The organism is Neobacillus sp. FW104-15D2 (assembly GCF_058790155.1).
Genome location: NZ_JBYTCJ010000004.1, coordinates 1 through 168,681, shown reverse-complemented (window position 1 = coordinate 168,681; position 168,681 = coordinate 1). Strand labels below are relative to the sequence as shown.

At 39.6% G+C, this 168,681-nt stretch carries 140 protein-coding genes, 3 pseudogenes and 2 riboswitches; of the genes and pseudogenes, 38 read left to right on the top strand and 105 right to left on the bottom strand.

Translation table 11 applies throughout. The annotated features are described in order from the left end of the window. Positions 1–295 precede the first annotated feature (295 nt). From uvrA to AC3WR0_RS05325, 3 genes are all read right to left on the bottom strand, one after another. A complete protein-coding gene (gene uvrA, locus AC3WR0_RS05335; protein WP_492551331.1) occupies positions 296–3,169 on the bottom strand; it encodes an excinuclease ABC subunit UvrA in 2,874 nt (957 codons plus the stop codon). Positions 3,170–3,176: 7 nt separating this feature from the next. Next, on the bottom strand, positions 3,177–5,156 hold the full coding sequence (gene uvrB / locus AC3WR0_RS05330) for an excinuclease ABC subunit UvrB (protein ID WP_492551330.1): 1,980 nt from the start codon (positions 5,154–5,156) through the stop codon (positions 3,177–3,179). A 333-nt stretch (positions 5,157–5,489) separates the two neighbouring features. Then, positions 5,490–5,726 carry a DUF2198 family protein gene (locus tag AC3WR0_RS05325; protein ID WP_492551329.1) on the bottom strand — a complete coding sequence of 79 codons (237 nt, stop codon included), beginning with the start codon at positions 5,724–5,726 and terminating at the stop codon, positions 5,490–5,492. Between the two features lie 265 nt (positions 5,727–5,991). Here AC3WR0_RS05325 and AC3WR0_RS05320 point away from each other — a divergent pair, with 265 nt between their 5' ends. The 3 genes from AC3WR0_RS05320 to AC3WR0_RS05310 all read left to right on the top strand — a co-directional run bounded on the left by AC3WR0_RS05320 (position 5,992) and on the right by AC3WR0_RS05310 (position 7,680). After that, the gene (locus tag AC3WR0_RS05320; protein WP_492551328.1) at positions 5,992–6,276 is read left to right on the top strand and encodes a hypothetical protein; all 285 of its coding nucleotides are present in this window, start codon (positions 5,992–5,994) and stop codon (positions 6,274–6,276) included. Between the two features lie 136 nt (positions 6,277–6,412). Beyond that, positions 6,413–6,742 (top strand): ArsR/SmtB family transcription factor, encoded by a 330-nt coding sequence (locus tag AC3WR0_RS05315; protein WP_492551327.1) that lies wholly within the window; start codon positions 6,413–6,415, stop codon positions 6,740–6,742. Between the two features lie 20 nt (positions 6,743–6,762). Then, a complete protein-coding gene (locus AC3WR0_RS05310; protein WP_492551326.1) occupies positions 6,763–7,680 on the top strand; it encodes a cation diffusion facilitator family transporter in 918 nt (305 codons plus the stop codon). A gap of 154 nt (positions 7,681–7,834) precedes the next feature. Here AC3WR0_RS05310 and AC3WR0_RS05305 read toward each other — a convergent pair whose 3' ends face one another. Both AC3WR0_RS05305 and AC3WR0_RS05300 read right to left on the bottom strand, forming a co-directional pair. Then, entirely contained in the window at positions 7,835–9,949 is a 2,115-nt protein-coding gene (locus AC3WR0_RS05305; RefSeq protein WP_492551325.1) for a heavy metal translocating P-type ATPase, read from the bottom strand. A gap of 5 nt (positions 9,950–9,954) precedes the next feature. Continuing rightward, positions 9,955–10,341: an ArsR/SmtB family transcription factor gene (locus AC3WR0_RS05300; RefSeq protein ID WP_492551324.1), complete on the bottom strand. Its 387-nt coding sequence runs from the start codon at positions 10,339–10,341 to the stop codon at positions 9,955–9,957. Positions 10,342–10,484: 143 nt separating this feature from the next. Here AC3WR0_RS05300 and AC3WR0_RS05295 point away from each other — a divergent pair, with 143 nt between their 5' ends. After that, entirely contained in the window at positions 10,485–11,198 is a 714-nt protein-coding gene (locus AC3WR0_RS05295) for a YqjF family protein (RefSeq protein WP_492551323.1), read from the top strand. 165 nt (positions 11,199–11,363) lie between these two features. On the opposite strand, the gene AC3WR0_RS05290 is transcribed toward AC3WR0_RS05295, so the two are convergent. Continuing rightward, positions 11,364–11,819 (bottom strand): chemotaxis protein CheX, encoded by a 456-nt coding sequence (locus AC3WR0_RS05290; RefSeq protein ID WP_492551322.1) that lies wholly within the window; start codon positions 11,817–11,819, stop codon positions 11,364–11,366. A 28-nt stretch (positions 11,820–11,847) separates the two neighbouring features. After that, positions 11,848–13,326, bottom strand: a complete 1,479-nt coding sequence (locus AC3WR0_RS05285) for a methyl-accepting chemotaxis protein (RefSeq protein WP_492551321.1) — start codon at positions 13,324–13,326, stop codon at positions 11,848–11,850. A 727-nt stretch (positions 13,327–14,053) separates the two neighbouring features. Here AC3WR0_RS05285 and AC3WR0_RS05280 point away from each other — a divergent pair. After that, positions 14,054–14,578, top strand: a complete 525-nt coding sequence (locus tag AC3WR0_RS05280; RefSeq protein WP_492551320.1) for an NUDIX hydrolase — start codon at positions 14,054–14,056, stop codon at positions 14,576–14,578. A 67-nt stretch (positions 14,579–14,645) separates the two neighbouring features. Here AC3WR0_RS05280 and rhaA read toward each other — a convergent pair whose 3' ends face one another. From rhaA to AC3WR0_RS05235, 9 genes are all read right to left on the bottom strand, one after another. Then, positions 14,646–15,899: an L-rhamnose isomerase gene (gene rhaA, locus AC3WR0_RS05275; protein ID WP_492551319.1), complete on the bottom strand. Its 1,254-nt coding sequence runs from the start codon at positions 15,897–15,899 to the stop codon at positions 14,646–14,648. Between the two features lie 13 nt (positions 15,900–15,912). Further along, positions 15,913–17,307 (bottom strand): rhamnulokinase, encoded by a 1,395-nt coding sequence (gene rhaB / locus AC3WR0_RS05270; protein WP_492551318.1) that lies wholly within the window; start codon positions 17,305–17,307, stop codon positions 15,913–15,915. Between the two features lie 9 nt (positions 17,308–17,316). Next, entirely contained in the window at positions 17,317–17,643 is a 327-nt protein-coding gene (locus AC3WR0_RS05265; RefSeq protein WP_492551317.1) for an L-rhamnose mutarotase, read from the bottom strand. 18 nt (positions 17,644–17,661) lie between these two features. Further along, positions 17,662–19,728 (bottom strand): bifunctional aldolase/short-chain dehydrogenase, encoded by a 2,067-nt coding sequence (locus AC3WR0_RS05260; protein ID WP_492551316.1) that lies wholly within the window; start codon positions 19,726–19,728, stop codon positions 17,662–17,664. A gap of 115 nt (positions 19,729–19,843) precedes the next feature. Further along, the gene (locus AC3WR0_RS05255; protein WP_492551315.1) at positions 19,844–20,677 is read right to left on the bottom strand and encodes a carbohydrate ABC transporter permease; all 834 of its coding nucleotides are present in this window, start codon (positions 20,675–20,677) and stop codon (positions 19,844–19,846) included. Then, positions 20,678–21,613, bottom strand: a complete 936-nt coding sequence (locus AC3WR0_RS05250) for a carbohydrate ABC transporter permease (protein ID WP_492551314.1) — start codon at positions 21,611–21,613, stop codon at positions 20,678–20,680. A gap of 69 nt (positions 21,614–21,682) precedes the next feature. Next, a complete protein-coding gene (locus AC3WR0_RS05245; protein ID WP_492551313.1) occupies positions 21,683–22,999 on the bottom strand; it encodes an ABC transporter substrate-binding protein in 1,317 nt (438 codons plus the stop codon). A 54-nt stretch (positions 23,000–23,053) separates the two neighbouring features. Next, on the bottom strand, positions 23,054–24,238 hold the full coding sequence (locus tag AC3WR0_RS05240; protein WP_492551312.1) for a trans-sulfuration enzyme family protein: 1,185 nt from the start codon (positions 24,236–24,238) through the stop codon (positions 23,054–23,056). A gap of 16 nt (positions 24,239–24,254) precedes the next feature. Continuing rightward, positions 24,255–24,932, bottom strand: coding sequence for a FadR/GntR family transcriptional regulator (locus AC3WR0_RS05235; protein WP_027321928.1), 678 nt, complete (start codon positions 24,930–24,932; stop codon positions 24,255–24,257). Between the two features lie 221 nt (positions 24,933–25,153). Here AC3WR0_RS05235 and AC3WR0_RS05230 point away from each other — a divergent pair, with 221 nt between their 5' ends. Next, the gene (locus AC3WR0_RS05230; RefSeq protein ID WP_492551311.1) at positions 25,154–25,507 is read left to right on the top strand and encodes a hypothetical protein; all 354 of its coding nucleotides are present in this window, start codon (positions 25,154–25,156) and stop codon (positions 25,505–25,507) included. Between the two features lie 291 nt (positions 25,508–25,798). On the opposite strand, the gene manA is transcribed toward AC3WR0_RS05230, so the two are convergent. From manA to AC3WR0_RS05175, 11 genes are all read right to left on the bottom strand, one after another. After that, entirely contained in the window at positions 25,799–26,743 is a 945-nt protein-coding gene (manA, locus tag AC3WR0_RS05225) for a mannose-6-phosphate isomerase, class I (protein ID WP_492551310.1), read from the bottom strand. After that, complete coding sequence (locus tag AC3WR0_RS05220; protein ID WP_492551309.1) at positions 26,744–27,622, bottom strand: ROK family protein; 879 nt, start codon at positions 27,620–27,622, stop codon at positions 26,744–26,746. A gap of 207 nt (positions 27,623–27,829) precedes the next feature. Then, positions 27,830–29,050, bottom strand: a complete 1,221-nt coding sequence (locus tag AC3WR0_RS05215) for an MFS transporter (RefSeq protein WP_492551308.1) — start codon at positions 29,048–29,050, stop codon at positions 27,830–27,832. Between the two features lie 79 nt (positions 29,051–29,129). After that, complete coding sequence (locus AC3WR0_RS05210; protein WP_492551307.1) at positions 29,130–30,122, bottom strand: zinc-dependent alcohol dehydrogenase family protein; 993 nt, start codon at positions 30,120–30,122, stop codon at positions 29,130–29,132. A 5-nt stretch (positions 30,123–30,127) separates the two neighbouring features. Further along, positions 30,128–32,641 (bottom strand): beta-mannosidase, encoded by a 2,514-nt coding sequence (locus AC3WR0_RS05205; protein ID WP_492551306.1) that lies wholly within the window; start codon positions 32,639–32,641, stop codon positions 30,128–30,130. A gap of 69 nt (positions 32,642–32,710) precedes the next feature. Continuing rightward, the gene (locus tag AC3WR0_RS05200; RefSeq protein WP_492551305.1) at positions 32,711–33,769 is read right to left on the bottom strand and encodes a BtaManbiosPhlase; all 1,059 of its coding nucleotides are present in this window, start codon (positions 33,767–33,769) and stop codon (positions 32,711–32,713) included. Between the two features lie 14 nt (positions 33,770–33,783). Continuing rightward, a complete protein-coding gene (locus tag AC3WR0_RS05195) occupies positions 33,784–34,722 on the bottom strand; it encodes an MTP-1 family protein (protein WP_492551304.1) in 939 nt (312 codons plus the stop codon). A 1-nt stretch (position 34,723) separates the two neighbouring features. Beyond that, complete coding sequence (locus AC3WR0_RS05190) at positions 34,724–36,307, bottom strand: alpha-glucosidase (RefSeq protein ID WP_492551303.1); 1,584 nt, start codon at positions 36,305–36,307, stop codon at positions 34,724–34,726. A 23-nt stretch (positions 36,308–36,330) separates the two neighbouring features. After that, positions 36,331–37,161: a carbohydrate ABC transporter permease gene (locus AC3WR0_RS05185; protein WP_492551302.1), complete on the bottom strand. Its 831-nt coding sequence runs from the start codon at positions 37,159–37,161 to the stop codon at positions 36,331–36,333. Next, a complete protein-coding gene (locus AC3WR0_RS05180; RefSeq protein ID WP_492551301.1) occupies positions 37,148–38,026 on the bottom strand; it encodes a carbohydrate ABC transporter permease in 879 nt (292 codons plus the stop codon). Before AC3WR0_RS05180 ends, AC3WR0_RS05185 begins: the two co-directional genes overlap by 14 nt. Beyond that, a complete protein-coding gene (locus AC3WR0_RS05175) occupies positions 38,026–39,348 on the bottom strand; it encodes an extracellular solute-binding protein (RefSeq protein WP_492551377.1) in 1,323 nt (440 codons plus the stop codon). Before AC3WR0_RS05175 ends, AC3WR0_RS05180 begins: the two co-directional genes overlap by 1 nt. Before the next feature lie 427 nt (positions 39,349–39,775). On the opposite strand from AC3WR0_RS05175, the gene AC3WR0_RS05170 reads away from it, so the two are divergent. After that, positions 39,776–40,792: a LacI family DNA-binding transcriptional regulator gene (locus AC3WR0_RS05170; RefSeq protein WP_492551300.1), complete on the top strand. Its 1,017-nt coding sequence runs from the start codon at positions 39,776–39,778 to the stop codon at positions 40,790–40,792. Positions 40,793–40,927: 135 nt separating this feature from the next. Here AC3WR0_RS05170 and AC3WR0_RS05165 read toward each other — a convergent pair whose 3' ends face one another. The 5 genes from AC3WR0_RS05165 to AC3WR0_RS05145 form a co-directional block, all read right to left on the bottom strand. Then, complete coding sequence (locus AC3WR0_RS05165; RefSeq protein WP_492551299.1) at positions 40,928–42,181, bottom strand: methyl-accepting chemotaxis protein; 1,254 nt, start codon at positions 42,179–42,181, stop codon at positions 40,928–40,930. 264 nt (positions 42,182–42,445) lie between these two features. Next, the gene (locus AC3WR0_RS05160; protein ID WP_492551298.1) at positions 42,446–43,714 is read right to left on the bottom strand and encodes a GntP family permease; all 1,269 of its coding nucleotides are present in this window, start codon (positions 43,712–43,714) and stop codon (positions 42,446–42,448) included. A 120-nt stretch (positions 43,715–43,834) separates the two neighbouring features. Further along, positions 43,835–44,026, bottom strand: a complete 192-nt coding sequence (locus AC3WR0_RS05155; protein WP_492551297.1) for a hypothetical protein — start codon at positions 44,024–44,026, stop codon at positions 43,835–43,837. A 99-nt stretch (positions 44,027–44,125) separates the two neighbouring features. Next, a complete protein-coding gene (locus tag AC3WR0_RS05150; RefSeq protein WP_492551296.1) occupies positions 44,126–45,493 on the bottom strand; it encodes a 4Fe-4S binding protein in 1,368 nt (455 codons plus the stop codon). Then, entirely contained in the window at positions 45,477–45,935 is a 459-nt protein-coding gene (locus AC3WR0_RS05145) for a hypothetical protein (RefSeq protein ID WP_492551295.1), read from the bottom strand. Before AC3WR0_RS05145 ends, AC3WR0_RS05150 begins: the two co-directional genes overlap by 17 nt. 203 nt (positions 45,936–46,138) lie before the next feature. Between AC3WR0_RS05145 and AC3WR0_RS05140 the strand changes: the two genes are divergently transcribed. After that, complete coding sequence (locus AC3WR0_RS05140) at positions 46,139–46,681, top strand: TVP38/TMEM64 family protein (RefSeq protein WP_492551294.1); 543 nt, start codon at positions 46,139–46,141, stop codon at positions 46,679–46,681. Positions 46,682–46,721: 40 nt separating this feature from the next. Here AC3WR0_RS05140 and AC3WR0_RS05135 read toward each other — a convergent pair whose 3' ends face one another. After that, positions 46,722–47,048, bottom strand: coding sequence for a four-helix bundle copper-binding protein (locus tag AC3WR0_RS05135; protein ID WP_492551293.1), 327 nt, complete (start codon positions 47,046–47,048; stop codon positions 46,722–46,724). 131 nt (positions 47,049–47,179) lie between these two features. On the opposite strand from AC3WR0_RS05135, the gene AC3WR0_RS05130 reads away from it, so the two are divergent. Beyond that, positions 47,180–47,470, top strand: coding sequence for a hypothetical protein (locus AC3WR0_RS05130; protein WP_492551292.1), 291 nt, complete (start codon positions 47,180–47,182; stop codon positions 47,468–47,470). Positions 47,471–47,576: 106 nt separating this feature from the next. Here AC3WR0_RS05130 and AC3WR0_RS05125 read toward each other — a convergent pair whose 3' ends face one another. The 9 genes from AC3WR0_RS05125 to AC3WR0_RS05085 form a co-directional block, all read right to left on the bottom strand. Next, the gene (locus AC3WR0_RS05125; RefSeq protein WP_492551291.1) at positions 47,577–48,314 is read right to left on the bottom strand and encodes an urease accessory protein UreH domain-containing protein; all 738 of its coding nucleotides are present in this window, start codon (positions 48,312–48,314) and stop codon (positions 47,577–47,579) included. 76 nt (positions 48,315–48,390) lie between these two features. After that, the gene (locus AC3WR0_RS05120; RefSeq protein ID WP_492551290.1) at positions 48,391–48,786 is read right to left on the bottom strand and encodes a hypothetical protein; all 396 of its coding nucleotides are present in this window, start codon (positions 48,784–48,786) and stop codon (positions 48,391–48,393) included. 120 nt (positions 48,787–48,906) lie between these two features. Then, entirely contained in the window at positions 48,907–49,326 is a 420-nt protein-coding gene (locus AC3WR0_RS05115; RefSeq protein ID WP_492551289.1) for a VOC family protein, read from the bottom strand. Positions 49,327–49,432: 106 nt separating this feature from the next. Then, positions 49,433–50,158 carry a nucleoside phosphorylase gene (locus AC3WR0_RS05110; RefSeq protein WP_492551288.1) on the bottom strand — a complete coding sequence of 242 codons (726 nt, stop codon included), beginning with the start codon at positions 50,156–50,158 and terminating at the stop codon, positions 49,433–49,435. Continuing rightward, a complete protein-coding gene (locus AC3WR0_RS05105) occupies positions 50,151–50,813 on the bottom strand; it encodes a sulfite oxidase-like oxidoreductase (protein WP_492551287.1) in 663 nt (220 codons plus the stop codon). Before AC3WR0_RS05105 ends, AC3WR0_RS05110 begins: the two co-directional genes overlap by 8 nt. A 25-nt stretch (positions 50,814–50,838) precedes the next feature. Continuing rightward, positions 50,839–51,753, bottom strand: coding sequence for an ABC transporter permease (locus tag AC3WR0_RS05100; RefSeq protein WP_492551286.1), 915 nt, complete (start codon positions 51,751–51,753; stop codon positions 50,839–50,841). Next, complete coding sequence (locus AC3WR0_RS05095) at positions 51,740–52,816, bottom strand: ABC transporter permease (RefSeq protein WP_492551285.1); 1,077 nt, start codon at positions 52,814–52,816, stop codon at positions 51,740–51,742. The genes AC3WR0_RS05100 and AC3WR0_RS05095 overlap by 14 nt, the downstream gene beginning before the upstream one ends. Beyond that, positions 52,782–54,320, bottom strand: a complete 1,539-nt coding sequence (locus tag AC3WR0_RS05090) for an ABC transporter ATP-binding protein (protein ID WP_492551284.1) — start codon at positions 54,318–54,320, stop codon at positions 52,782–52,784. Before AC3WR0_RS05090 ends, AC3WR0_RS05095 begins: the two co-directional genes overlap by 35 nt. A gap of 93 nt (positions 54,321–54,413) precedes the next feature. After that, positions 54,414–55,433, bottom strand: coding sequence for a BMP family protein (locus AC3WR0_RS05085; RefSeq protein WP_492551283.1), 1,020 nt, complete (start codon positions 55,431–55,433; stop codon positions 54,414–54,416). 189 nt (positions 55,434–55,622) lie between these two features. Next, a riboswitch (SAM riboswitch) is annotated at positions 55,623–55,729 on the bottom strand. A 214-nt stretch (positions 55,730–55,943) separates the two neighbouring features. On the opposite strand from AC3WR0_RS05085, the gene AC3WR0_RS05080 reads away from it, so the two are divergent. Further along, a complete protein-coding gene (locus AC3WR0_RS05080; protein WP_492551282.1) occupies positions 55,944–56,825 on the top strand; it encodes a LysM peptidoglycan-binding domain-containing protein in 882 nt (293 codons plus the stop codon). A 119-nt stretch (positions 56,826–56,944) separates the two neighbouring features. Here AC3WR0_RS05080 and AC3WR0_RS05075 read toward each other — a convergent pair whose 3' ends face one another. From AC3WR0_RS05075 to ftsE, 6 genes are all read right to left on the bottom strand, one after another. Further along, on the bottom strand, positions 56,945–59,296 hold the full coding sequence (locus AC3WR0_RS05075; protein ID WP_492551281.1) for a hypothetical protein: 2,352 nt from the start codon (positions 59,294–59,296) through the stop codon (positions 56,945–56,947). 222 nt (positions 59,297–59,518) lie between these two features. Further along, complete coding sequence (locus AC3WR0_RS05070; protein ID WP_492551280.1) at positions 59,519–60,712, bottom strand: PDZ domain-containing protein; 1,194 nt, start codon at positions 60,710–60,712, stop codon at positions 59,519–59,521. Between the two features lie 166 nt (positions 60,713–60,878). Continuing rightward, complete coding sequence (locus AC3WR0_RS05065) at positions 60,879–62,330, bottom strand: S41 family peptidase (protein WP_492551279.1); 1,452 nt, start codon at positions 62,328–62,330, stop codon at positions 60,879–60,881. A 217-nt stretch (positions 62,331–62,547) separates the two neighbouring features. Further along, entirely contained in the window at positions 62,548–63,900 is a 1,353-nt protein-coding gene (locus tag AC3WR0_RS05060) for a murein hydrolase activator EnvC family protein (protein ID WP_492551278.1), read from the bottom strand. A 149-nt stretch (positions 63,901–64,049) separates the two neighbouring features. Further along, the gene (gene ftsX / locus AC3WR0_RS05055; RefSeq protein WP_492551277.1) at positions 64,050–64,943 is read right to left on the bottom strand and encodes a permease-like cell division protein FtsX; all 894 of its coding nucleotides are present in this window, start codon (positions 64,941–64,943) and stop codon (positions 64,050–64,052) included. Continuing rightward, positions 64,933–65,619: a cell division ATP-binding protein FtsE gene (gene ftsE / locus AC3WR0_RS05050; RefSeq protein WP_492551276.1), complete on the bottom strand. Its 687-nt coding sequence runs from the start codon at positions 65,617–65,619 to the stop codon at positions 64,933–64,935. Before ftsE ends, ftsX begins: the two co-directional genes overlap by 11 nt. 449 nt (positions 65,620–66,068) lie before the next feature. On the opposite strand from ftsE, the gene AC3WR0_RS05045 reads away from it, so the two are divergent. After that, positions 66,069–66,602, top strand: a complete 534-nt coding sequence (locus AC3WR0_RS05045; protein WP_027322475.1) for a YceI family protein — start codon at positions 66,069–66,071, stop codon at positions 66,600–66,602. A 305-nt stretch (positions 66,603–66,907) separates the two neighbouring features. Here AC3WR0_RS05045 and cccB read toward each other — a convergent pair whose 3' ends face one another. Both cccB and AC3WR0_RS05035 read right to left on the bottom strand, forming a co-directional pair. Further along, a complete protein-coding gene (gene cccB, locus AC3WR0_RS05040) occupies positions 66,908–67,249 on the bottom strand; it encodes a cytochrome c551 (RefSeq protein ID WP_492551275.1) in 342 nt (113 codons plus the stop codon). A gap of 50 nt (positions 67,250–67,299) precedes the next feature. Next, on the bottom strand, positions 67,300–68,163 hold the full coding sequence (locus AC3WR0_RS05035) for a YitT family protein (protein ID WP_492551274.1): 864 nt from the start codon (positions 68,161–68,163) through the stop codon (positions 67,300–67,302). Between the two features lie 274 nt (positions 68,164–68,437). On the opposite strand from AC3WR0_RS05035, the gene AC3WR0_RS05030 reads away from it, so the two are divergent. Further along, positions 68,438–69,157 carry an NAD(P)/FAD-dependent oxidoreductase gene (locus AC3WR0_RS05030; RefSeq protein WP_492551273.1) on the top strand — a complete coding sequence of 240 codons (720 nt, stop codon included), beginning with the start codon at positions 68,438–68,440 and terminating at the stop codon, positions 69,155–69,157. Here AC3WR0_RS05030 and AC3WR0_RS05025 read toward each other — a convergent pair. Further along, the gene (locus AC3WR0_RS05025; protein WP_492551272.1) at positions 69,117–69,239 is read right to left on the bottom strand and encodes an FAD-dependent oxidoreductase; all 123 of its coding nucleotides are present in this window, start codon (positions 69,237–69,239) and stop codon (positions 69,117–69,119) included. The two genes, AC3WR0_RS05030 and AC3WR0_RS05025, sit on opposite strands and share 41 nt — an antisense overlap. 26 nt (positions 69,240–69,265) lie before the next feature. Here AC3WR0_RS05025 and AC3WR0_RS05020 point away from each other — a divergent pair. The 3 genes and pseudogenes from AC3WR0_RS05020 to AC3WR0_RS05010 form a co-directional block, all read left to right on the top strand. Next, positions 69,266–70,075, top strand: a pseudogene (locus AC3WR0_RS05020) (oxidoreductase dimerization domain-containing protein); the annotation flags it as partial. A 123-nt stretch (positions 70,076–70,198) separates the two neighbouring features. Further along, a complete protein-coding gene (locus AC3WR0_RS05015; RefSeq protein WP_492551376.1) occupies positions 70,199–70,435 on the top strand; it encodes a sulfurtransferase TusA family protein in 237 nt (78 codons plus the stop codon). 7 nt (positions 70,436–70,442) lie between these two features. Continuing rightward, entirely contained in the window at positions 70,443–70,877 is a 435-nt protein-coding gene (locus tag AC3WR0_RS05010; protein ID WP_492551375.1) for a DsrE/DsrF/DrsH-like family protein, read from the top strand. A gap of 507 nt (positions 70,878–71,384) precedes the next feature. Here AC3WR0_RS05010 and prfB read toward each other — a convergent pair. Then, a protein-coding gene (gene prfB, locus AC3WR0_RS05005) for a peptide chain release factor 2 (protein ID WP_492551271.1) occupies positions 71,385–72,498 on the bottom strand; the annotation gives its coding sequence in 2 pieces (ribosomal slippage) (positions 71,385–72,425 and positions 72,427–72,498; 1,113 coding nt in all). 433 nt (positions 72,499–72,931) lie between these two features. Next, the gene (gene secA / locus AC3WR0_RS05000; RefSeq protein ID WP_492551270.1) at positions 72,932–75,442 is read right to left on the bottom strand and encodes a preprotein translocase subunit SecA; all 2,511 of its coding nucleotides are present in this window, start codon (positions 75,440–75,442) and stop codon (positions 72,932–72,934) included. A 417-nt stretch (positions 75,443–75,859) separates the two neighbouring features. Here secA and AC3WR0_RS04995 point away from each other — a divergent pair, with 417 nt between their 5' ends. The 8 genes from AC3WR0_RS04995 to AC3WR0_RS04960 all read left to right on the top strand — a co-directional run bounded on the left by AC3WR0_RS04995 (position 75,860) and on the right by AC3WR0_RS04960 (position 86,035). Then, positions 75,860–76,054 carry a NapC/NirT family cytochrome c gene (locus AC3WR0_RS04995; RefSeq protein ID WP_492551374.1) on the top strand — a complete coding sequence of 65 codons (195 nt, stop codon included), beginning with the start codon at positions 75,860–75,862 and terminating at the stop codon, positions 76,052–76,054. Positions 76,055–76,191: 137 nt separating this feature from the next. Then, positions 76,192–76,980 (top strand): cytochrome c3 family protein, encoded by a 789-nt coding sequence (locus AC3WR0_RS04990; protein WP_492551269.1) that lies wholly within the window; start codon positions 76,192–76,194, stop codon positions 76,978–76,980. 404 nt (positions 76,981–77,384) lie between these two features. After that, positions 77,385–78,767, top strand: a complete 1,383-nt coding sequence (locus AC3WR0_RS04985) for a cytochrome c3 family protein (protein WP_492551268.1) — start codon at positions 77,385–77,387, stop codon at positions 78,765–78,767. A gap of 32 nt (positions 78,768–78,799) precedes the next feature. Continuing rightward, the gene (locus AC3WR0_RS04980) at positions 78,800–79,960 is read left to right on the top strand and encodes a cytochrome c3 family protein (RefSeq protein WP_492551267.1); all 1,161 of its coding nucleotides are present in this window, start codon (positions 78,800–78,802) and stop codon (positions 79,958–79,960) included. 29 nt (positions 79,961–79,989) lie between these two features. Then, positions 79,990–80,694 carry a tetratricopeptide repeat protein gene (locus AC3WR0_RS04975; protein WP_492551266.1) on the top strand — a complete coding sequence of 235 codons (705 nt, stop codon included), beginning with the start codon at positions 79,990–79,992 and terminating at the stop codon, positions 80,692–80,694. A gap of 17 nt (positions 80,695–80,711) precedes the next feature. Next, complete coding sequence (locus AC3WR0_RS04970) at positions 80,712–81,683, top strand: 6-bladed beta-propeller (protein ID WP_492551265.1); 972 nt, start codon at positions 80,712–80,714, stop codon at positions 81,681–81,683. A 99-nt stretch (positions 81,684–81,782) separates the two neighbouring features. Next, positions 81,783–83,579: a cytochrome c3 family protein gene (locus AC3WR0_RS04965; protein ID WP_492551264.1), complete on the top strand. Its 1,797-nt coding sequence runs from the start codon at positions 81,783–81,785 to the stop codon at positions 83,577–83,579. A gap of 266 nt (positions 83,580–83,845) precedes the next feature. Beyond that, a complete protein-coding gene (locus tag AC3WR0_RS04960) occupies positions 83,846–86,035 on the top strand; it encodes a hypothetical protein (RefSeq protein WP_492551263.1) in 2,190 nt (729 codons plus the stop codon). Positions 86,036–86,063: 28 nt separating this feature from the next. Here AC3WR0_RS04960 and AC3WR0_RS04955 read toward each other — a convergent pair whose 3' ends face one another. Both AC3WR0_RS04955 and AC3WR0_RS04950 read right to left on the bottom strand, forming a co-directional pair. Beyond that, the gene (locus AC3WR0_RS04955; protein WP_492551262.1) at positions 86,064–88,001 is read right to left on the bottom strand and encodes an SEC-C metal-binding domain-containing protein; all 1,938 of its coding nucleotides are present in this window, start codon (positions 87,999–88,001) and stop codon (positions 86,064–86,066) included. 321 nt (positions 88,002–88,322) lie between these two features. Next, entirely contained in the window at positions 88,323–89,168 is an 846-nt protein-coding gene (locus AC3WR0_RS04950) for a DUF1028 domain-containing protein (protein WP_492551261.1), read from the bottom strand. A 182-nt stretch (positions 89,169–89,350) separates the two neighbouring features. Between AC3WR0_RS04950 and AC3WR0_RS04945 the strand changes: the two genes are divergently transcribed. The 4 genes and pseudogenes from AC3WR0_RS04945 to dgoD all read left to right on the top strand — a co-directional run bounded on the left by AC3WR0_RS04945 (position 89,351) and on the right by dgoD (position 93,172). Further along, positions 89,351–90,391: a LacI family DNA-binding transcriptional regulator gene (locus AC3WR0_RS04945; protein WP_492551260.1), complete on the top strand. Its 1,041-nt coding sequence runs from the start codon at positions 89,351–89,353 to the stop codon at positions 90,389–90,391. Continuing rightward, complete coding sequence (locus tag AC3WR0_RS04940; protein WP_492551259.1) at positions 90,388–91,353, top strand: sugar kinase; 966 nt, start codon at positions 90,388–90,390, stop codon at positions 91,351–91,353. The genes AC3WR0_RS04945 and AC3WR0_RS04940 overlap by 4 nt, the downstream gene beginning before the upstream one ends. A 15-nt stretch (positions 91,354–91,368) precedes the next feature. Beyond that, complete coding sequence (locus AC3WR0_RS04935; protein WP_492551258.1) at positions 91,369–92,028, top strand: bifunctional 4-hydroxy-2-oxoglutarate aldolase/2-dehydro-3-deoxy-phosphogluconate aldolase; 660 nt, start codon at positions 91,369–91,371, stop codon at positions 92,026–92,028. Further along, positions 92,025–93,172: pseudogene (gene dgoD, locus AC3WR0_RS04930) on the top strand (galactonate dehydratase). The gene AC3WR0_RS04935 and the pseudogene dgoD overlap by 4 nt, the downstream one beginning before the upstream one ends. A gap of 44 nt (positions 93,173–93,216) precedes the next feature. On the opposite strand, the gene hpf reads toward dgoD, so the two are convergent. The 11 genes from hpf to AC3WR0_RS04875 form a co-directional block, all read right to left on the bottom strand. Then, complete coding sequence (gene hpf / locus AC3WR0_RS04925; RefSeq protein ID WP_027322493.1) at positions 93,217–93,771, bottom strand: ribosome hibernation-promoting factor, HPF/YfiA family; 555 nt, start codon at positions 93,769–93,771, stop codon at positions 93,217–93,219. Positions 93,772–94,008: 237 nt separating this feature from the next. Continuing rightward, positions 94,009–94,350, bottom strand: coding sequence for a flagellar protein FliT (fliT, locus tag AC3WR0_RS04920; protein ID WP_492551257.1), 342 nt, complete (start codon positions 94,348–94,350; stop codon positions 94,009–94,011). Further along, on the bottom strand, positions 94,350–94,751 hold the full coding sequence (gene fliS / locus AC3WR0_RS04915; RefSeq protein ID WP_492551256.1) for a flagellar export chaperone FliS: 402 nt from the start codon (positions 94,749–94,751) through the stop codon (positions 94,350–94,352). The genes fliT and fliS (AC3WR0_RS04915) overlap by 1 nt, the downstream gene beginning before the upstream one ends. A 21-nt stretch (positions 94,752–94,772) precedes the next feature. Continuing rightward, a complete protein-coding gene (fliD, locus tag AC3WR0_RS04910; protein ID WP_492551255.1) occupies positions 94,773–96,842 on the bottom strand; it encodes a flagellar filament capping protein FliD in 2,070 nt (689 codons plus the stop codon). A gap of 11 nt (positions 96,843–96,853) precedes the next feature. Continuing rightward, entirely contained in the window at positions 96,854–97,225 is a 372-nt protein-coding gene (gene flaG, locus AC3WR0_RS04905) for a flagellar protein FlaG (RefSeq protein ID WP_492551254.1), read from the bottom strand. Positions 97,226–97,332: 107 nt separating this feature from the next. Beyond that, on the bottom strand, positions 97,333–97,770 hold the full coding sequence (locus tag AC3WR0_RS04900; RefSeq protein ID WP_492551253.1) for a YaaR family protein: 438 nt from the start codon (positions 97,768–97,770) through the stop codon (positions 97,333–97,335). Positions 97,771–97,885: 115 nt separating this feature from the next. Next, positions 97,886–98,854, bottom strand: a complete 969-nt coding sequence (locus AC3WR0_RS04895; RefSeq protein WP_492551252.1) for a flagellin N-terminal helical domain-containing protein — start codon at positions 98,852–98,854, stop codon at positions 97,886–97,888. 35 nt (positions 98,855–98,889) lie between these two features. Further along, complete coding sequence (fliS, locus tag AC3WR0_RS04890) at positions 98,890–99,309, bottom strand: flagellar export chaperone FliS (protein ID WP_492551251.1); 420 nt, start codon at positions 99,307–99,309, stop codon at positions 98,890–98,892. Between the two features lie 57 nt (positions 99,310–99,366). Then, a complete protein-coding gene (locus tag AC3WR0_RS04885; RefSeq protein ID WP_492551250.1) occupies positions 99,367–99,663 on the bottom strand; it encodes an EscU/YscU/HrcU family type III secretion system export apparatus switch protein in 297 nt (98 codons plus the stop codon). Next, positions 99,660–102,440, bottom strand: a complete 2,781-nt coding sequence (locus AC3WR0_RS04880; RefSeq protein WP_492551249.1) for a hypothetical protein — start codon at positions 102,438–102,440, stop codon at positions 99,660–99,662. The genes AC3WR0_RS04885 and AC3WR0_RS04880 overlap by 4 nt, the downstream gene beginning before the upstream one ends. 155 nt (positions 102,441–102,595) lie before the next feature. After that, positions 102,596–108,997, bottom strand: coding sequence for an OmpL47-type beta-barrel domain-containing protein (locus AC3WR0_RS04875; protein ID WP_492551248.1), 6,402 nt, complete (start codon positions 108,995–108,997; stop codon positions 102,596–102,598). 83 nt (positions 108,998–109,080) lie between these two features. Continuing rightward, positions 109,081–109,175, bottom strand: a riboswitch (cyclic di-GMP riboswitch). A 247-nt stretch (positions 109,176–109,422) separates the two neighbouring features. Here AC3WR0_RS04875 and AC3WR0_RS04870 point away from each other — a divergent pair. Continuing rightward, the gene (locus tag AC3WR0_RS04870; RefSeq protein WP_492551247.1) at positions 109,423–109,959 is read left to right on the top strand and encodes a flagellin N-terminal helical domain-containing protein; all 537 of its coding nucleotides are present in this window, start codon (positions 109,423–109,425) and stop codon (positions 109,957–109,959) included. Between the two features lie 419 nt (positions 109,960–110,378). Next, positions 110,379–111,299 carry an endonuclease gene (locus tag AC3WR0_RS04865; RefSeq protein WP_492551246.1) on the top strand — a complete coding sequence of 307 codons (921 nt, stop codon included), beginning with the start codon at positions 110,379–110,381 and terminating at the stop codon, positions 111,297–111,299. A 42-nt stretch (positions 111,300–111,341) separates the two neighbouring features. On the opposite strand, the gene AC3WR0_RS04860 is transcribed toward AC3WR0_RS04865, so the two are convergent. The 17 genes and pseudogenes from AC3WR0_RS04860 to AC3WR0_RS04780 all read right to left on the bottom strand — a co-directional run bounded on the left by AC3WR0_RS04860 (position 111,342) and on the right by AC3WR0_RS04780 (position 125,599). Beyond that, positions 111,342–112,568: a flagellin N-terminal helical domain-containing protein gene (locus tag AC3WR0_RS04860; RefSeq protein ID WP_492551245.1), complete on the bottom strand. Its 1,227-nt coding sequence runs from the start codon at positions 112,566–112,568 to the stop codon at positions 111,342–111,344. 124 nt (positions 112,569–112,692) lie between these two features. Beyond that, positions 112,693–112,806: pseudogene (locus AC3WR0_RS04855) on the bottom strand (flagellin); the annotation flags it as partial. Positions 112,807–113,153: 347 nt separating this feature from the next. Beyond that, positions 113,154–114,203, bottom strand: a complete 1,050-nt coding sequence (locus AC3WR0_RS04850; RefSeq protein WP_492551244.1) for a flagellin N-terminal helical domain-containing protein — start codon at positions 114,201–114,203, stop codon at positions 113,154–113,156. Positions 114,204–114,337: 134 nt separating this feature from the next. Continuing rightward, positions 114,338–114,574: a carbon storage regulator CsrA gene (gene csrA / locus AC3WR0_RS04845; protein WP_492551243.1), complete on the bottom strand. Its 237-nt coding sequence runs from the start codon at positions 114,572–114,574 to the stop codon at positions 114,338–114,340. A 5-nt stretch (positions 114,575–114,579) separates the two neighbouring features. Beyond that, positions 114,580–115,008, bottom strand: coding sequence for a flagellar assembly protein FliW (fliW, locus tag AC3WR0_RS04840; protein WP_492551242.1), 429 nt, complete (start codon positions 115,006–115,008; stop codon positions 114,580–114,582). Positions 115,009–115,023: 15 nt separating this feature from the next. Then, positions 115,024–115,614 (bottom strand): DUF6470 family protein, encoded by a 591-nt coding sequence (locus AC3WR0_RS04835; RefSeq protein ID WP_492551241.1) that lies wholly within the window; start codon positions 115,612–115,614, stop codon positions 115,024–115,026. A gap of 44 nt (positions 115,615–115,658) precedes the next feature. Further along, complete coding sequence (gene flgL, locus AC3WR0_RS04830) at positions 115,659–116,549, bottom strand: flagellar hook-associated protein FlgL (protein ID WP_492551240.1); 891 nt, start codon at positions 116,547–116,549, stop codon at positions 115,659–115,661. Positions 116,550–116,558: 9 nt separating this feature from the next. Continuing rightward, positions 116,559–118,097 carry a flagellar hook-associated protein FlgK gene (gene flgK, locus AC3WR0_RS04825; RefSeq protein ID WP_492551239.1) on the bottom strand — a complete coding sequence of 513 codons (1,539 nt, stop codon included), beginning with the start codon at positions 118,095–118,097 and terminating at the stop codon, positions 116,559–116,561. 15 nt (positions 118,098–118,112) lie between these two features. Then, complete coding sequence (locus AC3WR0_RS04820) at positions 118,113–118,595, bottom strand: flagellar protein FlgN (protein WP_492551238.1); 483 nt, start codon at positions 118,593–118,595, stop codon at positions 118,113–118,115. A gap of 18 nt (positions 118,596–118,613) precedes the next feature. Beyond that, complete coding sequence (gene flgM, locus AC3WR0_RS04815; RefSeq protein WP_492551237.1) at positions 118,614–118,877, bottom strand: flagellar biosynthesis anti-sigma factor FlgM; 264 nt, start codon at positions 118,875–118,877, stop codon at positions 118,614–118,616. A 132-nt stretch (positions 118,878–119,009) separates the two neighbouring features. After that, on the bottom strand, positions 119,010–119,423 hold the full coding sequence (locus AC3WR0_RS04810; protein WP_492551236.1) for a TIGR03826 family flagellar region protein: 414 nt from the start codon (positions 119,421–119,423) through the stop codon (positions 119,010–119,012). A 24-nt stretch (positions 119,424–119,447) separates the two neighbouring features. Beyond that, positions 119,448–120,149 (bottom strand): ComFC family protein, encoded by a 702-nt coding sequence (locus tag AC3WR0_RS04805; protein ID WP_492551235.1) that lies wholly within the window; start codon positions 120,147–120,149, stop codon positions 119,448–119,450. Continuing rightward, positions 120,146–121,513, bottom strand: coding sequence for an ATP-dependent helicase ComFA (locus AC3WR0_RS04800; protein WP_492551234.1), 1,368 nt, complete (start codon positions 121,511–121,513; stop codon positions 120,146–120,148). The genes AC3WR0_RS04805 and AC3WR0_RS04800 overlap by 4 nt, the downstream gene beginning before the upstream one ends. Continuing rightward, on the bottom strand, positions 121,500–122,480 hold the full coding sequence (locus tag AC3WR0_RS04795; protein ID WP_492551233.1) for a nuclease-related domain-containing protein: 981 nt from the start codon (positions 122,478–122,480) through the stop codon (positions 121,500–121,502). The genes AC3WR0_RS04800 and AC3WR0_RS04795 overlap by 14 nt, the downstream gene beginning before the upstream one ends. A gap of 281 nt (positions 122,481–122,761) precedes the next feature. Next, a complete protein-coding gene (locus AC3WR0_RS04790; RefSeq protein WP_492551232.1) occupies positions 122,762–123,601 on the bottom strand; it encodes a DegV family protein in 840 nt (279 codons plus the stop codon). 138 nt (positions 123,602–123,739) lie between these two features. Further along, positions 123,740–124,426, bottom strand: a complete 687-nt coding sequence (locus AC3WR0_RS04785) for a response regulator (protein ID WP_492551231.1) — start codon at positions 124,424–124,426, stop codon at positions 123,740–123,742. A gap of 24 nt (positions 124,427–124,450) precedes the next feature. Beyond that, positions 124,451–125,599: a sensor histidine kinase gene (locus AC3WR0_RS04780; RefSeq protein WP_492551230.1), complete on the bottom strand. Its 1,149-nt coding sequence runs from the start codon at positions 125,597–125,599 to the stop codon at positions 124,451–124,453. Positions 125,600–126,002: 403 nt separating this feature from the next. Here AC3WR0_RS04780 and AC3WR0_RS04775 point away from each other — a divergent pair, with 403 nt between their 5' ends. Both AC3WR0_RS04775 and AC3WR0_RS04770 read left to right on the top strand, forming a co-directional pair. Next, positions 126,003–126,641 carry a YigZ family protein gene (locus AC3WR0_RS04775; RefSeq protein ID WP_492551229.1) on the top strand — a complete coding sequence of 213 codons (639 nt, stop codon included), beginning with the start codon at positions 126,003–126,005 and terminating at the stop codon, positions 126,639–126,641. Positions 126,642–126,651: 10 nt separating this feature from the next. Continuing rightward, on the top strand, positions 126,652–127,635 hold the full coding sequence (locus AC3WR0_RS04770; protein ID WP_492551228.1) for an LCP family protein: 984 nt from the start codon (positions 126,652–126,654) through the stop codon (positions 127,633–127,635). 88 nt (positions 127,636–127,723) lie between these two features. Here the strand turns inward: AC3WR0_RS04770 and AC3WR0_RS04765 are convergent, their stop codons facing one another. The 4 genes from AC3WR0_RS04765 to AC3WR0_RS04750 form a co-directional block, all read right to left on the bottom strand. Beyond that, positions 127,724–128,848: a hypothetical protein gene (locus AC3WR0_RS04765; protein ID WP_492551227.1), complete on the bottom strand. Its 1,125-nt coding sequence runs from the start codon at positions 128,846–128,848 to the stop codon at positions 127,724–127,726. Positions 128,849–129,453: 605 nt separating this feature from the next. Further along, complete coding sequence (locus AC3WR0_RS04760; protein ID WP_492551226.1) at positions 129,454–129,882, bottom strand: divergent PAP2 family protein; 429 nt, start codon at positions 129,880–129,882, stop codon at positions 129,454–129,456. A gap of 14 nt (positions 129,883–129,896) precedes the next feature. Beyond that, entirely contained in the window at positions 129,897–130,244 is a 348-nt protein-coding gene (locus AC3WR0_RS04755; protein WP_492551225.1) for an EamA family transporter, read from the bottom strand. A 21-nt stretch (positions 130,245–130,265) separates the two neighbouring features. Further along, on the bottom strand, positions 130,266–131,168 hold the full coding sequence (locus AC3WR0_RS04750; RefSeq protein ID WP_492551224.1) for a decaprenyl-phosphate phosphoribosyltransferase: 903 nt from the start codon (positions 131,166–131,168) through the stop codon (positions 130,266–130,268). Between the two features lie 211 nt (positions 131,169–131,379). Between AC3WR0_RS04750 and AC3WR0_RS04745 the strand changes: the two genes are divergently transcribed. After that, a complete protein-coding gene (locus AC3WR0_RS04745) occupies positions 131,380–132,420 on the top strand; it encodes an acyltransferase family protein (protein WP_492551223.1) in 1,041 nt (346 codons plus the stop codon). A 374-nt stretch (positions 132,421–132,794) separates the two neighbouring features. Here AC3WR0_RS04745 and AC3WR0_RS04740 read toward each other — a convergent pair whose 3' ends face one another. The 4 genes from AC3WR0_RS04740 to AC3WR0_RS04725 form a co-directional block, all read right to left on the bottom strand. After that, a complete protein-coding gene (locus AC3WR0_RS04740) occupies positions 132,795–133,856 on the bottom strand; it encodes a glycosyltransferase family 4 protein (protein WP_492551222.1) in 1,062 nt (353 codons plus the stop codon). Between the two features lie 320 nt (positions 133,857–134,176). Further along, positions 134,177–134,950 carry a glycosyltransferase family 2 protein gene (locus AC3WR0_RS04735; RefSeq protein WP_492551221.1) on the bottom strand — a complete coding sequence of 258 codons (774 nt, stop codon included), beginning with the start codon at positions 134,948–134,950 and terminating at the stop codon, positions 134,177–134,179. 66 nt (positions 134,951–135,016) lie between these two features. Continuing rightward, positions 135,017–135,892 carry a UTP--glucose-1-phosphate uridylyltransferase GalU gene (gene galU, locus AC3WR0_RS04730; protein ID WP_492551220.1) on the bottom strand — a complete coding sequence of 292 codons (876 nt, stop codon included), beginning with the start codon at positions 135,890–135,892 and terminating at the stop codon, positions 135,017–135,019. 19 nt (positions 135,893–135,911) lie between these two features. Beyond that, positions 135,912–136,724: a glycosyltransferase family 2 protein gene (locus AC3WR0_RS04725; RefSeq protein ID WP_492551219.1), complete on the bottom strand. Its 813-nt coding sequence runs from the start codon at positions 136,722–136,724 to the stop codon at positions 135,912–135,914. 257 nt (positions 136,725–136,981) lie between these two features. On the opposite strand from AC3WR0_RS04725, the gene AC3WR0_RS04720 reads away from it, so the two are divergent. Beyond that, entirely contained in the window at positions 136,982–138,406 is a 1,425-nt protein-coding gene (locus AC3WR0_RS04720) for a flippase (protein WP_492551218.1), read from the top strand. Positions 138,407–138,434: 28 nt separating this feature from the next. On the opposite strand, the gene AC3WR0_RS04715 is transcribed toward AC3WR0_RS04720, so the two are convergent. The 6 genes from AC3WR0_RS04715 to AC3WR0_RS04690 form a co-directional block, all read right to left on the bottom strand. Beyond that, on the bottom strand, positions 138,435–139,412 hold the full coding sequence (locus AC3WR0_RS04715) for a hypothetical protein (RefSeq protein ID WP_492551217.1): 978 nt from the start codon (positions 139,410–139,412) through the stop codon (positions 138,435–138,437). Between the two features lie 16 nt (positions 139,413–139,428). Beyond that, on the bottom strand, positions 139,429–140,802 hold the full coding sequence (locus AC3WR0_RS04710) for an O-antigen ligase family protein (RefSeq protein WP_492551216.1): 1,374 nt from the start codon (positions 140,800–140,802) through the stop codon (positions 139,429–139,431). A 24-nt stretch (positions 140,803–140,826) separates the two neighbouring features. Continuing rightward, on the bottom strand, positions 140,827–141,183 hold the full coding sequence (locus AC3WR0_RS04705; protein WP_492551215.1) for a hypothetical protein: 357 nt from the start codon (positions 141,181–141,183) through the stop codon (positions 140,827–140,829). A 270-nt stretch (positions 141,184–141,453) separates the two neighbouring features. Continuing rightward, positions 141,454–145,527 (bottom strand): PA14 domain-containing protein, encoded by a 4,074-nt coding sequence (locus AC3WR0_RS04700; RefSeq protein ID WP_492551214.1) that lies wholly within the window; start codon positions 145,525–145,527, stop codon positions 141,454–141,456. 219 nt (positions 145,528–145,746) lie between these two features. After that, a complete protein-coding gene (locus tag AC3WR0_RS04695) occupies positions 145,747–145,905 on the bottom strand; it encodes a hypothetical protein (protein WP_492551213.1) in 159 nt (52 codons plus the stop codon). Positions 145,906–146,020: 115 nt separating this feature from the next. Beyond that, positions 146,021–147,067 (bottom strand): CgeB family protein, encoded by a 1,047-nt coding sequence (locus tag AC3WR0_RS04690; RefSeq protein ID WP_492551212.1) that lies wholly within the window; start codon positions 147,065–147,067, stop codon positions 146,021–146,023. Between the two features lie 433 nt (positions 147,068–147,500). Between AC3WR0_RS04690 and AC3WR0_RS04685 the strand changes: the two genes are divergently transcribed. Next, positions 147,501–149,762, top strand: coding sequence for an SH3 domain-containing protein (locus AC3WR0_RS04685; RefSeq protein WP_492551211.1), 2,262 nt, complete (start codon positions 147,501–147,503; stop codon positions 149,760–149,762). A gap of 61 nt (positions 149,763–149,823) precedes the next feature. Here the strand turns inward: AC3WR0_RS04685 and rfbB are convergent, their stop codons facing one another. The 6 genes from rfbB to AC3WR0_RS04655 form a co-directional block, all read right to left on the bottom strand. Continuing rightward, entirely contained in the window at positions 149,824–150,840 is a 1,017-nt protein-coding gene (gene rfbB, locus AC3WR0_RS04680) for a dTDP-glucose 4,6-dehydratase (RefSeq protein WP_492551210.1), read from the bottom strand. A 4-nt stretch (positions 150,841–150,844) separates the two neighbouring features. Continuing rightward, positions 150,845–151,699, bottom strand: coding sequence for a dTDP-4-dehydrorhamnose reductase (rfbD, locus tag AC3WR0_RS04675; protein WP_492551209.1), 855 nt, complete (start codon positions 151,697–151,699; stop codon positions 150,845–150,847). Continuing rightward, entirely contained in the window at positions 151,696–152,262 is a 567-nt protein-coding gene (rfbC, locus tag AC3WR0_RS04670; RefSeq protein WP_492551208.1) for a dTDP-4-dehydrorhamnose 3,5-epimerase, read from the bottom strand. The genes rfbD and rfbC overlap by 4 nt, the downstream gene beginning before the upstream one ends. Before the next feature lie 20 nt (positions 152,263–152,282). Then, complete coding sequence (gene rfbA, locus AC3WR0_RS04665) at positions 152,283–153,161, bottom strand: glucose-1-phosphate thymidylyltransferase RfbA (RefSeq protein WP_492551207.1); 879 nt, start codon at positions 153,159–153,161, stop codon at positions 152,283–152,285. A gap of 267 nt (positions 153,162–153,428) precedes the next feature. Continuing rightward, positions 153,429–154,436 carry a UDP-glucose 4-epimerase GalE gene (gene galE, locus AC3WR0_RS04660; RefSeq protein ID WP_492551206.1) on the bottom strand — a complete coding sequence of 336 codons (1,008 nt, stop codon included), beginning with the start codon at positions 154,434–154,436 and terminating at the stop codon, positions 153,429–153,431. A gap of 165 nt (positions 154,437–154,601) precedes the next feature. Then, complete coding sequence (locus AC3WR0_RS04655) at positions 154,602–156,263, bottom strand: C39 family peptidase (RefSeq protein WP_492551205.1); 1,662 nt, start codon at positions 156,261–156,263, stop codon at positions 154,602–154,604. A gap of 239 nt (positions 156,264–156,502) precedes the next feature. Between AC3WR0_RS04655 and tagU the strand changes: the two genes are divergently transcribed. The 3 genes from tagU to AC3WR0_RS04640 all read left to right on the top strand — a co-directional run bounded on the left by tagU (position 156,503) and on the right by AC3WR0_RS04640 (position 162,995). Next, positions 156,503–157,429 carry a polyisoprenyl-teichoic acid--peptidoglycan teichoic acid transferase TagU gene (tagU, locus tag AC3WR0_RS04650; protein WP_492551204.1) on the top strand — a complete coding sequence of 309 codons (927 nt, stop codon included), beginning with the start codon at positions 156,503–156,505 and terminating at the stop codon, positions 157,427–157,429. A 2,120-nt stretch (positions 157,430–159,549) separates the two neighbouring features. Beyond that, positions 159,550–162,090 carry a pre-peptidase C-terminal domain-containing protein gene (locus tag AC3WR0_RS04645; RefSeq protein WP_492551203.1) on the top strand — a complete coding sequence of 847 codons (2,541 nt, stop codon included), beginning with the start codon at positions 159,550–159,552 and terminating at the stop codon, positions 162,088–162,090. Between the two features lie 176 nt (positions 162,091–162,266). Continuing rightward, the gene (locus AC3WR0_RS04640) at positions 162,267–162,995 is read left to right on the top strand and encodes a thermonuclease family protein (RefSeq protein WP_492551202.1); all 729 of its coding nucleotides are present in this window, start codon (positions 162,267–162,269) and stop codon (positions 162,993–162,995) included. A 256-nt stretch (positions 162,996–163,251) separates the two neighbouring features. Here the strand turns inward: AC3WR0_RS04640 and AC3WR0_RS04635 are convergent, their stop codons facing one another. Beyond that, complete coding sequence (locus AC3WR0_RS04635) at positions 163,252–163,623, bottom strand: DUF6232 family protein (protein ID WP_492551201.1); 372 nt, start codon at positions 163,621–163,623, stop codon at positions 163,252–163,254. Between the two features lie 496 nt (positions 163,624–164,119). Continuing rightward, on the bottom strand, positions 164,120–166,288 hold the full coding sequence (locus tag AC3WR0_RS04630; RefSeq protein ID WP_492551200.1) for a hypothetical protein: 2,169 nt from the start codon (positions 166,286–166,288) through the stop codon (positions 164,120–164,122). Between the two features lie 616 nt (positions 166,289–166,904). On the opposite strand from AC3WR0_RS04630, the gene AC3WR0_RS04625 reads away from it, so the two are divergent. Next, positions 166,905–168,296, top strand: a complete 1,392-nt coding sequence (locus AC3WR0_RS04625) for a hypothetical protein (protein ID WP_492551199.1) — start codon at positions 166,905–166,907, stop codon at positions 168,294–168,296. The last annotated feature ends 385 nt before the right edge of the window (positions 168,297–168,681 follow it).

Genomic DNA, 168,681 nt, shown 5'->3' with positions numbered 1-168,681 from the left:
CAAAACTTCTACCTCTTTTCGCAAAACTTCTACTCCTTTTTCCCAAACTTCTACTTTTCATACTAAAAAGACCGGCCCTAGCCGGTCCCCTCACATATGTTCTTCCCTATTGAAAAGAACTTCTACTTGTTTCATCAAAACTTCTACCTCTTTTCGCAAAACTTCTACTCCTTTTTCCCAAACTTCTACTTTTCATACTAAAAAGACCGGCCCTAGCCGGTCCCCTCAAATAGGTTTAGATTTTTCACTTTCTTATCCTGCAAATAAAAGAGCCGAAGCCCGCTTGTTAGCGGCTTCAGCTCTTTACACCTTCTTGTTCCTGTATGAGTTTTTCCGTTCGCAGACGGTCTCGCTGCAGAACTGGTTTCAGGTATTTGCCTGTATAGGATCCTGGTACTTCAGCCACCTTCTCAGGTGTACCGGATGCAATAATAGTACCTCCCTTGTCCCCGCCTTCTGGTCCAAGGTCGATAATATAATCAGCCGCCTTGATAACATCCAGATTGTGTTCGATTACAAGGACTGTATCTCCATTTTCAACGAGACGCTGGAGAACTACCAGCAAACGGGAGATATCATCCACATGAAGGCCTGTTGTCGGCTCATCCAAAATATAGAATGACTTTCCTGTTGAACGGCGGTGCAGTTCGGAAGCAAGCTTAACACGCTGCGCTTCCCCTCCGGACAAAGTTGTTGCGGGCTGGCCAAGAGTAATATAACCGAGCCCTACATCATAAATAGTTTGCAGCTTTCGGGCAATTTTAGGGATATTCTCGAAGAACTCGAGTGCATTCTCAACAGTCATATCCAAGATATCCGAAATGTTTTTGCCCTTGTATTTTACTTCAAGCGTTTCCCTGTTGTATCGTTTCCCGTGGCAAATCTCACATGGAACATATACATCGGGCAGGAAGTGCATTTCAATTTTTATAATCCCATCACCACGGCAGGCTTCACATCGGCCACCCTTTACGTTAAAGCTAAAGCGGCCCTTCTTATAGCCGCGCACCTTCGCTTCATTCGTAGAAGCAAAAACATCGCGGATATCGTCAAATACACCTGTATAAGTGGCTGGATTGGAACGCGGTGTCCGGCCGATAGGAGACTGGTCGATATCGATTACCTTTTCAAGGTGCTCGATTCCTTTAACTTCCTTGTGCTCACCAGGCCTTGTTTTTGCGTTATGAAGTTTCTGAGCAAGTGACTTATGAAGTATTTCATTAATCAGCGTACTTTTACCAGAACCGGAAACTCCCGTAACGGAAATAAACATTCCAAGCGGAATTTTCACATTCACATTGCGGAGGTTATTTTCCGATGCTCCTTTAATCTCAATATAGCGGCCATCCGCCTTGCGTCGTTCAATTGGCAGGGGAATGAATTTTTTACCGGCAAGATATTGCCCTGTCAGAGAGTTCGGATCTTCCATTACCTCTTTCGGCGTTCCTGCAGAGACAATTTCACCACCATGCACACCGGCGCCAGGTCCGACATCAATCAGGTAATCAGCAGCAAGCATCGTATCTTCATCGTGCTCAACCACAATCAATGTATTTCCGATATCACGCATATTTTTCAACGTGCCAATCAGCCGGTCATTATCCCGCTGATGCAGACCGATTGAAGGCTCATCCAAAATATACAATACACCCGTCAGCCTTGAACCAATCTGGGTGGCTAGCCTGATCCGCTGTGCCTCTCCTCCCGAAAGTGTCCCGGCAGCGCGGCTCAAAGTCAGGTAATCCAGACCAACATTTATCAAAAATCCAAGGCGCTCCTTGATTTCTCTAAAAATCAGGGTGGCAATCTTCATTTCTTTTTCGGTCAGCTCGAGCCCATCAAAAAAGTCATTTGCATCCTCAATCGATAGGGAGGTTACCTGAGAAATATGAGTTCCAGAGATTAGAACGGCAAGGCTTTCTTTTTTCAAACGGTAGCCTTTACAGGTTGGACATGGCTGCTGAGCCATATATTTTTCCATCTGCTCACGAATCCAGTCAGAGCCTGTCTCTTTAAAACGGCGCTCCACATTGCTGAGAACTCCTTCAAATACGATATAGCCATCCTTTACCTGGCCAAAATCATTTTGATAGCGGAAGTGAATCCTTCTGCCTTCAGAGCCATAAAGAATTTTATCCAGCTGGTTTTTCGGAAGATTTTTGACAGGAACATCCATGTCAATTCCGTATTCCTTACATACTGCCTTCAGCAGCTGCGGGTAATACTGTGAGCTTGTCGGTTCCCATGGAGCAATTGCATGCTGATTCAGCGTTAGCTCCTTATTTGGGATAACAAGGTCTGGATCGACTTCAAGCTTTGAACCAAGACCATCACATTCCGGGCAGGCTCCATACGGGCTGTTGAAGGAGAACATCCGCGGCTCAAGCTCTCCTATTGAAAAGCCGCAGATTGGACATGCATGGTTTTCACTGAATAAAAGCTCTTCCTCACCCATCACATCCACTATTACATTACCTTCGCCAAGGCCTAGGGCGCTTTCAAGTGAGTCTGCAAGCCTGGATGCAACACCCTCCTTCACCACAATACGGTCAACGACCACTTCGATAGAGTGCTTCTTATTTTTTTCAAGCTCAATGTCGTCACTAAGGTCTAACATTTCTCCATCAACCCGTACACGTACATATCCTTGCTTTTTAATCTCATCAAAGACTTTTACATGCGTACCCTTTCTTCCCGAAACAACCGGTGCAAGAATCTGCATTTTTGTCCGTTCAGGGTATTCCATGATCCGGTCCACCATCTGTTCAATCGTTTGTGAAGATATTTCAATGCCATGGTTCGGACACGTCGGTCTTCCAACTCTGGCAAATAGCAATCTTAAATAGTCATAAACTTCTGTTACCGTCCCAACCGTTGAGCGCGGGTTGCGGCTTGTTGTTTTCTGGTCTATTGAAATCGCAGGTGACAGCCCTTCAATTGCATCGACATCCGGTTTGTCCATTTGTCCAAGGAATTGCCGGGCATAAGCAGACAGCGATTCAACGTAGCGGCGCTGCCCTTCTGCATAAATAGTATCAAAGGCTAGCGAGGACTTTCCGGAACCGGAAAGTCCTGTCAGCACAACAAGCTTATCTCTCGGAATTGTGACATCAATATTTTTTAAATTGTGAGCTCTGGCACCTTTGACAATCAGTTTATCCATCGCCATGTTTACGTCATCCTTCCGCTTTCAGCTCAAATAACAAGTCACGAAGTTCAGCAGCTTTTTCAAAATCAAGCGCTTTGGCCGCGTCCTTCATTTCTTTTTCCATATTCATAATCATGCGTTCTTTTTCTTTCTTTGACATCTTGCCAAACTTGGCAGATGGTTTGTACTCTTCCTGCTCCTCGGCCGCGTGGGTCGCACGAATCGAATCCCGTATACCCTTTTGAATGGTCGTAGGAGTAATGCCATGCTTCTCATTGTATTCTTCCTGTATCACACGGCGCCTTTTTGTTTCACTTATAGCCAATTCCATCGAATTGGTCATGCGGTCTGCATACATGATTACGTGACCGTTAGAATTCCGCGCGGCACGTCCGATGGTCTGAATCAGTGACCGTTCGGAACGGAGGAATCCTTCTTTATCGGCATCTAAAATTGTCACAAGTGATACTTCCGGTATGTCGAGGCCTTCCCTTAGGAGGTTGATTCCGACAAGAACGTCATATTTGCCGAGGCGGAGTTCACGAATAATTTCAATCCGCTCCAGCGTCTTAATCTCAGAGTGAAGATACTGTACTTTGATACCGATTTCCTTTAAATAATCTGTCAGGTCCTCGGACATTTTTTTCGTAAGGGTGGTCACAAGAACGCGTTCATTCTTTTTAACTCTATCTTGAATTTCACCAATTAAATCGTCAATCTGACCCTCAATCGGCCTGACCTCAATGTTTGGATCAAGCAGACCAGTCGGCCGGATAATCTGTTCTACCATCACTGGTGTATGCTCTATTTCATACGGGCCAGGCGTTGCTGAGACATAAACAATTTGATTGACATGCCCTTCAAATTCATTGAAGGTCAGCGGACGGTTATCCATGGCCGATGGCAGGCGGAAACCGTGGTCCACAAGCACCTGCTTACGGGCCTGGTCACCATTAAACATTCCCCGAATTTGCGGAATGCTAACATGGGACTCATCGACCACAATTAAAAAATCATCCGGGAAGTAATCAATAAGTGTGTAAGGTGTAGATCCCGGGGGCCGGAGTGTCAGGTGGCGAGAGTAGTTTTCGATACCGGAACAGAAACCCATTTCTCTCATCATTTCGAGATCATAGCGGGTCCTTTGTTCAATCCTTTGTGCTTCAAGAAGCTTTTCTTCTGAACGAAGAACCTCAAGACGTTCCTCTAATTCTTTTTCGATATTCTGGATAGCAATCTGCATTTTCTCTTCGCGTGTAACGAAGTGGGAGGCCGGGAAGATGGCTACGTGATCCCGTTCACCAATAATTTCACCGGTTAAGGCATCCACTTCACGAATACGATCGATTTCATCACCGAAAAATTCTACACGCATACAGTGCTCATCACGTGATACCGGGAAAATTTCGACTACATCTCCCCGCACCCGGAATGTTCCACGCTTAAAATCTATATCATTCCGTTCATATTGAATATCAACTAAACGATGCAGCAGCTGATTGCGCTCAATTTCCATACCGGTACGAAGCGATACGACCATATCACGGTATTCTTCGGGAGATCCCAAACCATATATACAACTCACACTCGCGATGATTATGACATCCTTCCGTTCAAACAGCGAAGATGTGGCTGAGTGGCGGAGTTTATCGATTTCATCATTAATGCTCGCATCTTTTTCAATAAATGTATCAGTCGAAGGCACATAGGCCTCTGGCTGGTAATAATCATAATAACTGACAAAGTATTCAACCGCGTTGTTCGGGAAAAACTCTTTGAATTCGCTATAAAGCTGGCCTGCCAGCGTTTTGTTGTGCGCGATTACCAGGGTAGGCTTATTGATTTCTTTAATAACATTGGAAATCGTAAACGTCTTCCCTGTACCTGTAGCACCAAGCAAGGTCTGGTGCTTCTTATTTTCGCGAATTCCCTGTACCAGCTGCTTGATTGCTGCCGGCTGGTCCCCTTGTGGCGAATACTTCGAAACTAATTCAAATTGGTCCTTCACAAAACATCCTCCTGTTACTGGATTTCATTTAGAGCATGGTTCATTAAACCTGTTTTCGGACCCTCTGTGCTGCCATGCTATATTAAAAAGATGCGCGCCTGCCTAGCGACGCAAATCTTACCTTATAAGTCAAAAAGTTCATATCACCATTCTACCACAAACTCCCTATTACAAACCAACAATATGCGAACTTACATTCGCAAAAACCTTTTTTCAGTTATTTTAAGGGGCTTTTCCACAACTATCCGGATTTATTGTTGCTTTTTACTGCTTTTATGAGGCTCTTTATCGGAAAAAAATATAGCCTGCCGGTTTTGAACCAGCAGGCTATCTTCAGGAGCGGCTTTCGCTTTTTCTGGGCTTCATTTTAGAAGCCAGCCAAAAGCCTGCCGTTAAGGAAAAGGCATCAATAATGATTAGTGTCATGGTGTTTGTGTACCCTTTATAAACAGATGTGGCAATTAATGCAACGGTTAAAATAAGTGCAATTACTCGGTTATAGCACACGCGGGTAAACAGCAGGACAAGCAGGCCAGGCAGCAGGAGTGCCGCCAAATATTTGATAAACAAGTGAAAACACCTCATTATTTTCAGGTCTGTTAACTCATTCTAAAAACTTATCCTATAATTTGCAACTGTCAAATTATAAATATTATAGATTTTAATTTTAAATGGAACTCCTAAACACTTCTAGTCTTTACCATGTTTAGGAAATCTTTAAAAGTGTATAGAAAAGTAAGGAAACTCCCCTTATGATCAGAAATCCGAAAAATGGCTGACGAATATACCTCTTAAGTTATAATACTCCAATCTTACTAGATGGCGGTGATTTAAAATGAAAAACCAAGGCTATTCAAAGGAAGAAGTACTTCGAAATCTTGAAGAGGATATTGCTAAATGTAAAAAGCAGATAGAAGAAACTGTCCACGATGCAAGATTAGACGACATTTCAAAGAGTTTGTCCCAGAATCTTACCTCTCTAGAAATAGTGGCAAATTCCAAGCAGGTTAACTATCCAGTCATTGATTCTGAAGCACTCCATAACTATCTAATAGATTATGACCTAAAAAAGCCTATTAGCGACGGAAATTACTATAATGTCGTAAGCTTTGACGAGTAATAAACCAAAAGCCCCTGTTTTTAACAATTTGGGGCTTTTTCTTATTAGATTTGAGATTGTGCTCTGTCGCTTTTTTAGACAATATGCACATATGAGCATATACTAATAAAGAGAGTTTTTAAAGGGGGTTCAAAGGATGGATGGGGATGAAAAAGGCTTTGAAAAATCTAAAATAAAATCATTAAACGAGGAGACTCTTTTTATGGTTTCCCAAACCTTTAAGGCATTAGCAGACAGTACAAGAATTAAAATCCTCTACTTATTATCCCAAAAGGAATGCTCGGTAAATGAGATTGCAGAGGAATTGGGACTGCATCAATCAACTGCTTCCCATCAATTAAGCTTTTTAAAAAATCTTCGGCTTGTGAAGTTTAAGCGGGAAGGAAATACTGTTTATTATTCACATGACGACCAGCATATCCTGGATCTTCTGCAGCAAGCCATCGACCATGCATGTCATAATTAGTTTTTTAGGAGTGATTTTTCATGTCACATAATCATAATCATGGGGGGCATGGACATAACCATGAACCGGCAAATTACGGATTAGCATTCGGGGTGGGGATCATCCTGAATACCATTTTCATTATTATAGAAGCTGTTTATGGAGTTATTGGTGACTCCTTGGCACTGCTTGCGGATGCTGGACATAATTTGAGTGATGTCCTCGGTCTGATAATTGCCTGGATTGCCGTTTGGCTTGGCAAAAAAGGACCTTCCGAAAAAAGGACCTATGGATTTAAAAGAAGTTCCATTTTAGCGGCTTTATTCAATGCGGTTTTCCTCTTAGTCGCTTTAGGGGCCATTGCATGGGAAGCCATACAGCGTTTCTCCTCTCCTCAGCCGGTTGAAGGGAAAACTGTCATCATTGTCGCCATAATCGGGATAATAATTAACACTATTACTGCATTGCTCTTTATGTCAGGACGGAAGAACGATTTAAATATCAGAGGTGCATTTATGCATATGGCTGCAGATGCCCTTGTATCCCTCGGTGTTGTCGTGGCAGGTTTTATCATGCTTTGGACAGGTTGGGAATGGCTCGATCCCACAGTCAGTCTGGCGATTGCCATTGTCATTTTCTTTGGAACGTGGGGCCTTTTAAAAGAATCCCTTAATCTTTCCCTGGACGCTGTTCCTGAAGGATTGAACATTAAGGCGATTAAAAGTTACCTTTGTGAAATACCGACTGTTCTGGAAGTTCACGATTTGCATGTTTGGGGAATGAGTACTACGGAGGCGATCATGACAGCACATATCGTTCGTTCCACTATAGAGGATAACGATGAATTGCTGAAAAGGATAACCAAAGAGCTCCATGATCAATTTGGTATTGAACATACTACCATTCAAATTGAAAAAGGAACATTCAACTGTTCCCAGCAGCCCGATACTACCATCTAAATCACAAAAACAGCAATCCACAACCAGGATTGCTGTTTTTTCTTCATGTTAACTACGATACATTCTCCGAAACAGTTTTGGCCCTCCAGACGGGTAGTTTATCTTCACTTTCCTATAGAGAGCCTCTATTAACATTAATATGGTTATCCATACATTATTCCCTTACTTTTAAAAGGCGCAAACCGTTTAAAGTGACAAGGAGAGTGGTCCCCATGTCTGCAAAGATGGCAATCCATAAAGTAAGCCAGCCTGGAATCACGAGCAGGAGGGCAATCACTTTGATAACCAGAGAAAAGGTTATATTTTGCTTTATGATGGTTAGGGTTTTTCTGCTTAATTTGATTGTAAAAGGCAGCTTCCGAAGATCATCGTTCATCAGTACAATATCAGCCGTTTCAAGTGCGGTATCCGACCCGGCGCCGCCCATAGCAATCCCTACCGCTGCAGTGGCTAGTGCCGGAGCATCATTGACTCCGTCTCCTACCATGGCCACACTGCCATAATCCCTTTGCAGTTCTTTGATAAAATGAAGCTTATCCTGCGGCAGAAGTTCAGCTTTTACATCGGTCATACCGACTGTTTTCCCAATTGCCTCCGCAGCCGCATGATTGTCTCCAGTAAGCAGAATGGTTTTTTCGATTCCCTGATTGTAAAGCCGTGAAACAACCTCTTTGCTCGTGCCGCGAACTTCATCTGCAACCCCTGCAATGGCAAGAACCTCTTCGCGGTCGGCTATCGCCATCACGGTTTTTCCTTCCTTTTGGAGGCGCAGGAATTCGTCCCGAATGATAGGAAGAATAATCTCTGCAGCTTCCTTTTTTATCATTTTTAAATTACCTACAAAATAATGCGTGCCATCTACTTTACCGGCAATCCCCATTCCTACAGTTGAAGTAAACTCTTCAACTTGCAGATCAGGAGCTTTTTCCGCAAATTTAATGATGGCAGAGGCAAGCGGATGCTTGGCACGGCTCTCCAGCGCTGCCATAACAGCCAGGATATGATCGCGGTTTTTTCTTTTTCCAAAAACAATAAAATCTGTTACTACTGGGATGCCATTTGTCAGAGTGCCAGTTTTATCAAAGGCGATGGCTTTTAAGGCTCCGGCTTCCTCCAGATAGTTTCCGCCTTTAATCAGCACACCGTTTCTGGCAGCATTGCCGATAGCGGTGACAATCGAAACCGGGGTGGAAACCACCAGAGCGCAAGGACAGCCGACGACGAGAACGGCAAGACCCTGATAAATCCACGTGCTCCAATCCCCATGAAATAGCAGTGGAGGAATGAGAGCGACTAGTGCTGCAATGATCATGATAGCGGGTGTATAGTATTGAGCAAACCGATCGACAAAGCGCTGGGAAGGAGCCTTTTCACCTTGGGCTTCTTCGACAAGGTGAATGATTTTTGCAATCGTTGTGTCTTCCGCAATTTTGGTCACTTTGATTTTTAGCAGTCCTTCTCCGTTAAGGGTTCCGGCAAAAACTTCATCGCCCTCCGATTTCGCCGCTGGTACAGATTCCCCTGTAATCGCGGCCTGATTGACAGCTGATGTTCCTTCCATTACAAATCCATCCATAGCGATCAGTTGGCCGGGTTTTACCAGCATGGTATCTCCAATTTCAATATCATCGGTTTGATGAATAACTTCTTTGCCGTTCTTTATGATGATTGCTTCCTTAGGGGCCATTTCCATTAAAGAGCTTATAGAATGGCGCGCTTTATCCATGGAATACCGCTCGAGCGCTTCACTGATAGCAAAGAGAATGACCACGACAGCACCTTCGCTCCACTGGCCAATAAGCGCAGCCCCAATAATGGCAAGGGTCATGAGAGTCCGCATATCGAATTGCAGTTTAGCTAGATTTCTCAGCCCAGTTTTAAAAAGAGGATAGCCTCCAATTAAAATGCTTGCAGCAAATGAAAGGATTCCGAGAAGGCTCTTCTCACCCGCTAAATACCCGATAATAATCATTAAAAAAGAGATTTCGAGCAATAAATACTTTTTCCAAAAAGGGACTTTTACAGTCGGACGCTGTTCCCCTTTTTCCGGCTGGATGATGAGCTTTTCAAAAGCTCCTGCTTCCTCCAGCTGTTTGATTTCTGTATTTCCGTATACCGTGAGTTTGGCAGCTCCAAAATTTACTTTTGCATCCAAAACACCATCCAGGTGTTTCACGTTCTTCTCGAACGTTGCGGCACAGCCTGCTCAGGACAAGCCCTGAATGCGGTATACGTGTTTTTCTGCAGTTTGAGAGTCTGTTATTGACATGGAGGTCACCTCTTTTCAATCGGCTCAGGCCGGCCGCTTAATTCCTGTTGATGGGCAAATGCCAGGTGAATCAGCTGTTTAACATGAACGTCATCAAGCGAGTAAAAAACCAGCTTGCCTTCTTTTCGGAATTTCGCCAGTCCCAGGCTTTTTAAATGCCTGAGGTGATGCGATGCAGTTGCTGTTGTTGCACCCACAATACTGGCAACATCACATACGCAAAGCTCTTCTTCTATTGTGAGGGCGTAGGCTATTTTCATTCGGGTTTCATCAGATAAAGCTTTAAAAATTTTGGAAACGTTACTAATATCATCAGGCTGAAGCAGCTTTTGAATACGCTCAACCTTGTCAGTATAAACGCAAGTAACCTCGCAAACATCATGTTCCTTCATTTTTTCACCCACTTATTCAAATGTTCGTTTGAATTTATCATATTCAAACCATGGTTTGAATGTCAATCTTTAATGGCGAATGTTTAAAAAAATACGATGAGAGTAAATGTAGAGATAAGTATATTATGAAAGGAAGTTGTTTTGTGGAAGAAAACGGACGTCCCTATCCCTTGCCTGAAACCCCAAGGATTATGACGCAAACCTGGGAAAACTTATTATTTATCCATTGGCCCGTGCCGGCAGAAAGCTTAAGAAATCTTATTCCTGAAGAGCTGGAGCTGGAAACCTACGATGGCACCGCATGGATTGGAATTATCCCTTTTCAGGTCACTCACCAGCGCGTCCGGAGAGTACCTGAAATTCCGCTTTTTAACACGTATTTGGAGCTGAATGTACGGACGTATGTAACACATAAAGGGGTAAAAGGGGTATTCTTTTTTTCACTGGACGCCAGTCATCCCCTTGCAGTCCTGGGGGCAAGGATACTTTCCCTTCCTTATAAAAATGCTTCCATGGATTTTGAGAAAAAAGAGGAGATCATTCACTTTGAAAGCAAACGCGTTTTGAGCACTGATACTCCCGCCAAGTTTAAGGCGATCTACAGGCCAGTATCACCTCCTAAAGAGTCGGTGCCGGACAGTCTTGAACAATTTCTATATGAACGGTATGTCTTATTTACAAATGTCGCCGATGAAATAGTGCGAGGTGACATTCTGCACGATCCATGGGAGGTAAGCAAAGCCTCGCTCGAGATTCATGAGAATTCCATGTCTCCCGTTGAACTCTCGAATAGAGAGCCACTTGTCCATTTCAGTCTCTCGAAAACTGTTTTTTTCTGGCCTTTTCAAAAGGCGTAGAAAACGTATCCTGGTTAGAAAAAAAGGGTGCGAATGAAAGGGGATATATTCATTCACGTGAGAAAAAGCGGAAAGAAAGTAGGGACTACATGACCGAAATCCTCTCCCGAAAGTAGGAACTATGTGACCGAACTAAAAAAGAGCCTCAGTGGCTCTTTTAGTTTTCTAAGCTTCTGCAATTGATAATAAAAAGGACATTTCACCGGCACCGCTCACATTGATAGGCAGCTCGATGGGGTTTTTTATGTTGTGGAGCGTTGTTTTTCCTTCGATAACAGTAGGCGGAGTAATATCCATTGATATTCCCTGCTGTGAGGCAAAGGTTGTCATATTTCCCGCCAACATATTGCCAAGCTCTCCGGTAAATGAAAAGAGCATTTCACCCTCAACCTTCATGCCGAACATGCTATTAGCAATTTCTCCAAATGTTGAAGGATCTGCTTTTAAAATCAACTGGCCCTTGCACTCCCCCGTCATTCCAATTAATACACCCAGATGGGAAGTGACTTCATTTGTCTGGGCCATTTTGGGCTTTTTTATCTCCACCTCAAGCGGGAGAACCGCTTTAATGGAGTGAATAGCCGAATTTAATAGTTTCGTAATCATGGTTGCATTGCTCATTGTTTGTTTTCACTCCATTATGACTATATTATTCTTCGCGAAAAGTGTCTTTTATTTTTTCTGCACTATTCGATAAATCATCCATATAAGCGGCGATTTGAACATTATCATCGCTGATTGTTTCAATAGTAGCACTCATTTCCTCAAGGCCTGCGGAGGATTGTTCAACAATCGCAGCCAGCTCATTAGTGGAAATTTCAACATCGGAAGCTTTTATTTTTACATCCTTAACAAGACTTTCGAAGCTTTGGAACTTGCTGTTCAGCTCGAGCACTGTCTCATTTAGTTTGTCAAAAGATGCTGCGACATCATTGGTTGTACCCAGACTCTCACTGACCTTTTTCTCACTTTGAGCCATTTTTTCAAGTGCAGTTAGGTTGGTTTGGTTAACCTCCGCTAAATTACGGGTGATATTTTCGGTTGTTAAATTTGTCGTTTCAGCGAGTTTGCGGATTTCTTCGGCAACTACGGAAAATCCTCTTCCTGCCTCTCCTGCTCGTGCCGCTTCAATGCTTGCATTAATGGCGAGAAGATTGGTTTGTGAGGTAATATCCTTAATCGTATCGGCAAATCCGTTTGTCTCCTGAATCTTGCTTGTCAGGCTTCCAAATGTAGAATTAAGCTCTGTAATGATTTGCTTTAAATCATCCATTACAGTCTGAAGTACAGTCATTTTCTCTTCGCCATTTTGAGCAATAGTACGCGCAGTTTCAGTTTCCTGGTAGAGCTGGTCGGTGACGATTTCCATATCATTCATAGCCACTACTGTTGAACGGGAATTTCCAGCGATAGCAGAAACTTGTTCACTTTGTGACATGCTTCCTGCTGCCACTTCACTTACAGCCGTTTTCATTTCAAGCTGTGCTCCGGTATTATGTTGGATTTGCTTGTTAATGCTGTCAATACGTTCCGCCATTTGAGAAACTTCCTGCTCTAGCAGTGCCTTTTGGGCCTGTTTCTCATCTCTGCTTTTTTCTGATGCGATTAGGAGGCTGCCAACCTGGATATTTTGCTCTTTATTAAATTTCACCAGCATAAACAAAGAGAGTCCGGTTAGAAGGTAAGTAAGCAGTCCGCTTGGAAAAGCCAATCTTGTGGCCTCGTCCATAGCAAAAATAAAGTTCATAATTAAAGTGGCCAGTCCAAGGGTAGAACCCAAAACGAAAGTGGTTGTGGTCAGCTGAATAACGGAATAAACCTGCAGGAACGCAATAATCTGGTAGTTGGGTACGTTTCCTCCTCCCACAACAATTGTCCATATTGTACAAAAATAAATGACGATGATACTTAAATGTGGAAAGAGATTATCTTTTTTCAGGATCTTTCCCAGGATAAAATACAGACCGGCAAAAACAGCCATTTCTGCACCATAAACCCATAACTGAAAGGTTAAATGGTTCATAATGTTATATCCCTCTCCAACAGCAAGGGATATTAAAAAGGTAACAAGTATTACCAGATTCCGAGCCTTAAGGCTCTTAAATTCCATTTGTTTAATTTCATCCATTGACAGCAGCCCCTTATATTTCTTTAGCTAAATATTTCATTATATATATCGGCAAAAATTGTCGAAATTTTATTTTGAAAATATTACCTGTTAAGTTACTTAAATCCAAATAATTGAGTATTAGGTAGAAAGCGGATTTTCTGGTGACAAAATTTACTCCACCTGCTTTTCGCTTACCTCTCTTTGAAAGGACCGTTCTCTTTAAGGCAGCTTTCACTCCACCCTTTAGGAGAGAAAAACCACATTAATATTCCTCTTCTTATCAGCAGTAAGAGGAGCGTGTTCAGCAAAATAGGCATAGTGAAACGGCAGCCCTTTGCCGGAAACTGGCTGAATGACCGCAGATTCGGACTGGAACTGCCTCTGATTTACCTATACTGTCCGAATGAACCCCGGATTCGGACTGGAACTCCCTCTGATTTACCTATGCTGTCCGAATGAACCCCGGATTCGGACTGGAACTCCCTCTGATTTACCTATGCCGTCCGAATGAACCCCGGATTCGGACTGGAAACTCCCTCTGATTTACCTATGCTGTCCGAATGAACCCCGGAGTTTGGAACAAGAGGCGCGATACCATTTTTCAATTCTTTGCCGTTTCGTATGAACTATGTTAACTTATACCAAATATGAGATAAAAGGATATATTCATTAGTGCTAAATTAATACTAAACGCAAATTTGATTTAGTAATTCATAAAAGAAAAAAGAAGGGGGACCATTGATATATGCCATGGCAGATAAAAACCAGAAGAGTAGAAAAAATTGATCGGTTTGAAATTACGATAGATAGGGTTATTGTCCCAAATGGGGAAGAAAAGCCGTTTTCTTTTGTAAACTTTACCAAGGGTGTTTGCGTATTGCCTATTAACACTGACAATCAGATTATATGCCTTAAGCAATACCGGCACGCGATCGAAAGCTGGCAATGGGAACTGCCTGCCGGAATGCTGGAGGCAAACCGGGACCCTCTTGATATGGCAAAACAGGAGCTTCAGGAGGAAACAGGATACAGTGCAGACGAGTGGATTAGCCTTGGAAGCTTTTATCCTTCACCCGGCTCAACCAGCGAGGAAATCTTTCTATTTGCTGCAAAGGGGCTTTCAAAAGGAGAACAAAACCTTGAAAGCAGTGAGCAAATTATCCTTCACGAATTACCTTGGGATGAGGTTATTAAGTTAATTGCCGATGGCGAATTCCAGCATGGTGCAGGGCTGGCAGCTTTTGCAAGATATATTTCTCGAAATAGCTAAAAACCAGAAGAGCCAAGGGCTGAATGCCCTTGGCTCTTCCTCGAAAAATTCCAGGTGGTAACAGGAATTATCTCTTTAGCAAGACTTCTTCTTCATACTTTAATACATGTTCCAGCCAGGTTTCTCTTATTGGGACACCCATAGTTTCGCAGTAGTAGTCCCAGATGGCACCGAATGGATAGGTCTTAAATTCTTCCATAAGGGCTAGTCTTTCGGTGAAGTTACCATTTTCCTGTAATTGCTTGAGATACCCATTAGGTATTAGCATCGCATACAGCAATGCTTTAATCATATTTCGGGTGCCAATGACCCAGGCAGCAACCCGATTGATGCTTGCATCAAAGTAATCGAGCCCGATAATCACACGATTTAATGCGTCATTTCGAACAATCTCAAGTGCAATTTCCTTCAGTTCATCATCCAAAACAACTACATGGTCACTATCCCAGCGAACAGGTCTCGAAACGTGGAGGGCAAGATTATCAAAATAAAGAAGCATGGAGGATATCTTATTCGAAACGGTTTCTGTTGGATGATAATGCCCAGTATCAAGCAGGCAAATTTTATTGTTTTTCAAGGCATAGCCAAGATAAAATTCATGGGAACCGACAACGTATGCTTCCGATCCAATGCCAAATAACTTACTCTCAACGGCATCAAGATTATATTTACTATCCACCTCGGCTGCAAAAATTTTATCCAATGAATCTTTTAATCTTTGTCTTGGGCCCAGACGGTCACTGGGGATATCCTTATATCCATCGGGAATCCATATATTTGTTAATGAAGGGATGCCGAGTTCTTTACCGAAATACTCACCAATTTTCCGGCTTGCAATACAGTGATTGATCCAAAACTCCCGAATTTCTTCATCTGGATGGGAAAGAGTCAGACCTTCCGCCGCCTTGGGATGGGAGAATAATGTCGGGTTAAAATCCAAACCAAGTCCATTAACCTTTGCCCAATTTACCCAGTTTTGAAAATGCTTCGGTTCAAGCTGGTCTCTTTCCACTACTTCTCCATTGGTTTCCCCATATATAGCATGCAAATTGATTCGATGCTTCCCCGGAATTAATGAAAGAGCTTTTTCCAGATCACTTCGTAACTGCTCAGGTGTCTGAGCTTTTCCTGGATAGTCCCCTGTTACATCAATCCCGCCGGATAACTCACTTGGATTAACCTCAAAGCCTCCTATATCATCACCTTGCCAGCAATGAATGGAAATGGGAACCTTTTTCAGTTTCTCCATTGCTGCATCAACATCTATTCCCCACTTTGAATAGACTTGTTTAGCAAACTCATAGCTTTGGACAACAGACATTTTCCATCCCCCCTCAATTTGTTACGATATTGGCAGGTAAGTATTTTTTTACTTCAAATGATTTATTTATTATTTTCCTAGCTTCCTTTTTATCTTTAATCTCACCAAGAGCAATGAATTGTGAAGTAAGATTTCCTACGGCTGTTGCTTCTGCAGGCCCCGCATAAACCTCTTTATTAGTAACATTGGCGATGAGCTGATTCAGAAACTCATTCTTACAGCCGCCACCAATTACATTAATTTTTCCGAAATTTTTCCCCAGAATATCTTCTATTTCTGCAACCGCACTCCTATAGCTTTCTGCTAAACTACCAAATACACATTTTGCTATTTCACCCGGAGTCATAGGTACGGGCTGCTGGGTTTCTAAACAATAATTATTTATTTCGTTTACCATGTTTTCCGGATTAAAAAAACGATTATCATTTACATCGATAATCCCTTTGTAATCCACCGCTTCTTTGGCCAATTCAATGAGTTCAATATAGGAGTATTCATAATTCCTCTTTACTTCCTCAAGTATCCAAAGGCCCATACAATTTTTCAAAAAACGATAACGTCCGTCCATACCGCCCTCATTGGTAAAATTGCATTCCATAGCCTTTTTGCTGTAAATTGGATAATCCAACTCCACACCAATTAAGGACCAGGTACCAGAACTGATATAAATCGCATCTTCCTCGGGAACAGCAAGTACAGCCGAACCTGTATCATGTGTAGCCGGAAGAATGACTTTCATATCAAAACCAATTTGAGAGACGACTTCTGGCGTCAAGTTTCCAAGCACGCTCCCAGGCTTTCGGATTTCTTGAAAAATTTCTTTATTCAATCCTAATAAGCCGATTATTTCATAATTCCAATTCTTCGAATGAACATTCACTAGCTGTGTGGAGGTCGCATTGGTATATTCATTTCCTTTCTTTCCTGTCAGCAAAAAATGGAAATAATCCGGAATCATTAAAAAGGATCTTGCTTTTTCCAAGATTGACTTGATGGAATAAAGCTGATAGATAGTATTAAACTTTTGAAACTGGATGCCTGTCTCGGAGTAAAGCTTTTCTTTCGGGCAAAGCTTGAAAACTTCCTCCATCACCCCATCCGTTCGCGAGTCGCGGTAGGAAACAGCTTCTGTTAAAGGCTGATTATTCTCATCCAGCAGTATAAAATCAACTGCCCATGTATCTATACCAATACTTTTCGGGTTAATCTTCTTTTTTCCGCATATCTTAAGGCCGGTTATAATTTCTTGAAAAAGTCTCTCTACTTCCCAGCAGTACACCTCGCCTTTTTTTACGATTTTATTTTCAAAACGATGAATTTCAGTTAGCTTTAATATCCCATTTTCCAAAACTCCTAAAATAACCCTGCCACTTGAGGCCCCGATATCAACAGCCAGACAGTTTACCACTCTATCACCCTATTTCAGATAAAATACTTCCCGAAGTGGTTGAATTGTATTTGGTACGTTAAAGTCAAAAGAGCCCTTTACCATTTTTGAAGTAATGGCATTCCAGCGGGTACAGGCATCGCTTTTGGCAATATAGTCAAAAGCTGCTTCGACATCATCGCACTCAAAGCAATAAAAAAATTGATTGCCGTTTTGAAAGATGGAATAATTTCTTATTCCGGCCTTGCTGTGCTCCTCCATAATTTCTCGCCAGGGGTTGAAATGCAAAGTGATATATTCATCTAAATACTCTTCTTTAATCTCCCATGTCCACGCGTATTTGCTGCTTTTCTCCATTACTGCCGCCTCCTTTTGCTATCTTGTAAAAGCGGCAGGAACACCGCCATCAACTGTTAACATGCATCCGGTAATTTTTTCGGATTTAGATGAAGCAAAGAAAGATATGGATTCAGCAATATCGCTTGGATAAATGTTCACCTGCAGCGCTGTCCGCTTGCGATAGTGTTCCTCCAGTTGATCAGGAAGAATACCATAAGCAGCCGCCCGTTCATTCCGCCAGCTTGAATCCCATATCGCTGATCCTTGAAGAACAGCATCGGGAAGGACTGAATTTACACGGATACCATATTCCCCGCCTTCTGCAGCAATACATCTGGCCAGGTGTGTTTCTAATGCCTTAACCGAACTGTACGCAGAAGCATTTTTTCCAGCATAAATGGAGTTTTTTGAACCGACGAAGACCATATTTCCACCAATGCCCTGCAGTTTCATTTGTTTAAAGGCTTCACGGGCAACTAGAAAATAACCGGTTCCCAAAACGTTTATATTTATATTCCATTCATCAAGTGTGGTCTCATCAATCCGGCTCGAGGTAGCAAGTCCGGCGTTATTCACAATAATATCCACACCACCATATGCCAGCACCGTCTGGGCAAAAGCAGCCTGAACCTGCGCTTCGGCGGTGACATCCATCTTAATTGCAATTGCACGATTCGCACCATATTTCTCGTTAATTTCCGCTGCAACCTTTTCTGCCCCTTCGATATTCAGGTCCGCGACCGCCACATGGGCCCCATCCGAAGCAAATCTGCGGCAGGTTTCACTTCCTATTCCGCCTGCTCCGCCGGTCACGAAAGCCACTTTTCTTGAAAACTCAGCTTCTGGTGAAGCAAGAGTTAATTTATACAGTTCCAGTGGCCAGTACTCTACATTGTAGGATTCATTTTCGCTTAAGGAGACAAAGCTTCCCAGGGTGGTTGAGCCCTTCATAACAGCAATCGCCCGGTGATATAAAGCCCCACTTACCCGTGAATTGCCAGCATCCTTACCTGTGTTAACCATGCCGATTCCGGGAATAAGAATGACCCGTGGGGCAGGCTCAAATATTTTATCTCCTTCATTTTTATTTTTCTCGAAATATTCCCGGTACTGTTCTTTGAAGCTGACAATGCCTTCATTAATACCTGCAATTAATCCATCTATATCCATTAATTGCGGATCCCAATTTATAAATAGAGGTTTGCGTTTTGTATGTACAAGGTGGTCAGGGCAGGCAGCACCTATTTGAGAAAGCTCCGGCGCATCATGGCTATTCACATATTCCAGCACGTCCTCACCGCGATCATAGGTTAAAATCATTTTCTTTTCTTCACTTACTGCTCCACGGATAATGGGCAGCACTTTTGCCAAAATACCTTTTGCTGCTTCCTCGTTAAGAGACTCATATTTTTGACCGCCAAAGACAGTGTCTGGGTTTATTCTTTCTTTGATAAACTCTTCTGCTTCATTAATGATGGTAATTGTTTTGTTATAACACTCTTCTGAACTTTCTCCCCATGTTACAAGACCATGTTTTTCCATTAACACTAGCTCTGCACGCGGGTTGTTTTTTACACCTTCCGCAATTAATTTGGAGAGGGCAAAGCCTGGCCTTAGATACGGAACCCAAACAAATCGCTGTCCGAAAATCTCTTCAGCAATCTCCCTGCCATTATCGGTGCAGCAAATGCTTATAATGGCATCGGGGTGGGTATGGTCCACATGCTTAAAAGGGAGGAAAGCATGAAGCAGGGTTTCAATGGAGGCTCTCGGATGGCTGCTGTTTATCATGCAATGTGACAGATAGGCTACCATCTCTTCATCTGACATTTCAACCCTCTCAAATAAAGGATGGATATCCTCAAGATTTAGCCCTGTAAAATTCCGTTCCTTCATTGTCGCCAAATCAGAGCCGCTGCCTTTAACCCACATAACCTCAATTTCCTGACCCCGAAAGTCCCTGGCAACTGTCTTCATAGAGGTATTCCCTCCGCCCCAATTGCAAACTGCCCGGTCCGTCCCAATCAAATTGGAACGATAGACTAACTCTTCCAATCCTTTGGCTTGAGTAGCTTTTTCCTGATTCCAAAGATTCTTAACCATTATGATTCCTCCTGTTCTCAAAACTTCAATCCATTGAAAAACGAATCCAGTAAAAAATCGGATTCGTTTTATTCGATAAATTACGTGTGGTAACAGAAATTGGAGAGAGCGGCACTTACCCTTTCACCGATCCCTGTGTCATGCCTTCAACAATGTATTTTTGCGCAAATGCAAATAGAATCAATGTTGGTATGACAGATAAAACGGTGGCGGCCGACATGGAGCCCCAGTCGATATCAAATTTTGTAATAAATGAGTTCATGGCGACCGGTATGGTTTTCGCTTCTTCCTTATCGATAAACATAATCGCAAGAAACAGTTCGTTCCAGCACTGTACGAAGGCGAAAATGAAGGTGGCGGCTATTCCCGGGAGCATGACAGGAATGATGACTTTGAATAAGGCAGCCATTCTTGAACAGCCATCAATCATCGCAGCCTCCTCCAGGCTTGGCGGAATCCGTTCAAAGAAGCCTTTCATAATAACGGTACAGAATGGAACCATCATAACGGTATACATAAGCATCAGTGATGGCAGTTTATTGAGAAGCTCGAGCTTGGACATTAACAGGTATAACGGTGCCAGTCCAATAAATATGGGAATCATTTGTGTAATAAAAAAAGCCATAATCACTTGGGTCTTGCCTTTAAACTCAAACCGGGCAAGTACATAACCGCTCAGAGTCGCAATGATCAGAGAGCAAAAGCCCGCAACAATGGAGAGGATTAAACTATTGGTGATATAAATATTGAAGTTGGATATTTTGAAAATATTAATATAGTTATCAAGCGTAATCGTTTCCGGCCAATAACGAATAGGGAAGGTAAACATTTCCCGGCTGGGTTTTAAGGACGTAATGAAAATCCAATAAAGCGGAAACACGGTAAAGACAAGAAACAATGATAAAAAAACAACCTTCAAAAGCAGCGGCCAATTTATTTTTCTTGCCATTTAAAAATCACCCGCCTTATTAAACTTTGTTGCCATTAGATAAAAAATAGAAAAAAATAGCAGAAGCAAAATTAAAATGACACCGACAGCCGCCGCCTGGCCGTAGTTTTGACCCATAATGAGTTTTTCTAGCATATAGGTCGATAAGATATGGGTAGAACCGGCAGGTCCGCCATTGGTCAGCGAATAAATCAAATCAGGAAAGTTCAAAATCCAAATCACGCGCAGCAAGGTCGTTACAATCAGAGTTGGCAGAATATAAGGAATCGTAATACTGAAAAGCTGCTGGTGGTAATTTGCGCCATCCATCTTTGCTGCTTCGTATAATTCATCAGGAATAGACTGCAGGGCCGCCAAAATCATAATGGCAAAAAATGTAATTCCGTACCAAACGTTGGCGACAATAACTGAAACCATGGACCAGGTTGGATCTGCTAAAAAAGGGATCGCGTTGTCAATAATATGCATCCTGAGCAGGAGGTCGTTGATGACGCCCGCCTGCCCATTCAGCATCCAGCGCCAAATCAATCCAATCAAAAAACCAGACATCGCCCATGGAAAAAAGATAAATGCCTGATAAATTCCTCTTCCCCGGAACTTCCTTCTTAATAATAGAGCAACGATGAAGCCGATCAGCAATTGCGGAATCAAAGAAAAAAAGACCCAATAAAAGCTGTTTCCGAGCGACTCTTTAAAAGTATCCTCGGCCAGAACCGCTTTGAAATTTTCTAAGCCAATAAACTTGATATCTGTTAAGTCGAAAAGTGAATAATTTTGAAAGGCCATTACGACCCCTTTGAACAAGGGATAATAAATAAAAATAGATACAAGTACTATAGCGGGCAGCAGACAAAGAAAAATAAAAAGTCCATGCTTAGAGACAGAAAACGTTGGCAGACCTCGCTGTGCCTCGGACTGTTGAATTTGCGTTTTCACGTTTCATTTACTCCCTTCGAAAAAAAAGAAATGGGGGCAGAGGATGAATAGCACTGCCCCCCTCGTACTCTATTTTTTATTAGCTTTTTCTTTTTTCCAAAAATCAGTCCATTTGGCTAGGGCATCCTCTTTCGTAAGCTTTCCTAATAGGAGCGCCTGAATGTCTTTTTCAGCCATTGACCTGTATTCTGCATACCCTTTATACTCAACCGGGCGGTCAGCAATCAGGAACTCATCTGGCTTGGCATTCATTTTAATGTAAGAGCTAAAGTAGCCTTCCTTGAAGTATGGGTCATCCCCTGCACTTAAGTGAATTGGAATCAAAGAATTATTTTTAGCAAAATAAAGGTTTTGCTCTGGGCTGGATAAGAAAGCAACAAGCTTCCACGCTTCTGCTTTATGTTTCGAGAAAGCACCAATTCCCCAGCCAGCTGTACCTGCCGGCTGTTGAGCTACACCAGACGGAGTTCCTTTTGGAAGCGGAGCGGTAGCCCAAGTTCCCTTTTTCATGTTTTGATCTGCCGTTACAATAACCTCTGGGTCCTGAATCAGCATAGCAGTCATGCCGGATGTGAAGCCCTGAACCATTTCCGGATAGCTCCAGCTGACTGAATCAGGCGGTGATGCTTTTTTATAAAGATTCACAAAAGTATCAAGAACCTGCTTAGCTTCCGGAGTATCGAACATTACATTACCATCAGTTGTGAAATAAGCATCCTTTGGAGCAATCTTCTTTCCAAGATAGGACCATGTCATGAATTCAATATAATCCGGTGAACCGGCACCACCCCTGAAGCTGTAGCCGTAACGGTTTTTCTTAGGATCAGTCAATTTTATGGCATCATCCACAAGCTCATCCCATGTCTCTGGGGCCTTCAAGCCGGCCTCATCGAACCAGTCCTTTCTGTAGAACAGGGTCTTTTCATAAACTCCATAAGGAATATAATAGGGTTTATTATCAACAGCTGTAGCTCCGTGTTTGATCGTTTCGGTTAATGTATTCCAATCATTCCACTTGGTTGTATAAGGGGAGAGATCTTCGATAAATTTATTATTGGAGAAGTTTTTAACCGTTTGCTCACGAACTTCCAGGACATCGATATCCTCTTTTGCCATCAGCATTTGTGAAATCTTTTCATCGGCGCTCTTAAGAGGCGGGGAAATTAGTTCTACCTTAATCTTAGGATTTTCTTTTTCAAACTTGTCGAGCATTTCTCTTAAGAGCTTTGTTCGGGCAGGGCTTGTAATACTTTCTACCATCCGAAGCTTTACTTTCCCATCGTCGCTTTTAGATTTGCTCGTTGTTGAACTGCTGCAGCCAGCGATGATGCCCATAAACAACAGTAATGACATCCAAATGACAAATCCTTTTTTTAAAAAAAGCATTCGTTTTTATCCCCCTTGTAAATCATTCTTTTTTATATAAAAGGTAATTCCCTTCTATACCGATTGTGGTTTAAGCTTTAATGCCGTATCCAAATCCTCCAGCAGTTCATCGACACTTTCCAATCCTACTGAAATGCGAACCAGGCCGGGATCCATTCCGCTTTTGATAATTTGCTTCGTGTTGTAGCCATAATTCGGCGAGATAACCAGACTCTCAAAACCGCCCCAGGAAACGCCAATCTGGAATTGTCTTAAGCTGTTAATAAATCCTCGCACCGATTCGAAAGAATTATTCGCAAGTTCAAAACTCATCAATCCTGAGTAACCCTTTAACTGCCGCTTGCCAAGTTCATAGTCTGGTGAACTAGGGAGTCCCGGATAATGGACCTTTTTTACAGCAGGGTGGCTCTCTAAAAAAGAAGCTACTTTCATGCCGCTTTCCTGATGTGCTTTCATCCGCAGCGGCAGGGTGCGAAGGCCACGCATCAACAACCACGCTTCATGAGGCGGCATTGCTCCTCCTAACAGTTGATATTCATGATAGAAAAGATGGTCCATGATTTCCTTGCTGGTAATTAAGGCCCCTCCCACAAGGTCGCTATGTCCTCCCATGTACTTTGAAACGGAATGAACGACAATATCAATTCCAAAAGTAATAGGATTTTGAAAAAGCGGGGTAGCCCAGGTGTTGTCAATGATCGTTTTAATCCCTCTACGCTTAGCTAAGACTGAAACCGCTTTCAAATCCAGAATTTTAAAAGTCATGGTAGTTGGGCTTTCCAGATAAATGATTTTTGTATTCGGCTGAATCAATGTCTCAATAATATCCATCTCCATGCTCGGGGTGTTCGTATGGGTAATTCCGAATTTTTCAAGATATCCATAAAATTTAGTGGTGGGGCCATAAATATTGCTGATACTTAAAACATGATCACCTGCCTTAAGAAAGGTCAAAATGGCAGAGGATATAGCTGCCATTCCTGACGAAAACAACTTACACCTCTCCCCTTTTTCCAAAGCGGCTATTTTTTTCTCTACTATCTCAACCGTTGGATTGGTTCCTCGCCAGTATAAATAGCTGCCCTGCTCATCCTTCATTGCCTTTGTGAGATCATCGAAATCTTTAAATACAAATAAGGAATTTTGATAGATTGGCGGTACTACGGCACCATGGAAACGTTCATATTCATCACCAAGATGTGTAACAACATGCTCGTCTGAAAAGTTTTGATTGGTCATTTTCTTTCCTTCTTTCCTATATTTTTCGGACAGTACTTTCTACGGTGTCTATTATTTTATTAAATTCCTGAAGCGCATAATCAGAGTCTCTTTGCATAATTCCATCCAGCAGGGTCCGATGAAAAGGCAGAGTATCTGCAAATATATGGTCTATTCCAAAGGGCTTGCTCCAAAGTTTGTTAAAGGTCTCTGAGACAGATTCCGCAACACTTTCTAAAAGCGGGTTGTGGGAGGCTTTATAAATTGCTTTGTGAAATGACCAGTCCTCTTCGGAAGGATCGCCCCCTTTTTCTTTTAAAAAGGCAATTTCCTTTAGAAGCCTATCCATTTCATCTATTTCCTGCGGTGTAGCTCTTTTTGCTGCCAGCTCGACGGCCTTTCCTTCAAGAGCCCTTCGAAGCTCGCTGATATGTAATAAATAATTCTTCTCCTCCTCAACAGCAATCTTTGCATTTATAATTAAGGAATCCCCTTCTTTTACAAAAATCCCTTTCCCATTCTGTACTTCAATAGCTTCTATACCTTCCAAATAGCGCAATGCCTCCCGTATACTTGACCGGCCAACGCCAAGAATATTAGTCAGCTCGGCAACTGAAGGAAGCTTACTGCCCTTTTTTAATTGATGATCGCTTATATATCTCTTAATCTCTTCTGCAATCATTTCATGCATCGGAACCTTCTTAATGGTCTTCATTACTTCCTCACCTTCTATTTGTTTTGGATAGTGCTTTATGACTGTCATCCTGTCTGATAGGTAAAGTCTATTCTGAATTTTTAAATTAATTCATCAAATCCGATAGTCAAATTCCCTCCTAATATGCGGAATTCTTACAGCAAATAACTGTCAATTAATTCTATATTTTTACAATTATTTTCTATAATCTATTCTTATAGATTGTTATTGGAGGGAACGCTATGAGGGATGCTATTCATATTGCAGAGAATACACCATATACTCTGCCCATTTCGGCAAATAACGAAGAAGTAGCAAATCTTAAAAAACCGGCGTATAAAGGTTTATTTACATGTACCTATTGTGAAGCAAAATTAAATCATGGATACGATATTCCTTTTACAGACGCGCTAAAGGTACATAATGAATTTGTTTTATGCAATCCGCCTCATGAGGAGTTGGAGCGGGAAACCTTTATAAAAAACAATGAAAGAATCTTATGGGAGATAGCAGAAGAAGTAGAGCTTAAAAGCAGGAAGAAGAACAACGTAAAGCAGCAAAGAAGCGAGGCTGAAGGAAATAAAAGAAAAGATTGATTCAAATAAAAACTCGCCGTACGTATCTTCATATGAAGATTTAAATAGACAATTAAAAAGAAGAATAGGACTTAGACAGCTACAGCAATTGGACCTTTGGAAAAATTATGTCCTTCGAAAATAGATCTCGGTAATTCGAATATTTTATGTCTAATTGTCGAAGAAAATAATGTAAACACAAATGCGAAGTTAAAGAGATTATTAGATGAAAGATAATATTAAAAAAAGGCATAAAGCGCAAGGGCTCTATGCCTTTTGGATAAATTTTTGGGTGATGCCTGTCACCCGATTTTAGATATGAGAGACTATTAATTCACAGTCCCCATCGAGTTTGAATTCCCCAAATCCCACAGGGATGATAAAATGGGTTCCTTTTTCCAATGAATAGGATTCTCGGTTGTGAAGAAGTGAACCCTCTCCTTTAATTACACTTAAAAGAAGGTACTGATCGTTAAAATCAAATGCAGCCTTTCCTTTAATATCCCACTTATAGACAGAGAAAAATTCTGCATTAACATAAGTTGTAATAGTTATATTTTCCTTCTCTTCAACCTTTGGATCGCTGGTTACTCCCTGATGCGGAACAGTAGTCACATCAATGGCTTTTTCAAGATGAAGGTCGCGGAGATTTCCGTTTTCATCCCGGCGGTCGTAGTCATATACACGATAGGTTGTGTCAGAACTCTGTTGTGTTTCGAGTACTAAGGTTCCTTCGCATAGTGCGTGAATAGTACCGCTTGGAACGTAAAAGAAGTCGCCAGGTTTAATTTTTACCCGGCGAAGCAGGTTATTCCACTTTCCTTCATTAATCATATGGATTAATTCTTCTTTTGTTTGTGCATTGTGCCCGAAAATCATATCGGCATCTTCTCTGCAATCGATGATGTACCAGCATTCCGTTTTTCCCAAATCTCCATTTTCATTAACCTTGGCATATGCATCATCCGGATGAACCTGAACAGATAAATCCATATTCGCATCCAATATCTTTGTTAAAAGTGGAAAAACATCTTCTTTCGGATTTCCAAAAAGCTCGGGATGCCCCCGCCAAAGATCGTTCAGAGCCGTTTCTGCATATTCACCATTTTTAACAACGGAAGGACCGTTTGGATGAGCAGAAATAGCCCAGCACTCACCTGTTCTATCATTTGGAATACCATAACCGAATTCTTTTTCAAGAGCAGTGCCGCCCCAAATTCTTTCTTTAAATACCGGCTTTAAAAATAATGGTTCCACTTAAACTACCTCCTCATTTTTCTCTTGAAGTGCTTGATGGGCAAGCAGCAGCGAGCCAGTAATTCCAGCATTGTCCCCTAAACCAGGCCGTACAATATACTCGGATAACGGTGGCAGGTCAACATATCCGTTAAGCAATTCCTCCAAATACTTATAAATGGCAGAGAACACCTGTTTTTGATTCATAACCCCGCCACCAAGAATGATTTTTTTGGGTGAAACAATCAAAATATACTGCATTAGGGCCTGAGCGATATAGTATCCTTCCATATCCCAAACCTCTGTACGGTTGAAAATATTACTACCTTTGTCTCCCCAACGTTCTTCAATAGACGGTCCGGCTGCCAGGCCTTCCAGGCAATCATAATGATAAGGACATTTGCCCTTATATTCATCATTTGGATGGCGCCTGACCAAGATATGTCCCATTTCCGGATGAGAATGTCCCTGAAGAAGCTTTCCCTGAACAACCGCACCAGCTCCAATGCCCGTTCCCACTGTTATGTAAAGGCAGCTGTCCAATCCTTTTGCGGCTCCGTAAGCAGCCTCTCCTAACGCAGCAGCATTTACATCGGTATTAAATCCAACCGGAACCGGAAATGCCTCTTTCACTGCTTTTACAAAAGGATAATCCCTCCACCCTTTTTTAGGTGTAGAGGTAATATTTCCGTAAGTCGGGCTTTCCGGATTCACATCAATCGGGCCAAACGAACCAATCCCCATTGCCTCAATATCATACTGCTTAAAAAACTCAAATACTTGCGGCATGGTTTCTTCTGGCGCTGTTGTCGGAATCTGCACCCGGGCAACAATATTGCCTTTTTCATCTCCAACAGCACAAACAAATTTTGTACCGCCCGCTTCTATGGCACCTAACATTCGAAAGCCCTCCTAAAAACTTAATTTAAAAATCTATTAGCTTTGCGCGCGGAAATTTTACATTGGCGGATAACCTCAGCTATTTGGCGGATATACGGCCATGTTTGGCGGAAATGATGCAGATTTCCGCGGATAAAGTTCCAAAATTGGCGGATAACAATAAAAAATCCTGGATAACCCAAGTAAACAATCCGCCCAAACACTGATTTATTTTCCAACCGCCACCGCTCGGCCCGGTTTTTTCCACACCATATACAATGTCGGTATCATCAGCACATAAACGATTGGAAAAAGACTAAACGATACCGGTAAAAGTTGATCTATATTAAGATATTTTCTCATAAGCAGGAACAAAGTTACACCTATAATTCTTCCCACTCCAAGCGGGATTTCACGAATAATGATATAATCCAGACGCCTGTTTTTGTAATCGGGGTCTCTTTCAATTGAAGCATAAATCATCGCGTTCATCGAGGTGTTTATCATATTCCCGGCCACAGGCTGGATAACGGCAAAAATAATCAAGGAAATCAACACTGGAAATGAAGATAACAAAACGGAGCCGAGTAATATCCCAAATGATCCAATCGCAAATATCCTAATACGATAGTCAGGATTTGAGAATTTAGCAAGCCCAATGAAAGCGAGAATGGAGACGATTTCCGCGGCCGTATTAAAAACGCCAAGGTTTAATTCTCCGCCGGCTACTTTGAAAGTAATCATCGTAATCAAAAAGGTGGAGTAAACTCCTGATACGATTCCGTCAGCAAACATAACAGAGTACATTTTCTTCCACTCGCGTGAAGGATTTTTAATAACTTCCCAAAAATAGCTTTTGGGCGAAATCGGGCTGCCCTTTACTTTTAAAGAAATCAAAAATGAAATGAAGAAGAAAACACAGGTTGCGATGAAAACAACATAATACCCAATCATACCATTGAATTGCGAGATTAATATCCCTGCAATAAGCGGGGCAGCTACCCCTCCAACCGTATTTAATACTCCCTGTATATATAAAAATGAATCCCGTTTCTCATTGGTGGTCAAATCCAGAACGGCCATATGGACACCCACATAATAAAGGCTCATCGCCAGACCCGTGGTTGCGCCCAGCAGCATGATATGGTCCTGCAAGTTGTCATGAAAAATAAGAATGATTAAATAAGTAAATAGATAACATAGAAAGCCAAAACGCATCGTAATCATCGGGCTTGTTTTTCTGGCAATCCAGGAGCACACGACAAAACTGATAATAATGGAGGCTGACCAATATAAGCTATAATAGGCCAGCAAGGAATAGGTTTTGTCCATTTTCCATAGAAAAACACTTTGAAAAACACCTGATAAGGCGCCGCCAAAGCAAAAAAAGGTATTCATAATTAAATAAAACTTCAATTCTGTGGAAAAGGACTTAAATACTTGAAACATTTATTTATTCTCCTTTAGGGGAAAGAACTTGGCCTCAGGGACACCCAAAGCTGCCCCCTAAACCGATGAAATTCTAAGACTAGTAATTAATAACTGCTTTTGATACTTTGAGATTAGGATAATTGGCCATTGCCTCCGTCAGCTCTTCAATCGAAAACCGGTGAGAAATCAGCAATCCAACATCCACAGCCTTTTTCGCAATCAGCCTGATCGCTTCTTCCTGGGTATATGGGTTAATAAACGACCCCTTAATCGTAAGTTCCTTTGAAAAAATTTCAAATGGTGAAACGGAAATGGCCGTTTCCGGTGCGGCTACTCCAAAAAGCAGTACCTGGCCACCCTTTCCTGCCGATTTAACAGCGAGTTCCATGCTTTCCGGCCGGCCGACGCATTCAATCACAACATCAGCCCCCACAGCAGAAACATCATTTGGGTGTACCACTTCATCAGCACCGAGCTTATATAAAAGCTCTTCTTTATTCTCAGCAGGCTCGCTTACCCTAATAGAAGCGACCTTTTGTCCCTTTACTAATTGCAAAAATAACTGGCCAATAAAACCGCCGCCAATAATAAGCACCCTGCTCAACGGAGAAAGCTGTATTTTTTTAAAACCGTGCAAAACACAACCTAACGGCTCAACCAGAGCCGCCTCTTCAAACTTCATTTCATCAGGGATCACGTAACAATTGGCAGCGGGCACCCGGCAGTATTCGCCCATTCCGCCATCTCTTGTTACCCCAACCGCCTGAAGATTACTGCACAAATGAGCCCGGTTGCTGCGGCAATAATCACACACCCCGCAATAGATGTTAGGGTCGATCGACACCCGGTCACCCGCACGGAAGCCTTTTACTTCTGAACCAGCTTCCACCACTTCACCAGCCAGTTCATGGCCAAGAACGATTGGCGGATGCACTTCAGCCGAGCCGGGATGGCCATGGTAAATATGCTGGTCTGTCCCACAAATTCCGCAGCTTTTTACTTTAATAATGACTTCCTGTGAAGATGGTGCCGGGTAATTCCATTCCTGCACCTCTATCTGCTTAACTCCTTGAAAAACAGCTGCTTTCATCACCATCATCCCTCCGCCGAATTTGCATTTTTACTATTAATTGCTTTTACTCTTAACGAATCCCATGGAATCTTTTTATCATTGCCCTGCGAAACCTTCACTTTTTTTATCCTGCCAGGCAGCAGGTCAAAGAAATTTTCATCAAATACGAGCAGTTCGGCATCTATTTCAATTGTTATCATGCGGGCTGTAACATTTGTTGAGATGCTAATTTCCCGATTTTCCTGGTCAACCTCCACCTTTAATTCCGCCTCGCTGAATTTTATATCCTTCTGGTCCCGGAAATAATAGATATTTTCATAGTCTTTAGAACTGATGATCATTACAGCCTCTTCTGGAGACAGTCCGGCCAAAACCTCATCTTCAGCTAAAGTATCCACCTGTTTTGCCGAATTTGCTTCAATCGAAGCCTGACATACCTTGGAGAAGACTTTTTCCCCGTCAAGGCTGTATACTGCAAATTCAATGTCATCTTGATAAGGTTCCAGCTTGTCGTTTACGACCCACACTTTAATCTCTCCACCAGGCTCATGATCAAGCGTTAACAATACCGGGGTGAAAAACTTCCTCGCATAATGATAGGACGCCTTCGGCAGTAGGTAATAATCAATAACAGACCAGCTTGTACCCGGCCAGCAGTCATTCAGCTGCCAAAACAGTGCCCCGCTTGTATGCGGCTTATTGCGCCGGTAATGCTCAATGCCAAATTTCAATCCCTCAGCCTGCGTCAGCATGGAAAAAGAAATGTACTCGTCGAGATTCTTAGGCACCCCTGTATATCCTTCCATTAATAAAATTCCTTTTGGATGGTGGATATCTTTGTTACGGTACGCCATCTCCTCGCTTCCCCAGAAAAATTGATCATTAGGTATGTTTCGTTCCAGAGTGTAGCGGTTGGAGGAAGCATGCATACCAAACTCGCTGGCAAATAGGGTATTATCATTTTTAAAATTCTTAAATGATAATCCTTCTATGCTATAGTTAACAGTTTGCGGCTCGCCGAAAACCCGCGGCTCAATATTTCCATGCCATACCTGCCAGTTGTGAGTGTCTCCCTCTTCCCGTGAATTGTGGTCATTGCCGCCAAACGGCGAGCTCGGCCAGAACAGACGGGTCGGATCCAGTTCCTCTAGTAATTCCGGCATTAATTCATGGTAGATCTTTTCGCCATAAAAAGGATGCGGTATTTCTCCGGAGGAAGCCAGTGCTTCATACAGCCAGTCGTTTTCATTGTTTCCGCACCAAATTGCCAGGCATGGATGATTGCGGAGACGTTTTACAACAGAGGTAATTTCCTCGCGTACGTTGGCCATAAAGTTTTTATTGTAGTCCGGATAAAGGGCGCATGCGAACATGAAATCCTGCCAAACCAGTATTCCAAGCCGATTGCACTCTTCGTAAAATACCTCTTTTTCATAAATGCCGCCGCCCCAGACGCGAAGCATATTCATGTTAGCGTCCTTGGACATTTTGATTAAATGCCTATAGCGGGAATCCGGTACGGATCCTATAAAGCTATCAATCGGAATCCAGTTGGCACCCTTAGCAAAGATCTTTTGCCCATTTAAAACAAAGGTAAAACTGTTGTTATCCTCGTCGTCCTTGCGCATAACTTCAATAGTTCTGATTCCAAAATCCTCGCAGCTCCCATCAACCTTCTCCCCATCGGCAAACAATTCAACTGTTAACTCATAAAGATTCGGGGTGCCAATATCATGCGTCCACCACAGCCTTGGATTTTCTACTTCCAGCACCACAGCAGCCTTTTTACCGTCCACTTTTGCATGCGCCGAAAAACCCTCATCCCCATAGACCAGGCTGACTGCTGCCTCATAACTCTTTTCTCTATCAAACTTCTCAATCGCCACTTCGACTTCGACAATTGCTTTTTCGGCAGAAATGGAGATTGTTTTAGCAAAAACATGATTGATCTTAGCAGAGGTCCTTTTCTTCAGCCGAACATCCTTCCAGATCCCTGCTGCAACCAGGCGCGGCCCCCAATCCCAGCCATAATGGCTTTGCGCCTTCCGTGTCCAGATCCGTTTTTTGCTAAAGCCTGACCAGTAATATTGAACCTTTTCCTTCGCATGAACATGAACAGGATCAAATTTTACTGCGAGAACATTTTTCCCTTTTTTAAGCTCACGAGCCACTTCAAACGTGTGGCTGATAAACATATTCTCCGTCGAGCCAAGCTCCACACCGTTCAGGTAAACCGTCGCAAAGGTGTCAAGTCCCTCAAAAATAAGCTCGTACCGGTCTCCCTTTTGAATATCATCGTGGAATTCAAAGCTGCTGCGATACCACCAAACTTTTTCCTCGACCCATTGACATTTCAGATCGTTATGCCCGTAAAAAGGATCCTCAATCAGCTTTCTGTCAATTAAAGTAGAATGTACGTCACCAGGCACGCTAGCAGTCATCCAAAAATAATCAATATACTCCGGAGAAGCCACTTCAAGGTCCCGGGCTGTTCCTACATCGAATTGCCGAATTTTCCAGTTGTCATTCAATTTCATTAAAAATCACCTCCATTAAGATAAAAGGCCAAAATCACCTTGCGATTTTGGCACTCTATTGGTTCTTTATTATAGATAAGTCAATGAATCAAGAATTTCCTGTAGGCTTAATTCCGCACAAGCCATGGAAGTATCGGCCACACCGTAGTACATTTTTACAACGTCACCTTCCACTACTGCACCGCAGGAAAATACAACATTCCCAAAGAAGCCTTCTACTTCGTATGGAGCTTCCGGTTCAAGAATTGGCTTATCTGTACGTGCAAGGACCTTAGTTGGATCCTCCAAATCTAGCAATACAGCTCCCATGCAGTAGCGGTCATCCTTTGATGCACCATGATAAAGCTCCAGCCAGCCTTTTTCTGTTTTGAAAGGAACGGCTCCTCCGCCCATGCGGCCGCTGTCCCACATACCGTCACGAAGTCCCAGTAAAAATTTATGATTTCCCCAGTGAACAAGGTTAGTAGATTCAGCAATCCACATTTCCGGGTTGCCCGTGCTTTTTGGCACTGGACGGTGAATCGCATAATATTTGCCGTTAATTTTCTCAGGGAAAATTAAAACATCTTTATTTTCAGGTGCAAAAATCATTCCAAGATGCTCTTTTTCAACAAAGTCTTTTGTAGAAACGAGTGATTCCCCAACTCCAACAGGAGATACCGCACTAAAATAGATATAATATGTATCTTCTATTTTTGTAATTCGCGGGTCTTCGATTCCAAATGTTTCAAGTTCATTGGTTGGGTAAATGAACGGACCTTCATCAACTGTGAAATTGTGGCCTTCCTTGCTGCGTGCAATACGCAAATAGGAAAGGGAAGTCAAATACTTAAAGCCAGAAGTCCCGGTCTCCCCAATCACTCGAGGATCGGAAAAATTATACGTTGGATCATCGATGTTAAATTCTAATATTTCGAGTTCATTTTTTTGCGGGTTATAGATAGGCGCTTTAACAATCTTTGGATCCTCACTGATTGGTCGTTCTGCCACCCGAAGAAGCATAATGGTTTCACCATTATAGGTAGTGACCCCAGCATTAAAGGCTCCAATCACTTCGAAGCCCTTATGGTAAGGCTTCACATTAGCAGGTGTAATTAATGGATTCTGTTCATATCTGTATACGTTCATTTCTATGCTCCCCTTTAGCGCTCGTATTTTATGAAAGGATCAACAATGGTAATTTTCTGTGCTTCCGCGTCACTAATTCCAGCATACATATCAGCTGTTCCATCGGATTTTCGTACTAAACCGCCGCTAAACACGACATCAACCAGGTCAGGCCGCTTCGATGGCCCAGGTAGAAAGTGGCTTCTTGTTGCGATTAATTCAATATCGGAGATCTCTCCTGTTTCAGGATTCAGCGCAAAGACCATAGGATAATAATGACGATTGCCTTCGCCATCAAAATTGGCGATATGCCCAAGTACTCCGACAAGTCCATTTTCCAGCAAATGAGGCTCGTTCGCTCCGCCCCATTCTTCATCAATGAATTGGTCTTCCAGCAATGGCGCTCTGTCAATCACATCGATGGTCAGCTCTTCTAATGAGGAAATACGCGTCCAGCCAATTTTTCCTCGGCCGCCTTTTTCGCCCTGAGGCCTTGTCAATACGCCGATGCTTCCATCCTTCAGCTCTACAAGACGCAGGTCCTTCATTCCGTCCGGTCCCTTGGCAAACTCTTTTAAATCGGAAATGGATTTTCCTTTATAAAAAACCGTACGCCAGCCCAGTGCCCCTTCCATGGTTGGATGAGGGAAAATTTGCACTCCGCCAAGAACAAGCTCTTCTCCAATTCTTGTAAAAAAAGGATCCTGAAGCTCAAGGACAGGTGCATTTTCTCTCGGTACCCACTCACCGTTCCGTTCAACAAAAAAGTATACATTCGAGTGTTCGCTGTCACGGGATTCAACGCGCCCGGCAATCACCTTTTCACCTACATCTTCAAATGGTGCAGAGATATTATATACATCATTTTCACCGATACCTGCGAGTACAATTTTCTCTGGATTGGTTGGTTTTCCCGCAAACTCCTCTAAAAGCTGCGCGCAGGTTTTCACGTTCCCTTTTGTTAAAACAGCCATCTTATTTACCCTCCTTTATCAGCATTGCTTCACTGGCCAAGATTTTTCCGCTATCCAGGTTGTCCTGCTTTGTCGCAAGCAGCAGCTGGGCTCCAGCCCCAATATTCAGTACTTGTTCCTGGCCGCTGAAATTCAGCAAAACTCGTATTTTCTCTGATTTGTCTTTTTTAACGTAAGTAATCATTCGCTTGTCAAAACGCAATTCCTCATAATCTCCCAAATTTAATGCAGAGTGTTCCTTACGAAGCTTCAATAATTTTTTATAAAAAGAAAGCATCGAGGCCGGATCGTTTTCCTGATCCTCAACATTCACTTCAGCAGCACCATCCGGAATCGTAATCCACGGCTCCGCCTCAGAAAAACCTACATTGGACGAACGGTTCCACTGCATTGGAGTCCGTGACTTATCACGGCTTTTTGCATTGGCAATGCCTAGCGCTTCCTCAGCCGTCTTTCCTAATTCCACTGCCAGCTTATAACCGCTCAGCCCCTGGACATCCCTCATTTTTCCGATATCATCGGTAATCCAGTCCCTCATCCCGATTTCATCGCCAAAATACAGGAAAGGAACACCTTTAGCCGTCAGCATCAGGGTAGCCACCAACTTTGCCCGTTCCTCATCTCCGCCAAACCGGGAGATAAAACGGGACATATCATGGCTCGAGAAGAATAAAGTAGGAATCTGATATTCGTCATAGGCTTTTTCTGTCTCGGACAGCTGTTCAAAAAGCCGCTTGGCATCGAATCTATCAATACTTCCGATATTAAAATTGAACACAACATCCAGCTTACCCAGGCCCGAATATCTTTTAAGAACCTCAAGATCCTCGGAACCAACCTCTCCAACAAGGAATTTATCCGGATATTGATGGACAAAGGCCGCAATTTCTTCAATGATGGTTAAGATTCCATCCTGGTCCTTATCGTACAAATGGTTTTGCTCATTTTTTTCCACATCAAACGGATTATCAATAAAGGAATCATTCACCTTTAAAAAATTAATTACATCAAGCCGAAAGCCATCGACTCCCTTTTCAAGCCAGAATTTCATAACATCGAACATGGCCTTTTTGACATCCGGATTGCCCCAATTCAGGTCAACCTGTTCCTTGGCAAACGCATGGTAATAATATTGGTTGGTTGATTCATCATACTCCCATGCTGTGCCGCCAAAGAAAGACTCCCAGTTATTTGGCTCGTCCCGCCAAATATACCAGTCGCGCTTCGGATGATCCTTGCAGGACCTTGACTCCTTAAACCACTGATGTTTAGAGGAGGTATGGTTCAGCACCAAATCTGCAATCACCCGAATGCCTCGATGATGGGCTTCTTTAATAAAAAGCTCAAAATCTTCCATTGTTCCGTAATCGGAGTCAATTTCATAATAGTCCGCTATATCATAGCCGTTATCAACCTTCGGTGAAGGATAAAATGGAGTCAGCCACAGGCCGTCAATCCCCAGCTTCCTCAGATAATCCAGTTTGGAGGTGATGCCGGCAAAATCGCCGATCCCGTCCCCATTTCCATCTTTAAAGCTAGGCATATAGATTTCATAAAAAACCGATTGTTTCCACCACTCAACCATATATTAGGACTCCTAGCTTCGAGTTATTTAAGCGTAAACTGCATGCCTTCCTGGAACTTCTTAGAGAAGAGCAGGAAGATAATGATGATTGGAAGTGTCAGTAACACAGATGCCGCATACATCGGTCCAGGATAACCTCCATACGGTCCGAACATTTGGCTGAGCAATACGTTCAGCGTCAGCATGCCATCGCTCTTTATTACGATCATGTCCCATAATAACTCCGTCCATCTTTCCATAAACAGGAACAGGAAGATTACGGTTGTAATCGATTTAGACATTGGCAGAACGATTTTGAACATGATTTGCATATCTGTTGCACCATCAAGCTTAGCTGCTTCAATAAATGTATCCGGAATTCCCTTAAAGAAGTTGGTATACATGAAGATCGCCCACAGGCTCAGTGCTTTCGGCAAGATCATTCCCCAGTAAGAGTCGTACATTCCGAGCCTTTGAATGACAAGGAAGGTTGGAATTAACAGAATGATCGCCGGGAAAAACATCTGGAATAAAATCACATTGTTAACCGTATCTCTTCCTTTAAAATTAATTTTTGCCAGTGCATAGGCAACCATTACGCCCGTCACCATCATCAGCAATGTTGAAGCTGCAGAAACCACAAAGCTGTTAAAAAAGGCATGGAGCCACGGCCTTGGGATAACCGCTTCTCCCCCGCCCAGCAGCCATTGATAGGATTTCAGGCTAAAGTGGGTAGGAATGAGCTTTTTATCCACCTGGTCCCAATCGGCAAAGGAGCTTAGCACCATATAAATATAGGGAAAAATCATAATCAGCAAGAGAACAATGGCCAGCAGGTAGCGAAATAATAATCCTTTTTTCTTAGGTCCACCCATTTCGTTTCCCCCACATTTCCAGCAATTTTCGAATGATAAAGATTGATATAAACGTCACAATTGAAGCAATTATCGCAATGGCTGAAGCATAGCCTGCCTGAAGGTTTGTAAAGGCACGGGCGAAGATTTCCATCTGCCATGTATTTGTCGCAAAGTTAGGTCCCCCACCTGTCAATTGGTATACCTCGGTAAAGATACCGAATGTTACACCGATTGATAAAATCAGCACGGTAAACAACGCCGGATAAAGGAGAGGAAGTGTTATTTTCCAAAAACGCTGCCATGGTGTTACACCATCTATCATGGCTGCTTCATATACTTCGGTACTAATGCTTTCAAAACCTGATGTTAAAATAAGAGCATAGTAGCCGGTGAATTTCCATGCAATAATCATAGCCACCACAAACAATGCTGCAAACGGTGACCCAAGCCAGTCAATATCGAGGCCGAGGGATTTCCGTAAAAATTCATTGACCGGGCTGTTGTAAGACAAGAGGCCTTTCACAATCAGCGAGGCAACAACGCCGGACGCCAAATATGGAAGGAAGAATCCGATTAAAAATAGCCCTTTAAATTTTGGCAGCCCATGAATAATGAGGGCTACAATAATAGAAGAAGCAATAACCAATGGTACAAATACAACCATAAATTTAAAAGTAACGAAAAACGCTGCCTGTACCCCCGGGCTGTGTAAAGCAGCCATATAATTTTTGATACCAACGAAGTTAAACGTTGGGGAGATCAGATTCCAGTCTGTTACCGACAGAAATAGTGACCAAACGAGCGGAATCAGGAAAAAAACGAGTGCGTATATAAGATAAGGACTGGCAAAAAGCCAGCCCAACCTTCCGTCCCTGGTTCTCATTACTTGAGAGCCCCCTCAATTGCCTGTTGCATGTCCTTCCAAGCAGCTTTCGGATCCTTTTCACCCTTAACCACTGGATTGAATGCCTGTTGGCCGATTAGAGTTTGAAGATCATTATATTTCGAATTGTCCATTGGAGGAATTGCGTTTGGTACGGCTGCTGCATAAGGCTGCAAGGCCGGATTTTTCTCAAAGAACGCCTTAAAGGAATCATTGCTTGTCAAATCATCACGTGCAGGCGGCAGGTTAGTTTTTTCAAGCCATTTCAAATCATTATCAGGACTTGAGTACACCCAGTTGATGAACTTCATAGCTGCTTTTTGCTGTTCTTTTGTTGCGGAAGCGTACACGACCAAACCTTTTGTATCAGCAAATGTATGAACATCCTTTGTGTCCATGCCATCTGGAACAGGCGGTAACGCCAATGTATATGTTTCGTTCAGTTTCATGTTAGGGAATTTATCTTTCCAGTATCCGATTGTCCAAGGGCCGATATCAGAGAAGATTCCAAGGCCGCTTTCAAATGGATCCTTTGCCTGTCTTGTTAATAGAGCCTTTTCCTTGCGAAGATCGTCAACAAAAGCTAGCGCTTTCTCACCTGCTTTCGCATCACCAGTGAATTTAGTTCCTTCTACAAACTTGTTGCCGTTTGATGCTGCATCATAAAGCATGAAGAAATCGAACCATCTCTTCCACGCTGTTGGATCAGCAAGGTCGGCTTTAGCCCAGACATATTTGTCAGGATATTTCGCTTTTAGTTTCTTTGCTACATCCAGCATTTCGCTATAGGTTTTTGGCGGCTCGTTGTAGCCAAGCTCTTTCAAAATATCGAGTCTCCAGCCAAACAGCATAGCGTTTGAATAGATTGGCAATACATATTGATGACCGTCAGCAAACTTCCAGCCCTTCATCGTATCTTCCATATTGCGTTCTTTCTTTACCGTATCCCAACCGTTCAATGTATCTAGCGGAACAAGAGCTTTACTTTCTGCTAATTGTGCAGCAAATCCACGATTAATATTTTCAGACATGGTTGGAGCACTTTTACCGGCAATGGCTGATTGAATGCTCGCCTCTGATGTAGGGCTTTCCTTCATCGGACTAACATTTACTTTGATCTTCGGATTTTCTTTCGTAAACTCATCAGCGATTTCCTTCCAATAAACCTGTTGAGTCGGGTTTGGTGCTGCCCAGAACTCAATCGTTGTTACACCGTTTTTGGAACTGCTTGATGTTTTTGTATCCGGATTTCCTGTTGAGCAGGCTGCGAGGCCGGAAACTGTTAGTGAAGCTGCAAATAAGGCAGATGCCACTTTTTTCATTTTCATCCTAAATCCCTCCGAGTATGAATATCTTTCCCATTCTGAAGCCGATGAATTAATGTGATAAAAGGCTATGAATCTACGAAATAGAAATAAAATTGACAACGCTATCATTTTCTATCAAAAAAATAATTATGTAGTGATATGATAGAAAAGCAAGCTCGTTCTATCCCTTATTTCAAAAGCACTCAACATTACAAACACCAATTTGTAATGTATTACTCTTGATTACAAATACATTATTACACCTTATTTTTGTAATGTCAACCGTTTTCAAAAGAAATATAAAGATAAATATAACAATATAGTTTAATATTTTGTAAACATTATCTATTGTAATGGTGTCTTTGTAACGTTACAATATAATTACAATACAACGTTACAAATGATTTCACATTTCTGGATTATCTATAAAGGGAGAAATAAGATGGAAAAGAAAGTATCGATGCAGGATATAGCCAATCGACTTAATATATCAAAAAATTCTGTTTCCCAGGCATTATCAGGGAAACCAGGGGTTAGCGAGGAAACCAGACGGCTCGTTCAGCAGGCAGCCGACGAATTAGGCTATCAATATTCGGCCGGCCGCATGCAGAAACCAGCGACTAAAATGGCTATAAAAAATATTGCCTTAATCGCTTCTGATTTTGCCTTTTCTCTAAAAAGCTTTTTCGGGGAAATTTATTTGAGTATAGAAAAAGAACTTCGTGAACGTGGAATGAATTTATTCATTGAATCCATTAGCAGCGAGGCAAAAGAGAAATTAATTCTGCCTGCACTGTTAACGAATCACGAAATCGACGGCATTTTAATTCTTTCTCATATCAGTACTGATTATATTGCCAAAATAATAGATACCGGAATACCTACCGTCCTGATTGACCACCATTCACCTTATTTACAGGCTGATTCAATTCTAACGAATAACCGCTTCGGTGCTTATACTGCTGTTGAGCATTTAATTACCTTGGGACATCGCGACATTGCATTTGTCGGTGATGTGGAGTTCTCTCCAAGCTATGAGGAACGATACGAGGGGTATCTGCTTGCATTAAAGAGATATGGAATAGAACCAAAACCAGAATTAACTTTTACAGTCGCACATGAAAGCCAGGAAGAAACTAGTCAGTATATCGATAATCTAAAAACCAGGCCGACCGCTTGGTTCTGCGTAAACGACGGCCATGGCTTCAACGTCACATCAATTCTTCAGCAAAAAGGCTTTAAGGTTCCTGAAGACGCCTCTGTCTGCAGCTTTGACAATGGACAGCTATCGCAGATTGCTACGCCAAAGATCACCACTATGGATATTGATCTAAAATATTATGGAAAAAAAGCAGTCGAACAGCTCTGCTGGCGAATCGATAACAAAGATGAACCAATTCATGAAATCCTGCTTCCAACAAAGTTAATTGTCAGAGATTCAACAGGACAGAAAAATTGATTTCAATAAACAAAGCCCAACAAAAAGAAAGTTCCAGGCAGCCGGACAGCACCTGGAACTTTCTTTTTATTTTGAAGCAAAAGTCGGGTCGTGACGGCTTTGCCGTCTTCACCCAAGTTTGGAATTTTTTTAAGTCTAGAGTTTGAATGTACTAATTAACTTTTGCATACTTTCAGCTCGTTCAGCCATCGAGGCGGCAGATGAGGATATTTCCTGCATGGAAGCAACCTGCTCCTCTGTGGCCGCAAGCACACTTTGTGTTGCGTTACTAGAATCTGCTGCAACCTGGGAAATGCCGCTGATAGATTCCACTACTTGGGCTGTGCCCTGTGAAATCTGCTGAAGTGCTGCTGAAACCTGGCTGATTTGTTCATTCACTCCGTTCACTGATTCCTGAATCTCCGCAAAGGATTCACCAGCTTCACTCATAACGCCCCTGCCTTCAGCTACTTCATGCTGGACGGCACCCATATTTCGTACAACAGCTTCCGTTTCATTTTGAATTTGAGTTACAAGCTCGCTAATTTGCAGGGTTGCTTTTGCAGATTGCTCGGCGAGTGTACGAACTTCATTGGCAACTACCGCAAAACCTTTGCCTTGTTCTCCCGCTCTGGCAGCTTCAATTGCGGCATTCAAAGCAAGGAGGTTTGTCTGAGCAGCAATTCCAGTAATCACTTCAATAATTTTTCCGATCTCCAGGGAACGCTGTCCAAGACCCTTAACGACATCGGATAATTGGTTAACATTTTGATAGATAGAACTCATTTGCTGACCGGCAGTCTGAATGGAGGCCGAACCAGAATTTGCTTTTTCAAGAGAGCTTCCAATACTGACGGTTACCTGCTCGGCACTTGCCGCAGCCTGTTTGAGCATGACGGACATTTCTGAAATAACATCAGATGTTTTGTAAACGCCGTTTACCTGGTTTTCTGTACCTGCGGCCACTTCTTCAACCGTATTGGAAATATACTCAGTTGCTTTAGTAGTTTGCTGTGCACCCTCTGATAACTGCAGTGAGTGAAGGGTCATCTCGTTGGATGCATCTTGGATTTCCTTTAAAACATTCGTCCATGCCGAAGTTGCATTCCTAAGGCTTTCCGCGACAGGCTTAAGCTCGCCAACCTTTTTACCTGCCAGAGATTGAGTCAGGTCACCCTGCTCGAGGCTCTTGATAAAAGAACTAATGGTACTTATTGGCGCCACAAACCTTTTGTAGTTCATTACGGATGACAGCACACCTACCAATGCACCCAGCACCAATGTACTAAAAATGGTATACCAAAACGCAGCTCCCTCAAGTCCATTTCCGTAGGAGACTCCAAGGCCAATCAACAAAACAGCAGGTACAACTACTAAAAGCGTTCGGACCATATAGCTCATCAAGGTCATATTTTTCCCCTCTTATCCTGTCGGTTTTTCCCGATATATGTAAGAAAATTGTAACCAAAATATACCTAATTTTCAATATATTTTTATTTTAAAAGAGATTTTCTGGGCCTGCTTATCTAGGACCTTTTGATTATAACCATTTACCAAACTTTTTAATTGATTTACCAACATAGTTTAACCCTTTACCGACCTATTTTAAAAAAGTACCCATCTGGCATAAAAAGATACCACAAAAAGGAAGGCTTCTGCCAGGGCCCATTACCATTATCCAAAAAACTTTAATACTCCAAAAATCAGGGTGGAAATAACAGCCATTACAAACCCAATGAGTGTTTCGTAAGGAATCATTTTTAATCGTTCTTTCATGTCCATGTTGACGCTTCCTCCTGTTGCATGGAAGAAGCTTCCGTGTGGAAGGTGGTCAAGAACCGTTGCGCCGGCATGGACCATCGCAGCACCAGCAAGCGCTGAAATGCCCATCTGCAGTATGGTACCGCCAAATACCTGGCTAGCCACGGCTGTACCTGCTGTTGTTGAAGCAGTTGCAGCCGACATGAGGATACCGGATACAGGTGCAAGAACATAACCTGGCAGTCCAAGTACATCTAAGCCATCTATAATAGTATCCTTTAAGTTTGAGTTTGCAATGATACCAGCCAAAGTACCTGTCCCAAGAAGCATAATGGCTACTCCAGCCATTTTTCCAAGTCCCGAAACAGCATAACTGTTCATTTGCTTAGTCCGTCCCATAACAATAGCTCCCACAATACCGCCGATCGGCAAAGCAATCATTGGGTCAATTGCGATATCAAATAATGGGCGAAGTGCTAAAAGAATAATAGTTACTAACGGAGCCGCCATTGCCGGCAGGAACTTTGGCAATTTGCGAGTTACGGTATCCTCCCCTTCCCGCATTTCAACACGGCTGCCTATGTTTACAAGCTTTTTAGCCACAAAGTATGTTAGTAAAAGTCCGAAAATCGCAGGAATGATCCCAGCTGCCATAACCGATGTCAATGGAATTTTAAAAGCGTCTGATGCCGCAATTGCATTTGGGTTTGGTGACATGATGTTACCAGCCTTACCTCCACCGATCATTGCCAGCAAAATAGCAGTCTTTGAGATTCCCGCTCTTTTGGCAATAGCCAGCGCAATTGGTGAAACGGTGATTACCGCCACGTCAATGAATACTCCCACTGCTGTTAAAATTAAAGCAGCGATAGCAAGGGCCAGCAAGGCTCTAGTTTCGCCCAGTTTTTTAACAATGGTTTCAGCAATTACCGCTGCTGCCCCTGAATCAATCAGTACTCCAGCTAGAACACCAGCAGCAAGAATCCTTAATACTGCAGGAATAATACCTTTTGCCCCCTCCATCATCAGGTTAACTGTATGGGTAATGTCCACACCACCGATTAAACCGCCAACTAGAGCTCCGGCAATCATACCGTAGGCTGGGGGTACTTTTTTCAATATAAGAATAATCGCAATGATGAGAGCAAAAATTGCTCCGAGAGCGCTTACCTGAGCATGCATCTTGTATGCCTCCTTATTATCTTGATGCCATTCTATTGTAAGCGACTTCCGAAACTTTTACTTTACTAAAAACTTCCGAAATCAAAAAAAGAGTCTCTCTTAGGAGACCCCCCTCTAAACTTATTCTAAATTACCCTGCTTAATAAACTGATCCCATTTTTGCCCGCCATCCTTCGTTTCGTACACGGAAGTACTGAAGGTCGAAACCGCAATTTGCTTTTCATCCTTTTGATTTACTGAAATAGCTGATGCCGCGTCCTGCCCTAAATCAAGTCCAATACTTTCCCAGGTCTGGCCGCTATCTTTGCTCATCATAACTCCTGAGATAGTGTTGGGTATGAGATTAAAATCTATAGTTTCTTTAAAATTAAAAAAGAACGCACCCGCCGGCACGTTCCCTTCATTTTTATATTAAACTCTGTGCATCATTGGTAAAGAGAATAAGTAGATATTCGCTACAGCCAAAATGACCATTAGAAGATAATAAGGCATCAATTTTTTAAAGGAGCCTTTGTTGCCAATTCTGTATACTGTGTAGCCAGAGCCAACCATACCAATTACGATAATGATGTACTGAAGCATTTGAACGGTTGAATTAGAAGCAAAAGCTAGATCTCCCCTTGTTGCATTCATTCCAAAGAAGGCAGCAGTGTTATACCAGATGGCTTTTCCTTCGGTGAGGATATGGAAAAGGTTATGTGCAAGGTGCCCAGCTAAATCCAACGGAATAATCGCATATCCAAAGCGAATGAAGTTTTTCTTTACTTTTTCAGCAGAACCTCCGGACATGGTTGCAAGCTTCGCTGTACCCAGAAGCAAACCGATAGGAAGCAGCATGGAAATTACATATGCGATTGTGAAATTGATAGTATAGTTGTCTGTTCTTGTGACAGAGCCAATCGCTTTTAAAATGTCCTGCCAAATGGAGACCATTGTAATGTTCTGTACAAATACGATACCCATAATAACTGCTGCAAGGAAAGCGTGCTCGATTTTTGGATTCTTAGTTCCCCACAGTTCTGATGTCGGAATTCGCGGGGTAATTGTAATAGAATTATTAGGACAGTTTTTTACGCAATTTCCACAAAGATTGCAATCAGCACTAGAATCCATAGTACGGACAAATTGGAACATTGGGCAGCCTTCTGCATTTTCTCCGCCCTTAAAACAAGACTGAGTTTTACAGGTTTTACACACATCAGGTGTTCCACGAAGCTCCAGGGCTCCTGAACGGGAGTAGTTACCGGATAGACCTCCAAGGAAGCAGAGGGTTTTACAAAACGTTCTTCTTTCAAAGAAAACAGATGTTATAATCACCATTGTAACGAGAACTAAAAGCAAATATCCTGATCCTCTTGGAGATTCAACAATCCCCCAGATATGGTCACTCCAGGTAATCGCAATAAAGAAAAGGTCAATTAGCCACAAACCGTATTTACGTAAAAATTTAGGCATTGGCCTTTCACTGCCAACTGTCTTGCGGATGATATCACTCAATTTACCAAACGGACAGATCGCACACCAGAAACGTCCTATGAAAAGGAAGAAGATTGGAACAAGCGGCCACCATAGAACCCAGGTTAATGAGGTTCCGACATTCCGGGTAGGATCTACCGTACCGGCAACCAATTCATAGACAATAACGGAGAATACTACAAAAGCTGCCCATTGGAAGATACCGGGATACCAGCGGCTTTTAATAAACTTTTTTACAAGTGGGATGAATAACAAATCAAAAGGTCTCTTCTTATCTATGTTCGTCTTATTTGGAAGCCCCATCTTTAACACCCTTTCTTTTTAAAAACTTATTCCAAATCCCAACGATGACGAAAACAAGGTTAATCAGGCCAAAGGTACCAAGAACAATTCCGTTCGGAGGAGTTTCAACCACCGTTCCATGTCCGTGTTCATGGCCGCCTCCACCCATATCCATACCTTCCATATCGCCGCCGCTATCCTTATGGGTTTGCTCCGATTTTGTGCTTTGGTGTTTATGAGCCGTTTCATCCTTGCCGCTCATATCCATGTCACCCATGTCCATACCGTCCATGCTGTTCCCATCGCTCATATCCATGCCGTCCATATCCTTATCATCCATTGCCGTACCATTCATTTCATGCTTACCAAGATGGCTTGTGTCCGGCGCTTTATGATCATTTCCATGTGCCCAAGCAAATCTTGGACCTGAAAGGCCGATTACCAGTACAAATACGATTAACATCCTCCACTTCAACTTCTTCACCTCATTTTGATATTGGCAATTGTGTTTTTTTGTTTTACTACTTAAGAATTTATAGGAAAAGTGTGCAGAAACTGTGGGTTTTTTTTGTACAAATTTTGTACTTTATCAAAGCGGATTTATTGAGTAGGGAAAAATGGAGTTGACAGGTTAAAATAGTATTAATAAATGGAATTGAGGTTAATATGGAAGATCAATTGCTTACTTGGTTTGAAGCCAGCAGTTCATGGGCTTTTTTAATCAGTATTTTATTTAATACAGTCATTAGTATTTTGGCATTTATTCCGAGTGTTTTTCTTACAGCAGCTAATATGGCCTTTTTTGGATTTTCTAAAGGGCTGCTGATTTCTTTTCTCGGGGAAATTATTGGGGCAATGGTTAGCTTTCTTCTATACAGGTGGGGAATAAAATCACTAGGAGCCCAGAGACTCCTCCAAAATTCATTTCTGAAAAAATTAACGGACACCAGGGGCAGGGAGGCATTTCTTTTAATTGTTATGTTGAGGACGTTTCCGTTTGTTCCTTCCGGTGCAGTGAATATTGCTGCTGCCCTAAGCAAAGTGAGCTTTTTAACCTTTGCACTGGCAAGTTCGGTCGGAAAAATCCCATCTATGCTAATTGAGGGATACTCCGTGAAACAGGTGATGGATTGGTCCTGGGAGGGAAAGGTAATACTTGGACTCTTCTCTCTTTTTCTCCTGGTGATTTATTTAAAAAGAAAAAAATAAATGCGGCACCCCTTTTGGGAACCGCATTTTTCTTTGCCTATTAAGCCATTCTGCGGCATTCCTCCGCACAGCGGAAACAAGCTTCCGCACACTTTTGGCAATGGTCATGATCATGGTTTTTACATTCATTTCCGCACGCTTCGCAAATTTCAGCACAAAGGGAGCAAATCTGACTGGCGAATGGGCTGTTAGTCTGCATAGCCTGGGCGGCAAATGCACAAATATCAGAACATTGCCTGTCCATTCGAATACAATCTGCCATCATCTTCACATTGTCTTCTTTCAGGCATGCATCAAAACAAATATTGCACGCTTCCGCACAATCCAAACAAGCCTGGATACATGATTCATACATTGGATTTAGCATTTATCATCGTCCTCCTTTTAAATTTGGCTACATTAAAACGTTACCCTGGATTTTTTCAATTAAACTGCACAAAAAGAGCATACCTTTCTGCCAAAATTTTTCCATTATATCAAATAGCAGAGTGGAGCTTAATGTCGGACAGATTAATAGAATCATATAAAAAAGATACCGAATCTGTTTACTATACTGGGTTTTTAAATAGTGAGGAAAGATTAAAAGCTTTTAGGACTATTCGACAGAGTCTGATGCAGGTGGTTGCAGATATAGAAAATGGGGAATATGGTAATGACTTTAAAGGCTCAAGCCTAGAACTGGCGGTTACCTCCTTTTCCGAACAAAAACAGGTTTTTGTGGGAGCGGCACATGCCTTCTTCTGGAAACCAAAGTTACGAATACCAGATATCTATGAAAACGAACAGTAGTCTAAGGTGTGACTGTGATACGATGTGTAAATTTGGAGAAAATGCCAGTGTGTTAAAAAAGATTTCTAAAACCGTTTAAAGGCGCCCTCTTTGGCGCCTTTATTTTCTATAAACTCCAATAAGTAATGGTGTCGAGTATCCCTAAGATCAGGATAAACACTCCTGCAATTCGCTGGATGACCACCCCCAGCTTCCGGCCTTTCTTTTTCATTAATTTTCCGCTTAGTTCAAAATATCCGATTAAAAAGACTGCAATAATTACAGGCAGCGAGGTACCGATGGCGAAAACAGCAGGAAGAGCCGCTCCATAGGAAACAGATAAAGTTATCGGCATTAAAGTAAGGAAAAACAGAACAAACATAGTTGGACAAAATCCAAGCGTAAAGCTGACACCCATTAAAAACGCCCCGAGATTGCCTTTCTTTGTAAACCGCTCGGATATATGCCCAAGTGTAATGGTCTTATGAAATTTTATAATGCCAACCATGAAAAGCCCGATAATAATCAATAATGGCCCTACGATTTTCCTCATCCATGGGAACAAAAATATAAGCTGATCCTTTACCTCGCTGCCTATAAGCCAGACAAGGAGCCCGATTCCGCTAAAGACTACTATTTTTCCAAGGACAAAATAAACAACCTCAAGCCACGCAAGCTTTGTTTGAACTGATTTATTTACATAAATCGTTATCGCACCAAGATTTCCTGTGAATTGGCATGGTGCAAGCGCCCCGACAATCCCAAGAATAAAGGCTGATAATAAAGGAATACCTTCAGTACTGCGGCCCATCGATAAAAAAGGCTGGCTCAGGAAATTGCTGATTTGATTGAAAATCTCATACATGGCAGGACCAACTCCTTAAATCTCTTACAATATTAAAATTGTACTATGGTATGCCTCTTTCTGAATGTTAAATATACTACAAATTTAAGGAGAAACTGTGCAGATTGGTAACAAAGCTTAAGTTCTGGATTACGTTGATGTTAGCAGCGCGTTTGGCGGAATCACATAGTGGTTTCGCGGATACATCGTTGAAATTGGCGGAAACATCGTTGAAGTTGGCGGAATCATCGTTGAGATTGCCGGAATTATCGTTGAGATTGGCGGAAACATCGTTGAGATTGGCGGAAACATCGTTGAAGTTGGCGGAAACATCGTTGAGATTGGCGGAAACATCGTTGAGATTGGCGGAAACATCGTTGAGATTGGCGGGATTATCGTTGTGGATGGCGGAATTCTGTAGTGATTTTGCGGGATTATCGTTTGGATATAGGCTAAAGACCCATCCCATATAGAATATAAGTGGTGCAAACATGGCTATGAACGACCATAAGTATTGAAAAAGGAGTCCCGTTCTCTCATGGTTGCCCGGTCCGCGGTCAATTTTAAAGTTAAAGAAAAACACCACTTTTAAAAAATGGTGTTTGAACAATTCTTATTTAGCTGTGTCTGTTGAAAGCTGCCAAGTGACGCCAAATTTGTCAGTAAGCTGACCATAGGAAGGGCTCCAAAAGGTTTGCTGCAGCTCCATGATCACCTTGCCGCCTTCTTTTAACTTTTCATAAACTTCCTTTGTGGTTTCCGGATTATCAAACAGAACCGCAATTGATACTTGGTCTCCGACTTGATACGGATTGCCAGGGAAGGTATCGGATAGCATAAGATTGAAACCGCCAACTTGTAATTGAGCATTTAATACTAGATTTTTAACGTTTTCAGGCTTGTCAGCATTGCCTGGCATGTCACCAAAGGTTTGGAGGCTAACAACCTCAGCACCTAGTGCATTTTCATAAAACTTAACTGCTTCCTGTCCATTTCCGTTCATAACGAGATATGGATAAATATTGGTAATCATTAAGAAACACCTCTCCATTTAGATTCAATCAATAACTTCAATTATTGGTATACTTAATCCTTCATAAACAAAAAAAAAAAGAAAAACCTGCAGAACTTCTGCAGGCTTACTTTAAGGAAGCAAGAGCATTTAAAGCAATGATCGCTTCCTCTTTAATTGCCTTTTGGACAAGGTCAGTATGAGGATTATAGTTTTCGAGTAAATCAGAATCGGCAAAGCCATCGATCGCCAAAATAGCTCCAGCTTTGACTCCCCGTAACGAAGCTATGACAAACAGGGCAGAATTCTCCATCTCAACAGCCTTTACCCCGGCCTTTTTATATAAATGATGAGGAAATTCCAATACACCTGAATAAAAGGCATCAAGAGTTAATGTAAGTCCTTCAGTAACTGAAAGGTCAGTCTCTTTGCCGGACTCAACTAAAGCTTCCACAATCAAGCGGTCAGCAATTGCAGGAAAACCGGAAGGCACAAGCTGGCTGGTCAGCCCGTCTGTTCTTGCAGCCGCTGTACTAATAACGAGACTTCCAGGTGGTACCTCCTTATCATAGGAACCGGCCGTTCCGACTCGGATAATCGCTTCCACTCCGCCTTTAGCTAATTCTTCAAAACAGACTGCGGCACCTGGCGCACCAACCCCATGGCTGACAACGCCGATTTCTGTCCCGTTCCATTCCCCTTTAAAGCTGTGATACTCGCGATTCTCCGCTAGCTTTACAGGCGCACTCAATTTTGAAGCTATTTCACCTGCGCGGTGTGGATCACCGCATACAATCATCCGTTTCGGCAAATCCCCTGGGTTAATTTTTAAATTAGGCAAACTATCAGTCATATTCTTTTCTCTCCCATTCATCTTCAGGAATGGGAAGATCTTCACCAGAAAAACGCTCTTCCTTAAATGGATCTCCATTAATATGAAAACCATTTTGCTCCCAGAAGCCTGGGCTGTTTTCGTCCAAAAATTCAATGCCGCGAACCCACTTTACACTTTTCCAAAAATAAAGATGCGGAACAACGAGGCGAAGCGGCCAGCCATGTTTATCCGTGAGCGGCTTTCCTTCAAAGGAATGGGCTAGAAGCACATCATCCCGGTCCAGATCCGTTAAGGCGAGATTAGCCGTATAATCAGGGTCAGCATGCAGGATCACATATTTTCCTTTTGGCTCGACACCGAGTACCTTTAAAAAATCACTGAATTTAACCCCAGTAAACTGATTATCAAATCTTGACCATCTGGTTACGCAATGAATATCACAGGTAACAGATGACTGGGGCATGTCCAAAATTTCTTGATAGGTTACGGTTACAGGTGTTTTAACCGCTCCAAAAATCTTTAAATCCCAATTTTCCAAGTCATATTCAGGCACTTCCCCCTCGTGTAAGATAGGGAAACGCTCAGTCAATACTTGTCCTGGCGGAAGGCGTTTAGCAAGTGCAGGGTCAACCGCTGGAACCTTTGTTTTTCGAATTCGCTCTGCTTTATCCATGAAAACACTCCTAAATGATGATTTTTTAGCGTGAGCTCTGCTGTTTATTTTGGCTTCCCATTCCCTTATCACGGAGGAAAAACATAGCCAGCAAGGTAATAACGTATGGGAGCATGGCTGTAAACTGAGTAGGCATCGAGAAGCCTTGAAGCCGGATACTAAGAGCATCCATCAGGCCAAACAGTAAGCTTGCCGCCATGACTCCAATCGGATGTGACTGTCCGAGCATCATGGCAACGAGGGCAATAAACCCGCGACCTGCTGTCATGCCTTCCGAAAACATGGTCACCTGTCCAAGTGAAAGCTGCGCACCTGCAAGACCGCATAAAATACCACAAAGAATAACCGCGGAATATTGAATCGTTGTAACCTTTAATCCAAGGCTTCTGCTGGCTGTTTCATTCATTCCAGCCGCTAAAAACCGGAAGCCCGCTACAGTACGATAAAAAAAGAAGTAAAGCAAAATTGCAATTAAAAATGCAACATAGACGAGCAATGACTGCCCCGATAAAATTTTTCCAAACACCGGAATATTTTCTATAACAGGGAGGTGCAATTTAGGCAGTCCGGCCATATTTTTATCATAATAAGCGCCCTTTACATTAAAAATCGTACGGAGTGCAAAGGTGGTACCACCAAGAGCCAAAAAGTTAATCGCAATACCCGCAACAATTTGATTTGCTTTCAAATGAATCGCTGTATAACCGAAGATTAATGAAACGGCTGCCGTAACAGCTGCTGCAAAGAGAACGGCAAGGAACACACTTCCGGTCAGATGATTTCCTACAATCGCAGAAAAGGCGCCAACTAGGACAAGCCCCTCCAAGCCGACATTAAAGATCCCAACTTTTGTGCAAATAGCTCCGCCAAGGGCAGCCAGAAGGATCGGTGTAACCATTCTCAAAGTTGAATTTAATAGGGACAGGTCAAACCACTCCATGTGTATCCCTCCCCTTCCGTTTACGTTTCCACCAGCTATATGTAAATCTAGCTGAAATAAATAAGATAAGAACAGCCTGAATCACATTTGATATTTCAAGGGGAACTTCTGTATTTCTCTCCATCCCCATTCCGCCAGTCTGAAGGGCAGCCAGAAGGATAGAAGAAACAACAACTCCTAATGGATTGGAGTTAGCAAGAAGAGTTGCCATAATGCCTGTCCATGCAAGGCCTGGCGCAGTTAAAGCACCATCAACAAAACGGTACTGGCTTCCGAGGACCTCCACTGTTCCTGCAAGACCAGCTAAACCACCGCTCCAAAACATGCTAAAAAGCAGAACCTTCATTTTGTTTACGCCGCCATATTCAGCAAAGAAAGGATTCATCCCTGTCATTTTCAATTCATAGCCGATAGCAGTTGATTTAAAAATAACATAGAAAATAATAGCTGCTGCTATCGCTATAATAAAGCCAGCATGAAGGGTCATACCCGTAAAAAGCTTCGGCAGCCAGGCAGCCTGCTCTAACATGGGTGTCTGGGCCAAAGCAGCAGAGCCTGTTTTATCCTGAAAAGGTCCTGAAACCATATAGCTGGCGAATAAAGTAGCGATATAGTTTAAGAGAAGGGTAGAAATCAAAAGCTGTACCTTAAATTTAGCCTCCAGCCATCCCGCAAAGAAGGACCATATTCCCCCAGCGATTATCCCGGCTGCCAGAGCAGCAATGATTTTAACAAAGCCAGGACCAGGCACATATAGTGCAGCCAATGCAGCAGACAAAGCCCCCAGCACCATCTGTCCTTCGGCTCCTAGATTAAAAACCCCTGCCCTGAAAGCCAGAGCAACACCAAGACCAACCAACATAATAGGAGTAGATCTTGCAAGTGTGGAGGTTATAAAATAAAAGTTGCCAAAAGCACCGTTCCACATTTCCTTATAGGCAGTCAGAATCGATTCCCCAACAAGACTAATGGCAATGGCCCCTGTTATTAAGCCAATGATAACCGCCAGCAAAGGCTGTGCTAATGAACTAAACAGTTGCCGAAGCTTTAATTGTAGAGTCATGCTGTTTACCTCCTGCCATTAATAAACTTAACCGTTCTTCTGTTGCGTCTTTCCGCTCCATCTCTCCTGCTATTTCACCTTCATACATCACGAGAATTCGGTCAGAGAGCGATAAAATCTCTGAAAGCTCTGAAGAAACCAGTAAAATACCATCTCCATTGTTACGCTTCGCAATAAGCTTTTCATGGATAATTTCCATCGCACCGATGTCTACCCCACGGGTTGGCTCAGCCGCAATGAGGAAAGGAGCACCGTGGCCAATTTCCCTGGCAGCAATCAGCTTTTGCAAATTTCCTCCAGAAAGGTTTCCTGCTTTCGGCTGCCCGGAAGGAATTCTAATGTCAAATTGCTCAATCCAGTTCTTCAGCAAACGGCCAAAAGATTTCTTTTTCAAAAATGATAGCTTTTTATATTCCGGCTGATTGTAAAAGCCCATTAATGCTACTTCATCAACCGTAGCGTCTTTAGCGGCTCCCCACAAGTAACGGTCCTCCGGTATATGGGATAATCCTTTATCCCGGATGGCTTTTACCGATTGGTTAGTAACTTCTTTTCCACCCAGTAAAACCGAACCTTGTTCTGTTCTGCGAAGGCCTGAAATAACCTGCAGTAATTCAGACTGGCCATTTCCCGATACTCCAGCTATGCCAACAATTTCACCATGATTAACAGTAAAAGAAACATCATTTAGTAACGGCTTTTCCTCTTTTTCTTTTACCGTTACATCTTTCACTTCAAGAAGCGGTGCTCCGTTCAGTTTAACCCGGGAGGTAAGCTCACGAAGCTCCCTTCCCACCATTCGCTGTGCCAGTTGATCGATGTTGGTCTCTTTTTTGGCAAAGGTTCCGGTCATCTTTCCATTTCGCAGGACGGTTATGTGATCAGCAGCCTCCATTACCTCTCTCAGCTTATGGGTAATTAAAATAACGCTTTTCCCCTGGTCAGCGAGGTATCTGACAGTTTTTAAAAGCTCTGTAACCTCCAAAGGAGTAAGAACGGCAGTCGGTTCATCAAGAATAATAATCTCCGCTCCCTGATAAAGGACCTTTAAGATTTCAATCCGCTGTTGTTCGCCGACAGAGCATTTTGCCGCTTTAACAGAAGGCCGAACACTGATTTTATATTGTTCCGAAAGAGAACCGACAGAATCTTCAGCTTCTTTCCTTTTAAAAAATCCCAGTTTGCCAGGTTCACGCCCAATTACAATATTTTCCGCGGCAGTAAAGTCAGGGAACAACATAAAATGCTGATGGACCATTCCGATTCCATGTTTAATAGCGTCATTTGGACCATTCAAATCCAGTGGCTTTCCTTCCAGCAGCATTTCACCGGAAGTAGGCTTTTCCATGCCATAAAGCATGCGCATTAATGTTGTCTTGCCCGCACCGTTTTCCCCAACAATGGCATGTACCTCTCCCCTATTTACTGTCAGGGAAACATCTTCATTGGCAAAAAAATCACCGTATTTCTTTGTCATATTCTTCATTTCCAGACGTGCTGTCATAATGTCCCTCCTTTTGTGGAAAATGTAGGTAATGAATCCCTATAACACATGCGAACCGACTGCTAAGGCAGCCGGTTCACAGTACCATTTATCTTATTTTGCAAGCGGGTTTTTAACTTCTTTCTTGCCTGACTTAATATCTTCAGCAATAGCTTTTACTTTATCAATGGCTGCTTGTCCTACAAACGGATTTAAAGGAGTTTTGCTGTCTCTTGTAACATATGTTAAGCCAACGCCATCCTCTTTTAAGCCGTAAGAAACTTCCCCAGCCTTATACTTGCCTTCAGTGAAATCTTTAACGGTTTGATACGCTGCTGTATCTGTCCCTTTTAATTGGGAAAGGACAACATGAGCTGGGTCAATAACTGTTCTATCTACGTCCTGGCCAGCAGTATAGAACCCTTTTTCTTTCGCTGCTTCAAATACACCTAAGTCACCAACAGCTGATGCACCCGCAATAAAGTCTGCTCCTTTGGATGCCTGAAGAAGGGCTAACTCTTTTGCTTTGGCAGGATCCGTAAAGCTGCCAACATAGTTTAATAGGAATTGTGCATTTGGATTCGTTTCCTTGAGGCCATTTTCAAAAGAAACCGTCCATTTTTTCATCATTGGGATATCCTGTGCTGCAACCATTCCGACCTTGTTTGTCTTAGTGGACAAGCCAGCTGCTGCACCCAGCAGGTAAGCTGCTTCCTGTTCCTTAAAGGTTACACTTCGAACATTTGGAAGATCTACAACTGTATCAATAATGGCAAACTTCTTATCAGGATTTTCAGCTGCTACTTTTTTAAGAGCATCTTCTGATTCAAATGATGAAGTGATAATCAAATCATAGCCTTCAGAAACGGCAACGCGCAGATTATCTTCAATAGCCGCATGGTCTGTTGATTCAATCGTTTTTAGGTCTGCCCCTGCTTCTTTAGCAGCCTTCTTAGCTCCCTCATCCATCTGCTGGAAGAAAGGATTAACACCAATTTTTTCAGGAAGAACAAGAGCTATCTTTTTCTTCTTATTTGAATCCTCTGTCTTGTTTCCACCCTTTTCTGAAGAACCGGATTGGCAGCCCGCTAATAAAAGGGCAATAATAGCAAATAAAATATAAAACTTCTTCATCTTGTGTATTTCCCCCTATGCTGTTTTCGTGTTTTTAAATGTTATATAGCTAACTTACTAGAAAAATGACTGAAATTCAACCTAAACATGAACTTTTATAAAAATAAATATATATAATGTTCGTGTTTTAGGTTAAAAACCAAATAAAAAACTCCTCCTGGAAAGGAAGAGTTATATTTTATATTCTCTCCCTCATCTATCAGAACGTAAAGTTCTGCTGGAATTGGCACCATTCTATTAAAAATAGCGGTTGCCGGGCATCATAGGGCCAGTCCCTCTGCCTCTCTGGATAAGGTTATTACTATATTCACTTTTAAAACGTTATTCTCATTTTATCGAATTATTATAATATTGCAAGAGTTATTTTTATATTTATATAATAACTTTAGTTTGTCATTTTTTGGAAACACCAACTATAAGTATTAAAGTCCTATTTTTCGACCTATCCTACCATGTTAATATGAAAATGGAAGAAAAATACCAAATAATAAAATGACAAGGGGACTTTACGTGATCACGAAAAAATCCTTAGCTGCATCCGTTCTTGCTACTTCCTTAATTTTCTCAGGCGGAGTATTATCTGCGCCTTTGATGTCACACGTTTCCGCCGCCCAGACAACGAATTATCAAACACAATTAAATACGCTTTCAACTTATTATGCCGGCATTTTACGGACTCTGGAAAACTACTCAAATAAATTGGACAAAGCAAAAACTGAAAAAGAAGCCATGGATATTTATGACCATTACCTTACCTACTTTGAAAAGGTATTAGATACAGACACCCCTATCAAAGGCTATAACTCCGAAATTCAGCTGATGGATGAATATATTTATAATAGTTTAGTAGAAATGTATAACTTTGAAGTGGACACAGTCGATTATGAAAATGGGGATCTTTCTGAGGCAGATTATAAAAAAGCTTATCAAAATATGACCAGCTACGTGGATACACAGGATTCCCTTTTTAAGAAGGCCGCTGCATCCTATAAAGCCAAGTATAAAGTTACTTTTGGCAAAGACATGCTCTATCTCCTTGACCAAAGTGCAGAATCAGAAGTACCACCGATCCAGGGGAAAACATATACAGTGATAAAAGGCGACACACTTTACAGCATTTCCAAAAGAAATAAAACCACTGTCAGCACCTTGAAAAAGTTAAACAATCTTAAGAGCGATTTCATAAGAGTGGGACAGATAATCAAACTGCCTTCAGCGCCTGTTAACACTCCAGCTCCTTCTGCTGCTTTTACTGTTAAGAAAGGCGATACACTTTACAGCATTGGCAAAAAGGTAAAGTTATCCGTTGCTGAACTGAAAAAACTTAACAACTTGAAAAGTGACCGGATTTATCCTGGACAAGTGCTTAAACTGAAAAAAGTAAACTATTAAAAACGGCCGGTACTAATCGTTTAAACATACAGAACCATTCGGCAGCTTTGTTATAGACTTCATTTTATATATGTACACCAAAAAGGGCCTGGAAAATTCCATGCCCTTTTCTTTATTTTCTATTGCCAGCCATCCTGCAGGTTAAGGTCCAGGGTACTAACTTCCTCACCGCCTACAAAAAGCTTACCGCCTTCAATGGTAAATTCTTTATCAAAATTATACACAGCGTCATTTTTAAATTCCTGGACAAAAGCAATTTTGTACTGCCCATCCGGTAGACGTCCTTGATAAAACCCATTTTGTAACCAACTGGAGCCTATAAATTCTCCATCAAGTGTAGCGAAAACTACGTTGCCATCTGCTACCAGTTGTTCACCATTAAGGACTGTACCAGATACGGATACAGCGGGCACCTGTATATCAAGCTGTTCCGTCTGAACACCATTTATAAATAATTGACCAGATTTCATACTAAATTCAGTACCTGGACTAAAATCGGTCCCATCATAAAGATAAACTTCATTCACTTTGTAATCCCCATCTGGCAAACGGAATTGGAATCGGCCTTCCTCATTTGCCTGGCTCCACATCCAAATAGGATTATCAGCATCATTCATTTCCGAAATATAAACATCACCCATTACAGGATTTCCGGATTCTGCTAGTATTCCTGTTAATGTAATCGGAGGAACTGAGATTCCAAGTACACTTTGCAATTCGCTATTAACATACGTTTTCCCATCAATAATGGAGAATGATTGATTTATATAGCCAACGGTTCCATCCTCAAGCTGAACGTCATTTACTATATAATCCCCATCACCCAGGCGCATAGTAAAGGTGCCGTCACTATTAATACTCTTCCAGGTATAAAAACTTTGGTCAGGAGTGCTAACAGTAATATAGCCACCCGTTACATTTGCGTCTCCATCTTTAACTAAAGCATGTAAACTAACAGGCGGAATCTGAAGCTTCAATAGGGGCTGCTCTTTTCCACCAACAAACAATTTCCCGTTGATAATATCAAAAGTGGCCGAGATCGCGACGTCCTGGTCTTCCTCAAATAAATAGGCACCCCTAACATTATAGCTTCCGTCTGTTAAACGTAAGGAGTAAACCCCGGTCTCATCAGTTTGAGCATAATACCCTTCAGCATTTCCATCCTCTAAGGATTTTTCAATATAGACTGAACCCTGAAACGAATTCCCTGAGTCCATCAATTTTCCGCTAAGAGTAACAGGTGGCAGCTTAATATTTAATGCTGATACCACTTGCCCATTCTGAAAAAGTTTTCCATTATGAACTTCAAAAGGAAGATTTACCGGCGTACCTCGATATTGTTCATCAACAAAAGTGACAGCATAATAGCCATCTTGAAATCTATATTGGAATCCACCTTTAGTATCAACAGGAATGCCTATCCAAATTCCACTTCCATCGGAAGTATTTCCCTCAATATTTATATACGCATTCGCAATTGGTTTCTTCCCATCTGAAAGAGTACCCTTGACGTTTATATCCGGAACCTTTATTTGGATTGAAGAGACCTTTACTCCCTTAATGTAGATCTTGCCTTCTCGTACTTCAAAGGTTGTAGCTGGCCATGCCGAATAGGTTTGGTGGTCAATACCAATGTTATACCTCCCGTCAGGCAGCGTTCTTAAAGAAAATTCTCCTTGGTTGTTGGATACGACGTACTGAATGAACTCGGTGTCATAATCATTTTCTGAGAGAAGCCTTTCTAAAACAATATTGGCTCCCACTAATGGCTTGGAGGTATCTCCAACCTTTCCTTTAATAGAATTGACAGGAATGTTAATGGAAAGACTTGTTTGCTGCTCGCCTTCCACTAAGACTTTTCCAGCTTCCACTGTGAACCCTAAATCATACCGATAAAATCCATTATCCGACTGAATCCCAAAAAGATAGTAATTTCCATCCGGAAGGGAAGCAGAAAAACTTCCATTGCCTTTTGAAGATATAGTATAAATTTCTTCCTCTTCTTCACTATATTTTGAAATAATTAAATCTGCTTTTAAACCACTGGTGCCTTCCTTTAATACACCATTAAAATTACTTGCTTCAGCTGTAGGCTTCTTCGCCTGTTCCTTTTTGGAAAGGGTGATCACGCCTTCTTTTAACCCTTTGATCTTACCTTCTTTTACAACAAAATTTTTATTCGTACCATACCAGCCGGTGTTTTTACCTTTTACACCTTTAACAGTATATGTACCATCCTTTAAATTCTTCCTAAAGGAACCGCTGCCATCCGTCATGATAGGAATCCTTTTTGAGCTTCCCTGCTCACTTATCATGACTAAGCTGTTTTTTATTGGCGCAGACTTCTCTTTGATGGTACCCTTTACTCCTTTCGCTGATATGTCTTTACTTGCTGCTGCATGAACATTGCCTAACGCAACGCTCATGAACATGATGACTAATAAAAGCACGTTCACTACTTTTTTCCTCATCCTTTTTCCCCCGTCTCATAATAGTAAAAAATAATAGCCTTCTTCTAGAAGACTATTATTTTCCCCAACTAATTATATTCAATTTACATTTATTAACACCCTTTTAACTTTTTACCAAAAATATTATTTCCTTCTACAATATTCCCCTTGACTTTAACCTGAGCTTTTTTCCATGATAGAAAATAAAAAAGCAGCAATACATATGTATCACTGCTTACTAAATTATTGAACCTTCTCAAGCTGCTTTCTTTCTTCTTGAACAAAAAGGATTCCCAATTCGTAATGATCACCCTCATACAATGCCCTTTGCACAAAACGAATTTGTCCGTTTGTATCAATTACTTCAAGCTTGCAGTGAGCACGGTTTTTTTGAAGGGCTTCGTAAAAGCTTTGTTCATCACGAACATTTACTCCGTTAACTTTAGTAACTAGTTCTCCAACCTGAAGCGCCATTTTATGTGCTGGGCTGTTTGGGATGATCCCCAAAATCATCAGGCCATGATTCTTTTTGGAAAAATAGAAAGGCAGATTTTCATCTTTAACCCTTTGAATTAATGCAAGCAATTCTCTTCCTATAACAGCAACAGCAGCTGCCACGATTGATAAAACAGGATACCAATACCCTGCAATGGAAATAAGCAGTGCCAGCACACCCAAACCTATTACTCTCTTACCTTGCGTTTGTACGGCTTCTTTCGGAAGCAGTCCTTGGATTTGCTGATTATAGCCAATGGCAAAAGGCACTAAAAGAAGGGAAAATCTATGTTCCCCAAGAGAGAAAACAGGCCACCACTCAAAAGGCAGATGAAGGATATTCCCTGGGATTAGCATGAACAGGGGAAGGATCCAGAGACGTTTAACCTCATGAACACCGACACGCTGTCCTCTCTTACTAGTTATTAGCTTAGGTGAAGTTCCATTGCTTCCATTTTTAAAAATAAGAATACCTTCAGCTATTAATAACAGGGCCAATATAATGGCCACAGAAGGATAAATAAGCTTGTCCGCCTCAGCGAAAGACTTCGTAAAAAGTGGAACACTCCATTTATTTTCAGAGATAATTATTAATGCAAAAAATGCTGCACCTACTGCATAAGCAGGAGCCATTAACCTTAGACTAGCTGTTAGATTTAAAAGAAGTGTAAATACGGCAATCAGTAAAATTGCTGCAAATGGCACGGTAATTCCTGCTGCCAAAACTATAACTGATAACACCAATCCTATTAATATTCCAAGAGGAAAAAGTTGTCTCAATTCAAAAAACGCATCAAACGCCCGAACATGAAAGTTTTTCCGTTCCCGTTTCACCCTCAAAACTCCCAGTATTCCAGCCAAAACAATTAAATAATACAAAACGGGATGCAGAAACATTCTGCCTGTCCCTTTTACTATTTCTACAAGCCAATCCTGCAGCAATCCCGCCACCAACCTCTAAGTTCAATTTTTAAAATAGCGGGCACTTTTGCCGGCTACTTCACTTTATCTTATTCTATCAAAATGCTTCCATAAAACCTATTGATTGTTACAGAAAACAAAAAGAAAAAGCAGGAAAAGTCCCTGCCTTTTCTGAAACTATTATTTTCTATTTGGATACAAGCTTCAATGCTGTCTTCAACTGAAGGTCATTCTTTTCTTTCTTGAGCTCAATACGGACCTCATCTTCAAGCTTTATGGCAGTTTTCGGACCTATCTCTCCGGTAGGCTTGAGACCATTTTCCTGCTGGAACGCTTTGACTGCTTTTTCTGTTTCCACGCTAAAGTAGCCATCGGTACGGCCTGGTGCAAAACCAAGTCCCTTTAAAATTTGCTGGGCGTTTTTAACCTGTTCGTTATTCATATCCTGTTCTAGCTTTTTATCTACCTGAAGAGGGTGAGTATCGAAAATTTTCGGCTGTTGGACCTTTACTGTTGGTTCAATTCCCTTTTTATGAATCCAGTTTCCGTCCGGTGTGAGCCATTTAAATAATGTTAATTTAATATTGCTGCCGTCACCCATAGGGACTGCCTGCTGTACTGTGCCTTTACCAAAGGTCTTTTCCCCTACAAGCGGATAGTGCTCCGCTTCCTTTAGGGCACCCGCCAGGATTTCAGATGCTGACGCACTTCCTTTGTCTACCAGAACTGCGACCGGATAGGCTTTTTCTTTTTTCAAGGTAGTAAAATAACGATCTTTCTGGCCATTCCTTTTTTCAATTTGCACCATTGGCTTGTCATCTGTTACCAATTCGCGCATTATTTCTTCAACACTAGAAAGAAGGCCACCCGGGTTGCCTCGAACATCAAGCACAAGCCCTTTAATTTCTTCATCCTCAAGCTTTCCTAACTGTTTTTTGAAATCAGCAGATGTGTTCTCCGAAAATGAAGTAATTTGGATATAACCGATTTTCTTTCCATTCACTTCTTTAATTTTAGAATTAACGGTTTCAAGTGGTATCTCATCTCTTTTAACGTTGATTCCGATGGGATTAGTTACACTTTTACGTTTTATTTCCAGCTTTACTGAAGTCCCTTTCTTGCCCCGGATTTTTAATGTTGCCTGGGTAAGATCGAGACCATCAAGGCTCTGCCCGTCCACCTTTAAAATTTCATCATTCGGCTTTAAACCTGCTTTTTCAGCGGGGGAATTTTTAAATGGGGAAATAATAACAATCTTCCCATCCACCTTACCCACCTCCGCTCCTATTCCTTCAAAAGAAGAATCTAGTGCCTGATTAAATTGATTGGCAGTTTCTTTATCCATATAAACGGAATAAGGATCCTTCAGTGTAGCGAGCATTCCCTGAATAGCACCTTCTGTCAGTTGATCCCGGTCAACTTTCTCAACGTACCTACTTAGGATAAGTTCATATGCCTGAGTCACTTTATCAAGATTTTCCGTATCTGTCTGCTTACTTTGCGGCAGTTTATTGCTTTGTACAACAGCATTATTTAATGCTGTTGCCTCCGTCTCCGTCCACTTTATCCCGGCGTATGTACCACCTGCTCCTGCCAGCATGGAACCTGTCATCATCAAGGCAATCCATTTTCGACTCATTCTCCATCCTCCTTTTTAACTCCTGTTTAAATAATAAAAAGCATCAGCCGGAAAATGCGATGCCTGGTTACTAACATATATGTAAAAAGGGGACGAGTTATGAGAACTTTCATCTTCTGTATCTTTCTGGAAATCTGAAATTATAGTTTTTTATTTTGATAAACTTGGGTAAATAAAAAAGGAAGAAGCAAATGCTTCTTCCTGAGCTTAGTTAAGCCTAACTTACTGGAACAATCCCAATTGGGTTAATTGCATTAGATTTTGCAGCGTTCCATTCGCCTCTGTGAAGTTCAAAGTGCAAGTGCTTGCCTGTTGAATCTCCAGTATTACCCATTATACCGATTTGCTGGCCCTTAGAAACTGCGCCGCCCTGTACTAAACGGGCTTGCAAATGAGCATACAGTGTAGTATATTGCTGGCCATCAATATAGTGGGAAATTAGGATACAGTTTCCATAGCTGCTGGAAACGTATGATTTGATAACAACTCCATCAGCTGCTGCAAATACAGGTACATTTGGAGCTCTGTTACCAAAGTCTATGCCAAAGTGCATTCTGCCCCAACGGCCTCCAAAGCCAGATGTAAGAACACCAATGGTTGGCTTCGTAAATGCTCCGCTAGATACTGGAGCTGAAGCAACTGGTGCTGCTGGCGCTGGATCAGAGGATTCACTGCTGCTGTTACTGCTGCTGTGATGACTTCTAGCCGCTGCTGAAGCCGCTGCCGCTTCAGCCGCTTTTCTTGCAGCTTCCTGACGCTGCTTTTCAAGTTCTGCCGCACGCTGAGCTGCACGCTGTTGTTCTAATTGAATAGCTTGCTGTATAGCCACTTTTTGAGCAGCAAGGATTGAGCTTTCCTCTTCCATGCCAAGCTTTTCATTTTCTGCTTCATGTTGTTGTTTTTCTAAGCTTGCTACCAGACGGTTCTGTTCATCTACCTGACCGTTCAGCTTTTGTTTAAGTGTTTGCAGGCCACTTACCATTTTTTGCAGGCTGGCAAGATCACTTTCAACCTGAGCTGTTTTCTTTTCAACATCAGCCTTATCACGTTCATGCTGCTCTACAATGCCACGGTCAGCTTCAATCAGCGATGCAACCGCATTGGCACGATCCACAAAATCACTAAAGTTTTGAGATCCCATTAAAACATCAAGATAGTTAACCACTCCGCCGTTTTCCTGATAATTACGGGCCCGGTCCTTTAACAATTCATTTCTTTGCTTAATTCGTTTCTTTAATATATCAATCTCGCCATTAAGCTTTACAATTTGAGCTTTAGTCTCAGCAATTTTATTTGTTTTTTCGGTTATTTTATCACTGGTATCAGCGATTGCCAGTCCGATCTTTTCAATTTGTTTTTCAGCATCGTCCTGTTGATTTTGCAATCTGCTAATCTCTTGATTTTTTTCATTGATACCCTTAGCTACATCTGATTGTTTATTTTCAATTTGTCTTTGTTGCTCATTAAGTGATGTTGCTGAGGCTGCCTCTGTTTTTAGTGAAATGCCTCCAAATAAACTCCCTATACCTACCGTTGCTGCAACGGTAAGTGTCATTAATGATTTTCTCAATTTCCGATTTCTCCCTTCCACTGTAAGCCTATGTATAGGTAAATCGTTTCTTTATTGATAAATTCAAACTTTTTATGGTGAAAATAAGTCTAATTTATTACATCTGGATGGGCCGGATTAACCAGCCCTCCAGATAAGTAGATAATTTGCTAGACTTTAAGGAATTTCCTAACGGACATTAAGCTTCCCCATACCCCAATGATGGCACCCATTAAAACAAGCAGACCTGAAACCTGATAAATAAATGGTTCGAATGAAATTAGCTGCATGAAGTTGCCTTTTAACTTTGGCTCTAGGTAATCATAAGCATAATAGTAAGCTGTAGAAACCAATATAATCGGCAAGATGGCCCCTAAAATTCCAAGCCAAAGTCCTTCAAGGAAGAACGGCCAACGGATAAAGGAATTAGTTGCCCCTACCAGCTTCATAATGCGGATTTCCCTTCTTCTCGCTACAATCGTGATTTTGATTGTATTAGAGATAAGGAATACTGCTGTCAGCAGCAATCCAACAATTAAAGCAAGACCCACATTCCGGCTCGCCCCAATGAACTTGAAGAGCTTTTCAACCTGGCCTTTGCCATATTTAACCTTGTACGCATAATTCATATTTTCTATTTGTTTTGCCACAAACACGGTGTCTGTCGGTTTTTTCGTTTTTACGATAAATACATCGTTTAACGGATTGTCCTGTTCAAAAAGCTTAAACGTTTTTCCTTCATCCCCAAGACTCTTAATTAAATTCTTCAATTCTTGTTCTTTAGATGAAAACTTGACGCTTTTGACTTCCGGAATTTGCTCAATCTGATTCTGTAATTTCTGCTGATCTGCTTTATTTGCAGCAACATCGATGTGAACGCGAATTTCCACGTCCTCCTCAATGGTTTGTGCCACTTTGTTAAGATTCATCATAATAACGAAAAAGACGCCGACTAATATTAAGGTAACGGTGACTGCTCCAACAGAAGCAAATGTCATCCATCCATTCCTGCTAATGCTTTTAAAACTTTCACGTGCGTGGCGGCCGAGAGTTCTAACCTTCATAACCGTAATCACCTCGCTGCTCATCACGTTCAATTTTACCTGATTCAATAGCAATAACCCTGTGCTTATTTGTGTTTACGATGTCACGGTTATGTGTTGCCATGACTACTGTTGTACCACGTGTATTTATTTCCTCAAAGATGTTCATTATTTCCCAAGATGTTTCAGGATCAAGGTTTCCTGTAGGCTCATCAGCAATCACCACTTTGGGAGAGTTAACAATTGATCGAGCAATTGAAACCCTTTGCTGTTCGCCTCCTGAAAGTTCAGTCGGCATCATTCTAGCCTTGTGTTTTAAGTTTACAAGGTCGAGAACTTCCATAACCCGCTTTTTGATATACTTCGGATTTTCCTCTATTACTTCAAGTGCAAAAGCGACGTTCTCATAAACCGTCAGCATTGGCAGAAGCTTAAAATCCTGGAAGACAACTCCGATATTCCGGCGGAAGATGGGAACCTTTTTCATTTTAAGCCTTGCTATATTTACACCATTCACTAAAATAACGCCAGAAGAAGGAACCTCCTCGCGGTACATCATTTTAATGAAGGTTGACTTACCTGCTCCACTTGGCCCTACTACATAAACAAATTCGCCCTGATCAATTCGGACGTTAATACCATTAATGGCGGTTACACCATTAGGGTACTTCTTCATTACTTCTTGCATTTCTATCATTTATAATCACCTGAGGTTTGTATTACCTAAAAAGGTTTCATTTTGTTTGGATAGAAATTTCCCAATTGACAAAATGTGTGTTTTTTCGCACAAACCCATTATAACATCTTAATCTATCAAAAAGTGGGTTAAAAATATTACAGTTTCTTTTCAAAAACAGTAATAAAGACCTACTTTTAACCAACACAGCATTGTTAGGCCATTAATTTCTATATATATATAGTATTCACAACTGGAAAATCCATCATCTAGTTGGATACTCTTTAAAAACTATTATTCTTGTATATAACGAAAAAATGACAAAATAAACCCCGATAATATGGCGGAAAAATGACGAAAAATCCTAATAATTTTCAGAATAATCATTTGACAAATTAGTGAATAATCAATTATACTTTATCTTGAATTAAATAATCTCAAATTCGAGATAACTATTGGAGGAATATAAAATGACAAAAACAAAATGGACTGTGGACCCAACTCACAGCAGCGTTGATTTTTCCGTTCGCCACATGATGATCGCCAATGTAAAAGGTGCTTTCCATCAATTTGAGGCTCAGGTTGAAGCTGATCCTCAGGATCTTACAACAGCTGATATTACTTTTACTGTTGATCTATCAAGTGTTGATACTCGAAATGCCGATCGCGATAACCATTTAAAATCGGGGGACTTCTTTAATGTCGAACAAAATCCAAATATGACATTTAAGTCCACTTCAATCGAAAAGAAAGATGAAGGCGAATACGCTGTAACTGGTGATTTAACACTCAATGGAGTAACAAAACCAGAAACTTTCAAAGTAACATTTGAGGGCCAGGGTAAAGATCCATGGGGTAATGAAAAGGCTGGCTTCAGTGCAGAAGGCGCAGTTAACCGCAGCGACTACGGTTTAACTTACAATGCAGCACTTGAAACTGGTGGGGTATTAATTGGAGACAAAATCAAGGTTTCCCTTCAAATCGAAGCATCAAGAGCTGAATAATATTTATGAAACACAGGGGCTTTTGTTCCTGTGTTTTTTATTTGGCATGGTGAGTTGCATAAGATGAGAAGGGAATCCACTCCCTTTCCGCGGACGAACTTGCAAGCCTCCTCGCTCCTGCCTCACTGCAGGGTCTTGCCAGCCCGTCTTTCCGCAGGAGTGTCGCAGATTCCCCATAGTTTAAGCTTTTCAGCTTAAGTGAAAGTACTAACTTTTTTATCAGATTTATACTTTCACATCCCTTTTTATCCTACAAACAATAAAAAACGCCCTATACGAAAGTACAGGACGCTTTTGACAAATCTTTATTTTTTCTTGGAGAGCCAGTCTGCAACCTTTTCTAGCTCATCGCCCTTGATTAGGCCAGCAGGCATTCCACCTCGCCCTTTTTCAATGGTTGTTTTAATTTGATCTTTTGATAAACGTGAGCCTACATCAGCTAGTTTAGGTCCCATTCCGCCCTGAAGGTTTTCACCATGGCAGGTGGAGCATTTTTGAGAGAAAATTTTGGCTGGGTCTCCAGCGGAGGCACTTTCTTTTCCTCCCTTGTCGTTACTTCCACCGTCGTTACTTCCACCGCCGCCGCAGGCAGCAAGCGCAAGAACAAGTGAAGTTCCCATAAACAATGCAGCTAATTTTTTCTTCACTAATTATTTACCCCTTTCTAAATGTGAATTTCTAGATAATTATACCAATCCTACGCTTTTTTGAAACCCTCACCAAGTACCTCGGAGGCATCCATAACAACGATAAAGGCAGATGGGTCAAGGCTTTTTACCAGTTGTTTCAATTTCGTGAACTCCGTCTGATCAACCACGCACATCAGTACAGGCCGTTCATTATCAGTAAAACCTCCGTATGCAGATAGTTTGGTCACACCACGGTCGATTTTATTCAAAATACCTTCACGAACTTCTTCCTGCTTGTTGGTAATAATCATCGCCATTTTTGAGCGGCCAAACCCTACTTGTACGGCATCGATGGTCTTGCTTGTAACATAAAGGGCAATTAGTGCGTACAATCCCCTTTCAATATCAAAAACAACTGCAGCAATTAATACAATAAAGCCATCTATTAAAACCACACAGGTACCAAGGGTGAAACCAGTGTATTTATTGATGATTTGCGCCGCCAAGTCAGTTCCGCCTGTAGATGCCCGCCCTCTAAATACAATGCCAAGTCCCAATCCGACTCCTATTCCCCCAAATAAAGCTCCAAGCAAAGGCTGATGAGTCCAAGGTTCAATCCCGCTTGAGAGAAATACAACTGCAGGGAGAAAAATAGTTCCTACGAGTGTTTTTACCCCAAATTGCTTCCCCAGAAAAATAACACCTGCTATAAATAATGGAATGTTAAATGCCCATTGGACAAATGCAGGCTCCCATCCTAAAGTGGCGTGAAGAATCGTACTTATACCGCTAACTCCGCCCGAGGCAATTTTATTAGGAAGCAAAAAGACATTGAAAGCCAGGGCTACAATAGCCGCTCCAATAAGCACATAAATATATTCAAGAATGATTTCAATCCGGGAATCAGCCGGAAGAACTGCTTTTCGTCTCATTTTTTAGACTCTCCTATTTCCTTCATATTATATGTTGTCCGAAATAATCGAAAGTGAGTATAGCATGGCATGCATCTGCTGTAAATGCCATCCAACTAATGCTTTAAAGGAATAAAATTATATATTTGTGTCTATTTTTTGAAGTAAAGTGTGAACGATTTTTGACACTAATTCTATACCCGTACCCCTATATGTAATTTCGTTATATACTTCACGTGTAGGGGAAACACCCAGCTATTTAAAAAAATAAACTTCTTGAAGGAAGGGTCATCATATGAACAAAAAAATTATTATTGTCGGCGGTGTAGCAGGCGGGGCAACAGCAGCTGCAAGATTAAGAAGATTAGATGAAGAGGCTGAAATCATTCTCTTTGAACGGGGCGAATTTATCTCCTTCGCAAACTGCGGACTTCCATATTATATTGGAGGCACGATTCCAGAGCGCAGCAATCTGCTTGTTCAAACTGTGGAAGGAATGTCCAAAAAATTTAATCTCGACATTCGCAATTTAAGCGAAGTAACAGCCATTAATAGAGAACAAAAAACAGTAACAGTTAAAAATGTTATAACTGGCGATCAATACGACGAATCATATGACTTTGTTATCCTTTCACCAGGAGCAAGCCCAATTAAACCTCCTATTCCTGGGATTGATGAGGCAGAAGGTATTTTCACTTTAAGAAATATTCCTGATACAGATAAGATCAAAGCATTTACAGACAATCACAAACCCAAAAATGCTGTGATAATCGGCGGCGGTTTTATCGGAGTCGAAATGGCTGAGAACCTATGGGACCTTGGCATAAAAGTCACTCTTGTTGAAATGGGAGACCAAATTATGGCCCCTATCGATTATGAAATGGCAGCAATTCTGCATTCCCATCTACGCGAAAAGGGTGTTAACCTGATACTAAAGGATGGCGTTTCATCCTTTAAAACCAAAGGAAAGACCGTTATATTAAATCCTCTGTTTGCAGATATTCATTTACTTTAATGCCGCCGCGCTCGCCAACTTTTAATCCTGCCCCAACAGCAAGCTGGTTCTCCGGTTTAACCCCAATTGCAAGGATTATCATATCTGTTTCAATCGTACGTCCGCTCAAGTATTTATGCAATTGGGGATGCAATCGAGGTTACCGATTATATTAACGGCAAGCCAACCCAGATTCCATTAGCATGGCCAGCCAATCGACAGGGCCGGGTAGTTGCAGATCATATTATCGGCCGCTCTGCGAGATATGCAGGAACGCTTGGCACTTCCATTGCAAAAGTATTTGATATGACCGTTGCTGCAACAGGCAACAATGAAAAAACTCTTAAGCGTGTTGGAATGGATTATGAAGTGGTACACGTGCACCCTGGCTCCCATGCCGGCTATTATCCAGGAGCCTTCCCAATTGCACTTAAGCTCATTTTTGAAAAAGAAACAGGAAAAATCTTTGGAGCGCAGGCAGTTTCCTATGATGGAGCTGACAAGCGGATTGATGTTATTGCCACAGCAATCAAGGGCGGTCTGACTGTATTCGATCTTCCTGACCTGGAGCTTGCCTATGCACCTCCGTATTCTTCAGCAAAAGACCCGGTCAATATGGCTGGATACGCTGCAACGAATATTGCAGAAGGACTTGTTGAAATGGTGCAATGGCACGAAATTGATGAAATCGTCACAAACGGCGGCATGCTGATTGATGTTCGTGAGCCAATTGAGCGGGAAATGGGCTTTATCAAAGGCTCCATCAATATTCCTTTAGGAGAACTTCGTGACAGAGTCAGTGAACTTCCAAAGGATGAAATAATCTATGTCTCCTGCCAGGTGGGCCTTCGCGGATATCTTGCCGCAAGAATCCTTCAACAGAATGGCATTAAAGTGAAAAACCTGGATGGTGGATTCAAAACCTATTCAGCAGTATTTGAACCAGTATCAGAAGATGCATCTATAAGCGACTCAGGTGAATTAGAAACACCGGGAAATACGAAAAAGCCAATCGAAACCATTTTAGTTGACTGTTCAGGTCTGCAGTGCCCTGGACCAATCATGCAGGTTTATAAAACGATTGATACTATGAAACCGGGCGAGGTTCTTGAGGTCCTTGCAACAGACCCTGGTTTTGCGAAAGACATTAAAGCATGGTCTTCTAAAACAGGGAATCCTTTAATTGAATCAAAATTTGAAGATAAAAAGTTTAAAGCCTTTATTGAAAAAGGCGGTGAAGTCTCCTCTCCAGCTGTATCAGGTGCTGGTAAGGATGGAACAACAATGGTAGTCTTTTAGCGGCGACCTGGATAAAACCATTGCTTCTTTTATCATCGCCTGCGGTGCTGCAGCAACGGGCAAAAAGGTAACCATGTTCTTCACCTTTTGGGGATTAAATGTCCTGCGGCGTGCGGATGCCCCGCATGTTGAAAAAGATATGATGGAAAAAATGTTTGGTATGATGATGCCTAAAGGTGTCAATGAGCTTCCGTTATCCAAAATGAACATGGGCGGCATGGGCGCAAAAATGATCAATCACGCCATGCACAGAAAAAATGTGGACGATATAGCTACTTTAATGAGAAACGGTATGGATGCAGGAGTAAAACTTGTCGCTTGTTCCATGTCCATGGATATTATGGGCATAAAACTGGAGGAACTGATCGACGGAGTTGATATTGGCGGTGTCGCATCCTATTTGGGAGACGCAGAAGAATCTAGTTTAAACCTGTTTATCTAATCGTGTAGGCCGCCCTCGGGCGGCTTTTTACATTTAAAACCATAATTTGGAGGATAATCCAAGAAAATTTTATTTTTTGTATGACATATAGCGACAAAGAGAAGGTTTCAAGATATAGTATTTTCACCTAGAATTGTAGTCTTTTTTAACGATATACAGGGATTTGCCTGGAAAAACCGCCATCTTTCGGCACATACAGCAAGCGACTTTGCGGAATTTGTTGGAAGTTTTATTGTTTATTTTTGTGAGAATGGCGGTATTATCTAGGTATAAAATAAATAAAGATTATAAACGTCCCAGCCAGTGTTAACACCATCGACTTAAATTCAATTATTAATGGAAATTTTAATAGAAGGGGTGTTTTCTCATGAAAATCAAAGCGGGATCTTGGAAAATGCTAAGCGCCCAGGACAAGCAGTTTATCCTAAAGGTGCTTTGCGAACGATCAAAATACAAAAAAAGTGCATAAATTAATAGCCTTTGCCGAAATGGCAAAGGCTTTATTTTTTATTCTTCCTTATATGCGAGTTTAGAGCGAAGATAAGCATTGATAAAGACATCAATGTCGCCATCCATTACGCCCTGAAGGTTGCCGACTTCAGTATTGGTACGGTGGTCTTTTACCATGGAGTAAGGGTGGAATACGTAGGAACGGATCTGGCTTCCCCAGCCGATTTCCTTTTGCTCGCCTCGAATTTCAGCAAGCTGCTTCTCCTTCTCCTCAATTTCGCGCTGGTAAAGCTTAGCTTTCAGCATTTTCATCGCGGTATCGCGGTTTTTAATCTGAGAACGCTCAGTCTGACAGCTTACAACAACGCCTGTTGGCATATGTGTAATCCTGACGGCGGAGTCAGTGGTATTAATATGCTGACCGCCGGCACCGCTTGCACGATACGTATCAACTTTTAAGTCCTCAGTGCGGATGTCAATTTCAATATCATCATTTAGTTCCGGCATAACTTCACAGGAAACGAAGGAGGTATGGCGGCGGCCTGATGAGTCAAACGGAGAAATCCTAACCAAACGGTGAACGCCTTTTTCCGCCTTTAGGTAACCATAGGCGTTATGGCCTTTAAAGGAAAGGGTAACACTCTTGATTCCTGCTTCATCACCTGGAAGATAGTCAAGAGTCTCTACTTTAAAGCCCCTCTTCTCACCCCATCGAGTATACATACGAAGCAGCATGGAACCCCAGTCCTGGGACTCTGTTCCGCCTGCACCCGGGTGAAGCTCAAGGATGGCATTGTTTCTATCATATTCCCCGCTAAGGAGAAGATTCAATTCGAATTGATTTAAGCGTTCGGTTAACTCTGCAAGTTCGGTTTCAAGCTCCTCCTGCAGCTCCGCATCGCTTTCTTCTTTGACCAGTTCATAGGTGAGTTCGATGTTCTCATATATTTCATATAAATCTTTAAACTCAACGACCTGGTCCTTCAAGCTGTTTGATTCGCTGATAACAGTCTGTGCAGCCTGCTGGTCATTCCAAAAATCAGGCTGGAGCATGATATCATCTAACTCAGCTATTTTGGCTTCCTTATTTTCGAGGTCAAAGAGACCCCCTAAAGTCCGCTAAAATTTTAGCTGATTTTTCAAGCTCATTTCTTATACTTGCTAATTCCATTTCAAAGTCACCTCTATAAAAATTTCTGTATCATAGTTTATTCGATCGGTGTTAATTGTTCTTCATCTATTATAACGGTTTGGAGTGAATAAATTCAAAAAGTCGTAAGAAATCGGTGTTCGGGCCGCCCCTGCAAAATTGTTTGCAGAATTACGATATGCAAGTGGAGCAATCAATTCACTCGAATTAAATGAAGTATTGGCGCGTAAAAGTCCTGGTTCCGCGCATAAAACAGCGAAAACGGCGCGTAAGCAGGTCATTTCGGCGCGTAAGCCTGAGAATTCCGTGCGTAAGGTTCTTTTTTTGGCGTGCAATCAAAAAATTCCGCGCGTAAGGTTCTATTTAGTACATAAAGTAAAGGATTCGTCCTGCAACAATCAAAACCAAAAGGAAAAGAGACCCAGCCGGAGCCGGTCTCTCCTTAATTCATCTATTACTCATATTTCCCGTGGCAGTTTTTGTACTTTTTGCCGCTGCCGCAGTGACATGGGTCATTTCGGCCGATATCCACAGATTTTACCTTCGGCTTCTTTTTTACTTCCCCATCTTCTTTAGGATTTACTGCGTGTCCCTGGGCAACCTCCTGGCGCTCAAGGTTGTTCTGGATTTCCGCTTTCATAATATAGCGGGCTGCATCTTCTTCAATGGCAGCAATCATAGCTTCAAACATCGCGAAGCCTTCATGCTGGTACTCACGAAGAGGATCAATTTGACCGTATGCACGCAAGTGGATACCTTCACGCAGCTGGTCCATCGCATCGATATGGTCCATCCACTTTGTATCAACCGCACGAAGTACGATAACTTTTTCAAATTCACGCATTTGTTCAGAAGAAAGAACTTCTTCTTTTTCATCGTATCGCTCTTTAATTTTCGCAAAAATGAACTCAGCCATTTCATCAGGATATTTACCCTTCAGGTCTTCAACAGTTATGTCACCTTCATGAAGGAGATTTGCATTTACATAATTGATAAGTCCCTCAAGATCCCAAGCCTCTTCATCTTCATTCTGAGGAGTATGAGCATCAATCGCATACTTAAGCGTTCTTTTAATCATTCCTTCAACAATATCACGAAGGTTTTCAGACTCAAGAACTTCGTTACGCTGTCCGTAAATGATTTCACGCTGCTGGCGAAGAACATCGTCATACTGCAGGAGTTGTTTACGGGCATCAAAGTTGTTGCCCTCAACACGTTTTTGAGCAGATTCAACGGCACGTGAAACCATTTTACTTTGAATTGGCTGGGTGTCGTCCATACCAAGGCGCTGCATCATTGTTTTCATATTATCAGAGCCGAATCGGCGCATCAGTTCATCTTCCATCGACAAGTAGAATTGGGTTACCCCAGGATCTCCCTGACGTCCGGAACGTCCGCGGAGCTGGTTATCGATACGGCGTGATTCATGACGCTCTGTACCAAGAACAGCAAGACCGCCAAGATCAACTACACCTTCGCCCAGCTTGATATCCGTACCACGGCCGGCCATATTGGTTGCAATGGTAACTGATCCCTTTTGCCCAGCCTCGGCAATAATTTCCGCTTCACGGAAATGGTTTTTCGCGTTCAATACATTATGGCGAATACCTTTTTTCTGCAGATAATTTGAAATCAACTCAGAGGTTTCAATAGCAACCGTACCAACAAGGACTGGCTGGCCTTTTTGATTGCGCTCAGCTATATCCTCAACAACCGCTCTGAACTTACCGTCCATGGAAGCATAAATTAAGTCAGCACGATCATCACGGATAATCGGTCTGTTCGTTGGAATCACAATAACGTTCATATTGTAAATGTTACGGAATTCTTCTTCTTCCGTTTTCGCTGTACCAGTCATACCGGAAAGCTTTTCATACATACGGAAGTAGTTCTGGAAAGTAATCGTTGCAAGAGTCATACTCTCGTTTTGTACTTCCAGACCTTCTTTTGCTTCGATCGCCTGGTGCAGACCTTCACTGTATCGGCGGCCCTTCATCAGACGGCCAGTGAACTGGTCAACGATTACAATTTCGCCATCCTGAACAACATAGTCAACATCCAGATGCATACTGACATTTGCCTTCAGCGCCTGGTTGATATGGTGATTCAAGCTAACATGCGACATGTCGAAAAGATTTTCAATCCCAAAAGCACGCTCTGACTTGCTAATTCCTTCTTCTGTCAGCATAACGCCTTTTGTTTTTTCATCATAAGTGAAATCCGTGTCTTTTTTCAGCGTGCGGACAAATGCGTTCGCCTGCATATAAAGAGCTGCTGATTTTTGAGCAGTACCCGAAATAATCAAAGGAGTACGCGCTTCATCGATCAAAATGGAGTCAACCTCGTCAATTACTGCAAAGAAAAGCGGACGCTGAACCTTTTGTTCCTTATATACAACCATGTTGTCGCGCAAATAGTCGAAGCCGAGCTCATTGTTTGTACTATAGGTAATGTCGCAGGCATACGCTTCATGCTTTTCTTCTTTGTCCATACTGTTTAGATTCAGACCGACGCTTAAACCAAGGAAATTGTACAGCTCGCCCATTTCAGTGGCGTCACGGCTGGCAAGGTATTCGTTGACTGTAACAACGTGAACACCTTTACCGGAAATGGCATTTAAGTAAACAGGCATGGTCGCTGTCAGCGTTTTACCTTCACCTGTTTTCATTTCCGAAATATTACCTTCGTGGAGAGAAATACCCCCCATAAGCTGAACGTGGTAAGGATATAATCCAAGTACACGTTTTGCTGCTTCACGGACAACCGCAAAGGCTTCAACAAGAAGGTCATCAAGGGTTTCGCCCTTTTGGTAGCGCTCCTTGAATTCTACCGTTTTTTCGCAAAGCTGATCGTCCGTCATTTTTTCCATATCGCCAGCAAGCTCTTCAATCTGATCAGCGAGCTTTGATAGCCTCTTTATTTCACGTTTATTTAAGTCAAACACTTTATTTAAAATTCCAAGCATGAACTTACGCTCCTTTAAATCGAAATAGAAAGTTCCAGTTGCCCTAAAAGAAAAAGATTCGCTCTATGACGGCAGAATCCTTCCTAAAACATTCGTCAATTTCTCTTATACATCTTACCACTTCCCTCATGGAGTGACAACATATGGGGGTCTCTGACACTATGGCGGCAGTAAGAATGGGGAATAAATCTGTACTAATTCACATTAATAACAAAATTACTGTCTAAAAATTGTTAGAAAAGATTCACAATTTATCCATTGGCAATTACAGGCATAGTTCTTTCATACTAGAATCAGGGGATAGTATTTTTAAAAATGAAGGTGAGAAAATTGACATCCAAGAATTCCGAGCGGCTTGTCATAGAGAGAAAAAGGACCGGGGGAATAGACTTTAAAAACCCAATTAACCGGTAGAAACTGCTTATATTTGTTCTATTGGGGTGCATCATACTTTTTAGCGGAGGCTATGGAGTTTTTTCTTTTACTAATACTTCGGCATTTTGTGCAAGCTGCCATGAAATGGCACCTGAGTATTTAACCTTCAAACAACCCCACATAATCAGATCAGCTGTATCCAATGCCATACTAATCATAGTGTTAAAGAATCAGTGAAAAGTAAATTAAGAGAATGGTACACCCACAAAACGAGCGTTCCAGAGCAAATTTCCCAATCAAAAAAGGAGGCCATCAGCAGCAAGACCTGCCTACATTGCCATTCAAAAAATCGTCTTGTCACGGCGGACGGTGATTTGAAGGTCAACCATTCCGGCCATATTAAGCAAGGTATTCCCTGCATTACCTGCCATGCAGGTGTAACACATGGGAAAATTGCTTCACGCTCACTAAACAAGAAAAACTACTTAGACTATTGGAATGAAAGTAATGCGAAGAAGCTTATTACAGAGAAATATCGCAAGCCGAATATGGGCACATGCATCGACTGCCACGACAAAGTAAATAAAAGGCTAAAGCCTTGGGAGGATATTTCCTATAGTTTAACTGAACCAAACCCTCCTATTTTGTTAAATAATGAGGAAAACAATCAAAACACACAGCAAATTATCCTACAGGCGATTGGAAAGCAAAAAAAGAACGTTAAACTGTCAATGGAGTGCGGAACCTGCCATAAAAAAATAAAGGTCCCAGCTACACATAAAACGTTCGACTGGGAGTATAACCACGGTTCAACAGCTGTTAAAATAATGCCGAAATGCCTCAGCTGCCACCAGGATACGAAATGGATCAGGGAAATGCAAAAAGAAAATATAAGTCAGTTAATCTTTGATAAAAGTGAAAAAGAAAAGTATATCCCTAGCCTTGCTTCTGCAATAAACGAATCAAGGAAAAATCAGTTCTGTAAAACCTGCCATGCCAATAAACCGCCAAACTATCTGGACAGCAGCTGGCTGCCTGGCCACGCCATGGCCGAAGAATCTGCCTGCTATGTCTGCCATGATGAAAAGACAGAAAATGTACCGGCCAAAATAAGAGCTCCTGCCAAGGTGAGCTGTTATGACTGCCATAAATTCTTTCAATAAGATACGCCAACCGCGAAATGTGGTTGGCATTTTTTATTTTAAGGCTGCTCGTTTATTGTCATAAATCCCAGTAGTATCTCGCCTCATTATGAATATCTTTTTGATAGTGAACTTACACACTCCAGTATCCATGAAAGAAGGTGTGTGACAATTGTATGAAATTCATTTATCTTGTATAAATATAAATCTTTATGCACTTTAACACTATAGATAAGATGTTAACCAAATCCTTTTATTTTCCACATTGTGGTGTTGTTTTCAGGGAAAAAACGGGGCTTTTTTCACCGAAAAATTATTCACAAATTGTACATTGGAAAAAGCGCCATCAATATTAGATACTACCTTTAGAGAGGTTAAAATGGAAAAAAAAGTAGATTGAATCCAAAACAGAAAGGGTGAGCATCGTGGCCTTTTGGGGGAGAAAGAAAAATAGAGATATAGATACAGAGACCCGAGAAAAGAGAAAAAAAACAGGCCTTATACGCAGACTCTGGCGAACCGTCAGAAATATAGATTGGAAAAACCCGGTCAACCGCTGGAAGCTGCTATTTGCAGGGCTGGTAGGGGCGATCGTCATTTTCGGCGGAGGATACGGAGTCCTTTCCTTTACCAACTCACCAACATTTTGCTCCAGCTGCCATGAAATGCAGCCGGAATACACCAGTTTTACAGCAAGCGCTCACAATCAAATCAGCTGCGTGCAGTGCCATATTAAGCCAGGCTTCACTAACATGATCACGCACAAGATGAAATCAATGAAAGAAGTTTACTACCACGTAACCGGAGTTCCAAATCAAATCGTACAAACAGAGGAAGAAGCGGTTTCCAATCAAAACTGTCTGCAATGCCACTCCAAAAACCGTCTGGTAACAGCTTCCGGAGACTTAAAAGTAAATCATAAAGGACATGTTGATAAAAACATCCCTTGCGTTACCTGTCACGCAGGTGTTGTCCACGCAAAAATGGCATCTCGCGGCATCAACATTGACCAGGTACGGGGTAAATGGACAGCTGACTCGGCTCAAAAGCTGATGGAAAAGAAATATCTGAGACCTAACATGGGTACTTGTATTGACTGCCACGATAAAGTTAACAAAGGCGAAAAGCCATGGAAAGACGTTGCCTATATTGTTCCTCCAAATCCTGAGGAAAATGAAAAAACCGAAGCTAAAGGCACATCTGAAGTAGCTGCCACTGAAGCAGTCCAGACCGAGGCAACAGATACTGAAGCTGTAAAAGCCGCTCACGATGAAAAAACTCAGGGTATTATCCTTCAGGCTATCGGAAAACAAAAGTCGGATGTAAAAATATCCATGGAATGCGGAACCTGCCATAAAAAATTAAAGGTCCCACAATCTCATAAAACAGGTGATTGGAACCACAATCACGGCGAAACAGCCATTAAGAGCCTAAACACATGCATGAATTGCCACCAGGATTCCAAATGGGTTAGAGAAATTCCAAAAGAAGATATTATCTCCCTTCTAAATATGGGAACATCAAAAATTAAATATACGCCTAATCTTACAGTTGTTAAGGATCAATCACGTATTAATAAATTCTGCAGTGCCTGTCACAGCAAACGTCCTCAAGGACATATGCAAAGCGATCAATGGCTTACTGCTCACGCTAAGCACGCCAAAACGGATGCCGATAAGGCACAATGTTTTGTCTGCCACGATCGTGAAAAGCCAGTGGTCAATCCAGCAACAGGAGCTAAAGCACCTACAGACGTGTATTGCCAATTCTGCCACAGAACAGGCTTTAAGTCAGACAAAAAAGACTAGATTTAGGGTCTTGAATCAGGAGGGACATTCTTATGGAAGAGGAGCAAAAAACGCTGCCGGCCCCTCCCCGCTTTCGATATAAACTTATTAAGATTTTGACTCTTACTGTGTTATTTCTGGCCCTGTTCTTCGTAATCGGATATACAGGGCTGGAAGCAACATCAAGCTCGAAATTCTGCTCATCATGCCATGAGATGAAACCGGAGTTCTATACTTGGAAAGCATCCACGCACAGCGAAGTCGATTGCGTTAACTGCCATATCGAACCGGGGGCTAAAAACCTGGCAAAAGATAAAGCAAGTGGTCTTCTACAGGCTTTCAAAAAAGCAACTAACACTTATTCAGCGCCTATCCAGATGCCCAAGGATATACCAAACTCCGCTTGTGAAAGATGTCACAATCTAAAAGCCCGGGATGTTACACCTTCCGGGGATATTATTATCCCCCACGATAAACACCTGGCCAAAGACGTTAAATGTATCCAATGCCATAGCGGTGTAGCTCACGGCAAAATCGCACAGCGCAAGGTAACCTTTAAATCGGACTACGAAAAATGGGATGACACTCTTGGTAAATCAATGATGAGTGATGTCAAATTCACCACTCCAAAAATGGAAACATGCATGGAGTGCCATGAAGCCCGTGGAATTTCTACCAAGTGTACTACATGCCATACAACAGGAATGGTTCCGAAATCGCATAAGCAAAAGAATTTTAAATATCAAAATCATGGCAGTCTTGCCAAAAAGGATGTTAAAAAGTGCAACAGCTGCCATCAGTATATGTCAGATAAAGAAATCCCCGCTATGGAAGAAGTTCCTGCATCGGAGCAATTTTTGGGAACGGGCACAGTAAAGAAAACAGATCATCCAGTTCAGGAATACACAAAAGAAAATACATTTTGCAAGGACTGCCATACTAAGCGCCCGCCAAGCCACGGCAAAAGCTTTGTCAGCAGGCACGGTGGAATAGCCAAACAAAGCACCGAAAAATGCCTGGCATGCCATGATTATCAAAAAACGGGCTTTAATAAAACCAACAATGTTACCTGCAGCAGCTGCCATCCTGCAAGCCATGCGGATAAAGATTTCAGGGCCAGACACCCTATCCCCCTGCCAATTGGACAAAAGCCAGAAGAAAGATGTTACACATGCCATTACAAACCAAAATGCACATCCTGCCATAAGCAATAATGGCCATGCAATAAAAAAGGAGGGCTATTATGGAAAGCCAGGTACAGCTAAACCTACAAGAAGATGAACAAAGCAGCCCAGAAAAAAGTAAAAAACCATTAAAACATAAAAATAACCGCTTCAAATGGTGGCAATCCCTTATTCTGCTGGTTGCAACCTTGGCCATCAGCCTTTCCGCCGGTTATTATATCAGCAATAAATATCTATGGAATAAAAATGCAGATCAAATTGCCAAACAGCTCGATTACTATAAAATGCAGGTCAACGAAAAACCAAATGACCCCAAATTGAGAGTACAGCTTGGATATACCTACTTTCTCAAAGGGGATACAGACAGTGCCATCAACGAATATAAAACAGCAAAAACCTTAGATAAAAACTATTTTGATGCATATTTAAATCTCAGCATAGCTTACGATAAGGAAAAACGAATTGATAATGCACTGCAAATGGCGGTCAAAGCGGCAAAAATTGCTCCTAGAGACTACAAAGGTCATTTATTAAAAGGACGCAGTTACAGAAAGTTAAAGATGTATAAAGAAGCAACAAGTGCTTTGGAAGAAGCTGCCCGATTAAAGCCTGGAAATACAGACGTGATTTATGAAGTTGGAATGGTAGCTGAATCTCAAGGTAAGAAAAAGGAAGCTGAAAAAATCTATAAAGAAACCCTTTCTTATGATCCAACTTATAAACCAGCTATAAACGCTCTAGATCGTCTATCAAAAAATAACTAAAAAGGAGATGGAAAGCCATGAAGAAAAAAACCACTTATCTATGGATGGGGACAATTGTCGCTCTTACTGCTGTTCTATTCACAGTCATCTACTTTTTCCATCTTCAGGATAATGCAATTAAGGTAGCCAGTACAGTTAAAGGCGGCCCTCCTGCTCTCGGCTATTTTATCCAAGGTGATTTGAGTTCCCCTTTGGAAAAACCAATGGACGTTTCAAAGATCGGACAGTTCCTTTATGTTACAGATACAAATCACAAACAAATTCAAGTATTTGATAGTTCAGGTACCGCTATTTTCAAATTTGGCAAACAAGGAACAAGCCAGGGCGAATTCCAGTTCCCTTATGGTATTGATGGAGATAAAAAAGGCAATGTGTATGTTGCCGATCTTTACAACGGAAAAATTTCAATCTTTACTTCTAAAGGCAAATTTATTAAATATTTTACCGACGAATCTAAAAAGGCGGACTTTTTAAAGTCCCCCAGCGGTTTACGTATTTACAATAATAGTCTTTATGTAACCGAAATCCAGTCAAGCAGAGTAATCAAATACGATTTAAACAGTGGAAAAAAACTTTTGGAGTTAACAACAGCCACTGGCAAGGATGATACTCTGAATGCACCAAATGCGGTAACGATTGACAGTGACAAAAACATTTATGTTTCAGATACCGGAAATCAGCGACTTGTTATTTACGATAAAGAGGGAAAATTCCTTCGAATTATAAATGGTTCCACAGACGGAAAAGGAGAATCAAAGTTTGTTAATCCAAGAGGCATTGGTGTTAAGTCGGACGGTACTCTGCTAATGGTAGATAACATGACTCACTTTGTTTATGGTTTTGATAAAGACGGCAAACAAGTTTTCCAATTTGGCGGACTGGGAAGCGATAAAGAGCAATTTTACCTTCCAAACGGCTTATTTGTAGATGATAAAGGCGAAGTTTTCATCACTGATACCGTTAATCAAAGGATTGCCCTTTATTACTAATATACTTCTTACAATATGGGAGGTGATGCCTAAAGGAAATGAAGATTGGAAGGTTTACAGATATATATATAAAGAGAAGTAACAGGGAGGTTTTTGAAAATGAGCAAAATAAAAATGAGTTTCTCACTAATCATTGCATTTTTCTTGGTGGGAATCCTAAGCACTGCTGCCTTTGCGAAAGATCCGTATGGATTAAAGCCAGTGCAAAATGGTCTAGGTCTTGATGTTCCTTTTACAGGTAACTCAGCAGATGCAGCTGATATTGAAGGTAGATCTTTTGACTTAGTTCTAAAAGATGGGGCTGCGGTAGTTAACACATATACTGCTATTCTTGATGCAACTAAAAAAGGAAAAGTAAGCATAGCTGCAGGAGTTCTAACACCTGGTAAAGAGTACGTTGTAGAGTTATACCATTCAGATGACGCAACTCATGCCACATTACTTTCAAAGTCTACAGCGTTAGTAAGTGACGCACACAATATAAATATGTATCAAACACCTGATACTCATGTAGATTTAGATGGATCTGGTCTTAAAAACGCCAACCAAACTGGCTTTAACAACACTAGAAAAAATAGATCCGGACAAAAAGTTCACGGTTTCTATCAAAATAACACAAACTCCTGTGCAAGCTGTCACCAAACACATACAGGTGCTGATGACAACTTATTATTCAAAGACGGCGTTTACAGCACATGTTCTGCATGTCACGATGGCACAACAGGAGCGTATAACTCTTTCGCACCAGTTTCTGAAGAAAATGCACACAGCATTGCTGGTACATTCAACGTTCAAGCTTCAAACCATAATGGTTCTCTTCACGAAGCAGATGGTTCTTTAAAAGTTAGTGCCGCACCAGGTGGTAACAATAACGCTGCTGCAGGTTCTTCATTCGATCAAGAATTCGATTGCGCTAGCTGCCACGCACCACATGGTAACGGTTCTGCTGGAGCTTCAGGCGAAAATAACTTGAACTTGGATCCATTAGGTTGGGGTTCTGTTGCATACGCAACTACTAATAATGATACAAAAAACGGTAAATTATTTAAAGATCTTCCAATTCAAACAAGTGTACCTACTACATTTAGCACACCATACATTCTTGTAAAATCTACTTTAGCTGATCAAGCTGCCGTGGATGCAAACTTCTTTTATAAGCGTGCGATGGGAACCGTAACTGGTCCTGTAAATGTTATACAAACTTACAGATGGAATAACACTAAGTACGTTGCAGATTATTCTCTATGGCTTCAAGAAAAAGGATATCCATATAAAGCTGATACAATCCTTAAGGACTCAACAGGTGCAGATATTACTAGAGCCACTGGAATGACAGTTGTATGGCGTGATGGCTTTGCTTACGGTACTCAAGTTGCAAATGTATCTACAGCCACTATCTCTGTCGGTGTTGACGTTGAAACAACTAGTAATATTGCAACCCTATTTGACAACAAAAATGCTAGTTTTATTCCAGATAGCGGTACTCAAATGAGTAAATATTGCTCTGCTTGTCATACTGACTATCTATCTACAACTCGTAAAGATGTGACGGGCGTATATACGACTGCACACCGCCACAAAACAGGTGCAGATGAGTTAACTTGCGTACGCTGCCACTTCGGTCACGGTTCTGAAGCTCAAATCATGAAAACTGCAAACGACCAAACTTATTATGATTTAATTAAAGCCGGACAAAAATTCGATAGTACTGTTACAGACCAAACAGCAGCAGCAATTGATTACTTGAAAGATCCAAACCTATCTTCTGCTCTTAAACGTTACACTGGAATGGCTGTATGTTATGCTTGCCATGGTCAAGGAGAACAATTCTTGAGCAATCCAAATAACGTAGATAGACCTTTAAGTGGTCAACCTGGAACAGTAAGAGGTCAATAAAAATAAAAAAGCCAACAAATAGCGCCACTACTTGTTAGCTTTCAAAAAAATACTATTAATAATTAGAATAAGCAAGGTAGCAATAGTGATATTGTTACCTTGTTTTTTTATTATCCCATGCGGACACAAATTCGTCAATAAACCGCTCCATTTTCGCCCCATCTTTTCCCCATTTTCATTGCTATAATATACATATACTCCCTATATATAAATAAATAATCATACAAATTACCTGCATAAATTCACATGAAAACGAGATGAAGATTATGAAAAAACTAATTCGAGTAAAAAAGCCCTATTTCCTCTATTGTTTGTTAGCTGCCTTTTTACTTGGATATTCTGTATGGTACCTTCCACCTTCTATTGCTTATTCAGAAACTGCTGGCACAACTACGCCAGTTACTGATCCAACCAATACGCAGCCAGCTACCGAAACAACAATACCGGAAACAACAAATGGAACAACTCCCGCAGAATCGCCTGCTGTGGAATCAACTACCACTGGAACAACAACTGATACAACTACCGAAACCACTGCTGTTGAAAATGCAACTGTAGTAAAACCCACTGTATCTATTAATAATCCTTACAATAATCAGGAGTTTCATAATTATGAAGTGACTCTTTCAGGCACCTATACAAATACCGATCAAACTATTCAAAGCTCTAACCTGGTTTTTTCCGCTTCAGAAGAAGTTGATGGGATCATAACTGAACTCTCTGATAATGTAAAGGACGCTTCCACCTGGAGTATCACAAGTACAACTGGAACTGCGGGAACCTGGTCTTTTACTCAGACTTATTCTAATGAAGGTCCGCATAAGATTGTGATTACAATCAAAGACAAAACGAACATCGATAATACATCCAATACATCAAGTATTTCTTTTACTATTTCAACCAGACCCTATATCTATAAATCAGTAATTATGATTCCCGGCTCACCCGATAAAGAATTAAATGCTGAAGATTTAACAAGTGTGCCTCTAAATGCGCAAATTAGAATGACCATAGTTGATGATAAACAAATGCTCCAACTTGAGTCTAAGGTTACATCCAATAACCCAATAAAGGTTTTATTAACGCCTATATCGAAGACACAATCTCTTACCGAAATAGCTGGTGCGTCGACTGTTGATTTAAATGCAGATCCTCCCGCCGGAAAGTATGCTTACGATATTACTTTTAAGCCAAATAGGGATTTGGAAAACAATAAAATTTATTTAGTATATCTGGAACCTTCTCTCTCAGATGATAATAATAATCTTGTATTTGCCAAGTTTTTTAAATTCACTACAAAAACAAACACTGAATGGGATGACTTTACTGATAGCCCATCTGGTCAGGAGAGTTCCAATCCACATGGTCATTATAATTTGAATACCAATATGTGTGCTGCCTGTCACAGTACGCATGTTAACAACCCATTACAAAAATTAGATCCCACAAAATCTCAGGATGAGGGCGGTTCTTATTTAGTTGATTTTAATGATAAATTGAAACAGGATGCCTCACAAAATTATTGCATGGCCTGCCATGATGGAACGACAAATGCGCCTTTTATAAGCAATATCGAGAAAGCGTTCCATCACAATAATCCAGCTGAATACACAGATAATGCATCAAATACTTTAAAGCAGCCAGAGGCTTGTACCAGCTGCCATAACCCTCATCTTGAGTGGTCATCTGATAATCCGAATCTATTGAAGGATCATTATATTTATACTCACCAAGAAGCCGACCGAAATAAAAACGGCTTAACGTCTCTGGTTGTGGATAGCCTGGATACATCCTGTGAAAGCTGTCATGAGGATTATTCCATCTTTAATCAAACAACCTATCCAGATGGAGTTTATAAAGCCCTACAATATGCTAAAACGTTAACTGCTACCGGTGCCATTAATTCCAGGAAAGTAGATGTTAACGCGGATAAAACTTATAAAATGGTTCCGACTGTAACTGACTACTCTTTATGTCTACGCTGTCATAATGCTGAAAAAGTAACAGCTAAACTAGTCCAATCTGATATTGAAACCTATTATACTGACCAAAACTCTAAACATCTATTTATGCTGGCAGGTACCGAATTGATCCAGGATGACGGAAGTCAATTAAACGGTACCCTCCCATGTGCTGAGTGCCATGAAACACATGGATCTGACAATATTAAAATGTTAAGAGATGAACTTGGTAATATAAGAATCACTGATCCCGTTAAAAAGTTTGTATCTTCGGGTAAAACTTGGGATGCAGCAAACGAAAGAAATTTTTGCACCAAGTGCCATAATGGATCAACCGATATTTACGGAAAAACTGCAAGGGCACTTGATATCGCCAAATCGGAAGGCCATGATCCTTCAACTGATAAAGGCAAGCATGCATGTTCTTTGTGCCACGGCGGTGCTTCAAAATCCTTTATAGAAGCAGCCCACGCACCCAAATCAGGAACCCCATAAAAAAACGAGAGGCCCACGCCTCTCGTTTTTATTTCTTCTTCGCTATCCATTCCTGCAGTCCTTCTACCCCATTCCAGATTAGGAAGGCCGAGAAGGCATAGATAATGGCTTCGTTTTGGTCGCCCCAGCCGTAGTATTCAGGCATTTGCTTTGGCAGGCGTTTTTTTTCGGTAATATAGTCAATGACGTATTTGTTTTGTGCATTGGCTTTTTTCAGCAGTCTGGTTGCTTTTGCCGTTTTGCCCTTTTCAAGGAGTTCGAGTAAGAGCTCGTTGAATAGCCAGTGGGTTGAACCTTCAGGGAACTGCTTAAGAAGTGCCTTTGCTTTATCAAACTGTTTTAACTCAAGGTATATTGGAAACAGATCATAGCGGACGCCCTGATTGTCCATTGGATTAAGTTCGAGTATGGCCTCGTATTCGCTGGCTGCTTCTGCGCTTTTTCCAATAACCACAAGGGCCTGAGCATATTTATTTTTTGCCCGCATGTATGGTCTCGTTTCTATTAACCCCCAGAAATAACCTCTGTTTTCAAGAAAAAATTCTTTTCCAAGTTCTTTTTCAGCTGCTTCCATTCCATTTTTATATATTTCGGCTGCTTCTTCAGGACTGTCGGCAAACTCCCCGGCAAGGTTATAAGCATCAGCGTTAGAAGGGTCAAGGTCTAGCGCCTCCAATGCCAGCTTATATCGATCAAGACCTTGGGCTTCAAATGCTTCGTAAATTAGATTTTGTGCATGTTCCTTATTGTTTCGGGATGTCTTTTTCACCGGCTTTTGCGGCTGATTTATTTTTTTATTTAAAAACTCCTCAATTTCTTCGATGCTTTCAAGGCCCTGTTCCTGTATTTCGGCAAATACACTGTTCAGCATCTGTTCAGAGGCTAATGGATTAATGCCAGCCTCGGCCGGTCCTGCACTCTCCTCCAGCATCTGAACTATGTCATCATGCAGCACCTCATCCAATTCATAGTAACGGCTTGATATACTCCCTGCGGATACGCCATAAATCTTTGCTACTTTCTTTTGCGTGTTTGGGAAATCCTCTGGGAATATGAATGAAATCAAATAATGAAGAGCAGCAGCATAAACAGCCGGATTTTTAATCTGCTTTTGCTTTTTCTCGCAAAATTTATGCCAAATGAGAATACCAAATTCGGTAAGGGTTGGACTTTCGTTAAGTTCATTCATTTTCTTTTGAAAAACTTCAGCTACTTCTTGATAAACCGGAGCTGACCATTCCAAGTTGTCCGGTTCAACAGTGAGTCCAACTGAAGGAAGGTCGTTCATGATTTCCATAAAAAAGGCACTAAAACCTTCCTCCGGTGAATCGTATCCCAATTGAGCAGATTTTTCCTCGATAAATTGATAAGCAATTTCAGGCTGAAGGTTTGTAAGTTCGATCAATGACGGAATAAAGATGAGCTTTTCCTCGTAAGGCATCGCCATACCAAAGATAAACGAGTTCTTGCCACCTTCCACTTTATGGCTATTTACAAGAGAAATTTCTTCTGTTTCTCCCGTAAAAAAGTTTTTAAGCTTAAGAGTGTTTCCATCAATGTCGATTGCTTCTCCTGCTAATATCCGGACATCTGTCCATGTATTCAAAATATCCTTCAGCTTCGGCCTTTTAATATTTTTTGATTCATAGCGAATAAATTTTTCAAGAATGGTCTCCCCACCGTCTACTTCTTTGAAAAGGGTAAACCAGATCGTATGAATCGTTAAATAAAAATCCTGTTCAGACTCTTCATTTAGATTTAGATGCGGTTCGAGCTGTTCATAATCTTGTTCAATCTCGCGTTCATAATGCTGCAGGGCATAATCTACCAGCTGGTGCTGCAGCCTTACAACTTCATCCTCAATAACATTGGAAATGGATATGACCTCGTTAAGGCCACAGCACTTTTTATATTTTTTTCCGCTGCCACATGGGCATGGATCGTTTCTATTTATTTTCTCATTCAAAATAATTCCTCCCCGATCAAACCTTCTTTCTTTTATACTACCATTCTGTACATTTCTTTCAAAAAGAAAACAGCTGAAAAGTAATTTTCAGCTGTTTTTTCCATATTGTCTAGCTTCAGCGCCCAGCGACTAATGTCCACCCCACTCCTCCCTACGATAAGTCAACATCGAAACATTGCATGTTTCGTGTTTCCTTTATCTCAGTCGAAGCGGAGGCCCGCAGGACGCGGGTCAGAAAGGCGTTGCCACAGGACGTGGCGATCTTAGCCTTTCTTCAAATGGCCATACGGCGCTTAACGGGCGCTTCCGCTTTTCTAGTTATTAACTTTGTTTTTTCATAAATTCTAATACTTCGAGGTCAATAAAGCCTTTTTCCTGTTCGCGCATTTCGAAGTTTTCGGTGTGGAGATAGGCTGTTAATGCTTTGTGAAGCTCTTCTTCCTGAACAATATTGAAGTGCAAGTAACCGTGGCGGGCAAGCTCTGCAGCAAGTTCTGTCTCAACCTCTCCATCAATTGGAACGACCTTTTCCTGCTTAGAGGGAGCAAAGTAAAGCTGCTGAAGGTGATAGATTCGAATCAGCTCTGTAATCGGGTCAGGATGTTCATCTACACGAAGGTCAACAAAGCGATCATTATAGCCGCCGTAGCCGCCTGCTTCTTTAACAACAAGCAATGCTGCCGACTGCTGACCTCTGCTGTCCCCCCCTGCTTCCTGTCCGGCATTTAGTGCTGCAAGCAAGCGCTCTGCAAGAGTTCCTTCTGTGGAAGTAAAGGTAGATGCCATTGCTTCTACTGTTTTTTCATCTACCAAAATATTACCTTGTGCTGCAAAATGAGGCCCTGTGATGCCTCCTGCCCAGTTGTAGCATTCCTTACCGGTGAATGTTGCCGCGTTTCCATTGGCATCAATTAGACCAACCTGGCGCATTTCCTTATCCTTATCCTCGGCAAGGATGATTTCAAGTGCTTCTGCAGCACTCTTTCCTTCAGCCATTAATGCAAGCGCATCGGGACCATATGCAGTGTTGGCATAGGACTGAGTTGCTACTGCCCCAACTCCTGCCTTAGCCCAAGGTACAACAGCTCCAACGCCGAGAAACTTGGATTGAACAGCGATTCCCCACTCTTTTGCCTGTGGGTCATATCCTACAATTGAAAAAGTCATGTTGTTTTATCCTCCTAAATTTGTATTATTACTTTTTCGAGAAGCGAAAAGAAAATCCTGCTTCAATTATTTAAAAAGTTAATTGGCGGAAAATTATAAAAATTAATTGTAAAGGCTTTCAACATCTCTTATAATTTGTTTATAAACCGGTTTAGTAAATCGGTTTATAAAAGGAGAGTAAAATGAAAAAAGTAACCATTTCAGAGGTTGCCAAGGCCGCTGGAGTCTCAAAAAGCACGGTCTCACAGTATTTAAACAAAAGATTTGATTTTATGGGTGCCGAAACAAAACAGCGGATTGAAAAGGCAATTGAGCAGCTTGATTATCATCCGAATATTATTGCAAGAAGCTTAAAGCAAAAGCGTACCTCCACTATCGGAATCATTGTTTCCAACATTCTTCATACCTTCTCAACCCAGATTATCCGTGCAATCGAAGATACATGCCGGGAAAATGATTTCCACGTAATTGTCTGTAATGCCGACGACGATCCTCTAACAGAAGAAAAGTATATTCAAATGCTTCAGGCAAAACAGGTAGACGGCCTTGTGCTATTTCCAACCGGTGGTAACCTTGAATTGTATCATTCCATGGTAAAAAGCAGCTACCCCGTTATTTTTATGGATCGGATAATCGAAGAAGTAAATATTGATGTTTTCCTGCTGGACAATGAATCCGCATCCATGATGGCCGTTAACCATCTCTTCAGCAAGGGCCACAGCAGGATTGGAATAGTGACCCCCTCCACTGAGCTTAAAATCACACCTAGAATAGAACGAATCACAGGTTATAAGAAAGCTTTGCATTCGCATGGAATTCCCATAAATACCGACTACATCCAGAGCATGGAAATCGAACACCTGCAAAGGGGTCTTGAGAAAATGTTTTCTATACCCTCCCCTCCCACCGCTTTAATCGCATCCAATGATCTATCACTTCTGGAGGTTTTAAAATATACAAAAAAAGCAGGAATTTCTGTTCCGGATAAGTTAGCAGTTATCGGAATTGACGATGTGCCTTTTGCATCGATTTTTGAGCCTTCACTCTCCATTATTTCTCATCCCACCTTTGAGATGGGGAATAAAGCAGCTGAACTGCTTCTGCAAAAAATCCTTCATAAAGATACAGCCGAGCCAAAAATACACCGGTTTAAGCCGAGCCTGCTTGCTGACAAAGTTCCAGCCGAAGACCTTAATTTAACCTCTGGAGGAAAAATCGAATGAAAAATTTAGAAGTCGTTACCTTTGGTGAAACAATGGTTCTTTTCAACCCAATGGAAATGCTTCCCCTTGAATACAACCATACGTTTTTTAAGCAAATTGGCGGTGCAGAATCCAACGTTGCCATCGGCCTGCAAAGATTGGGCCATAGTGTTGGATGGTTCAGTAAGCTCGGGAATGACCCATTTGGGCGCTATATCCATAATTTTATCCGCGGTGAAGGAGTGGATACATCTCGCTGCATTTACACAGACGAGGCACCTACGGGTTTATTTTTTAAAGAGAAAAGATCTTCTAATAACATGCGGGTCTATTATTATCGTAAAAATTCCGCTGCAAGCTTAATTGGCCCTGAGGATTTGGATGAAGAGTACATTGCAGATGCAAAGATACTTCACGTCACGGGGATAACTCCTGCCCTAAGTGAATCAAGCCGTCAGGCAATTTTCAAAGCAATTGAAATAGCTCAGAAACGCGGTGTGAAAATTGTTTTCGATCCCAATATCCGCCTTAAACTGTGGGGCCGGGAAGAAGCAAAAGAGGTTTTGTTCCAAATGGCTAAAGTAGCAGACATCATTCTGCCTGGACTAGATGAAGCTGAGTTAATTACCGGCAAAAAATCACCTGAGGAGATGGCTGAAGCTTTGTCTATGGACAAAGACAAAACGGTTATCATCAAGCTTGGGGACAAAGGTGCCTATTATCATACTGCGAACGAGCAAGGATATGTCCCAGGATTCCCGGTCCAGCAAATCGTTGATCCGGTAGGAGCCGGAGATGGCTTTGCAGCCGGTGTAATTAGCGGAATTCTCCGTGGTGATTCCATTTCCGAGGCGGTCAGACGCGGAAACGCTGTAGGTTCCATTGTCGTGGGAGTGAATGGGGATGTGGAAGGCCTGCCTTCAAAGGATGAGGTTGACCAAATGCTTAAAGGAATTCAGGATGCACAGGATGTAAAAAGATAGAGGGGTGTGAAGCAAATGGAAAAGCTAAGAAATCTTAAAAGATTAACAGATTCAGGTTTAGTAGCGGTCATTCGAAAGCCTAAGGCAGAACAGATTGCTTTTATCGCTGAGGCTCTGGTAAACGGTGGTGTTGGAGCTCTTGAAATCACTGTAGATACTCCCGGGGTCTTCCGCATGATCGAGCAGCTGAAGCAGGAATTCGGACAGCGTGTGCTGGTTGGAGCAGGAACCGTCCTTGATGCCGCGACTGCCAAAACAGCCATCGAAGCGGGTTCTGATTTTATTTTTTCACCAACTTTAGATGAAAAGACCATTGAAATGACCCTTCGTTATGGGAAAATTTCCATCCCTGGGGTTATGACGCCAACGGAAATTGTGAAAGCCTATCAGGCGGGCGCAGACATTCTGAAGGTATTCCCCGCTAGCTCCTTGGGTCCCAACTATTTCCGTGAATTAAGGGGACCGCTTGGCCATATTCCCGCTATGCCCACCGGGGGTGTCTCTCTGGATAATGTAGAGCAATTTATTAAAAACGGTGCAGTTGCAGTCGGGGTAGGCGGAACACTTATGAATAAGGAAGCCTTGGAAACAAGGCGTTTTGATGTCATTGAGGATACGGCACGAAAATTTGTAAGGTTAATAGAAAAAGCACGCCAGGAGGAAGTAAAAATATGAAAATCACCAAAATGGAAACTTTCTAGTCCCACCGCGCTGGCTATTTTTAAAAATCGAAACAAGTGAAGGGATTGTCGGCTGGGGCGAACCAGTTGTAGAAGGAAGAGCAGCGACCGTTAAAGCTGCCGTCGAGGAATTAAAGGATTACCTAATCGGAAAAGATCCTTTAAAAATTGAAGACCATTGGCAGGTTTTATACCGGGCTGGCTTCTATCGCGGCGGCCCTATCTTAATGAGTGCTATATCCGGAATTGACCAGGCTTTATGGGATATAAAAGGAAAGTATTATAATGCACCAGTTTACGAACTACTTGGCGGCGCAGTGCGTGACTCTATCAAGGTATACAGCTGGATTGGCGGAGACCGGCCTACTGAAGTTGCTATCGCAGCTAAATCCGCACAAGAAAACGGCTTTACTGCAGTGAAAATGAACGCGACAGAGGAACTGCAATATATTGATTCATATGAAAAAATTGACCAGGCCATTGCCCGGATTGCCGCTATCCGTGAAGCATGCGGAAAGGATTTTGGCATAGGAATCGACTTTCACGGCAGGGTTCATAAGCCAATGGCTAAGATTTTGGCAAAGGAGCTGGAGCCCTTCCGCCCGATGTTTATTGAGGAGCCTGTTCTCGCAGAAAACAATGAAGCACTTAGAGATATTGCTACTCATACGAATATACCAATTGCAACCGGTGAAAGAATGTTCTCAAGGTGGGATTATAAAAAAATCCTTAGCGAGGGGTATGTGGACATCATACAGCCGGATCTTTCCCATGCTGGAGGAATTACGGAGGTAAGAAAAATCGCTACCATGGCAGAAGCCTATGATGTGGCGCTTGCTCCTCACTGTCCATTAGGCCCAATTGCGCTGGCGTCATCTCTGCAGGTAGATGCTTTATCACACAATGCATTTATCCAGGAACAAAGCCTGGGAATTCACTATAACCAAGGAAACGACCTGCTCGACTATATTAAGGATCATACCGTATTCCAATATCAGAATGGATCAGTAAAAATCCCGGATGGACCAGGCCTCGGAATTGAAGTAAACGAAGAATATGTTCGCAAGATGGCCGAAATTGGTCACAGCTGGAAAAATCCACTGTGGAGGCATGCAGACGGAACCGTTGCGGAATGGTAAAAATAAATGCAGTCCGGAATTCCCGGACTGCATTTTTCCTGTTATTATTGAGCTTCAATTAAGCCGTAGCGACCATCTCTACGCTTGTAAACAACGTTTGTTTGGTTTGTATCTGCGTTAGTAAATACATAGAAATTGTGGCCAAGCATGTTCATTTGAAGAATCGCTTCCTCGCTGTCCATTGGCTTAAGGTCGAAGCTTTTCGTACGTACTACTTCAAGATCCTGATCATCTTCCTCGAACTCATTTGCCTCTGTACTCTCGAAAGAAGAGAACATGGCAGTAAAGTTCTCTTTTTCACGGAACTTTCGGTTCACCTTTGTTTTATGCTTACGGATTTGGCGCTCCAATTTGTCGGTAATCAGGTCAATTGCTCCATACATATCGACATTCTGTTCCTCTGCACGAAGCACCAGGTGCGGCATTGGAATGGTTACTTCTACTTTTGATGTTTTATCCTGATAAAATTTTAGGTTTACGTTAACGTTAGCCTCAGGTGTTTCTCCAAAATAGCGCTCTAATTTGGAAACCTTCTTTTCTACATACTCTCTGATTGCTGGAGTTACCTCAATGTTTTCTCCACGAATGTTGTAATTCATGCGAACTCCTCCTTTGTTAAGACTATGTAAATACATTTCTATTTTACCCTATGTGATTCCTGCTAAAACAGAACAAAAAGTTTGTCGAATTATTGACAAAAACAACAGGGAAATAGTGACAACGTTCGAGTGTTTATGGCACTAGAGAATTCCGTTTTGGAAATCGTCCTATATAGGAAAGCAAAAAAAGACCGTCAGAGCTAAGCTGGCGGCCTTTTAATCAAACGTTTGATTAAATTATTTTTTGCGATCGTAAAACATTCCGTCTGTCGAAAGCGATTGATATGGGTTGGCATATTTTTGTGAGGTCCTTTTTCGCTCATTTAAATCCCGGATGTCTTTTTGGATAAGGAGTTTTTCGGCTGCAAGAAGAATTTCCAGCTTTTTGTTTAACTCAATTAACTGTGTTCCCAGCAGCTGTTCCTCTTCGGTATAAGGAGTTTTAACATTCTTCAGCATATCCTCCCTAAGCTCCAAGGTATCCTCTATCATAATAATCTTGTCCTCGCGGTCAAGCTGCCCTTCGAGGACGTTTATGAGCCTTAGTGTCACCTCATAAAGCTCTCTTACCTTATTCATTATGCCTGGCCACCTTGTGCGTATTGCTTTTGGCGGTTTAGCTGAATAACCTGTTTCCATGTGTCTCTGAAATCTACCAAAAGGTCTTCCACCTCAGAAAGAGCTGTAAGGTCATTTTTTAAATTAGCTTCGATAAGACGGCGATTCATAAAGTCGTAGAGAGGAAGAATCTGTTTAGTAATCTCTAATTCCTGATTGAGTGTAACCATTAACTCTGTAATGATTTTAGAGGCTTTTTGGATATTAGTGTTTCTCGCCTCAATATTTTTATCTTCAATTGCTTTTTTCGCCTGATGAACAAACTTCAGGCATCCATTGTAAAGCATCAACGTCAGTTCACCCGGGGAAGCTGTGTTAACGGAATTCTGCTGGTAAGACTGGTATGGATTTTGAACTGCCATTTATGTCACTCCTTTTTGAACTTACTGACCGCCTCCGCCGCCCATTTGCTGGGCAAAATACGCAGCCTGTGAATTTGCTTTTTGCATTGCCTGCTCCATAGCCGTAAATTGATTATAATAGCGGTTTTCAACTTGTTTCATGCGATCTTCAAAGCTGGTGATTTGAGTACTTAAAGCATCCAGATTTAGTCCAATGGAAAATTGCTTGTTTGTTGAAAAAGTATTACCCGCTTTTTGTTTCAGGCTATCCATTGTGTTGCTGACATTGTCATATAGCCTTTGAATAATTCCCTGTGAGGACGCAGTAGTTCCCGTACCACGAAACAAGTTTTCAACCGAATCGGGGTCAGCCTGGATGGCTGCTTTCAGCTTCGCATCATCAATTACAAGCTTTCCTCCATCCATGTAGTTTGCCGAAGTGGTTATCCCGATTTTGGCTAACTGATCGTATGCCGAACTGACCTGAGAATTGCTTACAGGAGTATAAAAACTGTTGCGCATTGTATTCAGAACCCCGTTTAAAGCGGGATCATTTCTCAGCAGCCCGCTCTTTGCCTTGGTTGTCCATTGCTCCTGCTGTGTATCGGAAAGTTGTTCCTTCTGATCATCAGTCAATGGCGGATAATCACGATAATAATCCTCCGAGGTTTTTTTCTTTATAGTATCGATTAACGTATTATACTTATCTATAAAACCTTTGATATTATCGTAAACTGCATTTGTGTCATTGCTAATAGAAACATTTACTGGATCTGTAAAGGTGTTTTTTAAGGTAAAAGTAACACCGTTCATGTCAAAAGTATTGGTATGGCGCTGAGTTGTAAGTCCATTGACTGTAAACACCGCGTCTTCACCACCGGATTCGACTGCACCCGCAGCAGCTCCAAATTTAAGAACCTTGTCTATAAAATTGCCACTTGTTGTTATTTCATTAACCCCAGTTGCGGTATTATAATTTCCTGTTTCTTTTCGTGTAAGTGTCATGCGGTCGGAGAAGGAATCATAATACATGGTCGCCCCGACATTTGAACTGTTTACTTTTGAAATAATCTGGTTCAGCGAATCTGTCCCGGCAACAACAAAATTTTGCTTTTTAAATCCGTCCGAGGTAGAAGACCCAATTGAAAAGGTAGAATAGTTTTGGTTATATTGTATATCCACAGTTGATTCAGCAGCAACAGCATTGGTAAGGCTAACTTTTCCAGTTACAGTATCCAGGCTTCCTACCACTGTCGTACCATCCAATATATCCTTGGTAGTGCCACTCGACGTAGTACTGGTCGTGTAAGATTTTGTGCCAATGCTATCAGTAACATTAATCTTCACATCAAAAACATTGCTTTTCTCGAGTTGAAAGTCTTTTGTATCAGCGGTTGGTTTAAACTGTTGAGTGATATATTTATTTGAATAGTAATCCGCCTTAATGGAACTTCCCACAGCGATATCAGACTTAAACGTTAATCCACCTGTACTGCTTACAAGCACTTGAGAGTCTGTCAGATTTGCTGCCGTTCCGGATGTTACTACCTCATAATTTTTATTATTGACTGTAACTACAACTGAAGCTGTATCCAGAGTTTCTGTTGTAGGAATACCCATAGAAAAAGTTGCATTTGCTGTATCCACAGTTTTTTGATATGTCCCTGCAGTCCCGCCTTTCCAGTTGAAAGTCGGGTCTTGAAAACCACTCTGGGAAGAGTAAATCGCTGCATTAGGATCAACTTTTTGAGTTTGATCGGCAGAAATAGTGCCTCCATTTTTCAAGGTTGCTGCCGTCGCCAGGCTTGTAACGTTGGAGATGGAGTAAGCTGCCTGTGTGGCAGCACTGCTTGCCGTAGCAGTTACCATCGCTTCATTAGAGCTGGTTGTGGTTCTTGCCCGGTACTGGGTAGTCATCTTCATACCGGTTAGGTCCGTCCTGAAGTTTAATAACAGCGTGTTCATAGAGCGGTAATCATCGCGTTGCCATTCAAGTACCTGTTTCTTTTGTTTCAGTTTATCAAGCGGCATGCGTTCAGCCTTCATCAGATCGCTTACCATTTTATCTATGTCCATTCCGCTAGCAATACCGCTAATTCTTAAATTGGCCATTAACATCACCTTTAAATTTTTTTATCCACCAGCAGCCCCAAATGCTCTGCCATAGCTGCATAGGTATCTAAAAGTTTTTTAGATGGAATCTCTTTAATTACTTCATGTGTATTGTCATCAACAATAGTTACATAGTACTCATTCAATTTTTCATGCAGCTGAAATTTTAAAGAAGTGTGCGCGGGCTGAAGAAATTCGTTTAACCCCTTAACAATCTCCTCAACTTTCTCTTTCTTTTTGCCATCATTTAATGGAGTTTCCTGGTTATCATTTGGATTGGGTAATAATGTTTTTTCTTCTGTTCTCTGTTTTACAGAGGCCCCTTCGGTATCTGCTACTCTTGGCTGTATAGGGATATTTACTGTTGTAAGGCGTTCAATCATCCTTATCTCCCCTTGTTTATATATCTCTATATTAATATCGGTTTGTATTCGAAGAATTTAAGACTATTTATTTAATAAAAAAAACTGCAGCGTTTCGCCACAGCATTTCAGGTGTAAATATTAATAAGCAATCCCTGGATTTCCCCAACCATGCCAAGAAGATCAATTCCTTTTTTCTCTTTATCTAGAACTGCATTTGTCAGGTCGATCAACTTTTTATCCACTTCTTTAACAAGTTTATATATCTTCGAGGATCCACGCTGGCTGAAACCGCGCTGTTCCTTGAGCTCCAAGCCGTTTTTGACTGCATCCTCCATAAAATCCTTAACTAGCTTTTTATATTTACGCAGATTATCAACCGTTCTTGAGTCAGCGAGCGATTTACCTGCACCTTCAATTTCTTTCATTTTTTGGCTGAGCCGCTCGTAAGTAACATCTGTACGCTTTTTATCCATGATGGAATTAAAAGAAATGGAATCCTTTGCTGTTTCTTCTTTAAAGCCAATTTTATTGACTGAAGCTTTATTGACGCGCTGTACCTCCATTACATTACTCCACACCTTTTCATTTAATATCTTTAACTTCTATTATATTTCTTTTTAAGATAGCTTTAAATATTTTTCTATTAGAAAAGGAGAGGTTTCCCTCTCCTTTTCACTATTATTTCAATAGCTGAAGCACACCCTGAGGCATTTGGTTTGCCTGAGAAAGCATTGCCTGTGCAGCCTGATTTAAGATATTGTTCTTGGTGAAGTTTGTCATTTCAAGCGCCATATCAAGGTCACGAATTCGAGATTCTGATGTTGTGACGTTTTCGCCCATCGTTTTAAGGTTGCTTACTGTATACTCAAGACGGTTCTGGATTGCTCCCAAACGCGCGCGCTCAGATGAAACCCTTTGAATTGCATCATCATATATAGTAACAGCTGCAGCCGCTTTATCATGGCTGGTTACATCGATAGCGTATTCCGGTGTATTGGCAGACGTTCCATTATCTGCTCCTGAAACAGCGGTATACCAAACCTTTTGAGTAGTAGTGCCATCCACCAGAGTAACATTTTGTGCGGTAGTAGTTCCAGCAAGTCCTGAGCTTATGTGCAATGCTTGAGAGCGCATATCGTTAATTTCAAGTGCAACTTCCTGCCCGGAGTTTGCCCCAATTTGCATATGTATAGAATTGTCCTTACCGCCTGTTTTAGTTGCATTTAGTCTGCTTCCGTCAAGTAATTTAGAGGTATTGAATTCTGTTGAGTTGCCAATTCGGTTAACCTCAGAAGTTAACTGGTTAATCTCTTTTTGGATTTCATTCCGATCAGTTTGAGTATTGGAGTCGTTGGCAGCCTGGACAGCCAATTCACGCATTCTCTGCAAAATTTCATGAGTGGATGAAAGAGCCCCTTCAGCCGTCTGGACAACAGAAACCCCATCAAGGGCATTACGCTCTGCCATATCAAGGCCACGGATCTGAGATCTCATTTTTTCAGAAATAGCAAGTCCCGCCGCATCATCAGATGCACGGTTGATTCTTAGGCCAGAAGACAATTTTTCAAGACTTTTTGAGGTGTTATCATTGTTAACAGCAAGATTGCGGTATGCATTTAATGCGGAAATATTATGGTTAATACGCATGTTGAACCTCCTACAATTTTAAGCATTTCTATAGATTATTCAGCCCTCATAATGCTATTTTCATAAGCTGATACTTTTTTGGATATCGCAGACTGGACTGGAAGCTTTTTCTTAATGACTTCATTCCAGGCAACTGCAATTGGCTCAATAATCTTTAGTATATTTTCAATTAATTCCTTGTCCTTGCGAAGATTGGCTTCCATTAGCATGTTTGCCATGTAGTTATAAAGTGTGTCGAACTGTTCAGCAATGGGACCTGCTTCATACTTAAGACCTACACCCAATCGGTGTAAAATATCATTTGCCTTTTGAATTTTTAGATTAGCTTCAAGAAAGTTCTTACTTTCAATTAACTCTATAGATTCTTCAAGATTCATAATGATTCCTTCATATAAAAGGGCCGTAAGCTCCTGAGAACTCTTTTTATAGATTACTTCATCTGTCAGGACTTCCATTGGTATACCTCCATTTAGATGTTAGCTACCCTTATTATCGGCCATCGCACTCAGATATTAATAGCTTTCATCGATTTTTTCCAATAGAATAAAAATCTCTGCAATTACCTCATATAATTGCGGAGGAATGCTCTCACCCAGATCAATCTGCAAGAGATTGTTAATAAGGGTCGGATCCTCCTGGAGTTGGATATTATTCTCTTTCGCTTTCTCAATTATTTTTTGTGCCACAAGGCCTGTTCCCTGAGCGATAATTGTGGGAGCTTTCCCATCTTCCTTATCATATTTAATTACCGCCGCAGAAGGACCATTGATTTGCCGCCGGCCTTTTGTATTAAAATAATGACTGTTCATATCGTGTAGTCATATCCCTTCTCTGTAAAAGTGGGCATAGCTGGGGCAACTTTTATATTATCGGCCGCTTGATTATCAGTTTTCATTGGTTTTACATGAATGGACCCAACAGAATAGCCGATTTCCTGAAGACGTTCTTTAACAGTGCCCTTTAAAGGATCCATGGCCTTTTCCAGGTCTTTCGTATTATTTTTAAAAGTAATTGATAAATTCTTATTAACCGCCGAAACAGAGATGCCTACTTCTCCGAGTTTTTTGGTTTCAAGCACAAAATACAAACTGCAGTTTTCCCAATCAATTTTTTCTCCTTTTTTTTGAGAGTTTACATAAACCTTCACATTTTCAACTTGTTTATCAAGCAACAGCGGCAGCTGTAAGAAAAGATTTTGCATACCGGAAGAATCCTGCTTATTTAAAAGTTGCTGACCAGTGATCTGGCTAAGTGCCTGTTCTGCATTCATCTTCGTTTGGTTGTCCCCCGTCTTAATCATTTCCATTAAAGCCGATTTAAGATTATGAGGTGCTTCCTCCTTTTGGACGATGGTCTGTGCAGCATTAGTTTCATGGGTAAAACCCATCCTTTTTATAGCCTCAAAAATGTGCCTTGGACCCTTTTCGCGATCCGCAAGAATTTGCGTGGGGAGAACGTCTTTTTCAGTAGACTTTGTACCGTGCAGGCTCTCTTCAGAGATAAAATGTTTTATCCTGGTATCGGACGGTTTAAAAACAAGCTTATCGACCAGGTCCTTAACTTCTTTTACAATTTGGTTCACTTCAGCGAAGTTTCCATTACTTAAATGGTTTTTTGCATCAGCAAGCCTTGAACTCGCAGTCAGCATTTTTTTCTCAGTTTCCATATCGGTATAAAGCATAAAATTACTTTTTAAAATGGTATTATCAAGCTTCTTAATTGTTGCATCGAGCATTTGCCGTACGGGAGTTATGCTTCCTGGTTTTTGGGTCTGGATTAATCTGGAGGCAGCATCCAGGTTCCTGCTTATTTCCTGCCGGATGTTTTTAAAATCAATCGCCATTTGCGAAAGCTTTTTGGTAATCTCAGTGACTAGCAAATTTTTAGAGGTAAGCTGCAATGTCTGGACCGCTTCATTGATCATATATTCTTCTGCTTTAGATATGGAAGCATTCTCAGAAGCTTTTTGTAATTGCGGATACACTTTTTCTAGCTCTCCCATTGCCTCCGCAAGTTCTCTTCTTGCAGCTAGCTCACGGCCCTTGTCGGCAAGCTTGGTTGCTTTTTCAAACGATTCTTTAAAGCCCGAAAGATTGATATCTCCATCAGAATGTTCTTCAAGCAACTTCCCTACAGCTTTTAGAAGATTGGAGAGCAAGGGTTCTTTAAGAACAAGCTTTGCGGTTTCCTTAATAGCAGAAACCTGAGTGTTCTGATTTGAATGTTCTTCGTGTTTAAGTACCGGCAGCTGATTAGCCTGGCTATTTAGACCTTCCAAAGCGAACAAGAGTCTTTCCGTTCCGATTTTCTCGAGCTTAATCCCCTCTTGAATGGCTACTTTCACATTTACCGGAAGTTTAATATCCTTTAGCAGACTTGCGATATTTTTGAGATCAGTTTCGTTTTTCACCTCTTCCTTAATTTCTGACTTATCTTCCAATTGGTCTAATATCCGTGTTTTGGCAGCCTGCTGAATAAGCTGAGCTTTTTTTATATCAGCAATCAATTCTTTATCCACAGAAGGATCAAGGGCAGAAAGGATTCTTTTCACAACTTCAGATGAATTTGTCCCGTTTTTTATTTGAGTAACGGCATTTTCAACAGCTTGCTGAAGCGGCTGAGTCTGAAACTTAATTTGTATGTTTTTAGAATCAGTTGTATTCACCGCTCTGTCTGCTGGAATTGAAAGATTCTCAGTTTGATTTTGCAGAGTGGCACCCGGATCCTGCGTAGAGGATGGGTAACTATTCTGAAGCTGCCGTTCCACTTTTACAAGCGCTTCAACAACAACTCCTTTAGCAAAAGAATTTTGCCCTGATGCGGCCAGGCGTTGTGCAGTATTGATCCCATTTTCTATCACTTTTTTCGAATCATTCTCGAGTTCTGTCTGGCTTAAAAGTTTCTCCGCCAGATTAATAGTTTCTTCTAATTGTGGCTCTTTCTGAATCTCATCAATTACTTGCCTTATTTGCTGTTTTATTGAAATATTCTCTGTCGATTGACTAGAACTGCTGAATATTTTTGATAATGTATCTGTTAATGCTTTACCATGAAGGGCGACATTCACTGCTTGCAATTGCACTTTAGTCAATTCAATATTTTTTTGCTGCATCACTTTAATCGTATTAAGTTTTTCATCTATCGAACCAGGTTCATTTTTAAAAAAATCCTGTAGAACCGCAACAGTTTCTTTCATTACATTCCCGTCCCGGGAAAGAATTTGGCTGACTGCCTCTTTCAATTCAGGAGAGCTTTCAGGATTGATACCCGCACTTCTTAACAGGGAGTCCACCGTTTTTGGAGTATTTAGGGAGGAGGAAGCCTGCACGTTGTTATTAATGGCCTTAACAGTAACTTGCCCATTTTCATTTAGGTTTTTGACCTCAACAAGCACACGGTCGTCAGAAGGAATCGGTCCATCAAATTTCACAACAGTTTCCTGTCCCTTTAAAACAACTTTAGCTTCATTTTCCGGCAGTCGTTCTTTTATTAATACTTGGCTAGTTTCTCCAGGCCTAACTGAGTTGATATTGTCGTTTATCCGGATTTGTGGCTGCTGTACAATTGGCAGATTACTTACTTCCATTACATTACACCCCATACATACTTTTCTATAATGTATATCGGTTAAAATGTACAAAATTCAAATGAGAAAAAATACCTATATGGGGAGAAAAGAAAGGAAATGTTATGGAAATAAAGCAAAAGCTGCCCAAAAGACCAGGACAGCTTTTTTTACTATTAATTAATAACTTTTACTGTTCCATAGCCTATAACCAGGTAACCGTTCAAGTAACAGCGGAATTCAAGAGCCTGTTCTCCTGTATTCCAGGAGAAATCAGATCTTTCAAATTTAAACTGTCCCTGTTTAGCCTGATTATAATAGCCATTGTTGCTGTTTAATGCCTTAACTCCGTTCAATTGAGCTGTATTCAAATCAAATTGGCTCATAGAATATTGGTTTGGCGTATTTACTCGTAAAGTGCATACGCCTTTATTAACCTTAATAACATTTGGCGTTACTTCAATTGATGCAGGAATGAATACAGTTAATTTCTTTTGGAACGTTTGTGTATTTCCGGCAACATCAGTTGCTCTGACCATAAGAGTGTAAACCCCTGGCTTATCTAAAACAATCTGGTTGGACTTATTTACAATTTTTCCAATCAGATCATTAGAACCAGCCAACGTAACAACCTCTTGTGCTACACCTGAAACAAGATCTCTTGTTGAATAAGTTAAATTGAATACAGAATTCAATTCATATAAATCTTTGAAGTAGGACTCGATAATTGGTAATGATTTATCCACTTTAACTATAGCTGTTTTAATTTCTTCCTTATTGCCAGCCTGGTCGACAGAATAGTAGGAGACCTGGTTTACACCTTCCTGGGTAATAGTGAAGGTAGTACCCTCTTTATAGTCAGAACCATTTACTGAGTAATACGTTTTTGCTACTCCACTCTCGCTGTCTGTTGCTGTAAGATTAACTGTTACATCTTCTTTTTTCCAGGAAGTCGGAGCATCGGAAGTTGTTTCTGGAACAGTTTTATCAACTTTTACTTCGATAGTTTGAACGTCTTCCTTGTTTCCTGCCTGGTCGACCGAGTAGTAGGAGACTTGGTTAACCCCTTCTTGAGTAACTGGGAAAGAAGTGCCTTCTGTAAAATCCGAACCGTTTACCGAGTAATAAGTTTTCGCTACTCCGCTTTCGCTGTCGGTTGCAGATAGATTGACGGTTACATCGTCTTTTTGCCAATTAGTTGGAGCATCAGATGTTGTTTCTGTCGAAGTTTTATCAACTTTAACTTCAACGTTCTTAGCGTCTTCCTTGTTGCCAGCCCGGTCAACAGAGTAGAAGGAAACTTGGTTTACACCTTCCTGCTCCACTGAAAAGGTTGTGCTTTCAACATAATCGGAACCGTTTATTGAATAGTAGGTTTTCGCTACACCGCTTTCGCTGTCGGTAGCAGATAGATTGACGGTTACATTGTCTTTTTGCCAAGAAACCGGAGCATCTGATCGGGTTCCTGGAGCTGTTTTATCAACTTTAACTTCAACAGTCTTGGCATCTTCCTTGTTTCCTGCCTGGTCAACAGAATAGAAGGAAACTTGGCTTACACCTTCCTGCTCCACTGAAAAGGTTGTGCCTTCAACATAATCGGAACCGTTTATTGAATAGTAGGTTTTCGCTACACCGCTTTCGCTGTCAGTTGCAGAAAGATTAACGGTTACATCGTCTTTCTGCCAGGATGCTGGAGCATCCGATTTTGTTTCTGGTGCAGTTTTATCTATTTTCACTTCAACCGTTTTTGCTTCTTCCTTGTTGCCAGCCTGGTCCACAGAATAGAAGGAAACTTTATTTTCCCCCTCTTGATTTACTGTGAAGGAAGTTCCTTCTGTGTATTCCGAACCATTCACAGAATAATAGGTTTTTGCAACACCGCTTTGATTATCAGCCGCTGTTAAGGTAACAGTTGCATTGTCTTTTACCCAAACGGAAGGTGCGTCTGCCTTTGTCTCAGGAGCAGTTTTATCAATCTTAACGTTTACTATTTTTACCGCTTCGGCATTACCAGCTTTATCAATGGAGTAGAAGGATAGTTTATTAACACCTTCATTTACAACTGAAATAGTGGTACCTTCCACAAACGGTGCATTATTTAATGAGTAATATGTTTTTGCAACACCTGTATCATTGTCTGTTGCAGTCAATTTTACAGTCTGGCTGGTGCCAGTCCAGGATGCTGTGGCATCCGAAGTAGTAACCGGCGCTTCTATATCCGTGATCAATTTTGCAATTACAGTATTCGATGGCTGCGATTCACCAAACGAATTACTGTAGGATGTTACGTAAAACTCATGATTACTATAAGAAAGATTGGTAGCAGTAAATGATAGATTGTTTAAATTTTTCACCCACAGGAAAGGTATTCCGGCTATATTTTCATAAACGTTGTAACCATTTGCATACGTTACGAAATTCCAGGAAATTCGAGCGCTTGTAGGTGATGTCACAGTAACACTTACTGTCGGCGGCTGCATCTCCGGATAAATGATTTCCTCTGAGGCAACGTTAGAAAGTACAGATTCACCAAACCTTGTGCTATATGCTGTTACCTGATATTTATGTGTATCTTCAGATAGATTATAAATTTCATATGTTAATGCTGTTCCTTTGTACAGCTGTACCTTTGTGTCACCTTTAACTTCATAAACACGGTATTCATTTGCCCATGTTACTGAATTCCACTTAAGAGTAACGTTATTAGCGTTGTAAATACTTCCCTGAATTACTGGAGGCTGTACAACGGGCCAGGTTAAATTAAAGCTCTCTTTATCACCATCCGGAGATTCGCCAAAACGATTACTATAGGAGTGAATTTCGTATTGATAATCACCTTCTGGCATATTGGTTAGCGTGAATGATGTTGTAGTAAGAGTTTTAATCAACTGCTTTTGGCCATCAATGATTTGGTAAACATTATAACCGTTTGCATAGGTAACTGGATTCCAGCTTAATCTTATATCATTACCATTTAAAATAGAATGTGTTGCTGCCGGAGCCTGCATGACCGGCCAAACAAGCGTAAAGGCTAATGGCTTGCTCTCAGGTGACTCTCCGAAACGTTCACTGTAGGAATGAACCTCGTAGGTATAATCGCCTTCTGGCATATTTGTAAAAGTGACTGAAGTGCCTGATAGAGTCTGTTTCAATACCTTCTGTCCATTGATCACTTGATATAATTTATAGCCAGCTGCATAAGTTGCAGTATTCCAGCTAAGTGTCATATCATTTCCGTTTGCGACCGTGAATTTCATAACAGGTGTCTGCATGATTGGGAAAACAAGAGTAAAGCTTAACGGCAGACTCTCAGGCGATTCACCAAAACGGTCACTATAAGAGTGAACCTCATAGGTGTAATCCCCTTCTGGCTGGTTAACCAGCGTTAAGGTTGTACCTGTTTGAGATTTTATTAATTGCTTTTGGCCATCAATAATTTGATAGACTTTATATCCTGTAGCATAGGTTGCTGGATTCCACTTAAGTGTAATATCATTTCCATTTGCAATGGAGTAAGATAATGCCGGTGTTTGCATAATAGGAAATACAAGTGGAAAACTTAACGATTTACCAACAGGAGACTCGCCAAAACGGTTGCTAAAGGATGTAACTTCATAAGAATAATCTCCCTCTGGCATGTTTGGAAGGCTAAGAGTTTTTGCTGTCGTATTCTTGACAAGTGTCCTGTTTCCGTCTGCATCTACTTTATATACATTATAAGCAGTCGCATATTGGGAAGAACCCCAGCTTAAAGTAATGTCATTTCCGTTCGAAATGATATTTGTAAAGGTTGCAGGAGCCTGCATAACAGGAAAGACAACGGTAAAATTTATAGGACTTCCTTCGGCGGATTCCCCATAGCGGTCACTATTTGTGTAAATTTCGTATGAATAATCTCCTTCCGGAACATTAGTATAAGTAACCGAAGTTCCTGTAACAATTGACTTCAACTGCTTTTGCCCATCAACGATTTGATAGACTTTATAAGATGTGGCATAGGATGCGGCATTCCACTTTAATGTAATATCATTGCCATTTGCGATAGCCGAAGTAACATTCGTCGGTGATAGTAAATTAGGGAATGTTATATTGATATCCAACCTGCTTCCCTCCACTGATTCACCAAATCTTGTGCTGACAGAATGGACCACATACGAATGTGTGCCTTCAGAAACCCTGGTAAAGATAACGGTCGGTGTAGTGGCGGTAGCCTTAAAGACTTCCTGTCCATCCAGTACCTCATAAACATTGTAGCTAGTGGCATATTGTACTGGATCCCATTTAAGTGTGATATCATTAAAATTTTGGATTGTATTAACCAAATTATTTGGTTTTTGCATTTCAGGGTAGACTAATGAAAAATTTTGCTCTGCTCCCTCAGGTGATTCTCCAAGTAAGGCTGAATATGAATAAACAAAATAATCATAGTCCCCTTCAGGCTGATTTGTATACGTTACAGTTGTAAAAGTAGTGGTAGTTTGCAAAAACTTAAGCCCTTCTATAATTCTATAGATCCTATAATTACTCGCATACTGGACTGGGCTCCACGATAATTTGATATCATTTCCGTTTGAAATCTGAGTTAGAAAGTTCGTTGGAGTTCCCATCGCCTGTCCGGTTAAATTAACATTTACAGGACTGCCATCCTTCCCCTCCCCAAATCGGGATGAGACAGAATGAATTTCATAAGTATACTGGCCGGGGGCCATACTGGAAAAAGAAGTTATAGTTCCGGTAACCGTAGCTTTTAAGGTCTTTGTACCGTTTACTAACTGGTACACTTTATAACTCGTTGCAAACGGTACAGTATCCCAGGAAAGACTGAAGCTGGTAGGCCCTGTAATACTATATTGAGAGTTTGTCGGAGCTGTCATAACAGGCCATACTAATGTAAAAGAAACGGTTGCTCCCTCGCTTGATTCACCAAATCGGCTGTTATAAGAATACACCTGATAAGAATAATCACCTGCAGCTTTATTGGTAAAACTTACGCTTGTACCAGTCGGCGAACTAACTAGGATTTTTTGACCGTTCACAATTTGATATACCCTGTAGTTGGTCGTATTCGCTGTTGCAGACCATGTTAAAGAGATATCATTTCCATTCGAAATTTGAGAATTAAAATCGGCCGGTTTTTCCATTACAACTGGATCGACTGTTACTTGAACCTGGTTGCTATCGGCTGATTCACCGAAACGACTGCTGTAGGAAGTAATTACATAGGTATAATTACCGGCAGGCATATTAGTAAATGTGGCTGCTGTTCCAGTTACTGTTGCTTTTAAAACTTTTTGATCGTCAATAACCTGATAAACCTTATAAGAATCAGCATATACTGAAGCTGTCCAGCTTAGGGCAATATCATTTAAGTTTTGAATCTTATATGCCGGATTAGCTGGAGGAGCCATTGTTATAGTATCCACTGTTAAATTGACGCTTGTTTCCGCCTCGGACTCTCCATAACGGTCACTATAAGAATGAATCTCATACTTATAATCCCCGCCCGGCTGATTTGCATAAGTAACAGTAGCTCCGGTATATGTTCCTTTGAGGATTTTCTCGCCACCAATAACCTGGTAAACCTTATAAGCAGTTGCATAGGATGCCGTTCCCCATGTTAAAACGATATCGTTTACATTTTGAAGCTTATAAGTAAAGCTGCTTGGTGGAGCCATTACAATAGGACTTACAGTTGCATTTATTTGACTGCCGTTTGCAGATGTGCCAAAACGGTCGCTGCTGCTATAAACCTTGAAGGTATAATCTCCTTCAGGCATGTTGGTAAATATTTTGCTTGTAGTAGTTACTGATGTTTTAAATAGCTCTTCACCGTTAATAACCTGGTAGATTTTATAGCTGTTAGCATAGCTCGCGGCTGCCCACTTTAGATTAATATCGTTTCCATTTGTAATTGTAAAAGATAGACTGGAAGGTTCCTTTATGAGAGGATAAACAACATTTACATCAAGAGTTGCAGTCGGGGATTCACCATACAGTGAATTCACTGCTGAAACTGCAAAAGAATTTTTACCTTCCTTCGCATTAGTAATTGTATAAGTGCGAGCAGATGATAGAGTAGTGGTTAAGAGCTTTTGTGTACCGTCATCCTGGAGCTGGTACACCTTATAGTTTTCCGCATACTGGGAAGCACCCCAATTCAAGACAATATCATTTCCATTTTGGATTGTATTTGTCAGAGTAGATGGAGCTGCCATATCAGGGTAAACAATGTTTACATCCACTGGAGCACACGGCCCTGACTCCCCGTTTGAACTTAATGTTGAGACCACATAACTATATTTTCCCTCAGCCTGATTATTTAGAGGGAAAGAAGCAGTGCTAACAGTACCTTTCAAGACAAGCTGACCATCAGTAATTTGATAGACATTATATCCTGTTGCACCGTACACTGAACTCCATACCAGCTTTCCGTCATCCGGAGTAATAGACTGGTATGTAAGATTGCTTGGCGGCAACAAAACTCCATTATCCGCTGCATATGCGGATCCAAGCGGCGTCAGAAGCTGCAATACTAATAATAGAACCGCCAGATAAATACTAATTCTATCTTTCTTCACGATTTTACCTCCACTCTTTCCTGCAAAAAAGGCATAAAAAAAGAACCTCAAACAAGGTCCATAGAGTTTAGGCTATGATTCCTTGCGGCAACCGGCTACCATCTAAAAGCACTAGTACTTTTAGTTCAGGTCCATGGCTTTGCGTCTCACAGTTTCCTATGATTTGCCCTTTTCACTTGGTTAATTATTACTATAAATCTATTTTAATCCTCATTTCTTTATTAATAAATAGGATTAAATACCTATAATTTACTAAAAATACACTTTTTTATTAGGATATAATCTATTTCTTAAGTTTAGCTCAAGATACATAAGGACTATTTGACATAGATCCTTATAAAAAGGTTTCTAAAATTACTCTCTCACCTATGAAAATTCACCCATACAAGACAATATATATATAGACAGTAAATGATTTTGTGGGGTTGAAAACGAATACGGCTAAATATGAAAATATTTTTTTTGAAAACAGACGTAATAAAATTAATGATAGGTTACAAAAGGCTACAAGAAACACCTCCTCTGGGCTAAAGGTGCAAGGCGCAGCTGATGATGCAGCAGGTCTAGCCATTTCTGAAACAACAAGGGCACAAATTAGGGGTCTTGCCCAATCCCAACGTAATATCCAGGACGGCATCGCACTCTTGAAAACCGCCGAAGATGGATTAGTGAAAACAAATGAAGATGTTCGGAGACTTTATGAATTTTCTGTATTAGCTTCCTATGATACCATGGACGACTCCTCACGATTAGGAGTTCAAGTGGAAGTAAAAGACTTACTCTCATCAATCCAGCAAACTACTGAAACGGTTCAATTCAATACACATAATCTATTAGGATCTGGTAGTAGGCTAGTTAAGATTAAAAAACTCAACTTTCAGATTGGATCTAGTTCAAATGAAAGTATGACCATTGAGTTAGTTGACCTTACAACAGGGAAATTAGGATTATCTAACGCATAAGTAGAGACAAAAGATAATGCAAAACATTTAATAGGACTGTCCCAAAAATTCATCACAGACATTTCATGGCAGCTTACAAGACTTGGTACGCAATATTCAGCCTTAGAACACAATCTTACTAACTCAATGTCCAAAATAACTTAACAAAAATTGAGGCAAATATTCGGGATGCGGATTTGGGAAAAGAAACAATGCTTCTAGCAATAAACAAAGTTCTTAGTGAAGCCGCATATTCTTTACATAAGTTTTAAGATAACGAAAAGCAACATTCGAAAAAAAACTTATTCGGAAAGTAAATTCTAGTGATAAGAACCTGCCAACCGACAGGTTCTTTTTCAATATAATTGTAAATAAATCTGAGGCGGTTTATAATTAAGAAGGAGGAACATACATTCTGTTTTATTGAGGAGGGGTGAAAGATGGATACCATTAATGATCTTCTAAAGCTGTTATCCAAACGTCCGCTTGGTTTAATATGCGGCAAACTTTTAGGAGATGCAAATCTTACAATTGAAAAGAACAAAAAACCCCGCTTACGCTTTCAACATAGTATTAAAGATAGAGAATGGTGTGAATTCTGTTATGACTGCCTAAAGGAATTCATCCCCTTAGCACCTCCTAAATACAAATATTCAACTGATTTACGCCTAAGAAATGGGTTTTCTGAATCCATTTATGTACAGTCTAAAACCTCAAATATTTTTATTCTGTTAAGGAATCTTTGGTATGAGAATAAAAAGAAAGTTGTACCTATTAAATTAATTGATGCTGTACTAACCCCTGAAGCAATAGCATGGTGGTATCAGGATGATGGCAGTTTAAAAGCCGCTAATGGTAAGCCCCAAAAAATTATCCTTTCAACAAATAGCTTTTCAATGGAGGAAAATAAAGAATTGATTAAGCTTCTTTTTAAAAAGTTTAAGCTCAAATTTTCCCTTGATGGTCAAAATAGGCTATGTATTTATGACCAACCCCAAATTCACAGATTTTTATTTATAATCAACAACTTTATTCATCCTTCTATGGTAAGAAAAAAACTCTCTAATCCAAATATAAATACCTCTCAGTATTCCAACAACAAACGGACTACTATTTACCTCCCGTCTGACATCGCTATTTCGTATCCTACAAAAGACATTAATAATATAATAGATGGAATTAATGAAGAGACGTTTATCATGTTTTCACAACAGATCATAAAGTCCAACAATAAATTAAATAAAATGTCCTATCAAATTGTCCTGACAAAAGAGCATCTCGAAAAATTATATTCCTTAAAAATACAAACAGGATTCAGTTACAGTCAAATTGTAACAACCGCATTTCTGTTTTATCAATAATAAGATTTGTTAAATGGCAGTCCTTCAATGTAAAATCAAACTTCACTTTAAGAGTTGTAAAATGCCCTGTGGTAATTGATTGGATTGGGCCAACATTGCTTGAGCAGCTTGAGAGAGAATCGAACTCTTCGTTTCACTCATGATTTCTTTCGCCATGTCGATATCACGAATTCGAGACTCGGCAGCAATGAGATTTTCAGAAGATGTATCAATATTGTTTATAGTATGTTCTAAACGATTTTGGAAGGCTCCAAACTTCGCTCTTTGCGTATTAGCGATTTGAAGAGCTTTATCTATTTTTTCAATAGCTGAAGTGGAATCGGAACTCGTCACAATTGAAAGACCATCTATTCCCAATGAATTTGACCGGACATCATTGATTTCGATTCCCAAAGAATTATTAGAATTTGCTCCAATCTGTAGATTTAGAGTTTGTTTTTCTTTAGTAAAGAAACTAAAAATGAAATCATTTCTTGGTGCGCTAGGGTTTGAATTATCAGAAATTTCAAAAGCACCAAGTATATCGGTCAACGGATCTGGATTCGCATTAAAGGTAAAGCTATTACTCCATCCCCCTGAATCTACGATATTGCCACCAGGACTGTTTAAGCCCAGGAGATAACCTTGACCACTATTATTAGTTAATGTTATTTCATTTGGAGTAGACTGGCTTAAAGTCCAATTTTGGGCAATAGATTTTTCTTCAAAGTTCCCCACTTCTCCATATTTTATCAATTGAAAATTTTCAAGGATATTTTTAATTGTTTCAGTCGGGTTATTTCCTACTAGAGTAGATAATTCCACTCTGGTCCCACCGTAAGCATTTATTGATGAAGTCACAGAGATTGAATCGGTCGAAAGAAGCGAGAGTCCGTTAAATTTTGTTGAACCTGCAATGTTATCAATAGAGGCCTTCATTTGCTCAAATTCTTGTTGAATTGCTATACGATCGTCATTGGTTAATGTATCATTACTGGCTTGAACCGCCAGTTCCCTCATTCTCTGAAGTGGTGGATCAATAATTTGAGATAATCCACCTTCCGCTGTTTGAATAAGGGAGATGCCGTCCTGAGCATTTCTATGAGCTTGCTCTAACCCTCTTATCTGTGCCCTCATCTTTTCTGAGATTGCCAACCCGGCAGCATCATCAGCCGCTTTATTAATTCTTAAGCCAGAAGACAATTTTTCTATACTTTCACCAGATTTTCTCGTACTATTTTTTATTTGATTTAAGGCCCTTAATGCCGACATATTATGATTAATTATCATTTTTAACACCTATCATTCTATTATCTCTTCTATTAATATCGGATAAGAACAATAAAATTAAAGGGAAATTAATCCAAAATAAAAAGAGACCTTAGAAAAACTAAGATCTCCTTTAATATAAAGATTAACGTAATAATTGAAGAACACCTTGAGGCTGTTGGTTCGCTTGCGCCAACATAGCTTGTGCAGCTTGACCAAGGATAGAGTTCTTAGTTTGGTTCATCATTTCTTTCGCCATCGTGCGAACATTTACTTTCATAAATGACTAGACTACATCTTCACCCTCTATATAAATCTAGTAGGGGTCGGGCACTTCGGATCGACAATGTTGAACCCCATTGCTTCACCTACGGATTTCATCACCATAGCTTTTCGCCTTAGATGGTTTATCCTAGTCGTTGAACCTTCTCCATCCTTTCGGAACAGGAGCTTGGCTGCTGATTGCCCAATCTTTTCTTTTTTCAAACCATTACATCTGCCGTTTCCAGCTACGCTGTGGTAAGAAAAGCTCTAAGGGGTTTCCAGCAATTCACCCGATAATACTCACTGGCCGTTACCAGCCAGGACGACTGTGCTTGTCACTGCCTAGGCAGCTAAAGCATAATCAACGTCACGTACACGTGATTCTGCAGCAGTTAGGTTTTCAGAAGAAGTGCTTAAGTTGTTGATTGTATGTTCTAAACGGTTTTGCCAAGCACCTAATTGAGCACGTTGTGAAGAAACATCTTTAATCGCTTGGTCAATTGCTTTAATATTTTCATCAAATGATTGAGTTTTAACATTGACTTTGCTTAGATCTGTAACATTTGCATTGCCAGTTCCCTTACCAAGATCAGAAGCTTTCATGCTGTTAATACTAATATCAAGAGTTGTAGAACCATTTGCACCAATTTGGAAGCTTAAACCAGTTCCGGAAGTTTTAATGTCTAAACTATTCAGTGTATTAGTTCCATCATATTTAGTTAAATCTTTATCAGCAGAAAAATTTAATGAAACTCCTACTTTATCAAAATTCAATGTTGAACCCGCTTTTACAGCTGTAGGGTCTTGGCTTAATACTTGTGTTGTTGTGCCGTCTGAAACTGAAACTGTATTATTAGTTGTATCCAAAGCAAATGTTAGAGTAGATCCACTTTTTGCACCTGCTACATCTGCAGTAATACCAGCTGCTGTTAAACTTGCAATGGTAGCAGTGCCATCTGCTGCTTTAACTCCAAGTGAACCATCCAATAGGTTTTTCGTATTAAACTGCGTTTTATCAGCAATTCGATTTGTCTCTGAGTTTAATTGATCAATTTCTTTTTGAACTGCATCTAAATCGTCAGAGTTGTTTGTACCATTGTTAGATTGAACTGTTAATTCACGTACTCGTTGCAAGATATCGTGAGTTTCGTTTAAAGCACCTTCAGCAGTTTGAATTAATGAAATTCCGTCTTGAGCGTTACGTCCAGCTTGATCTAATCCGCGGATTTGTCCACGCATTTTTTCAGAAATCGCAAGACCAGCGGCATCGTCACCCGCACGGTTGATGCGAAGACCTGAAGATAGTTTTTCCATAGATTTAGATTGAGCGTTTGTTGCAGAATTCAATCTGTTGTAAGTATTTAACGCTGCAAGATTGTGATTGATTTGCATTATATGTTTCCTCCTTGAATTTTAAGTTCACGTCCTTGTGAACTATTAGATTGGTTGGAGTCGATAAGGTCGGCCGCCCTTATTCCCTCTTGCTATTAATATCGACTGGAAGAAACAATGTTTAATAGTTTTTTCTAATTTTTTGTATCATTTTGTTCTTTTTTGAAGAAATTTATTAATCCTGATATATCTTTTGAAGCCTGTTCGTTTTCACTTAAGATTTGGTCGTAGATTTCTTTCCTTAAAATCTCGACATTTTTTGGGGCATTGATGCCGATTTTTACCTGGTCATTTTTAGAAGAGATGATGGTGATTTCGATGTCATCACCAATCTTGATGGTTTCTCCGTTCTTTCTCGTTAGCACTAACATGGAAGTCACCCTTTCTGGAAGATTGGATGTTTCGTTTTATACTGTTCATTATTTAAGATGACTTGCTTCGCTTTTTGATTGGAAGCATTAATAATAACCGGGGCCTGCAGGTTGGCGGTCGTTTTTTCAAACGGCTCATGAACCGTTAAGATGGAAAATACCACAACATCTTTCTCTGTTTTAAGCTCCAATTCTTCTAATATTGAATCTTCAAGCTTAAAATCATATTCTTTTATAAAAGGAAACGGGCTTGCCACTACAAATGCCAAAAATGGTGTCGTGACCGATTGCATGACAGAGAACGTATTATCTTCCGATAAAGGCAGAATGATAAATTCCTTTTCCTCTTGAAAACCCGGCATTCCCTTTTCAAAATGCAGAATATCCTCTTTGTTAATTTCTATTTCATCATGATATTTCGTGTTAATTAGCATAATGTCATCCTCACTTTATATAGTCTGCTCATAATTGATTCCGATAAAATTCAAGTTATCAAAATCAATTTTTAACGACTGATACTGCTTCATATTAATATCGACATTTCCTCGATAGTAATTAATCATTGGCTGATGGATTCGGCTGTCGATGATTGGCTTATGTACTCTCCAATTAATATCCAGCCTGCCAGGATCATAATTGATTTGTACGCTGCCTGGGGAGGGAATCCAACCGATTTTGAAATCGTATTGCGGTGTCTCGCTGTTCCGCTTTGCCTGGCGGGCGATCGCCCCACGTCCATTTTCAATCTTCATCAGCTCTTCGCCATCTTGTGCACGGCGGGCAATTCCCGCAAGAAGATCCTGATGACCCTGTTGTGCAGCCTCTTCGATCCTCATCGATGCACTTTTAAGATCGACATCCGCCCGCGCCCTCGTTTGGTCGATCGTCAGCCTTGATGGAATATTGTTTACCTGCATTTCGGCTTTTGGCTGCTGGATGCTTAAATCCGCGGGCTGCTGATGGATTTCAAGCTGGCCTCTTTGCGAGCGAATATCAATTTGCGCAAAGGTTGATTGCATACTTATTTGCGGAAGTCTCATTAACAACTCCTCCTAGTAAAAAAAGCTATTCAGAGCGAATAGCTTTATCGTAAAAAGTCTATTAATGTTGGCTGAATTATTCGTGATCCTACGCTTAATGCAGCCCGGTGAACGCTTTCCTGCGTAGTCAGGTCCATGATAACCTTTTCAATGTCCGCATCTTCATTATCTGATAGAACCTGGTTCGCCATCACGCTTTGCTGGCCGAGACGGTTTTCAATCATATCCAGCCGGTTGGAACGCGCCCCTAAATCGGAACGCTCCGCTGACATCGTATCCATTACCTTATCTAGCCGGCCAAGCAAGCTGTTCAAATCGCCTGGAGTATTATTTTGAAGCGCATTCTGAATGCTGCCAACTACATTGAATAACTCCTGGCTGAATACATTAGCAGGATTCACATTGGCCTTCATACTTACTCCCTGGGAAACTTCAACATTGTAATTGTTAATGGCAGGGTCAGTCAAATTAGCTGCTACTACAGGCGGGTCTTCCTGGGCAACCGGCGGGTTCATAACATCATTGCCGTGAAAAATATATCTGCCAGCGATTTGCGTATTGCCTGTTTTTACAAGGTCTTGTTTGATTTGGTTAATCTCACTTCCCAGAGCTTTTCTGTCTTCTGGAGTGAGAGATCCATTCTGCCCCTGGACAACCAGCTCACGGATTCTTTGCAGACCGCTGTTCGCCTGCTCCATTCCCGCTTCGGAGTTATCCATCCACAGATGAAGTTCTGATAAATTCCGCTGGTACTGTTCAACCTGGACAAGATCAGTACGATAGTACATCCCTTTCATAGCCACAACCGGGTCATCCGATGGCTTGGTAATTTTTTTGCCGGTCGAAAGCTGGTCCTGGTACTTGCCCATCTTCAAATAGCTGTTGCTAAGATTACGCAAAGAATTGGACGCAAGCATCGATTGAGTGATACGCATTTACTTTACCTACCTTCCGCCGGCTCCCATGCCGTTAATAATTTTATCCAGCATTTCGTCCTGCAGAGTAATCATTCTTGCTGAAGCATTGTATGCATGCTGAAATTGAATCATATTCGTCATTTCTTCATCCAGTGAAACCGAGCTCACTGACTGGCGTTTGTCATCAACTGCCTGCTTTAATGTGCTGCTGTTATTCGATAGCCGCGTTGCTTCCTGGGACATAACCGCCATTCCGCCGATCACGCCCTGAAAAAAGCTGCGGAAGTCGGTTTGTCCATTCAGCTCGTACTCCATCTTCTGATTGAAAACATCTGCCAGGGCGGTTACATTGCTTCCGTCCCCAAGAGTCGCTTTGGTTACGTCATTTCCGCCAGCAGTTGCAATGTTATCTAGGCTGTTTTTGATATCATCCGAAATCTGAATCCTGCCAGCAAATCCTTTGGAATTACTGCCCGGGTCTGCAAAAAACAAAATGTCTTTACTCGTTTTGGAGCTTATTTCATTTGGGCTGAATCCTTTTTCATGGATTGAGTTAAACTCATTTGCAAACGTATATGCCATCTGGTCAAGCTTTGAAATCATATCTGTATATATTCCGGTCGACTTGCCATTATCATCATAGCCGTAGGATTGAATCAACGCGGAAAGCTTACCGCTTGAATTCATTTTTGAAAAATCAACCTTATCCTGGCCGATTTCTATAGTTTTGACGGATGAATCTTCTGCTCCGTCGTAATTAACCTTCAATTCGTTAGCCCCCGCACTACTCAATAGGATTCCAAGCTCTGATCCATTATCGGAAACCATTTTAACTGTCGCCTGCCCCTCAGCATTCGGGGCAGGATTACCACCGGAACCTGTATAAGATACTTTAATGTTTACCATTGATGAAAGCTGATCGATTAGGCGGTCCCGCTCATCGTATAAATCATTCGGCAGATAGCCGTGTGGTTCCACACTGCCAATTTGCTGGTTAACATTATTAAGCTGGTAAACAAGTGAATTTACTTCTTTTACCGTCACATCAATCTGGTCCTTTTCATCCTTTTGAATCGTTGAAAGCGAATTGGACAGGTAGTTGAATGTTTCAACGACAGCTTCACCACGCTGTCGGACTACCGATCTCGCCCCCGAATTAGTAGGATCGGTCTCCAGGTCCTGTAAAGATTGCCAGAACTGGTTCATGGTATAAGACAATCCTGAATCGGATGGCTCGTTCATGATATTTTCCATTTTGCTCAAGGATTCAGAACGGGACTCCCAATGGCCAAGTTTATTACTTTCAGCTCTGTACTGGGTATCCAGGAAGCTTTCCCTTACCCGCTGAATGGAATCCGCCTGTACACCTGTTCCCATTTGGCCGGGCATTTGAGGCATATTCATGCCTTTCCCAGGATAAGGCTCTGTTTGAGTAAAGTTCACCCTCTGTCTGGAATATCCGGGTGTACTGGCATTTGCCACGTTTTGTCCTGTTGTATGTAACGCCGTCTGCTGGGTAAACATTCCCCGGCGTGCTATTTCTAATCCCATAAAGGTTGAACGCATGATGTTTCCTCCACATTAAGCTTTCGAATTAAATACTGCTGATGGCCGTATGGCACTGCTTGCCTTTCCTGCCGTTGGACCATAATTAAATTCTTCGTTTTGAGGAGCAATTAGATCCAGAGAAAGATTTACAAATTGTAATGATTGATAAATCAACTGCTGGTTTAAGCCATTTTTTTGTTTAATTTGTAAAACCGCATCAATAAGTTCTGAACGGACTTCCTGCAGTTTTTCCTTCTCCGCTCCCTCCAGAACATCCAGGCAATCTGATAAGGAGGGCTTTTTCAGGACAGGAACAAGGCGGGAAGCAATGCTCTCCCGCTCACCTTCAAATTTATTAATTGCCGCAATATGGGCCTGTTCTTCCTTTAATAGCTGGGTAAGGGCATCCATATCTCCTTTTTTTACGATGTCAGTTTTCCGTTCTGCCAGGCTGTGAAGACTTAGATGCAGCTTCAAAAGCTTTTCCATCACAGCAATCAATTTTTCAGAATCCATGTTATCCCCTCCCCGCTTTTACTTTTTGAAAAAATTCACCATGTTTTTAGCGGTTCCTTTAGCATCCACTTTATAGGTGCCGTTTTCCACCTGTATTTTAAGCTGATCAATTTTTTCCTGTCGCTCTTTGGCGACCTGGGAAACTTCCTGAAGCTCTTTTGCAGCAGAAGAAATCTCCACTTTATCGGCTGTTTTTCCGGTGGTTTTACTAATATTGTCGATCTTGTTCATTTGGCGTTTGTAAGGATTAACTCCCTGAGTTCCAAAATTATTAATCTTCATAGTTATAACCTCTCTTCCATCCCGGACATTTTCCCCTATAAGTATTATCGGATAAAACCAGTCACTTTTTATATATTTTATATTAATAAGTAAAATTTACCTAGAAAAATAAGCTGCATATGATTATGCAGCTCATCTCTCCTTAGAAGTATAATATGTTGCTCTCTCTCGCTTGGCGATTTCCTGCCTTCGGAGTTCCTTTTTATCATGCTCGTTCAGGTCTGTTCTTAATTCATCCTGGCATTTTTCGCAAAGCTTCCCGGTTTTGATTATATGACCGCATTTATCACATGGATAACCTAAATTCGGGAATTGCGCTGTTTGGAGACGCCCCTTTTTAACAAATTTATAAATGAGCTCTTCACTAACCCCTGTTTGTGTGAAGATTTGTTCAACCGTTGCGGCACGATTTTCCCGTCTGCGCATGAACTTGAAGACCGTTTCATAATCTTCCTCTTCCTTTTTCCAGCATTTCTGACAAACATCTCTAAACTGACTTTTCACAAAAATTTCATTGCAATTAGGACAGTTTGATAAATTCTCCATCCTACATCCCCCTGTTTCTATAGTTCAGCCTCTTGCTAGAGTAAATGACACCACGCTCTTTGCTCCCGCTTCTTTTAAAAGTTTAGCAGCATGCCGAATTGTTGATCCTGTAGTATATATATCGTCAATAAGGACAATTTTTTTACCAATAATCTTTGCTTCTTGTTTGATTTGAAAAACTTGAGGAAGGCGGATTCGTTCGGTGCGGGTTTTCTTTGATTGTTTTTCCGTGTGAATTCGACTGAGGATGCCTAACGTGGCCGGGATGCCTGCTGCATCAAGAAGAGCTTCAGACTGGTTGAATCCCCGTTCATAAAGACGCTCTTCGCTTAGGGGGATGGGAATAAATAAGTCTCCCTCAATCTTTTCTTTAATAGATTCGCTGAAGGCTTTTGCTATTGCATAGTCACCACGATACTTGAAACGAGCTATTGTTTCTTTTAAAAAATCATTATAAACATAGAGGGAGGTATTTCTTTCAAGCACTCCTTGACATTCAGGGTCTTCTTCCCAGCGAACGCAATCAATGCATAGGTCCTCTCTTCTAAATTCATTCAGTATGCGACAGCATAACCTGCAGGTTTCTCCTGAAATCGGCTGTAGTTTCCCCTCGCAATCCGAACATAACAGTTTTTCTTTTTCAGGTGAGAACAGGGAAACCCAGCCCACAGGCAAGTTAATTATTTCATGACACAGGAGGCAGCGGTCAGCTCGAAACAGGTTCATAGATCGACCAATCCCTTCTTTACGGCCTCCTGATTCATCATGACTATCTGTTTCCTCGCCCTTAACATAGACTCAGTTTTTCCGTAATTAAAAAAAGTAACATCCCCAGTTGGAAAATTGGCGCTCCTCCCCGCTCTTCCAGCAATTTGGACAAGTGTACTTTCGGTAAAAATGTCTTCTTCAGCACCTATTACAGCAACATCAATATTAGGGAAAGTTACTCCGCGTTCTAGAATGGTGGTTGTGAGCATGATACGAATTTTGTTATCACGCATATTTTGGACCTTCTCCTTATGGTCCGGGTCTTCAGCATGAACTGATTCTATATTGGCATTAAACTCTCGGAGAATAGGTATAGCTTTTTCCATGCGTTTGATGTTAGGAAAAAAGATTAAAGATTGTTTATTCACTTCAAGTCTCTGTTGAACCCATTTGCAAACCGTCGCAGGCATTTTTCCCTTAGTTAAAAGCTTTTTCCAATTACCGCACCATTCAAATCGAGGAACAGGCAGGGGATGGCGGTGAAACCGTGCAGGGATTGTAACATAATCTCTCTTTCCAGAACGGCACTCCCTTTGCCACTTCGTGCTTGGAGTTGCGGTAAGATAAATCATCGCAGATTCCAGCTTTCTTGCTTGGACCGCGGCATACTTAAGTGATTCTTCCACTGTATAGGGAAAAGCATCTACTTCATCAAGAATAAGCGTGTCGAAGGCGTGATAAAAACGGAGAAGCTGGTGAGTAGTTGAAATGGTTAGCGGAGCGTAAATATGACGGTCCTCACTGCCGCCGTACAATGCAGCAATAGGAATATTGGGAAAAGCTGATTTGAAGCGGGGAACTAATTCTATGACAACATCTGTCCTGGGGGTGGCAATGCAGACTCTTTTTTTATCTGCAAGTGCTGACTCAATACCCTGAAAAAGAATTTCTGTCTTCCCCGCCCCGCACACTGCCCATACGAGTAGTTCTCTATTTTCACGAATTGCTTCTGTTACTCTCTGAGAAGCGCTTTGCTGCCCTTCTGACAAGGTGCCGTTCCATTCGAGAATTCTATCGGGAAGAAGAATTTCTGGCGGGGGTCCGCTCCATCCAATAAGTTCCGTACACCCGCTAACCCTGCCCATCATAATACACTTCCGGCAGTAGACTTCAGTATTCCCGCAACGGGCGCACGGGAAAGAAGCCAACCATTCAGGGTCTGAATTACCACAACGGACACAAAAAGGCTTTTTATTTTTATAAGTGATACCTTTTCGGTATGTGACCTCATCATAACCGTGGAGATTGGAAGGTGAAATCGGAAGGTCATCCAGGAGCAGCTGCTTGCCGGAGAGGATTGATTGGAGTTCATTTTTCAACATAAAAACACTTCCTTAATTCATATACTCTCCCTCTGGTGGAACCTGAGGAGGGCAAATTGATAGACTTCAGGATTTTTTGACTGATATCGCTTGATGGAAGATGAAGAAAACGACGCATTTCAGAATTAGTTATTGCAGATCCAAACAGCAGATAGTACTCGTTGAGAGTTTCAAGATAAGCGTCATTTGAGAATGTTCCACATTGAAGACATTTCCACTTTCCGCGATGATAATCCATACCTAACTTAGAACAAGCAGGGCAGCGAACACCAGTCAATATATCAGACTTTTCAATTTGATAGAGTTTTTGGATGTCACAGCGCTCAGGTTCATGTTTTTTCAAAAGAAGGCGGCTAGCTTTTTGAATTGTTTTATTTTCCAGGGTTTCTTTTCGATGGGAATTCTCTATTTGTTCTATTTTGAGGTTTAACGAGTGGGCATGGCATACTTTATGGAATATTGGGGATCCAAGTGGTTTTAGGATGGTGGAAGGTCGACTGATAACAATTAAATATTCTATGGGCAGATCAGGAAGTCCGTTCTGCTTAATAAATAGTTTGAGCAGCCTTTGCTGTCTTTTGGCCTGTGAGAGGGGATCTTCAAAGCCCTGTTCATTGCCATCAGAGCCAATTCTTATCATCTGCTCGCTCTTCTGATCAAAATACAAGATACCGGAAATATTTTTTATTTCAAGAATGATAGCCAATTTCTTTGAGAGGAGTAAAGTGTCAATTTGAAAATAAGTATCTTCATAGGGTAATCGCAAACCATAAAAAATCGTATATTCTTTTTGTGGAAGAAATTTAAGATAATAGTCTACTGCAACCTCGCCTTTATAACCTGCCGTTCTTTTAAAAAGCTCTTCTTCGATAATAGGCATTTTCAAATGATTTGGCGATAACCGACCGTTCTTTAATACCTCCAAAACGAGTAATTTGTGAGGTTTAGACCGCTTATTGGCATTCAAAAGTTGTTCCTCCTTTCTATATTTTATATTTCTCGTTGAGGATATAGATTTCCTGCAGAACTGGCAGGTAAATTTATTAACTTTTTGAGTCTTAAATTACCAGATTGATTCTATTCCGCGGAAACTAGTTTTTATTCCGCGGAGTTGAGAACTTATTCCGCTGAGTTTTATCCTAATTCCGCGAACCTAAAGGAGTATTCCGCCGCCAAATTCACCTGTTATTCCGCCAAACCCCAAAATATAAAAGCCCTTCCGGCTCGCCGGAAGGGCAACTCATTATATCATTTTTTCACCCAGCCCATACCCATAGCACCTTCGCCAAGGTGGGTACCGATAACTGCGCCGAAGTAGCCAATCAAGAATTCAACGTTTGGATATTCAGCCTGTAGCTCTTCACGCCATTCAATTGCTTCCTGCTCGCGATTGGCGTGAATGATAACTGCCTTATACTCTTCCCCGCTTGCAGCATCTGCACCAAGCAAATCAACAATCCTCTTCATCGCCTTCTTACGAGTCCTTATTTTTTCAAAAGGAACAATTTTCTTAACTACAAAATGAAGAAGCGGTTTAACCTGCAGGAGACTTCCGACAAAGGCCTGAGCGCTGGACAACCTGCCGCCCCGCTGCAAATTACTCAGATCATCCACCATAAAATAAGCTCGTACAGACTGCTTCATTTCATCCAAACGGCGGATTATCGCCTCCGCATCCTCACCACGTTCTGCCCACTCAGCTGCCTCTAAAGCATAAAACCCCTGGACCATGCAGCTGATTTCAGAATCATATGGATAGACCTTCACATTCTCTACCATACCTGCTGCGGAAACCGCACCCTGATAGGTTCCACTGATCCCGCTGGACAAATGAATGCTGATTACCGCATCAAATTTCTGTCCTAGCCTTTCAAACAACTCTACAAATTGGCCAACAGGCGGCTGTGATGTGGTCGGCAGCTCGCGATTTCTTACTTCTTCAAAAAATTCAGTTGAATTTATATTTACTTCTTCCTGATAAACTTCATTTCCAAAAATCACATTCAAAGGGATCATATGTATGTTCCATTTATCGCGCAATTCTTTCGGAATGTATGCTGTACTATCCGTTACGATTGCCGTTTTCATAAAAGTGATACCTTCCTTGTCCTTTTTATCTACTATATGTACGTGATTAATTCTATATGAAAAGGAATAAATTTGCATTAGTTTATACGAAACACAAAAAATCCCCTCCGTAAACCGCGAAGGGGATCACCACAATATTTACCTTACTTCCACCCAGCCGTTTTTAATAGCAACGACTACAGCTTGTGTACGGTCGTTTACATTCATTTTTTGTAAAATATTGCTGACATGGTTTTTAACTGTCTTTTCACTGATAAATAACGCTTCACCGATACCACGATTGCTCTTACCGTCAGCAAGCATCTGAAGAACTTCACACTCACGACGAGTCAACAGATGAAGCGGGCGGCGAATTTCAATGCCACGAAGGCCTGTTGAAACAGCCTCTTCACCGCTGGCAAGCAGACGGCGATATTCATTCACCAAATTATGAGTTACCCGTGCGTGAAGATACGAACCCCCATCAGCTACTACTTTAACTGCCTCAATCAGTGCATCTGCATCCATCTCCTTAAGAAGATAGCCCCTTGCACCTGTTTGCAGTGCATGCATAACATAGTTTTCATCATCATGTATAGAGAGAATGATAACCTTTGCATCCTGGTATTTTTCTGTAATCATTCCTGTCGCCTCAACACCATTTACATGAGGCATATTGATGTCCATAATGACAACATCCGGCTGGTGCTCCTCTATTAAGTCAAGAGCCTGGCTTCCGTCATCACCTTCTGCCACAACCTGAAATGATTTTTCAAATTCTAGTATCCTTTTTACACCTTCACGAAATAATTGGTGGTCATCAATAATGACAATTTTTGTAGCCAAAACCCTTCGCCTCCCTGTATCCTTCTAATCTTTGTCTAATATCGGTATTTGGATCATGACAAGTGTGCCTGCACCTTTTTTGGAATCAATTGTGATTTGGCCTTCCAATAAGTCAACGCGTTCTTTCATGCCAATTAAGCCGAATGAATCGTTCCTTCTTTGATTCTTGTCAAAACCTTTCCCGTCATCTTTAACAGTGACAGTTATGGCCTCTTTGCATATTTCAAGTTTCACTTGAATTTCCTTTGCTTCCGCATGTTTCAATGCATTTTGCACAGATTCCTGTATAAGCCTGAAAAGTGCCACCTCATATTTAGATGGAAGACGCCGTTCCTGGCCAAGGTTTTTAAAGGAAATCACTGTTTTCTTATGATATTCTTCGATCGTTTGTAAGTATTTTTTTAGTGTAGGGACAAGACCAAGATCGTCCAAAGCCATCGGACGAAGATCGTAAATAATTCTTCTGACCTCATATAAAGAAGATCTGACCATCTGTTTGAAGCTACGGATTTCGCCGAGAGCTTCTTCTGGCCCTCTTTCCCTGTAAACTCGCTCAATCAAATCAGAGCGCATCATAACATTTGCGAGCATTTGAGCAGGTCCATCATGAATCTCACGCGATAGACGCTTTCTCTCTTCCTCCTGCGCTTCAATGATCTTTAGGCCAAAGTCCTGCTTCATTTTGGCATCTTCGATTATCTCACCCATTTGTCGTAAATCACTCATTAAATAATTCATAACCACTGAAATTTGTGATACAAGATGTTCGGCTCTTTCAATCGTTTCATTAATACCTAGAAGTCTTCTTTCCAGATCATCCCGGCGGTCGCGCAGCTGTTTTTCGATTTGACGATTCAGCGTCAAATCCATTTGCAGCTTATGCGCCTTTTCATACGCGTCGCGAACTTCCGCTTCGGTGTAGTTTTTAAAATGCATGCTAACTTCCGAAAGACGCTTACGTGCAAAACGAGCCTGTGTGTCTAGATGGTCCCCTTCACTAATGGTCCTGGCGACCTGCAGCTTGACCTCTTTTAGCTCCTCTGAAATAGCTTCGAAATCCTGACGGCAATTCTCGCCAATCCGGAAAACTTCATCTTTACTGTTTCCAACTGTTTCGATCATTTTTTCTAAAATATGATCTAGAGCCTTGGTATCAAAGTTCTTTAATGTCATTATGAGTCCTCCAACGGAAAAACCACTGGCTTTAACATATTTTATCGTTAATTACGGCATGTTACTATTCATATCCTGCCTAAATACACCAAATTCCGAAAAAATCAATAAATAGTATTATACTTAGGCAACTGTTTTATAACTTTTGGCCTATATACATAATCAATAAACCTTCTTCATTAGTGCCAAGAGACCCAGAAAGATTTTCTTTAATATTATTTCAAAAAAAAATCTTCCAGTGAGAAATTATCCTTTTTATTATACCATGTTGTATATGCCTCAATATTAAAAGTTTTTTACATTCGCTGAAATTTACACTATTCGACAAGAAGTCGAAATATAATAGATATTGCAGGTATTAGACTCTGGAGTAAGCGAATTAGACCAGAAAGGAGTCAAGCCAATGCTGGCCTCTTACTATACAGTAAAAGAATATGGCGAACACGAAATTATTATTGAGAAATCTAGGTTTATCGCGCAGGTTTCCCGGGCAGAAACAGAAGAACAAGCCCAGGAATTCATACAGACAATTAAAAAGAAGCATTGGAATGCTACACATAATTGTTCAGCTTATCTGATTGGGGAAAAAGACCATATTCAAAAAGCCAATGATGACGGCGAACCAAGCGGTACTGCCGGGGTCCCTATTCTCGAAGTTCTCAAAAAGAAGAAGCTAAAAGACACAGTGGTAGTAGTTACAAGATACTTTGGTGGAATTAAACTCGGAGCAGGCGGACTAATACGCGCTTATGGAAAATCTGCATCAGAAGGCATTAATGCAACAGGGTTAGTGGAGCGCAAGTTGATGAGAGTTATGCACGTAAAAGCTGACTACACATGGCTGGGAAAATTAGAGAATGAACTTAGAGCATCAAATTATCAAATTAAAGAGATCCATTATTTAGCTGATGTTGAACTAGAAATTTTTGTCGAAGAGTCAAAAATAGTCGAATTTTCAAATTGGCTGATTGAACTTACAAATGCTCATGGTAAAATAAGTCGAGGAGACTCGATATACTTGGAAAACGAGATTACAATATAAGGAGATATCAATGGAAACAACAAGAATCAGAAGAAAGCAGAGAAGGCCTAGGCTAAGGATTAAAAGATTAGTGCTTGCCTTATTACTTTGTATAATTGTACCCGCTTCTACCTATTTTGGATTTGTTGCTTTTCAAACATATAAAGCTGCAGAAAAATCCTACAGCGGACTAGATAGAGGAAGCCATTCAGCTTTTAGAACAAAAGAAGTAAAAATAAGTAAAGATCCGGTTTCCATTTTATTAATGGGCCTTGAAAACTATTCATCGGGTTATAAAGGCGGAAGAACTGACTCTTTAATTGTAGCCACTTTTAATCCTTCTTTAAAAACTATTAAACTATTAAGTATACCTAGAGATACTTATACCTATATTGAAGCAAAAGGCAAAAAGGATAAAATCAACAGTGCTTATGGTGCAGGTGGCAGGGATGAGACCATCAAAACTGTCGAAAACCTCCTCGATATACCTATAGATTATTATGCAGAAGTACAATTTGACGGTTTTAAGGACATTGTTGATGATTTAGATGGTGTAAAGGTAAATGTTCCATTTGACTTTTGGGAATATACAGATACTCATCCTAGGAAAAAAGTTTATTTTCACGAAGGCCCTCAACACCTTGATGGTTTAGAAGCACTTGCCTATGCACGAATGAGAAAACGGGATCCGCGTGGGGACTTCGGAAGAAATGATCGACAAAAGGAATTAATAAAAGCAATTATCGACAAAGCTTCGACACCTTCTAATGTTTTAAAAATTGATAAAATCGCTTCCCATGTGAGTGACAATATTAAAACTAATATGCGTTTAGAAGAACCTCTTTATTTTTATAAGAAGTATAAAGGATTTTCTTCAAAAGACATTGAAACTATAAAATTAAAGGGTAATGATGAATATATCAATAATGTTTACTACTTTGCACCAGATGAAGAAAGTTTAAAGGAAGTTCGAAATGAACTTCAAAACCATTTGGAATATAAAAAACAGGAATAACTATTGAGAGGGGATTCATAAAGAATCCTCTTTTTATTTACAGACAAAATTTTAAAAACGGCAGAACAAGTAGTTCTGCCGTTTTCCTTTATTTCTCTTTATGTTCAAATTTATCAACAATCAGTCGTTTTTCCAATATTTTATTTAAACTTACTGCGTCTTGTTTGTTTTTTAAACAAACCTGCAGATAAGAACGGATGAAAGTAGCTGAATTGTGGCAGTAAAAGTTTTTTACTTCCCTGTAATGTATGTTCGATTCTTTCAACCTAATTCTATTTGAAGCAAAGGCTCCAAAGGTTACATCGACAGGATGTTTTTTACTTAACAAAGCAACTTCACTTAACTCTTGGTCTGTTATTTTACTGTATACATAAGAACTGTAAATATTAAATCCGCCAGTAATTAAGATATTTGCTGCCAAAATTACAGCTAACCCATACGGTATTATTCGGTAAAATCTTTTTTGTGAGAAAAGCAGTGATAAAAATATTAGAAGTACTGGAATAATCCAAAGTTGAGGTATATAACGGGCCCACCATGGTTCGGGATTAATAAAAATGGACACTGATAACCAAAATACAACAAAAGACAGCCAAATTCTTTGTTTCACCTCAAGGACAAACATCAAATATACAAACAAGGCCGCTGAAAGTAATGCAATTATCCCAGACAGAGGGCCAAATCCTCCTATTCTTGTATCGGGTACGGAGAATTGATACATTTCATTCTCGGTTATAACAAATGGAGATTTAAACATTGGATAAGCTCGTGAATTATCTGATGGTGAAAAAGTTGATTTTATAAATTTTTTAAATCTGTTATTTTCAGTCACAAATTTCTTATCCATATTTATGGTTATGATATCCACGGGGTTTTTACCGGCCAGAGGATAAAAAGGATGACCATTTTTAACAGTGTTTGTTATATAAGGATTAAAACCAATTACTGCTACACTCAATATAAAAGCTGCAGCCAGGGTTATAAATACCGGTTTTATTTTTTCTCTTTGATTAATGAAAATGTAAAGAAAAAAAGCAAAGCTTAATACAGCTATATAGACCAGTGCTGTAAATTTAATATTAACAATAAAAACAATAGTGGCTGCTATAGTAATTAAATTTAACCAATGGGGATGCCTGATGTAAAGGATTGCCAATAAGAAAAATAAAATGAGAAGAGATGATAGTAATCCGTCAACATAGTAACTAAACATCTGGTATACACTTACGGGATTGAATGCTAAAAGAAAACTAAAAAGAAAACAGGTTCCCCTTTTTTTAAAGAAGGGGTTCAGAACAGATAAAGAAATTAAAAAAACAGAAATAATTAAAAGCAGGTTAAATGCTTTTCCTTGTTCAATATGATTGTTCAGATGATATATCGTAGCTGCAAGAATCCAAGGTCCTTTAGCATAATGATTAATCCATATTGCCCTGTTTACTTTATCTGAAAGAGGATTATCAAGATGAGGGTTCCACCCTTGGTCCAGCTGTATAATGGCTTCCTGCTGGTATGCCTGCCCATCCCAGGACAGATCGTAAAAATGACCGCTTAGAAGTATTGAAGATAGAAAAATAAAAAGAAAAAGTCCAGTTATTATTAATAAATTTCTAACAGGGCTCTTATGATTACTTTTATAGTATTTATAAAATAAAATGATAGTTATTAAAAAAGCTAAAACGATTTGCGCATTGGATATGCTAATATTAAGAAAAAACATGACCGAAGCAATGCTTAGTAACACCCCGGCAAAAACTACTACCATTTTCCCTAAATCTTCTGAGAACTGAATTATGTTCATAAAAAATCCTTCCTTACCTATATACCCAAGTAACTTGCAATCAAATTTAATACAAAGCCTGTAATTGACCCCAGAATTAATCCTCCAAGGACTTCAACTCGTTTATGTCCTTGTTTTTCTCTTAATGACTTTCCCTTGTTAGGCTTTATTATGTAATTATTAATATGTTCTGCATGAACGCCCAATGCTCTTCTTATTCCAGTCGCGTCAATAATTGTAATAACTATGAAAGCAACACCCAAGCCAAAAGCAGGTGTATTAAAGCCGCTTAAGAAGCCAATCATCATAACAGTCGTTGTTACAACCGTTGTGTGAGTACTTGGAAAACCGCCATTTCCTATATGGCGAAACGCTTCTTTTCGAAATTTAGCAAAATTAATAATAAATTTTAGTGTTCCTGAAGCTAACCAGCCTATTATAGGGGCTAACATATAAAGATAACTCATCGGTTTACTTCCCCCTATGATTTGGAAATAAATATAATACCAACTACAATAAACAATAAGCCTATAATTTTAAAAGTATTTAATGTTTCTCCAAAGAGGAAGAAAGAAGCAATAAAAACGATAATATAACCAAAGCTAACCATCGGATAAGCAGTGCTTAACTCAACCTTGCGCAAGACAACAATCCACAGTAAGGCACTAAGCCCATATAAAAATAAACCTGAGAAAACCGGAACAGTTATGTAAGATTTCAATAAACCTGCATTTTCCATTGTTGTGCTCTTTAAGGCACCAAATTTTAATGCTATTTGTCCAAGAGCACCAATGGTCACAGAAATTAATATTAAAATAATATCTTTCATGATTATCCTTTCCTTTAACCTCTATTCAAAAAAGGTTAATATAAAAATTACTAGTATAGCATATAAGGTCACCGTTATTAAAATATGTTTATCCTCTAATAAAACCTTCTCAGGACTTCCGCCTTTTCCTTCCATTTGGATTAAGTAAAGATATCGGAACATTCCGTAAACCACAAGTGGTATTGTCCACATTAAATATAATGTATGACCAGAAGTAAAGGTAAATAACATATAACTTAATAGTGTAGAAGAAGTAACAATAGTACTTAATTGGTCAACTAACTGGGGAGAATAAAATTCCAGGACCTTACGATGAGACCCCTTTTTTTGATTCAACAAAAGAAGTTCATGTCTTCTCTTGTTAACTGCAAGAAATAGAGCAAGCAGTAGAGTGCAAATTAAAAACCATGGGGTAATCTTTACATCAATTATTAGTCCGCCACCAATGGCTCTTAAGACAAACCCGCTTGCAATAATCATAATATCGATAATAACCACATGTTTCAAATGGAGTGAATAAGCTACATTCATAGCAAAATATACTACTAAAACCGTACCAAATAATATATTAAAGTAAAAAGCAAAAAAGAAGGACATTAATAACAACACTAGACCTACTGTTATTGCAAAATAAGGATTGAGCTTTCCAGAAGCCATCGGGCGGTATTTTTTTTCAGGATGAAGGCTGTCAGCATGCCTATCAATAAAGTCATTCAAAATATATACACAGCCAGAAACCAAAGAAAATAATAAAAAGCCAACAATAGCTTTAGCAAATAAGTCTAAACTAGTTATTTTGCTTGAAAATATTAAAGCTGCAAATACCAATAAATTCTTCGTCCATTGTTTAGGGCGAAGCTGACGAAACATTAGCCCTATCGTTGTTTCCCTTCTATTTCGAAAAACGGAAGATTCCAAATTCATAGATTTTCCTCCATGTTAAATAAATTATAAACCTTATAGAGTATATCAAATGTATTTTGTTTTTACTAGTAAGCCTGAAAGGATAATATAGGAAAATAACTTAGCATTATTTAATTTCAGTAAAAAAGAGAAAGTTTTTTCTATTCCAATAAATAAATATAATGTATTCTTTAATAGTGTACTAATTAGACATAAAGAGAGGAAAAACTAAATGGAAAACAGAAATAATATGCTTGATATTCTAAAAGGTGCAGCTATTTTAAACATTATTTTTATACATACGGTTTGGTGGACAGGAACTGAGTATGTTCCTGACATTTTACGAAGCCTTTCTCTTCTTGTAGATGTTCCTTTGTTTTTTTTCTTAAGCGGCTGGGCAACAACCCTGAAACCAAAGATAGTCTACAAACCATTTAAAAGAATAATAAAGTTGTATATTCCATATATAACCATGCTTTTGATATTGATTCTTTCATTATGGGCGGTTTATGGGAGAAGCCCTTCTATCCATGACTTTTCAAAATGGTTCCTATTCCTAAACTATAATTCTTATGAAATCCCCGTTGTAATGGGATCGATGTGGTTTCTAATTGTGTTCTTGTTTATCACACTCTGCACGCCACTTCTTTTGAAAATTTCCCAGAAAAGGGATATGAGTTATATCTTAATATTGTTGCTATCAGGAATTTCGCTTTTATATACCTTTAATAAGGACTTTGCCAATTTCAACCTATATCCTACTGTCAGTTTAAGAGTTTTCCTTTTTTATTTACTTTTTTATTTTATGGGTATTTATTTTTCAAGGTACCAGCTTAGTTTTTCTTCAATGGCCAAATTAGTTCTAGCAATCCTGCTGTTATTGGGATGTATGTCGATTTCAATATATCAATCGACATTCGACTTACAAAATAACAAGTTTCCTCCCTCCAGCTTTTATTTATTGGCCTCTTTGCTTTCAGTAGTCATTTCTTTATATTTAAAGAATTTCGAAGCTGCTGCTACTAATAGGCTTAAAAAGTCATTTTTATTAAAATTTTTAAGATTCAGCGGACAGAATGTTTTTTTTGTGTATCTGTACCAGGGCTTTGGATCATCCGCCATTTCGATTATAGTCCACTATTTTAGAAATCATGGGATGCTAGTACATTGGGTTCCAATTTTAATACTTTGTTTTATTTGCAATATCCTTTTTACTTATTTAATGGTTATTGTGGCAAGATTTATTAATAAAAAAGTATCTTTTATTTATTAATAAAGGCTCTTTTCGTAAACTTTGTTGTTTATAAAAGCAAAAATAGACTCGCTTTCCACTGGCAATTCGCGAGCCTCCTCGGTCGCTAACGACCTGGAGGGTCTCGCCCTGACTTACTTTCCCGCAGGACGTTGAGATTGCATCGGTGAATCGTCACCGCACGAAAAAAATGCGAATGAATTTCCAAGGGAGTCTCGCCTATTTTTACTCACAGTTTCTTCAAATTGCAACAATCTTTTAGAAAACAACCTTAATAAAAAAGCAAAGAAAAGATCTTGATCTTTTCTTTGCTTTTTTGTTTTATAACAGTATAATTTTATCCTTTTATGGCAAAAATAAAAAAAGCATTGATCAATGATCAATGCATAAAAAAATTAGGATCTTCCTAAAAGCTTTCTATATAATTTTGAAAATGTTCTGTGACGTTCGCTCACGATACCTACAAGCTCTGCAATTATATGGAGCATCACAAACAAAACAATTAAGATAATAAACGAAACCCACAATGTGGCAGAGGATAAAACAATCGCCGCAGCACTAAAAAGTATCGCTATGCCATAGATCGTTAGTACAGTATTTCTATGCGACAACCCCAGCTGCATAATACGATGATGCAAGTGGGATTTATCCGGAGCGGATATTGGTTGTTTATTTATAAGCCTTCTAATAATCGCAAAGGCCGTATCAAAAACAGGAACACCTAGGATGATAATTGGAATTATTATACTGAACAATGTAACACTTTTATATAACCCCAGTAAGGAAAGAACGGATATGCAATAGCCCAAAAACAGCGCACCAGTATCTCCCATAAATATTTTTGCAGGGTGGAAATTGTAAAATAGGAACGCCAATGTACTTCCAAGCACGATAAGACAAAGAGTTAAGATCAAGCCTTTACCTGACAAACCAGCCAAAACCGCAATTGCTGCTATGCCTATCGAAGAAACTCCAGCTGCCAATCCATCCAGGCCATCAATTAAGTTAATTGCATTTGTAATACCCACTATCCAAAATACAGTTAATGGATATGAAAGCCATCCAAGCTGAATTTTTTCAGGAACGAATGGGATGGATATAAAATCAATGGTTAAACCAGAAGTTACAATTAATATCGCGATTACAAGCTGGCCTAAAAATTTTACTTTAGCAGATAATTCGAATAGGTCATCCAAAATCCCAATTGCTATTATTAAACAAGCTCCTACACTTATTGTTAAAACTTTTTCATGATTTAGACCAGATGCAAAATATCCAGCAATTACACCGATAAATATGGCTAATCCGCCTAATCGGGGCATTATTTTTTGATGAACTTTTCTGTAGTTAGGTTTATCGGTTGCGCCAATTTTTACTGCGAACTTTATCACAAAGGGCGTAACAATCAAAACCGTAATAAATGCTGTGACAAAGGCAATAATATTTTGCATATCCATAATAATAATATCTCCTTTTTTATGGATTATCGTTATTTTTTAACGATTAACACTTTAATATACCGTTCTTCTGTTGGAAGTTAATCGGAATATTCCACCATAATTTTCCCCGAGACCTGGTTATCAACATTTCTCAACATTATTCAACATTAAATCAAAACCACATTAATTTTAACACTACACAGTTCTTATTACTAGTAAAATATTAAATGGAAAGCTTCCACTTTTGGCTTATAAAGCATATTATACAAATTACCCGCTTCTATGCCGTTTAACCAAAAAAACCTCTAATAAAATTAGAGGGTTTTGGAAAAAGATTCTTATACCGATTTTTTAAAGGCATTATAAGCATAACCCAGAAAGCATAAGGATGCTTTAAATAGCGATAATTTTTCTATATCCCTGTATACCTGCCAATTTCTTTTCGCCGCTTTAAACTTATTGCTTGAAATTGATCCTTCCACTTTCCGGTAATAAGCTAATACTTCATCTAAACCATAAGCAATATGGCCTCTTTTTAAGATGTCCAGCCACAATACAAAATCCTGACGAGTTCTTATGTTAACCATTTCAATCTTTCCGATTTTTTCTTTATCCAGAACTACAGTTAAACAGCCAATGATGGTATTTCTAAGTAATCCCTCATAATCTATACTCTTTGGGACATGTACCTCTTTTCCGGTTCCTGAGCCTTCCTCTGTCATTATTTCATATCCTGTAAAGGAAAACTCCAGGTCTTTTTCCTGCATAAACTCAATCTGTTTGGTCAATTTATCTGGATACCAAAGATCATCACTGTCTAGGAATGCTATATATCTACCAGCAGATTGTTTTATCGCTGTATTTCTTGCAATAGCTGCTCCAGAGTTTTCAGGTAAATGAATAAGTCTTATTCTAGGATCATTTGCAGCATATTTCTCTATAATTTCCACACTATTATCCGGAGACTTATCATTTACTAGGAGCATTTCCCAATTTTGATAAGACTGGGCTTGTACAGATTTTATTGTATCCTCTATAAATTTTTCTGCTTTATACACAGGTGTAATAATAGAAACTAATGGGTGTCTTTCCACAAATAAATCTCCATTCATAACTTATTTGTTAAAAATCCTGTAAAGTTTTAGCCTTTACAGGATTTTTACACTCTCTCTTTGGTGTTATTTAATTGCAAGGGAATTGATCAAGCTTTGAACATCATCTCGCAGATCTTTCCTTGCAAGGGCAAATTCGAGCGTTGCCTCAATAAAGCCAAGTTTATTACCAATATCATATCTTTTCCCATTAAATTCAAATCCATATATATCCTGTTTTTTTAACAGTCTCCTTAGACCGTCAGTAAGCTGAATTTCGTTTCCAGCACCAGGTTCTGTTTTCCCTAGAATATCTAAGATTTCAGGATTTAAAATATATCTTCCCATGATAGCAAAATTGGATGGTGCTTCCTCCATTTTAGGTTTTTCAACTAGATCATTTACCTTAAACAAATGATCTGAACTTGATTTTTCATCAAATGAGATTACACCATAACTAGACAGCATTTCTTTAGCCACTCGCTGAACACCAATAATACTACTGCTAGTTTCCTCAAACCTATTGATCATTTGCTTTAAGCAGGGCTCTTCATTGGATACAACAATGTCATCCCCTAATAGTACAGCAAAGGGATCATTACCAATAAATTTCCTGGCACACCATATAGCATGCCCCAAACCTCGTGGTTCCTTTTGCCTAATATAATGAATATCAGCCAAATTGGATATACGCTGCATTTCCTCTAGTAAATCATATTTTCCCTTATTTTCTAATGTCTCTTCCAGTTCATATGCACGGTCAAAATGATCCTCTATAGCCCTTTTTCCTCTTCCAGTAACAATCAGGATATCCTCGATACCCGATGCTACTGCTTCTTCAATAATATATTGAATAGTAGGACGGTCGACAATCGGAAGCATCTCTTTAGGCTGTGCCTTAGTTGCCGGCAAAAAGCGAGTTCCAAGTCCTGCTGCCGGAATAATAGCCTTTTTTACCTTCATATATTACACCCTCTTCCCTTTAGTTAACCCTTTTATAGGCAATTAATTCTTTAATAGCCAACAAGTAAAATTTTATAGGGCTGTCTAAATTTGAATACTTCTTTAAAAACAGTGCAGATAACATAATAAAGCCTGTCCATGTACCAAAGATTTGTTTAAATAAGGGTCCCTTACTTTTAAAAGCATTTAAATTTAAACGTGACTTTTGGGATGGCTTTGCGTGATAAACAATGATTTCATTAATATAAGAAAGTCGAAATCCTTTCTGATATAAACCCGTTAACATAATATTTTCCTCACCACTGGGATATTTTGCACCCAATCCAAAATCTTCATTGAATAATAAATCATCTTTATTAATTTGCTTTAATCGGATAAAAATTTCAATCGAGGATCTCTGTAATACTTGTCTAATTGTTAACTTATTAATGGTTCCTGCCGGGTAGTTCTTATAAAACTCCTCTTTTTCAGGATCATATATTTGGAAACAGATTACATCTGACTCAATATGAGTCTCAAGGTTATTCTTTGCCTTTTCAAATGCTTCAGGCGGATACCAGCAATCATCATCTGAGAATGTAACAATATTCCCACTGACATGGGCCAAGGCTTGATTCCTTGCAAGGGACAAGCCCTTACTTTTTAGAATAACATGCTTTATTTTTATGGTGTCGCTAAATACCTTTATAATATCGGAAACTGCCTCATGATTATCCTGTGACACGATTATAATTTCAAAATTATTATAGGTTTGCTCCTTTAAGCTCCCTAATAACCTAAAGAGCTCAGCTTTTCTTGTGCCAAGGGTAGGTATAACAATACTAAACAACAAATAAACTTCACCCTTTCATAAACAGGTTTGATCCCCATTGATGAATTATAACAAAAACGGTAACTTATTTAAAATTTGAGGGGGGCTTTGTAAATAAAGCGAGGCATTTAATTTTTCTTTCTGCTTTTTGAGATAATAGGAAACAATAAGAAAATGTAACAATAAGGTTTTTAAATGCCATTAGGGTTTACGTTCACGCTAGTATGAGGTATTCTTTTATGTGTTCTTATTAACGTTGGATAAGTAGGTGTACAATTTTGAAAAAAAACAGCATTGCAAGTAATGCAGTTTATTTATTTTTTGGTAATGTCCTTGTTAGATTTCTAAGTGCCGCTTCAACTATTCTGGTTGCAAGGCATCTCGGAGCAGAGGATTATGGAATCCTAAGTATTGCCTTAGCATTTGCTTCTGTTGCCGGTTATTTTACGGATATGGGTTTAACGCACACACTTATAAGAGAGGGAACCAAAGAGAACGCATCTATCCCCGTCCTTATGAGCAGTTTCTTTAAAGCTAGAATTGTTTTTTCTATTTTAACCATTATTATTTCGCTTATTATTGTCGAAATAATGTACGATGACAAATATATAGTTCGCATTCATTATCTTGTTTTAATCCCAAGCATTATTGGTTCTGCATTACAATTAATGGGGGCTGCTTATTATCAACTAGTGGAGAAAATGCACTTAACCGCTCTAATAAGAACGATAGCCAGTGTTACAACTGCAGCGGCTCTTATTTTGGGGATGCTATTCAGATGGCCTTTAATATATATAGCACCTATCTACGGCCTTGCAAGTGTAATAGCAGGCGTTATTTCATTACTCGTAGTAATTAAGCATGTAAATATATTTAAAGGCTGGGATAAAGGCATATTGGATGATATATGGAGCTTTACCATGACAGGACTGACAATCCTTCTTCTCCCACAAATTGGTCCTATCATTATTGAAAAGGCCTCTACATTAAAAGAAGCCGGTCTTTTTTCAGCTGCTTACAGAATTCCGTCTCTTCTATATCAGATTCCAGGAGTAGTAGCAGCCGCATTTTATCCAGTATTATTTCGGATGGGCAACAATAATGAGCTTGAAGGTCATTTGAAGTTAAATATTAAAGAATTAAAGGTAATGAGCTTTCTCGGTGTTTCAATGGCTCTTCCATTCTTATTTTATAGTCCTTGGTGGATTCACTTTTTATTTGGGGACAAATGGGGAAAAGCTTCCTTCTCACTTTCTTTACTAGCAATAATGATTATTATTCAATCCTTTAACTACCCAATGGCTGACGCCCTAACTACAACCGGAAAACAGCGGATAAGAATGTTTATTCAAACCGGAACACTTATTATAGGGATGACATTATATTATTTCTTCAGTTCCTCTCTGGGAAGTACAGGGGGAGCAATTGCAGCGTTATCCAGCGAAGCAATAATGTTCGTCGGTTTTACTCTTTTCCACGGAAATGCACTTAAACTAATATTTAATGGCGGGGGAAGAATATTACTCGCTTTAGGATTAATTACTGGTGCCTACTATCTAGTAGGAAACTTGGTAAATCCTTTTATCTCCAGTATTCTAATTGATATTCTTTTTATCGGACTAACTCTATTAATAGACCCTGAACTTAAAAATGAAGTTTCTAAACGACTATTATCCCGTTTTAAGTCCAGAGCAAAGGCTTAATAATAAAAAAAGGTTAACCTGAATCAGGTTAACCTTTTTTATTTGTTATAACTGCCTCTTGAATGTTTCCAATCTTTTCTTTTAACTGTAAATGGTAATCACCATAATTTGCATTTAAAGAAGGTTTTTTGGGAAAGCGAGAATCTTTAAGATCTTCTGTGTGAATGCTCACTGGAAGAATTAACTCAATCAGTTTATTGTCCTTATCGAATCCCATATAGACATCAAAACGCCTGTAGAAATAGTATGAATCCACCTTACCTACTCCATCAAATATATAATTTGGCTGGCCGAATTTATAAATAAAATCGTTTTTGTCCATTCCTATAGGGGCAGGTACATCCTGAATCATTCCTACATTAACATAGTCCAGGAAATGTTTTGATAATATCTTTTTATTATTATTTTTATAATTAATTTTAAAAGTTAAGGTATTGGAATCACTAACGAATTTATCATCTGACTTCTGTACGTCATTTTTATCTATTTGTTTATTAGTTATCATTTGTTCATATGGCACATCCGAATTTCCGATAAAAATTTTATCCACAAGGTTGTTTTTAAGTTCAAATATTACTTTTTGGCTGCCAGTTTTGAAAAAAACATATGATAAACCATTTTCCTTATTTTGATATTCATAAAGGTCATAAAGCTTTAACTTTTTTACTACTTCTTCCTTTGGCATCCCAATGGCGACTTTCTTTCTTATCCGGAATTTAGTATTTTCCGTAGAAATAAATTTGGAAATTTGATATTCAGTATAAACATTTAGTTTTTCTTTAGGAAACTCATAAAGCGGATTATCTTTTTCTATTGGACCTTTAATTTGATTTTCGATATTATGAATATTTTCCCCTACACCAAATCCAAATAACTTCATTTCATTACCAATGGATTGATAATCACTGCTTTGTACTTCTTTTGTTTTTAGTTTAAGAGCACAACCAGATAAAAAAATGGAAAAACAGGTTAATATCAAAATTAACATCATTTTTGTTGACTTCAAATTTTCTCACTCCATCTTAAAACTGTTTTTCACTTTCCCTTTCTTCTTTACCTTCCCCGACCTTTATTAATAAAAAGATAATGAGAAAAACAGCCCAAAATCTAGGTGTTACAAAATCGGCCCGGTACATGGAGGTGGTAAGTAAATGTACATACTCGATTAGAGCGATAAAGTAATAGATATTTTTTGTTCCCTTTTTTAACAACACCATCAATATCTTTCCAAGAGCGAAAAGAATAATCAATACTCCAATTATCCCCGTTTCAAAAAGCAAATCAATGTACATGTTGTTTGAAGAAGTAGCAAGACTGACTTTATTTGGCAGAATTTTGGTGAAATGTAAAAACTCGAATGAACCTGGTCCATATCCAAACAAAGCAGAGATAATTGAATGGTCAAATAACCAATAGAAAGGCATGATATACATGTAAATTCTGCTGGAAGACTGAGGGTTAAAAAGGGTATCCATTCGGCCAAGAATAGGGCTGAAAAACTTCATAAACAAGCCAGGCTTAAGGACTATAGCTCCTAAAAGAACAACACATCCTACAATAATCACCATCCAAAGATATTTTCTAGAAACCTTTGGGTGGAAAAGTAGATAGACCATGGTAAAACCTAAAACAATAACAAGATTGAAATATCCACTAACAGAAAAAGAAAATATAAGCACAAATAATGCAGGGATAACAATAAATAACACATACATCCATTTTTTCTTAAAAGTAAGATAACCGATAATAACCATATCAATAAGTATAGGACCAAGGTAGCTCGGCTCATCGGCAAAAGACGTCAGGCGAAAATTGAAAAAGCTAGTCCCAGTTAAACTATGGATGTAGGAGCGTGTTTTTAAATCTAGAAAAGGGATATCCATAAAGAAATACAAAAGCTGCCAAATCCCTACTGCAACCAGCAAATAAACCGAGAGAGGATAAATTCTGATTAACTTAAGAATACCCTGTACGCGTAAAGAGGAGAACATTTTATATCCAAAATAAAGGAGCCCTAAAAACGCTAAATAATATAATATCCTGGTAAGCATAGATCCTTTTAAGTATGTAATATATTCGGTACTACTAATAACAGTGGCTGTATACAAAGCAGAAAAAACAGACAGAATGACAGACGCAAAAAAAAGCAAAATGAAGGTTTTTATTAAATTATTTGCCCTGGTTTTGCTTAACTGTGTATTTGACATAACAAGAAAATAGAAAGCCAATAAAGCACTGACCCCGAATGTTAATAGAGCAGGAGTTGGAACAGGCAGCCAGTGGATATATTGATAGGAGGTTGATAATTGAATTAGTGCCAGATAGGCTCCAAAAATGACAAATAAACTCGTCCTATAATAAGGCTCTAAGCGGTTGAAACTATTGCGAATTCCCATATTAAAGCTCCTTTATAACGTTTTTCATTTGCGTATATAGTTAACCTTTTTTAAGTAATATATTTTGTCTTTAAGACCCCACTGAGTCATGTACATTAAATGCTGGTCCCCATTAAATCGATAAAACTTTTTATCTGATTCTACATAGGATGACCTTTCATTGGAAGAAAGTATTTTCCTTAGTGAAATAAAATCTTTATATTTTACTTCATTATTTTTGGAAAGTATCTTTTGGAATTCTTCCCAGCTCATTTTAGAAATATTATTGCGCAAATACTGATCAGCCTCAATCAGATTTCTAGATTTTAATGGCTGCTGTCCGCAAGCATTTAAGAGTAAAACGGAAACTAGAAGTAAAAGTAAAACCAATTTATTTTTCATTTTTTCATACTCCTTAAGATTAAGAAATAAAACGTTGGAAGTAATCCAAGTATTTTATTTAGTGAAAATAACTTACCCTTTATAATTTAAACACCTAAATTAAAGATTAACAAATTTTTTATAATATCTCCACCGAAAAAAATTCTTTTCATTTTTGTTTAACTTTTGTTTTCTGGGGTATATAAAAGAAGTCGTGTTATATGAGGTGGCTTTTATCTTGGTAGAAAAAAAGAGACTGCCAACAATATTGGCAGTCAAGAATCTAGGAATCTAGTTTATATAATTATAGAATTCTGCAGCATTCTGGCTTATTTTTGAAGCCCATGCTTCATCTGTAGAATATTGGTGATAACCGTTATTATATCTCATGTTATCCAGAGTCATCTGTGGATAAGAATTTGTATAGTATTGATCCCTAACTACATAATTTTTACTTATCCAGATTGCGCCTGCAACAATTCCTCCCTGAGGAGTGTCATAAGTATAAGCACCTTCACCCGGATTGGTATCAATTGCACCAATACCATAGAAATTATATTTTGTTTTTACAATTAAAGATTTTCCCCATCCTGTTTCCAAACCAGCATGAGACAATAGATAAACAGCATTTAATCCACTTTTTGCCTGGGCTTCAAGGAAATATGCCCCCATGCCTGTCATAGCAGTTTGCTGCCCACCAGTTTTATAATCAACAAATTTATTAATCTGGTCTGCTGTTACGCTTGACAGAGTGTTTAATGGAGTAAATATAGATATTTGATTAGTAACTTTCCCTTGTTTATCAAAATCAAAATCTATGAGATTGAATCCAGACTGGTCATAGTTAAGCGCTCCCCAAATCCAGCCTTTTTGGCCTGATTCAGTTTGTATTTGATACCATTCTGTATAGCTTGAGTCGGATGTCTTTTTATAATCCAGTACAATAACCTTGGAACCTTTATCTATGAAGCCTAAATCCTGATAGCTTGTTCCAGGTCCAGCTCTAAATGTTCTTCCGTCTTTAACGAGCCAACGATCTACCGTTATACTGCTATCCAAATAAGCTTTATGAACCCAGCCTATTTTTCCATCCAGGGTTTGAATTTTGACAGCATAATTATTCTCTTCCAGCTTGTAAACAATATCTCCATAAGATAATTCCATATACCGAGTATAACTTGAATTATAGTAAGTAAGATGAAGTGTATAGTTGCTAAGTTCGTCATAGCTTCTATATACTGGAAGTTTAATAGCTGTGACCACCTGCGCAGTCAGCGGAAGTGGTTTAAATTCAAATTCAAGATTGCTGGTAGACGTATCCTCTCTGTATTGAACCTCAATCCAGTGGATATCTTTTTCTGATGAATTTGCAGTATTTCGATCTGAAACATTAAAGCTTATCGTATTATCTGAATATGCCCCTGTTGTCCAGCGATCCACTACTAACTCCCCATCAATATAAACCCTTAATCCATCATCAGCTTTTGTTCTTAAAATATATTCTCCTGCCTTAAGCCTTTTTGCTGTTGAATATCGGGCAGAAAAATTATCAGCTGGGATTAATGAAGATGGCGAGCCAAGTTGATTGTCTTCCTTTAGTAAATAAGGATCAGTGCCTGGATTAATAATCTTCGCTGCTGTAGGCAAGCCCTTTAAATCTTTATTTGTATAGTAGTAAGCAAGCCAATTACCAAACGGCACAACATCTGAAAAAATTCCCGCGTCGTTTTGACTGTCGTAATAGGAAGTATTTACGGTATGGCTGCCTGCTGTAACACCCAGCCAAAGAGCACGGTCAAAGGTACCGTTGGCAGCAGTCCACCGATTAATCAATTCATTCCCATCAGCTTGTACTTTTACACCATCATCAGCATGAGTCTGTATAAAATAATCGCCTGCAGCAAAGTATTTTGTCTGTTCAAACAATGCTTGGAAATTATCTGCTGGTATGTTCGAACCTGGGCTCTTAGCTCCCCAATTGTAATGGACATCTCCATTAAATTGGTAAAAGATTCGATTACTGCTGATTTTTTGGTATTTTAATTGCAAATAAGCAGTACTTGTATATTCCTGATATTCGACAACAATATCGTGATATCCGCTGCTTAAATAGATATCATTTTTATTCAGACCACCCGAGTCAATGATCTTCTGTCCATCTACCCAAACCTTAGCATTGTCATCTGAGTTTGTTTGAAAAACATAAGTCCCTGCATCAAAATAAGGTTTCTTTTTGAACCTGGCAGAGAAATTATCAGCCGGTATAGAAGAATTTGGCGAACCTGTTCCCCAATTAAAATTAAGGTCGGTAATTTTGTTTACTGAATTGCTTCCACCGATAATTACTGCCTGGCCTTGAAAATCTTTATTTGAATAAATTTCTCCTAGCCAAGAGTCGCTGCTAACAGAAGTCTCATATGGTTCAAGGAACAAATTCACATAACTGCTCCATGTATCATCGCGGTACTGAACTTCAATCCAGTGAACATCTTTTTCATTCGCCTGAGAAACTACTCGATCTGAAATAGGAATTTCCATAGCCTCTTCGTTGTAAGCCCCTTTAGCCCATCTGTCGAGTACCAGTTTCCCATCAATATATACACGGATTCCATCGTCTGCTTTTGTGCGCAGGATATACTTTCCTGCAGGTATTTTTTTTGCAGTAGTATATCTCGCGGTAAAATGATCAGAAGGTACGCCACTGGAAGGGCTGCCTAAAGCATTATCTTCCTTGAGTCCAAAGCCTGTAGGAGGAATAACCTTTGCACTAACAGGAAATCCACTCATTGTTGGATTTGGATAATAGTAAGCAAGCCAGGAATCAAATGGTACAATGTCCGAATAGATTCCAGCACCTTTTACATACTCCATATAATTGGTTTTAACGGTATGTGAACCTGCTGCTGCATTCAGCCACAAAGCCTGATCCACTCGGCCTGTTGCCGGTGTCCATCGATCAATTAATCTCTTTCCATCAATATCTAAAGTAACACCGTCATCAGCGAGGGTTTGGATAAAATAGTTACCGCTATTAAAAACTTTGGACTGATTAAAAGCAGCAGTAAAATAATCCTTTAGACCAGTAGGGCCACTCTCACCCCAATTATAATGTACAGTCCCACCAGAAATATTAATGTTACTGAAAGGAGTATAAGATAAAGATATACGGGCTGGTCCTGCATACTCATAATACTCAACCTTAATGGTATGGGTTCCAGTCTTTAAAGGAACAATTGCAGTTCTGGCTGACACTCCGTCCCTCCAGCCATCAATTACCTTTTGACCGTCTACCCATACTCTTACACCATCATCTGAGAGGGATTTGAATAAGTAGGTGCCATCATTTAAAGAAACTGTTCTTGTAAATCGAGCTGAAAAATTATCAGCAGGAATATAAGGATTTGGCGCGTTTCTATCCCAGTTAAAATTCAAATTAGAAATCTTATTATAAGAATTCTTTCCGCCAACTACAATCGGTGTACCTTGAAGATTTTTGTTAGGGAAGTATTCTGCCATCCAGTTATCACCAAAGGATGAGCTATAAGGCTCCAGAGAAAAATCTATGTAGCTGCTAGAAGTATCCTCGCGATAATAAATCTCTACCCAGTGAATATCTTTTTCATTTGGATTAGAAACCGCTCTATCACTAATTGGGATAATAGCAGCTTGTTCCTTGTATGCCCCTTGTTTCCAGCGGTCTAATACTAGTTTTCCATCTACATATATCTTAATGCCATCATCAGTCTTAGTCCTCAAAACATAATTGCCAGCTGGCAGCCTTTTTGCCGAGTTATACCTTGCTGAAAAATGGTCATTAGGAATCCCGCTCGCAGGACTGCCATAGCCATTATTTTCATAAAGCTTCTTCAAGGTTCCTGTCGGATTGATTACTTTCCCTCTTGTTGGCATGCCCCTTAATCCGTCATTTGGATAATAATAGGCCACCCAGGAATCCAGTTTGGCTACATCCGAGAAAATGGATGCATTATTTAAATACTCAACATAATCGGTTTTGATATTATGCTGTCCATCTGGAACTCCCAGCCATAAGGCACGGTCAATACTTCCGTTGGAAGAACCCAAACGGTCAATTATCCTTTTTCCGTCCGCCTCAACCCTGACTCCGTCATCTGCCCACGACTGGACAAAATAGTCACCCTTACTTAGAGTTTTTGTTTGGTTAAAAGTAGCCGTGAAGTTATCCTTTAGTCCGGAAGGCCCCCCCATTCCCCAGTTATAATGAACTTCTCCGCCCTCTTGGGTGTAATGAGAAGATTGAACTGCGGCTTGTGGTGTTCCATTAAAAACTAACATAGACAGAATTCCTGCTCCAACGCCGACTCCACGTATTAAGTTTTTAAACAATCCTTCATTTCAACTCCTTTATTCTCGTTGTTTTTTATTTCTAGTAAAATATCCTTCTAGCATTTTACCTATTTTATAATATCATATATTTCGACAATTATTACCCACTTTAGACAATTCCATTCTTTTTTACCAGAAAACTGGAGAATAGATTGTTGAAAATAGGTTTAAAATCACACATTCTTTCAATATTTTTTATTTTAATGGCTCTGTCAACTTTTACATCTGTTTCAAAAAAAGAGAGGGAATCCACTCCCTTTCCTCGGATGCCCTGCCAAGCTTCCTCGCTAGTGCCTCGCTGGGGGTCTTCCCAGCCCTTTTTTCCTCCGGTGTGTCACGGAGAATTCCCCTAATAAAATCATCGATTAAAATGACCAATAAAAAAACTGCTAAAAATTTTTTAGCAGTTTTCAGTAATTAAATTTTGAATTGAGAGTCCCGATTATATCTTTTAAAAAGATTACTGTCGTTAGAACACAGCTTATTCAATTATTCAGCCTAAACTTTCTTTTTGGATTATCTCAAGAATCTTTTTAGCCCGAATAACAAATGTATGGTTCCTCAAAATATTATTGTACCCATTCTCTGCAATCTTTTCTCTTTCTTCAGTTTTGCTTAAGTAATACTCGACTTTGCGAATTAATTCATCTTCACTGTTGTAACTTCCAAGCAATTCCCCGTCCTGAAAGTGTTCTTTTACATATGGTATTTCATCTACCAACTGAAAAGACTTCGCTGCAAGGATTTCAAACACTCTGGGATTACAGCCGCTCTGAGATTGTGAATGATGAATATTCAAAGCAATTTTGGAACGAGAATAAAGTTCGTTAAGTTCCTTTGGCGAAACAAATTGATTAGTATAGTACCTCTTTAAATTGGTAAATTTGTATTCGATAATGGATTTTGGATTTTTTAGTGAAGTGTATTTCCCGTATATCTTGATATTCAAGTCTGGATATTTTTTAATTAACCTTTCGAATAAAGCTTTTCTATTTGGATATAGTTTGCCAACAAAAAGTAAATCTATATCCTTTACTTTGCTAGTGTTAGCAATTGGATAATAGTTGTTAGTGTCAGCTGCCATTGGTAGGAAATAAGCAGGAATATTTTCGCTTTCCAGCTTTTTAACATCGGTTTCTTCAAACATAAATCTGTAATTGAATTCTTTTATCATCTTATATGTTTCTTTAAAGCGATAAACCGAATCCATCATCCATAAAACACTTTTGGCTTCCTTATTAACAGCCTTCAGGGTTTCTTCATCTAGATAACTGCCTTTTATAAAAAGAACTATCGATGGTTTATAACTTTTCATTTCGGCTAATATGGAATTATTAATGTTTCGCTTGTATTTTTCGGTAAAATGGTTAACCTTCAGTCTCGGCATAATACTGTATGATAAAAAATTTTTTATATTTTTAGGGAATGCGTCATAGTAATCAATTATTTTAGTTTCCCAACCTAACTCTTTAAACGCAAAGGCAACACTCTCATTGTAGCCAAAATAATTTGGGCCCACGATCAAGATTCTTTTTTCCATAATCAATCTCCTCTGTTACGTTTGAAAGTATTATTATTTTCTTCAATTTTAAAAAAATCATCCGAAGTTTTCCGCATAATATCTATTTAATTAAATTACTTAATGATATTAAATCTCTTATGTAAAAACAATACACACAAAAAATACTAGCAATAAAAGAATGGATTGTCTACTTAGGTATAATCTCAATCCCTTGGTGATTTTCCTACCTCTTGCAGTCAATCCACCATTTATATCAACTATAAATCCTTTACTAACAAAGTTGGAATCCAACGATTCTACTTATACTAAAAGCTATTTAAATTGCAAAAAAGTATAATATTCCCATTCCTTCTCACTTAATTTTCCCAGTCTTAATCCGATAATAGATTTAAGAAGTAATTATAAAAAACTACAATCTATTAAACGTTTAAATAGAGAAGGAGTGGAATTTTTGAAAAACCTAGGGAAGGCAATTATTCTTACAACAGGTTTACTTTTGGCAGGGGAGTCTTTGGTCCCCTCTTCGCAAATGTCAGGGGCAGAAGCAGCAAGTATTATCAAATTAAACAATGTTTCTTTTCAAACATTGTCCAATTTAAATATGCGAGTTGGAGTGGGTACGAACTTTAAATTAGTAGTCCAAATTCCCAAAGGAAAAAGCGTGACTGCAACAGAAAAAGTGGGGAATTGGTATAAAGTCTCCTATAAATATATATCCAACGGCAAAAGTTTAGTGAAAACAGGCTGGGTATTGGGATCCTATTTAAAAGAGAATAAACCGGCAACTATCAAGTTCACAAAAACAGCCTATCAAACAACTGCCAACTTAGCTCTGCGCACTGGAGCAGGCACTTCCTATCAAACTATTACAACGATTCCAAAAGGAAAAAATATCTACTCTTCAGAGAAGTTAGGCATCTGGTATAAGGTTTCTTATTCCTACTCCTTAAAAGGTAAAAGTGTCACTGTAACAGGCTGGGTAAGCTCTGCCTTTTTAAAAGAGTATTACAGCTATACAAACACGGGATTGAATATTTTTGTAAAAAAGTCCGCAAACCTTTATCCCTCGCCTGATACGAAGATTAAGGCAATTCAAAATATCAGCAGCAATAACGGGTTTTATAGCAATCAGAAGATAACAAACAGTATTGGGCAAATTTGGTACCTCGTAGGTCTTAACGGTAAAAATCTTTATATTAATAGCAATGATATTTACCAGTCTTCCTTTAAATCTTCCGCCTCTACTAAATATAAAACAAATAAAGATACTTATCTGTATGCTTCTTTTGGAACAGTTTATCCAAAACTAATTAAGATTCCAAAAGATTCGATACTATCTTCAGGATTGAGTATTGATAACTGGTATAAGACTAGCTGGAATGGAAAAACAGGATTTGTTTTTAGTGGAGATTTGAACAAATATACAGTTGAACAAACTCAATTAACTGAAACAGCAATTAGCGGAAAGACGTTTGTGACTCTATCGGATATAGCACTCACTAAAACTGCAGATTCTAGCTCCGATCAAATTTCGAAGATTCCTATTGGAAAGTTTTTATTCCCATTAGCTAAGGTTTCAAATGGCTATTATAAGGTAATCTATGCTGAAAAAACCGGATATGTTGCTCCTGACTATTTCAAAGAGGTTGTAACGGGAGACCCAATGAACCGATATGGCTATCAATTTGTTGATTTAAGAAAGGCTTCAAATGTAACAGCTGACCAAATAAACAATTATATAAATAAGTATTCAATCAAGACAGGAAAGACCAGTGTTTTAAAGGGGAAAGGAAATGCGTTTATTGCAGCAGGAAAACAGTATGGTGTAAACGCATTGTACCTGGCTGCGCACGCCATTCATGAAAGCCAGTATGGTACTTCGGTCCTCTCACTGGGAAAAAATAATTTGTTCGGCTTTGGTGCCTTCGATGACACCCCATTTATTGCAGCCTATAAATTTAATTCAGTCGAACAATGCATTAATTATATCGCACAAGAGGTTAAGGCAACCTACTTAAATCCAGAGAGTTGGAAATACAATAATCCTTATCTAGGCTTTAGTACACGAACCGCAGATACGTATACAAAAGTGGATTTAAATAGTACTGGCATGAATTTTTATTATGCTACAGACCCTCTTTGGGGAAAAACGATCGCTAAACATATGGAAGGTATTTTAAGCTATAACCCAACGGAGTATAGTAATGCTCCTGTTGACACAAGAAATTTCACCAGTCCTTCAAAGCCAACAGGTGTTGACACATTCCCACCTGGCATACTAGCTGTAACAAATTCTGATTTAGTTTGGGAAGCAGCAAAAGGAAGCACAATAAATTCGAAAAGCAGTTCACCGTCTATAATTAAAAAGGGTACTGCTATAACATTACTTGAGAAACACACTGATTTCTGGGTAAAATTCAGAGTTAACGGCAAAGATTACTGGACAAGGGGTATAAACTTTAACAATTATAAAGATTATATTTCTGTAAAAAACCTGGCCCGAACTTTAGATGCAGTTAATTTACGGCCAGAGCCATCCCTCAAAAATCAAGCTATCGTTACTCTAGCAATGAATCAATATATAGAGCTTTTACTTGATAAAAGTGGTAATCCTATAACGAAATGGGTCGGTACAAGGCTCTGGTATAATGTGAAGGCAAATGATAAACGGGGCTGGGTACATTCAGCCTATCTAGTTCAGGAACTAAAGTAAATTAAAAAGCTGGTTAATGGCTCCCTTCAGACCATTTAACCAGCTTTTTTCACTTATATAACTAAAGTTTATATTGTTTATCAAAATAGTTTTGATAATTTCCACTTATAATGGTTTCCCACCATTCTTTATTATCAAGATACCATTGAATGGTTTGGGCAATTCCTGTTTCAAAGTTATAAGTCGGTTTCCAGCCTAATTTCTCTAATTTTGTTGGATCGATTGCATAACGCTTATCATGACCTAGACGATCCGTTACAAACTCTATTAAATCCTCAGACTTACCAAGAGTATTAATAATGGTTTTTACTACTTCCAAGTTCGTACGCTCATTATGCCCACCTACATTATATACTTCGCCATTTGCACCTTCATGCATGACTAAGTCAATGGCTGCACAATGATCAAGGACATGAAGCCAGTCACGAATATTTTCTCCACTTCCATAAACCGGTACTTTCTGGTCATTCAAGACCCTGGAAATAGTTAAAGGTATCAATTTTTCAGGGAAATGATAAGGACCGTAATTGTTTGAACATCTTGTGATATTCATTGGCAGGCCGTAGGTCTCATGGTAGGCACGCACAAGTAAGTCAGAAGAAGCTTTACTTGCACTATATGGGCTGTTAGGCTGCAAAGGAGTCTCTTCAGTAAAAAATGTCGATGGATCAAAGTCAAGTTCTCCATACACTTCATCAGTGGAAACATGAACAAATTTTGATACACCAAATTGCTTAGCAGCATCCAGCAACACCTGTGTACCCAATACATTTGTACGGATAAAAACCTCTGGCTCAGTTATAGACCGGTCAACATGGCTTTCTGCAGCAAAATGGGCAACATAGTCAAACTTTTCTTTTTCAAAAAGACCCATGATGGACTCACGATCAGCAATATCTGCTCTTACAAATCTATAGTTTTCCTTACCTTCAATTTGCTTGTGTTTTGTTAAGTCTCCAGCATATGTTAATAGATCTAAATTTACAATTTCATATTCAGGATATTTATTAACCATGTACTGTACAAAGTTCCCGCCGATAAAGCCTGCACCGCCGGTCACTAAAACTTTTTTCTTCATTTAATTATTTCACCTCTTGTTTTATCTCGCCCAAATACCGAGCAAGTGCATCCTGCCAGTCAGGCAGTCTTTCAAAACCATTTTCTTCAAGCTTGTCTTTAGACATTCTGGAGTTCAAAGGACGGACTGCACGAGTAGGATATTCTTCGGTTGTTATGCCATTAACAGTAACATTTTTTTCAGCCTTCCTGAAGATTTCCGCAGCAAATTCAGCCCAGCTGCAAAATCCTTCATTGGAAGCATGATATATTCCATATTTATCTGTTTGGATCATGTTGATTAATAGTTTCGATAAGTCTGCTGTATAGGTTGGTGATCCAAATTGATCATTAACCACATTAAGAGTATCTCTGGTTTCAGCAAGCCTCAGCATGGTTTTAATAAAATTATTGCCGTTTATTCCAAAGACCCAAGAAATACGTACAATAAACCAATTGTCGAGTACAGCTTGTACCGCTTTTTCACCTTCATACTTGGTCAGTCCATAATATCCTACCGGGTTGGGCGGATCACTTTCCAAAAATGGATCAGTTCCTTCACCACTAAAGACGTAATCTGTGCTGATATAGAGAAACTTGGCGCCAATTTCCCTTGCTGCCTCTGCCAGATACCTAGTTCCTTCAACATTAACCTGCCAGCACTTTTCCCTGTCATCCTCCGCCTTATCAACAGCTGTATAAGCCGCACAATGAATGATAGCGTCAGGCTTTAAGTCTCTTACAAACTGATGAACAGATTGTTCCTCCGTGATGTCAAGATCTTTACTTGTTGTGCCAACCATGTTTAATCCATGCTTTAAGCCTTCACGAACGACATCATATCCTAATTGACCATTATAGCCTGTAACTAAAATTTTCATGCCCGGTCACCAAACTCAAAATGGTTCTCTGCTTCCTCCAAAAGAGGCGCTTTTTCATCTTTTGCAGACAGGACGGGATTAATATCCATCGGCCACTCAATTCCAATGGAAGGATCGTTCCAAATAATTCCCCTGTCACATTCGGGAGCATAAAACTCATCCACTTTATACTGCACTTCCACATCTTCAGTTATTGTCATAAATCCGTGTGCAAAGCCTTTTGGAATGAGTAATTGTTTTTTATTTTCGGCACTTAATTCTATTCCGAACCATTGTCCGAAAGTGGGGCTTCCTTTACGTATATCTACTGCCACATCATAGATGGAGCCCCTTGTGCACCTAACAAGCTTCGTCTGTGCCTTAGGATTCAATTGATAATGAAGTCCGCGCAGTGTTCCCTTAGAAGCAGAGAAAGACTGATTGTCCTGAACAAACTTTAAATTCAGTCCGTTTTGTTCAAAAGCCGTCTGACTAAAAGTTTCCATAAACCAGCCTCTATGGTCACCAAACACCTGTGGTTCAACTATAAAAAGATCTTCAATATTTGTTTTAGTAATTTTCATTTTAATATCCCCTCGTCTAGTTAGTAACGGATATCTCCTTTTGCGACCTTCATTAAGTATTGGCCATATGAATTCTTGCTTAGCCTTTCTCCGCTTTCAAACAATTGCTCCCTGCTAATCCAGCCATTAATAAAGGCAATCTCTTCAGGAGCTGCAATCTTGACACCCTGATGCCCTTCAACCGTGCGAACAAAGTTGGAGGCCTCAAACAAGCTCTCATGTGTTCCTGTATCAAGCCAAGTATATCCGCGGCCTAATAATTCAACTTCCAGTTCGCCCATTTTTAAATAAGCCTCATTAACAGACGTAATTTCAAGCTCACCACGGGCAGAAGGTTTTACATTCTTCGCAATATCAACAACCCGATTATCATAAAAGTACAACCCTGTAATGGCGTAATTAGATTTTGGAACCTCTGGTTTTTCCTCAACACTGATTACTTTTCCGTTAGAATCAAACTCAACGACTCCAAAGCGCTCAGGATCCTGAACATGATACCCAAAAACGGTTGCTCCCTGCTCTTTTTGAGCAGCACGCTGCAGCATTTTACGCAGACCGCTTCCATAATAGATATTATCCCCAAGGATCATGGCGACAGAATCATCACCAATGAATTCTTCTCCCAAAATAAAGGCCTGAGCTAAACCATCAGGACTTGGCTGTACTTTATAACTCAAGTTGAGGCCAAATTGGGAGCCATCCTTTAACAAACTCTCAAAGCGTGGAGTATCTTCAGGAGTTGAAATAATTAAAATATCTCTTATTCCTGCTAGCATTAATGCGGAGAGCGGATAATAAATCATCGGTTTATCATAAATAGGCAAAAGCTGTTTACTAGTAACCATTGTTAAAGGATATAAGCGGGTTCCGCTTCCACCAGCCAAAATTATACCTTTCATTTATATCACCTCTAATATTTTTCATAAATTTAAGACGCCTAAATGTAATCACTCATCTCTTAGAGTATAATAAATTCCTGCAAAAATAAACTAAATGCAAAGAATCACATTCTCAGCTTCCAAAAATGGATAATTTAATTCTATTACAAGTTTTTTGTCCAATAGTCGTTTTTTTAATTACTATTTATACTCCTTAATTAATTTTTATCCTTAAAAGCACAAATAAAACCCGATGCGTGCATCGGGTTTTAAAATAGTTGGGGCTTATTAGTATCCATCTGGATTGTTTTTTTGCCATCTCCAGGAGTCCTCACACATTTCCTCAAGACTTTTTTCAGCTGTCCACCCAAGTTCCTTTTTAGCTTTCCCAGGATCTGCATAGCTAACAGCGATATCGCCTGGCCTGCGTTCTGTAACTCTATAAGGAATCCTTTGGCCGGAAGCTTTTTCGAATGCAGATACAATGTCCAGAACGCTATAACCCTTGCCAGTCCCCAGATTGTATGCTTCTACACCCTTCGCTTTCATTACTTTATTTAAAGCCTTCAAGTGACCCTTTGCAAGATCTACAACATGAATATAATCACGGACCCCTGTTCCATCTGACGTTGGGTAATCATTCCCAAAAACCTGAAGTTCATTTAATTTCCCTACAGCTACCTGTGTGATATAAGGCATTAAATTATTGGGAATACCGTTTGGATTCTCACCAATCCGCCCACTTTCATGTGCACCAATAGGGTTAAAATAACGTAAAAGTGCAATACTCCAGTCACTGTTAGAAACGTACAAATCACGAAGTATTTCTTCAATCATCAGCTTGGTCCGGCCATATGGGTTAGTTGCACTAAGAGGAGTACTTTCTGTAAGAGGAACCTGTTCGGCCATACCATAAACAGTAGCTGAGGAGCTAAATACAAGATTTTTTACTCCGTATTTTTCCATTACTTCACAAAGAATCAGCGTGCCGGTGATATTATTATGGTAATAATGCAATGGAATAGATACCGACTCACCAACAGCCTTTAATCCTGCAAAATGAATAACCGCTTCTATTTTATTTTCTTTGAAAACCTCTTCCAAATCATTGCGATTTAGCAGATTAACTTCATAAAACTTAAACTCTTTATTCGTTAACTCCTTTATCCTCTTTAAGGATTCAAGCTGGCTGTTCGAGAAATTATCAACAATAATTATTTCATTGCCTTCATTTAATAGTTCCACACATGTATGGCTGCCTATATATCCGGCACCACCCGTAATCAAAATTGCCATAAGAACCTCCATATTAAAAGACTAGCTAAAGTCGTTTCATTTTCTTTCATTTTAAATAATCATAGCAGTTAATGCAAAAGGATATCGGTAAAAATCCTCCATTTACCAATTAAAAGATTTTAGCATTCAAAAAAGGAAGGGATTCCTCAATCTCCAAAATAAACATTAATAAAAACTTATAGCCTGACTCCCGTACTGCTTCCAGCCGTTAATAAACTGGCTGAGCAGTCTTTTTTTGTTTTTCTGCCCATCAAGCGGATCGTTAAAATAGACATACCTGGAATCGTAGCCTGTCACCAGGACAGAATGTTCCTTCATGGTAATACGGACTGGTCCCTGGGCTGTATACCAGGTCCTCCAATATTGGTTGGGTACTGTGTTAAACCAGCTGGTATTGATAACCCAGACTGGATGTCCGGCAGAAACATAATTTAACACGCTTTCAAAGGACTGACCAGATAGATTGGCAATACGGCCGGGGAGGTAGCGATTTGCAAGTTCAGCAATTGGTTTATTGTATACCCCGAAGCCAGGCTTGCTGAATGTAAACATATTTCCTACAAAGCCGTAGTTTGGATTCCCAAAATAATACCTGCCATTTCTATAAATATATGGTGAAGGATCCTTCTTTACCGATGCTGCAAGAGCCATTTTATTGGTTTTGACCCCTGCAAAATTTAACATCATTGTTAAACTAGTAACCTCACAGCCTCGGGGAAGCTCAGGCAACTGCCTGATTAGCGGTGCTGAAAGAACAACTTTTCCCCCTCTAGGACGTCCGGAAACCACAACCCTGCTTTTAGGGCTTGTATTCGTACCTGAATCTACAGCATATAAATCAAAAATAGTCCCTCTAGCTTGCAATGGTAATCTCAAACCAAAGTTTCCCTTGCTATCAGCCTTTACTATTCCAAAGGTTTTACTATTCTTTAAGATATAAACGTTGGTACCAGCTTCCGTTCTTCCGGAGATCGAAAATGATTTATCTGTTACTGAAGAAACCATTGGCTTTGTGGGTGCAATTTTATCTAGCACAGTTAAATAAGCCGTTCCACTGCTTCTTCCCGCTCGGTCCACAATATAGATAGAAATCTTTGTTCCTTCCCTGAGCGGCTTTCCATTTTCAAACTTGTATTCAAAAATGCCGGTAGTCCCCGAGTTAATAAAGTGCTTGATATTATTATACGTTATGTACACATTACTATTGGGCTCTGCTTTCCCTGTCAGCAAGATATCCCGATTGGAAACAGGATTAACTGATGGTTTTCCCGGAGGTGCTGCGGCCTTAACATTTACATAAATTATGCTTTTTACAGAGTCCTTAGTCGAAATAACTTGAACAATAGATTGATATTTTAAATGGCTATCCGGTAAAAATTCAAAATTCCCAGTTTTATTATCCAGGCTCTTTAAAGTTAGTGGAATGCCATTAACATAAGCTTGAATATTCGAGTTAACTGAAATCTTCCCTTTTAAAATCTTACTTTTATCATTAATATCATATAAGAGAGTAGCAGGATCGTAATTAATAGTAAAAGATCGGTTTTGGGACTTCGGCCCTTTAAAATTAAGAACTAAAGCACCTGCAGAAATAGGAGTTTTAAATCTTACAGTAAATTTATTATTTACAACTTCTCCACTTCCCTGCAACAGTCCGCCCCTCATTATTTCAACCGTTCCATCCTCGGCAAATGTACCTGTTATTTGCTGTGAAGTAATGACAGTGTCTGTTAATGGAATTTCCATATTTGCTTTTGCTATAGAATTTTGATTTTCCCCTAAGAAAACCAGGAACAATAGACTAAGTATTAAAACCAATTTTTTCATTTTTATGTACCCCTCCCAATTACCTATTATATTGAAGAAAAAGGAAATCTACAATAACCGGGGAGGCATATGATCCAGTATTTTAAATCTATTATTACTAATAACCTCTTAAGAATTTATGTGTTCTTTTTAGATATTTTCTGTTAATCTATTGTTAATATTTTGTATTTTAAATAAATTTTAAGAGTTTTTTCTTCCTCTTAAATAATTGATTAATTCCAATTTGGAGGCTTTAGCCGATGAGAGCACAAAGAAGACAAAAGAAAAGATGGATTCGTATTTTTGGAATCTTGCTCCTCTGCCTAATTATTGGAGGCGCAGCTTACGCATATTCTGTATTTCATTCACTAAAAAAAACAGTAGAAACGATGAACCAGCCAGTTGAGCGGAAATCTCCTAAGAAGCGACCAGAACCACTAGCCCTATCAACGAAGCAGCCTTTTTCAGTTCTCATGCTTGGAGTAGATGAACGCAAAGGGGATAGGGGCCGTTCAGATACTATTATTGTATTAACAATAAATCCAAATAAACACTCAGTTAAAATGCTTAGCATTCCAAGGGATACACGTACAGAAATTGTAGGGAAAGGGACACAGGATAAGATAAACCATGCTTATGCATTTGGCGGAGTGCCAATGTCAATGGATACAATTGAAACCTTCCTTGACATCCCTATTGATTATTATATGAAAATTAATATGGAAGGTTTTAGAGATATAGTAGATGCCGTTGGTGGAGTAACTGTTAACAATGATTTGGACTTTACCGTAGGTAATTACCACTTTCCTAAGGGTCAAATTACTTTGAATGGTGATAAAGCTTTAAGCTTTACACGTATGAGGTATGAAGATCCAAGGGGAGACTTTGGCCGTCAGTTAAGACAGCGGGAAATTATTCAGGCGATTATTCATGAAGGAGCAAGTGTTTCTTCTTTAGCCAACTATAACCGCATTTTTGATGCGATTAGTAAAAACGTAAAAACGAATTTAACCTTTGATGAAATGGTAGATATTCAAAAAAATTATAAAGATGCAGGAAATAAGATCGAACAGATATCCATTAAGGAACAAGGTACCAATATAGACAAGATATACTATGGGCTCGTTTCAGATGAAGAAAAACAACGCATCCAAAGCGAGTTAAAAACACATTTAGAACTTAATTAGCAGAGAGCAGATTGGGTTATTCCCATCTGCTCTTTGTTCATTTAACATCTGAACTTTTTTCTTTTCGACATTGAAGAACACTGATGAGCCATGACTATAATTCAATTTAATCAAACGTTTGATTAACTATTTTTTGACAAAATAAATCAACATATTTTTTATTTCTTACTGTTATACTTAAAAGGTTTTACCGTCAGGAAGATAAAATCAAAATCTATTTGTATGAGCCTTAAATAAATTTTGATTTAACCATAGGCTCAACAGGAATGGAAGGTTAATTAATGATTATGTTTAGAAGCTATTAGGGCTCCTAAACACATTTGGACTTTTAATCCATGAATTCAGTAACTTCAATATCAGCGCAATTTGGACATTGAGGATTATCACTGATACTTGTTTTCTCAAGTTTAAATTCACGGCAGATAGGACAAGTGATATTGGTTGTTGATGTTTCAGGTTCAATAAGGATTTTCCAGCAGCACAAATCTTGTTCCATAGATAAGATCGCACGCAGTAAGGGTTTTGCTAATGTATTCAGAAAAAAAGACCCTAGTAAAGGGTCGAGCTAATGACTTTTTATCTTTCCGCAACGAACACAACGATCCGAGAAATAACTGTATTTATGGTGACCTTTTAAAAAGCAAATTAGGGCTTTAAACCACATATTTTCCACCATCCTTCAACATAATAATAAAGTAAAGAATTAACAAGTTAATTACATATACCTTAAATTTCTATTAAAGATTAGGGAGAATAAGAATGAATTGAACATGTAACCGTCTAGAACATAACAGAGGAAGAAAGAATAAAATTTAATAGAATAGCAATTCGTCCTTTCTTTAAAGTGAAAAAACATTTTTACTATCTTCCATATCGATTATCAAATGCTAATTAAGGCGGTATAAAAAACTATGAGTTTTTTTCTAGGGCTTATAATTGGTGGATTTTTTGGCGCAGTAACTATGGCTATTTTTACGGGAGGAGCATATGAGAAGGGATATAGAGATGGTAGAGGAAAATCAGATGATTGAGCTTTTGGAGCCGGTATCATCGAAGTGCAGAGTGAAGAATTACTAAGGGAATTTCGCCGGTTGAGAAAATAAATTCAAAAGCTACAGCGCCAGATAAAACCCCATTGAGAAGAAAAATTAACAGTAGCCATGTTGAAGTAGGTAAAGATTTATCTGACCATATAAGTGGATTTCACCCCCCAGATCTTCCTTGATTTGATTTATCAGAAAAAGGAATGGCTACACAATTTTCAACGTCAACCTTTAAAAACGGGCTTTGTATTACAATAAATTTTGAATATTGATTTACCCAATTGTTATATCATACAGATCATAATACTCATCAACATCCCTCTTTACCTAGCGAATAAAATATCATTTAGATTCATGTTCGTACCCTATTTACATACTTTTGGCACTATCAACCCGTCCATAAATGCAAACCGTTTTGTCCGACCAATTACAGGTCCATTTTCTCCATCCCCTCCCTAATCTATAACAATTTTTCCTTTTATTTATTTAATAATTTCGTGGTAATTATTTGGTATTTTTTTATGACTTTTTACCATATTCATGACTTTTGTTGTATAACGCAACAAAAGGATGGTGTTACATATGTGGTTAAAAAGTCTTCTCTGTTTGGTGAAAGGCCATCACAAATTCAGTTATTATACAAATCGTTGTATTTGATGAGGAAAATTAAGAGAAATCATTAGTAAAACCCCCAATCGGGTCTTTTTTTATCTTTTGTTGTACTGCTCGAACATTAATGGTTAGTTAGAACAATAGGCTAGGTAAAATTTTTGCTCCTTTTTTTGATTTACCCATTGACGTTCCTTGAGAAAAACCACCTGGACGAAATTTACCAGAAGCATGATCGTTACGAAGCTAAAACACTAATAAACCTTTTTAACTAAATTTTATTCCATTATTATCTAATTTATAGGTTATTATTACTATTGTAATGTGATAAATTTATAAAAGTGGCACTTTTAATTGAAGTAAGCCATGGATTTTATTTATCAAACCTTAGGGAGGTATCAGAAAATTTAAGAATATATCTTTTAACAACTTGATAATTAAATAATAATTTAAGAGGGAGTTAAGCACATGAAGCGAATCCTTGGATCAGTATTTTTTCTTTTTATTTCTATATTTTTCTTTAATAATGCAACGTTTGCTGCTAACACAAATATTTCATCTGGTGTTCCCATCCAGGGAAAAATGACATCTGGTAGTGACACTAATACATACACTTTTACTACGATAAAAAGTGGAGAGGTTTATATTACACTAGACCAAACCACTGGTGGCTTTTCTATGTATCTCTATGATACAAATGGAAATAATTTAGGTGGCGATTATTATAGCTCTAGTGGTAACAAGATTGTAATCAATAAAGATATTCAAGAAGGAACTTATTATGTCAAGGTTACTGCTTATGGCTGGAATAATATCTCAAGTGCAACCTACCAAGTTAAAGCAACATATGCTTCGTCAATTGTTCGAAATAATTCCACTTTTGAACCCAATGATACCGTTGAAACTAGTATTCCAATCAGTTCTGGTAAGTACTATAAATCAACAAGTGAAACGAATATAGATAGAGATGTTTATCAATTTACAACAAATAAAGATGGAGAGGTATATTTAACCTTAGATGAGACAGCTGCTGGTTTCTCTATGTACCTTTACGATTCCAATGGCAGTAATCTAGGAGGAGAATATTATTCTTCCAGCGGAAACAAAATTGTTATAGATAAAAAAGTCGAACAAGGAACTTATTATGTCAAAGTTACACCTTATGGATGGAATAGAACTTCAAGTGCGTCCTATCGAATAAAGGCAACATACTCATCACCAATTTTAAGGGATACCATTTCATTTGAGCCAAATGACACTATTGACACAAGTATGAAAGTTAATTCCGGGCAAATTTATAATTCAATCAGTGAATCAAGTATTGATAAGGATGTTTACCAATTTACAACAAATAATAATGGAGAAGTTTATATATCTCTTAATCATACAACTGGCGGATTCTCTATGTATTTATATGATGAAAATGGCGACAGGTTAGATGGAGATTATTATAGTTCAGCCGGAAATAATATTGTAATTAATAAAAATCTTACTCAAGGAACCTATTATATTAAAATCAATCCTTATGGCTGGAATGGGATTTCAAGTGCTTCCTATCAATTAAAGGCGACATATGCTTCATCTATTACCAGAAATGTCTCAACATTTGAACCCAATGAAACTAATCAAACAAGCATGACTGCAAATTCCGGACAAATATACACTTCAAGCAGCGATTCTTATATTGATCGAGATGTTTATCAATTTACGACCAATAAGGATGGAGAAGTTTATATAACCCTGGATAATACTACAGGTGGCTTTTCCATGTATCTCTACAATGAGAATGGAACTGTAATGGACAGTGATTATTATAGTTCCGGGGGAAACTCAATTGTATTTAATACAAATCTTATGAAAGGCACTTATTTTATCAAAATAACTCCCTACGGTTGGAATGGGATTTCAAGTGCCTCTTATCGTTTAAAGGCCACTTACGCAGCCAAAGTAAATAGAGATGCATCTAGCTTTGAGCCAAACGAAACGGTTGATACGGCTATGCAGCTCATATCAAAAACTTATTATAGTTCGAACAGTTATTCTAAAAATGATAGGGATGTTTACCGATTTACCACAAGTACGGATGGTTACGCTACGATCGTACTAGATAATACAACTGGCGGTTTCTCTGCATATCTCTTTGATAAAAATGGAAATAATTTAGGTGGCGATTATTATAGTTCCAGAGGCAATATAATTAAAATTGAACAACCTCTAACTAAGGGGACATATTATATTAAGGTAACACCTTATGGTTGGAGCGGAATAGCAAGTGCTACTTACCGTTTAAAAGCAACTTTTATAGATAAAACCCCGAGTGTGAATCCGATTTTTGACTATAGTACAAATATTACTGGCCATGCCGATTCTAATATTAGAGTTCTCGCCTTTGTGGGAAATAATAAGATCGGAGAAGCAGCCGCTAAAAATGGGGTTTATAGTATTAACATTTCAAAACCAAAGGCTGGAACAATAATTAATATTTTTACAATAGATGCAGATGAAAATAGAAGCATTAGCCAAATAGTAATGGTAAAAGATAATATTAAACCTGTTCTTCTTGGTGCATCAAGTAAAACCATTACCATTAACTCTGTATTTAATTCAAAAACAGGAGTAACAGCAAAAGATAATGTTGATGGAGATATAACAAAATCTATTATTGTAACCGGCACGGTTGATACAAAGAAAAAAGGGGTTTATACATTAACCTATAAAGTTACAGATAAGTCAAGAAATACAACAATAATTACTAGGAAGATAACAGTAATTGATAATTTAAAGCCTGTTATTTCTGGTGTCACAGCCAAAACAATTAATTACAAATCAGTATTTAACCCCTATACAGGAGTTTCTGCTAGAGATAACGCTGATGGTAATTTAACGAGTAAATTAAAAGTAACAGGGCTTGTAAATACAAAGAAAAAAGGCATATTCACATTAACATACACTGTGATTGATAAATCAGGTAATAAAACAGTGGTTATGAGAAAAATAACTGTTAGATAATTTTATAAATTAATAGCTAACTTTGAAATAAGCCTTTCGGAAAAATCATATGTTCCATACAAATGCCCGGGTATAATACCCGGGCATTTTTTGTTGAAACCAAAAAAGTATTCTTCCTCATTTATCCATTTGCATGGTAATATTATCATAGTTATTAACATACATAGGAGGCAAACATGAAAAACCTTAAAACTATTTTATTTGCACTGCTAGTCATTATTCTTCTCCTTCCCTCATTTCCTGGTAAATCTGAAGCCCACAGAGGGGCACTTGATAAGCTTGGTGGGCATTTTAATAATGCGGATTGTTCTTATTTGTTACACAGTCCTACTTCTTTGGCCAAGCAGGCGAAAAGTAAAACTGCGCTTCTTTCTATGATTAAAACTTATAGCAGTAACAGCTGTAAGAATAAACTTATAGTAAGTAAAATATTTGTTGAGGGCGGCTTAAACCTTTCAAGTGGTTCAGCTCCTGTGGTAACACCTAATAAGCCGGCAGCTCCAGCCTTAAACGCCAAATATTCAGTGACATTATTCAAATGTATTGACGGGGATACAGCTGATTTTAAAATTAATGGTAAAGTTACAAAGAGCCGATTCCTTTTTATTGATACACCAGAAAGCACTATTAAAAAAGAAAGATTCGGTAAAGAAGCAAGTAATTATACATGTAATCGATTAAGAGCAGCTAAGAAAATTACCCTAGAGCTAGATGGGAAAGACAAATATGATAAGTATGGACGGTTACTGGCATGGGTTTGGGTGGATGGAAAACTTCTTCAAGAGGACATTACTAAAGAAGGTTTAGTAAAAGGTTTTTACGATTACGGAACCTATAGATATGAAAATAGGATTCGTAATGATATGGCGTTTGCTAAGAAGTATCGAAAAGGAATGTATAAATAAGAGACAAAAAAGGATCCTTTTTATTGATAAGGATCCTTTTAATATTTCTTGAGTTTTTTTGTCATAAAAACCCCATCTTTTTATTTTAATTTATTTACTTTTAGCTAGACATATGGCATTTTTCCTCAACCGGAAAACCTTCCAGGAAGTTTTATCATTTACCCAATTATTATGGAACCTATGTAGTAAGAAAATTTAAACAGTAAAAAAAGATTGTACTTTTCCGGTACAATCTTTTTTAATACTAAGCTTAATTTTATCCACGATATACAATTGCGTTATTAATTGCATCGACCACTGAACCAATGAATTTCTTATCTTTTGACCAAAGTGCATCTTTTTCATTAGCATTAGAAGACAATCTAACTATGTATTTGGGTTTTTTCATAATAAATATCAAAATGGACAAAGCAATCAAAATTATCCCTGCTAAAGCAGACTGAGAAATTGTTATCAAACCAATTAATCCTAAAATTATTTCAAATTTTCTGCCCGGCTTTGATTCAAAAGTAGAAACTGAGGTGATATTTGCCGTTGCGTAAGTGGTACCGTTTAAGTTCATCCTAGTATTAGATATGAAGACATTTTGATCTTGAAAGAAAACTTCTTCCTGTAAAGCTGCTCCCATGTTATCCCCCTATTAATTTGGGTAATTATACCCTTTTTATACTAATATTATAACATTAATGAAAAATTTGTCAGTAAATATCGAAACTTTTTACCTATAATTTAGAAAATCCTACTATATTGCTATTCTTGAATATTCAGTCTTATTACATAGGATAGCCCTTTTCATAAAAATTAACTACATATTATAATTCCTTTACTTAATAGAATTTAATTATAAGACTGAATCATTCGTAGTTTTATACCATTTTTCTCTAAGAAAGAAATGAGATACTTCCCCTTATAAATATTCTATTTAAGCAAAAAAAGAGAAATCCTGCACCAGTACCTGTTATATCGTTGCACAGTCTAAACAGTAGGGGATTTCTTAAAAGCCACCACCATAAAAAAGAAATTACGCATTAGAGCCATTGGTTGAAAGAAAAGAGCTTTGGCAGAAAATCCTTAGTCTTCTGCCAAAGCTCTTATTAGACAACCCAACTTATATATATTTTCCTTTACTCTTTCGGAAATCCTATTTCCAAACGACTGCTTTCCGCCATGTTCGGATGAATGATACTAATGTATACCCTGCCAGCGCTTTTTCCTAGTTGACGAACGGACATTGTGGTAGTTGAACCTCCTGCCTTTGCTGATGTCCATAAAGTTGCACCTGTTTTTGCTTTATAAACCTTTATTACATCACCTTTTGCTATACCATTTACTGTTACTGTATCAGCTTTAGTTTTATTATTTTTAATCACAACTTGAGAAACAGTCAAAGCATTCGATGGATAAATCATTTCTTTCCCAAATCCAACTTCCAATCGGCTGCTTTCTGAACTGTTTGCTCGAATGATACTTACATATACTTTACCAGGATTTTTTCCCAGTTGACGAATGGACATTGTAGCAGTTGAACCTGCTGCCTTTGTTGAAGTCCACAAAGCCCCGCCTGTTTTGGCTTTATAGACCTTTATCACATCGCCTTTTGCTATACCTTTTACTGTTACTGTATCTGCTATATTTTTATTATTTTTGATCGTAACTTGAGAAATAATTAAAGCTTTCGATTGAGGGATAACTTCTTTGCCATATCCCACTTCCACACGATTACTTTCTAAACTGTTTGCTCGAGTGATACTTATATATACTTTACCCGGATTTTTTCCAAGTTCACGAATGGACATTGCAGAAGTTGAACCTGCTGCCTTTGTGGTTGTCCATAAAGCCCCACCTGTTTTTGCTTTATAAACCTTTATTACATCGCCTTTTTCTATACCTTTTACTGTTACTGTATCTGCTAAATTTTTATAGTTTTTGATTTCAATTTGAGAAAAAGTTAAAGCTTTCGATTGAGGGATTACCTCTTTACCATATCCCACTTCCACACGATTACTTTCTGCATTGTTTGCACGAATGACACTAATATAAACTTTACCAGCATTTTTTCCAAGCTGATTGATGGACATTGAAACTGTCGGACCTGTCACTTGAGATGTCGCCCACAAATCTCCACCTGTATTTGCTTTATAAACTTTTACAACATCACCTTTTGCTAACCCTTTTACAGTAATTGTATCAGCATTATTATAACTGTTTACAATTAAAACTTGAGAAGCAGCCAATGGTTGGGATGCCGGATATATATATGAAGCCATAATTGAATAAAGAACACTGGTCCTTTTATCAAGAGTGGCTAAAAACTGCTCTTCTGATGCATTTTCATCAAGAAAGCTGGAATAATTAATCTTCCCGGCATTTACTGGTCCATTAATATTCCATGTTTCACTATCCATTTTCAAGCGGACACCAATAACATCCAAGCCAAGCTCGGCTGGGATTGATGCGATATTTAAATCAGATGATGATTTTCTTTCAAAAAGGTTCTTATCCACAAATAAGTCCGTTTTAAAATAGTTTTTTGTGCTTAAAAGATTCATTTTTTGAAGTTCAGGTAGCATTTGATTTAATTCTGTTTTAAACTCCTGCAGACCACTTTTGAATTCATCCGCTGTAATATCTTCACTATCGCCTGTTGTCTTATTTAATTCATTTATAGCAGTCACCATTTGTGAAACAGATGTTGTATCTTTTAATAAATTATCCATAAAAGCCGTAAGAAGCTGCGGAACCTCGGAAGCATCCATTTCGGCATGTACACTATATCCAGAAATACTCGTTCCGTGAACCTTTTCTGTTTTTAATCCTACCGAAAGATGTTTTGGATTTGGCAGGTTTTTTACAGTAGGTTCAAGAAGTTTTGTTTGAATATCCTGGATTAACTTTGTATCTGTTGAGTTGTTCTCAGTCACTGGAATCTTGATTGGCTTTATTGCATGATCTAACAATAGAACCATTTCTTTTTGGTCCACATATAACTGAAAAGGTATGTTTCCTTGTTGAAGGATGACATTGCCAGAAAGTGAAGCTGTGCTGCTATTTTTTAAATTTGCTTGAATCTCAAGTTTTGCATGATTTAGCAGATCAAGTACCTTTAATAAATCCCTATCTTGTACATTAGCTCTATTGTAGGATAAATCTATGGAGGTTGTAACTTTACTTTCAGAGGAAGTGATTTTTGAACTATTCATAACCATTTTATTAAAATCAACATTATTGATTGTTTGACACCCGGTAAGAAATAACATAGATGCAATGAACACAAGAATAAGCTTTTTAATCATTGAATTGCCTCCAATATGGTCTTTTAATTGGTAAAGCTTAAATGTTGATGTACTAAAGCAATGCTGCAACTAGTTCTATTATTTTTGAAAACTATTGGAACTCCCCCTTAGTTGAAAATAAAAGCTATGACTCTTCTTATGTATAAAACTCACCACTTCCTCATCTAATATCACCATATAATGGGTTGAATCGGTGATTATTTTCCTACACCCTGTTAAAAAAGTAGTTTGATTTATCTAAACATTAAACAATGCTATGCAAGACATAAAGCCAAAATGTAGCTATTATTGTCTCCTAGATACGTGATCCTCAACACTCATTTCCTCACCTTCTTCGTTTTCATACCAAATTTATCCGTGCTAAGCTTCAAGATTTTTCTAATTAAATAAGAACCTTATATTTGAGAAACTAATAAGAATCCGCGTTAAATAGAGTCTCTTCAATGCTAAACCCTGCAGGTTAAATTACTTCTCAGCTTATGATTTCTGCAAACGAAAAGGAAACTAACTGCTTCTGAAAAAGAGCCCCGTTAAGTTTTAAAAGGGATAATGGCGGAGCCAATAAAGATAATGTAAAATTAAGTGAAATAGTATTATTAGGAAGAGGAGGGAGAATATGAAGTATATAACTGGAGAAAAAAGATCAATTTTCAGGCGAATCATATGTTGTTTTTTGCTTATTTTTTTTGGTGGATGTATTCCATTAAATCAAATGCAAGTTAATGCAAGTGCTGTATCCCTTGAAACATTACCAGAAAGTGCAATGTATCATACAGAACAGCAAATTTCAGGCTATAAAAATGTTGAGAAAACTGGATATAGAGAAGTCGAAAAAACTGGATATAAAGAGGTAGAAGTTGAAAAAGTTGGTTCAAGAGAAGTAACGAAGTATAAAAGTGAGCAAGTTGCCAAACAAGTACCCTATTCTGTAGATGTTCCAATATTTAATTGGGTTGTAACTGAGTATTATGCAAAAAAAGGTACAGTTATATATAGGGCTCCTAAAATAAACATGGGATATGATATAGAAGTTAGAACTAATAATAAATGGTATACTTCCGCAACAACTGACTCAGAAATTAAACTAACAAAAATTAATGAGGATTGGGGTCAAGCAAACAACGTATTATACACTACATATGCTGATGTACCTACCTTTAAATATTATTCTTCAACAAAGCAAAGCACACAGGTGTATTTAAGTCCAAATATTAGCAAGAAATTAACTGCGACCAACTCAAATGGTAAAAAATATAATGTCTTAATTTCTTCAAATAAAAATGTAACAAAATATAATGCTTATTGGTATAAAGCGAATATTTCTTATCTGGATTACCGAAAAGTTAAATACAAATGGCAAAAGGTAATAAAAAATGCAACAATTTATATTCCATTAAAGGATGTGAAGACAACTGGTAGTAAGTTATATGTTTGGACGAAGCAAACTAAAAAGGTAAATGGTTATTTCTATTTAAATACAGGCGAAATTAGAAAGACAAGTGAGTGGAAGAAGGTTGCTACAAATAAAGAAACTAGATTTAAAACTGGAACTGAAACAGTACAGGTTCCCTATACAGAAACAGAGCAATATACGTACAAAGAGATTGAAAGACAACCTTATCAATACAAAGTTTCAGAACCTTATACTTACATTGATAAAGAGCCTATTTATAAAACTATAAAAGCGGAGAACACCTCACAAGAGAAATATAAAGCTATTATTAATTATTATTGGCAATATAGGTTAACTGAAACTGAACTTTTCCAATTGCTTAATCAAGTTGGTTTAGAATATGACGTTTTATACGGGTATGATAAATCAAGAATTGTATACGGGGTTGTGACGGTAAATGGGACTACAAGTTCATATAGTTTCACTCCAAACACTCGTGTAAAATTGATTGTTTTTAAAGATTCTACCGCAGTTAATCTATCATACTTATTCACTGTTTTTGGAAAAAACTATGACGATATCAAAATTAATTCAGGAAGTTATACAACAGAATAGGATTTTATAAATATAAGATTGTCTTTGAGACAGTCTTATATTTGGGATGAAAGACATGCTTAGCAAAACAAAGGCCTAATAATAAATTTCCCTTTAGCAAATAGTAAAGCTAAAGCAAAAGACTAGAAAAAGAGATTCACCCCTCTATTAGTTTTTTAAAAAAATAAAATAGTGCAAAGAAAAACCTATTCCCCTAGTGGATTCTTGTTATTCGCATTTGCCATTTCTGCTAGCATCAACAAAAAGAGTTTAATTAGAACAAGCAAGAATTTTTTCATATAACACCTCATTTACCAAATTTAACTAACATTAGTAACTACTTAGGTCAGTTAAAAGAAAACTGACCTCGATAGACTAACACAATGGAATCAAGCAGACTCCTGCC

Coding starts and splice junctions, on each gene's coding strand:
- uvrA (WP_492551331.1), bottom strand. CDS start 3,169: ATGGCGATGGATAAACTGATTGTCAAAGGTGCCAGAGCTCACAATTTA.
- AC3WR0_RS05320 (WP_492551328.1), top strand. CDS start 5,992: ATGAAAAACCAAGGCTATTCAAAGGAAGAAGTACTTCGAAATCTTGAA.
- AC3WR0_RS05315 (WP_492551327.1), top strand. CDS start 6,413: ATGGATGGGGATGAAAAAGGCTTTGAAAAATCTAAAATAAAATCATTA.
- AC3WR0_RS05310 (WP_492551326.1), top strand. CDS start 6,763: ATGTCACATAATCATAATCATGGGGGGCATGGACATAACCATGAACCG.
- AC3WR0_RS05300 (WP_492551324.1), bottom strand. CDS start 10,341: ATGAAGGAACATGATGTTTGCGAGGTTACTTGCGTTTATACTGACAAG.
- AC3WR0_RS05290 (WP_492551322.1), bottom strand. CDS start 11,819: ATGAGCAATGCAACCATGATTACGAAACTATTAAATTCGGCTATTCAC.
- AC3WR0_RS05285 (WP_492551321.1), bottom strand. CDS start 13,326: ATGGATGAAATTAAACAAATGGAATTTAAGAGCCTTAAGGCTCGGAAT.
- AC3WR0_RS05280 (WP_492551320.1), top strand. CDS start 14,054: ATGCCATGGCAGATAAAAACCAGAAGAGTAGAAAAAATTGATCGGTTT.
- rhaA (WP_492551319.1), bottom strand. CDS start 15,899: ATGTCTGTTGTCCAAAGCTATGAGTTTGCTAAACAAGTCTATTCAAAG.
- AC3WR0_RS05265 (WP_492551317.1), bottom strand. CDS start 17,643: ATGGAGAAAAGCAGCAAATACGCGTGGACATGGGAGATTAAAGAAGAG.
- AC3WR0_RS05260 (WP_492551316.1), bottom strand. CDS start 19,728: ATGGTTAAGAATCTTTGGAATCAGGAAAAAGCTACTCAAGCCAAAGGA.
- AC3WR0_RS05255 (WP_492551315.1), bottom strand. CDS start 20,677: ATGGCAAGAAAAATAAATTGGCCGCTGCTTTTGAAGGTTGTTTTTTTA.
- AC3WR0_RS05245 (WP_492551313.1), bottom strand. CDS start 22,999: ATGCTTTTTTTAAAAAAAGGATTTGTCATTTGGATGTCATTACTGTTG.
- AC3WR0_RS05240 (WP_492551312.1), bottom strand. CDS start 24,238: ATGACCAATCAAAACTTTTCAGACGAGCATGTTGTTACACATCTTGGT.
- AC3WR0_RS05235 (WP_027321928.1), bottom strand. CDS start 24,932: ATGAAGACCATTAAGAAGGTTCCGATGCATGAAATGATTGCAGAAGAG.
- AC3WR0_RS05230 (WP_492551311.1), top strand. CDS start 25,154: ATGAGGGATGCTATTCATATTGCAGAGAATACACCATATACTCTGCCC.
- AC3WR0_RS05220 (WP_492551309.1), bottom strand. CDS start 27,622: ATGTTAGGTGCCATAGAAGCGGGCGGTACAAAATTTGTTTGTGCTGTT.
- AC3WR0_RS05215 (WP_492551308.1), bottom strand. CDS start 29,050: ATGTTTCAAGTATTTAAGTCCTTTTCCACAGAATTGAAGTTTTATTTA.
- AC3WR0_RS05210 (WP_492551307.1), bottom strand. CDS start 30,122: ATGAAAGCAGCTGTTTTTCAAGGAGTTAAGCAGATAGAGGTGCAGGAA.
- AC3WR0_RS05205 (WP_492551306.1), bottom strand. CDS start 32,641: ATGAAATTGAATGACAACTGGAAAATTCGGCAATTCGATGTAGGAACA.
- AC3WR0_RS05200 (WP_492551305.1), bottom strand. CDS start 33,769: ATGAACGTATACAGATATGAACAGAATCCATTAATTACACCTGCTAAT.
- AC3WR0_RS05195 (WP_492551304.1), bottom strand. CDS start 34,722: ATGGCTGTTTTAACAAAAGGGAACGTGAAAACCTGCGCGCAGCTTTTA.
- AC3WR0_RS05190 (WP_492551303.1), bottom strand. CDS start 36,307: ATGGTTGAGTGGTGGAAACAATCGGTTTTTTATGAAATCTATATGCCT.
- AC3WR0_RS05185 (WP_492551302.1), bottom strand. CDS start 37,161: ATGGGTGGACCTAAGAAAAAAGGATTATTATTTCGCTACCTGCTGGCC.
- AC3WR0_RS05180 (WP_492551301.1), bottom strand. CDS start 38,026: ATGAGAACCAGGGACGGAAGGTTGGGCTGGCTTTTTGCCAGTCCTTAT.
- AC3WR0_RS05175 (WP_492551377.1), bottom strand. CDS start 39,348: ATGAAAAAAGTGGCATCTGCCTTATTTGCAGCTTCACTAACAGTTTCC.
- AC3WR0_RS05170 (WP_492551300.1), top strand. CDS start 39,776: ATGGAAAAGAAAGTATCGATGCAGGATATAGCCAATCGACTTAATATA.
- AC3WR0_RS05165 (WP_492551299.1), bottom strand. CDS start 42,181: ATGACCTTGATGAGCTATATGGTCCGAACGCTTTTAGTAGTTGTACCT.
- AC3WR0_RS05160 (WP_492551298.1), bottom strand. CDS start 43,714: ATGCATGCTCAGGTAAGCGCTCTCGGAGCAATTTTTGCTCTCATCATT.
- AC3WR0_RS05155 (WP_492551297.1), bottom strand. CDS start 44,026: ATGAGCAAAGATAGCGGCCAGACCTGGGAAAGTATTGGACTTGATTTA.
- AC3WR0_RS05150 (WP_492551296.1), bottom strand. CDS start 45,493: ATGGGGCTTCCAAATAAGACGAACATAGATAAGAAGAGACCTTTTGAT.
- AC3WR0_RS05145 (WP_492551295.1), bottom strand. CDS start 45,935: ATGTTAATCGTATTTGTACTGGTAATCGGCCTTTCAGGTCCAAGATTT.
- AC3WR0_RS05140 (WP_492551294.1), top strand. CDS start 46,139: ATGGAAGATCAATTGCTTACTTGGTTTGAAGCCAGCAGTTCATGGGCT.
- AC3WR0_RS05135 (WP_492551293.1), bottom strand. CDS start 47,048: ATGCTAAATCCAATGTATGAATCATGTATCCAGGCTTGTTTGGATTGT.
- AC3WR0_RS05130 (WP_492551292.1), top strand. CDS start 47,180: ATGTCGGACAGATTAATAGAATCATATAAAAAAGATACCGAATCTGTT.
- AC3WR0_RS05125 (WP_492551291.1), bottom strand. CDS start 48,314: ATGTATGAGATTTTCAATCAAATCAGCAATTTCCTGAGCCAGCCTTTT.
- AC3WR0_RS05120 (WP_492551290.1), bottom strand. CDS start 48,786: ATGTTTGCACCACTTATATTCTATATGGGATGGGTCTTTAGCCTATAT.
- AC3WR0_RS05115 (WP_492551289.1), bottom strand. CDS start 49,326: ATGATTACCAATATTTATCCATATCTCGTTATGAACGGAAATGGACAG.
- AC3WR0_RS05110 (WP_492551288.1), bottom strand. CDS start 50,158: ATGACTGATAGTTTGCCTAATTTAAAAATTAACCCAGGGGATTTGCCG.
- AC3WR0_RS05105 (WP_492551287.1), bottom strand. CDS start 50,813: ATGGATAAAGCAGAGCGAATTCGAAAAACAAAGGTTCCAGCGGTTGAC.
- AC3WR0_RS05100 (WP_492551286.1), bottom strand. CDS start 51,753: ATGGAGTGGTTTGACCTGTCCCTATTAAATTCAACTTTGAGAATGGTT.
- AC3WR0_RS05095 (WP_492551285.1), bottom strand. CDS start 52,816: ATGACTCTACAATTAAAGCTTCGGCAACTGTTTAGTTCATTAGCACAG.
- AC3WR0_RS05090 (WP_492551284.1), bottom strand. CDS start 54,320: ATGACAGCACGTCTGGAAATGAAGAATATGACAAAGAAATACGGTGAT.
- AC3WR0_RS05085 (WP_492551283.1), bottom strand. CDS start 55,433: ATGAAGAAGTTTTATATTTTATTTGCTATTATTGCCCTTTTATTAGCG.
- AC3WR0_RS05075 (WP_492551281.1), bottom strand. CDS start 59,296: ATGAGGAAAAAAGTAGTGAACGTGCTTTTATTAGTCATCATGTTCATG.
- AC3WR0_RS05065 (WP_492551279.1), bottom strand. CDS start 62,330: ATGAGTCGAAAATGGATTGCCTTGATGATGACAGGTTCCATGCTGGCA.
- ftsX (WP_492551277.1), bottom strand. CDS start 64,943: ATGAAGGTTAGAACTCTCGGCCGCCACGCACGTGAAAGTTTTAAAAGC.
- ftsE (WP_492551276.1), bottom strand. CDS start 65,619: ATGATAGAAATGCAAGAAGTAATGAAGAAGTACCCTAATGGTGTAACC.
- AC3WR0_RS05045 (WP_027322475.1), top strand. CDS start 66,069: ATGACAAAAACAAAATGGACTGTGGACCCAACTCACAGCAGCGTTGAT.
- AC3WR0_RS05035 (WP_492551274.1), bottom strand. CDS start 68,163: ATGAGACGAAAAGCAGTTCTTCCGGCTGATTCCCGGATTGAAATCATT.
- AC3WR0_RS05030 (WP_492551273.1), top strand. CDS start 68,438: ATGAACAAAAAAATTATTATTGTCGGCGGTGTAGCAGGCGGGGCAACA.
- AC3WR0_RS05025 (WP_492551272.1), bottom strand. CDS start 69,239: ATGATAATCCTTGCAATTGGGGTTAAACCGGAGAACCAGCTTGCTGTT.
- AC3WR0_RS05015 (WP_492551376.1), top strand. CDS start 70,199: ATGCAGGTTTATAAAACGATTGATACTATGAAACCGGGCGAGGTTCTT.
- secA (WP_492551270.1), bottom strand. CDS start 75,442: ATGCTTGGAATTTTAAATAAAGTGTTTGACTTAAATAAACGTGAAATA.
- AC3WR0_RS04980 (WP_492551267.1), top strand. CDS start 78,800: ATGGAAGAGGAGCAAAAAACGCTGCCGGCCCCTCCCCGCTTTCGATAT.
- AC3WR0_RS04975 (WP_492551266.1), top strand. CDS start 79,990: ATGGAAAGCCAGGTACAGCTAAACCTACAAGAAGATGAACAAAGCAGC.
- AC3WR0_RS04970 (WP_492551265.1), top strand. CDS start 80,712: ATGAAGAAAAAAACCACTTATCTATGGATGGGGACAATTGTCGCTCTT.
- AC3WR0_RS04965 (WP_492551264.1), top strand. CDS start 81,783: ATGAGCAAAATAAAAATGAGTTTCTCACTAATCATTGCATTTTTCTTG.
- AC3WR0_RS04960 (WP_492551263.1), top strand. CDS start 83,846: ATGAAAAAACTAATTCGAGTAAAAAAGCCCTATTTCCTCTATTGTTTG.
- AC3WR0_RS04950 (WP_492551261.1), bottom strand. CDS start 89,168: ATGACTTTTTCAATTGTAGGATATGACCCACAGGCAAAAGAGTGGGGA.
- AC3WR0_RS04945 (WP_492551260.1), top strand. CDS start 89,351: ATGAAAAAAGTAACCATTTCAGAGGTTGCCAAGGCCGCTGGAGTCTCA.
- AC3WR0_RS04940 (WP_492551259.1), top strand. CDS start 90,388: ATGAAAAATTTAGAAGTCGTTACCTTTGGTGAAACAATGGTTCTTTTC.
- AC3WR0_RS04935 (WP_492551258.1), top strand. CDS start 91,369: ATGGAAAAGCTAAGAAATCTTAAAAGATTAACAGATTCAGGTTTAGTA.
- hpf (WP_027322493.1), bottom strand. CDS start 93,771: ATGAATTACAACATTCGTGGAGAAAACATTGAGGTAACTCCAGCAATC.
- fliT (WP_492551257.1), bottom strand. CDS start 94,350: ATGAATAAGGTAAGAGAGCTTTATGAGGTGACACTAAGGCTCATAAAC.
- fliS (WP_492551256.1), bottom strand. CDS start 94,751: ATGGCAGTTCAAAATCCATACCAGTCTTACCAGCAGAATTCCGTTAAC.
- fliD (WP_492551255.1), bottom strand. CDS start 96,842: ATGGCCAATTTAAGAATTAGCGGTATTGCTAGCGGAATGGACATAGAT.
- flaG (WP_492551254.1), bottom strand. CDS start 97,225: ATGATTGAACGCCTTACAACAGTAAATATCCCTATACAGCCAAGAGTA.
- AC3WR0_RS04900 (WP_492551253.1), bottom strand. CDS start 97,770: ATGGAGGTACAGCGCGTCAATAAAGCTTCAGTCAATAAAATTGGCTTT.
- AC3WR0_RS04895 (WP_492551252.1), bottom strand. CDS start 98,854: ATGCGTATTAACCATAATATTTCCGCATTAAATGCATACCGCAATCTT.
- fliS (WP_492551251.1), bottom strand. CDS start 99,309: ATGGAAGTCCTGACAGATGAAGTAATCTATAAAAAGAGTTCTCAGGAG.
- AC3WR0_RS04885 (WP_492551250.1), bottom strand. CDS start 99,663: ATGAACAGTCATTATTTTAATACAAAAGGCCGGCGGCAAATCAATGGT.
- AC3WR0_RS04880 (WP_492551249.1), bottom strand. CDS start 102,440: ATGGAAGTAAGTAATCTGCCAATTGTACAGCAGCCACAAATCCGGATA.
- AC3WR0_RS04865 (WP_492551246.1), top strand. CDS start 110,379: ATGGATACCATTAATGATCTTCTAAAGCTGTTATCCAAACGTCCGCTT.
- AC3WR0_RS04860 (WP_492551245.1), bottom strand. CDS start 112,568: ATGATAATTAATCATAATATGTCGGCATTAAGGGCCTTAAATCAAATA.
- AC3WR0_RS04850 (WP_492551244.1), bottom strand. CDS start 114,203: ATGCAAATCAATCACAATCTTGCAGCGTTAAATACTTACAACAGATTG.
- csrA (WP_492551243.1), bottom strand. CDS start 114,574: ATGTTAGTGCTAACGAGAAAGAACGGAGAAACCATCAAGATTGGTGAT.
- fliW (WP_492551242.1), bottom strand. CDS start 115,008: ATGCTAATTAACACGAAATATCATGATGAAATAGAAATTAACAAAGAG.
- AC3WR0_RS04835 (WP_492551241.1), bottom strand. CDS start 115,614: ATGAGACTTCCGCAAATAAGTATGCAATCAACCTTTGCGCAAATTGAT.
- flgL (WP_492551240.1), bottom strand. CDS start 116,549: ATGCGTATCACTCAATCGATGCTTGCGTCCAATTCTTTGCGTAATCTT.
- flgK (WP_492551239.1), bottom strand. CDS start 118,097: ATGCGTTCAACCTTTATGGGATTAGAAATAGCACGCCGGGGAATGTTT.
- AC3WR0_RS04820 (WP_492551238.1), bottom strand. CDS start 118,595: ATGGATTCTGAAAAATTGATTGCTGTGATGGAAAAGCTTTTGAAGCTG.
- flgM (WP_492551237.1), bottom strand. CDS start 118,877: ATGAAGATTAATAATTTTGGAACTCAGGGAGTTAATCCTTACAAACGC.
- AC3WR0_RS04810 (WP_492551236.1), bottom strand. CDS start 119,423: ATGGAGAATTTATCAAACTGTCCTAATTGCAATGAAATTTTTGTGAAA.
- AC3WR0_RS04805 (WP_492551235.1), bottom strand. CDS start 120,149: ATGAACCTGTTTCGAGCTGACCGCTGCCTCCTGTGTCATGAAATAATT.
- AC3WR0_RS04800 (WP_492551234.1), bottom strand. CDS start 121,513: ATGTTGAAAAATGAACTCCAATCAATCCTCTCCGGCAAGCAGCTGCTC.
- AC3WR0_RS04790 (WP_492551232.1), bottom strand. CDS start 123,601: ATGAAAACGGCAATCGTAACGGATAGTACAGCATACATTCCGAAAGAA.
- AC3WR0_RS04780 (WP_492551230.1), bottom strand. CDS start 125,599: ATGACATTAAAGAACTTTGATACCAAGGCTCTAGATCATATTTTAGAA.
- AC3WR0_RS04775 (WP_492551229.1), top strand. CDS start 126,003: ATGCTGGCCTCTTACTATACAGTAAAAGAATATGGCGAACACGAAATT.
- AC3WR0_RS04770 (WP_492551228.1), top strand. CDS start 126,652: ATGGAAACAACAAGAATCAGAAGAAAGCAGAGAAGGCCTAGGCTAAGG.
- AC3WR0_RS04765 (WP_492551227.1), bottom strand. CDS start 128,848: ATGTTTAGTTACTATGTTGACGGATTACTATCATCTCTTCTCATTTTA.
- AC3WR0_RS04760 (WP_492551226.1), bottom strand. CDS start 129,882: ATGAGTTATCTTTATATGTTAGCCCCTATAATAGGCTGGTTAGCTTCA.
- AC3WR0_RS04755 (WP_492551225.1), bottom strand. CDS start 130,244: ATGAAAGATATTATTTTAATATTAATTTCTGTGACCATTGGTGCTCTT.
- AC3WR0_RS04750 (WP_492551224.1), bottom strand. CDS start 131,168: ATGAATTTGGAATCTTCCGTTTTTCGAAATAGAAGGGAAACAACGATA.
- AC3WR0_RS04745 (WP_492551223.1), top strand. CDS start 131,380: ATGGAAAACAGAAATAATATGCTTGATATTCTAAAAGGTGCAGCTATT.
- AC3WR0_RS04740 (WP_492551222.1), bottom strand. CDS start 133,856: ATGGATATGCAAAATATTATTGCCTTTGTCACAGCATTTATTACGGTT.
- AC3WR0_RS04735 (WP_492551221.1), bottom strand. CDS start 134,950: ATGAATGGAGATTTATTTGTGGAAAGACACCCATTAGTTTCTATTATT.
- galU (WP_492551220.1), bottom strand. CDS start 135,892: ATGAAGGTAAAAAAGGCTATTATTCCGGCAGCAGGACTTGGAACTCGC.
- AC3WR0_RS04710 (WP_492551216.1), bottom strand. CDS start 140,802: ATGGGAATTCGCAATAGTTTCAACCGCTTAGAGCCTTATTATAGGACG.
- AC3WR0_RS04705 (WP_492551215.1), bottom strand. CDS start 141,183: ATGAAAAATAAATTGGTTTTACTTTTACTTCTAGTTTCCGTTTTACTC.
- AC3WR0_RS04690 (WP_492551212.1), bottom strand. CDS start 147,067: ATGGAAAAAAGAATCTTGATCGTGGGCCCAAATTATTTTGGCTACAAT.
- rfbB (WP_492551210.1), bottom strand. CDS start 150,840: ATGAAGAAAAAAGTTTTAGTGACCGGCGGTGCAGGCTTTATCGGCGGG.
- rfbD (WP_492551209.1), bottom strand. CDS start 151,699: ATGAAAATTTTAGTTACAGGCTATAATGGTCAATTAGGATATGATGTC.
- rfbC (WP_492551208.1), bottom strand. CDS start 152,262: ATGAAAATTACTAAAACAAATATTGAAGATCTTTTTATAGTTGAACCA.
- rfbA (WP_492551207.1), bottom strand. CDS start 153,161: ATGAAAGGTATAATTTTGGCTGGTGGAAGCGGAACCCGCTTATATCCT.
- galE (WP_492551206.1), bottom strand. CDS start 154,436: ATGGCAATTTTGATTACGGGTGGTGCCGGATATATAGGCAGCCATACA.
- AC3WR0_RS04655 (WP_492551205.1), bottom strand. CDS start 156,263: ATGAAAAAATTGGTTTTAATACTTAGTCTATTGTTCCTGGTTTTCTTA.
- tagU (WP_492551204.1), top strand. CDS start 156,503: ATGAGAGCACAAAGAAGACAAAAGAAAAGATGGATTCGTATTTTTGGA.
- AC3WR0_RS04645 (WP_492551203.1), top strand. CDS start 159,550: ATGAAGCGAATCCTTGGATCAGTATTTTTTCTTTTTATTTCTATATTT.
- AC3WR0_RS04640 (WP_492551202.1), top strand. CDS start 162,267: ATGAAAAACCTTAAAACTATTTTATTTGCACTGCTAGTCATTATTCTT.
- AC3WR0_RS04635 (WP_492551201.1), bottom strand. CDS start 163,623: ATGGGAGCAGCTTTACAGGAAGAAGTTTTCTTTCAAGATCAAAATGTC.
- AC3WR0_RS04630 (WP_492551200.1), bottom strand. CDS start 166,288: ATGATTAAAAAGCTTATTCTTGTGTTCATTGCATCTATGTTATTTCTT.
- AC3WR0_RS04625 (WP_492551199.1), top strand. CDS start 166,905: ATGAAGTATATAACTGGAGAAAAAAGATCAATTTTCAGGCGAATCATA.